Source organism: Streptomyces sp. NPDC002886, assembly GCF_042888445.1.
Classification (GTDB): domain Bacteria; phylum Actinomycetota; class Actinomycetes; order Streptomycetales; family Streptomycetaceae; genus Streptomyces.
In genome coordinates, this window is record NZ_JBIAPV010000005.1 from 95,304 (window position 1) to 311,407 (window position 216,104).

A 216,104-nucleotide genomic window follows, 5' to 3' on the forward strand; every position below is an offset into this window, starting at 1 on the left:
TCAACTGGCCATCGCCCAGGACGAGAAGCTCGGCTCCGTCCTCACCGACAGCGCCGGCTTCACCCTCTACCGCTTCGACAAGGACACCGCCAAGCCGTCGAAGTCCACCTGCGACGGGGACTGCGCGAAGACCTGGCCGGTGGTCGCGGCCGGCGACGCCACCGCCGCCGCGGGCATGGACCCGGCGCTGCTGGGCGAGGTGGTCCGCACCGACGGCAGCAAGCAGCTGACGGTGGCGGGCTGGCCCCTGTACCGGTTCGGCAAGGACACCAAAGCGGGCGACACCAACGGGCAGGGCGTCGGCGGGACCTGGTTCGCAGCGGCCCCCGACGGCAAGAAGGCGGCGAAGACCGCCCCCGCTCCCGGCGGCGCGGGCCAGACCTCCGGCGCGCTGACCGTGGCCAAGGACCCGAAGCTCGGCGAGCACATCGTCGACGGCAACGGCATGACCGTCTACCGGTTCAAGCCGGACACCGCGTGGCCCATGGTCTCCAAGTGCGAGGGTGCCTGCGTGGCCAAGTGGCCGGTCGTGCCGCCGGTGGACCGGGCGAACACCAAGGGGATCATCGAGAAGAACTACCTGGTGCTCGACCGCCCCGACGGCAAGAAGCAGCAGACGGTGAACTGCTGGCCGGTCTACACCTTCACCGGTGACAAGAAGGCCGGAGACACCAACGGCCAGGGCGTCGGCGGCACCTGGTACGCGGTCGCCCCCGACGGCAAGCTCATCACCGTCCAGTAAGCCCCCCCGACCGGCGCCCATCCGGCCACCCGACCGCGCGGCCCCCGCCTCCCCTCCCCCCGGGGCGGGGGCCGCGCACCGTTTCGCCCCGCGCGGGCGGAACCTAGACTCCGCATCATGCTGCGCGTACTGGCCGTCGACGACGAGAAGCCCCTGCTCGAAGAGCTCCTCTACCTGTTGCGTTCGGACCCCCGGGTACTCAGCGCCGAGGGCGCCTCGGACGCCACCGAGGCGCTGCGCCGGATCACCCGGGCACTGGAGAGCGGCCCCGACGGGGCCGACGTCATCGACGTGGTCTTCCTCGACATCCACATGGCGGGGCTGACCGGGCTGGACATCGCCCGGCTGCTGGCCGGGTTCGCGCGGCCCCCGCTGATCGTCTTCGTCACCGCGCACGAGGGGTTCGCCGTACAGGCCTTCGACCTCAAGGCCGTGGACTACGTGCTCAAGCCGGTCCGGCCGGAGCGGCTGGCCGAGGCCGTGCGGCGGGCCTGGGAGCAGTCCGGCCGGACCGGGGAGCGGGCCGCGACGGCCGCCCCCGAGGCCGTGCCCGCCGCCGAGTCCCCCGGCGCCCCCGTGGCGGCGGTCCCCGCCGCGCGCGGCGGGGAGCGCGCCCCCGACCGGGCCCCCGACCGCGCGCCCGATCAGATCGCCGTCGAACTGGGCGGCGTCACCCGCTTCGTGGCGATCGCGGACATCGCGTACGTGGAGGCCCAGGGCGACTACGCCCGGCTGCACACCGACGAGGGCACCAGCCATCTGGTGCGGATCCCGCTGGCCACGCTGGAGGAGCGGTGGGCGGCGCGCGGCTTCGTCCGCATCCACCGCCGCCACCTGGTCGCCCTGGCCCGCATCGACGAACTGCGCCTGGACTCCGGGACCACCACGGTCCGCGTCGGTTCGGCCGAGCTCCAGGTGAGCCGCAGACACACACGGGAGCTGCGGGACCTGCTGATGCGCCAGGCGATGAGCTGAACCACCCCGGGTTTCGGGGAGGGGCGGGGTCGCGCCGACCGTCCGGCGCGGCGGCGGACCGTTCACCGTGCGGGCGGGGGCGTACGGCGATCCGCCCGGACCGTCGGCCGCAGCGCGGGCCGCTGCGCCCGTCCGGGCGGATCCCCGCGGGTATCGTGGATCTTCGGCCCCGGGAGGTGGCAGATGTCCGAAATCCAGGCGCTGCTCGACGCGCTGACCGGACTGCCGCGCACCCGCCCGGCCGGTCCCGCCGAGGCCGAGGTGCTGCTGGCCCGGCTGCGGAGCGCGGCCGCCCGCTGGGCCGACGTCCTGTACGAGGCCCACGAGGGCGCGTACGGACATCTGCCGCCCCGGGCCGAGGCGGCCCTGACGCTGGCTTTCCGGCGCGCCGAGGAATCGTACGTGGAGCTGGAGATCGCCCTGCGGGACTGCGCGGAGCACCGCGATCCCGCCCGCTGAGCCATATCCGGCCTGACCTGCCGGGGCCTGTCGCCAAAGGACCTGTCGCCCGGTCCGGGGGCGTGCGTAGACTCCCGGAGCCCCGGCATACGGCCGGGACCCGACACCGCCGCCGGGCCGCGCCGCGCGCCCGCGCCCCAGCGACAGGACCGCCGGTGAACCAGACGTACGCGCTGACCGCGGTCGCCGTCGTCGTCCTGGTCACGGTGCTGGTCGGCGCGCTGGGCCTGCGGATCTCCCGTACCACCTCGGACTTCTACGTCGCTTCGCGCACGGTCGGCCCGCGCCTCAACGCGGCGGCCATCGGGGGCGAGTACCTCTCGGCGGCCTCCTTCCTCGGCGTGGCCGGGCTGGTGCTGCTCCAAGGGCCGCAGATGCTCTGGTACCCGGTGGGCTACACCGCCGGGTACCTGGTGCTGCTGGTGCTGGTCGCGGCGCCGCTGCGCCGCTCGGGCGCGTACACGCTGCCCGACTTCGCCGAGGCCCGGCTCGAATCGCAGGCGGTGCGCCGGATCGCGGTGCTGTTCGTGCTCGGCGTCGGCTGGCTGTACCTGCTGCCGCAGCTCCAGGGCGCGGGGCTGACCCTGGAGATCCTGACCGGGGCCCCGCACTGGGTGGGCGGGGTGGTCGTCGCCTGTGTGGTGACGGCGGCCGTGGCGGCCGGCGGGATGCGGTCCATCACCTTCGTGCAGGCCTTCCAGTACTGGCTGAAGTTCACCGCCCTGCTGGTGCCCGCCTTCTTCCTGCTGGCGGCCTGGGCCGGGGACGGCGCCCCGCGCGCCTCCTTCGACGCCCCGGCGGTGTTCCGCGAGCACACCGCCGTCACGCTGGCCGAGGACGTACGGCTGTCCCTGGACGCGCCGCTGACGGTGACGGTGAGCGGGCAGGTCGACGGGCGGGCGTACACGGGGCAGTCCGTGACCCTCGGCGCCGGGCAGCATTCCGTACGGGCGCACGCGCGGCTGGAGTTCGCCCCGGACTCCACGGTGCCGCAGGGCCGGGCGGAGTCCGGACCCGGGGTGTCGAGCTGGTCGGAGCCGCTGTCCGGGGACCGGCCCGAGCTGCGGCTGTACGCGACGTACGGGCTGATCCTGGCCACCTTCCTCGGGACCATGGGGCTGCCGCACGTCGCGGTGCGCTTCTACACGAGCCCGAACGGCCGGGCGGCGCGGCGCACCACGCTGGTGGTGCTCGGCCTGGTCGGCGCCTTCTACCTGCTGCCGCCGGTGTACGGGGCGCTGGGCCGGATCTACGCCCCGGAGCTGGCCCTGACCGGGGAGGGGGACGCGGTGGTGCTGGTGCTGCCGGCCCGGGTGGTGGGCGGGCTCGCCGGGGAACTGCTGGGGGCCCTGCTGGCGGGGGGCGCGTTCGCGGCGTTCCTGTCCACGGCTTCGGGGCTGACGATGGCGGTGGCGGGGGTGCTGCATCAGGACGTGCTGCCTTCGCGCGGGGTACGGAGCTTCCGGGTCGCGGTGCTGGTCGCGATCCTGGTGCCGCTGGCCGGGAGCGTGGCGGTGACGGAGGTGCCGGTGGCGGACGCGGTGGGGCTGGCCTTCGCGGTGTCGGCGTCCTCGTTCTGCCCGCTGCTGGTGCTGGGGATCTGGTGGCGCGGGCTGACCCCGCCGGGGGCGGTGGCCGGGCTGGTGACGGGGGGCGGCGCGGCGCTCAGCGCGGTGCTGGCGACGCGGGCCGGGCTGGCGCCGGCGGGGTGGGCGAACACGCTGCTGGCATGGCCGGCGGTGTGGTCGGTCCCGCTGGGCTTCCTGACGATGGTGGTGGTGTCGATGGGTACGCGCGGGCGGATCCCGCCGAACACGGCGGCGACGCTGGCACGGCTGCACCTGCCGGAGGACGTGGCGGAGTCGGGCCCCGCGGCCGGCGAAGCCGGGGGTACGGGTACAGCCACGGGCGCCGGCCGGGTCGGCTCCGCCGCGCCCTCCGGAAAGGGCGGTGCTCCATGACCGGAGCACTGCTCTCGGTGCTCGGCGCGGCCGGCGGGGCGCTGCTGCTCGGGCTCGGCTGGATCGGCGGCCGCCGGCAGGCCCGGCGCGGTGAGCGGGCCCTCGGCCTCGACCTCGGCACCCCCGTCGAACGGGCCACCTTCCACACCCTGCACACCGCCTCCCTCGCCGCTCCCCCACTGCGCGCCGGCCTCACCGAGGACGCCGCCCGCAAGGCCGCCAAGCGGCTGCGCTCCCTCCTCGGCACCGAGGCCCTGTGCCTCACCGACCGCGCGCACGTGCTCGCCTGGGACGGCCCGGGCGCCGATCACCACGAGCGCCGTGCGATGGCCCGGGTCGCGGTGATGCTCGACTCCGGGCGCAGCCAGAGCGTGCGCACCGAGTGCGAGCGGCCCGACTGCCCCCTCAAATGGGCCGTGATCGCCCCGCTGACCGGCGAGGACGGGATGCTGGGCGCGCTGGTGGCCTACGGGTCGCGGGAGTCGGCGGTGCTGGTGCGGGCCGCCACCGAGGTCGCGCGCTGGGTGTCCGTACAGCTGGAGCTGTCCGAGCTGGACCGCTCGCGGACCCGGTTGATGGAGGCCGAGATCAAGGCGCTGCGCGCGCAGATCTCCCCGCACTTCATCTTCAACTCCCTGGCGGCGATCGCCTCGTTCGTGCGCACCGATCCGGAGCGGGCCCGGGACCTGCTGCTGGAGTTCGCGGACTTCACCCGCTACTCCTTCCGGCGGCACGGGGAGTTCACCACGCTGGCCGAGGAGTTGCGGTCCATCGAGCAGTACCTGGCGCTGGCCGGGGCCCGGTTCGGGGAGCGGCTCAAGCTGACCCTGCAGGTGGCGCCCGAGGTGCTGCCGGTGGCGCTGCCCTTCCTGTGCCTGCAGCCACTGGTGGAGAACGCCGTCAAGCACGGGCTGGAGGACTCCACCGAGGAGTGCCGGATCACCATCGCGGCCCGGGACGCGGGCGCGGAGGCGCTGATCACCATCGAGGACAACGGCGTCGGCATGGATCCGTCCCTGCTGCGCCGGATCCTGGCCGGGGAGCAGCCGGGCGCCTCCTCCGGCATCGGGCTGCCGAATGTGGACGAGCGGCTGCGCCAGGTCTACGGGGACGGCCACGGGCTGGTCATCGAGACGGGCGTGGGCGCGGGCATGAAGATAACGGTCCGCATTCCCAAATACCGTGCGGGGGTGCACAGTTCGGCCCCATCTGGCCGAATTCCCCGGCGCTGACCGGCCCGCGGCCTGCCATCCTGGAGGGGGCGCGAACGACCGGAGGGATCGCCGACGTGCGGGTCGGGCGAGAACAGCACCGCGACGCATGCCGTACCGCGTTACGGACATGGGTGCGGACGGGCGCGGAGGGCGGCGGAGCCTGCCTGCTCGTGGAGGGGGAGCCGGGCGCGGGGCGCACCTCCTTCCTGCGCGAGGCGCTGGCGGACGCGGCCGCGCTCGGCTGCCGGGTCCGGTACGGGGCCGCCGAGTCCCTGGGCACGGGACTTCCGCTGCGCGCGGCGCTGGACTGCCTGCATCCGGTCGGCCCCGGGCGGGCGCGGGCCCTGGCGCTGCTCCGGGAGTCCGCCCGGTCGGCCGAGCCCGGCGGGGCTCTGCTGGCGGCGGTGGACCTGCTGGCCGCCGACGTGGAGGAGTGGTGCGCACGGCGGCCACTGCTGCTGGCCCTGGACGACCTCCAGTGGGCGGATCCGGCCTCGCTGCTGCTGTGGCGCCACCTCGCACGGGCCGCGCAGCGGCTGCCGCTGCTGCTCCTGACGGCCCGGCGGCGGCTGCCCCGGCGGCCCGAGGTGGAGGAACTGAGCGCCGCTCTGGGCGGCGGGCCGGGCGGGCGCACGCTCCGGCTGGAGCCGCTGACCGGGGCGGAATCGGCGGAGCTGGTAAGCGAGTTGCTGGGCGCGGCCCCCGGCCCCCGGCTGCGGGAGGCCGCCGGGCACGCGGGCGGCAATCCCCGGCTGCTGCGGGAGTTGCTCGCCCACTGGTCCGGCATCATCGACGTCCATGGCGATCGCGCGGAACTCACCCTCCCCGTCGAGGACTTGCCGCCACCACCGGAGTCGGCGACGCGGGAACTGTCCCGGCTCCCCGCGGCGGCCGTGGCCACGCTCCGCCAGGCCGCCCTGCTCGGACCGGCCTTCACGGCGCGCGAACTGGCCCTCGTACGGACCCTCCCGGTCCGCGACCTGCTCGCGGACCTGGAGGCCCCCCTCCTGACCGGGGTCCTGGAACCGGGCACCCTGCCCGCCGGGCTCCCGGCCGGCGGCGACGCCCTGCGGTTCCGGCAGCCGGCCGTGCGCCTCGCCCTGTACGCGGAACTGCCTCGGGCCGCCCGCAGCGCCCTCCACCAGGACGCCGCGCGGGCCTTCGCCGAGGCGGGGCTCGATCCCGACCGGACCGCGGGACAGCTGCTGGCCGGCGGGGAACTGGACCCCTGGGCGGTGCGCTGGACGGCGGAGTCGGCGCAGGCGCTGATCGCGGTGGCCCCCGAAGCGGCGGCGGCCCTGCTGGCCCGGGCCGTGAAACAGAGCACGGAACAGGGCCCGGGGCAGAACCCCGGCCAGACCGCGGGCCAGACCGCAGACCATGCCGCGGACCAGGCCGCGGGACGGACACCGGAACAGGACACCGAACGGTCCCCGAGGCGCACACCGGAACAGGACACGGAACAGGCCCTGCGGCGAACCCCGGCGCAGGTTGCGGGGCCGCCCCGGGATCAGGACACGGACCGGTTCCACGAGGCCCTGGAGGACGGGCTCGCCGATGCCGCGCTGATACTGCGACGGCCCGAGTCCGTGGGGCTGCTCGGCACCCTGCGGGATCGGGCGCGGGATCCCGGGCGACGGGCCGCGCTCGCCTTCAAGCTGGTGTCGGCGCTGATGATCCAGGGCGACATGGCCCGCTCCCTGGAGGTCACCGAGGAAGCCTTGGCCGAGGCGCCCCAAGCCGCCCCCGATGTGAGCATGCGGTTGCGGCTGGAGGCGTGTCGGGTGTTGGCGTTGGCCGATCTGCGTCGGCCCGAGGAGGCGTACGCGCTGGCCGGGCCGCTGGTCGCCCGGGCTCGGGTGCTTGGTGATCCGCTGTGTGGGGCCGAGGTCGAACACGCCATGTCCTTCGCACTGTTCCACCTGAACCGGGGCCGCGAGTCGCTGCGTCACGTCGCGGCCGGGATCGCGCACGCCCGCCGCAGCCCGGCCGCCAACGACATGCGGCTGCTGCTGCTCGCCAACCAGGCCGAGGGCCGGCTGCGGTTCGGCGAGCCGCGCGCCGCAGCGGAGGCGCTGCGCGAGGCCCGGCAGTTGGCGGCCCGGACCGGTTCGACGGGCCGGCTCGTGGTGACGGAGGCCCTGCTGGCCGATCTCCGCTACCGGCTCGGCGACTGGGACGCCGCACTGGCCGGCCTCGCCCGGGCACGGCGCATGCCCGTCTCGGACGTCTGGCTCCCGGTGCTGACCCGCGGGCTGCGCGCCCTGATCCTGGGCCACCGGGGCGAACAGGAGGCCTCGCGAGCGGAGTTGGCCGCGCTCGGCCCGGACGCGTACGAGCCGCCCGCGGCCCGCCGGCACACCGCGCACGTGCTGCTGGCCCGCGCCCTGCTGGCGGAGCGCGACGGGAACCCGCGCGCCGCGCTGGAGGCGCTGCTGCCCGCGTTGGAGGACGGCGTGGACGAGGCGGTGGCCTTCGACCGTCCCTGGGCGCTGTCGGAGGCCGTCCGGCTCGCGCTGGAGGACCGGGACACCGGTACGGCCCGGTCGGCGCTGGCCGCCTGCGCCCGCACGGCGGCGGCGCTGCCGGAGCAGCCGGGTCCGGCGCTGGCGCTGCTGCGCTCCCGCGGGCTGTTCGCGCAGGACCCGGACCTGCTGGAGCGGACGGCGGCGCTGGCGCGGGGCGGGCTGGTGGCGGGCCAGACGCTGGAGGACCTGGCGGTGGCCCGGGCCTGGCACGGGGACCTGCCGGGCGCGCGGTCGGCGCTGACCGGAGCCGTGGCCTCGTACGAACTCCTGGGCGCCCGGTGGGACATCGCGCGGGCCGACGCGCGGCTGCGGAGCCTGGGGGTGCGGCGGGGCAGCCGGGCGGCCCGACGGCGGCCGGCGCGGGGGTGGGAGGCGCTGACTCCGGCGGAGCTGAAGGTGGCGCTGCTGGTCGCGCGGGGCCGGACGAACCCGGAGATCGCCTCGGCGCTCTTCCTGTCCCGCCGGACCGTCCAGACCCACGTCTCGCACATCCTGGCGAAGCTGGAGGTCCGCTCACGCGCGGAGGTGGCCGTCATCGTAGCCGGGCAGGAGGGCGCGCAGGGCCCGCAGGGCGTAGTACGTACGGGACTTGACCGTCCCGGCGGGTACTCCGAGCGCCTCGGCGGCCTCGCAGACACTGGCCCCGCGGAAGTAGATCTGGAGGAGGACGGCCCGGTGATCGGGGCTGAGTGAGCGCAGGGCGTCGCGGACGTCGAGGACGGCCACGGACCGCTCGGTGCGGTCCTCGTCGGCGGGCGACTGCTCCAGCCCGTCGGGCCCGACCTCGGCGGGGCGCGACAGGCGGGCCCGGCGGGCGTCGATGGCCACGCGCCGGGCGACGGTGTACAGCCAGGGCCGCATGGAGGCGTGGGCACCGTTCTCCAGGGCTTGCGGGTTCTTCCAGGCGCGGAAGAGGGTCTCCTGGACGAGGTCCTCGGCCCGGTGGTTGTCACCGAACGTGAGCCCGAGGAGGAATCCGTGGAGGGCTTTGCCGTGCTCCCGCTCCAGCCGGGCGAGGGCGTACGCGTCGGTGCGGCGGCGGGGGACCGTGATGATGCCGGCGGTCGCGAACATGGGCGACATGGGCTACCCCTTCCGGGTCGGGGATGCGCGTCGGGATGCGGGTCGGGATACAGCCGGCACGCGGGTGGGGATGCACCGAGCGTGCCGGACCGCGCGCGCGGAGTCATCCGCCGCCTGACGTATCCCGCCGCACCCTGCGCCCACCGGTCGTCCCCCGTCGGTGAACGGTCGTCCCCCGGGGTGCGGCGGCGGGCGGGGCGGTACGCGAACGGCCCCGCTCACCGTCCGGTCGGACGGCGGCGGGGCCGCGGTGAGGTGTCGCGGTGAGGATGAGGGGGTTCAGTCCCGGGACGGGGTCAGCACCACGAAGTCGGCGTTCGACGGGTCGAGGCAGACGGCCAGCCGGCCGACGCCCTCGGCGTCGGCGGGACCCATCTGCACGCTGCCCCCGCGCCCGGTGACCTCGGCGACCGCGGCGTCACAGTCGGTGACGTGGAAGACCGGGTGCCAGTACGGCCGGCCGCCGGCCACCGCGAGGTCCTCCGCGGAGAGTTCCATGAGCCCGCCCTGCATGCTCCCCTCGGAGTGCCCGGCGGGGGTGATCAGGGTGTACGTGCCCTCGCCGCCCGGCATCTGCATATCGCTGAACTGCCAGCCGAAGACGCTCCCGTAGAAGGTCCGGGCGGCCGCGGCGTCACTCGTGTACAGCTCGGTCCAGGACAGCGATCCCGGCTGGTCCACGAGGTCGACGCCCTTGTTGTCGCCCGGCTGCCAGACGGCGAACTGGCCGCCCAGCGGATCGCTGAACTGCGCCATCGTGCCCCACGCGTCGAGCTTCCTCGGCTCTACCCGGACGGTGCCGCCGGCCTCGCGGACGGCGCGGGTCGTGGCCTCGGCGTCGGGGACGCTGTAGTAGATCATCCAGGCGGGGCGGGCGCCTTCCTCGGTGAGCTTGCCCAGCCCGGCGACGGTCTTCCCGTCCTTCTGGAACATGCCGCCTTCCATGTCCTCCCCCGCGCCCATGGACTCGTAGTCCCACCCGAGGACCGCTCCGTAGAAGGCCGCGGCCGCGGGGACGTCGGGTACGCCGAGGTCCAGCCAGCAGGGGGAGCCGGGGACGAAGTCAGTGGTGATCATGGCGACTGCCTTTCGCGGATCGGGTACGACCAGCGTGGCATCCGGCACCCGCCCCCGCCCGTCGGTCCACGGGCGGCTCGGGCGGCGGACAGCACTGCGCCGGGGTCCCCGTGGGGACCCCGGCGCAGTGGTGTGTCGAGCGACTAGCTCCAGCTGGCGTGCAGCGGCTTGCCCTCGGCGTAGCCCGCCGCGGACTGGATGCCGACGACGGCCTTCTCCTCGAACTCCGCGAGGGAGGCCGCACCGGCGTAGGTGCAGGAGGAGCGGACGCCCGCGATGATCGAGTCGATCAGGTCCTCGACGCCCGGGCGGGCCGGGTCCAGGAACATCCGCGAGGTGGAGATGCCCTCCTCGAAGAGACCCTTGCGGGCGCGGTCGTAGGAGGACTCCTCCGAGGTGCGGTTCTGGACCGCGCGCGCGGAGGCCATGCCGAAGGACTCCTTGTACAGGCGGCCGTCGGCCGACTGCTGCAGGTCGCCCGGGGACTCGTACGTACCGGCGAACCAGGAGCCGATCATGACGTTCGACGCACCGGCGGCCAGCGCCATCGCCACGTCGCGCGGGTGCCGGACGCCGCCGTCGGCCCAGACGTGCTTGCCGTGCTTCTTCGCCTCGGCCGCGCACTCCAGCACCGCGGAGAACTGCGGGCGGCCGACACCGGTCATCATGCGGGTGGTGCACATGGCGCCGGGGCCCACACCGACCTTGATGATGTCGGCGCCGGCGTCGATCAGGTCCTTGACGCCCTCGGCGGCGACGATGTTGCCGGCCACGATCGGGACCTGCGGGTCAAGGGCGCGGACGGCCTTGATCGCGCTGATCATCGATTCCTGGTGGCCGTGCGCGGTGTCGATGACGAGCGTGTCGACGCCCGCGTCGAGCAGCTGCTTGGCCTTCGACACGAAGTCCCCGTTGATGCCGACGGCGGCGGCGATGCGCAGCTTGCCGTTGGCGTCGGTGGCGGGGGTGTACAGGGTCGCGCGCAGCGCGGCCTTGCGGGTGAGGATGCCGACGAGCTTGCCGTCCTTGTCGACGGCCGGGGCCAGCTTGCGGTGGCCGGCGTCGAGCTTGGTGAAGGCCTCGCGGGGGTCGATGTCGGCGTCGATGAGCAGGAGCTCCTTCGACATGACCTCGGAGAGCTGGGTGAAGCGGTCCACGCCGGTCAGGTCGTGGTCGGTGACGACGCCCACCGGGCGGCCGTCCGCGTCGACGACGACGCCGGCGCCGTGCGCGCGCTTGGGCAGCAGGGACAGCGCGTCGGCGACGGTCTGGGTGGGGGCCAGCGTGATCGGGGTGTCGAGCACGAGGTGGCGGGTCTTCACCCAGGAGATCACGTCGGTGACGACGTCGATCGGGATGTCCTGCGGGATGACGACGATGCCGCCGCGGCGGGCGACCGTCTCGGCCATCCGGCGGCCGGCGATGGCGGTCATGTTGGCCACGACCAGCGGAATGGTGGTGCCGGTGCCGTCAGGCGCGGAAAGGTCGACGCCCTGCCGGGAACCGACCGCGGAGCGGCTCGGCACCATGAATACGTCGTCGTACGTCAGGTCGTACGGCGGCTTCAGGTCATTGAGAAAACGCACGTGCTGAACATCCCAGTCGTTCGGAGGTGACCCCGACAGGGCAGTCGAGGAACGCACGTACTTCATTCTCACACGACCTGGAGTTCACACCGCCCCGGCGAAACGTCCATGACATGTGGGGCCGGATGGTCGCTTCCTACGGGACCTTCGCCCTCCGAACGGGCGGTGGCGGGACGGCCCGGCCGCGGACGGGGCCGTGGAGGACGGGGTCCTGGGCGGGGCCGTGGACCGGGCCCTGGACCGGACCCCGGGCGGGGCCGTGGACCGGGCCCTGGATCCGGGCCAGCGGCAGAATCGTTCCCCCGTACCGCACGGCGGTGAACTCGGCGGCGATGGCGAGCGCGGTCTCCTCGGGGGTTCCCCCGCCGAGGTCCAGCCCGATCGGCGAGCGCAGCCGGGCCAGCGCGGCCGGCGCCACCCCCTCGGCCCGCAGCCGTCGGGCCCGGTCCTCGTGGGTGCGGCGCGAGCCCATGGCTCCGACGTACCCGAGCGGCAGGCCGAGCGCGAGCGTGAGCAGCGGGACGTCGAACTTGGCGTCGTGGGTCAGTACGCACACGGTCGTACGGGAATCCAGGCGGCCGCCCTCCCACTCCGCGGCCAGGTGCCGGTGCGGCCAGTCCACGACCACCTCGTCGGCGTCGGGGAACCGGGCGGCCGTGACGAAGACGGGCCGGGCGTCGCACACCGTGACCCGGTAGCCCAGGAAGGCGCCGACGCGGGTGAGGGCCGCGGCGAAGTCGATGGCCCCGTAGACCAGCAGCCGGGGCGGCTCCGCGGCCGATTCGACCAGGAGGGTCAGGGGCTGCCCGCAGAGCCCGCCCGCCGTGCCCAGCTCGGCGGTGCCGGTGCGGCCGGCCGCGAGCCAGTCCCGGACCCGCTCGGCGGCGGCCCGGTCCAGCTCGGCGCCCCCGCCGAGCCGGCCCTCGTAGGAACCGTCGGCGTGCACGGCGATGGCGCGGCCCAGCTGCTCCGGCGGCCCGCAGACCACCCGGCCCAGCGCGGAGCGGGCCCCGCCGCAGGCAGCGTCGAGCACGGCGCCGATGACGGGGCGCACGGGGTCGTGCCGGCGCACCGGGGTGATCAGGACGTCGAGGACTCCCCCGCAGGTCAGCCCGACCGCGAAGGCGTCGTCGTCGCTGTATCCGAAGCGGTGCACGCTGCTGCGCCCGGAGGTGATCGCCTCCAGGCACAGTTCGTGCACGGCCGATTCCACACAGCCCCCGGAGAGGGAGCCGAGGGCGGTGCCCCCGGTGTCGACGGCCAGCGAGGCGCCCGGACCGCGCGGCGCGCTGCCGCTGACGGCCACCACCGTGGCCACGGCGAAGTCCCGTCCGGCGGCGCACCACGCGCGTAGCTCTTCGGCGATGTCGAGCATCAGCGGATGTACTCGCGGCGCGGGCTCTGCCCGGGGATGACCGGTCTCGGCGGCAGCGCGGGAGGTCCGGCGGCATGTCCGGCGGCGTAGACGGCGGCGACCGCGCGGGTGGGGGCGGTCCGGACCGGGCCGGGGTACGCGTCGGGCTGTGACGGGTGGGGGCCCCGGCCGCGCGCGCCCAGCAGCATCGCGGCGTGGGCGACGCTGGCGAGGGTGGCGTGGTGGTGCCAGCCCCGGAAGGAGCGGCCCTCGAAGTCCCGGATTCCGGCGGGCTCGCAGACCTCGGTGAAATCGAGCGCGACCCGGTCCGTGAGTTTGGCGAGGAGGAACAGCTGCGCGAGCGGCCGGTCCCCGATGTTGGTGATCCAGAACTCCGTGGGCAGCAGGGCGGTCTCGGTCCAGGCCCCGACGAGCAGCAGCGGGGTGGGCGGCGCCGGTACGAGGCGGTCCTCACCGGGGGTGGCGAAGATGGCGGCCGAGGTGAGCAGGGTGACGGCTCCCTCGGCACGGCCGTGCCGGGTCCATTCGACGACCCGGCGCTGGGAGCGCAGGGAGTCGATGAGCTCGCGGGCCGGTGCGGTGTGCGGCCCGGGTTTGTGCCGGCCGGCCCCGCCGAAGGAGACGGGCAGGGTGCCGTCCACTTTGAATACGAAGGGGATGTCCTGCATCGCGAACGATTCGATGCACTGGGGCAGTTCGGCGTTGGAGACTTCCATCACCACGGGGCGGCGCTGGAGTTGCCAGGTGGCGGCCATGCGCTGGACCGCGTGTACCGCGTCCTGGGCGGGGGTGAGCGAGCGGGCCGTGTCGGGGATGCCGGCCCGCCGGCGCCGCAGGAGTTCCGCCGTCCAGGGCCCGGGGAGGGTGAGGGTCCATTCGACGGGGAAGCCCGCATCGCTGGAAGCGAGCCAGATCCCGCTGGCCTGCTGACAGTTGGCGGTGCGGCCCAGCTGGGGGACGAACTGCCGTCCTACGCCCACCGACCGGTCGCCGGCCTTCTCGATGACCATGGGCTGCACCACCCAGGCCAGCGGGCGCTGCGCGGTGCGTTCCAGGTGCTGGGCGAGGGAGCGGCGGACCGGGGTCCAGTCCCAGGGGGACTTGCTGATGAACTGCTGAAGGCTCTGCTCGACGGAACTGGCCCCGGTTCCGGCGATGTTACGAATTGTTTTCTTGCCGTTCGTCTGTACCAGGCCGTTCAGGTATACGCGGGCCCAGTTTCGCTGGTCCCGCCGGGGTAACGACTCGAAGAAGAGCGAGATCAGAACGTCGATCAATTCGGAGATTTCCTTCGTGGATTCCTCCGGCAGGACTACGCGAGCCATCTGGGCCTCCCCCGCGACCAGCTAGATCCATTACCCTACTTGACCGCGGAGAACGGCCGTAGGTCCCGGCGGCTACTTCCTGAGGTCGCTCGCAGTTTCGAGCCGCTCTTCCTCTACCACGAGGGGGATGGGGATCTGGTTCGCCGCATAGTAGAGCGCGATCAGGAAGTGTGCGACGAGAGTGAGCGGAGCCGAGAAGAAGGCCAGGACGACGGTGCACGGGTAGGCGATGGCACCCAGACCGAAGCGGACCCTGGTGGCTCGTGCGCCGTCCTTGTCCACCTGGTCGTGGAAAAGGTGTCCGACGCGGGTGACGTACCACCAGAAGGCCAGGAAGGCCAGGGCGTAGGCCACGGTGAGAAGGCTGTAGAGGACGGCGGCCGCGTTGGCCGATCCCCCCTCTTCCATGAGGTGTTCGGCGAGCACGTTGGTCGTGTACGGGACCACCGAGACGACCATCAGCACCAAGAGGTTCAGGAACAGCAAAGGACGGTCCACGCGTTTGATGTGACTGAAGATGGTGTGGTGGTTCACCCACATCACGCCGATGATGAGGAAACTCACCACATAGGCGGCGTAGTGCGGCCACTGCTCGCGCACTCCGTGCCAGAAGTCGGAGCCGGTTTCTTCCGGAACTTTCAATTCCAGGACAAGGATCGTGATGATGACCGCGAATACGCCATCACTGAATGCCTCGACCCGGCCGGTTTCCGTTTCCATGACCTCCCCTTCACGCTTCTTGCATATATCTACGGCTGTCGCACATACGGGGAGGGTGCACATCCCCACCCTCCCCGCACACGCTACCCAGATTTCCGCAATCAGCCGCCGAATCCGGCAGTCTGCCGCCAGATCCGGCCATCCCGGACGACGAGCGTCCCGAACGCGTGCTCCGGTTCCCCATTCAGGTTCATGATCGCCCGGTAGAAGATCGTGTCGTCGGTCTCGACGTACTCCTGGAGCTCCACGAGGGTGGGCTTCACCGTCAGGTAGCCGGTGAAGGTCTCGCGCACCGCGTCGATGCCGACGGAGACACCCTCGAAGCGCAACAGCACCGCGTCGTCGGTGTAGTTCTTCATGACCGCCTCGATGTCCAGCGCGGCGAGCGCGTCCATCTGCCGGACGAACACCGGGTGCAGCGTGGAGATGTCGTACTTGGGCATGTCGACTCCCTTTCAACTCTTCGATGGGGATGGAGCGATGGAACCTTTGGTTGGGGCAGGGGGTGGGGAACCACGGCTCGGGATCTACGGGTTGGGATCCACGGGTACGGCCGGCACCGCGCAGGACGGATCGGTCCCGGACAGCGGCAGCCGCACGGTCATCCGGGTCTCCCCCGGCCGCGAGCGGGCCGTGATCGAACCGTGGTGGCGCTGGGTCACGATGCGGTAGCTGAGGTGGAGGCCGAGGCCCGTGCCCTTGCCCACGTCCTTGGTCGTGTAGAAGGGTTCGAAGATCCTCGGCAAGGACTGCGCGGGGATGCCCGAGCCGGTGTCGGCGATCTCCACCACCATGCAGACGCCTTCGACCCGGGCCCGCAGGGTGAGGGTCCCGGCGCCCTCCATGGCCGCCGCGGCGTTGTCGACCAGGTTGGTCCACACCTGGTTCAGCTCGCTCGGATAGCCCGTCAGTTCGGGCAGGTCGGGGTCGTACGAGCGCACGATCCCGATCCCCGCGAGCTTGGCACGCAGCACGACCAGCGTGTTCTCCAGCCCTTCGGTCACCGCGAAGCGCTGCTCGGGGGCCCGGTCGAGATTGGCGTAATCCCGGGTCGCCGAAACGAGTTGGGAGATCCGCGGACCGGCCGCCCGCAGCTCGGCGGCGAGCGAGCGGATCTCCAGCAGGGCCGCCAGATGGTCCAGCGCCGCCGGCAGGGCGCGCTCGCCGACCCCCTCCAGCCGCTCCAGCAGCCCGCCCAGCTTCAGCCCGAGGTCGGAGACCCCCGAGCCCAGCAGCCCGGCCCGCTCCGCGCCCGCCTCCTCGGCCCAGTCGGCGATCTCCTCCTCGGCGTCCGCCTGGGCCAGCGGATCGGTGACCTCCGGCGGCGCCACCTTGTCCAGCTCGTCGGCGAGCTGGTCGAACACGGAGCGCTCGGCGGTCGTGGCGGCCGCGCCCCAGGCCTGGGCGGTGCGGGTGAGCTGGTCCAGGGCGGGCGCCAGTTCCTGCGCGGCCCGGGCCACGGCGGCGGCGGGGTTGTTCAGCTCGTGCGCGAGGCCGGCCGCCAGGGTGCCCAGCGCTTCGACGGTGGCCCGTTTGCGGGCCTGGACCTCGGAGGACTTGATGCGCCAGGCCAGTACGGGGATCAGTACGGCGGCCACCCCGTGGCAGCGGGTCAGCATCTCGAAGAAGACCGGCTTCGCGTACGCCACCACGGTGGTGGCCGGCCCGCTCGCGGCGGCCGTGGCCACGTTCGCCCCGTCCGTCAGCAGGGGGAGCTCGCCGGTGAACCGGTGTGCGGCCGAGGGTTTGCCGTCGTGGTCCTCGGCGGCCGCGCTCTCCTCCTCGGTGGAGTGCCGGGTCAGGACCTCCTCGCGGCCGTCGACGACCTTGGTGACCACGAGGCCCCCGGAGAGCAGGACGTGGAAGCCCGTGGCCTCCTCCCCGTCCCGGAACAGGACCTCGCCGTCGGCGAGCACCCTCGGTTCGGAGACCGAGACCAGCCAGTCCAGCTGCTCCTCGGTGAGGCCCTCGAAGATCTCCAGCCCGCGCAGGGCGGTGCGCAGCGCGGCGGTGCCCGGGGAACCGGTCATGCGGTGCTCCCTTCCGTCCTGTTCCGGGCCGCCAGCCGCAGGGTGGCCAGCAGGGCCAGGGCGCACACCGCGGCGACGGTGGCCATGAAGCCGACCGAGGTGCGGTGCAGTCCGTGGATGTTGGTGAGCAGTCCGGCCAGCACCGCCGGCACGCTCATCGCGAGGTAGGCGAACACGTAGACGGCCGCGGTCAGTTCGCCCCGGTGGGCCGGCTCGGCCAGTGCGCTCAGGGCGCGGAAGGAGCCGAGGAAGGCGGCGCCCCAGCCGGCTCCGAGGACGGCGGTGGCCACGAGGAACACGGGGGCCGAGCCGAGCCCGAGCGCGAGGAGCACCAGGCCCAGCCCGCCCAGCAGCCCGAGCAGGCCGAGGACGGCGGTGCGCAGGGCCTCGGTGCGGCCGAGCAGGAGCTGGGCGGCGGTGGCGGCTCCGGCGAGGAGGGCCACGGTGGCGCCGCCGACGAGGTAGTTGGCGCTCTCGAGCAGGGACAGGGCCAGGTGCGGGCCGAGCGAGAGGTAGAACCCGCCGACCGACCAGACGGCCACGATGGTCAGGATCAGCACGGCGAAGCGGCCGCGCACGGCGGCGGGGATGTGGATCCGGTGGGGGGCCAGCTTGAAGCGGCCCCCGGCCGCCCCACCGGCTGCCCCACCCGCCGCCCGCCCCGGCGCGCTCTCCGCCATCCGGGCCACGCCGACCAGACAGACGGCGAAGGCCCCCACGAGCAGCACGTAGGTCAGGACGGTCGGCGCGGGTGCGTACTGCACCAGCAGCCCGGCCCCGAGGCCGCCGAGGCCGATGCCCACCGTCGGGCCGGCGCTGTTGACCTGGGCGCCGAGCGCGGGCCGCGACCGCGGAGCCAGTTCCAGCAGGGCGGCGCCCATGGCGCCCGTGGCCAGGCCCACCGCCAGCCCCTGTACGGCGCGGGCGGCGAGCAGCAGGCCGAGGCCCTGGGCCGCGGCGAACAGGACCATGGCGACGATCGCGAGGACCAGCCCCGCGGCGAGCACGGGCCGCCGGCCGAGGGTGTCGGACAGCGAGCCGAACAGCAGGAGTCCGGCGAGCACGGTGACGGCGTACAGGGCGAAGACCACCGTGATCATGCCGGAGGACAGGCCCCACTCCTGCTGGTAGAGCACGTAGAGGGCCGAGGGGACGGAGGAGGAGAGCATCAGCAGGACGAGGATCGCGCCCACCACCCAGAAGCCGGAGCCTCCCGGTGCGCCTGCGGAGCCGGCGGCTGGACGCAAGGTGACCCCCGTGGTGGTCGCGGACGGCGCGGTCCGTGCTGTCGTGGGCAACGGTTCCACTGCTTCAACTCCCCCGTCGTGGGCGGTCAGGCGGGTGCCTGCACGGCCCTCGTGAGCGCGCGGGCGGTGAGTACGCCCGCGAGGTGGCCGAGGTACTCGGCCGAGGTGCCGCGACCCGGGACGAACAGCTCCCGGGGCTCGGCGCGGAAGGCCGCGAGCACGTTCTGCGTGCTGTACGGGCCCTCCCCGATCCGTTCCTCGACCCCGCGCAGCCGCAGCGCGCGGGCGGTGGCCCCGGTGACCGCGATCCGCGGCCCGTCGGGGGTGATCCGTACGGCGGCGGCGCAGACCGGGTAGCGGGTCGCCCGGTCGGCGGTCTTCTCGAAGGCGGCGCCGCCGCCGGCCACCACCGGGACGAGCAGGGCGGTGATGACGGTGCCCGCCGGTACCCCGGAGGCGGCCAGCTCCTCGGCGGTGAGCGTCGACACCCCGCCGGGACCGGCCAGTTCGGCCGTGGCGCCGGCGGCGATGGCGGCGACGGGCAGGTCGGTGGCACGGCCGGTGGCGGCGAGGTTGCCCCCGGCGGTGCCGAGGTTGCGGACCTGGGGGTCGCCGTTGGCGCGGGCCGCGGCGGCGATCTCCGGCGCCCCGGCCAGTACCAGGGGATCCGCGGCCAGCTCGGCCAGGGTGGTCAGCGCACCGATCCGCAGCCCCCCGGGCACCGGCTCGACCCCCCGGAGCTCTTCCAGCCGGCGCAGGTCGACGAGCAGGGAGGCCCGCTCCTCCCCCGTGCGCAGGCCGGGCAGCAGGCTCTGCCCGCCGGCCAGCACCCGGGCGCCGGGCCGGCCGGCCAGCAGGGTCAGCGCCTCGTCGAGGCCGACGGGGCGTACGTAGTCGAAATCGGCGAGGATCACTGGGATTCCCCTCTCAGGCGGCGCCAGACCTTCTCGGGGGTGACGGGCATGTCGATGTGCTGGACGCCCAGGTCGGACAGGGCGTCGACGACGGCGTTGACGACGGCCGCGGCGGGCGGCACGGTGGCGATCTCGCCCGCGCCCTTGGCTCCCAGCGGGTTGTGCGGGGAGGGCGTGGTGGTCTTGTCGAGGGTGAAGAAGGGCGCGTCGATGGCGCGCGGCAGGGCGTAGTGGTTCAGGTCCCGGCTCACGAGCTGCCCGTCCGGGTCGTACTCGGCGTGCTCCATGAGGGCCTGGCCGAGGCCGTGCAGGATGCTGCCCTCGATCTGGCCGAGCACGATCTTCGGGTTGCCGATGTTTCCGGCGTCGTCGACGGCGGTGTAGGCCACCACCTCGGTCTCGCCGGTCAGTTCGTCGATCTCGACGACCGCCACGTGCGTCCCGAAGGGGTAGTTGAAGTCCGGCGGGTCGAAGTGGGTGGTCTCGTCGAGGGCGGGCTCGATCTCGGGCGGCAGTCCCCAGCCGTACCACATGGCCATCGCCAGCTCGGCGAAGGTCTTGGTGTTCTCCTCGTTGCCGTCCTCGAATACCTTGCCGTCCGCGTAGACCACCTTGTCCTCCGGGACGCCGAGGAAGACGGCGCCGGCCTTGACCAGCTTGCTCTTGATCTTCCGGGCGGTGAGGGCGATGGCCGGCGCGGCCATGCTGTAGGAGCGCGAGCCGTAAGTGCCCTGCCCGTACGGGGCCTTGAGCGTGTCCCCCTCGTACACCTGGACCGTCGCCGGGTCGATGCCGAGCTCGTCGGCGGCGACCTGCGCGAAGACGGTGCCGTGGCTCTGGCCGGTGGAGGCGGAGCCCACGGTGACGGTGACCTCGCCGGTGGGGTGGACGCGGATATTCGCGCTCTCCCAAGTGCCGCCGAGCATGCCCTCCTTGGACATCCGGGTGGAGGGGCCGACCCCGCAGATGGCCACGTAGGAGGCGATGCCGACGCCGAGCCGCTTGCCACGGGTGCGGGCCTCGGTCTTGCGGGCGGGCATGTCGGCATAGCCCGAGAGCTCGATGGCCCGGTCGAAGTTGAGCTGGTAGTCGCCCGAGTCGTAGGTCCAGCCGAGGCCGTTGTCGTACGGGAACTTCTCCTTCGGCACCAGGTTCCTGCGGCGCACCGCCGCCGGATCCATGCCGATCTCGGAGGCGTAGCGGTCCACGAGCCGCTCCATCAGGAACGCGGCCTCGGCCCGCCCGCTGCCGCGCTGGGCGCCGAGCGAGACGGTGTTGGTGAAGGCCGCGTAGACCTCGCAGAACGCCGCGTCGATGTCGTACATGCCGCTGATGGAGCGGCCCATCAGGGCGGTGGCGACACCGGGGCCGATGGTGGACGGGTAGGCGCCGAGGTTGGCGTAGCTGGTGCAGCGCACGGCGGTGATCCGGCCGTCGCGGGTGCCGGCCAGGGTGACGTGCTGGCGGTGGTCGCGGCCCTGGACGGTGGAGTTCATCAGCCCGGTGCGGGTGTCGACCCATTTCACGGGCCGGCCGAGCGCCTTGGAGAGCAGCAGGACCAGCGGCATGTCGGGGTACAGGTATCCCTTGGTGCCGAAGCTGCCGCCGACGGTCGGGGCGACGACCCGGAGCTTGTTGAAGGGGATGCCGAGGACCAGCGCGGAGAGCAGGAAGCGGTGGTTGTGCGGGCCCTGGGTGGAGGCGTACAGCGTGTACTCGCCGGTGGCGGGGTTGTAGTCGCCGACCGCGCCGCGCGGCTCGATGGGGCTGTTGATCGTCCGCTGGTTGACGAGGTCCAGCTCGACGGTGACCTCGGCCGCGGCGATGGCCGCGTCGGTGCGGTCCTTGTCGCCGCAGGTCCAGTACGCGTTCAGGTTGCCGGGGACGGCCTCGTGGAGCTGGGGGGCGCCTTCGGCGAGGGCCTCGTCGGCGCGGGTCACCACGGGCAGCGGCTCGTACTCGACGGAGATGGCCGCGAGCGCGGCGGCGGCCTGGCGCGGGGTCTCGGCGACGACCACGGCGACGGGGTCGCCGACGTGGCGCACGGTGTCGCCGGAGAGCACCGGGCGGGAGCCGGGAAGCCCGTAGGGGTGGGGCGGGAAGTGGCTCTCGACCCCGCCGGGTATCCAGATGCAGGGCAGCGGCATGACGTCGGTGAAGTCGGCCGCGGTGGCCACCTTCAGTACGCCCGGCAGCTGCTCGGCGGCCTTGGTGTCGATGGAGAGGACCTTCGCGTGGGCCACGGGGCTGCCGAGGATCGCCATGTGGGCGGTGCCCGGCAGGTCGATGTCCCCGACGTACGTGGCTTCTCCGCGCAGGAGCTGCGGGTCCTCGCGGCTGTCCAGCGGCTGTCCGAGCAGGCCGTTGCCCTGGATCGGCGCCTGGAGCGGGGTCTCCCCCGTGACTGCGGTCATCTCCCTCACCCCTCCTGTCCGGACGCGGCGACGGTGGCCGGCTGCGCGGTGCCCCGCTCCACGGGCACCTGCGCGCGGGCCGCGGAGCAGGCGCGCTGCACTCCCCGTACGACGCTGTGGTAGCCCGTGCAGCGGCACAGGTTGCCGGTGAGCCATTCGCGGATCTCGGGCTCGGTGGGCGGCTCGCGGTGCTCGGTGTTCTCCACGAGCTCACCCAGGGCCATGACCATCCCGGGGGTGCAGAAGCCGCACTGGGTGCCGTGTTCCTCGCGCAGGGCCTCCTGGAGGCCGGTGAGTTCACCGCCGGGGGTGGTGACCCCCTCGATGGTGGTCACGGCGGAGCCGGCGGCCGCCGCGGTGAGGATGAGGCAGCTCTTGACGGAGCGGCCGTCGAGCCGGACGACGCAGGTTCCGCACTGGCCGGTGTCGCAGCCGACCTTGGTTCCGGTCAGCCCGAGGCCGTCCCGGAGCCGTTCCACGAGCAGTTCGTTCGGCTGCGCCGAGAACTGCTCGGGTCTTCCGTTGACATTCAGTGAGAGGTCCATGCCAGCGCCTGCGCTTCCGTGAGCGACCGGTTGAAGAGGGGCCCGCCGGGCTGCTGGAGAATTCCTCCGGAGTGCAGCGGACCGGTGTCCACGGGAGCGAATCCGAGATCCGTGATGATTCCCGCGACTATTTCTTTGGCTTTCCCGTCGTCGCCCGCCGTGAAATGGGCCAGACGCGGGCCCGGCGCGGTGCCGGCGACGGCGAGCGTCTCGAAATGCATGGTGTTCAGGGATTTCACGATCCGGGTCCCCGGATACCATTCGGCGACGAACTCGCTGGATCCCCTGCCGCCGAGGTCCCGCGCGTTCCCCGGGCCGTCGAAGGCGTTGGTGGCGTCCACCAGCACGGTGTCCCGTACGGCTTCCTGGGGCAGCAGCCCCTGGACGCTGTCGAACGGCACCATCAGGACGAGGACTTCGGACCGGTCCGCGGCCTCGGCGGGGTGCGCCGCCGAGGCCGCGGGGCCCAGTTCGGCCAGCAGGTCCGCGAGGCTCCGCGGGCCCCGGGCGTTGGCGAGCACGACCTGGTGGTCCGCCGCCACGAGGATCCTGGCCAGGGTCGATCCGATCCGGCCCGTTCCGATGATGCCGATCCGCATGGGGGCTCCTCAGGTGGTCGCGGTGCGAGCGGGGTGCCGGCCGGGGCGCGCGCCGGGGGCGCCGTGCCGGGTGTCAGTCCATTCCGATCCAGACCGACTTGGTCTGGGTGTAGCTCTCCAGCGACTCGGGGCCGCACTCGCGTCCGTAGCCGGAGGCCTTGTAGCCGCCGTAGGGCACGGAGGGGTCGTACTGGTTGTAGCAATTGACCCAGACCGTGCCGGCCTTGATCTGCGAGGCGACCCGGTGGGCGCGCCGCAGGTCCTTGGTGTGGACCCCGGCGGCGAGACCGTACGCGCTGTCGTTGGCGATGCGCACGGCGTCCTCCTCGGTGTCGAAGGGGATGATCGACAGGACGGGCCCGAAGATCTCCTCCTGGGCGATCCGCATGGAGTTGTCGACGCCGGTGAAGATGGTCGGCAGGAAGTACAGGCCGTCGGACGAGGCCCCTTCGGGGGTCCAGCCGGTGCCGCCGGTGCGCAGGACCGCGCCTTCCTTCTCGCCGACCTCGATGTACGAGCTGACCTTGTCGAACTGGCCGCGGTGGGCGAGCGGTCCGAAGAGGGTGGCCGGGTCGCGCGGGTCCCCGGGCAGCAGGGCGGCCGCGCGGGCCACGAGCCGTTCGACCATCTCGTCGTGGATCGGGCGGTGCAGCAGCAGCCGGGAGCCGGCGGTGCAGATCTCGCCCTTGTTGTAGTAGATGCCGAAGAAGGCGAGTTCCTCGGCGGCGTCGAGGTCGGCGTCGGCGAAGACGATGTTGGCGGACTTGCCGCCGAGCTCCATCGTCACCTTCTTCAGGGTGCCGGCCGCCTTGCGGATGATCGACTGGCCCACCGAGGTGGACCCGGTGAAGGCGATCTTGTCGATGCCGGGGTGTCCGGTGAGGGTCTCGCCCAGTTCCACGCCCGGACCGGTGATGACGTTCAGCACCCCGTCCGGAATCTCCGCCTCCTGGAACAGCTCGGCGATCTTCAGGGCGGTGAGCGGGGTGGCGGGCGAGGGCTTGTGGACCACGGTGTTCCCGGCCGCGAGCGCCGGGGCGATCTTCGTCATCGACAGGAGCAGCGGGAAGTTGAAGGGGGTGATGGCGCAGACCACGCCCAGCGGTTCGCGCAGGGTGTACGCGAGCTGCCCGCCCGCCGGGGCCCGGGAGGAGCCGTCCACCCGGGTCACGGCGCCGGCGTAGTAGTGCATGAGCTGGGCGGCCATGGGGGCGTCGACCGTGGAGGAGAAGGCGAACGGCTTGCCCATGTCCACCGTCTCCAGCAGGGCGATCTCCTCGAGGTCGCGCTCGATGAGCTCCCCGACCCGGTTCAGCCGCAGCGCGCGTTCCTGGGCGGACAGTCTGCTCCAGGGACCTTCCTCGTACGCCGTGCGGGCGGCGGCCACCGCCGCGTCCGCGTCGGCGGCGGCGGCCTGGGCCACCGGCACGATCTCCTGGCCGTCCACCGGACTGATGTCCGGCTCGGTACGGCCGTCCCGGGCCTCGACCCAGGTGCCGCCGATGAACAGTTTCCCGGGGTTGGCCAAGGGCTGGTCGCTGAGCGCGCGCTGGGTCATGGCTGTCGCTGCCTTCCGGTTTCGGGTGCGAGGGGCAGGGCGCTTCGGCTAGCCCTGCGCGAGCTGGGTTAAGAACGTCTCCGCGAGGGCCTTGGAGGAGTAGGGGTTCTGGCCGGTGGTGAGCTTGCGGTCCACCACCACGTGCGAGTCCCAGATCGCGTCGGCCTTCTCGTAGCGGGCGCCGAGCCGGGTGAGTTCGGCCTCCAGGATCAGCGGGAGGCGGCCGGCCATGTTGGTGACGAGCTCTTCGCTGTGCGAGAAGGCGGTCATCCGGTAGCCCGCGAAGGGCCACTGGCCCTCGCCGTCGCGCAGGGCCAGCAGGGCGGTGTGCCCGTGGCAGACGGTGGCCAGGGGCTTGTCCTGGGCGATGGCCCAGCGCAGGATCTGCGCGAGCTCGTCGGACTTGGGCAGGTCACCGATGGCCCCGTGGCCGCCGCTGATGTAGATGCCGTCGTAGTCGGCGATGTCCTTCTCGCCCAGACTCTCCAGGGCGATCGGGTTCCTCAGCTGCGGGGTGTTCTCTATGACACGGGTGTACTCCGCGGCGCTGGCGGTGTCCGTGTCGGCGGAGCCCTGGGGGCGGACCCACTGGAGGAACTGGGGGTCGATGCTGGTCGCGTCGACCGTCGGGGACTCGCCCGCGATCGTCGCCACGTCCACGGTGTGGCCCGCGTTCTTGAAGAGGGTGTAGGGAACGGCGAATTCCTCGGCCCAGAAGCCCGAGGGGTGTTGTTCCCCGTCCAGCAGATGAAGCGTGGCCTTGGCCGTCATGACGACGAGAATCTTCATGACTCTTCTCCTCTATCTGGCTGCGCTGGATTCGCTGCCGATTCAACACGCCCCTAGCAAGAGGCGTAAGGGGGAGGCGTCAGGCACGCGATACTTCGTCACGTGCGTCCAACGCCGAGATGATGGTGCGGAATTCACCGACCAGAGGGTGGTCGGGATGGGCTTCGGAGAATATGCGTTCCCCGTAGAGCGCGGCCATTTCCGGAACGTAGGGAAGGATTCCGGCCAGGGGCGTGCGGTAGACCTCTTCGGCCCGCCGCCGGGCGGCCTCCCGGTCGATGCCCTCGGGCGCCATGCTCATCACCAGGGTCCGCCGGCAGGCGAGCCGGCCGGTCAGGGCGATGGTCTCCTCGACGCCGAGGAGGTCGATCCGGTCGGCCCGGGCCATGATCAGCAGGACGTCGGCGCTGGCCATCGCGGTGACCGACTCGTTGTTGAGTCCGGCATGGGTGTCGAGCAGCAGGACGTCCAGGGCGTGGTGCACGGCCAGCCGGTCGAAGCCCTCGGGCAGCAGCCCCACGTCGTAGCCGGTGGTCATGAGTTCCCGCAGGGCCGCCGTCCCGGTCCGCGCCGGTACGACGTACAGACCGCGGCCGCAGCTCGTGGTGACCTCCTGGGCGGCTGCCTCGATCTCGCACCGGCCGAGCAGGTAGTCGGCCAGTGACGGGCCGGGCCGGAGCCGGAAGAGCAGGTCCAGGGTGGGCGACTGGATGTCCGTGTCGATCACTCCCACCCGGCGTCCCTCGCCCGCCAGGAGCAGGGCCAGGTTCGCCAGCACCGAGGACTTTCCGGTACCGCCGCGGTACGAGTGCACCACGATGGTCCGGGTCATCAGGCCACGACCTGGCGATCGGCCCCGCCCGCGTGCGGCCCCCGCGCCGCGCGTGGCCGGTGCAGGGCCAGCATGGTGACGTCGTCGTGCTGTTCGGCTGTTCCGGTGTGTTCGCGTACGGCCGTGTCCATCCGGTGAACCACCTCCCTGCCGCTGACCGGGGGGCCGGACAGCAGCTGCAGCATCCGCTCGTCGCCGAGGAAGCCGCCGCTGGGGCAGCGCGCCTCGGGCACTCCGTCGGTGAACACGAAGAGCGTGTCACCCGGGTTCAACTGGGCGTAGCCGAGCGTGTACACACAGTCCGGCAGCACCCCGACGGCGGGGCCGGTGACCTCCAGCGTGCGGGGCTCGCCACCGTCCGCGTCCAGCAGCAGCGGCGGGTTGTGGCCGCCGTTGATGTAGACGAGGGATCCGGTGAGCGGGTCGAGCACCCCGAAGAAGAGGGTGGCGAAGTAGCCCTGCCGCAGGTGGTTGCGGGTCAGGTAGCCGTTGGTGGCGGTGACCGCGTTGAGCAGCGGGGTGGCGCCGACCACGGGGATGCGCCGGCTGTTGCCGGTGCGGCCGGCGGCCACCAGGTGCTGGAGGCCGCTGTTCTCGGCGGTGTGCCGCAGCAGGGAGCGGATGAGCGCCATGAAGAGCGCGGCTCCGACCCCCTTGTCGCAGACGTCGGCGACGACGAAGGCCAGGCGCCTGCCGCGGGAGAGTTCGAAGACGTCGTAGAAGTCCCCGGCGACCTGCCGGGCGGGCCGGAAGCACACGTCGATCTCCCAGCCCTCGGGGACGGGCAGCGATTCCGGCAGGAAGCCGGCCTGGATCTCCCGGCCGATCTCCAACTCCTTCTCGTAGCCCATGAGTTCGGCGCGGGCGTCGGCTTCGCGCACGGTGCGGCCGAGTCCGGCGCGCTCCGAGCAGCTGTGCAGCCGGGCCCCGACGAGGGCGGGCAGGAAGGGGGGTACCAGGTAGTCGTGCCCGATCCGGACGTGCGCCTCCAGCGCGGCGAACTCCGTCACGGTCCACACGACGACGATGGGGGCTCCGGCCCAGCGGCGCAGCCGGCGCACGGCGGTCCGTACGGAGTCCCCGTCGGCCTGGGCCGGGGCGAGCAGTACGTCCGCTTCGGGCAGCTCCTCCAGTGGGCCGGCCAGCAGTTCGGCCAGCGTGCGCGGGACGAGTGCCGCCCCCATCTCCTCCAGTGCTCCGAGGAGTTCGAGGGGAGGCGGCGGGTACTCGTCGAGGATGATCACGGTCGTGGAGGGCATGGGTCCGTCCCCTCAGCCATCACAGTCAGCGTGCTGATGTTGCGGCCGTCCCTGCGTACGTAGTCGAACTCGTCCACGCTGGTCAGTGCGAGGTGGATGCCGAGTCCGCCGATCCGGCGCCGCTCGGGAGCGGTGTGCGGTTCGGGAGGCAGTCGCCCCTGGACCGGGTCGAAGGCCGGGGCGCGGTCCTCGATGGAGATCTGTACCCGGCCCGGCCCGGAGCGGCCCCGGACGGTGATCCGTCCGTCGCCGCCCCGGTACCCGTGCATCACGATGTTGGTGGCCAGCTCGTCCACGGCCAGCCGGATCCGGTACGCGGCGCCCTTGCCCAGGCCCGCGCTCCCGGCCAGCCGCAGGACGAGCGCGGCGATGTCGCCCAGTGCCGCCAGCGTGGCCGGCACTTCCAGTTCGGCGGACGTCCTCGCCGTCTTGACCGCCTCGTCCATCGGGGTCAGTCGTCGGAGAGCACGATGCTGCGGTCGAGCCCGGCCGTCCGGATGGTCCGGGCGACGGGCTCGATGGCGCCGACCACCTTGATGGTGACGTGCTCCCCCACCTTCTGCTGGGCGAAGACCAGGGAGCGCAGTCCGGCGCTGGCCATGTAGCCGACGCCGGCCATGCGGATCTCGACGGTGCTGGTGCCGTGGCCGGCGGCCTTCTCGATGGTCTGGTGGAAGTCCGGCGCGGTCTTGGCGTCGAGTTCACCCTCGAGCTCGATCACGGTGGTGTCGCCCTCGATGCTCAGGGACACGGAAAGCGGCATGTCAGGTCTCCTTCGGTGCGTGGACTAGAGCTGGGCCATGAGCCGGAGCCAGGCCGTCGGCTAGAGCTCGGCGTCGGGCGTGCGGCCGACCAGGATCACGACCGAGCGCGGACCGATGAGGTACTTGCCGGCGTTCTCCAGTTCGAGTTCGGCGCCGGGGGTGCGGATGTCGTGCGGGGCCTCGGCCCCGGTGTCCGCGAACAGGTGCCAGCTGCGGCCGCCCGGGAGGGCGGGCAGTTCCAGGTCGTGCGCCTCCCAGTGGGAGTTCATGGCCACGTACACCACGTCGTCGTCACCGGTCCCGCACCGGGCCACCGCCAGCAGCCGGCTCTCCGCCGACCAGTCGGGCTGCCAGGCCCGCTCCCCGTGCCAGCTGATGTCGGGCAGTCCGAGGGTGTCGCGGAGCTGTCCGGTGGGGTGGGAGGTGGAGCGCAGTTCGCGGTGGCGCTTGCGGAAGGCGATCATCTCCCGGGTGAACCGGAGCAGTTCGGAGTTCTCGTCGACCTGGCTCCAGTCGAACCAGGACAGTTCGTTGTCCTGGCAGTACGTGTTGTTGTTGCCCTGCTGGGTGCGCGCCACCTCGTCGCCGGACAGCAGCATCGGGATGCCCTGACTGGTGAAGAGGATGGCCAGGGCGTTCTTCATCTGGCGCAGCCGCAGGGCGTTGATCTCGGGATCGTCGGTCGGACCCTCGGCTCCGCAGTTCCAGCTGGCGTTGTCGTTGCCGCCGTCGTTGTTGCCCTCGCCGTTGGCCTCGTTGTGCTTGTCGTTGTACGAGACCAGGTCGGCCAGGCTGAAACCGTCGTGCGCGGTCAGGAAGTTGACCGACGCCGAGGTCCCGCGGCTGGAGTAGAGGTCGGGCGAGCCGGCGATCCGGGTGGCGAGCTCCCCGGTGACCCCGGGGTCGCCCTTGAGGAAGCTGCGCACGGTGTCGCGGTACTTGCCGTTCCACTCCGCCCAGCGGCCGTACGCCGGGAAGTTGCCGACCTCGTAGAGGCCGCCGGCGTCCCAGGCCTCGGCGATGAGCTTGGTGTGCCGCAGCACCGGGTCGTAGGCGAGCAGTTCCAGCAGCGGCGGGTTGGGCAGCGGCGTGCCGTCCGCGGAGCGGCCGAGGATGGCCGCGAGGTCGAAGCGGAACCCGTCGATGTGGTAGTCGGCGACCCAGTGGCGCAGGCAGTCGAGCACGTAGTTGCGCACGACGGGGTGGTTGCAGTTGACCGTGTTGCCGGTGCCGCTGAAGTTGAAGTAGTACCCCTCGGGCGTGAGCATGTAGTACGTGGCGTTGTCGAGCCCCTTGAAGGAGATCGTCGGACCCAGCTCGTTGCCCTCGGCGGTGTGGTTGAAGACGACGTCGAGGATGACCTCGATGCCGGCCGCGTGCAGGTCCTTGATCAGGGTGCGGAACTCGTCGCCCTGCATGCCGTAGCGTCCGGTGGCCGCGTAGCCGGCCTTGGGGGCGAAGAAGGAGACGGTGTTGTAGCCCCAGTAGTCGAAGAGCTGCTCGCCCGTCTCCGGGTTGGAGCGCATGTTGTCGCTCTCGTCGAACTCGAACACCGGGAGCAGCTCGATGCAGTTGACCCCGAGTTCCTTCAGGTACGGGATCTTCTCGCGCAGCCCCGCGAAGGTGCCGGGGGCGGTGACCCCCGAGGAGGGGTGGCGGGTGAAGCCGCGCACGTGGGTCTCGTAGACGACGAGGTCCTCGGCGGGCGTGCCCAGCGGGGTGTCGTCGCCCCAGTCGAAGTCCTGGAGGCAGACGCGGGAGCGGTACTGGTAGCCGCGGCTGCGGTCCGGCTCCACGCCCCACACGTCACGGCCGGCGATCAGCCGGGCGTAGGGGTCGGAGAGCACCTGGCGGGCGTCGAAGCGGTGGCCGGTGACCGGGTCGTAGGGGCCGTCGGCCCGGTAGCCGTACTCGATGTTCTCGTGGTCGAGGCCGAAGACCGTCATGGCGAAGACGCTGCCGGTGCGGAACTCCTGGGGGAACTCCAGTTCGGCCATCGGCTCGGGCTCGCCGCGCTTGTAGATGACCAGGGTCATGGAGGTGGCCTGGTCGGAGAAGACCGAGAAGCTGACCCCGCCGGGGACCACGTTGGCCCCGAAGGGGAACGGCTTGCCGGCCCGGACGCGGTACCCGCCCACCTCGTGGGTCGGGTACGCGTCGACGCGCAGCACCTGTTCGGTCGTCGGCTGGCTCATCGCGCGGCCCGTGCCTGGACGGCCGGCTTGGCGGCGGCTCTGGCGGCGGCCTTGGAGGCTGCCGCCTCCGCCTCGCCCGTGGAGAAGAAGTCGAGGAAGCCGGTGGCCGACATGACGAACCGGACTTCCTCGCTCACCCCGTAGAGGGTGACGGCGACCCCGGCGTGCTGGGCCTCGCGGTAGACGACGAGCAGGGTGCGCAGCCCGGCGCTGGAGACGTAGGTGACGGCCGTCAGGTCGATGCGCAGCGGCCTGCCCTCGCGGACCAGCGGCAGCAGGGTCTGCAGCAGCGCTCCGGAGGTCTCGCTGTTGATCTCGCCGATGGCGACGAGCACGGTTCCCGCTTTGTTGCGGCGTTCCTTCACGTTCAGGGTCATTGCTTTCCCCTCTGGGTGGGGCGCCCCCGTTGAGCGCTACTGGGCGGTCGGGCGGAGCCGGACCTTGACCTTGACCCGGCCCTGTACGTCGGGCAGCCGGACGGTGAGCGCGTCGGCGTCGAAGTCCGTGTACGGCTTCTCGTCGATCTCGACGGACGCGATCCGCACCGAGCCGGCGGGGAGCAGGTCGGGCGAGACGCGCAGCACGCGGTCGGGCAGGTTCGTCGGGTCGGGCTGGAAGTGGAAGTCCATCTCCCGGCCGTTGATGAGCAGGTTGTTGTAGACGGCGGACAGGTAGCAGAGCTCCGCCGAGTGGTACATGGACATCGAGTGGCTGCCCTTGAGCCGCTCGGTCCCGAGCAGGTACGGGGTCCCGCTCGCGAGCACGTTGAAGTAGACGGCACCCTCGTCGTGGTCGAGGAAGAAGGTGTTGTAGAAGGCCTGGGCCTGCCGGGCCTCGCGCAGGTTCGCGTCGCCGCCGACGGTGCCGTTCAGGATGAGGTAGGCGAGGATCGCCTGCTCCTGCTGCCACCAGGCCTTGCGGTCGTGCCAGGCGAAACGATACGTCTCCTCGTCCCCCGACTTGACGCGCTCGACCACGTCGTACCAGCCGCCGCGCTGCACGTCACTGCCGACGGCCGGCATGATCTCGCCGATCTTGCGGGCGAGCTCCTCGTAGGCCGGCTTGGCCTTCAGCGAGTTCATCCGCATCAGGTTCCAGGCGATCTTGAGGTTGTGGCCGACGACCGCGCGGTTCTGCTGCCAGCTGTGCGCGGTGTCGTGGGACCAGTCGCGGAAGAAGCGCTCCTGGACGAAGGGGCTGTTCTTGTAGTCCGGGAACTTGTCGGCGATCGTGTCGAAGGTGTACTCCAGGAAGTCCGCGTAGCGCTGCTCCCCGGTCGCCAGGTACAGGTTGATCAGGTACGCCGGGGCGTGGTCGCCGACCGAGTTCCAGTTCTTGCGCTCCGCGTTCTCCCCGAGGGACTCGTGGTCGGCGCTGAAGAGGATCGGGTCGATGTGCGAGTAGTAGCCGCCCTGTTCCGGGTCCTTGAAGAACTTGTCGAACAGCCGGATGGTGGCGTCCGCGTCGTTCTTGATCCGGATGTCACCGGTGATCCGGTAGGTCTGGATCGGGCCGGCCAGCGCGTAGATCTGCTCGTACATCGGGATCGCGTCGTAGTCGTCGGAGAACTCCGAGGTGAACAGCTTGCGTTCGCTGTCCCCGTCCACGCTGATGCCGTGGTACCAGAAGACCACGTCCTCCTCGCTGTCCACGACGCGCATGTGCTTGCGCAGGTACTCGGTGCCGCGCTCGGCGACCTCCAGGTACTCGTCCTTGCCGGTCAGCAGATAGGCCGAGGCCATGCCGTAGACCAGGCGGGAGATCGTGTCGGTCTCCTGGACATGACTGGCGGTCTTGTCACCGCCGAGCCGGATCTCGGTGCGGTACTCGGTGAAGTCCACCGGCCCGTCGCCGAACTGCGCCCGCTTGTAGAAGTCGGCCAGCGATTCGATCTGCTTGATCCACCAGCTGGGCTCCTCGAAGCGGTAGTCCTCGGCCCCGCGCCCCAGGAACACCAGGCGCTTGGCCTCGAAGCGGCCGCCCTGCTCGGGGTAGTGCACCCCGTAGACGTAGAGGAACCGTCCCGGCGAGAGCATCTCGTCGATGTGCCCGGAGGCGTCGATGTACGGCTCGTCCAGGTTGCGGACCAGCTCGGCGCTGGGGTCCCCGGCCAGGGAGACGTCGAACTCGCGGCCGTCCGAGGTCTTCAGCCTCAGCAGCCGGGACCCGGAGTCGAAGCGGCCGACGTAGCCGGCGATCGTGTCGGAGAAGGAGAAGCTCACGGCGTCCGCCATGTCATGCACCGTCCTTGTCGTAGTGACCGTGTTCGTCCTCGAATCCCTGGCTGACCTCGACGATCACCCCGTCGGGATCGCGGACCCACACGGTCCGCCACCCGCAGATGAAGTCGTCGAAGTCCAGTGGCCCCAGGGTCACTTCGGCCGCGTCGCCGAGCGTGGCCAGGAAGCCGTCCACGCTGTCGGTCTGGAAGGCCAGGTGACGCATCCGGCCCGGCGCCGCCGGCCCGTCGTGCTGTGCCGTGTCGCCCGGCTCGGCGCCGGCCGCGAAGAGCTCCAGGTACACGTCGCCCTGGCGGAGGAAGATGATCTGTGCGTCTCCGAGGTCGACCACCCGGGCCCGGGCGAAGCCGAAGTACCGGGTGTAGAAGTCCTCGGTGGTCTTCTGGTCGGCGCAGTTCAGGCCCACGTGCGACCAGACCATCGGGGCCATCAGGCGGTGCCCCGCGCGCCCGGTACACTCCCCGCTCCCGCGCCCCGAGCGCCCCGCGCGCCCCGGTCGGCGGCGATCAGCTCGATGATCCGGCGGGCGAACAGGTGGTGGTGGGCCCCGGTGCGGCCGGTGACCAGGTCGCCGTCGACGACCACGTCCTCGTCCACGTACTCGCCGCCCATGTTCCGGACGTCGCCGATGAGGTTGTTGTGGCAGACGACCTTGCGGCCGCGCACCTTGTCCGGGATCGAGGCGGCCAGCCACATGCCGTGGCAGATGATCCCCTTGAGGACCGTGGGCTCCTCGAAGGCCCGGCGCAGCAGCTCCGTCGCCGGGGCCAGTACGTCCACGTCCTCGGTGTAGCGCAGCCGGTCGGCCACCATGCCCGAGGGCACGATGATCGCCGAGTAGCGCCGCAGGTCCTCGTCGCTCAGCCCCTCCAGGGACTGGGTGGCGGTGAACGGCGCCCGGTACTCGTGCCCGGAGAAGGTGATGGAGTCGTTGCCCCACAGCCGGGTCAGGAAGTCGACCTCGGCGCCCTCCTCCGCGAACCGGTGGCCGTAGTAGAAGATCTCCGGCTCGTAGAAGTCGCTCTCGACCAGGACCGCGATCCGGGTTCCGCTCAGCGCACCCTCGCGCAGGACCACATCAGGCACGGGACACCCCCTTCAGGAAGTCCGCCGCGCGCTCGGCGATCATCGCGATGGCGGTGTGGCAGTTGCCCGACGGGACGGCGGGCATCACGCTCGCGTCGACGACGCGCAGGTTCCGTACGCCGTGCACCCGCAGTGCGGGGTCGACGACGGAGAGGTCGTCGATGCCCATCCGGCAGGAGCCGGCCTGGTGGTGGTAGCTCTCCGACTTCTGCTTCACGAAGGTGCGCAGGTCCTCGTCGGACACGTAGCCGGGTCCGGGCTGGAGCTCCTGCTTGTACCAGGGCGAGAAGGCGGAGGTCGCGAAGAGCTCCCGGGCGGTCTTGACGCCCTGGACCATCCGCTCCAGGTCCCAGCGGTCGCCCAGGTAGTTCGGGTTGATCAGCGGGTGGGCCAGCGGATCGGCGCTCGCCAGCTTGATCCAGCCCCGCGAGACGGGCCGGACGACGCCGGGCAGGATGGACACCGTGTTCGGGTGGTCCTGGCCGACGATCACGTCGAACGGCACGTGGACGAAGGCGATCTGCAGGTCCGGCGCCGGCAGCCCGGGCCGGGACGAGAGGAACAGCGCGCTCTCCGACAAGTTCTGTGCGGGCGGCGGCAGTTCCTGGGTGACCTCGGCCATCAGCCCGGTCAGTACGTGGTTGTGGAAGTTCTCGCCGACCCCGGGCAGGGCGGCGACGGTCCCGATGCCGTGCTCGCGCAGCTGCTCGGGGTGCCCGATCCCGGAGAGCAGCAGCAGCTTCGGCGATTCGATCGCCCCGGCGGCCACGATCACCTCCCGGCGGGCCCGTACGGTGTGCAGCCCGGGCGCCGACGCCTCGCTGTGCCCGTCCCGCACGGTCCGCCCGGGGGCGTCGCCGTCCGCAAGCGCGGCGGGGGCCTGGAGCTGGACGTACTCCACACCCGTGCAGGTGTCCCCGTCGAAGAGCAGCCGGGTGCTCTGCGCACTGGTGCGCAGGGTCAGGTTGGAGCGGTCCAGCGCCGGCTCCAGGTAGGCGGCGAGGACGCCCTGGCGGCGGCCGTCCGCCACGTCGATGTGGTGCCAGCCGGTGCCGAAGAGTCCGCGCCGCGGCCCGTCGGTGTTGAAGTCGGCGATCTCCTCGTGCCCGAGCTCGACGGCGGCGTCGATGAAGGCCCGGGAGACCGGGTTGGGACCGTGCCGCCCGGCGTGGGTGATGCGCTGCGGACCGCGGGTGCCGGTGGTGGGCGCGGTGGCGTCCTCCTGGCCCTCCAGCAGCGAGAAGTAGGGCAGTACGTCCTCGTGGGCCCAGCCGGCCGCGCCCTGGTAGGCCCAGTTGTCGAAGTCCGAGGCGTGGCCCCGGATGTGCATCATGATGTAGAGGTTGCTGCTGCCCCCGGGGGCCTTGCCGCGCGGTTCGTACGTGCGGCGGCCGTCCAGGCCGGGCTGCGGGACGCTGGTGTAACCCCAGTCGACGGGCCCGCCGAGCAGCTTGTACCAGGAGGACGGATCGTCCACCTCGGGAGGGATGCGGCCCGCCCCCGCCTCCAGGACCAGGACGGTGACGTCCGGGTCCTCGGAGAGGCGGTTCGCGAGGACGCTGCCGGCGGTGCCGGATCCCACGACGATGTAGTCGTACTCATCCACGGCCATCGCGCGCCCCCTCAGCCCTGGCCGAGCACCTGGAAGGGAACCGTGTCGTGGTAGTTCGCCATGTAGGCGATCTTTCCGTCCACGATCCGGAAGAAGTTCATGACCTCGGCCTCGATCCCGTCCCCGGAGGGGGTGACCGCGGTCAGGTGGGAGACGGCCGCGGCCTTCTCCCCGTCGACGAGGAAGTGCACGGGCTCGTTGCGGAAGACCCGGTACATGGTCCCCATGCCCTTCATCATCGACCGCAGCGTCTCCAGGCCCTCGATGTGGCCGGCGAGCTGCTCGTCCATGACCTGGTCCTCGGCGAACAGGTCGCACCAGCTGTCCCAGTCACCGGCGTTGGCGTACTCGTAGTACTTCTGCAAGATCTGCCGCGCGTCCATGGCGCTCAACCCCCTACTGGTCCCTGCGGGTTCCGTCGGGCGCGAAGGGCGCCCAGAACTGGCTGAAGGCGGTGGCCGTGTCGCCGAAGAGCCCGTCGTGGCCCTCGACGATCCGGCCGTCGCGCCAGCGCATGAAGTGGAAGACCGGGTAGTCCATCCGCTCGTACGGGGACCCGCTCGACTCGTCGGCGCCGCCGCGCACGGCGACGTTGCGGCAGACGTCCGCGCTGCAGTCCTCGCCGACGAGGACGGCCTCGATGTCCATGCGGAAGGTGCCGCCCGTGAGCTTGTGGGTCTGGCCCATCAGCTCCAGGAAGGCGTCCAGGCTCTCGTACCAGCCCGCGAGCGGATGGTTGCCGGGGACCTGCCAGCGCAGGTCCTCCGCGTAGTACTCCAGGATCCTGGCCCGGTCGCCGGAGCCGAGGGCGCGGTACGCCGCCTCGACCCGCTCCCGTGTCACTTCGGTCATCGTCGCTTCTCCTTCGGCGATCGGTTCGGCGCTCAGAGGGAGGCGGAGCCGGGCATGGGCGCCAGGTCGTTGACGGTGTACTGCCGGATCAGCGGCCCGTCGGGGCCGGCGACCACGGTCCAGGTCTGGTCGGCGTCGAAGCCCAGCCACACGCTGCGGGCGGCCGGCGGGTCCCAGATCTTGGCCTGCCAGTTGACGAGGACCCGGACGATCGCCCGGTCCCCCTCGATGACGGGCTCCACCTTGGTGACCGTGTGCACCTCGTCGAAGAAGCGGTTCGTGACCGCCTCGTACCAGCGGCCGAAGCCCTGGTGGCCGAGGAAGGTGTCCTCCGGGACCTTGAACTCCAGGTCCTCGGTGATCAGGGCCAGCACCTGGTCCGGCTTGACGTGCTGGTCCAGGGCCACGTACCACTTCTCTGCGAAGGCGCGGATCGCGTCCTCGGTCAGCCGCTCGGCGGGCATGCGGTCTCCTCCTGTCTGTCCGTGCTCTGCGTGGGGTCCGTACGTTCAGATCCGGCGGTGTCAGATCCGGCGGTGTCAGATCCGGCGGTGTCAGATCTGTATGTCGACCAGGAACGGCCCGGGGTGGGCGAGCATCCGGCCCACGGCGGCGATCGCCTCGTCGGGCTTCTCCACCCGCATCCCGCCCGCCCCGAGCGACCGGGCCAGGGCGGCGAAGTCGATCTCGGGGTGCGAGAGGTCGAAGGAGCCCGGGAAGCCGTGCTGCGGAATCTCCCGCTCCCGCCAGTACTGGGCGATGTTGTCGTCCAGCAGCCGGTACTTGCGGTTGTTGCAGACCACGAACTTCGCCTCGATGCCGTGCCGGGCCGCGGTCCACAGCGCCTGGTAGGTGTACATCGAGCCGCCGTCGCCCGCGAAGCCGACGACGGTCCGCTCCGGCCGGGCCAGCTTGACGCCGACCGCGCCCGGGAAGCCCACGCCCAGCGATCCGCCCCGGGTGAGGTGGTAGTCGCCCGGCCGCTCCGGCGGCAGGTACCGGGTGACCAGCGGGGAGGTGGTCAGCGCCTCGTCGAAGACGATCAGGTCCCCGCCGGTGCGCTCGGCCAGGGTCCGCAGGAAGACCGCCATCGGCGAACCGTCCGCCTCCTTGGCCTCCCGCTCGGCCTGGTCCGTCCGCACCCGCTCCCGGGTCCGCGCGTCCAGCCTCCCGGCCGCCGCCGCCCGCTGCGCGGGGGTGAGCACGTGCTCCAGTACGCCGGCCAGCGCGCGCAGCGCCTGCCGGGGATCGGCGGCGAGCCCGAGGTCCACCGGGTGGTTCTTGGCGATCTCGTAGGCGTTCAGGTCGATGTGCACGACCCGCGCGCCGGCCCGGAAGGGGCTCTCCAGTTCCGGGAACACCTCGGGGAAGACGTAGGTGCCGACGATCAGCACCCCGTCCGCCCCACCGATCAGCTCCTTGCTGTGCGGGCCGAACATGTGGCCCGTCTGACCGCGGCGCAGCGGGTGCGAGGCCGCGATGTTCACCTCGGAGGAGTCGACCTCGTACACGTCGGCGCCGAGCAGCTCGGCGACGGCGACGAGCTCGCGCTGCGCCCCGGAGAGCGCGACCCCGTCCCCGACGAGGACGACCGGCCGCTCGGCGGAGGCCAGCAGCTCCGCCGCCCGCCCCACCGAGGCGGGCGAGGGCGCCACGTCCGTGAGCGGCACCGTGGCGGGCAGGACGAGCTCGGAGTTGAGCTCGTCCAGCACGTCCATCGGCAGCGCCACGAACACCGGACCGCGCGGCGGAGTCAGGGCGATCTTCACCGCGCGGCGGATCGTGCGGAGCACGGAGTGCCGGTCGGTGACCCGGGTCGCGTACTTGGTCACCGGCTTCGCCATCGCCACCAGGTCGGACGCCATCTGCGCGTCCATGGCGTCGTAGCGCACCCCGGCGTCGCCGGCGACCACGACGAGCGGGGTGTGGCCCCGCAGCGACTGGTAGAGCATGCCGATGCCGTTGCCCAGCCCCACCCCGGAGTGGAGCTGGAGCAGGGCCGCCCCGCCGGTGGCGCGGGCGTAGCCGTCGGCGATGCCCGCGGCCACCGTCTCCTGGAGGGCGAGGACGTAGTGGAAGTCCTCCGCCGCGTCGACCGCGTCGAGGAATCCCTGTTCCACCGTCCCCGGATTTCCGAACATGACGTTCAGGCCGTCGGCCTTGAACTGGTCGATCAGCCTTTCCCGTCCGGGAGTGGCTCCAGAACTCATCGAACTCCCCCTCCTTTGCTTACCGTCGTGCCGGAGTTACCGCCAATTACCAGCCGTACCGGGTGAGACCGTTCTCCAGGACTTCCACGATCTTCTGCCCCGTGAGATACGAGTCGGGGGTCGAACGACCGGTCACGAAGGGGAAGTCGACGATCACCGAAAGGGGGTGGCCGAAATTCCCGATGTACGCGCCGCCCGGCCCGGTCGCATCGCGCAGGATGTACTCCAGCGGATACGGCGGCGGCCCCATGTTGAAATCGGTACCGAGGAATCCGGTGCCGTCCTTGTAGTCGTACTCCTTGCAGTGGCCGGTCACGTGCTTTCCCCAGATGATGCTGCGCCGGTCGCCCCAGTCCCGGGCGAAGGCCAGGCAGGCGACGCCGTAGCACTCGGCGGCGACGACCTTGCCCGCGTTCTTGAAGGCGAGGATCAGGGCGTGCACGCGCTCGTTGTTGGCGAGGTCGACGATCGGACCGCTGCCTCCCACGATGAGCACGGCGTCGAAGCCCGCGATGTCGGCCTGGAGCTTGTCCAGATCGCGGTGGTACTGCTCGAGCTTGGGCAGATAGGCCGAGTCGCTCGTGTACGGGCGCTCGGGGGCCCAGGCCTCGATGTCGAGGGGGGAGTCGAGCCGGCTCGACTGCTCGAACTCCCGGCCCAGCCGGGCGTTCTCCTCGGTGGTGACCGAGCGTCCCAGCGGAGGATCGATGTAGTTCGCGTCGAGGCTCGGCGGGAGAGCGTGGGCACGCTTTCCGGTCGGCGTGGCGAATACGACTTCATAGCCCTGCTCGTCGAACTGCGATACGGGGCCGATCAGTTCCTCGGCCCAGTAACCGTGTTCGGAGACAATGACCAGAATCTTTCTGCTCACGGATTCCTCCAGGCGCCGCCTGTTGTCGTTGGCGTCCCCCACACTGGCCGCGCCCGGGGGTTCCGTCAAAGCGCTGGTGTGCGACTTCGTGAGGTAGTCGCCCAGGTCATGGGGGCACCTCAGGAAGTCGTCCGGCGATGTCATGAAGTAGCTTCCGGACTTCCTGACTTCGTCCGAATCACTGAACCGCCGCCGGGGCTCCGCCTTATGGTCTGGACGCCCCGGAATCACGGGCGCGCCGCAATCACGGGCGCGAAGCGCGAGGGCGCGAGAGCGCGAGAGAGGGACGGGGACGATGACGATGGACCTGTTGTGCACCCACATCGAGTCGATACGTCCGGTGAAACCCGGCACCGAGGGCTGCGAGGAGTGCCTCGTCTCCGGTGACGCCTGGGTGCACCTGCGGATGTGCCTGAGCTGCGGGCACGTCGGCTGCTGCGATTCCTCGAAGAACCGTCACGCCACCAAGCACTACGGGACCACCGGGCACCCCATCGCCGCCTCCCACGAGCCCGGCGAGGACTGGGCCTGGTGCTACGCCGACAAGCTGATGCTGGACCCGGCGTGAGCACGGCCCCGGAGAGCGCCACCGCGGGCACCGCGCCCACGGCCAACGCGCCCACGAGCACCCCCTCCGCGACCGCCGAAGCCGCGGCCCGCGCGGAGAACCGCAAGCCGGTCATCCTGGCCGTGGACGACGACCCGCAGGTACTGCGCGCCGTCCGCCGCGACCTGCGCAGTGCCTACGGCGACCGCTACCGGGTGCTCGGCGCCTCCTCGGCCGCCGACGCCCTCAAGATCCTGGACTCCCTCGACGAGCGCGGCCACGACCCGGCGCTGTTCCTCGTGGACCAGCGGATGCCGGACGTCACCGGGGTCGAGTTCCTGCTGGAGGCCGTCAGCCGCTTCCCGGACGCCCGCCGCGTGCTCCTCACCGCGTACGCCGAAACGGACGCGGCGATCACCGCCATCAACCGGGTCCGCCTGGACTACTACCTGCTCAAGCCCTGGGACCCCCCGCACGAGCGGCTCTTCCCGGTCCTGGACGACCTGCTCTCCGACTGGCTGGCCACCTATCGCCCGGCGTACGACGGGATCATCGTCGCGGGTCACCTGGTCTCCCCCGGCACGCACGCCGTCCGGGACTTCTTCACCCGCAACGGCCAGCCCTTCCGCTTCCTCAACGTGGAGCGGGACCCCGAGGCGCTGACCGTGATCGCCGCCGCCCAGCCCGACGCCGCCCTGCCCCTGGTCCGCTTCCCGGACGGCTCGGTGGTCTCCGCGCCGACGGACACGCAGCTCGCCCAGCGTCTGGGCCTGGCCACCACCGCCTCGCGCCCGCACTACGAGTGCGTCATCGTCGGCGCGGGCCCGGCGGGCCTCGCCGCCGGGGTCTACTCGGCCTCCGAGGGCCTGTCCACGCTCATGCTGGACTCCCGCGCCCCGGGCGGCCAGGCCGGCACCTCCAGCCTGATCGAGAACTACCTCGGCTTCCCCTCGGGCCTCTCCGGCGGGGACCTGACCCGCCGCGCCACCATCCAGGCCTCCCGCTTCGGCGCGGAGATCCTGCACCCGGTGGAGGTGACCTCGCTGACCCGCGACGACCCGGCGAAGATCCTGACCCTGGCGGACGGCACGGAGATCAGCGCCGAGACGGTGCTCCTGGCCACCGGGGTCTCGTACAACCGCCTGGACGCCCCCGGCGCCGACCGCTTCGAGGGCGCCGGGCTCTACTACGGCGCGGCGACCACGGAGAGCTCGGCGTGCATCTCGCAGCACGTGTTCATCGTGGGCGGGGCCAACTCGGCCGGCCAGGCCGCCGTGCACTTCGCCAAGTACGCCGCCCGGGTCACGATCCTGGTCCGCGCGGCCTCCCTCGACGACAGCATGTCCCGCTACCTGATCGACGAGATCGAGCGCACCCCCAACGTCGAAGTCCGGGTCCGCGCGACGGTCGTCCGCCTGCACGGCGGGGACCACCTCGAACGCCTGACGCTCCACAACTCCGAGACCGGGGAGGACAAGGAGGTCCCGGCCCGCTTCATGTTCACCTTCATCGGCGCCCGCCCGCACACGGGGTGGCTGGCCGGGGTGGTGGAACGGGACGAGTACGGCTTCGTGCTCACCGGCTCGGACCTGATCTCCAACGGCGGCGAACTCCCGGAGGAATGGAGCCTGGAGCGCGCCCCGTACCCGCTGGAGACCAGCGTCCCCGGGGTCTTCGCGGCCGGGGACGTACGGGCCCACTCGGTCAAACGCGTCGCCTCGGGCGTGGGCGAGGGAGCCATGGCGGTCTCCCTGATCCACCGCTACCGCTCGATGGGCTGACCCCCCGGGTTGATCCCTCCGGGTCGATCCTCCTGGGCCGAGAGCGAACATCACACCGACCCGCTTGCGATCAAGCCCGGCCCGGACGCACCGTTGATTACATGATTACATCCGAGCAGAACGAACAGCTCCGCACCTGGTTCGCCGAGCACCTGCCGGTGGACGTCTACGCCTCCCTCCTCTCGGTCACGGTCGACCGGGAGGAGATCACCGTCGTCGGTGAGATCCCCGCCACCGAATCGGTCGCGGCCTTCCGCGAACGCACCCGCGAACAGCGCATGGAGGTCGCCCGGGAGGCGGAGGAGCTCTACCGCCGCAAGGTGTCCTGGGCGGCCCGGTCGGGCGAGGAGCAGACCCTCTTCACCCACCTCGCGGTCCCGGTCATGACCCGCCTGCGCCAGCCCGAGCGCCAGGTCCTCGACACCCTGGTCGCGGGCGGAGTCGCCCGCAGCCGCGCCGACGCCCTGGCCTGGTGCGTGCGCCTCGTCGGACGCAACACCGACACCTGGCTGACGGACCTGCGCGAGTCCCTGGACCGGGTCCAGCAGGTCCGCGCCGAGGGTCCGGACCTCGCCGACTCCCAGAAGTCCGGGTCATAACGGCGAAAGATCTCCCCGCGCCCGCAAGATCGCGCGAGCCTGGCACGGACCACCGGCGATCAACGCCCGACCCCAGGGAGAGGCCCGCACCATGACCACCACCGTCGAATACATCCGCTACCGGATCGCATTGGACGACCAGCCGGCTTTCGAGGACGCGTACGTCAGGGCCTCCGAGGCCCTGGCCGCCTCGCCGGAGTGCGTCGACTACGAACTCGCCCGCTGCGATGAGGAGCCCGAGCGCTACATCCTCCGCATCCGCTGGACCTCGATCGACGCCCACCTGAACGGATTCCGCAAGGGCGAGCACTTCCCCGCGTTCTTCGCGGCGATCCGCCCGTACGTCACGGCCATCGAGGAAATGCAGCACTACCTCGTCACCAAGGTGGCCGGCCCCGGAAAGGCTTCCACCCCGTCATGAGCACCACACCCGACACCACGCCCACCATCTACGAATGGATGGGCGGCGAAGAGGCGATGAACCGCCTCACGGACGTCTTCTACGCGCACGCCCTGCGGGACGAGATCCTGGCCCCGGTCTTCGCCGGCATGGACTCCGAGCACCCGCAGCACGTGGCGGTCTGGCTCGCGGAGGTCTTCGGCGGCCCGAAGCAGTACACCGCCTCCCACGGCGGCCACCAGCACATGGCCACCAAGCACCTGGGCCGCGGCATCACCGAACAGCAGCGCCGCCGCTGGGTGGACCTGCTGACGGACACGGCCGACGAGGTGGGCCTGCCCACGGACCCGGAGTTCCGCGCGGTCTTCGCGTACTACATCGAGTGGGGCACCCGCATGGCCCTGATCTACTCGGGCCCCAACCCACCCCCGGTCGACGCGGCCGACATCCCGGTCTGGTCCTGGGGCCAGACCCCACCCTGGATCCCGAAGTCCTGATTCCAGGCCCCCGGCGGAGCCCCTGGGCTCCGCCGGGGCACTTCAGCGCATTCAGCCCCGCCGGCGCTTGAGCCGCGGAGTCCGGGGCGGAGCCCCGGCAGCCGGCCCCGGGCCGGACTCCGCGAGCAGCACCGTCAGCTTCGGCCCGCCGCCGCCATCCCCCTCGTCCTCGCCTTCGTCCTCGGACCCGGCCCGCCAGAAGTCGACGGCCTCCTCGAGGATCTCGGTCAGGGTCTCCCAGTCATCGGGCTTCGCAGCCGCGTACCCCCGCCAGGAGGTCAGGACCACCAGTCGCCCCGGCGCCGTCGGCAACCACGACAGATCCCGCAGCGCATCCGACAGGGCGTCCCAGTTCGCCCCGAAGTACTCGGGAACCCCCAGCGCGGCCCCGCACCGCCGCATCAGCTCCGCCTTGCTCCGCACGCCGTCCAGATCCAGCCGTACGGTCGCCCACCCGGCGGCCTCGGCCGCTTCGAGCGCGGGGGCCAGGGGCCGCGGGTCCAAGGTCATCGGAGAACCGCCTTGAAGGTCTCGTAGTGGTCGTCCGTGTAGAAGAACTCCCCGCCCCCACCGGTCACGATCCGCCGGGCCCCACGGTCCCGCTCCCCGGGCGTCTTCACGGTGAACTCGTGGTAGTAGCCGCGCTTCTTCTGCGGCAGGACCTTCTCGAAATTGCCGAAGACGGTCCCGTCCTGCCGGTACTGGTACGGCCCGCCCTTGTCGATCAGCGTCAGCACGTCCCGGGCCTGCTGCGGCAATGCCGAGGCCCGTACCGTCGCCATGCCCTTCGCCCATCCGGGCGTCGGCACGGCGGAACTCGCCGCCCCGCTCGGGGCAACGTCAACGCCGGAGCCGGCGCTCGCGCTCGTACTGGTGGCCGCGGCAGGCGCGGGTTTCTTCCCGCTGCAACCCACCGCACCGACCAGCGCCGCGCAGAGGAACACGGCCCCCAGCACACGCAGCAACGATCGGGGCACGTTCCGAAAGATCATGCACCGATCGTGCCAAATATCCGATTCTCCCGCGAGTCGCGCGGTGTCTTCAGAGGGCGGACATCTTGGTGTACGGACTCAGGATGCGCTTACGGACCTCAGGCCCGAATTCGACGAGGACAGCGATCCCCTCCTCAATGGCGACGACACGGCCGAGGCCGTGCTCATCGTGAGAAACCCGGTCGCCGACGCTGAAGTGCCGGAGCGGCGCTTCCACGGGGGCCTTGAACGGGCTGGACGGCAGATGGCGGCGAGGTACTGCGGACTTTGTCATTGCACCCAGTATGCGCCCAGCAGGCCGTCGAACGGTCCGCCGTTCGGATCTCAATTACGGCACCATCCGCATCGGCGAACCTCACGTGCCCGCGTTTGACCGGCATTCGTCCGGACAATCGGACCAATCCGAACAATCACTCGTCGGGGTCGGCCCGCTCCAGCGCCGGCCGCAGACCGGGCTCCGATTCGGTCAGCAGATAGTCCGCGACGGCGGTGTCGGTGACCAGACTGGTCACGAGTCCCGAGCGCAGCACCGCCCCGATCGCGGACGCCTTGCGCAGCCCCCCGGCGATCGCCACGACCTCGGGGATCCGGCGCAGCCGGTCCGCCTCCACGGTGATGCAGCGCTCGCCGAGGTCCCGCCCGACCCGACGCCCTTCGGCGTCGAACAGGTGGGCGGACATCTCGGCCGCGACGCCCAGCGAGGCGTAGTGCGCCCGCTCCTCGTCGCTCAGCATGTCGTGGACGGTGGAGATGCCCGGCTCCCAGGACCCGATGGAGACGGCGGCGACCGTCACCTTGTCGAAGTACTCGAAGGCCCGCGCGATCCCCGTCTGGTTCCGCAGGGCGGCCGCGGTGGCCGGATCGGGCAGCAGCATCGGGGCGTAGATCGGGTGGGCATCGCCGCCCGACACCTGCGCGGCCCTGCGCACGGCCTCCACGGACCCGCGCTCGGCCGTACCGGCGTCGTACACGCCCGTCAGCTGGACGACGGTGCAGGGAGGCAGGCGGTGCAGGGAGGCGGCCATGTGAATGGTCGACCGCCCCCACGCGAGACCCAGCACGTCCCCTTCGTTGACGAGCTCACCCAGCAGATCGGCGGCTACGGCACCCAGGTTCTCCGGGTCCGGCGCGTCCTCGGTGGCATCGGCCGGAGACTCCACGACCACGGCGTGCCGCAGCCCGTACCGGGCGCGCAGCGCGTCGGACCGCTCCGCGTCCAGCTCCGCCGGTACGCGGATCTCGATGCGTACGAGGTCGCGCTCCAGAGCGGTCTCCAGGACCCGGGCCACCTTGAAGCGGCTCACGCCGAACTCCTCGGCGATCTGGATCTTGGACTTCCCCTCCAGGTAGAAGCGGCGCGCCATGGCCGCCGCCTGCACGAGCTCCGCGGGTCCCATCCGCAGGGCTGACCGTCCCGCCGACATTGCAGACACCGCGTTCTCCTCACTGCTGTTCACACCATCGTGTTCACACTCTCGACTCGCCGTTCATCCTGTCAGATCCGACGGCCGTTGATCAGCCTGGACAGCTCCCGTTCACCGAGCTGTTCACCAAGCCTTGTTTCAGTGCTTGCAAGCCCAGGGCGCAGCGGCGATCGCCGCACCCGCCTGGTCACGCAGCGTGCGTACGGCTGCCGCCGGATCCACCGCTCCGTAGACCGCGCTGCCCGCCACGAACACGTCCGCACCGGCCTCCGCGCACCGCTCGATGGTCGTGGCGGAGACGCCTCCGTCGACCTGGAGCCACAGCTCCAGACCGTGCTTGGAGATCAGCTCCCGGGTACGGCGGATCTTGGGCAGCATGATGTCGAGGAAGGGCTGACCGCCGAAGCCGGGCTCCACGGTCATGATCAGCAGCATGTCGAGCTCGGGAAGGATGTCCTCGTACTGCTCGATGGGCGTCGCCGGCTTCAGCGCCATGGACGCCCGCGCCCCCTTGGCCCGGATCTCCCGCGCGAGCCGCACGGGCGCGGCGGCGGCCTCGGCGTGGAAGGTCACGGAGCCGGCACCGGCCTCGATGTACTGGGGGGCCCAGCGGTCGGGGTCCTCGATCATGAGGTGCAGATCGAGCGGGATGTCCGTCGCCCGGCTCAGCGACTCCACGATCGGCACGCCGAGCGTGAGGTTCGGGACGAAGTGATTGTCCATGACGTCGACATGCAGCCAGTCGGCCCCCTGAACGGCCTTCGCCTCCTCGGCGAGTCGGGCGAAGTCGGCGGACAAGATGCTGGGATTGATCTGAACGGCCATGCCCCAAGCGTGCCATGCCGCCAACCCCTTCCGGCCACTACCCCGGAAGTGGGGTGGTGGGCTTGTGCTGCGGGCCGATCGGTGGCGTTGACATGGTCCGGGGGGAGCCCGGCAGTCCAGTGTCCTTTCGGTGTGGGCCGGTCCCTCAAGGGCGCTCCCTGCGGTCGCGTCGCTTCGCGATGGCCTTCGGCCACCCTTGACCGACCGACCCACACCGAAACGCCACAAGACTTCCGGGATCCCCCCGAGGAACGGCCGGGAGGGAGGACCGGGAGGAGCGGCCGAGTCGCTTCCTTGTGGCCCCCTCCGGCCGGGGGCATCAGAACACCGCCCCGGCAGGACAGGAAGCTCAGCCACCACACACCCGCGGGGCGATCAGAGCATCCAGGGCCGGGCGCCTGGACACCCTTCCCGTGACCGTCGCCCGCCACCACGAGCGAGAGGGGGACGAGATGCCCCTCAGGGCCGGGGGGCGCGACAGATCGCTACACACTCCCACTCGGCTCAGCGACTACCGACCGTCCCTGGCTGAACTATCTGAAGAGAGACCAGAACCGAAGAGAGACAGTAATCAAGTTTGACTAGTACGGTCGGATGGTCCTACGGTCGGAGGATGAGCGAGAAGCTGGCGGCAATACTCCCGTGCAGGTCCGTCCCCGAGACAGTCGACTTCTACAAGGCCATCGGATTCGAGGTCACGTTCTACCAAGAACGTCCGTACGCCTATGCCGTCGTACAACACGGTGACGTCGAGTTGCAGTTCATGGCTCTGAAAGGGTTCGACCCGGCCGGTTCATACGGCGCGTGTTACATCACGACCGACGACGTCGACGCTTTGTACGCGAAGTTCCGTAGCGGACTGAAGCAAGAACTGGGCAAGATCCCGACCCGTGGCCTCCCCCGGATCGGTCCGCTGAAGGACACCACCTACGGGGTGCGACAGTTCATCATGGCCGACCCGGGTGGCAACAGCATTCGCATCGGCCAACCGATCAGCGAAGACCTCCACCACGCCCCGGTTCCGAAGGAACCGGTGGCAAAGGCCCTCCACATGGCTTCATTGCTCGGCGATTCCAAAGAGGACTACCCCGCCGCCGCCAAGATCCTCGACCGCCTCCTTTCCTCCGACGTCCCTCCCCCGGCCCGCGTCAAAGCCCTGATCCTCCGAGCCGCCATGGCCATCCACCTGGACGACACCCCCCTAGCCGCCCGCCTGCTTTCGGAGGCCGACCAAATCCCCCTCCCGGCCCCCGACCGCACCTCCCTGGCCGACGACCTCCTCCGCGCCGAGGATCTCCGCGACAACCTCCCGGACTCCTAGACTCCCGAACACCCCGTCCAGTTCAGCCAGGGACGGTCGGTAGTCGCTGAGCCGAGTGGGAGTGTGTAGCGATCTGTCGCGCCCACCGACTCCGAGGGGCATCTCGCCCCCCTCTCGCTCGTGGTGGCTGTCGACCGTCACGGGAAGGGTGTCCAGGCACCCGGCCCTGGATGCTCTGATCGCCCCGCGCGTCCGTCCCGGCTGAGCTTCTTGTCCTGCCGGGGCGGTGTCCTGATGCCCACCGGCCGGAGGGGGCTGCGAATGTCCGACTCGGCCGCTCCTCCCGCTCCTCCCTCCCGGCCGTTCCTCGGGGGGATCCCGGAAGTCTTGTGGCGTTTCGGGGTGGGTCGGTCGGTCAAGGGTGGCCGAAGGCCATCGCGAAGCGACGCGACCGCAGGGAGCGCCCTTGAGGGACCGGCCCACACCGAAAGGACACTGGACTGCCGGGCTCCCACCGGACCATGCCAACGCCACCGACCGGACCGCAGCACAAGCCCCGCCCCGGCCCCGGTCACCCCGCCTCACCAGCCTCCCCATACCGCGCCGCAACCGCCTCCGCACGCTCCCGCAGCAGCGTGCGCAGCGACTGGGGGGCCAGGGCTTCGCCGTCCGTGCCGAGCTGCCACAGGGCCCACTGGGCATGTCGTGAATCCTGGAAGGTCACCTCCAGGCGCAGCCAGCCGTCCGCATCCGCGTCGGGTTCCTCCGTGCGGACCGCCAGTGCGGTGTTCAGCAGGTCTTCCCGGCGCACGGGGTTCACCCGGAGCTGCACGGTGATGTGGTCGCCGCCCGACAGGAACCGTGCCGAGCGTTCCCGCCAGATCCGGTCCAGATCGACCCGGTTCGGTCGCTCCGCCGCCTCGGGGAGTTCCTCGGCCGCCAGCACGCGCGACAGCCGGTACGTGCGGTCCTCGCCGGATCTCGTGGCCAGCAGGTAGCCCCGCTCCCGTACGGTGACCAGCCCTATCGGGTCCACCGTCCGCCACTGGGGCGTTCCGCCCGTGGCCGCGTAGTGGATCCGCAGCTTGTGTCCGGCGAGCACCGCGCGCCGGACCTCCATCATCGTGCCGCCGGGTACTTCTTCGGTGACCCGCCTGCGCGAGAGAAGGTCGGCCTCCGGGTCGACGAGGAATCGCTGGGCGGCGTCGCTGGCGACGGCCCGATGGCTTTCGGGGAGCGCGTCGACCACCTTGCGCCGCGCCGAAGCGAGCGCCGGCCCCAGGCCGAACGCCTGCTCGCCGTGCCCCGATCCGGCGGCCAGCAGGGCAAGGCTCTCCTCGTGGTTCAGGCCGGTGAGCTCGGTGCGGAATCCGGGCGACAGCGCGAAGCCGCCGTGCCGGCCGCGTTCGGCGTAGACCGGGACCCCGGCGGCCGACAGCGCCTCGATGTCGCGCAGCACCGTACGGGTGGAGACCTCCAGCTCGCGGGCCAGTGCGTCCGCGGTCAGCTGACCGCGCTGACGCAGCAGCAGTACGAGCGAGACCAAGCGATCTGCGCGCATGAAAAAACTCTATCGGAATACATGACAGAGGGTGTCGTGATTCATTGCGAGGCTCTTCACCAGCGCACCAGCGCAGCTACTCAGCACCTCAGCCTCTTCCGCAACGAACCGATGGAGCCGACATGGCCACGCAAATCCAGCGCACCGCCGTCAACCCCGTGACCTGGTCGGTCGAGATGGGCTTCAACCAGGGCGAGGTCGTCTCCGGCCAGACCCGGACCCTCTACCTCTCGGGCCAGACCGCGATGAGCGCCGAAGGCAAGCCCGAACACGACGGCGACATGGCGGCGCAGCTGGCGCTGAGCATCGACAACGTGGAGGCGGTGCTCGCCGAGGCCGGCATGTCCCTCGCCCACCTCGTCCGGCTCAACGTCTACACGACCGACGTCGACCTGCTCTTCCGGCACTACGGCGAGCTGGCGTCGCGACTGGGCGCCGCCGGAGTGGCGCCGACCACCACGATGCTCGGGGTGTCACGGCTGGCGATCCCCGGCCAGCTGGTCGAGCTGGAGGGAACCGCCGTCGCGTAAGGCCCCCGGACCGCCCGACCGACCGACCGACCGACCGTCCACCCGACCACCCGGGGGGGGGATGGTCGGCCGCCGGACCAGACCAGACCGGACCAGACCAGACCGCTCCGCCCAGCTACCCGGTCCTGCGGATCAGCGCCAGGTACATCGCGTCCGTCCCGTGCAGGTGCGGCCACAGCTGTACGTCCGGGCCGTCGCCCAGGGCCGGGACCTCCTGCATGTACGGTCGCGCGTCGATCAGTTCCGCCGCGATCGGGGCCGCACCCGCGCCCCGGCCCTTCAGTACGTCCTCCACCACCACACGGGTCTCCGCCAGGTGCGGCGAGCACGTCGCGTAGCCCACGACGCCGCCCACCCGGACGGCCGAGAGCGCCTCGCGCAGCAGTCCGCGCTGGAGCGGCGCGAAGCTCTCCAGGTCTTCCGGACGGCGGCGCCAGCGCGCCTCCGGGCGGCGGCGCAGGGCGCCGAGGCCCGAGCAGGGCACGTCCATCAGGACCCGGTCGAAGGAGCCCGGCAGCCACGGCGGGCGCGTGCCGTCGGCCGTGATGACCTGGTAGGGGCCCGGGTTGCCGGCGAGCGCGCGCTCGACCAGCCGGGCCCGGTGGGGCTGTTTCTCGGAGGCCAGCAGGAACGCACCCCGCTGGGCGGCGAGCGCCGCGAGCAGCGCCGCCTTGCCGCCCGGTCCGGCGCATCCGTCCAGCCAGCGCTCGTCGCGGCCCTCGACCGGGACGGCCGCCAGGGCCATCGCCACCAGCTGGCTGCCTTCGTCCTGGACACCGGCGCGGCCGTCGCGCACCGCCTCCAGCGCGCCCGGCTCGCCGCCCTCGGCCATCCGGACCGCGTACGGGGACCAGCGCCCGGGCAGCGCCGAGTCCTCGCCCACCGCCTCCAGCAGCTCCTGGGCCGTGGACCGCCCGGGCCGTGCGACGAGCGTGACCTCGGGCCGCTCGTTGTCGGCCTCCAGCAGGTCCTCGATCCCGGCCCGGCCGCCGCCGAGCGAGTCCCACAGGGCGCTGACGACCCACCTCGGGTGCGAGTGGAAGACCGCGAGGTGCTCCTCGGCATCGTCCTCGTACGGCGGGGCGACCTTCTCCAGCCACCCCTCCAGGTCGTGCGCGGAGATCTTGCGCAGCACCGCGTTGACGAACTTCGCCCGCCCGTCCCCGAGCACCACCCGGGCCAGCTCCACGCTCGCGGACACCGCCGCGTGGGTGGGGATCCGGGTCCCGAGCAGCTGGTGCGCACCGAGCGACAGCACGTCGAGCACCGGCGGGTCGACCTCGCGCAGCGGCCGGTCGATGCAGGCCTTGATGACCGCGTCGTACGTGCCCTGGCGGCGCAGGGTCCCGTAGACGAGCTCGGTGGCCAGCGCCGCGTCCCGCGCTTGGAAGGTCTCGTCCTTGCGGGCCTTCTTCAGCAGCGGGGGCAGTACGAGGTTCGCGTAGGCGTCACGCTCGTCCACCGCCCGCAGCACCTCGAAGGCCAGCATCCGGACGGGGTCCTTCTTGGGCCTCCGGTAGGGCTTGGCCGACTTGCCGGGCTTGCCGCCGCTCTTGGGCTGTTCGCTCACGTGAAAGGTGCTCCGGATTTACGTACCGCTGGGATGGAACAAGACAAACGAAACAAGGAAGAAAAAGATCGAACTCGGAAATCAGCCTACGTCGGTCCCGCCCAGCCGCTCGCCGGGGGCGATCCGCACCCCGCGCGCCCAGTCGGCGGCCTTCATGGGCTTCTTGCCCTGCGGCTGCACCCAGAGCAGTTCCACGGCGTGCGAGCCGGTGCCGACGTAGACGTTGTTCTTGGCCACACCCAGGTCACCCGGCGTGAGGTCCGTCCGGTCCGCGACCGGCTTGACCGAGACCAGCTTGAGCCGCTCCCCCCGGAAGACCGTCCACGCGCCCGGCGCCGGGGTGCAGCCGCGCACCAGCCGGTCGACGCGCATCGCGGGCGCCTTCCAGTCGACCCGGGCGTCCTCGACGGTGATCTTCGGCGCGAGCGAGATCCCGTCGGCCGGCTGCTCCACCGCGCGCAGGGTGCCGTCCTCGATGCCGTCCATGGTGGCGACCAGCAGTCCGGAGCCGGCGAAGGCGAGGCGGGTCAGCAGGTCGCCGCTGGTGTCGGTGGGCCGGATCTCCTCGGTGAGGATCCCGAAGACCGGGCCGGTGTCCAGCCCCTCCTCGATCCGGAAGGTGGACGCACCGGTCACCTCGTCCCCCGCCATGATCGACTGCTGCACGGGCGCGGCACCGCGCCACGCGGGCAGCAGCGAGAAGTGCAGGTTGACCCAGCCGTGCTTGGGGATGTCCAGGGCGCCCTTGGGGATCAGCGCACCGTAGGCGACCACCGGGCAGCAGTCGGGCCCGATCTCCCGCAACCGGGCCTGGAACTCCGGGTCGCGCGGCCGGGCGGGCTTGAGCACCTCGATGCCGGCTTCCTCGGCGCGCTCGGCGACGGGGCTGGCGACCAGGCGACGGCCCCGGCCGGCCGGGGCGTCGGGCCGGGTGACCACGGCGGCGACCTCGTGACGCCCGGAGGCGATCAGAGCGTCCAGGGCGGGCACGGCGACCTCGGGGGTGCCTGCGAAGACGAGCTTCACTGGGGTCTACCTCGCTATCTCGGCTGTCAGCAGCACACCAGTCTATGGTCTGTCCGCCCACGGTCCCACCTGCGTCGCACCGCCCGCCCGAGGGGGCGTACGCACACACGCGCGCTCCTCGCATATGCCGACACGCCCCCACAGCGTGACCTGCCCACCCGGTAGCGCGTTGGTCAAAAGAGATTGACCGAAACGGGCCGCGAAACAGAACGGTGTCTGCGGCCCTATCCGCTCTTCAGCACCGGTTCGAGAGGCTTCTTCATGGCCGACCACGCCACCCACGACGCCCAAGCACGGGCCAGCCTGCACCTCCTGGTGCGGGACATCGAGCGGGTTCGCCGGCAGGTGGATGCTCTGCGTACGCTCACCGCCCAGCTCGGCAACGTCTACCGCCCGCGCCGCTCAGGCCCGTCCACGGGCTTCGTCGTCTACGGCCGGGCACCCGCGCCCACCGTCCGCCTCGCCCAGGAGCTGCGGGACAGCGTCGAGACGCTGGTCACCGCCGCGGTGGACTTCGACCGCTCGCTCGGCTTCTCGTGGGACGCGGTCGGCTCGGCGCTCGGCGTCACCAAGCAGGCCGTCCACCGGCGCTACGGTGCGCGGCGGGCGCAGAGCGCCGAGTCCGCCGAGCGGGAGCCGCTGGCGGAGGGCACGACCACCACCACCACGACGACCCGGACCCTGGGCCCCCTGCCCACCGTCCCGGCGGCCCGCTCGGTGCCGCCGCAGCCGGTGCGCGAGGAGGCGGGCGCCTCGTCCCGCCCCGCAGCCTTCCCCGGCCCCCGCAACGGCTGACACCCACCGTCGGGACGCCGACCCCCGACGAACCCCCGCCCCCGGCGCACCGGCCCCAGGCCACCCCGCCGGGGGCTCCGTCGTTCCCGGCGACAAAGCCCTGCCCGGCCCTAGCCGATGTCCAGGGGATCGATCCGGATCCGGACCGCCTCCGCCGCCGGAACCCCCCGCGCCAGCCGAGCCACTTGCGCGGCCTTCAGCGCGGCCGCCAGCGCGGCCCCGCTCCCGGGCGGGACCCGGACCAGCGCCCGCTCTCCCGCCGACGGCTCTCCCCGGAGCCCGGGGAGCGGCACGGGCCCCAGCACCTCCGCGTCCGGCGGCAGTCCGGCCCCCGCCAGGAAGGCCTTCACCAGGTCGGCGCTGCCCGCGGCCACCGCCGCCATCCGGGACACCGGCGGGAATCCGAGCTGCGCCCGCTCCGCGAGCTCCCGTACCGCGTGCCCGACGGGATCCCACCGCACCAGCGCCTGGACCGGCCGCAGCGTCGGCTCGGCGACCACCACCACCTGCCCGTCCCCCCGTACCAGCGAGGCCGCCGCGAGCCACCGCCGCAGCGCGTCCTCGCTCGCCCGCAGGTCGGGCCGGCTCAGCATGGCCCAGCCGTCCAGGAGCAGCGCCGCCGCGTACCCGGGGCCCGCCGCGACCGGCTCGGCGCCGGGCGTGGACACCACCAGCGCGGGCCGGTCGGGTACCTCGTCCAGGATGTGGTCACGCCCGGAGGTGCGTACGGGTACGGCCGGGAAGGCCCGCCCCAGCTCCTCGGCGGTCCGCCGCGCTCCCACCACCTGGGCCCGCAGCCGGAACGATCCGCACTCCTCGCAGTGCCAGGCCGGCTCGGCCCTTCCGCACCACCCGCAGTGCAGGTCCCGCTGGTCGGGCGCCTCCAGCGGCCCCGCGCAGACCGTGCAGCGCGCGGGCGTCCGGCACCGCTCGCACGCCAGCCGCGGCACGTAGCCCCGCCGGGGCACCTGGACGAGCACGGGCCCGGTCTTCAGTCCCTCCCGGACGGTCTCCCACGCGAGGCTCGGCAGCCGTGCGGCCCGCGCGGCCCCGTCGCGGGCCAGCAGTTCGTCGCCGACGGTCCGGATCCGGGGCGCGTGGGTCCGGACGGTCTCGCGGTCGGCGACCAGCGGCCGGGCCCAGCCGGACTCGACGAGCTGCGCGGCCTCCACCGTGCAGCTGGTGCTGCCCACCAGGAAGGCGCAGCCGTCGGTGACCGCGCGCAGTTCCAGCACCTCCCGCACGTGCGGGAAGGGGGCGTGGACGTCGCTGTGGCTGGAGTCGCCGTCGTCCCAGACGGCGACGAGCCCGAGGTCCCGTACGGGGGCGAACATCGCGGCCCGGGTGCCGACCACGGCCCGCACCGAGCCCCGGCTGACGGCCAGCCACTCGCGGTAGCGCTTCTCCGGGCCGGACTCGGCGGTCAGCAGCGCGTGCCGCCCCTCGCCGAGCAGGGCGGTGAGCGCCGCGTCGACGCGGGCGGCTGTGCGTCCGTCGGGGACCACGGCGAGGGCGCCGCGTCCGGAGGCGAGGGTGGCGGCCATGGCGCGGGCCAGCTCGTCGGCCCAGCCGGGGCCGGGCAGGGCGGTCCACACGGCGCGCGGGGTTCCGCCGCCCGCCAGGGCGCGCAGGAAGCCGGGGCCGGCTCCGTACCGCTCCCAGCCGGCGGGCTCGGGCGCGGCGGGCGGGGGCAGCGGTTCGGGGGACGGCTTGGACTCGGCGCGGGCGCTGCGCGCGGGCAGCGCGAGCTGGAGCACGTCGGCGAGGCTGCCGGCGTACCGGTCGGCGACGGCGCGGGCCAGGGCGAGCATGCGGGGGCCGAGCACGACCTCGGGCGAGACCACCTGGGCGAGGGCGGCGAGGGCTCCGTTGTAGTCGGACTCGGCGCGGCGTTCGATGACGAAGCCGTCGATGAGCCCGCCGCCCTCGCGGCGGCCGCCGTGGACCCGGTGGGAGCCCGCGCCGAAGCGGACCCGGACGCGGACGCCGGGCTGGGCGTCCGCGGAGAGTTCGGCGGGGACGGCGTAGTCGAAGAGCCGGTCGAGGTGGAGCACGCCCTTGTTGACCAGGACCCGGGCCACGGGCAGTTCCTCGGCGATGGAGGCCCCGCGCCAGGTCCGCGGCTTGGCCTTGGGTGCCTTGGCCTTGGCCTCGGCGACCATCTCCCGCATCAGCGCCAGCTGCTCCGGCGGGGAATCGTTCGCGCTGCTCACAGCAGCATTCTTACCAAACGCCACCGACAGTGGCGTCCAGGGTGCGGGCGGCCCTCCCGAGATCTTGTCGGGCGGCGGCGGTCCTGCGGTCCTTCAACACGGGGTTCGCACCCCGCTCCAGATGAAGCCGTCGCCCTTCGCACCGGGAGGACTGCGCCAGCGTATGCGCGGGGAAGCGGCCGCACCAACGGAATACGGCCCCGGACCACAGGGGTCCGGGGCCGTCCGTCGAGCAGGTGCTACGAGCGGGTCCTACGAGCAGGACGCGCGGGTCCTACAGGCCGGCAGCGGCGCGCAGGGCGTCCACGCGGTCGGTGCGCTCCCAGGTGAAGTCCGGCAGCTCGCGGCCGAAGTGGCCGTAGGCGGCGGTCTGGGCGTAGATCGGGCGCAGCAGGTCGAGGTCGCGGATGATCGCGGCCGGGCGCAGGTCGAAGACCTGGGCGATGGCGTTCTCGATCTTCTCGACGTCGACCTTGTGCGTGCCGAAGGTCTCCACGAACAGACCGACGGGCTCGGCCTTGCCGATCGCGTACGCGACCTGGACCTCGCAGCGCGAGGCCAGACCGGCGGCGACCACGTTCTTGGCGACCCAGCGCATGGCGTACGCGGCGCTGCGGTCGACCTTGGACGGGTCCTTGCCCGAGAAGGCGCCGCCACCGTGACGGGCCATGCCGCCGTAGGTGTCGATGATGATCTTGCGGCCGGTCAGGCCGGCGTCGCCCATCGGGCCGCCGATCTCGAAGCGGCCGGTGGGGTTGACCAGCAGGCGGTAGCCCTCGGTGTCGAGTTTGATGCCGTCTTCGACGAGCTGGTTCAGCACGTGCTCGACGACGAACTCGCGAATGTCCGGGGCGAGCAGCGAGTCCAGGTCGATGTCCGCGGCGTGCTGCGAGGACACGACGACGGTGTCGAGGCGGACGGCCTTGTCGCCGTCGTACTCGATGGTGACCTGGGTCTTGCCGTCGGGGCGCAGGTACGGGATGGTCCCGTTCTTGCGGACCTCGGACAGCCGCTTCGAGAGGCGGTGCGCGATGTGGATCGGGAGCGGCATGAGCTCGGGGGTCTCGTCGCAGGCGTACCCGAACATCAGGCCCTGGTCGCCGGCGCCCTGCTTGTCGAGCTCGTCCTCATCGCCCTCGACCCGCTTCTCGTACGCGGTGTCGACACCCTGCGCGATGTCCGGGGACTGCGCGCCGATGGACACCGACACGCCGCAGGAGGCGCCGTCGAAGCCCTTCTTCGAGGAGTCGTAGCCGATCTCGAGGATCTTGTCGCGGACGAGCTGCGCGATCGGCGCGTACGCCTTCGTGGTCACCTCTCCCGCGATGTGGACGAGACCGGTGGTGATGAGGGTCTCCACGGCGACGCGCGAGGTCGGGTCCTCGGTGAGGAGCGCGTCGAGGATGGTGTCGCTGATCTGGTCAGCGATCTTGTCGGGGTGACCCTCGGTCACAGACTCCGAGGTGAACAGGCGACGGGACACAACGCTCCCTGGGGTTGCAGCGGCTGCTGGCTGAAATTTTGGTGGAACGACATCGGAGGCTGCGCCCGATCACGTTCCGGCTGCAGTTTATCGGTCGCCACCGTTCGCCGGACCACCCGTCTCGCCCTATGGGAGCCGTGTGACCTGCGACACTCCATTCTTACCCAAGGAGCAGCCTGCGGAAAGGGCCTCCGCTCAGGCGCGTCGCGCCGCGAGTCGCGGGGCCACCTGGTCCCAAATCACGTCTGCCAGCGATTCCTTCGGACCGTAGGGGACGGCGAGTTCGCTTCCGTCGGAGGACAGGATGACCGCCTCGTTCTCCTCGGAACCAAAGGTCTTCGCCTCACCCACCTCGTTCACGACGAGAAGGTCACACCCCTTGCGGAGGAGCTTGCTCCGCCCGTTGGCGAGGACGTCGTCCGTCTCGGCGGCGAATCCGACCACGACCTGGCCCTCCCTGGCCCGGTCGGAGGAAATCTCCGCGAGAATGTCCGGATTACGTACGAGGGTGACCGGTGCGGGCTCCTGCCCGTCCTTCTTCTTGATCTTCCCGCCCGCGTACTCGGCCGGCCGGAAGTCGGCCACGGCCGCGGCCATCACCACCGCGTCGGCGTCCGCGGCGGCCTTGAGCACGGCCTCGCGCAGCTGCAGGGCCGTCCCGACCCGTACGAGGTCCACCCCGGCGGGGTCGGCGAGCGCGGTGTTGGCGGATACCAGGGTGACCCGGGCCCCGCGGGCGACCGCGGTACGGGCGAGGGCGTAGCCCTGCTTGCCGGAGGAGCGGTTGCCGAGGAAGCGGACCGGGTCCAGCGGCTCACGGGTGCCGCCCGCGCTGATCACCACGTGCCGCCCGGCGAGGTCGGGCTCGGCCACCCCGCGGGCGAGGACCCTTGCGCACACCTCGAAGATCTCCTCGGGGTCGGGCAGCCGCCCCTTGCCGGTGTCCTTGCCGGTGAGCCGGCCGACGGCGGGCTCGATGACGACGGCGCCGCGGCGGCGCAGCGTGGCCACGTTCTCCCGGGTCGCCGGGTGCTCCCACATCTCGGTGTGCATCGCGGGTGCGAACACCACGGGACAGCGCGCGGTGAGCAGCGTATTGGTGAGCAGGTCGTCGGCCAGCCCGTGGGCGGCCTTGGCCAGCATGTCGGCGGTGGCCGGGGCGACGACGACGAGGTCGGCGGTCTGCCCGATGCGCACGTGCGGCACCTCGTGGACGCTCTCCCAGACCTCGGTGGAGGCCGGGTTCCCCGAGAGGGCGGCCCAGGTGGCCTCCCCCACGAAGTTCAGCGACGCCGCCGTCGGCACCACGCGGACGTCGTGCCCGGACTCGGTCAGCCGGCGCAGCAGCTCGCACGCCTTGTAAGCGGCGATCCCGCCACTGACTCCGAGCACGACCTTCGGCTTACCCACCACACACGCCCCTTCGGCTGACTGCGTCGACTGACTACGACGACACCTCTATGACACACCACAGGCCCGGCAGATGGTCTGCCGGGCCTGTGATGAAAGGACACTCGTGTCTTACTGAGCCGGGGCCTCGATGGCCTCGGAGGTCAGCAGACCCGCGTTGATCTCGCGCAGCGCGATCGAAAGCGGCTTCTCGTGGACGTGGGTGTCCACCAGCGGGCCGACGTACTCGAGCAGGCCCTCACCGAGCTGCGAGTAGTACGCGTTGATCTGACGGGCACGCTTGGCCGCGTAGATCACGAGGCTGTACTTCGAGTCCGTGGCCTCGAGCAGCTCGTCGATCGGCGGGTTGATGATGCCCTCGGGCGCAGTAATGGAAGAGGACACGCTCTACCTTCCGAAGATGGGGTCATACCTAGAAGTGTCGATTTCGGACCGTTCGGACCGGTTGAACACCGGTCAACGATCAGACGACATTCATCAAGGCTAGCAGCTCGCGCGCGACGTCCTCGACCGAGGTGTTGACCAGGGTGCTGTCGAACTCGGATTCGGCAGCAAGTTCGATCTTGGCGGCGCCGAGCCGGCGCTCCACGACCTCCGCCGTTTCGGTGCCCCGGCCGGTGAGCCGGCGGACCAGTTCGTCCCAGCTCGGAGGAGCCAGGAAGACCAGCTGTGCCTCGGACATGGACTCGCGTACGAGCCGTGCGCCCTGGAGATCGATCTCCAGCAGGACCGGCTCGCCGTTCTCCAGGCGTTCCAGCACTGCGCCGCGCGGTGTGCCGTAGCGGTTGCCCGCGAACTCGGCCCACTCCAGCAGCTCGCCATTGGCGATCAGCTTGTCGAACTCGTCGTCGTTGACGAAGAAGTAGTGGACTCCGTGTCGCTCACCGGGCCGCGGCTTGCGGGTGGTGGCCGACACCGAGAGCCAGACCTCGGGGTGAACCTTGCGCATATGCGCGACGACCGTGCTCTTGCCGACCCCCGAAGGGCCGGAGAGCACGGTCAGCCGCGGACGAACCTCTGCTGCCATAGAGCGATTATCCAGCTTCTCGGGACTGCCTGAGAACGCCGGGAGAACTTCGGACGACGCCTTAGGCGGCGTTACCGCCGAACTCACGCTCCAGAGAGGCGATCTGGTTGGAACCGAGACCTCGGACACGCCGTGACTCGGAGATGCCGAGGCGCTCCATGAGCTGCTTGGCACGCACCTTGCCGACGCCGGGCAGGGACTCCAGGAGAGCGGAAACCTTCATCTTGCCGATGACGTCGTTCTCCTGCCCCATCTTGATGACGTCGTGCAGGGAGGCGCCGGAGTGCTTGAGTCGATTCTTCACCTCGGCCCGCTCCCGGCGAGCCGCGGCGGCCTTTTCGAGCGCTGCTGCGCGCTGTTCAGGGGTAAGGGGCGGAAGAGCCACGCCTACGTCACCTCGGATGTCGAACTGTCGGATACGGACCAGTGAAATGCCGGAAGGCATCACACCAGGCGAGCCCCCGAACAGCGGTGGTGCTCGATCGCTGCTCGTTCACTCTGCTCGGAGACTAGCGGCCATGACCGCTCCAGTCAGCGAGAACGGACGAAAAGTCCTGGTCAGCCTCCACTGAACCGTACATCACGGACAAACCACCCCGGATTTGTCCGGTGAAAGACGTTCGAATTTCGTCAGCGAGTGCGATGAGCGAGCCCGACGGCGTCCTCGAACGCTCCGATCCCGCGTGCGGCGAGCGCCGCGCGCAGGTCTTCGCGGATCCTCAGGGGCGCGGACGGATCGTTGAACAGGGCGGTCCCGACCGCCACCCCCGAAGCGCCGGCGAGGACGAATTCGAGCGCGTCCCGGCCGGAGGCGATCCCGCCCATCCCGAGGACGGGGACCCGCCGGACGGCGCCGGCCAGCATCGCCCCGTGGACCTGGAAGACGCAGCGGACGGCGACGGGCCGGATCGCCGGGCCGGAGAGGCCTCCGGTGACCCCGGCGAGGGCCGGGCGCATGGTGTCGGTGTCGATGGTCATCCCGAGGACGGTGTTGATCATCGAGAGCCCGTCGGCGCCCGCCTCCGTACACGCCGCCGCGATGTCCGTGATCCGTGTCACATCGGGGGTCAGCTTGGCGTAGACGGGCAGTGCGGGGTCGGCCGCCGCCTTGACCGCCTTGACCACCTCGAAGGAGGCGTCGGCGTCACAGGCGAAGACGAGACCGCGGTTCGCGACGTTGGGGCAGGAGATGTTGGCCTCGATGCCGACCACGCCGGGCTGCCCGGTCAGCCGGGCGGCCGCCTCGGCGAACTCCTCCGTACGCTCCCCCGCGACCGATACGAGCACCCGCGCCCCGCGCTCGGCCAGCCAGGGCAGCTCGTGCTCGACGAAGTGGTCGATGCCGGAGCCCTGGAGCCCGATGGAGTTCAGCATCCCGCTCGGGGTCTCGGCCATCCGCGGAGTGGCGCGGCCGGAGCGGACGTACGGCATCACGGTCTTGGTGGTGATCGTGCCGAGCTCGTGGAGGGGGGTGAACCGGTGCAGCTCGCGGCCGTAGCCGGCGCAGCCGGAGGCGGTGGAGACGGGGTTCGGGAGGGTGACGTGAGCGCCGAGGGGCGCGGACATGTCCACGTCTTCGGGGTTGAGGGGGCTCAGGGGATTCACCGGTCGGCGCTCGCCTTCGGGGTCATGGCGGCCGCGCCTTCGAGGTCCTCGGGCAGGGTTCCGGCGTCGTCCCAGCGGACGGTCGTGCCGTCGAAAACGGGGCCGGATGTGCAGGAGCGAAGGAAACGGGTGACGCCGTCGGGACCGGTGACGGGCAGGACGCAGCTCATGCAGATCCCGATCCCGCAGGCCATGGCCTCCTCGACGGCGGTGTGGCTGGCGGCTCCGGCGGCGGTGGCGATCTCCGTGACGGCCTTGAGCATGCCCATCGGGCCGCAGGAGTGGACCTCGGTGGCGCCGATCCCGTTGATGGCCTCGAGCAGGGGTCCCGTGACCCGGCCCCGGCGGCCGGCGGAACCGTCGTCGGTCACCACGTACACGTGCTCGGCGAGGGCCTTGGCCCGCTCGACCCCGAACAGCCGGTCGGCGGTGGACGCGCCGAGCACGAAGGCGACCCGGCCGCCGCGGCCGAGGATCTCCTCGGCGAGGGCGAACATCGGGGCGCTGCCGTAGCCGCCGGCGACCAGGACCGCGCCGACCGGGCCGTCGGGGAGCGGGAAGGGGGTCCCGAGGGGGGCGATGAGGTCCACGGTGTCGCCGGGGCGGTGCGCGGCCAGTGCCCTGGTCCCGCGGCCGGCCTCGGCGAAGACGAACTCGACGGTGCGGGTGGCCGGGTCGGCGCGGTGGATGGAGAAGGCGCGGCGCAGCAGCATCGCGGAGTCCCGGCCGCCGATGGCGAGGGCACCGAAGTGGCCGGGGCGGACGCCGGTGACGCCGGGGGCGTCGAGGACGAGGTGGTGGTAGGCCCCGACGGGCTCGATGCGCCGGATCGTGGCGGCGGTCTGTACTGGGGGCACGCGGGGCGCTCCGTCCGGGGTAGTGGCCGTAACCCCCCACCCCATGATCACCCTGCGGCCCCCTCCCCCGCACCGGTCCGAAGCCCCGACCCACCGGGCCCTACGCCCTGACCCGCCGGCCGGTTTCCGCTGCGCGGGCTGCGCCCGGACCCCTGGGGCTCCGGGGGCCGGCCCCCGGAACGGCACCGCACCCGGCAACGGGTCCGGGGCGCAGCCCCGGGGAAGGGGCGGAGGGCGGGTGGGGGACGGCCCCGCAGGGCTACGCCGCTACGGCCGCGCGGATCTCGTCCGCGAAGGTCCGGGCCGAAGCGCGGAGCGCGGCCGCGTCGGGCCCGTGCTTCAGCACGCCCCGCGACACGTTCGGGACGACATTGCGGACGGCCGCGCCGAACACCGCCGGGAGGTCCGCCGCGGTGGCGCCCTGCGCGCCGATGCCGGGGGCCAGCAGCGGCCCGTTGATGTCCAGGTCGAAGGAGGACAGGTCCCCCAGCGTCGCCCCGACCACGGCTCCGAAGGAGCCCATCGGGGAGGCTCCGGCGTTCTCCTGCGCCAGGTGCGCCAGCATCGTCGCTCCGATCGTGCGGCCGTCCGACCGCACCGCCCGCTGGACCTCCGCACCCTCCGGGTTGGAGGTCAGGGCCAGCACGAACAGACCGGCTCCCGACTCCCGTGCCAGGTCGACGGCCGGCTTCAGCGAGCCGTAGCCCAGGTACGGGGAAACCGTGAGCGCGTCGGAGAAGAGCGGGGACGAGGGCGAGAGGAAGGTCTCCGCGTACGCGGCCATCGTCGAGCCGATGTCACCCCGCTTGGCGTCCATGACGACCAGCGTGCCCGCCGCCCGCGCGTCGGCCACCGTCTGCTCCAGCACCGCGATCCCCCGCGAGCCGAACCGCTCGAAGAACGCCGCCTGGGGCTTGAAGACCGCGACCGAGTCGGCCAGCGCCTCGACCACCGTGCGGGAGAACTTCTCCAGGCCCGCGATGTCGTCGTTCAGGCCCCAGGAGGCCAGCAGGGCGGCGTGCGGGTCGATGCCGACGCACAGCGGCCCGCGGGTGTCCATCGCCTCGCGCAGCCGCGTACCGAAGGGGATGACAGGAGTCGCAGAGGTCACAGGGCGGCCTTTCGGGTTTCCGCGCCCACCGCTTCGGCGAGCGTCGCGTACGGACTGGCGGCCAGGCGCGCGGCCAGGCCCTTGTGGATGGCGCGGGCGTAGCAGGGGCCCTCGTAGATGAAGGCGCTGTAGCCCTGGACCAGGCTCGCGCCGGCCAGGATCCGCTGCCAGGCGTCCTCGGCGTTCTCGATGCCGCCGACGCCGACCAGGACCAGACGGTCGCCCACGCGGGCGTACAGCCGGCGCAGGACCTCCAGGGAGCGCTCCTTGACCGGGGCTCCGGACAGGCCGCCGGTCTCCTTGACCAGCGAGGGGTCGGACTTCAGGCCGAGGCTCTCGCGGGCGATCGTCGTGTTCGTCGCGATGATGCCGTCGAGGCCCAGCTCCAGGGCCAGGTCGGCGACCGCGTCCACGTCCTCGTCCGCGAGGTCCGGGGCGATCTTGACGAGCAGCGGGACCCGCCGGTCGGTGACGACGCGGTCGGCCGCCTCGCGGACGGCGCTCAGCAGGGGCCGCAGGGACTCCGTGGCCTGGAGGTTGCGCAGGCCCGGGGTGTTCGGGGAGGAGACGTTGACGACGAGGTAGTCCGCGTGCCGGGCGAGGCGCTCGGTGGAGGCGACGTAGTCGGCGACGGCCTCCTCCTCGGGGACGACCTTCGTCTTGCCGATGTTGACGCCGACGACCGTCTTGAAGACGGGGTTACGGGCCGCCAGGCGGTCCGCGACGGCCGCCGAGCCCTCGTTGTTGAAGCCCATGCGGTTGATCAGCGCACGGTCCGGGACCAGCCGGAACAGCCGCTTCTTCGGGTTGCCGGGCTGGGCCTCGGCGGTGACGGTGCCGATCTCGATGTGGTCGAAGCCGAGCATCGACATCCCGTCGATGGCGACGGCGTTCTTGTCGAAGCCGGCCGCGAGCCCGAAGGGGCCGTGCATCCGCAGTCCGAGGGCCTCGGTGCGCAGGGACGCGTACCGGGGGGCCAGGTAGGCGGCCACGAAGGTGCGCAGCACCGGGGTGCGGGCCGCGAGGCGGATCCAGCGGAAGGCCATGTAGTGGGCCTGCTCCGGGTCCATCCGCTTGAAGACGAGGTTGAAGAACAGTTTGTACATCGTCCGAAATATCCCTTTGGCGCTCATGAAAGGGGGGACACCGGTCGCTGTCGCCGATGCCCCCCTTTCTTACGGGCTACTAGTCGCGGGCCGCCGTCAGCCGCTCCGCGTGCTCCTGGAGCGAGCGGACGCCGACGTCGCCGCGGTTGAGCGCGTCGATGCCCTGGACGGCCGCGGCGAGAGCCTGGACCGTGGTGAGGCACGGGACTCCGCGCGCCACGGCGGCCGTACGGATCTCGTAGCCGTCGAGGCGGCCACCGGTGCCGTACGGGGTGTTGACGATCAGGTCGACCTGGCCGTCGTGGATGAGCTGGACGATGGTCTTCTCGCCGTCGGGGCCCTCGCCCTCGCTGAGCTTGCGCACGACGGTGGCGTTGATGCCGTTGCGGCGCAGGACCTCTGCGGTGCCGGAGGTGGCCATCAGCTCGAAGCCGTGGGCGACGAGCTCGCGCGCCGGGAAGATCATCGTGCGCTTGTCGCGGTTGGCGACGGAGATGAAGCAGCGGCCCTTGGTGGGCAGCGGGCCGTAGGCGCCGGCCTGCGACTTGGCGTACGCCGTGCCGAAGACGGAGTCGATGCCCATGACCTCGCCGGTGGAGCGCATCTCCGGGCCCAGCACGGTGTCGACGCCGCGGCCGTGGATGTCGCGGAAGCGCGACCACGGCATGACGGCCTCCTTGACGGAGATCGGCGCGTCGAGCGGCAGGGTGCCGCCGTCGCCGGTCTTCGGCAGCATGCCCTCTTCGCGGAGCTCGGCGATGGTGGTGCCGAGCGAGATGCGGGCGGCGGCCTTCGCGAGCGGGACCGCGGTCGCCTTCGAGGTGAAGGGCACGGTCCGGGAGGCGCGCGGGTTGGCCTCCAGGACGTAGAGGATGTCACCCGCCATCGCGAACTGGATGTTGATCAGGCCGCGGACGCCGACGCCCTTGGCGATGGCCTCGGTGGAGGCGCGCAGCCGCTTGATGTCGTAGCCGCCGAGGGTGATCGGGGGCAGGGCGCAGGCCGAGTCGCCGGAGTGGATGCCGGCTTCCTCGATGTGCTCCATGACGCCGCCGAGGTAGAGCTCGGTGCCGTCGTAGAGGGCGTCGACGTCGATCTCGATCGCGTCGTCGAGGAACCGGTCGACCAGCACGGGGCGGGTCGGCGAGATCTCGGTGGACTCGGCGATGTACGAGGACAGCCGGTCCTCGTCGTAGACGATCTCCATGCCGCGGCCGCCGAGCACGTACGAGGGGCGTACGAGGACGGGGTAGCCGATCTCGTCGGCGATGGCCTTGGCGCCGGCGAAGGTGGTGGCGGTGCCGTGCTTGGGGGCGGGCAGGCCGGCCTCGGCGAGGACCTGGCCGAAGGCGCCGCGGTCCTCGGCGGCGTGGATGGCCTCCGGCGGGGTGCCGACGACGGGGACGCCGTTGTCCTTGAGGGCCTGGGCGAGACCCAGCGGGGTCTGGCCGCCGAGCTGGACGATGACGCCCGCGATCGGGCCGGCGAGCGACTCGGCGTGGACGATCTCCAGCACGTCTTCGAGCGTCAGCGGCTCGAAGTACAGGCGGTCGGAGGTGTCGTAGTCGGTGGAGACGGTCTCCGGGTTGCAGTTGACCATCACGGTCTCGTAGCCGGCGTCGCTGAGGGCGAAGGAGGCGTGGACGCAGGAGTAGTCGAACTCGATGCCCTGGCCGATGCGGTTCGGGCCGGAGCCCAGGATGATGACCGCGGGCTTCTCGCGGGGCGCGACCTCGGACTCCTCGTCGTAGGACGAGTAGAAGTACGGGGTCTTCGCGGCGAACTCGGCGGCGCAGGTGTCGACCGTCTTGTAGACCGGGCGGACGCCGAGCGCGTGGCGGACCTCGCGGACGACGTCCTCGCGCAGGCCGCGGATCTCGGCGATCTGGCTGTCGGAGAAGCCGTGGCGCTTGGCCTCGGCGAGCAGCTCGGGGTGGAGCTTGTCGGCGGCGGCCAGCTCGTCCGCGATCTCCTTGATGAGGAAGAGCTGGTCGACGAACCAGGGGTCGATCTTCGTGTACTCGAAGACCTCTTCCTGGGTGGCGCCGGCGCGGATGGCCTGCATGACGGTGTTGATGCGGCCGTCGGTCGGGCGGACCGCGGTGGCCAGGAGCTCTTCCTTGTCGCCGGTGGGGCCGACGAAGGTGAACTGCGAGCCCTTCTTCTCCAGCGAGCGCAGGGCCTTCTGGAGGGCCTCGGTGAAGTTGCGGCCGATGGCCATGGCCTCGCCCACCGACTTCATGGTGGTGGTGAGGGTGGCGTCGGCCAGCGGGAACTTCTCGAAGGCGAAGCGCGGGGCCTTGACGACGACGTAGTCGAGGGACGGCTCGAAGGAGGCCGGCGTCTTCTCGGTGATGTCGTTGGGGACCTCGTCGAGCGTGTAGCCGATGGCCAGCTTCGCGGCGATCTTGGCGATCGGGAAGCCGGTGGCCTTCGACGCGAGCGCGGACGAACGGGACACGCGCGGGTTCATCTCGATGACGATGACGCGGCCGTCGACCGGGTCGATCGCGAACTGGATGTTGCAGCCGCCGGTGTCGACGCCGACCTCGCGGATGATCGCGATGCCGATGTCGCGCAGCCGCTGGTACTCGCGGTCGGTGAGGGTCATCGCCGGGGCGACGGTGATGGAGTCGCCGGTGTGGACGCCCATCGGGTCGAAGTTCTCGATGGAGCAGACGACGACGACGTTGTCCTTGGTGTCGCGCATCAGCTCCAGCTCGTACTCCTTCCAGCCGAGGATGGACTCCTCCAGGAGCACCTCGGTGGTCGGGGAGAGCATGAGGCCCTGGCCGGCGATGCGGCGCAGCTCTTCCTCGTCGTGGGCGAAGCCGGAGCCGGCGCCGCCCATGGTGAAGGAGGGGCGCACGACGACGGGGTAGCCGCCGAGGGTGTCGACGCCCTGGATGATGTCGTCCATCGTGTGGCAGATGACCGAGCGGGCGGACTCGCCGTAGCCGATCTTGGCGCGGACGGCTTCGACGACGCCCTTGAAGAGGTCGCGGTCCTCGCCCTTGTTGATCGCCTCGACGTTGGCGCCGATGAGCTCGACGTTGTACTTCGCCAGCACACCCTGCTCGTGCATGGAGATGGCGGTGTTCAGCGCGGTCTGGCCGCCGAGGGTCGGGAGCAGCGCGTCGGGGCGCTCCTTCGCGATGATCTTCTCGACGAACTCGGGGGTGATCGGCTCGACGTACGTGGCGTCGGCGATCTCCGGGTCGGTCATGATCGTGGCGGGGTTGGAGTTCACCAGGATCACCCGCAGGCCCTCGGCCTTGAGGATGCGGCAGGCCTGGGTTCCGGAGTAGTCGAACTCGGCGGCCTGGCCGATGACGATCGGGCCGGAGCCGATGACCAGGACGGACTGGATATCGGTGCGCTTAGGCACGCTCGGCCTCCATCAGATTTACGAAGCGGTCGAAGAGGTACGCGGCGTCGTGCGGGCCGGCGGCCGCCTCGGGGTGGTACTGGACGGAGAAGGCCGGCTGGTCGAGCAGCTGGAGGCCTTCCACGACGTTGTCGTTGAGGCAGACGTGGGAGACCTCGGCGCGGCCGTAGGCGGTCTCCGAGACCTTGTCGAGGGGCGCGTCCACGGCGAAGCCGTGGTTGTGCGCGGTGATCTCGACCTTGCCGGTGGTGCGGTCCTGCACCGGCTGGTTGATGCCGCGGTGGCCGTACTTCAGCTTGTAGGTGCCGAAGCCGAGCGCGCGGCCCAGGATCTGGTTGCCGAAGCAGATGCCGAAGAGCGGGGTCTTGCGGGCGAGGACGCCCTGCATGACGGAGACCGCGTGGTCGGCGGTGGCCGGGTCGCCCGGGCCGTTGGAGAAGAACACGCCGTCGGGGGCGACCGCGTACACGTCCTCGACGGTGGCGGTGGCGGGGAGCACGTGCACCTCGATGCCGCGCTCGGCCATCCGGTGCGGGGTCATGCCCTTGATGCCGAGGTCCACGGCGGCGACGGTGAACTTCTTCTCACCGATCGCGGGGACGACGTACGTCTCCTTGGTGGAGACCTCGGCGGACAGGTCGGCGCCCTTCATCTGCGGGGCGGCCTGCACCTTGGCCAGCAGCGCCTCGTCGCGGACGCCGTCCCAGGCCTCGCCCGAGAAGATGCCGACGCGCATGGCGCCGCGCTCGCGCAGGTGGCGGGTCAGGGCGCGGGTGTCGATGCCGGAGATCCCGACGACGCCCTGCCTGACGAGCTCCTCGTCCAGCGAGCGCACGGAGCGCCAGTTGGAGGGGACGCGGGCGGGGTCGCGTACGACGTACCCGGCGACCCAGATGCGGGAGGACTCGGGGTCCTCGTCGTTGACGCCGGTGTTGCCCACGTGAGGGGCGGTCATCACGACGACCTGCCGGTGGTACGACGGGTCGGTGAGGGTCTCCTGGTAGCCGGTCATGCCGGTGGAGAACACGGCCTCGCCGAAGGTCTCCCCCACAGCGCCGTAGGCGCGGCCGCGGAAGATCCGACCGTCCTCCAGGACGAGTACGGCGGGAGCTTTGGCTGCTCCCCTGGTGGAGGTCGTCATCGTTCGGCGCCTTCCGTCGTGGTGATTGAGTGGTTCATGTCGTTGATCGCTTCGACCCAGGCGGCGTGTTCGGCCGCGCGGTCGGAGCGGAATCCGGAGTCGATCAGCCTGTCGCCGTGCGCCCATGTGACGACGAGGAGACCGCCTTCGGTGAGTACCTTGCCCGCGATTCCCTTGTCGAGGCGGGCGCCGCGCAGCTGCGCGGCCGGTACGAAGAAGTCGGTGGCACCCGGACGGACCACGTCGAGGCCCGCGTCGGTGAGCGCGAGCTCGACCCGGCTGCGGACGCCCAGTCCGTGGGCGACGATCCGGTCGAGCCACTGCCCGGCGGTGGTGGACCCGTGGTACCGGCCGGTCAGGGCCAGCCGGTGCTCGGGGAGACCGCCGGGGGCGGCGGGCAGCTCCGGCAGATCACTCTGCAGGGTGCCGCGCCATTTCCAGCCCTGCCGCATCAGCCAGTACACGAAGGCGATGAAGACGAGCAGACCGATCACCCACGCGATGCGGGCGCCCCAGTCCGTCACCTCCGCCGACTGTCGTTCGGCGGCCTCGGCGGCCAGTTGGATTACTGCAGGTGTCACGCCAGCGTCCCGTCCACGACCGTTGCCCGGCCCCGCAGGAAGGTGTGAGTGACGCGCCCCGGCAGCTCACGGCCCTCGTAAGGCGTGTTGCGGCTGCGGGAGGCGAAGTGTGCGGGGTCCACGACACCACGGTACGAGGTATCGACCAAGGTCAGGTTCGCGGGTTCACCTGCCGAGACGGGGCGACCGTGGTTCGGAAGGCTGCCGATGCGCGCCGGGGCGAAGGACATGCGTTCGGCGACGCCCGCCCAGTCGAGCAGTCCGGTCTCCACCATCGTCTGCTGGACGACGGAGAGCGCGGTCTCCAGGCCCACCATGCCCATGGCGGCGGCGGCCCACTCGCAGTCCTTGTCCTCGTGCGGGTGCGGGGCGTGGTCGGTGGCGACGATGTCGATCGTGCCGTCGGCGAGCGCCTCGCGCAGGGCCAGCACGTCGCGCTCGGTGCGCAGCGGCGGGTTGACCTTGTAGACCGGGTTGTACGAGCGCACGAGCTCGTCGGTGAGGAGCAGGTGGTGCGGGGTGACCTCGGCGGTGACGTCGATGCCGCGGGACTTGGCCCAGCGGATGATCTCGACGGATCCGGCGGTGGACAGGTGGCAGATGTGGACGCGGGAGCCGACGTGCTCGGCGAGCAGCACGTCGCGGGCGATCACCGATTCCTCGGCGACGGCCGGCCAGCCGCCGAGGCCGAGCTCGGCGGAGACGATGCCCTCGTTCATCTGGGCGCCCTCGGTGAGGCGGGGCTCCTGGGCGTGCTGGGCGACGACGCCGCCGAAGGCCTTCACGTACTCCAGGGCGCGGCGCATGATGACCGCGTCGTCCACGCACTTGCCGTCGTCGGAGAAGACGGTGACGCGGGCGGCGGACTCGTGCATGGCGCCGAGCTCGGAGAGCTGCTTGCCCTCCAGGCCGACGGTGACGGCGCCGATGGGCTGGACGTCGCAGTAGCCGGACTCCTTGCCCAGGCGCCACACCTGCTCGACGACGCCCGCGGTGTCGGCGACGGGGAAGGTGTTGGCCATGGCGAAGACGGCGGTGTAGCCGCCGGAGGCGGCGGCGCGGGTGCCGGTGAGGACGGTTTCGGAGTCCTCGCGGCCGGGCTCGCGCAGGTGGGTGTGGAGGTCGACGAGGCCGGGGAGGAGGACCTGGCCCGCGGCCTCGATGACGGTCGCGTCGCCGGCGTCGAGGCCGGTGCCCACGGCGGCGATGGTCTCGCCGTCGATCAGGACGTCCTGGACGTCGCCACCGAGTACCTTCGCGCCACGGATAAGGATCTTGCTCATCTTTACTTGCTCTCCTCGGTGCGGGGCGTGCTGGTGGTGGTGACGGCGGGCTCGGAGCCTCCGAGCAGCAGGTACAGGACGGCCATGCGGATCGAGACGCCGTTGGTGACCTGCTCGATGACCGTGCAGCGCTCCGAGTCGGCGACCTCGGCGGTGATCTCCATGCCGCGGACCATCGGGCCGGGGTGCATGACGATGGCGTGCTCGGGCATGCGGGCCATCCTGGCGCCGTCCAGGCCGTAGCGGCGGGAGTACTCGCGCTCGGTCGGGAAGAAGGCGGCGTTCATCCGCTCGCGCTGCACCCGCAGCATCATGACGGCGTCGGACTTCGGCAGCACCGCGTCCAGGCTGTACGAGATCTCGCACGGCCAGGCCTCGACGCCGACCGGGACCAGGGTGGGCGGGGCCACCAGGGTGACCTCGGCGCCGAGGGTGTGGAGCAGCTGGACGTTGGAGCGGGCGACCCGGCTGTGCAGGACGTCGCCGACGATCGTGATCCGGCGGCCGTTCAGGTCCTTGCCGAGCCCGGCGTCCTTGCCGACCAGGCGGCGGCGCATGGTGAAGGCGTCGAGCAGGGCCTGGGTGGGGTGCTCGTGGGTGCCGTCGCCCGCGTTGATCACCGGGGCGTCGATCCAGCCGGAGGTGGCGAGGCGGTAGGGCGCGCCGGAGGCGTGGTGGCGGATGACGACCGCGTCGACGCCCATGGCCTCCAGGGTCTGGGCGGTGTCCTTGAGGGACTCGCCCTTGGAGACGCTGGAACCCTTGGCCGCGAAGTTGATGACATCGGCGGAGAGTCGCTTCTCGGCGGCCTCGAAGGAGATCCGGGTCCGGGTCGAGTCCTCGAAGAAGAGGTTGCAGATCGTGCGGCCGCGCAGGGTGGGCAGCTTCTTGATCGGCCGGTCCGCGACTCGGGCCATCTCCTCGGCGGTGTCGAGGATCAGGACGGCGTCGTCGCGCGTGAGATCGGCGGCCGAGATGAGGTGGCGCTTCATCCGGGTGCTCCGTAAGTCGTTGAGTTCAAAGCCGTGGTGAGGTCAAGGCCGTGGTGAGGTCGAAGCCATGGGAGGGCAGACGGGCTGGCTGGGGGTGCGGGCAGGGCGGATTCCGGCGCGGACCCGAGGGGCCCGGCCGGAGGCACGGGACTACTGCCCGGCTGCCCGGTCGGTCCGCTGGCCGAGCAGCACGGCGTCGCGGCCGTCCTCCTCCTGGACCTGGACCTGGACGTTCTCCCGCAGCGACGTGGGGAGGTTCTTGCCGACGTAGTCGGCGCGGATCGGCAGTTCGCGGTGGCCGCGGTCGACGAGGACCGCCAGCTGCACCGCGCGGGGGCGGCCGAGGTCGCCGAGGGCGTCGAGGGCGGCACGGATGGTCCGGCCGGAGAAGAGAACGTCGTCGACGAGGACGACCAGGCGGCCGTCGATGTCGTCGCCGGGAATCTCGGTGCGGCCGATGGCGCGGGCCGGCTTCATCCGCAGGTCGTCGCGGTACATGGTGATGTCGAGGGAGCCGACCGGGATCTTCGTACCGGTGATCTCTTCAAGCTTGGCGGCCAGCCGGCGGGCGAGGAAGACACCGCGGGTGGGAATGCCGAGGAGCACCACGTCGTCGGCGCCCTTGGCGCGTTCGACGATCTCGTGGGCGATGCGGGTCAGAACCCGGGCGATGTCCTGCGCTTCGAGAACGGGGCGCATGACATCCGCAACTGTTTTCTGATCCTGCTGGTTCTGCCGGTCGTGCTGAGTGTCCATGAAAAGGACCTCCTTCTCCGCCTCACGGGACGGACCTTAAAGGACGTCGGATCTACGCGTTCCACGGTACCAGGGGGATTCCCGCGACCCGACATCGGGGCAGTCCAGGACCCCTCTTACGTGGGCGTCGGAGACCATTCGGCTTGACGCATCCAAGTAACGCTGCGTAACCTCACAGTGAGTTACCAGCCGCGCGGCGGAGCCGCACGTGGTCATGTCGTCACAGCGTCCGGGAGCGTTATGTCCAGCGAATACGCCAAACAGCTCGGGGCCAAGCTCCGCGCCATCCGCACCCAGCAGGGCCTTTCCCTCCATGGTGTCGAGGAGAAGTCCCAGGGCCGTTGGAAGGCCGTGGTGGTCGGTTCTTACGAGCGCGGAGACCGCGCCGTGACCGTCCAGCGTCTTGCCGAGCTGGCGGACTTCTACGGGGTGCCCGTGCAGGAACTGCTGCCCGGTACGACCCCCGGCGGAGCGGCCGAGCCGCCGCCGAAGCTGCGCCTGGACCTGGAGCGCCTCGCCCACGTCCCCGCCGAGAAGGCCGGCCCGCTGCAGCGTTACGCGGCGACCATCCAGAGCCAGCGCGGCGACTACAACGGCAAGGTGCTCTCGATCCGCCAGGACGACCTGCGCACCCTCGCCGTCATCTACGACCAGTCGCCCTCGGTCCTGACCGAGCAGCTCATCAGCTGGGGCGTACTGGACGCGGACGCGCGTCGTGCGGTGGCGCACGAGGACATCTAGTCCCCCACGCCTCAGCAGAAACGTTTACCGGTGGGTGCCGGGAGCCGACAGGCTCCCGGCACCCACCGGTTTTCTCATGCCCGCACGGCCGCCCGAAGGCGTCTTGGGGGCGTACGACGGAGGGCCCGCAGCGCGCGTGCGCTGCGGGCCCTCCGTTCACGCCGTACCGGCGGCGCCGGTCAGCTCTCGCTGCGGCGCAGCTTCGGCTTGAGGTCCTTGAAGCGGCCGAGCAGCCCGTTCACGAACGAGGGCGACTCGTCCGTGGAGAACTCCTTGGCCAGCTGGACGGCCTCGTCGATGGCCACGGCGTCCGGGGTACCGTCGACCCAGATCAGCTCGTAGGCACCGAGACGCACGATGTTCCGGTCCACGACCGGCATGCGGTCGAGGTCCCAGTCCACGGCGTAGGTGGCGATCAGATCGTCGATGCGGTCCACCTTGTCGGCGTACCCCTCGACGAGTTCCATGGTGAACTCGTTCACCGCGGGCTGACGGTCGGTGTCCGACCGCGAGTGGCGGACCCAGTCCGCGAGGACCTCGCGCACGGAGACCCCGCGCTGGTCGGCCTCGAACAGGATCTGGAAAGCGCGCTTGCGCGCGTTGCTCCGGGCAGCCACGGTTAGCTGTTCACCCGGCCGAGGTAGTCGCTGGTGCGGGTGTCGACCTTGATCTTCTCGCCGGTGTTGATGAAGAGCGGGACCTGGATCTCGTGGCCCGTCTCCAGCGTCGCCGGCTTGGTGCCACCGGTGGAGCGGTCGCCCTGGACGCCCGGGTCCGTGTGCTCGATGGTCAGCTCGACGGCGGCCGGGAGCTCGACGTAGAGCACCTCGCCCTCGTGGCGGGCCACGGAGGCGGTGAAGCCCTCGATCAGGAAGTTGGCGGCGTCACCGACGGCCTTCTTGTCGACCATCAGCTGGTCGAAGTCCTCCATGTCCATGAAGACGAAGTACTCGCCGTCCATGTAGGAGAACTGCATGTCGCGGCGGTCGATGGTGGCCGTCTCGACCTTGGTGCCGGCGTTGAACGTCTTGTCGACGACCTTGCCGGACATGACGCTCTTCAGCTTGGTGCGCACGAAGGCCGGGCCCTTGCCGGGCTTGACGTGCTGGAACTCGACGACGGACCAGAGCTGGCCCCCGTCGAGCTTCAGCACCATGCCGTTCTTGAGGTCGTTCGTGGAAGCCACGGTGTGGGAATCTCCTGCACTGGAAGACCACGGGTGCGCGCACAGCCCGGCGACGGGCTAGAGCGCGAGCAGCTCCTTGGTCGTAATGGTGAGTAGCTCGGGACCGCCGTCCGCCTCGGGGCGTACGACGAGCGTGTCATCGATCCGGACACCACCCCGGCCAGGGAGGTGAACCCCCGGTTCGACGGTGACCGGCACGCAAGCGTCCAGTTTACCCATGGCCGTAGGTGCAAGCTGCGGGTCCTCGTCGATTTCGAGACCGACACCGTGTCCGGTCCACGCCGCGAGGGCCTCGCCGTGACCTGCGGAGTCGAGGACGGAGCGGGCCGCGTGATCCACATCGCGGTACGCGGCCCCGGGCAGCAGGGCCTCCCGGCCCGCCCGCTGGGCAGCGAAGACGAGGTCGTAGAGCTCGATCTGCCAGCCGGCCGGGGTCGTGCCGATCACGAAGGTGCGGCCGATCTCGCAGCGGTAGCCCCGGTAGTTCGCGCCGAGGCAGACGGAGAGGAAATCACCCTCCTCGACCCGCCTGTCCGAAGGCCGGTGCCGGGAGCGGCCGGAATGCGGCCCGGTGCCGACGGAGGTCGGGAAGGCCGGTCCGTCGGCGCCGTGGTCCACCAGGCGGCGTTCCAGTTCCAGGGCGAGGTGCCGTTCGGTGCGGCCCACCAGGATCGATTCCAGCAGCTCCCCGAGGGCTTGGTCGGCGATCTCGGCGGCGATCCGGAGGCAGGCGATCTCCTCCTCGTCCTTGACGAGGCGCTGTTGTTCCACGGCGGTCCCCAGGTCCGCCAGGCGCAGCCCCGGCGCCACCGAGCTCAGGGCGCGGTGCCGGCCGACGGTGAGGTGGTGTTCCTCGACGGCGAGGGAATCGGCGCGGGCGAGGGAGGCCGCGTCGGCCGCCGCGACGGCGGGATCCGCGCCGGGGCCGGCCAGCACGGAGAGCCGCAGGTGCTCGTCGAGCCGTCCCTCGTCGGCCTCCCCGGTGGGCTGTCCGGCACAGAACAGCATGTCCTCACCGCCCGGACCCACCAGCAGGACCGCGCCCAGCGGCGACGCCCCGGAGAGGTAACGGACGTTCGCCGGACGCGTGATGAGTGCGGCGGCGTTTCCGGCGGCCGCACAGCGGTCGCGAAGCAGGCCCCGGCGGGCCGCGTACACGTCTGACATGTCTCCGAGCCTACGAGCGCTGCGCGCATCCGGCCTGGTGAGCGCAGCCGTACGGGGGCCGGACCGGGCCGACCGGCCCCCGGCCGGGGACTCGGCCGGCCGGTTCCGCAGGCCGATTCAGTAGGCGGGCTGCGAGATGACGCGGGCCAGGGTCTCGTCCAGGGCGCGTGCGGTGCCCTCGACGTCGAGGTGGGAGTTGTCGATGATCGGCAGCCCGGAGCCGTACCAGCCGGCCATGCGGCCGTGGATCCGCGCGACCTCCTCGTCGGAGAGGCGCCGGTTCCCCGAGCGGGCGGCGTTGCGCTCCAGGACGATCTCCAGGCCGGGCAGCAGCACGACCGGCAGCAGCGCGGGCCCCACGTGCCGCTTCCAGCCGCCGAGGCCCACCACTGGCCGGTCCGGGAACACGGCGTCGTCGAGGATGCACGAGATCCCGTTGGCCAAGAAGTTCCGGGCGGCGAAGCCGCAGGTGCGGCGGGCGAGGCGGTACTGCGCCTCGGAGTGGTCGTTCCAGCCGGCCTGCGGATCCGCGAAGCCGGAGCACACCCATTCCCGTACGTCGTCCAGGCTGATGTGCGCGGTGGGGACGGGCCGGGTGCCGGCCCAGTGGCGGGCCACCGTGGTCTTGCCGGCGCCCGCGGGGCCGATCAGCAGGACCGCGAGGGTGGCGCCGCCGGTGCCGTGGGCGGCGGGCGGCAGCGGGACGTGCCCGGTGAACCCGTCCGGCGGACCCGGTACGGACGGGGGCGCCGGGGGCGCCGCGGGCGTGGAGGGCACGGGCGGCATGGAAGACGCGGGCCAGCCCGCCGCCGGCGCTGCCGGCGGCTGCGCGGGCGCCGCCGGGTGTCGACTCCCCGGCGGCTCCCAGCCCCCGCCTCCCACTCCTTGGTGCATTCCGCTGCCACTCCGTCTCGTTCCACCCGACTGATACGAGAACGTTATATGACCCCGGAGGCCCGCCGGGTCACGCGGCGGTCGCGAGGTGGCCGGCCCCGGCCGGTTCGGGCCGGTTCGCACCGGCCCGAACCCGGTTCAGGCCGTGACCTCGCCGAAGGCCGCCACGAGGACGGCCGGGTCGGGACCCTCCAGGACGGTCGGCTTGGCCAGCCCGTCCAGGACGATGAAGCGCAGCAGGTCGCCCCGGGACTTCTTGTCGAGCTTCATGGTCTCCAGCAGCTTGGGCCACTGGTCGCCGCGGTAGGTCAGCGGAAGCCCCACCGAAGCCAGGACGGCCTTGTGCCGGTCGGCCGTCGCGTCGTCGAGCCGGCCCGCGAGCCGGCCGAGTTCGGCGGCGAAGACCATGCCGATCGAGACGGCCGCGCCGTGGCGCCACTTGTAGCGCTCGTTCTTCTCGATGGCGTGCGCGAGGGTGTGCCCGTAGTTGAGGATCTCCCGCAGGCCCGACTCCTTGAGGTCGCTGGAGACCACGTCGGCCTTGACCTGGATGGAGCGGCAGATCAGCTCGGCCGTGTGCGGGCCGGCCGGCGTGCGCGCCGCCTCGGGGTCCGCCTCGATCAGGTCGAGGATCACCGGGTCGGAGATGAATCCGGCCTTGATGATCTCGGCGAGACCGCTGACGTAGTCGTTGACCGGCAGCGAGTCCAGCGCCGCCAGGTCGCAGAGCACACCGGCCGGCGGGTGGAAGGCGCCGACGAGGTTCTTGCCCTCGGCGGTGTTGATGCCGGTCTTGCCGCCGACCGCCGCGTCCACCATCGCCAGGATGGTGGTCGGGACGGCGATCCAGCGCACCCCGCGCAGCCAGGAGGCCGCGACGAAGCCCGCGAGGTCCGTGGTGGATCCCCCGCCGACGCCGACGACGACGTCGCTGCGGGTGAAGCCGGACTGGCCCAGCGCCTTCCAGCAGTACGCCGCCACCTCGGCCGTCTTGGCCTCTTCGGCGTTCGGCACCTGGATGGCGACGGCCTCGTACCCCTGTGCGGCGAGGTCGTCCCGCAGCGCCTCACCGGTCGAGGCGAGGGCCTCGGGGTGGATGACGGCGACCCGCTGGGCCTTCGTACCGATCAGGGAGCCGAGCTCGCCGAGCAGCTGCCGGCCCACCAGCACCTCGTACGCGTCGTGCCCGGCGCTCGCGCCGACCTGGATCCGCGTCACCTGGTCTGTCATGCGTTCTTCAACTCCAGAGCGTCGAGGACCGCCTGGGCGACCTCTTCGGGGGTGCGGGCGTCCGTGGCCACCACGACGCGCGCGACTTCGGTGTACAGGGGGCGCCGGGCCTCCATCAGATCGCGCCACTGGCGGCGCGGGTTGACGGCGAGCAGCGGGCGCGCGGCGCCGAGGCCCACGCGCTTGACGGCTTCCTCGACGTCCATCGAGAGGTAGGCGACGGGCAGCCCGGCCAGCAGTTCGCGCGTCTTCTCGTCGAGGACGGCGCCGCCGCCGAGGGCGAGGACCCCCTCGTGGCCGGCGACGGCGGCGGCGACGGCCGCCCGCTCCAGCTCACGGAAGTGGGGCTCGCCCTCGTCGATGAAGATGTCGGAGATCTCCCGGCCCTGGGCCGCGACGATGTCGGCGTCGGTGTCCCGGTAGGCGACTCCGAGCCGCTGGGCGATCAGCTCGCCCACGGTGGACTTGCCGGACCCCATGGGGCCGACGAGGACCACCAGGGGTCCGGTCGCACGGTCGCCGGTCACCGGATCTGCAGGTTGTCGAGGTACGACCGCACGTTGCGGCGGGTCTCGGGGACGGAGTCGCCGCCGAACTTCTCCACGACGGCGTCGGCCAGCACCAGGGCGACCATGGCCTCCGCGACGATGCCCGCGGCGGGCACCGCACAGACGTCCGAGCGCTGGTGGTGCGCGACGGTGGCCTCGCCGGTGGCGACGTCCACGGTGGCGAGGGCCTTCGGCACGGTGGCGATGGGCTTCATCGCGGCGCGGACGCGCAGCAGTTCGCCGGTGGTCAGACCGCCCTCGGTGCCGCCGGAGCGGCCGGTGGTGCGCTTGAGGCCCTCGGGGGTGGAGACGATCTCGTCGTGCGCCTGGGAGCCGGGTACGCGGGCCAGGTCGAAGCCGTCGCCGACCTCGACGCCCTTGATGGCCTGGATGCCCATGAGCGCGGCCGCGAGGCGCGCGTCGAGGCGGCGGTCCCAGTGCACGTGCGAGCCGAGGCCGACGGGCACGCCGTAGGCGAGGACCTCGACGACGCCGCCGAGGGTGTCGCCGTCCTTGTGGGCCTGGTCGATCTCCGCGACCATCTGCTTCGACGCGTCGGCGTCGAGGCAGCGCACCGGGTCGGCGTCGAGCTTCTCGACGTCGGCGGGGGTCGGGTAGACGCCGTACGGGGCCTTCGCGGCCGCCAGCTCCACGACGTGGGAGACGATCTCGATGCCCGCGACCTCCTTGATGAAGGACCGGGCGATGGCGCCGAGGGCGACCCGGGCGGCGGTCTCACGGGCGCTGGCGCGCTCCAGGATCGGCCGGGCCTCGGAGAAGCCGTACTTCTGCATGCCGGCGAGGTCGGCGTGGCCCGGCCGCGGCCGGGTCAGCGCCGCGTTGCGGCCGGTCTCCTTGAGCAGCGAGGGGTCGACCGGGTCGGCCGACATGACGGTCTCCCACTTGGGCCACTCGGTGTTGCCGATCATCACGGCGACCGGGGAGCCCTGCGACAGACCGTGCCGGACACCGCCGAGGAAGGTGATCTCGTCCTGCTCGAACTTCATCCGGGCACCACGGCCGTAGCCGAGCCGGCGCCGGGCCAGGTGTTCGGCCACCAGCTCCGTGGTGACCGGAACGCCGGCGGGAAGCCCCTCCAGCGTCGCCACCAGAGCCGGGCCGTGGGATTCTCCGGCCGTCAGCCAACGCAACCTGCTCAACGATGCTCCTCGTGCTCGCGCCTGATTCATCGATGGCGCGATCGGGTGCGCGGCCCTGACCCGCCTTGCCCCGATCCTCCCATGTCCGGGCCCGTACACCGCCCTCCGGTCCAGCTATCGGACGGCGGCGCACCTAGGCCCGGGGCGACATGTGGATCTAGGAAGCATTCCGCTTCCGCTCAGTGGCGGGCCCGCAGCGCCGCCTCGCCCGCGGCGCGCATGGCCGCAAGCGGAGCGGTGGGGCAGCCCGTCATCAGCTCGACCTGGAGGACCGCCTGGTGGACCAAGAGGTCGAGGCCGCCGAGGAGCTTGCCGCCGCGGTGCGTCCAGGCCGCGGCCAGGGGCGTGGGCCAGGGGTCGTACAGGACGTCGAAGAGGGTGCCCGGAGCGGCGGGCACGGAGGCGGCCAGCTCGTCCGTGGCGCCGGCCGGGGTGGTGGCGATGACCAGCGGCGCGTCCAGCGCCTCGGCCGCCCGCGACCAGTCGGCCGTCCGGACGTCCACGCCGAGCCGCTCGCCCCACGCGCGCATCTCCGCGGCCCGGGCCTCGGAGCGTACGTACGCGGTCACCTCGCCGGTGCAGATCCGGGCCAGCGCGGCGAGCGCCGAGGAGGCGGTGGCGCCCGCGCCGAGGACGGCGGCGGACTCCACCTTCTGCACGCCCTGCTCGCCCAGTGCGGCGAGCAGGCCGGGGATGTCGGTGTTGTCCCCGACCCTGCGGCCGTCCTCGGTGAAGACGACCGTGTTGACCGTCTCCACGGAGGCGGCCGTGTCGCTGATCTCGTCGAGCAGCGGGATGACCGCCCGCTTGAGCGGCATGGTCAGCGACAGCCCGGCCCACTCGGGGCCGAGCCGTGCCATGAAGCCGGGGAGCGCGGCCTCGTCGATCTCGAAGCGGTCGTACGACCGGTCCCCGAGGCCGAGCTCCTGGTACGCGGCGCGGTGCAGCACCGGTGAGAGGGAGTGCTCGATGGGAGAACCCAGCACCGCGGCCCGTATCCGTGACATGTCCTGCTACCCGCCGTTCTTCTGCTTCTGCCGTTCCTGGAACTCGGCGACGAGCTTGAGGTGCTCGTCGTACGTCTTGGTGAAGGTCGTCGTGTTGCCGTCGACCGACACGAAGAACATCCAGCCTCCGTGGTCCGGGCTGAGCGTAGCGGTCAGCGCGTCCAGACCGGGGTTCCCGATCGGGCCGGGCGGCAGCCCCTTGACGTTGTGCGTGTTGTACGGGTTCACGAAGGCCTTGGCCTCCGTGAGATTGAAGTTGATCTCGCTCTGGTTCTTGACGTAGTTGTACGTCGAGTCGAACTCGATCTTCTGGTTGGTGACGTCGTTGGTCTTCTTGAGGCGGTTGTAGACCACCTCCGACATCTTCCGGAAGTCGTCGTGGTTCTTGCCCTCGGCGTTGACGAGACTGGCGACCGTGATCACCTGGAGCGGGTTGCTCAGGCCCAGTTCCTTGGCCTTGCCCTCGACCCCGAGCTCCGTGTACTTGTCCGTCGCGTTCTTGACCATCTGCTTGAGCAGGGACTCGGGGGTGCTGTCCTTGCTCAGGTCGTAGCGCATCGGGTAGAGGAAGCCCTCGAGGGGATCGATGATGTTCTTGTCGTTGTTCGCCCACGCCGGCAGACCGAGGCTCTTGGCCTGCTTGAGGGCGATGTCCTTGGTGGTGCCGGGCGGCTTCTCGAGCTTCTTGTCGATCGCGTCGTAGACCGTGCTGTTGCGCATGCCCTCGGAGATGGTGAGCACGTGCAGCTTGGAGGGGTCGGTCATGACCGAGACCGCGGCCGCGGCCGACATCTTCTTCTTGAGCGGATAGATGCCGGGCTGGATCGACTGGCCCTTGGGGTTGTTGCCCGCGGCGTCCACGAAGGCCTGGGCGCTCTTGACCACGCCCGCTTCCTTCAGGATGCGGCCCATCTGGCCCAGGCCCGCGCCCTTGGGGATCTCCACGTCGACGGTCTCGTCGATGCCTTCGCCCGCGAAGTCCTCGGCCGCGCCGAACTTGCCCTTGAGGTAGTCGTAGCCGTAGTAGCCGCCACCGCCGAGCACGCCGACGATGACCACGGCCGCGATGAGGCAGGCCATGCCGCTGCGCTTCTTCGGTTTGCCGCCGGAGCGGCCCGACCGGCGGCCGCCGCGCCCGCCGTCGTCACCGTCGTCGCCGTCACCGTCGTCCCCGCCGCCCGCGAGGAAGGAGTCCGCCGCGGCGTCCTCTTCTTCCTGCCAGGGCTCCTCGGTCTGCAGGTGCCGCATGCCCGGGGGCCGCGGCGGCGGGAAGGCCTCGGGCGTGCCGTAGAGGTCGGGGGCCTCGCCGGGGTAGCCGCTCGACTGCTGCTGCGCGTACGGATCCGCGCCCGCGTAGGGATCGGCGGCCTGCGGGACCGCGGCGTACTGACCCTGCCCGGTGTCCCAGACCTGGCCGCCGCCCTGACCCCCGTACGTCTCCTGGTGTTGCTGCTGCTGTTGCTGCTCCTGCGGGTTCTGCGCGTACTGGGGGTGCTGCGGGTACTGCTGTTGCTGCTGCGGGTGCTGGGGATACGGCGCCTGCTGCTGCTGTTGCTGCTGGTACTGCATCTGCTGGGCCTGGGGGTACTGGCCCTGCTGCTGCGGGTAGTAGGCCTGCTGGGGCTGAGGCTCCTGCTGGTACTGCTGCGGGCCTGCGACATAGGGCATCTGACCCTGCTGGGCCTCGTGCCCGGTCCACCCCTGGTCCCCGTACTGCGGGTCCTCGGGGTGCCACGGTTCGGGGCCAGGGCCCCGGCCATACTCAGTCATCGATCCCCTAGCGCGCCGCAGGGCGTTGGCCGCGACTCCGTCTGACGCGACTCACGGTTCCGCCTCTTCTGATGGGCGACGGCTGTTCGAATGCCGTCACATCGCGCGGAACGTTACCGTATCGCGATCAGACAACCACTTCGACGCACTCACCGGGCGGATTACCTGATACCCGTTCGGTCTCCAGAGCGTTCTGAAGGATCACCACTGCGGCTGCCTGGTCGATGACCGACCGGCTCTTCTTGGCGTTCTTCCCCGAGGCCCGCAGGCCCTGGGCGGCGGTGACCGTGGTCATCCGCTCGTCCACCAGACGCACCGTCACGGGCTTGATGCCCTTCGCGAGTTCCGTGGCGAAGGCGCGGCACTTGGCCGCGGCCGGCCCTTCCCGCCCGCTGAGCGAGCGGGGCAGACCGACCACCACCTCGATGGGCTCGTACTCCGCGACGAGCTGCCGCAGCCGCCGGTGGGCGAAGGGGATGTCCCGGCCCGGAACGGTTTCCACCGGTGTGGCCAGCACCCCGTCGGGGTCGCACGAGGCGACCCCGATCCGGGCGTCACCGACATCGATGGCCAGACGGCGGCCGCGGCGCAGTGTCATCTTCAGGCCGTCTCTACGACGAGGCGCTCGACCGCGGCGATGGCCTCGGGGATGGCGGCCGGGTTCTGGCCACCGCCCTGGGCCACGTCCGGCTTGCCGCCACCGCCGCCGCCGAGGGTCTTGGCGGCCGTACGGACCAGGTCGCCGGCCTTGAGACCGCGCTCGCGGGCGGCCTCGTTGGTGGCGATGACGGTCAGCGGGCGGTCGTTCGCCGTGGTGAACAGGGCGACGACGGCCGGGCGGTCACCGGGGATGCGACCACGGACGTCGAGGACCAGCTTGCGCAGGTCGTCGGCGCCGGTGCCGTCCGGGACGGTGCCCACGACGAGGGCCACGCCCTTGATGTCCTGGGCGCCCGCGGCGAGACCGGCGGCGGCCTGGAGGACCTTCTCCGCGCGGAACTTCTCGATCTCCTTCTCGGCGTCCTTCAGCTTGCCGAGCATGGAGGCGATCTTCTCGGGGAGCTCCTCGGCACGGCCCTTGACCAGCTCCTGGAGCTGGGCGACGACCGTGTGCTCCTTGGCGAGGAAGTTGTAGGCGTCCACGCCGACGAGGGCCTCGACGCGGCGCACGCCGGAGCCGATGGAGGACTCGCCGAGCAGCTTCACCAGGCCCAGCTGGGCGGTGTTGCCGACGTGCGTGCCGCCGCACAGCTCCTTGGAGAAGTCGCCGATGGTCACGACGCGCACGCGCTCGCCGTACTTCTCGCCGAACTCGGCGATGGCGCCCTGCTTCTTGGCCTCGTCGATGCTCATGATCTCGGCGGTGACCTCGAGCTCGCGGGAGAGCACGTCGTTGATCTTGTGCTCTACGTCGGTGAGGACCGAGCCGGGCACGGCGTTCGGCGAGCCGAAGTCGAAGCGGAAGCGGCCGGGCGAGTTCTCGGAACCGGCCTGGGCGGCCGTCGGGCCGAGCGCGTCGCGCAGGGCCTGGTGGGTCAGGTGCGTGGCCGAGTGGGCGCGGGCGATGGCCCGGCGGCGCTGGATGTCGATGGCGGCGTACGCGGAGGCGCCCACCGTCACCTCGCCGACCTGGACGGAGCCCTTGTGCACGGAGACGCCCGGGACCGGCTGCTGCACGTCGCGGACGACGATGACGGCGCCCGAGTCGAGCTTGATGCGGCCCTGGTCGGCGAGCTGGCCGCCGCCCTCGGCGTAGAAGGGGGTGCGGTCCAGGACGACCTCGACCTCGTCGCCCTCGGAGGCGGCGGGCGCGGAGACGCCGTTGACCAGCAGGCCGACGATGGTGGACTCGCCCTGGTTGGTGGCGTAGCCGGTGAACTCGGTGGCGCCGGAGCCGTCGGCGATCTCCCGGTAGGCGGACATGTCCGCGTGGCCGGTCTTCTTGGCCTTGGCGTCGGCCTTGGCGCGGTCGCGCTGCTCCTGCATCAGGCGGCGGAAGCCGGGCTCGTCCACGGCGAGGCCCTGCTCGGCGGCCATCTCCAGGGTGAGGTCGATCGGGAAGCCCCAGGTGTCGTGGAGCAGGAACGCCTTGTCGCCGGCCAGGACCGTGCCGCCGGCGGCCTTGGTCTCGGTCACGGCGGTGTCGAGGATGTTCGTGCCGCCCTTGATGGCCTTGAGGAAGGCGGCCTCTTCGGCGAGCGCGACGGTCTCGATGCGCTTGCGGTCGGTCACGAGCTCCGGGTACTGCTGCCCCATGGTCTCGATGACCACGTTGACCAGGTCCTGGACGACCGGGCCGGTGGCGCCCATGAGGCGCATGTTGCGGATGGCGCGGCGCATGATGCGGCGCAGCACGTAGCCGCGGCCCTCGTTGCCGGGGGTGACGCCGTCGCCGATAAGCATGGCGGAGGTGCGGATGTGGTCGGCGACCACGCGCAGGGAGACGTCCGTGCCCTGGGCGGCGCCGTACTGCACGCCGGTCAGCTCGGTGGCCTTGTCCATGACCACGCGCAGGGTGTCGGTCTCGTACATGTTCTGTACGCCCTGCAGGATCATGGCGAGGCGCTCGAGGCCGAGACCGGTGTCGATGTTCTTCGACGGCAGGTCACCGAGGATCGGGAAGTCTTCCTTCCCGTCGCCGGCGCCGCGCTCGTACTGCATGAAGACCAGGTTCCAGATCTCCACGTAGCGCTCGTCGTTGACGGCGGGGCCGCCCTCGACGCCGAACTCGGGGCCGCGGTCGTAGTTGATCTCCGAGCAGGGACCACAGGGGCCCGGGACGCCCATGGACCAGAAGTTGTCCTTCTTGCCCAGGCGCTGGATGCGCTCCTGCGGGACGCCGACCTTGTCGCGCCAGATGGCCTCGGCCTCGTCGTCGTCGAGGTAGACCGTGATCCAGAGCTTCTCGGGCTCCAGGCCGTAGCCACCGTCCGCCACGGAGCTGGTGAGCAGCTCCCAGGCGTACTTGATGGCGCCTTCCTTGAAGTAGTCCCCGAAGGAGAAGTTGCCGCACATCTGGAAGAACGTGCCGTGGCGGGTGGTCTTGCCGACCTCTTCGATGTCCGGCGTACGGACGCACTTCTGCACGCTGGTGAGCGTGGACGCCGGCGGCTTGACCTCGCCGAGGAAGTACGGCTTGAACGGCACCATGCCCGCGGGCACCAGCAGCAGAGTCGGGTCGTCCGCGATGAGCGACGCCGAAGGGACAACGGTGTGACCGCGCTCCTCGAAGAAGCTCAGCCAGCGGCGGCGGATTTCAGCCGACTCCATCAGTGGTCCTCATTCCGGTTGTACGTAACCTTCAAAAAACGGTTCTTGGTCTGGTCGTGCTCGATGGCCTGCAGCCGCCGCGGCCCGGGAAGGGCGGTGACGTTGGCGGGCAGTTCGGGATCCTGGTGGAGTCCCAGTGCGTCGTTCAGCTCGTCCTCGCGCTGCGACATCCCCGACTTGACGTCGAGGGCGAAGTCCTTGAGGCGGTGGCCCGCCTCGATCGCCTTGTCGGCTGCCTGCGCGGCGAGGCTCTCCGGCGTCAGCTTCTTGAGCTGCCGGTTGACCTTGGTGGTGGCCCACACGCCGGCGGCCGCGCCGGCGGTGAACCAGAAGGCTCGGCGGAACATCGGAGATCTCAGCCCTTCTGCTTCCGGCGCCGGGCCGACGGCACCGTACGGCCGACGATCACGGTCCGCCGGGAGGTCTTGCCCGGCGCGTCCTGCGCGCTCGCGCCGCCCTTGCCCAGCGCCTTGCGGACGCCGTAGCCGAAGGCCGCGACCTTGACGAGCGGGCCGCCGAAGGTGGAGGCCACGGTGGAGGACAGCGCGGAGGCGTTGGAGGTGACTTCCTGTACGTCGCTCGCGATGGCGTCGACCCGGTCGAGCTGGGTGCGGGCGGAGCGGACGGTGGTGGAGGCCTCCGCGAGCAGCGGGACGGCCTGCTCGGTCACGTCGGCCACCAGCTTGGTGGTCGCCCTGAGCACCTGGGCCAGCCTCACCAGCACCACGGCGAGGAAGGAGACCAGAATGGCCCAGAAGACGGCCACGAGGATCCCGGCCACCTCTCCACCGGACACGTTCACACCGCTCTCTACAGATTGATCACCAAACGAAAAAGTCGTCCTCCGACCCTATCGCGCCGGAGATCCGCCGCAGTACCGGAATTCCCGGGCGGCGCGCGCGCCGACGGGCCGGATCGGACCCGCCTTGTACGCAGCGCATGCGGACCAGTACGCTCCGTGTCCCATGCGACAAGGACCCATTCCACGAAGGACGCCGGGCAACCTTCCCTCGGACCTGAGCGGCTTTGTCGGGCGGGGCGGAGAGCTTTCCGAGCTGGAACGTCTGCTGGACGCGTCGCGGCTGGTCACGGTGACCGGCGCGGGCGGCGTGGGCAAGACCCGCCTGGTCCTGGCGGCGGCCCGGGCGGCGGCCGACGCCGCTGCCGGTCCGGTCGGTGCGGGCGGGGCCTCCGAGGTGGCGCAGGAACGCTACTGCGACGGGGTGTGGCTCGCCGAGCTGGCCTCCGTACGGGATCCGGCGCTGCTGGAGCTGACGCTCGCCGAGGCGCTCGGGCTGACCGACCACACCACCCGGCCGCTCCGCACGGTCCTCGCCGAACACCTGGCCGAGCGGCGGCTGCTGCTGGTCCTGGACGGCTTCGAGCAGCTGGTCGACGAGACCGCCGACCTGGTACGGGACCTCCTGCGCCGGTCCCCCGGCCTGCGCGTGCTCGCCGCCGGCCGGCGCCCGCTGACCCTCGACGGGGAGCTGTCCTGGCCGCTGGCGCCGCTGGATCCGGAAGAGGCCCTGGCGCTGCTGATCGAGCGGACCGCCGCGGCCGATCCGGCCTTCACCCTGACGGAGCCCAACCGGGCGGTGCTGGCCGAGCTGTGCGCCCGCCTCGACGGCCTGCCGCTGGCGCTGGAGCTGGCGGCGGGCCGGCTGCGCACGCTGTCGCCGGAGCAGATGCTGTCCCGGCTGGAGGACCGCTTCGCCCTGCTGACGGGCGGCTCGCGCGGGGCGCTGCCCCGGCACCGGGCGTTGCGCACGGCGATCGGCTGGAGCCACGAGCTGTGCACGACCGGGGAGCGGCTGCTGTGGGCGCGGCTCTCGGTGTTCGCCGGGCAGTTCGACCTGGACGCCGCCGAGTACGTGTGCGCGGGCCCGGACCTGCCGGTGGACTCGGTGCTGGACCTGGTCGGGGAGCTGCTGGGGCAGTCCCTGCTGGTCCGGGAGGAGACGGCGGCCGGGGTCCGGTACCGGATGCTGGAGAGCGTACGGATCTACGGGGCGGGCTGGCTGGAGTCGCTGGGTGACGCCCGGCGGCTGCGGCGCCGGCACCGGGACTGGTACATGGGCCTGGCGACCTGGTGCGAGCTGGACTGGTTCAGCCCGCGCCAGGAGGAGGTGGCCGCGCTGGTGGAGGCGGAGCTGCCGAACCTGCGGCTCGCGCTGGAGTGCTGCCTGGACGAGCCGGAGGAGACCCACCTCGGCCAGTACCTGGCGGGCACCCTGTGGTTCTTCTGGGCCGGCTGCGGCCGGCTCACCGAGGGGCGGCACTGGCTGGACCGGACCCTGGAGGGCGACTTCGGGCTCATCGGCTCGCCGGGGGTGGAGTACGAGAGCTCCCGGCTGAAGGCGCTGTGGGTGCTCGGGTACGTCGCGGCCCTGCAGGGCGACTCGGTGGCCTCGATGAGCGCGCTGTACGAGTGCCGGGACGGGGCCGCGCGCAGCGAGAACCCGGTGGCGGGAGCGTACGCCGTGCACCGGATGGGCTGCCTGGCCCTGGTCTCGGACGACATGGGCCGGGCCGGGGAACTGCTGGGCTCGGCGCTGGAGCGCTACCGGGAGGCCGGGGAGCTCAACAGCAACGTCCTGATGTGCCAGGTGGAGCTGGCGATGGCGCTGGCCTTCCAGGGTGAGCTGGCGGGCGCGCTCTCCCTGTGCCGGGAGGTCCGCGACATCTGCGAGGAGCGCGGGGAGCGCTGGACGAAGGCGTACGCCCTCTACGTCCTGGCGTACGCGGCGCTGGACGCCGGGGGCACGGCCGAGGCGCGGCGGCTGCTGGCCGAGTGCGTGGCCATCAACCACAGGTTCCGCGACCTGGTGGGGCTGGTGCTGGCGGTGGAGCTGCTGGCGCTGGTCACGGTGGCCGAGGGGCATCCTTCGGAGGCCGCGGTCCTGCAGGGCGCGGCGGAGCCCCTGTGGGACGGGGTGGGGATGCGGCTGTTCGGCTCGGGGTACTTCAACGCCCCGCGGCTGATGTGCCAGGAGCGGGCGGGCGAACTCCTGGGCGCCGAGCGGTACGCGTCCTGCGCCCGGCACGGCCGGACCCTGCCGCTGGACGCCCTGGTCGAGCGCGCCCTGCGGGGACCGGAGCCGGCGCCCGTGCCGGCGGGCCCGCTGCCGAGGCCGCGCGGCGCCGCGGAGCGGATCGAGCGCGCCGAGCGGCCGATGGCTCACCCGGGTGCGGCGGGGGCGAAAAGCAGGAAACCCGCCGGCTCCCCCGAAGGGGAACCGGCGGGCTGAACCAGCCTGTGAGGGCTACGTCCGCTGGTACTGGATCAGCGGGCGTAGTACTCGACGACGAGCTGCTCGTCGCAGATGACCGGGATTTCCTTGCGGTTCGGGTCGCGGTCCAGGCGGAAGGCCAGGGCCTTCAGGTTGACCTGCAGGTAACGCGGGGTTTCGCCCTCGCCTGCGTAGCCACCCTCACGGGCAACCTGGAACGGAACCTTCTCGCGGCTGCGCTCGCGCACCGTGATGACGTCGTCCGGACGGACGCGGAACGACGGCTTGTCGACCTTGTCGCCGTTGACCTCGATGTGGCCGTGAACGACCATCTGGCGAGCCTGGTAGATGGTGCGGGCGATGCCCGAACGCAGGACCAGGGCGTCGAGGCGACGCTCGAGCTCGACGACCAGCGCCTCGCCCGTCTTGCCTTCGGCCTTCTTGGCGCGGTCGTACGCGCGGGCCATCTGACGCTCAGAGATGTCGTACTGAGCGCGCAGACGCTGCTTCTCCAGCAGACGAACCTTGTAGTCCGAGTTCTGCTTGCGGCCACGGCCGTGCTCGCCCGGCGGGTAGGGGCGGGCCTCGAAGTACTTGACGGCCTTCGGGGTCAGCGCAATGCCGAGGGCACGCGACTTCTTGACCTTGGGTCGCTTCTGGTTCACGTGGAACCTACCTCCATGTAAGTTAGGTGAGGCTTACCTTAGCGAGGAGGACGTAATGTCTCGACCACATGGGATCCCCCTGCCCAGTGCGCACCGAAGTTCAGATCCAAACGAAACAGGATCTGCTTTCGGCGACGATAGGCAAGGTCAGCCGCGTCCCAGGGAAGGCGTTCGGCAGCTCACCGGAGCCGAACGCGTACGAACCCTCGTAGAGTCCAACGCCTCAGTATCCCTCACGCTCCCGGGTGCTTATGACCGGGAGGAGCTCGGGACAGGGATGCCGGCCGCACGGACCGTCACCCCGGACGGGGACGTGATTCTCCTGGTATCAGGGGAATCCGCGGCTGCCAGGGCAGCCGCTCACGCCCAGGACGACGACCTCACCGCCGTGATCGAGATCACGGATGTGGCGCCGGTGTCCGTGCCCCATCGTATCCGAGGCCGCGCCTGGCTCGCCGGGTGGCTCACCCCGGTGCGCGGGGCCGACGAACGGGCGGCCTGCGCGGCGCTCCTCGCCGAGCGCCACCCGGTCGGCGAGCTCCTCGGACTGTCCGAATCGCTCGACGCCCCGTCCGCCGGCCGGCCCGCGTGGATGCTGCTGCGACTGGAGGTCGGCGAGATCTCGGTGGACGACCTGTGGGGCGCCGAGCACGTGGACCCGGACCTGCTGGCGGCGGCCGAGCCCGACCCGATGGTGGCCCACGAGACGGAGCTCCTCCAGCACCTGGCCTCCTCGCACGGCGACCGGATGGGTGACCTGTGCGGCCTGCTGGGCGCCCGGGAGACGGCGGACCTGACGGCGGTCCCCCTCGCGCTGGACCGGCTGGGCCTGCGGGTGCGCTTCCTCCGCGGCGCCACCGCCTTCGACGCCCGCTTCGACTTCCCGGAGCCGGTGACGGACGTCTGCGGCCTGCGCCGGGCGATGAGCACGCTCTTCGCCGGCTAGACGCTCAGGGGCAGGTGCCGAGCATCTCCTGCAGCGCCTGCTTCTCCGGCGGGGTCACGGAGAGCCCGTACTTCGCCTTGATCCCGGTGTACCGCCGCGCGTACTCGCACCAGTAGCCCCGCTGGGGCGGCTTCCACTTGTCCGCGGTCTTGCTGCTCTTGTCGTAGTTCGTCTGCTTGTCCACGGCCAGCAGCACGTCCAGGTCGTTGGCGTACTCCAGGCGCCGCTGCGGGGTCCAGGCGTACGCGCCCCCGCGCCAGGCGGCGCCGAGTGCGACGACGTGGTCGGTCTGGATCTGCGAGGCGCGGCGGTAGGTATAGGGGAGCTCCTTCCCCGTGTACGGGTCCTTCAGCACTCCGGAGAGGACGACGCAGGGGTTCCTGTCGCCCTCGCGGAGCTCCCGGAGGTCCCTGCGCAGGACGTCGTCGCGGGTGTCGCACCCGTTGCGACCGCCGATGGCGTCGGTCTCGTCGGACCAGTACTTGCCGAAGTTCTCGCGCTTGTACGTCTCCCAGTTCTTGCCCCACTCGACCTTGAGCCTGCCCAGCTCGGCCTTGGCGACGGGGGCGGCCGGCGGGAACCCGGCGCTCGCGAGGGGGACCTGGGCGACGAGTGCGGCGGCGCTGGCGTGAGCGGTCTCGGCGTCCCCGTGGTGACACCCGCTGAGCAGCAGCGCGGCTGCGACGGCGATGAGCGGAGCGGGACGTCCCATGCAACGGATCCTAGGCCCCGGCTCTCCGCCCCGCGCGGCCAACACGAGGCCGCTCGGCGGGGCAGAAGTCCCCCACCCGCCCTTCGCCCGTCCCCCGGCGGTCACCTGCCGGCCGTCGCCGGCGCCCCGGGAACGGCGCCGTAGGTCAGGAACCCGCGCCCCGGAGCCGCTCGCGGACCTTTTCCACCACGTCCGCGTAGCGGGCTTCGGCCCCGTACCGGGTCGGCTCGTAGTACCGCTTGCCGTGCACCTCGTCCGGCGCGTACTGCTGCGCGGCGATCGCTCCCGGCACGTCGTGCGGGTACACGTACCCCACCGCGTGCCCCAGCTTCGCCGCCCCCTTGTAGTGGCCGTCCCGGAGGTGCGCCGGGACGGTACCCGCCAGGCCCGCCCGGACGTCGGCCAGCGCCGCGCCGATCGCCGTCGTCGCGGTGTTGGACTTGGGGGCCAGCGCCAGCGCGATCGTCACGTGCGACAGCGTGAGCGAGGCCTCCGGGAAACCGATCATCGCCACCGCCTGGGCGGCCGCCACCGCGAGCGGCAGGGCCGTCGGGTCGGCCAGGCCGATGTCCTCGCTCGCCGAGATCATCAGCCGGCGCGCGATGAACCGGGGGTCCTCCCCCGCTTCGATCATGCGGGCCAGGTAGTGCAGCGCCGCGTCCACGTCCGAGCCCCGGATCGACTTGATCAGCGCGCTCGCCACGTCGTAGTGCTGGTCGCCGTCCCGGTCGTACTTGACCGCGGCCCGGTCGACGGCCTCCTCCACCGTCTGGAGGCTGATCTCCGCCTCGCCCTTGGCGATCGCCGAGCCCGCGCCCGCTTCGAGGGCCGTCAGCGCGCGCCGCGCGTCCCCGCCGGCGATCCGCAGCAGGTGCGCCTCCGCGTCCGCCGGCAGGGTGACCGCGCCGCCGAGGCCGCGCTCCTCCGTCAGCGCCCGGTGCATCAGGGCGCTCAGGTCCTCGTCCGTCAGCGGTTCCAGCGTCAGCAGCAGCGAGCGCGACAGCAGCGGGGAGATGATCGAGAAGTACGGGTTCTCCGTGGTCGCGGCGATCAGCGTGACCCAGCGGTTCTCCACGGCGGGCAGCAGCGAGTCCTGCTGCGCCTTGCTGAAGCGGTGGATCTCGTCGAGGAAGAGGACGGTGTCCTTGCCGTACCCGCCGGCCGCCCGCTTGGCGCCCTCGATGACGGCCCTTACTTCCTTCACGCCGGCGGTGATCGCGGACAGCTCGACGAACCGCTTCTTCGTCGCCTGGCTCACCACGTACGCGAGCGTGGTCTTCCCGATGCCGGGCGGGCCCCAGAGGATCACCGAGGAGGCACCGGCGGGACCGCCCGCACCGTCCCCGACGAGCCGGCGCAGCGGGGAGCCGGGCTTCAGCAGGTGCTGCTGACCGACGACCTCGTCCAGGGTGCGCGGGCGCATCCGGACGGCGAGCGGAGAACTGGAGGGGTCCTTCGCCTGGCGGTCTTCGGCGGCGGCGGTGAAGAGATCTGGTTCCACACCGGAAGCCTATGCGAGGCCACCGACACTCCCGCCCGCCCGGCCGGGCGGGATCAGGAGGTCCAGAAGTCCCACCAGCGGGTCAGGATCAGCATGCCGATGATCCCGATGTGCAGGACGGGCAGCACCCAGGTGAACTCGTCGAAGAAGGCGCGCAGCCAGCCGGGGGCCGGCAGCAGGCGGTTGCGCACGTTGTGCGAGGTGACGTACCAGAACATGACGATGGTGGCGACCCAGGCCAGGCAGCACCACAGGCACAGGGAGTTGATGGTGTAGAGCGACTGGTACATCAGCCAGGTGCAGAAGCCGATGCCGAAGAGCATCCCGGCGTTCAGGGTGAGCCAGTACCAGCGCGGGAAGCGCGCCCGTGCGAGCAGGCTCATGCCGACGCAGACGACCATGCCGTAGGCGACCAGCCCCAGCATCGGGTTCGGGAAGCCGAAGACGGCCGCCTGGTCGCTCTTCATGATGTTGCCGCAGGAGACGATCGGGTTGAGGCTGCAGCCCGGTACGAAGTCCGGGTCCTCCAGCAGCTTGAACTTGTCGATCGTGATCACCCAGGCGGCGAGCAGCCCCGCGGCTCCCGTGATCACCAGCAGCAGGGCGAGCGCCCGGCTGCCGCCGACGGCCGTCCGCGTCCCGGCGGTGTCCGTGTCGGTCCCTCGTGTCGTCATCCGGCCCGCTCCACATCTGCAAGGTCAACAAGCCCCGGCCATTGTGCCGTACCCGACCGCGCTGTCCACCGTTCGACGGACAGGAGGAGGTACGCACGGGGGGACCGGTGGCCGGGCTTCCGCTCCACCATGGGAGCCATGACACAGAACGCGGTGGAAGTACGGGGGCTCCGCAAGCAGTACGGCGAAGTCACCGCGGTGGACGGACTGGACCTGACGATCCGGCGCGGCGAGGTCTTCGGCCTCCTGGGGCCCAACGGCGCCGGCAAGAGCACCACGGTGGAAATACTCCAGGGGCACCGGGAGCGGGACGGCGGCGAGGTGCTCGTCCTCGGCGCGGACCCCGCGACCGCCGGCCGGGCCTGGCGCTCCCGCGTCGGCATCGTCTGGCAGGACGAGTCGGCGCCCGCCGAACTGACGGTCCGGGAGACGGTCGAGCACTTCGCCCGCTACTACCCGGCCCCGCGCGATCCGGCCGAGGTGATCGCCTTGGTCGGCCTGGAGGAGAAGCGCGGCCACCGGATCAAGAGCCTCTCCGGCGGACAGCGGCGCCGCCTCGACGTGGCGCTCGGGGTGATCGGCGACCCCGAACTGCTGCTCCTGGACGAGCCCACGACCGGCTTCGATCCGGTGGCACGGCGGCAGTTCTGGGACCTGATCCGGCTGCTGTCCGACTCGGGCACCACCATCGTGCTCACCACCCACTACCTGGAGGAGGCCGAGGCCCTCGCCGACCGGCTCGCGGTGATCGCCCGCGGCAAGGTCGTGGCCGAGGGCGAGCCGGCCGCGCTGCGCGCCCGCCACGGGACCGGCGCCACCGTCGAGTGGACCGACCGGGACGGCAGTACGCGCGGCGTCTCCACCGAGACGCCCACCCGTACGGTCGCCGAGCTGGCGGCCCGCTTCGACGGCGAGGTCCCGGACCTGAGGATCACCCGCCCCACCCTGGAGGACGTGTACCTGCGCCTCACGGGCCCGCTCGACCGGAACACGACGCCGCAGGAGGAGTCCCGATGAGCACGCAGACCGGTACGGACAAGGGCGCGGGCACGCGTACCGGCACGGGCGGGGGCACGGGCGGGGCCGGGGCGCTGCCCGGGGCCTGGTCGCTCGGCTTGAGCCGCGGGGCGCTGGAGATCCGGCAGTTCGCCCGCCAGCGCGACGCGGTGATCTTCACCTTCGCCTTTCCCATCGTCTTCCTCGCGCTCTTCGCCTCGATCTTCAGCGAGGGCATGGAGGGCACCGGGGTCACCGCCTCCCAGATGTACGCGGCCGGCATGGTCGCCGCGGGCATCATGTCCACCAGCTTCCAGTCGCTCGGCATCTCGATCGCCGTCGAACGCGACGAGAAGGTGCTGCGCCGGCTGCGCGGGACCCCGATGCCGCCGGCGGCGTACTTCCTCGGCAAGGTGTGGATGGTGCTGGCCACCGGCCTCGCCGAGACCGCGATCCTGCTGCTGGTCGGCTCCACGCTGTTCGACCTCGATCTGCCGACGTCCGCCTCGAAATGGCTGACCTTCGCCTGGATCTTCGTCCTGGGCCTGGCCGGCTGCGCCCTGCTCGGCATCGCCATCAGCAGCCTGCCCAAGTCCGGCAAGAGCGCCAGCTCGGTCGTGGTCCTGCCGTTCCTGATCCTGCAGTTCATCTCGGGTGTCTTCATCCCGGTCCACCAGATCCCGGACTGGCTGCTGAACATCGGGGCGCTGTTCCCGCTCAAGTGGATGTGCCAGGGGCTGCGCGGGGTCTTCCTGCCGGAGTCGGCGGCCATTCTCGAACAGGCCGGCGGCTGGGAGTATGGGCGGGTCGCCCTGGTGCTGGGCGCCTGGGTGCTCGGGGGGCTGGTGCTGTGCCTGCTGACCTTCAAGTGGAAGAGCCGGCGCGACGGCTGACCGCCTTCGCCACGGCGGCCGGAGCGCGCGAGTCCCACGTCTGGGACCGCGCGTTCGGGCCGTGGATCCTCTATTTCGCGGTCGTGTGGGTCGCCACCGCGGTCTTCGTCCTCGGCGCGGACTTCCCGGCGCTGCCGTACCGGGTCCTCGCCGTGGGTCTGCTCGCCCTCCTGGTCCCCTGGTTCCTCGGCGCCGGACGCCCGCTGCTCGTTCAGGTGCCCGGCGCCGAACCGCGCTCGTCCGCCCGCTACCTGGGCGTGGCGCTGGTCCTCTTCCTGCCCGCCGCCTCCCTGGCGGGCGAAACCCGACTGCTCACCTTCGCCCTCGCCCCGCAGTGCTTCATGCTGCTGCCCCTGCGGCGCGCGATCGGTGCGGTGGCCCTGGTGTCGCTGCTGCCGGTGGCCGGCTGGGCGCTGCTCTGGCGGCCGGAGGGCATCCACGTCCTCGTGAGCGCGATCAGCGCGTTCGCCACCTTCTCCTTCTCCGCCTTCTTCGGTGCCTGGACCGTCCGGATCATCGAGCAGAGCCAGGGCCGGGCCTCCCTCATCGCGGAGCTCGACGCCAGCCGGGAGGAGGTGGCCCGGCTCTCCGCCGAACGCGGCGCCCACGCGGAAAGGGAACGCATGTCCCGCGAGATCCACGACACCCTCGCCCAGGGCTTCACCAGTCTGCTGATGCTCGTCCAGGCCGTGCAGTCGGAGCTGGACACCGATCCGGAGGGGGCCCGGCGCCACCTGGAGCTGATGGCGGCCACCGCCCGGCAGAACCTCGCCGAGGCCCGCGCCCTGGTGGCGGGCGGCGCGCCCGCGGACCTCGACGGCGGCTCGCTGCCCGACGCGGTACGGCGGCTCGCGGCCCGGCAGGATCCGCCGGCGGAGGTCTCGGTGACCGGGGAGGTCCGGCCGCTGGCGGCGGTCCTGGAGGTGGTGGCCCTGCGGTCCTGCCAGGAATCCCTGTCCAACGCCGCCAAGCACGCCGGACCGCGGGCCCGCTGCACGGTCTCCCTCGTCTACGGGGCGTGCGAGCTGACCCTCACGGTCCGGGACACCGGCCGGGGCTTCGACCCGGCGGCCCCCGCCGCCGGCTACGGCCTGCGGGGCCTGCTGGCTCGCGCGGCCGAGGTGGGCGGTACGGCGACGGTCGACAGCGCCGCCTCGGCCGGTACCACTGTCACCGTCACCCTCCCGATCCACTGATCCGCTGAGGAGCCGTACGACATGCCGTACGACATGATCCGCATCCTGCTGGCCGACGACCACCCGGTGGTACGGGAGGGGCTGCGCGGCATGCTCGGCGCCGAACCGGACCTGGAGGTCGTCGCGGAGGCCTCGAACGGCCCGCAGGCGGAGGCGCTGGCCGCGGAGCTGGTCCGCGGGGAGGGCCTGGACCTGATCCTGATGGACCTGCGGATGCCGGGCGGCGACGGGGTGGAATCCATCGCCCGCATCACGGCGGCCCGGCTGCCGGTGCGGGTGGTGGTGCTGACCACGTACGAGGAGGACCGGGACATCCTGCGGGCCGTGGAGGCGGGGGCGGCGGGCTACCTGCTGAAGGACATGGCGCGGGCGGACCTGGCGGCCGCGATCCGGGCGGCCGTGCGCGGCGAGACGGTCTTGGCCCCGACGGTGGCGGGCCGCCTGGTCGACCAGCTCCGCACCCGCCCTTCATTGCCGCGGCTCTCCGACCGGGAGGTGGCGGTGCTCCGCCTGGTCGCGGAGGGCGCGACGAACGCGGACATCGGCCGCCGCCTGTTCGTGGCGGAGTCCACGGTCAAGACGCACATGCTGCGCATCTTCGGAAAGCTGGAGGTCACGGACCGCACGGCGGCGGTGACCACGGCCATGCGGCACGGCCTGCTCTGACAGCGGCCGCTGCGCTCGAACGCCGCGCGGAATCCGGGGCGGAGCCCCGGCCGGGGGTCCCCCGGACGAAGCCTGGGGGATGGCGAAAGGGCGGGGCGGGGAGAGTTCCGCGCAGCGGATCCTCCCGGCCCCGCCCCACCAGGCGGCGAGCCTCAGGCCAGGCGCGCCTGGACCGTGGCGACCACGTCGGCGACGGCCACCGGCGTCTGCTCGCCGGACTGCATGTCCTTCAGCTGGACCACGCCCTCTTCGAGGTCGCGGTCCCCCGCGACCACCGCGAAGCGGGCACCGCTGCGGTTCGCGTCCTTCATCGCACCCTTGAGGCCCTTGCCCCCGTAGGAGATGTCCGCCGCGACACCGGCCCGCCGCAGCTCGGTCACCAGACCGAACAGCACCGGCTTGGCCGCGCCCAGGGCGATCGCGAAGACGGAGGTCGCGGACGGGATGTCCAGTTCGACGCCCTCCGCTTCGAGCGCCAGCACCGTACGGTCCACGCCCAGCGCCCAGCCCACCGACGGCAGCGCCGGCCCGCCGATCATCTCGGAGAGGCCGTCGTAGCGGCCGCCGCCGCCCACCGCGGACTGGGAGCCCAGACCGTCGTGGACGAACTCGAAGGTGGTGCGGGTGTAGTAGTCCAGGCCGCGCACGAGCTTCTCGTCGTCCTCGAAGACGACCCCGGCCGCCGTCACCAGCGCCCGCACCTCCTCGTGGTACGCCTTGCAGGCGTCGCAGAGGTAGTCGCGCAGCTTCGGCGCGTCGACGAGCTGCTTCTGCACGTCGGCCCGCTTGTCGTCGAGCACCCGCAGCGGGTTGATCTCGGCCCGGCGCACGGTCTCCGCGTCGAGGTCGAGCCCGCGCAGGAAGGACTGGAGGGCCTCCCGGTACACCGGGCGGCACTCCTTGTCGCCGAGCGAGTTCAGCAGGATGCGGAAGTCGCGCAGGCCCAGCGAGCGGTACGCCTGGTCGGCCAGGATGATCAGCTCGGCGTCCAGCGCCGGGTCCTCGGCGCCGATGGCCTCGGCGCCGACCTGGGAGAAGTGGCGGTAGCGGCCCGCCTGGGCCCGCTCGTAGCGGTAGTACGAGCCGGAGTACCAGAGCTTGACGGGCAGGCCGCCCAGCTTGTGCAGGTTGCCCTGGAGGGCGGCGCGGAGCACGGAGGCGGTGCCCTCGGGGCGCAGGGCGAGCTGGTCGCCACCCTTCGTGGTGAGGGTGTACATCTCCTTGCTGACGATGTCGGTGGACTCGCCGACGCCGCGCGAGAACAGCTCGACGTTCTCGAAGCCGGGGGTCTCGACGTACCCGTAGCCGGAGTTCTTCAGGGGCGCGGAGATCGCCTCGCGGACCGCCAGGAAGGTGGCGGAGCGGGGCGGCAGCAGGTCGTACGTGCCCTTGGGGGCCTGAAAAGTACTCACGAAACTCTCGTCACATTCCTCGTCGTGGAGACGTGAAACCGTCTCCCAGGCCGACGGCCACCTGCCGCAGGTACGGGTTGGTGGCTCGCTCACGGCCAATGGTCGTGTGCTCGTTGTGTCCGGGCAGCACCACGGTCGCGTCGTCGAGCGGCAGGCACACGCGGGCCAGCGATTCGAGCATGTCGGCGTGGCTGCCGCCCGGGAAGTCGGTGCGCCCGATGGAGCCGGCGAAGAGCAGGTCGCCCGAGAACAGCAGCGGCGGGATGTCCGCCGCCGCGGGCATCCCGAAGGTCACCGACCCCCTGGTATGGCCGGGGGCGTGCGACACGGTGAGCTCCATGCCCGCGAGGGCGAGCTTCGCTCCGTCGGTCAGCTCCTTGACGTCGGAGGGCTCCCCCACCGTGAGCTCGCCCATGAGCTGGGCTCCGAGGGAACGGCCCAGGGCCTTCTCCGGGTCGCTCATCATGAAGCGGTCCTCGGGGTGGATCCAGGCCGGTACGTCGTGTGCTCCGCACACCGGGACCACCGAGGCCACATGATCGATGTGGCCATGGGTCAGGACGACCGCGACGGGCTTGAGCCGATGCTTCTTCAGCGTCTCCTCGACACCCTGGGTGGCCTGGTGGCCCGGGTCGATGATGACGCACTCCTCACCGGCGGCGGGGGCGACCACGTAGCAATTGGTCCCCCAGGCCCCGGCGGGGAATCCGGCAATCAGCACGTTCGTCCTCAATCGTCGTCCGGCGGGAGGCTTGCAGATCGGAATGCTGCTGCTCAGAGCCTACCGGCGCCGCTCATTACACAGCGAACCCATATACGGTACGGCCTAACCCAGCCCGGACAGTGGTACCAGATACGCACAAGGAGACGACCCGGTGGTCACGAGCGATCAGCGGCGGCGCCAGCTCGCCAGGGAAAAGTACGAACGCCAGCAGCAGCGGCGTGCCGAAGCGCGGCAGAAGTCGCGCAAGCGGCTCGCCGTGATCGGTGCGGCGGTGGCCGTGGTCGTCGCGGCGCTGGTCGGCCTCGTGGCCGGCGGTGTGTTCGACAAGGACAAGAAGGACGAGGCGGCCGACCCTGCCGCGTCCCCCTCCGCCTCGGCCTCGGCCGCGCCCACTCCGAAGCAGTCCCCCTCCCCGGCGATGGCGATCGACGCCAAGGCGAAGTACACCTTCGACCTGAAGACCAGCGCGGGCGACGTCAAGTTCGAGATGGACGCGGCGAAGACCCCGCAGACGGTCAACTCGTTCAAGTCGCTCGCCGACAAGAAGTTCTTCGACAACACCAAGTGCCACCGACTGACGTCGGGCGGGATCTTCGTCCTGCAGTGCGGTGACCCGGAGGGCACCGGCAGGGGCGGCCCCGGCTACACCATCGCCGACGAGAACCTCGACGCGCTGGGCAAGCCCAACGCGACGGGCCAGGTCATCTACCCGGCGGGCACGGTGGCGATGGCCAACACCGGCCAGCCCGGCTCGGGCGGCAGCCAGTTCTTCCTGGTCTACAAGGACAGCCCTCTCACCCCCACCTACACCCCCTTCGGCAAGATCGACGCGGCCGGTCTGAAGGTGCTCGAAGAGGTGGCCAAGGCCGGTGTGGCCGACGGCAGCCAGGACGGCGCCCCCAAGACCCCCGTGACGATCGAGAAGGGCACCGTCACCCAGAACTGACCGGATCGGGCGCCCCGGGCCCGGGCTGTATCCGCGATGGCGCTTCTGACGCCCGTACGTCGAGATTGCGTCGTGCTGGATGCGGACAGCCGGCCCGGCGGTCGCCTATGTTGGCGTTGTGCAGGGCGGGCGCGGCCCGCCCCAGGAAACTGTGGACGATGCCCAGGGGGTGAACCCCTCGCAAGGCATCAGGTGGAGGAGGCGCTGTGAGCAGCGACCCGTGGGGCCGAGTCGACGAGACCGGCACCGTGTACGTGCGTACTGCCGATGGCGAGAAGGTCGTCGGCTCGTGGCAGGCCGGCACCCCGGAGGAGGCCCTGGCCTACTTCGAGCGCAAGTACGAGGGCCTGGTGGTCGAGATCGGCCTCCTCGAACGACGGGTGCGGACCACCGATCTGGCCGCCAAGGACGCCCAGACGGCCATCGATCACCTGCGCACGCAGGTGGACGAGCACCACGCCGTCGGTGACCTCGACGCCCTGCGCGTCCGGCTGGACAAGCTGGTGTCGACCGTGGACTCGCGCCGCGAGGAGCGCAAGGTCCAGAAGGCCAAGCAGACGGACGAGGCCCGTACGGCCAAGGACGCGCTGGTGGCCGAGGCCGAGGAGCTGGCGCAGAGCGACCAGTGGCGCAGCGCCGGCGAGCGGCTGCGGGCCCTGGTGGACATCTGGAAGGGTCTGCCCCGCCTCGACCGCAAGTCGGACGACGAGCTGTGGCACCGCTTCTCGCACGCCCGCTCCGCCTTCTCCAAGCGCCGCAAGGCCCACTTCGCCTCGCTCGACGCGCAGCGCGAGGACGCCCGCAAGGTCAAGGAGAAGCTGGTCGCGGAGGCCGAGTCGCTGTCGAAGTCGACCGACTGGGGTCCGACGGCCGCGCGGTACCGCGAGCTGATGGAGAACTGGAAGGCCGCGGGCCGCGCGCAGCGCGAGTCCGAGGACGACCTGTGGAACCGTTTCCGCGGCGCCCAGGACGTGTTCTTCGCGGCGCGCAGCGAGGTCTTCGCGGAGCGCGACGCCGAGCAGGTGGAGAACCTGAAGCTGAAGGAGGAGCTGGCCGATGAGGCCGAGAAGCTCGTCCCGATCACGGACCTGAAGGCGGCCCGTGCCGCGTTCCGCTCCCTGAACGAGCGCTGGGAGGCCATCGGCCACGTACCGCGGGACGCGCGTCCCAAGGTCGAGGGCCGGATGCACACCGTCGAGCGGGCCATCCAGGAGGCCGAGGAAGGCGAGTGGCGCCGTACGAACCCGGAGGCGCGGGCGCGTGCGGCCGGTCTGACGGGTCAGCTGCAGGCGGCGGTCGACAAGCTGCGCGGCCAGATCGACACGGCGCGCGCGCAGGGCAACAACTCCAAGGCCGACAAGCTGTCCCGGGAGCTGGAGGGCCGTCAGGCCCTGCTGGACCAGGCGCTGAAGGGCCTGGAGGAGTTCGGCGGCTGAGGTCGCGGACACCCCGTACGTGAAGGGGCCCCGGTACGCATCGCGTACCGGGGCCCCTTCACGTGTCCGGTGTTACGGCCTGCGGGCCGAGGTCACGCGGTAGACGTCGTAGACGCCCTCGACGCCCCGTACGGCCTTCAGGACGTGGCCCAGGTGCTTCGGGTCGCCCATCTCGAAGGTGAACCGGGAGGTGGCCACCCGGTCGCGGGAGGTCTGCACGGCCGCCGACAGGATGTTCACGTGCTGGTCCGACAGGACCCGGGTGACGTCGGACAGCAGCCGGGACCGGTCGAGCGCCTCGACCTGGATGGCGACCAGGAAGACGGAGGACTGGGTGGGCGCCCACTCGACCTCCAGCATCCGCTCGGGCTCCTGGGAGAGCGAGTCCACGTTCACGCAGTCGGCGCGGTGAACCGATACGCCGCTGCCGCGCGTGACGAAGCCGACGATCGGGTCGCCGGGCACCGGGGTGCAGCAGCGGGCCAGCTTGACCCACACGTCCTCGACGCCCTTGACCACCACGCCCGGGTCGGCGTTTCCGCGGCGCGTGCTGCGGCCGCGAGCCGGCGGGATGGTGTCCTCGATGTCCTCGTTGGCCGCGTCCTCGCCGCCGAGGGCCTGGACCAGCTTCTGCACGACGTTCTGCGCGGTGACGTGGCCTTCGCCGATCGCCGCGTAGAGCGAGGAGATGTCGGGGTAGCGCATCTCGTGCGCGAGGGTGACGAGGGAGTCCCCGGTCAGGATCCGCTGGATCGGCAGGTTCTGCTTGCGCATGGCCCGCGCGATGGCGTCCTTGCCGTGCTCGATGGCCTCGTCGCGGCGCTCCTTGGAGAACCACGCGCGGATCTTGTTGCGGGCCCGGGGGGACTTGACGAAGCCCAGCCAGTCGCGGGACGGGCCGGCGCCCTCGGCCTTGGAGGTGAAGACCTCGACCAGGTCTCCGTTGTCGAGGGTCGATTCGAGCGGTACGAGCCGCCCGTTGACCCGCGCTCCTATGGTCCGGTGGCCGACCTCGGTGTGGACGGCGTACGCGAAGTCCACGGGGGTGGCACCGGCCGGCAGGGCGATGACATCGCCCTTGGGCGTGAAGACGAAGACCTCGTTGCGCGAGAGGTCGAAGCGCAGGGAGTCGAGGAACTCGCTCGGGTCCTCGGTCTCCTTCTGCCAGTCCAGCAGCTGGCGCAGCCAGGCCATGTCGTTGACGGTGTCGTGGCCCGCGCTGCCCTTGGCCGCCTGCGGCACGTCGGTGCGCACCTTCGAGGTGCCGGCGACGGTCTGCTGCTTGTACTTCCAGTGCGCGGCGATGCCGTACTCGGCGCGGCGGTGCATGTCGAAGGTGCGGATCTGGAGCTCGACGGGCTTGCCGCTGGGTCCGATGACCGTCGTGTGGAGCGACTGGTACATGTTGAACTTCGGCATCGCGATGTAGTCCTTGAACCGGCCGGGGACCGGGTTCCATCGCGCGTGCACGGTGCCGAGGGCGGCGTAGCAGTCCCGGACGGTGTCGACGAGGACCCGGATGCCGACCAGGTCGTAGATCTCGGCGAAGTCGCGGCCGCGCACGATCATCTTCTGGTAGACGCTGTAGTAGTGCTTGGGGCGCCCGGTGACGGTGGCCTTGATGCGGGCGGCCCGCAGGTCGGCCATCACCTCGTCGGTGACGACGGTGAGGTACTCGTCGCGCTTGGGTGCCCTTTCGGCCACCAGCCGCACGATCTCGTCGTACATCTTGGGGTAGAGGATCGCGAAGGCGAGGTCCTCCAGCTCCCACTTGATGGTGTTCATGCCCAGCCGGTGCGCCAGCGGGGCGTAGATCTCAAGGGTCTCGCGGGCCTTCTTCTCCTGCTTCTCCCGCTTGAGGTAGCGCATGGTGCGCATGTTGTGCAGCCGGTCGGCGAGCTTGATCACCAGGACCCGGGGGTCCTTGGCCATGGCCACGACCATCTTGCGGACGGTCTCAGCCTGGGCGGCTTCGCCGAACTTGACCCGGTCGAGCTTGGTGACCCCGTCGACGAGCAGGGTCACCGCGTCGCCGAAGTCGCGCCGCAGGTCCTCCAGCCCGTACTCGGTGTCCTCCACGGTGTCGTGGAGGAGCCCCGCCATCAGGGTGGCGGGGTCCATGCCCAGCTCGGCGAGGATCGTGGTCACCGCGAGCGGGTGGGTGATGTACGGGTCGCCGCTCTTGCGCTTCTGACCGCGGTGCCAGCGCTCGGCGACCTGGTACGCCTGCTCGATCTGGCGCAGCGTGGCCGTCTCGATCTTGGGGTCGTTGCTGCGGACTATGCGGAGCAGCGGTTCCAGGACCGGGTTGTACGGGTTGGAGCGCTGCCCACCGAGGCGGGCCAGCCGGGCGCGCACCCGATTGGAGGACCCGGCCGACTTCGCGGACGCGGGCTTGACCGGCAGTGCCGGTGGAGCCGGCGGGGGCGTGGCGGCGGCGGCCGCGGCCGGCTGCTCGGCCTCCGGGTCGGGCTGCGCGGCGGAGATTGGCTGGACCTCGTCTGGCAAGAGCGCTCCTCAGCGGTTCCGGTGCCCGTGTCCGGTCCGGATAACCCATCGTAGCGAGGGTTCCGCCACCCCGTTCCCCGAGTCCGCCCCGGACCTGTGGCCCGCACACGCCGAAGCGGGCGCGCTCCGGGATCTCCCGGTGCGCGCCCGCTTCGTAGACGCTGTGCTCAGACCACGATCAGCGCGTCCAGCGGCGCATCGCCCAGCACGGGCAGCAGCCGCTCACGTCCCGGCAGGAACGAGAGCTCCATCAGGACCGCGACCCCGGCGACCTCCGCCCCGGCCCGCCGGATCAGCTCCAGCGAGGCCGCGGCGGTACCACCGGTGGCCAGCACGTCGTCGATGACCATGACCCGGTCGTCGGCGCACAGCGCCTCCGCGTGGATCTCGATCTCCGCCGACCCGTACTCCAGGTCGTAGGACTGCAGGAGCGTCGCCCCGGGCAGCTTGCCGGCCTTGCGGACCGGCACGAAGCCGATGCCCGCCTGCACGGCCACCGGAGCCGCCAGGATGAATCCCCGCGCCTCCAGCCCAACGATCTTCGTCGCCCCGTACTGCCCGGCCAGGGCCGCCAGCGCGTCCGTGAGGGCGCCGAACGCCTTCGGGTCGGCCAGCAGCGGGGTGATGTCCTTGAACATCACGCCCGGCTTCGGGTAGTCCTCGACGTCGGTGATCCGGCTGAGCAGCAGGTCCCGTACGCCCGAGGGCAGCTCCGCGGTCACCGGCGCCGTCCCGACCGGCCCTGCGCCACTACCTCCGGCGCCTCTTCGGTCCCGGCGTCCTCGGGCGACTCGCCCCTGGCCTCGGCCGACGCCCGCTTCGCGAGCACCCGCTTCTTCAGGGCCTTCATCGCCGGCTCGCGCTCCTTCAGGTCCACGACCAGCGGGGTCGCGATGAAGATCGACGAGTAGGCACCGGCCGCGAGGCCGACGAAGAGCGACAGCGAGATGTCGTTCAGCATGCCGGCGCCCAGGAAGCCGCCACCGATGAAGAGCAGCGCCCCGACGGGGAGCAGTGCCACGACGGTGGTGTTGATCGAGCGGACCAGGGTGCCGTTGATGCTGCGGTTGGCGACCTCGCTGTACGTCCAGCGGGTCTGCTTGGTGATGTCCTTCGAGCCCTCCTTGAGACCGTCGAAGACGACGACGGTGTCGTAGAGGGAGTAACCCAGGATGGTCAGCAGACCGATGACCGTACCCGGGGTGACCTCAAAGCCGACCAGCGCGTACACGCCGACGGTGATCGTGAGGTCGTGGATCAGCGCGATCAGCGCCGCGACCGCCATCCGCCACTCGAAGGCGATGGCCAGGTAGATCACCACGAGGACCATGAAGACGCCGAGGCCGGTCCAGGCCTTGTTGGCGATCTGCTCGCCCCAGCTGGGGCCGACCAGGTCCGCGTTGATCTGAGCCGCGTCCATCTTGAAGTTGGCGGCGAGCTTCGCCTTCACGTCGGCCGCGGCGTTGGTGTCCAGATCCGAGATCTGGATGCGCAGGGCGCCGGTGCCGAGCTTCTGGACGACCGCGTCGTGGCCGGAGGCCTTCTCGGCTTCCTCGCGGGCGTGGAGCTCCGAGATGGAGGTCTTCGGAGTGGTGAAGACGGCACCACCCTTGAACTCGATGCCCATGTTGAGGCCCTGAACGGCCAGGGCCACGATCGCCGTGATGGTGATCAGGATGGAAACGCCGTACCAGACGAAGCGCTTGCCGACGAAGTCGTAGCCGACCTCACCCCGGTACAGCTTGGCGCCGAGATCTCCGAGCTTCGACATCTCTCACGCCTCCTTTGCGTCGACGGGAACGGAGACGGTCGCGGCGGCCGCGCCGGAGCCGGTACGACGCGAGCGTCGCAGCGGCGGCTTCGCGCCCAGTCGCTTCGGGTCCAGCCCGGACCACGGGTGACCGCTGGCGAAGAAGTCCGTACGGGCCAGCAGCGTCATGACGGGCTTGGTGAAGAGGAACACCACGACCACGTCGAGCAGGGTCGTCAGACCCAGGGTGAAGGCGAAGCCCTGCACCTTGCCGACGGTGACGATGAACAGGACCGCGGCCGCCAGGAACGACACGAAGTCGGAGACCAGGATGGTGCGACGGGCACGGGGCCAGGCGCGCTCGACGGCCGGACGCAGGGTGCGGCCCTCGCGGATCTCGTCCCGGATGCGTTCGAAGTACACGATGAAGGAGTCGGCGGTGATGCCGATCGCGACGATCGCACCACACACGGCCGGCAGGTTCAGTGCGAAGCCGATGCCCTTGCCGAGCAGCGCCATGATCGTGTACGTGAGGATGCCGGAGACGATGAGGCTGATGATGGCGACGAACGCCAGGCCCCGGTAGTACGCCAGCAGGTAGATCACGACGAGGGCGAGGCCGATGGCGCCGGCGATGAGGCCGGCCTTCAGCTGCTCGCCGCCGAGCGCGGCGGAGACGGTGGTGACGCTGTCCTCCTGGAAGGACAGCGGCAGGGCGCCGTACGAGAGCATGTTGCCCAGCTCCATCGCCGACTTCTGGTCGAAGCTGCCGGAGATCTCCGCGTTGCCGCCGGTCAGCGCCTCGCGGACGCTGGGGTCGGAGATGACCTGGCCGTCGAGGACGATGGCGAACTGGTTCTGCGGCTCCTGCTTGGCAGCGAGCTCACCGGTGATCTTGGCGAACTTGTCGGCGCCCTTGTCGGTGAACTGCATCGTGACGATCCAGATGCCGCGCTGCTGGTCGATCTGACCCTTGGCGTCCTTCACGTCCTTGCCGTCGACCTGGGCCGGGCCGAGCACCCACTTGTACCAGACGTCGCCGCGCTTGCCGCAGGCGAGCGTCGGGTCCTCGGGCTTGACGTCCTTGCTGACGGCGGCGCGCTGCGCCTCGTCGGTGCAGTTCAGCGCGGCGAACTTCGCCTGCAGGGCCGCCGCGGCGGCCTGGTCGGCGGACGTCGCGGACGGCGACGCGGAGGGAGTCGCCTTGTCGTCTGCCTTCTTCGACTCGCTCGCCGAGGGCGAGGGAGAGGGGGCGTTCGGGGCCTTGAGGGCCTCGCTGACCGCACGGCCCTGGGAAGTGGCGCTGGACGACGGGGTGGCCTTGGCGGACGGGCTGCCGGAGCCGCTCGGAGCGGCGCTCGGGGAGCCGCTCTGGCTGGCCTCCGGAGGTGCCGGGGCACCCTCGGTGACGGCGAGCACGGGGCGGAAGTAGAGCTGGGCGGTGGTGCCGACCTGCTCGCGCGCCTGCTGCTCGTTCGACCCCTTGGGGATGTTCACGATGATGTGGTCTTGGCCCTGCTTCTGGACCTCGGCCTCCGAGACGCCGAGACCGTTGACGCGGCGTTCGATGATGCCGATCGCCGTGTTCATGTTGGTCTCGTTGATCGCGTCCGGCTTACCGGGCTCGCTCTTGGCCTTGAGCGTGATGCTCGTACCGCCTGCGAGGTCGATGCCGAGTCGCGGCGTCGTCTGCTTCGTGAGGAACATCCCCGCGGTGAGCGCCACCATCGCGATCAGGATGATGGCCAGGGAACGCCCCGGCCTCCCCTGAGCCCCCGTGGGCCGCCGGCCCTTCTTCGGTGCTGCCACCTTGTCGTATCTCCCTGTCCAACCGTCCGGCGCCGGGTCAGCGCGTGGACGGCCACGAAATGTGTGTGGGGACCCCTGCCCCCCGCAGAAGGGTCACTGGCGGGGACCGACGGGGCTGCCGGTCAGGCGCCCCGCTCGGTCCCCGGCCCAGCGCTACTTCGCGCCGGCGTCGCCGTCGCTCTTGCCGTCCTTGGGCTCGTCGCCCTTGGGCTCGTCCGCCGCGGGCTCGTCGGCCTTGGGCTCGTCCTTCTTGCCCAGGTCGAGCTTGGGGGCCTCGTCCCCGGTCAGGGAGGACGCGTCGTCCGGGACGACCGGCGTGTCGATCGTCAGATCATCGGTGATGCCGTGGACGATGCGGTTGTACTCCGCGTCCTCCAGCACGGCGCCGATGGAGTTCTTCGCGTAGATCGCGTGGACGCCGGGGGCCACCTCGAGCGTGACGGTGTCTTCGCCGATCTCCTTCACCGTGGCGTACATGCCGCCGATGGTGCGGACGCCGGTGCCGGCGGTCAGCTGGTCGCGCATCTGCACGGCCTGCTGCTGCTTCTTCTTCTGGCTGCGGGTCAGCAGGAACATCGCCCCGATGATCAGCACGAACGGAAGGAGGGACATGATATTCACGGGACGCAGGTCCTTCGCATCGACCGCACGAGCGCACGGCCTTTGTACGGGGGGTGGGTACGCCGACCGTAAGGGTCGGCATCGGCGGAGTCTAGGCGAGTCCGCACCGATGGAACAACGCCCAGCATGTCACCGCAGTTCCTGAGGGGGCGAACCTCCGCGCCGTCAGGTCCCGAAGAGGCCCTGTTGTCCGCTTGATCCGTTCCCGGACTGCTGTGGCGGGACAAGTCCCAGGTGAGCCCATGCGGCCGGGGTCGCGACCCGCCCCCGCGGGGTCCTGGCCAGGAGGCCTTCCCGTACGAGGAAGGGCTCGGCCACCTCCTCCACGGTCTCCCGCTCCTCGCCGACGGCGACGGCGAGCGTCGACAGGCCGACGGGTCCCCCGCCGAAGAGCTTCAGGAGCGCCTCCAGAACGGCCCGGTCCAGCCGGTCGAGCCCGCGCTCGTCGACCTCGTAGACCTTCAGGGCGGTGCCGGCGACCTCGCGGTTGATCACGCCGTCGGCCCTGACCTGGGCGTAGTCCCGGACGCGGCGCAGCAGTCGGTTGGCGATACGGGGGGTTCCGCGCGAGCGGCCGGCGATCTCGGCGGCGCCGGCGGTGTCGATCTCCACGTCGAGGAGCCGCGCGGAGCGGTGGATGACGCGCTCCAGCTCCTCGGGGGCGTAGAACTCCATGTGGCCGGTGAAGCCGAAGCGGTCGCGCAGCGGGGGCGGGAGCAGACCCGCCCGGGTCGTGGCCCCGACGAGGGTGAACGGGGGCAGCTCCAGCGGGATGGCGGTGGCCCCCGGGCCCTTGCCGACGATCACGTCGACGCGGAAGTCCTCCATGGCCATGTAGAGCATTTCCTCGGCGGGCCGGGACATCCGGTGGATCTCGTCGAGGAAGAGCACCTCGCCCTCCTGGAGGGAGGAGAGGATGGCCGCGAGGTCGCCGGCGTGCTGGATGGCGGGGCCGGAGGTGATCCGGATGGGCGCGCCCATCTCGGCCGCGATGATCATGGACAGGGTGGTCTTCCCCAGGCCCGGGGCACCCGACAGCAGCACGTGATCGGCGGTGGCACCGCGCTGACGGGCCGCCTTCAGGACGAGGTCCAGCTGCTGGCGGACCTTCTCCTGCCCGACGAACTCGCCGAGGTCCTTGGGCCGCAGGGCCGCCTCGACGGCGGTGTCCTCGCCGTCCGCCGCGGCCGCGACGATCCGGTCGTCGCTCTCGTCATCCCAGTTCACGGTGTAAGTCTGCCTTCTCGGGGTGGTGCGGTGGTCTCTGTGCGGGGCCGTATCCCGGGGCTCCGCACCCGTTTACCGGGCCCGGTTCAGGGACTGGAGGGCCGCCCTCAGGAGCTGCGGAACCGGGGCCGCGCCGCCGGCGGCGATCGCGGCCTCCGCCTGGGGGGTGACCGCCGAGACCGCGTCCTCCGCGTCGCGGGGCGCGTAGCCCAGGCCGATCAGGGCGGCGGAGAGCTGCTCCGACCAGGGCGCCGGGCCGGAGGCCGCCGCGCGCTGCGCGCCGACCAGGCCGCTCGATCCCAGCGGCGCGCCGAGCTTGTCCTTGAGGTCGAGCAGGAGCTTCTGCGCGCCCTTCTTCCCGATGCCGGAGACGGCCATCAGCGCCTTCTCGTCCCCCACCGAGACGGCTACGCGGAGCGCGTCCGGGCTGTGCACCGCCAGCATCGCCTGCGCGAGCTTCGGTCCGACCCCGCTGGCCGTCTGCAGGAGCTCGAAGACCTGGCGCTCGTCGTCGTCGGCGAAGCCGTACAGCGTCAGCGAGTCCTCCCGTACGACCAGGGACGTCGCCAGCCGGGCCGGCTCACCGGTCCGCAGGCCCGCGAGGGTGTTCGGCGTGCAGTGCACGGCCATGCCCACTCCCCCGACCTCGATGACGGCCAGGTTGGGGGCGAGCGCGGCGACCGGGCCGCTGACGAAGGCGATCATGTGGTGCGGCCTTTCAGGGCGCTGGCATGCCGGTTGACGGCCTGCTGGAGGCGGTTCTGCGCGGGGGCGCGCCAGATGTGGCAGATGGCGAGGGCGAGGGCGTCCGCGGCGTCGGCGGGCTTGGGCGGGGCGGACAGCCGCAGCAGCCGGGTGACCATGGCTCCGACCTGCGCCTTGTCGGCGCGACCGCTGCCGGTGACGGCGGCCTTGACCTCGCTCGGGGTGTGCAGCGCGACCGGGATCCCGCGGCGCGCGGCGCACAGCATGGCAACGGCACTGGCCTGGGCGGTGCCCATCACCGTGCTGACGTTGTGCTGGCTGAACACCCGCTCCACGGCCAGGACTTCGGGACGGTACTCGTCGAGCCATTCCTCGATGCCCTGCTCGATGCCGACGAGCCGGTTGCCCAACTCGGCGTCCGCGGGCGTCCGTACGACGCCCACGCCCAGCATCGTCAGGGGGCGGCCCGCCACCCCCTCGACCACGCCGACACCGCACCGGGTCAGCCCCGGGTCAACGCCCAGTACGCGCACCGCAGCCCCCCTTCTTCGATCTCCCGTACGTGCAGCTTCGCAGGTTATCGGGCGGCACTGACAAAGCAGCGGGCCGACGGGGTGTGTCCCCGTCGGCCCGCTGCGCGACACTCTGAGCGGTCGGCGCCTGGATCAGGCGTCGACCTTCTCCATGACCTCGTCCGAGACGTCGAAGTTGGCGAAGACGTTCTGCACGTCGTCGCTGTCCTCCAGCGCGTCGATCAGCTTGAAGATCTTGCGCGCGCCCTCTTCGTCCAGCTCGACCTGCATGGTCGGCAGGAAGTTGGAGTCGGCCGAGTCGTAGTCGATGCCCGCCTGCTGGAGCGCGGTGCGGACCGCGACCATGTCGGTGGCCTCGCTGATGATCTCGAACTGCTCGCCGAGGTCGTTGACCTCTTCGGCGCCCGCCTCCAGCACCGTCTCCAGGACGTCGTCCTCGGACAGTTCGCCCTTGGGCAGCAGCACGACGCCCTTGCGGTTGAACAGGTACGAGACGGAGCCCGGGTCGGCCATCGAACCGCCGTTGCGGGTCATGGCGACCCGTACGTCGGACGCGGCACGGTTGCGGTTGTCGGTGAGGCACTCGATGAGCACCGCGACGCCGTTCGGGCCGTAGCCTTCGTACATGATCGTCTCGTAGTCGGCGCCGCCGGCCTCGAGGCCGCCGCCGCGCTTGACCGCGGAGTCGATGTTCTTGTTCGGGACCGAGCTCTTCTTGGCCTTCTGGATGGCGTCGAAGAGGGTCGGGTTGCCATCGATGTCGGCGCCGCCCATACGGGCCGCGACCTCGATGTTCTTGATCAGCTTCGCGAAGAGCTTGCCGCGCTTGGCGTCAACCACGGCCTTCTTGTGCTTCGTCGTAGCCCATTTAGAGTGGCCGGACATCTGCCTGTCTCCTTCGCGTCACCAACAATGTTCGCCTCAGATCCTACCGGGACGCCGTTACAGCCCCGCGCGCACCATGTCGACGAAGTACGCGTGGACCCGGTCGTCACCCGTGAGCTCGGGGTGGAACGAGGTGGCGAGGACATTGCCCTGGCGCACGGCGACGGTGTGACCGTCGTACGTGGCGAGCACTTCGGCGGCGCCGCCGACGGACTCGACCCAGGGGGCCCGGATGAAGACGCCCTCGACGGGGCCGCCCTCGATTCCGGCGAAGTCGACCTGCGCCTCGAAGGACTCGTTCTGCCGGCCGAAGGCGTTGCGGCGCACGATCATGTCGATGCCGCCCAGGGTCTCCTGGTCCTCACGGCCGTCCAGCAGCTTGTCGGCGAGCATGATCATGCCGGCGCAGGTGCCGTAGACCGGCATCCCGGCGCGCACCCGCTCGCGCAGCGGCTCCAGCATGCCGAACAGCACGGCGAGCTTCGACATGGTCGTGGACTCGCCGCCGGGGATCACCAGGGCGTCGACCTCGGCGAGCTCCTCGGGACGCCGGACCGGCCTGGCCACGGCGTCAGCCGAGGCCAGGGCGATCAGGTGTTCCCGTACGTCGCCCTGGAGTGCCAGGACACCAACTACGGGGGTGTTCGTCATGAGGTGATTACCAGCCGCGGTTGGCGTAGCGCTCGGACTCGGGGAGGGTGTCGCAGTTGATGCCGACCATGGCCTCGCCCAGGTTGCGGGAGGCGTCCGCGATGATCTTCGGGTCGTCGTAGAAGGTGGTGGCCTTCACGATGGCGGCGGCGCGCTTGGCCGGGTCGCCCGACTTGAAGATGCCGGAGCCGACGAAGACGCCCTCGGCGCCGAGCTGGCGCATCAGCGCGGCGTCGGCGGGGGTGGCGACGCCACCGGCGGAGAACAGCACGACCGGGAGCTTGCCGAGCTCGGCGACTTCCTTGACCAGCTCGTACGGCGCGCGCAGCTCCTTGGCGGCGGCGAACAGCTCGTTGTTGTCGTAGCCGCGCAGGCGGGCGATCTCGTTCTTGATCTGGCGCAGGTGGCGAACGGCCTCGACGACGTTGCCGGTGCCGGCCTCGCCCTTCGAGCGGATCATGGCCGCGCCCTCGGCGATGCGGCGCAGGGCCTCGCCGAGGTTGGTGGCGCCACAGACGAAGGGGGTGGTGTACGCCCACTTGTCGGAGTGGTTGACCTCGTCGGCCGGGGTCAGGACCTCGGACTCGTCGATGTAGTCGACGCCGAGGGACTGGAGCACCTGGGCCTCGACGAAGTGACCGATGCGGGACTTCGCCATGACCGGGATGGAGACGGCCTCGATGATCTCTTCGATCATGTTCGGGTCGGACATCCGGGCCACGCCGCCGTCCTTGCGGATGTCGGCGGGAACCCGCTCCAGGGCCATGACGGCCACGGCGCCGGCGTCCTCGGCGATCTTCGCCTGCTCGGCGTTGACCACATCCATGATCACGCCGCCCTTGAGCTGCTCGGCCATGCCGCGCTTGACGCGGGAGGTGCCGATCGCCGACTCGGCGGACTGCGGGGTGGAGGGAAGCGTGCTCACGGATTGACCTCACTCGAAAGGAAGATTCAGGCGCTACTGGCGATCGCCAGGGCGATCTGGTCGTACGACCTGGTGGTACTGGACCGAGGAAACCTTCTCGACCAGTCCACCGCAAGGGCCAATGTGCAGCCGGTGGCTCCTTGGGATTTGGCCATTGGGTACAAGTTACGGCCGCTCGGCCAGATCCACCGGAGGCTCGTCGTCCATCTCGAAGGCCAGCGGGAAGGGCGCGTGGCCCGCCAGCCGGAACCAGCGGACCTTGCGGTGCCGGCGCAGGGCGCGGGCCGCGCGGACCGCGTCGTTGAGGAACCGGCGTGCCATCGGCACCCGGCGGACCGCGGCCGCCAGCTCCTCCGCGGCCTCCGCGCCGCCCGGTGCGGCCTTGAGCGCGTCGACCTGCTCCACGTCGGCGAAGACGGCGCGCAGGGCCTGGCTGAGCTCGCTCTCGGCGACCTCGCGGTGCTCCTCCTCCGCTTGGCGGGCGGCATGCGCGGCCTCGTACAGGACGAGGGAGGAGGCGGGGTCGAGCACCCCGGAGGTCGCGACCTCCAGCACCACGGACGCCCGGCGGACGAGCTGTGCGTCGAGGGCGGCGCGGGCGGCGTCCATCCGGGAGTGCAGCCGGTCGAGGCGGCCGGCCGTCCAACTGAGGTAAACCCCGACGAGGCCGAGGCCGAGGGCAATCCACACAAGGGTTTCGATCACGGGCCGCGACTCTACCTTTCGACGCGGAGCTCGCACCGCTCAGCGCTGACGCGCTTCCCGGGCTTCGCCCCGCTGCACCGGACTCCGTCCGGTGGTGGCCGGACGGTGTTTCCGCCACCGCCGCCTGGTGTGGGGCCCGGTGGGCGGGTGCGGCTGGGTCGGCCCTGCGGGGCGGAGTTCCCCTACCCGCCCTTCCACCGTTCCCCGGGCGCCGCCCGGACCCCCTGGGGCTCCGCCCCGGACCCCCGCGCCTCAAACGCCGGCGAGGCTGAAATTGCCCTGCGGGCAGTCCAGCCCCGACCAGGCAAGAGCCAGCCCCTCCGGCGTTTGAGGAGCGGGGGTCCGGGAGCAGGCCCCGGAACGGCGCCGTACGCGGCAACGGGTCCGGGGCGGAGCCCCGGGGAACGGGCGAAGGGCGGGTAGGGGAACTCCGCCCCGCGCAGCGGCCCCGCCCGGGCCGGAGAGCCGGACCGGGGCAGCAATCCGGGCAGGGCGGAGCCGGAGCGCGGGCCCGGCCCGGGGTCCGGGCAGGGTCCGGGCGGGGCCGGAGGGGCTAGGTGTCGCGGGAGAGGCCCAGGCGGGTGCGGAGGGGGACTCGTTCGTCCTCCGCGACCGCCGCCGCGCCGTCGGTCACCGTTTCGTAGACGGCCAGGATGTCCGCCGCCACCGTGGACCAGTCGAAGCGGCGTACGTGGGCCGAGCCGCGCGCGCTCAGTTCCTCGCGGCGGGCGGGGTCGCGCAGGAGGGCGATCGCCGATGCCGCCAGGGAGTCGGGGTCCTCGTTGGAGAAGAGGGCCCCGGCCGCCCCCTGGTCGAGGACCTGCGCGAAGGCGTCGAGGTCGGCGGCCAGGACGGCCGCCCCGGCCGAGAGCGCCTCGACGAGGATGATGCCGAAGCTCTCGCCGCCCGTGTTCGGGGCCACGTACAGGTCGACGCTGCGCAGCAGCCGCGCCTTGTCCTCGTCGGAGACCATGCCGAGGAACTCGACCCGGGAGCGGAGTTCGGCGGGCAGGGAGGCGACCGCCTCCTCCTCGTCGCCGCGGCCCGCCACCAGGAGGCGTACGTCCGGGCATGCCGCCACGATCGCCGGGAAGGCCGCCATGAGGACGGGCAGGCCCTTGCGGGGTTCGTCGATGCGGCCGATGAAGCCGAGGGTCTGGCCGGACCAGGCCGGATTCGGTTCGGCCTTGGCGAAGAAGTCCACGTCCACGCCGTTGGGGATGACCACCGCGTCCCCGCCCAGGTGCTCGACCAGCGTGCGTCGCGCGTACTCGCTCACAGCGATCCGGGCGCTGATCTTCTCGAGCGCCGGCTGCAGGATCGGGTACGCCGCGAGCATCGCCCGGGAGCGCGGGTTGGAGGTGTGGAAGGTGGCCACGATCGGGCCCTGCGCCGCCCAGCAGGTCAGCAGGCCCAGCGAGGGGGCGGTCGGCTCGTGGATGTGGACCACGTCGAAGACCCCGTCGTGCAGCCAGCGCCTCACGCGGGCGGCCGACAGGAAGCCGAAGTTGAGGCGGGCCACCGACCCGTTGTACGGCACCGGCACCGCCCGGCCCGCCGAGACCACGTAGGGGGGCAGGCCGGTCTCGTCGTCCGACGGGGCCAGAACCGACACCTCGTGGCCGAGGCCGATCAGGTGTTCCGCCAGGTCCCGGATGTGGAACTGGACCCCGCCGGGGACGTCCCAGGAGTACGGGCAGACGATGCCGATCTTCACGCGGAGTGCTCCTCGGGCCGGCCGTCGCGGCCGCTGGTGTCCAGATCGTCCAGCCACAGCCGCTGGAGCATGTGCCAGTCCTGCGGGTGTTCGGCGATGCCCTGCGCGAAGGCGTCGGCGACCGCCTGCGTCATGACGGCCGTCTTCTCCTGGCGGGTGCCCTTCTCGGGCACCTCCACCGGGGAGTGGATCCGCCCGTACAGCTTCGGCGCGTCCCCGTAGTACAGGGTCGCCGGGAGCAGGACGGCGCCCGTCTGCTGGGCGAGCAGCGCCGGGCCGGCCGGCATGCGGGCCGCGGAGCCGAAGAAGTCCACTTCCACCCCGGAGGCCGACAGGTCCCGGTCCGCGACCAGGCAGACGAGCCCGCCGGAGCGCAGACGTCGCGCGAGCGTGCCGAAGGCGGCGCCGCCGTTGTGCGGGAGCACCTCCATGCCCAGGCTCTCGCGGTAGGCGACGAAGCGGTCGTAGAGGGTCTCGGGCTTGAGCCGTTCGGCGACGGTGGTGAAGGGGACTCCGATGTGGGTGACGGCCCAGGCGCCGGCGAGGTCCCAGTTGGCGAGGTGCGGGAGGGCGACGACCACTCCGCGCCCGGAGGCCAGGGCCTCGCGCAGGATGTGGTCGTCCTTCATCTCGACGTCGGTGCTGAATCGTTCCTTGGCCATGGTCGGCAGCCGGAAGGACTCCATCCAGTACCTCATGTAGGAGCGCATTCCCGCGTGCGACAGCTCGCGCAGCCGCTCGGGCGTGGCGTCCGGCACCACCCGTGCCAGGTTCGACTCCAGACGCAGCACGCTCTTGCCGCGCCGCTTCCAGACGAAGTCCGCGATCCGCCGGCCGAGGGCTCCCGCGGCCGGCTCGGGGAGCTTCTTGACCCCGGCCCAGCCGAGCCCGTACAGCCCGTCGACCAGCTTGTCCTGTGCCTTGCCCATCAGGGCGTACCGCCTTCGGAGGGGGCTCCCGCGGCGGCAGCGGCGGCATCGGCCTCCGCGGATTCGCGCCGTACGGTCACCACGCGCTGGATCAGGGTCACGAGCGAGCCCGCCGCGACCACCCAGAGCGCGATGGGCAGCAGCAGGCCGATCCACGAGGCGACGCCGAAGGTCTCCAGCCCGGACAGACCGGCCGCGACCAGCGTGATCACCAGGCGTTCGGCGCGTTCGATGAGCCCGTTGACGGCCACCGGCAGCCCGATCGACTCGCCGCGGGCCTTGGTGTACGAGACCACCTGGCCGCTGGCCAGGCAGAAGATGGCGACGGCGCAGAGCGCGTTGTTGTTCCCGGAACCCGCGTACCAGAGCGCGAGTCCGCCGAAGATCGCCGCGTCCGCCACCCGGTCGAGGGTGGAGTCGAGGAACGCGCCCCACCGGCTCGAGACGCCGGCCTGGCGGGCCATGTTCCCGTCCACCAGGTCGGAGAAGACGAAGAGCGTGATGGTGATCGTGCCCCAGAAGAACTCGCCCATGGGGAAGAAGACCAGGGCTCCGGCCACCACTCCGGCCGTGCCGATGAGGGTGACCGCGTCGGGACTCACTCCCATCCGGAGCAGAAGAGCGGCGAATGGCGTGAGAACACGCGTGAAGAATGCACGCGCGTACTTGTTCAGCATGGCCTTCCCGGAGGGTCGCTGGGCCGCACGGCCACCACGGCCACCGGCTGGCCCATCGTAGCCAGGGCCCCGGGCCATCGGCGCCGCGCACCCACCGGTTCACACGACGCGGGCCGTTCTCGGGCCGTTCGCCACGTTCCGGGCGCCCTGCCCGGGCAGGTTTCCGGGCACGTTTCCGGACACCTTCTCCTCGGCGCGCCTCCCGCGCCCCTCCCCCGTGCCTCCCGCGGCACCTCTCGTACGACGTATGGACGCCGTGTGACGGCAGTGCAAAGCTCGAAGGAGGAATTTCCCCCTCCATCCCCTCCAATCGGGAGGCACGAGCATCGTGGGAGCCTCATCACACCAATCCGGAGCCGCCGGAAGAGCACCGACGGCCGACCACCCCGCCTCCGTACGGAACGTCGTGCTGGTCGGCCACAGCGGATCCGGCAAGACCACCCTGGTCGAGGCCCTGGCCCTGACCGCCGGCGCCGTGAACCGGGCCGGGCGCGTCGAGGACGGCGCCACCGTCTCCGACTACGACGAGATCGAGCACCGCCGCCAGCGCTCCGTCCAGCTCTCCCTGGTCCCCGTCGAGTGGGCCGGAATCAAGATCAACATCCTGGACACCCCCGGTTACGCCGACTTCGTCGGAGAGCTCCGGGCCGGGCTGCGCGCCGCCGACGCGGCCCTGTTCGTGGTCTCGGCCGCCGAGGACGGCGACGGGCTCTCCGGGGCCACCCGGATGGTCTGGGACGAATGCGCCGCCGTCGGCATGCCCCGCGCCATCGTCGTGACCCACCTGGAAGCCGCCCGCGCCGACTACGCGCAGATGACCACGGTGTGCGGCGACGCCTTCGGCGCGGACGACCCCGATGCGGTGCGCCCGCTCTACCTGCCCCTGCACGGCCCCGTCGCCCCCGACGGCCACGCCCCGGTGGCCGGACTGCTCGGACTGCTCTCCCAGCGCGTCTACGACTACACCTCCGGCGACCGCGTCGAACGCGACCCGGATCCCGGCGAGCTCGCCCTCATCACCGAGGCCCGTGCCCGGCTGATCGAGGGGATCATCGCCGAGAGCGAGGACGAGACCCTCATGGACCGCTACCTCGGCGGCGAGGAGATCGACCTCAAGACCCTGATCGACGACCTGGAGCGGGCCGTCGCCCGCGGCACCTTCCACCCCGTCCTGATGGCCGCCCCCGCCGCCGACGGCGCCCGCAAGGGCCTGGGCACCGTAGAACTCCTCGAACTGATCACCGGCGGCTTCCCCACCCCGCTGGAGCGCGCGCCCGTCGGCGTCACCACCCCCGACGGCGCGGCCCGCCCCGCGGTCACCTGCGATCCCGGCGGACGGCTCGTCGCCGAGGTGGTGAAGACCTCCTCCGACCCCTACGTCGGCCGCGTCTCGCTCGTCCGCGTCTTCTCCGGCACCCTGCGCCCCGACGAGACGGTCCACGTCAGCGGGCACGGGCTCACGGACCGCGGCCACGAGGACCGTGACCTCCACGAGGCGGACGAGCGCGTCGGCGCCCTGACCTCCCCCTTCGGCAAACAGCAGCGCCCCCTCACCCACTGCGTCGCCGGCGATCTGGCCTGCGTGGCCAAACTCACCCGCGCCGAGACCGGCGACACCCTCTCCGCCAAGGACGACCCCCTCCTGATGGAGCCCTGGTCGATGCCCGACCCGCTGCTCCCCCTCGCCATCGAGGCCCACAGCAAGGCCGACGAGGACAAGCTCTCCCAGGGCCTGGCCCGGCTGGTCGCCGAGGACCCGACCATGCGGCTCGAACAGAACCCGCACACCCACCAGCTCGTCCTGTGGTGCCTCGGCGAGGCCCATCAGGACCTCGCCCTCGAACGGCTGCGCACCCGGTACGGGGTCCAGGTGGACCCGGTCCCGCACAAGGTCAGCCTCCGCGAGACCTTCGGCGCCAAGGCCGGCGGCCGGGGGCGGCACGTGAAACAGTCCGGCGGCCACGGCCAGTTCGCCATCTGCGAGATCGAGGTCGAGCCGCTGCCGCCGGGCAGCGGCATCGAGTTCGTCGACAAGGTCGTCGGCGGAGCGGTTCCGCGCCAGTTCATCCCGTCCGTGGAGAAGGGCGTCCGGGCGCAGGCCGCCCGGGGGCTCTCGGCCGGCCACCCGCTGGTCGACGTACGCATCACCCTGCTCGACGGCAAGGCCCACTCGGTGGACTCCTCCGACGCCGCCTTCCAGACCGCGGGCGCCCTCGCCCTGCGCGAAGCCGCCGCCTCCGGAGCCTGCGTCCAGCTCCTCGAACCGGTCGCCGAGCTCGCCGTTCTCGTTCCCGACGAGTACGTCGGCCCCGTCATGAACGACCTCGCCGGCCGCCGGGGCCGCGTCGTGGGCACCGACGCGGCGGGCACCGGGCGCACCCGGGTCCTCGCCGAGATCCCCGAGATCGAGATCGGCCGGTACGCCGTCGAGCTGCGCTCCGTATCGCACGGCACGGGGCTGTTCAGCCGTACGTACGCCCGGCACGAGCCGATGCCCCCACAGCTAGCGGACAAGCTGCGCGAACAGTCAGAGAAGGGAAGCCAACTGACATAGCGTCACTGCTGCCGCCCATCCAACCCGGTTGCGGTGGGCGGCATTTACCTGTCCCATCACCATGGGGAGGAATCGGCCGATAGGCTCGTCCGCGCGTGAGTCGGGCAGACCGAACGGGTAGACCGAGCAGGTAGACCCGGCAGGTGGACCGGGCGGGCGGTAGCGCGGGCAGGCCCGCACACGAGGTACACGAGTACGACGCACAGCGATGGGGGCAGCGGTGGCGGACGACGGATTCGACTTCAGGCCCGGGGCACAGATCCCGCTCCAGGGCGGCGGCGGCCAGACCGCCGCGACCAACGCCCTCGCCTCCGCCGCCTATCGGGACGGCGGACGCGACACCAAGCTGGAAGAGATACTCAAGGCCAACAACGAGTACCACGAGTCCGTGGTCAAACCCGCCAAGGTGTCCCTGCTCGCCCCCAACCTCGGCGAGGCCTTCTGCCGCGCGGTCGAGGCCCGCACGATCCCGCCCACCCGCAAGCCCCTCATCCAGTCCTTCGGCGCCGACCCGCAGACCGTCGTCGAGCACTGTCTGGCCGCCTCCCGCATCCGCAAGGAGCGGGACCGCAAGCTCCGCCTGATCATGCTCGCCTGCGGGGTCGTGTTCCTCCCCGGCCTGCTGCTGTGGCTCGGCCTGTTCTGGGCCCGCAAGGCCCTGGCGGGCTCCAACGCCAAGGGGGCCTCCTGGATGGGCACGGCGCTCCTCGTCGGCGTGGGCCTGGTGGTCGCCGTCCTGATGTTCCGGCTCCCGGCAACCGGCTTCCTGGGCCTCTACGTCCGCGCCATGGTCATCGCCCCGGTCGCCGGCTGGTTCCTCGCCCGCCGGCTCTGCCAGGCCACCGCCGAGGACCTGCGCTCCCGCTGGGACGGGCTCCTCGCGGGCGGCGGCGGGGTGGCCGCCAAGATCCCGGAGGCCGTCCCGGGCAACCCCGACGAGAAGGCCCGCGAGGACCTGCGCCACTCCCTGGCCAAGCTCACGGCGGAGGACCGCAGCAACGCCGTCTTCTACGCGGGCCCCAAGGGCATACTCGGCATGGGCACGCGCTGGGGCAGCTGGCAGATGGCCGAGGAGCTCGTGCCCAGGAACGAGGGCTCCGAGATCCACCCGTTCCGCAGCTGGGACGTCATACGCGCGATCGACACCCAGCTGCGCAAGCTGGAGCGCGGCCCCCTGCACACCGGCGGCCTCCCGCCCGCGTCGATCACGCACTGGATCGTCACACCGGTCGGCGAAGGCGCCAAGGAAGTGACCCGCCCCAGCGGCGCGGACGTGGACACCTTCCTGGTGAAGCCGCACGAGATCACCCGGATCTGCAACGAGCAGCAGTTCAGCGCCGGCAACCGGCACTACCTCGGCATCCAGTACCCGCTCTGGGACGGCCAGCTCGTGATCACCATGCTGGTCACGGTCACCGTGCTCTACAAGACCCTGCGCGTGGAGGTCACCGGGCACGCGCTCGGCCCGGTGCACGGCCTGTTCACCACCAAATCGGCGGCGCCGGTGGACGAGGTCGCCAAATCCGTGCGCTTCTGGGAAACCGTGGAGCTCAAGCGGCCGGTGGTCGACACGAGCGAGGTCGTACGCCTCGCCGTGCGGGCGCCCTTCACCTGGTACCCGCCGCTCCTGGACTTCCTGGGCGGCAAGCTCGTCCTCCCGGAGCCCTTCGGCGTCCGCCACGTCTGGGCCGGCCAGCCGTGGCGCCACCGCTTCATGGCGGACGACGCGATGCGCGCCGCGACCCCGGTCCTGCGGGCGGTGCACACCGCCGCGATGCGGGTCCTGGAGGAGAACGGGGTCGACACCGAACGCTTCACCAACCGCTCGATGATCGTCAGCGGTATGGTCCAGGACGCCGCACCGCGCAAGGCGGACGTCTACGACGCGTGAGGTCGCGCGGACATCCGCCCCGGCCGTCCCTAGTCGGAGGGCCAGGCGTCCGCGAGCATCTGGCGGGTGTCCGCGAGGAGTTGGGGCAGGACCTTGGTGTGGCCCACGACCGGCATGAAGTTCGTGTCCCCGCCCCAGCGGGGCACGATGTGCTGGTGCAGGTGCGCGGCGATGCCGGCGCCGGCGGCCTGGCCCTGGTTCATGCCGATGTTGAACCCGTGCGCACCGGAGGCCTTGCGCAGCGCGACCATCGCCCGCTTCGTGAGGTCGGCGAGTTCCAGGGTCTCGGCGGCGTCCAGGTCCGTGTAATCGGCGACGTGCCGGTACGGCACGACCATCAGGTGGCCGCCGTTGTACGGGTAGAGGTTCAGCACGGCGTAGACGTGCCTGCCCCGGGCCACGACCAGTCCGTCCTGGTCCGACATCTCCGGAATCCCGCAGAAGGGACAGCCGTCCCCGGCCTCCGGCCCGGTCGGCTTGTTCTCCCCCTGGATGTAGGCCATCCGGTGGGGCGTCCACAGACGCTGGAACGCGTCCTGCGTGCCCACACCGATCTGCTGCTCCGGCTCAATCGTCATGGGATGCAGCATATGACCTTGGCCCCGAGCGGCGTGTCGCCGGGGCGAACACCGGTGTGCGGGAAGCGATGCTGGCCCCATGAACCATGCACCCGAGTCCGGTGATCAGGCCTGGGAACGCCGGACCGAGCTGCCCCTGTTCTACGCCTCCCTGATCTTCCTGGGCTCCTACGCGACCTCCGTGCTGGCCTACCGGGCCCACCCCCTGTGGCGGGACATCAGCCTCGTCGTGGTCGCACTGACCTGGGTCTGCTTCATCGTGGACTACCTGGCCCGGCTGTACCTGAGCGGCATGCGGCCGCTGCGCTTCGTCCGCGTGCACTGGCTGGACACCCTGATCGTGATGCTGCCGCTGCTGCGGCCGCTGCGCATGGTCAAGGTCCACAACGCGATCCAGGCCCGGCAGAAGCGCCCGCGCCAGGGGCTGTACGCGCGGGTGATGTCGTACGCCGGCCTGTCGGCCGGGCTGATGGGGTTCGCCGGCGCCCTCGGGGTCTACCACTTCGAGCGCCGGGCCCCGAACGGCACGATCCACACCTTCGGGGACGCCGTGTGGTGGGTGTGCGAGACGCTGACCACGGTGGGCTACGGGGACATGGCGCCGGTCACCCCGGTGGGCCGGATCATCGCGGCGTTCATGATGGCCGGCGGCCTGGCGCTGCTGGGCGCGGTGACGGGCTCCTTCTCCTCCTGGATGCTCCAGGTGTTCCGCCGCCAGGACGAGGAGGAGCCCCCGCGGACCTGAGGTCCCCGGGGGCTCCGGGCCGTCACACAGCGGTCACGGCAGCCACATCCGTCACACCTGGACGCGGCGCTCCACGACGTCCACGAGCTTGGCCAGCGCCTGGTCGCGCGGGACGCCGTTCTCCTGCGAACCGTCGCGGTAGCGGAAGGAGACGGTGCCCGCGGCCATGTCCTCGTCACCGACGATGATCATGAAGGGGACCTTCAGCTTCTGCTGGTTGCGGATCTTCTTCTGCATCCGGTCGGAGGAGGCGTCCACCTCGACGCGCAGGCCCTTCTTCTTCGCCTCGGCGGCGAACTCCTGCAGGTACTCGATGTGCGAGTCGCCGATCGGGATGCCGACCGCCTGGACCGGGGCGAGCCACGGCGGCATGACGCCCGCGTAGTGCTCCAGCAGCACGGCGAAGAACCGCTCGATGGAACCGAACAGCGCACGGTGGATCATGACCGGCCGCTGCTTGGTGCCGTCGGGGCCGGTGTACTCCAGGTTGAAGCGCTCCGGCAGGTTGAAGTCGAGCTGCACGGTCGACATCTGCCAGGTGCGGCCGATGGCGTCACGGCACTGCACGGAGATCTTGGGGCCGTAGAACGCGGCGCCGCCCGGGTCCGGGACCAGGGGCAGACCCTGCTTCTCGGCGACCTGCTGGAGGGTGGCGGTGGCCTCCTCCCAGATCTCGTCCGAGCCGACGAACTTCTCCGGGTCCTTGGTGGAGAGCTCCAGGTAGAAGTCGGTCAGGCCGTAGTCGCGGAGCAGGTTCAGCACGAAGGTCAGCGTGCGGTCGAGCTCCTCCGCCATCTGCTCCTTGGTGCAGTAGATGTGCGCGTCGTCCTGGGTGAAACCGCGCGAGCGGGTCAGGCCGTGCACGACGCCGGACTTCTCGTACCGGTACACGGTGCCGAACTCGAAGAGACGCAGCGGCAGTTCACGGTAGGAGCGGCCGCGCGCGTCGAAGATCAGGTTGTGCATCGGGCAGTTCATGGGCTTGAGGTAGTAGTCGGTACCACCGTCGAGCTGCATGGGGGGGTACATGCCCTCCGCGTACCAGTCCAGGTGGCCGCTCTTCTCGAAGAGGGTGCCCTTGGTGGCGTGCGGGGTGTAGACGAACTCGTAGCCCTCTTCCTCGTGCCGCTTGCGCGAGTAGTCCTCCATGGTGCGGCGGATGACGCCGCCGCGCGGGTGGAAGACGGCCAGGCCGGAGCCGATCTCGTCCTGTACGGAGAACAGGTCGAGCTCGGTGCCGAGCTTGCGGTGGTCGCGCTTCTCGGCCTCCACGAGGAAGTCGAGGTGGGCCTTCAGCTCCTCCTTCGAGGGCCACGCGGTGCCGTAGATGCGCTGGAGCATCGGGTTCTTCTCGCTGCCGCGCCAGTAGGCGGCGGCGTTGCGCATCAGCTTGAACGCCGGGATGTTGCGGGTGGTCGGCAGGTGGGGGCCCCGGCAGAGGTCCTTCCAGCACAGGTCGCCGGTCTTGGCGTCGAAGTTGTCGTAGATGGTCAGCTCGCCGCCGCCCACCTCGACGTTCGCGCCGTCGTCGGTCGACGCGGAACCCTTGATGCCGATGAGCTCCAGCTTGTACGGCTCGTTCGCCAGCTCCTCGCGGGCCGCCTCGTCGGTGACGACGCGGCGGGCGAAGCGCTGGCCGCGCTTCTGGATCTCCTGCATCTTCTTCTCGATGGCCTTGAGGTCATCGGGAGTGAAGGGCTTCGCGACGTCGAAGTCGTAGTAGAAGCCGTCGCGGACCGGCGGGCCGATGCCCAGCTTGGCCTCGGGGAACAGCTCCTGCACGGCCTGCGCCATGACGTGCGCGGTGGAGTGGCGCAGGATGTCGAGGCCGTCGGGAGAGGAGATCTCCACGGGCTCGACGGTCTCGCCGTCCCTCACCTCGTACGCGAGGTCCTTCAGCTCGCCCGCGATGCGCGCGGCGACGATGGTGCGCTCGCCGGCGAAGAGCTCCGCCGCCGTAGTGCCCGTGGCCACCACGCGCTCGTCCCGCTCGGAATCGCGTTGGATGATCACACGGACGTCTGACACCGGTCTGCTCCTGACTCAGGGGGTGCGCGAGCGGATCACTGCGCGTCTGAATCGTACCGAGCGGATGGGCCGAGCCGCTAAACGGTTACCGCCCGGGCCGGTGGGAACCGCCGCCGCCGACGGCCTCGTCCCAGGATGCACAAGATCGTCAGTGAGCGCAGAGGAGCATGTGATGACCGGCACGGCTACCCGTTACCTCTACCTGGTGCGGCACGGCGAGGCGGCCTCGGAGGAGAGCGGGCTGACGGAAGGCGGCCGCAGGCAGGCCGAGCTGCTCGGCCGACGCCTGCGCGACATACCCCTCGCGGCGGTTCACCACGGCCCGCTGCCCCGGGCGGAGGAGACCGCGCGCCTGATCGGCGAGCAGCTGAAGGACGTCCCCCTGCACGTCTCGGACGTCGCGGGCGACTACGTCCCCTACGAGCCGCCGCGGGAGGAGCTTCCGGCGGAGTCCGCGGACCTCTTCCTCCGCTTCCTCGCCACCGCCTCCGACGAGGAGCGGGAGCAGGGACCGGCGCTGGCCCGGCGGGCCCTGGACCTGTTCACCGGACCCGTGGACGGTGGGGAGGACCGGCACGAGCTGGTCGTCACCCACAACTTCCTGGTCGCGTGGCTCGTCCGGGACGCCATGGACGCGCCGCCGTGGCGCTGGCTCGGCCTCAACCACGCCAACGCCGCCCTCACGGTCATCCGCTACGCGCCCGGGCGGCCCGCCTCCGTCCTCCTCCTCAACGACATGCGGCACCTGCCGCCCGAGCTGTGCTGGACCGGCTTTCCCCCCGAGCTGCACGTCTAGGCCGGCTTCCCGGGGGCCGGCTTCTTTAGTCGTCAGTCGTCTTCTTCAGTCGTCCGACGGCAGTGCGTCCCCCGCGTCGAGGGACTCGTCCAGGGACTTCATCAGCCGGTCCCTCTCGACCTCGTCCAGCGGGACCGGGCGGACGTCCGCGGCGTCCGTCAGGCGGCGGAAGCCGCCCCGCCGCTGCAAGCGCCCGCTGACCCGGATCGGCAGTCCCACCAGGTGCGCGTGGCCCGCCACCCGGTACGACTCCTCGTCGAGCACGACCCGGACGTACGGGATCTCCGCCCCGGCGAGGACCCGCAGCCGGACCGTGCCCCCGCCGCCCGGGGCGGACCTCCGCATCCGGACCACCGCTCCCGCCACCCGGACCGCCACCGCCGGCTCGTCCCTCGTGTACCGCGCGGCCGCCTCCCGGAGCACCGGCAGGTCGCCGGGCGAGAACTCCACCGGCTCGGGCCGGGCCGCACATCCCGCCGGGACCCCGGCCGCCGGGGCCCACGCGAGGGCCACCCGGGCCCCCTCCGAGCCGTGGACCAGCGAGATCAGCGCCTCGGCCAGCTCCCGGCTGACCCCGGCCTCGACCGCCGCGTCGAAGGCTTCCATGCCACCGGTGGCCCGCCGGTAGTCCACCGCCTCGCGGGCGGCGTGCAGCGCGTGGTGCAGCCGGGTCACGGTGCCGCGGCCCCCGTCGACGGGAACGTAGGCGGTCAGCCGCCGACCGCCCGGGGCCGGCCCGACCAGGACCCCGTCCAGCGCCCGCTCCGCCTGGCCGCGGTGGCGGGCTCCGTAGTACCCGGCCCGTGCCCGGTCGGCCAGCGCCCCGGCGAGGAGCAGCTGGCGGGCGGCCGAGCGGAGCTGCTCCTGGACGGTCCAGTCGGCCTCGCCCTGGAGTCCGTAGGCCCCGCGCGGGATCTCGCGCTCCCAGCGGATCTCGTCGCTCGGCACGCTGAGCCCGTAGAGCACCTCGCGCGCCGACGGCAGCCCGCTGCGCGAGAGCGCCGTGAGCGCCTCTTCGAGCAGGTCGGCGCAGTCGGGGAAGGCCCGGCTCTCGGGGACGAGGAGGCTGGTGCCGCCGCTGCCCATGCCGTACGGGGCGGGCGGCGTCCAGCGCCCGTACCGTCCGGCGGCGCCGCCGCGGCGCAGCCAGCCGTGCCGGTGGAGCAGGGCGCCGAGCACGAGCGGATCGACGTGCGCGGGATCGGGGGCGCCCGCCGCGAACTCCGGTGAGGAGAGCGGCTCCAGGTGCGGTGACTGCCAGTTCATCAAGGTGTCCCTCCCGACCCGACCCGGGTCATGATCTCGCAGAGCGCCCGGTCGTCGAAGATCCGCGTGGTCGGGATCCGTACGGTGGTCCGGCGCCGGCCGGTCACGGGGTGTCCGGCGAGATTGGTCCAGTAGCAGCAGTGCCGCAGGTCGAGCCGGTCGTGTCCGGCGCTCAGCCATTGGTCGCGTTCCCGCGGGACGAGCATCACGACGAGGATCTTGTGCACGGCGACCGGACTGCGGGCCAGCTTCACCAGGTGCTCGTTGTCGAGGGTGAAGCCGAAGGTGGGCCCGGGCGGTCCGGCCGGTATCTGGTAGGTCGCCTTGAGCTGGACCTTGATGGTCACCTCGTCGTCGATGACGTGCTCGGGGGCGCCGTGGCTGACGTGCCAGTCGATGCCGTTGTCGGGAAAGGGCTGGGACAGCGAGCAGCCCGCCGCGGCGACGACGGCGTGCAGGTATCCCACCTGGAGGGTTTCCATGCAGGCGGTGGTGGCGAGCGTGCCGCGCAGCGGTCCGCTCCGCGGGTCGGTCCGCGGATCGATCTGCCCCGCGAGCACCCCGCCCGGTTCGGGCTGCGCGAGCGCCATGGCCGGCTCCCCATGCCTTCCGGGCTGTCCCCGTCGAAGCGGCCGCGTGGGGCCGCGTCAGGTGCGTGTCAGGGTGTCGGGGTTGACGACCGGTCATGTGTGCGGTCCCCCAGTTGAGTTGTCTCCGCAGTCGGCGTCCCGCAAACGGCGTACGGGGCAAAGAGCCCGGGTATCACCGTTTCGGGCAAGGGTGGCGGGCCTGGGGCGCGGTGCCCGGGTGGGGCCATCTGCCGACGGGTGACGAGGAGTTCGCCATGACACGCTGGTACGAGGGCCCGCTGGCCGCATTCGACACGGAGACGACCGGGGTGGACGTGGAGCGCGATCGGATCGTGTCCGCCGCGCTCATCGTCCAGGAGTGCGCGGGCGGCCGGATCCGCTCGACGCGATGGCTGGTCAATCCCGGCATCCCGGTACCCCCGGGGGCCACGGAAGTGCACGGTCTGACCGATGACCACCTCCAGCGCAACGGCCGGTGGCCGGCGCCGGTGGTGGAGGAGATAGCCCGCGCTCTCGGGGAGCAGCAGGTGGCGGGGAGGCCGGTGGTGGTGATGAACGCGCCGTTCGATCTGACCCTGCTGGACCGGGAGTTGCGCCGCCACCGGGCGTCCTCGCTGGCCCGCTACCTGGACAACCGCCCGCTGACGGTGCTGGATCCGCGGGTGCTCGACAAGCATCTGGACCGCTACCGCAAGGGGCGCCGGACGCTCACGGACCTGTGCGCGCACTACGGGATAGAGCTGGAGGGTGCCCATGACGCGGGCGCGGACGCGCTGGCGTCCCTGGAGCTCGTACGGGCCGTGGGCCGCCGGTTCGCGGCCCGTTTGGAGCGGCTGTCGCCGGCGGAGCTGCACACGCTCCAGCAGGTGTGGCACGCGGCGCAGGCGCGGGGACTCCAGGCGTGGTTCGCGCGGCAGGGCACACCGGAGTCGGTGGATCCGCACTGGCCGCTGCGGCCGGAGCTGCCCGCGGCGGCGTGAGGGGGCCCGTACGGCACGAGTCGGTGCGGCAAGGGCCCTTACATGCGGAAGGCCGGTCCGTCATCAGACGGACCGGCCTGTCCCGGTGGGCGATACTGGGATCGAACCAGTGACCCCTTCGGTGTGAACGAAGTGCTCTCCCGCTGAGCTAATCGCCCGGGAACGGTGTGAACAATACAGAAGGCCCGGGGCTGGTTCAAACCGCTTCCGGCCGGGCCGCCAAATGTGCGGCGAGCCCGCGCCGTCCGGCCCGCATCATCAGCCTGTGGTTGAGCCGGAACACCGGCCGCCCGGGGAAGGCGAGCAGGCGCATCAGGGGGCGGCGCACCTCGACCTCCTGCTCGTACAGCGCCCGCGTGCCGCCGGTCCGCGCCCGTACGGTCCACCGCGCCCAGCCCTCCAGATCACCGAGCAGGGCGACCTCCAGGACGCCGCCCGCGGGGTCCCGCAGGAGTTCGGCCGCGCCCACGTGCAGGGTGTACGGGAGGACGGAGCGGATGGCGGCGGTGCCGCCGCTCCCGTCGCCGGCGGGGGCCACGGCGCGGATCTGGGGCCACCACAGGGGGTAGGACTCGGGGGTTTCCAGGGCGGCGTAGACGCGGGCGGGCGCGGCGTCGAGGTCCCACACGCTGCGGAAGCGGTAACGGGTCCACCGCCCACCGGGGTTGGCGGGGGCGGCCCGGTCGCCGGGCCCGCCGTCACGGGCGCCGCCGGACGCGGCGCCCTGGCTGCTTCGGTCCATGTCTCCAGTCTTGCGCGCGGCGGGCGCGCGCACCGGGTACTCAGCCGGAACTCATCCGGAGATGAGTACGCGCACCCATGTCCTGACGGGGTGACGGGCGCCACACTCCGAACCATGGAAAACCCCCTGCCACCGGCCGAGGAGCTCGTGCTCATCGACCGCGAACTGATCCAACTCGACGCCCGGCGCCACTTCCTGCTGAACCGCCGTGCCTGGCTGCTGGGCGCCCAGGCCCCCCACGCGTGGGGGGCGACGGTCCGGCCGGCCGCGCCCGCGCAGGGCGCGGAGGCCTCGGGTCCCGGTGCGCAGAACGTGCTGCTGGTCCTGGGCGCGGTGCTGCTGGCGGTGGCGGCCCTGGCGTTCACGCTGGTCAGCTGGGGCTCCCTGGGGATCGCCGGGCGCAGTGCGGTGCTCGGCGTGGTGACGGCGGCGGCGCTGGGCGCCCCGGTGGCGCTGCTGCGCCGGGGGCTGCGCTCGACGGCCGAGGCGGTGGCCGCGGTGGGTCTGCTGCTGACGGTGCTCGACGCGTACGCGCTGTACGCCGTCGGCATGCCGGAGGTGGACGGCCTGGCGTACGCGGCGGCCGCGGCGGCGGTGCTGGCGGCGGTGTGGGCGGGGTACGGGGGCTGCCTGCCCGCGCTGCGGGTCCCGGTCCCGGCGGCGCTGCTGACGGCGCAGCTCCCGCTGCCGCTGGCGGCACTGGCCGCCGGGGCGGGCGGGCTGGACATGGCCTGGGCCCTGCTGGGCACCGCGGCGCTGGACGCCGGGCTGGCGCTGCTGCGGCCCGGGCGGTGTTCCCGCTGGGCGGGGGCGGCCGGCTCGGTGATGGGCGGGATCGCGCTGCTGACGGCCCTGGCGCAGTCCCTGGACGCCGGGTCGACGGGCTCGGCCCTGGCTCCCTCGGTGCGGCTGGCGGCGGTGGCCGTGCTCGCGCTGGTGGTGGCCTGGCGCGCCCCGGGCCCGCGGGCCGCCTTCGCGGCGGCCGGCGCCTTCGCGGCGGTGGCCGCGCTGGGCGGACCGTTCCGGCCGGAGCTGAGCCCGTCTTGGGCGGCCGTCGTGTACCTCGCGGTGGCCCTGCCCCTGCTGGGCGCCCTACGGGTCTCCGCGCTCCCGGAGCCGGTCCGGCGCGGCCTCGCCCTGACCGGTGCGGGGGTCGCCGTCGTACAGGCGGCGCTGAGCGCGGCGTGGGTGGCGACGGTGCTGCTGGGCCGGCTGCGGGTGCTGGAGGAGGTCTGGTCGGTGACCACGCCCGCTCCGGTGGCCGCCGAGGGCTCGGGGTCCGCACCGCTGGTGGTCCTGCTGCTGACGGCCGGGGCCGCGTGGTGGCTGGTCCGGGTGCTCCCGGGACGCACGGAGCCGGGGGTGGCCGCGGTGGTCCTGGGCTGGGCGGCGCTGTTCACGGCCCCCGTGGTGCTCGACGCGGCCCCGGGCGCGGTCTTCGCGGCCCAGCTCGCGGTGACGCTGGCGGCGGGAACGCTCGCGCTGCGGTCCGCGGCGGGGGCCGGCGCACCGGCGAAGGCGGCCGACGGCGGCCCGGCCGGGACCGCGCCCGTCGGCGACGGCGTCCCCGCGGGCTCCGGACCCGCGGCGGTCACGGCGGCCACGGCGCTCGCCCTCCGCGGCCTCGCGGGGATCGCGGCGGGCGCGTGCGCCCTCGCGGGGGCCCTGAGCGTGTCCGTGGCGGCCCTTGACGGCCGGCTGGCCACCTTCGCGGTGTTCGGCCTGCTGGGGGCCGCGTGCGCGGCGGGAGCGGCGTACCGGCCCGCCCCGGTGTGGGCCCGCGCGGGCGCGGCGGCCCTCTCCGTCGGCTACGCGGCGCTGCTCGCGGTGGCCCTGGGCGCCCTGCTGGAGTGGCCGGTGGCCTGGTGGGCGCCGGCGGTGCTGGTGGTCCCGGCTGCCGTGGCGGCGCTCGGCCCGCGGCTGGGCCCCGTACGGGTCGCGGCGGAGGTCGCGGCGGCCGCGGCGGGTCTGCTCGCGGTGGCCCTGGCCGCCGGGGACGCTCCGGTGCTCGCGCTGGTCCTGGCCCTGGCCGGGGTGGTGTGCGCGGCGGCGGCGGTACGGCCCGAGCGCCGGGCGGCGGCGGGCTGGCCGGCCGGGGCCCTGTTCCTGGCGGCGACCTGGGTACGGCTCGCGGCGTCGGAGGTGACGGTGCCCGAGGCGTACACCCTGCCGGTGACGGCGGCGGCGCTGGCCGTGGGCTTCCTGCGGCGGCGGCGTGACCCGCTGGCCGGGTCCTGGACGGCGTACGGTCCGGGGCTGGCGGCGACCCTGCTGCCGAGCACCCTCGCGGTGTGGGGCGATCCGCACTGGCTGCGGCCGCTGCTGCTGGGGACGGCCGCGCTCGGGGTGACCCTGGCCGGTGCCCGCGGCCGGCTCCGGGCGCCGCTGCTGCTGGGCGGGGCGACGCTGGCGGCGGTGGCGCTGCACGAGCTGACCCCGTACGTCGTCCAGGTGGTGGACGCGCTGCCGCGCTGGCTGCCGCCGGCCCTGGCGGGGGTGCTGCTGCTGGTGGTGGGGGCCACCTACGAGAAGCGGCTGCGCGACGCCCGCCGGCTGCGGGAGGCGATCGGGCGGCTGAAGTAGCCCGCCCTCGGACCCGGCCACCGGACCGGCCATCGAACCGGCCACCGGACCGGGCCCTCCGACCCCGTCGTCCGACCTGCCTCCGGCCCTGGCGTCCGTACCCCGGCGCCAGGGCCGTACGGGTGCCGGCCGTGGGCCGTACGAGGGAAAACGCCAGAGGCCCGGAGACTGTGAAAGTCTCCGGGCCTCTGGTCCGGGTGGGCGATACTGGGTTCGAACCAGTGACCCCTTCGGTGTGAACGAAGTGCTCTCCCACTGAGCTAATCGCCCGGACGCACCGCAAACATTACCGCATGTCAGCGGTGCTCTCCGCCATGGGCGGGCGGGCTCACTCCACCTTGTCGCCCCAAGGCAGCGAGAACCCGTGCGTCCACAGGTAGACGCCGATGGCGATGCCCGCGATCGCGAGCCCGACGCTGGTCAGGATGATGTTGCGGCGGCGGACCTTCGGGTCCAGCGCCTTCTGCGTGGCCTCGCTGACCTTGCGCTTGGTCCAGCGCAGCGCGAAGTGGGCCCAGGCGAATTCGGTCGCCCAGATCGCGAGGCCCGCGAAGATCGCCACCCAGCCCGGGCCGGGCAGCACGAGCATGGCGACGCCGGCGCCGATGACGGCGAGGCCGACGATGAAGACGCCGACCTGCCAGCTCAGGTGCAGACCCCGGCGGGCCTTGATGAAGGCCGGCGCCTTGGAGACGTGCGGCGCCTCCTCGGCGGTGGGTTCGGCATCGGCATCGGCCTCGACCGCTGCGGATTCGACTGCGGATTCGGCTGCGGACTCGTTGGTCTCGCGGTCACTCCCCGTGTTCATGGGGTCGAATCTACCGGAGGTCCCAGCACACGTGAATGGTCGTTTGGATCCGCCGTTCGAGGGACCCAGAGGTCCGCAAAACGGTCAGAGGGGTTTACAACGGCACCGTAGGTGGCATGTCGATTTCGCCGACGTGCGAATCCCCGAGCGCACACTGAGCGAAAGGCCCTGGCGCTTATGAACACCACGGTCAGCTGCGAGCTGCACCTGCGCCTCGTTGTGTCGAGCGAGTCCTCACTGCCTGTTCCCGCGGGCCTGCGGTATGACACGGCCGATCCCTACGCCGTGCACGCCACCTTCCACACCGGCGCCGAGGAGACGGTCGAATGGGTATTCGCCCGCGACCTCCTCGCCGAGGGTCTTCACCGGCCCACCGGTACCGGCGACGTCCGTGTCTGGCCGTCCCGCAGTCACGGTCAGGGGGTCGTCTGCATCGCCCTGAGCTCACCGGAGGGAGAAGCGCTGCTCGAAGCACCCGCCCGAGCACTGGAGTCGTTCCTCAAGCGGACGGACGCCGCGGTTCCACCCGGAACCGAACACCGGCACTTCGACCTCGACAAGGAGCTCTCCCACATCCTGGCCGAATCCTGAGCCAGGCCTACAGAGGGAACCCTCCCCCGGCTGAGTCCGGGGGCCGTACGACACCGTCCGACTCGGGGCGACGGTGCACGGCGGACAACCACATACGGAAGTGCCGGCGCTGTTCACGCGGAAGCCACCCGCGTGGACGGCGCCGGTGCGCTTTGGGGTGACCCGCTAGAGTCGGCCAGCGGCGGCGGCAGTAGACCGTCACCGCAGGCCCGGCCCTTCAGGGAGACCCCGTGCAGATCCCCCACGACACCCGTCGCGCGCTCGACGTCGTCGTCGCGCTGGTGAACACCTCGGCCGAGACGGAGCAGCCCGACGGGCTGGCGGACGTGAACGCGCTGCGCGCCTTCGTCCACGAGTACGCGATCAGCGACGTCGGCGAGCTCAGCGCCCGCGACCTCGCCGGCGTGCGCACCGTGCGCGGAAAGTTCGCCCAGGTCTTCGCGGCGCCGAACTCCCGCATCGCCTCCGTGCTGATCAACGAGCTGGTCGCGACGGCCGGCACCACCCCGCAGCTGACCAACCACGACGGCTACGACTGGCACGTCCACTACTTCGCCCCGGGCGCCTCGGTGGGCGACCACCTGGCGGCCGACGGCGGCATGGCGCTGGCCTTCATCGTGGTCTCCGGCGAGCAGGAACGGCTGCGGCGCTGCGAGGCCCCGGACTGCCGGCGCGCCTTCGTCGACCTGTCCCGCAACCGCTCCCGGCGCTACTGCGACAGCCGTACCTGCGGGAACCGGCTGCACGTGGCGGCGTACCGGGCCCGGCGCAAATCGGAACTGGGGACGGAGCCCGGCTCAGAGCAGGAAGAGGTCGTGCACGGCGGCGAGCAGGAGCAGACCGCCGATCACGGCTAGGAAGATCATCAGGGGCGGCTGGGAGAGCGCGAAGAGGCAGCCTCTGGGCTCCTCGGCGACGGGGACGGTGGCCGGCGCGGGAACGGCGGGCTCACCCGGTGATGTGTCGAGCATGTCGGGGCGATGATGGCCCAGCGGGCCCGCGCACGCCGCTCAACACGCCAGACGGACCCGCGAGTTCACCGGATCCCGTCATATGCCGTGCTTCTTGAGGATCGCCTCGATGTCGGAGAAGTCCTCGGCGGGAGCGGCCGCCGGGGCCGGGCGCGGGCGGGCCCCGTCACCCAGCGAGGGCGCGGAGGCGGCCGGGGCGACGGCCTCCTGGGCCGGGCGCCCCTTGGCGGCCTTCGGCCGCTTCTGCTTCCCCTCCCCCGCGCCGACCGCGCCGACCGCGCCCGCCGCGCGCCGCTCTATCGCACGGGTGGTCACGAAGAGCAGCCAGGCCAGCCCCAGCACGGCGAAGCCGGCCCAGACGGTCGGCTTGAAGACGATCCCGGCCGCCCACGCCACGACGCCCGTCATCACCAGGCCGACGGGCACCAGCGAGTACGCCGCGATCCGGGTGGCCGCGAGGAATCGCTTGCGGTAGGCGGTCAGCGCGGCGATGCCCAGGCCCGCCGCGGACACCGCGGAGCAAATGGTCTCGGCGAGCATGCGGGGCCTCCAGGGGCGGTTCGGTCGGTTCGACCCGGCCTGCGGGCCGGGTGTTCTGTCCCCATCCATCCTGCACCGGTGACCCTCGCCCTGGCCACGGCCGGAGCCCTCCGCGGGCGGATCTCCGGGACATCTCCGGGTCGCGCCTCCTCCCGAGGTCCCGGTCCGTGCGCGTACCCGGGGGCTGGGAGACTGTCCGCATGACCGATTCCGTGATCCTCGACGTCTGGTGCGAACTTCAGTGCCCGGACTGCCACAGCGCTCTGGACGACGTGCGCGCCCTGCGGGCCCGCTACGGCGACCGGCTGGACATCCGGCTGCGCCACTTCCCGCTGGAGAAGCACAAGCACTCCTTCGCCGCGGCGCAGGCCGCCGAGGAAGCCGCCGAGCAGGGGCAGGCCTGGCCCTACGTGGAGGCCGTCCTCGCCCGCACCGCGGAACTCGGCAAGGCCGGCGAACCGGTCCTCGTCGAGGTCGCACGTGAACTGGGCCTGGACGCAGAGGAGTTCGACACCGCCCTCATCGACGGCCGGCACATCCTGATCGTGGACGCCGACCAGGCCGAGGGCAAGGCGATCGGCGTGACCGGCACCCCGACGTACGTGATCGACGGAGTGCGCCTCGACGGCGGCAAGAGCCAGGACGGCCTGCGCGAGCGCATCGAGGAGATCGCCGACCGGCTGCTCGCCGCGGATGCCTGAGACGGCCTAGATCAGGTCCTTGGCGTAGTTGAGGTCGGTCGTCCGGTAGCCGAGGGACTCGTAGAGGCGCACGGCCGGGACGTTGTCGGTGAAGACGTGCAGCGCGAGCACCCGGTGGCCGGCCGCGAGGGCGGTGCGTTCCGCGAGGAGCATCAGGTCCCGGCCGTAGCCGCGGCCTCGGTGCTCCTCGGCGACCGCGACGTCGTAGACGTACGAGTTCCCGCCGCTCGGCGCGACCCACACGGTGCCCACGGGGACCCCGGCCGCCTCCAGCACGGAGAAGCTGACGCCCGGCGTGGCCAGGCCCAGGGGCAGCATGGAGGCGTGGTCGTTCGCCGACTTCGTGTGCGCGGCTTCGGCGGACATGCCGCGGCTGATCCAGCTTTGCGCGTAGCTTTCCAGCGCCTCGGCGTGCCAGGTCTCGAACTCCGCCCCCGTCATCGGGCGGCCCGCCACCCCCTCGGACAAGGCGGGCGGCTCGGCCGGGAGGTCCTTGGCCATGTTGCGGCTGTACTCGGCGTACCCGAGGGCGGCGGCCAGCCGCAGGCCACCGGCCGAGCCGGCCGGGACCGAGACGCGGACCCGCCGGCAGCCCCAGCCCCGCAGCACTTCCTCGGCGGCGAGCGCGCCGACCGTGGCCCGGCCGCGCCGGCGGTCGGGCTCATCGACGGCGAGTTCACGGATCTCGGCGACCGTCGGCCCGAAGGGGGTGTCCGTCGCGAGCAGCAGGGCGCCGACGCGCCTGCTGTTGACGCGGATCTCGTACGGGCGCGAGCGCGCCCCGCCGGTGCTCTGCTGAAGCGGCCCGCTCGGCCGCAGGGTGGTGGTCATCAGTCGAGTTCTACCCGCCCTACGGCCCGAAGCACAGCGGAATTGTCCGGTCCCGGTCAGGAACGGGGGTCGGCGTCCTCGGCGGAGCGGGCGTCGAAGATCCGCATGGCCTCGGCCGTGACAGGACCGGGGGCCGAGCCCAGCTCGCGTCCGTCGATCCGCAGGACGGCCTGGACGTCGCGCAGGGAGGAGGTCAGGAAGACCTCCTCCGCCTGCTCCAGCGCTTCGAAGGGCAGGTCGGTCTCCTTGGCCCCGCACCATTCGGCGACGAGGGCCCGGGTGATGCCCGCGAGGCAGCCGGAGGCCACCGGCGGGGTGTGCAGCTGTCCGTCGAGGACCACGAACACGTTGGAGCCGGTGCCCTCGCAGAGCCGCCCGACGGTGTTGGCGAAGAGGGCCTCGGAAGCGCCGGCCCGGTGGGCGGCGGCGAGCGCGACCACGTTCTCGGCGTACGAGGTGCTCTTCAGGCCCACCACGGCGGAGCGCTCGTTGCGCACCCAGGGCACGGTGACCGCGGCGGTGGTGTCGGGGCGGCGGGTGGCCGCGGCCAGCGCGACGATCAGCGTCGGGCCGGCGTCTCCCCGGTCGGATCCGAGCGGGGAGACTCCCCCGGTGTAGGTGACCCGCAGCCGGCCGAGCGGCAGCGGGTTGGCCTCCAGTACGGCGGCGCAGGCGCGCCGCACCTCGTCCAGGTCCGGGTCCGGCAGGCCGAGCCCCCGGGCGGAGCGGGTCAGCCGCTCCAGGTGCCGGGTGAGCGCGAAGGTCGTCCCGCGCTCCGCCTTGAGCGTCTCGAAGACCCCGTCGCCGACGGTGAGGCCGTGGTCGAACACGGACACCTTCGCTTCGTCGGCGTCCCGCAGTGCTCCGTCGAGCCAGATCCTCACCGCACGGTCCTCCCGCTTTCGTCCGTCTGTGTTTCCGTCGTGCCCGTCGAGGCCGTCGCACCCTTCGCGCCGGTCACGATCGCTTCGACGGCTCCCGACGCTACCCGCAGCAGCCGGGCGGCCTTCAGCTCGGTCTCCGCCCACTCGCGGTCGGGGTCGGACCCCCAGGTGATACCGGCGCCGGTGCCGAAGAGCAGCCGCGGGCCGCCGGGGGTCGTGCGGTCGATCCAGAAGGTCCGGATGCCCACGGCGAGCTCGGCCGTGCCGCGGTCGGCGTCGACCCACCCGATGCCTCCGCAGTAGGGGCCGCGCGGGGCCGTCTCCAGGGCCTGGATGATCCGCAGGGCCGAGGATTTGGGAGCTCCGGTGACGGAGCCGGGTGGGAAGGTCGCGGCGAGCAGCTCCGGCCAGCCGGCGCCCTCGGCCAGTTCCCCGGCGACGGTGGAGACCAGGTGGACGAGGCCCGGGTGTTCTTCGAGCGCGCACAGCTCGGGGACGGTCACGGAGCCGGTGGCGCAGACCCGGCCGAGGTCGTTGCGCACCAGGTCCACGATCATCACGTTCTCGGCGTGGTCCTTGGGCAGCAGGTCGGCGGCGGTGCGGCCGGTGCCCTTGATCGGGCCCGACTCGACGCGGCGGCCGGAGCGGCGCAGGTAGAGCTCGGGGGACGCTGTGGCGATCTCGACGCCGTGGGCCGGCAGCCGAATCGTTCCTGCATAGGGGGCCGGGTTGCCGCGCGCGAGCAGCGCCGTCAGGGCGTCCACATCGGCGCCCGCCGGATCAGGAAGCGGCGCGGACATGACGCGGCAGAGGTTGGCCTGGTAGACCTCCCCCGCCTCGATGTGCGCGCGGATGCGTCGTACGCCCGCGGTGTACGCGGCGCGGTCGAGGGAGGAGGTCCACTCGTCGGCGTCGGGCCCGCGCCAGGCCCCGGGGACGGGGGCCGGCACCGCATCGGGACGTATGTCCCCGAAGCGCGCGCAGACGAGGCGGCCTTCGAAATCGGCCGTCACCGCCCAGAAGCCGGTGGACTCCAGGGCGGCGGGATCACTGGTGACATCTCGGAGGTCGGTCGCGAGAAGGCCGCCGAAGCGGGCAAGGGGAGGCAGGTCGTGCACGGCTGCGAGTCTATGACCGGTGACGCCTCGGCGCCGGTGAGGCGTCCGCCGGGTGACCGGCGGTGATCAGGCGGCAGCACGCTGCGGAAACGCGTTTTTGAGCTGGCCCGGGAATCCGCTAGAGTTCAACTCGTCGCCAGGGAGCGAAGGGGCAAAACCCCGGAGCGAACACGGTGACCTGCGGACGTAGCTCAGTTGGTAGAGCACCACCTTGCCAAGGTGGATGTCGCGAGTTCGAGTCTCGTCGTCCGCTCTGAAGTGGGGGATCATCTTCCCGAGGACCCCCTGCTCTTGCTCCATGGTGGAGTGGCCGAGAGGCGAGGCAACGGCCTGCAAAGCCGTCTACACGGGTTCAAATCCCGTCTCCACCTCCAAGGACGATTAGCTCAGCGGGAGAGCGCTTCCCTGACACGGAAGAGGTCACTGGTTCAATCCCAGTATCGTCCACTGGTCCGCAAGGATCCCCGCGCGATTAGCTCAGCGGGAGAGCGCTTCCCTGACACGGAAGAGGTCACTGGTTCAATCCCAGTATCGCGCACGCAGTATGCTTCACACCTACCACCTGCGGTGTTCGCACCGTAAACGTGGTCCCGCGCGATTAGCTCAGCGGGAGAGCGCTTCCCTGACACGGAAGAGGTCACTGGTTCAATCCCAGTATCGCGCACCAGCAGTCCGGAAGCCCCGGCCGTTCCCACGGCCGGGGCTTTCGCGTGTTCGGGCTCAGGAGGAGAAGAGCATCCGGCCGAAGCCGCCCTTGCGGTGGCCGTGCCCGTGACCGTGGCCGTAGCCGCCGTGCTGCGGGGCGCCCCAAGCGGGGGCGGGGGCGGCATGCTGCTGCGGGTACGCGGCGGGAGCCGGGGCCGGTGGGGCGGCCGGGGGCGGGACCTGGCCGTACTGGGAGGTGTACTGCGACTCCAGGCGGGTCAGCGCCTCCAGCTCGCCGTAGTCCAGGAAGATGCCGCGGCAACCGCTGCACTGCTCTATCTGGACACCGTTGCGGTTGTACGTGTGCATCATCGCGTGACACTTCGGACACTGCATGACCGGATCAACTCCTCGCCGTTCGCGTCGCCACTGGATGCGTACCCGGTGGCGTGAGGCTCACCCTACGACGGAGCCGACGGCTCCAAGTCGGGCGGGAGGGAGGCAATTCGGGCACAGGCCTCCACCATCAGCCGCTCCACGTCGTCGAGTCGGCGCCTTTCGTGGGCGGCCTTGGCGAGTGCCAGGGCCGCCGTCTGCACGGTGAGCGCGCGGGCCGCGAGATCGAGTTCCGGCCAGGGGTCGCTTCCGGGCGCACCGGCCGCGGGGCCGCCGGCGTCCCGGTAGGCGTCGAGGAAGCGCAGCCAGGTCCCGGTGTCCAGCAGCCCGGCCGCGTACCAGGCGGCGGGGCGGGCGAGGTCCCAGGCGGGCGTGCCCAGGCCCAGGTCGTCCACGTCGATCAGTCGCCAGCCCCCGGCGGGGCTCCGGACCAGCTGCCCGAGGTGCAGGTCGCCGTGGCACAGCGCCCCGCCGGCCGGCGGCGGCCCCTCCCCCCGGGCCCACCCGGGGAGCGTGGCCGCGGCGGCCCGCACGAGCCGTGCCAGCTCCGCGGCGTCGGCGTCCGGGCCCGTGCCCGTGCCCTTGCCCGTGGGCCCGGCCGGGGCGGGCTGTCCGGCGGGGATGGACAGGACGGCGCGGCGGGCCCGTTCGGCCCGGCCGCCGGACGGCCCGGCGGGGAGGGCGGCAACCGCCTCGGCCCGGGCCGGCCGGCGCCCGGAGCCGTAGTCGTGGCCACGGTCTTGCCCACGGCCTTGCCCGCGGTCGGCGGCGCGTTCCCCCGGCGGGCGCTCCTGCCGCGCGTCGCCCGGGTCCCCGGCTTCGGCGCCCGCGGAGCCTCGCGGCACGGCGCGCCCCGTGACGACCGGAGCCTCGGGCGGGTGTGCCACGTCGAGGCGGCGCAGGGCCCGGGCGAGCTTCGCCGGGCCGCGCATCGGGGGGACCCGGTACGGGAGGTGGTGGAGCGGGGTCCGGTGGAGGGCGGCCAGCAGCTCGGCGGCCTGCTCCCAGGGAGCCTCCTCGGGGCGGTCCGGAGCGACCGGAGCACCGTAGGGCCACAGGGAGACGGGCCGGGAGCCGACCAGGCCCAGCCCGGTGCGCAGCGGGGGCAGCAGCACCCCGGCCAGCGCCGGGTCGCCGGCCACGCGGATCCGTACGGCCAGGGCGTCGGGATCGCTGTCGCCCGCGTGGGCCTTGGCCACGACGTCCCCGCAGCGGACCACGGTGCCGTCGTCGCGGTCCGCGAGGAGCACGTACCGCGCCGCACCGGCGTACGCGGCGAGCTCGGCCGCGCTCACTCGCTCCAGCGGAACCACGCTTCGGCCCTCCCCCGCGCTCCGCACCCCGGGCGGGTGCTCCTCGGGACGAGCGTACGCAGCGCGGACGCGCGCGGCAGGGGCGGTACCGCCGGACGGAGTCCGGCGCAGCGGCGCGAAGCCGGTGAGGCCCGCCCGGGCCGCACCGCGCGCGAGCGGAGCGTCGAAAGGGGACGCGTGAAGAAGGGGTGGGCATGAAAAAGGGTGCTGCGCGTCCGGCTCCCCAGCCGTACGCGCAGCACCCTTCATCTGCCGTCCGCCGACCGCTCCCCCGTCCCCACGGGGTTCGGCCGGTGATGGTCCCGGCCCAGGCCGCTCTCCTGGGCCCGGGGCGCCGCTCAGCGCCCCAGAATCACGCTTACGGACGACGCCTGCGCCGCCACCTGGTCGAAGCCTCCGAAGAGGAAGAGCAGGACGGCGGCCAGGGGGAGCACCATGGCCGCGGCCACCAGTGGGTGGCGACGACCGGACTCATGGCCGTTGAACGCGAATGCCTTGCGTCCCTGCCGTGCGATGTCCGCCATGGTCCTCTCCCTGTAGTTTGGCAGCGGCGGGTTTGTGACCTCGGGGGACGAGTGCTCCACCCGCCGCTTGTCTTCAACACTAGGCGCGGGAAAGGCTCCTGGCCTCATGCCTTCGTACCCATTGCCTGGCCTCCAGGAGGATGAGGAGTCCACCCCGCGTGTACTCCCCTGGGTGGAGACCCAACCTCTGCTCTCAGGGTCTTCCCGGAGGGGTTGACCGGAGCGCGTTGAGTCCTCCCCAGCCGAAGCGGCGGGCACGCGCTCGGTTCTCCCAACGCACGACACGGACCCTACCCAGCCGTGCTTGAGCCTTGGTGCAAAGGCGCTGGACGCCGTCCCGGGCCTCAGGAGTCAGGCTCCTCCCCGCGCTGAGGGCCGACCGTCCCCGGAGGTTCCCGGTGACTTCCCTCACTTCCGTCACTGCGCGCACACGCCCCGCTGCCGACCAGGCCGTCCCAAGATCAACCCGGCCGAACCGGCCTGCACGCGGGGCTCCCCTGCCCCGACCCCTCGTCCGTGACCCCAATTCCCTTGACTCCAGACCGGCTTGACCGAGCCGCCCCGCTCCGTACATGCGTCCTACCGGTGGTTCGGTGAATCCCCAAGTGGACCGCCCCGTACTGACAATCGAATCCCCCGGCGAGGGCGCGGCCTCTGAGCGCGCATGCCGGATGGTCCGTAAGCTGTGCCACGTCAACAGGACGACCGGTCAGCGGGGTGGACATGGCGATGATGCGGCTCCGGCGCGAGGACCCGCGTGTCGTCGGCTCGTTCAGACTGCACCGACGCCTCGGCGCCGGCGGCATGGGCGTCGTCTATCTGGGCTCCGACCGGCGCGGACAGCGCGTCGCGCTCAAGGTGATCCGGCCGGACCTGGCCGAGGACCAGGAGTTCCGCTCGCGCTTCGCCCGCGAGGTCTCCGCCGCCCGGCGGATCCGCGGCGGGTGCACCGCTCGCCTGGTCGCCGCGGACCTGGAGGCCGAGCGCCCCTGGTTCGCCACGCAGTACGTACCCGGCCCCTCCCTGCACGACAAGGTCGCCGAGGAAGGTCCCCTGACGGCCTCGGCCATCGCCGCGATCGGCGCCGCGCTCTCCGAGGGCCTGGTCGCCGTGCACGAGGCCGGGGTGGTCCACCGCGACCTCAAGCCCTCGAACATCCTGCTGTCGCCCAAGGGCCCGCGCATCATCGACTTCGGGATCGCCTGGGCCACCGGCGCCAGCACCCTGACCCATGTGGGCACGGCCGTCGGCTCCCCCGGCTTCCTGGCACCCGAGCAGGTGCGCGGCGCCGCCGTCACCCCCGCCACCGACGTCTTCTCCCTCGGCGCCACCCTCGCCTACGCGGCCACCGCCGACTCCCCCTTCGGGCACGGCAGTTCCGAGGTCATGCTGTACCGCGTGGTGCACGAGGAGCCCCATCTCCAGGGTGTTCCGGACGCGCTCGCACCCCTCGTACGGGCCTGCCTGGCGAAGGATCCCGACGAGCGGCCGACCACGCTCCAGCTGTCGATGCGGCTCAAGGAGATCGCGGCCCGCGAGGCGCACGGGATGGGCGACAGCCGCCCGCCGGCGCAGCGGGCGCGCGCGGCCGAACGGCCGACCGGCCGGCTGCCCGAGGGGTACGTCGAGGACCACGAGGGGTACGCCGAGCAGCGCACGGAGCGCCGTACCGCCGGCACTCCCGTCCCGGGGCGTCCGGGCAACGGAACCGGAGCGGGCCAGGGCAAGGCGCAGCCCAAGGGACAGGGACCGCGCGGCGGCCCGGACTCGCGGCCCTCGTCCCCCCGGGGCACCGGCTCACGGGGACCCGGCTCCACCGCCGGACGTACGGGCGGCCGCCCGGCTCCCCGTACGACGGGCACGGGGCGGCGGCCGGTACGGCCCGACCCCAAGCTGATGCGCCAGCGCCTGATCGTCTTCGTCGTGGTGACCCTGCTCGTGGCGCTGGGCATCGCACTGGCCCAGAAGCTCTAGGGACGTTCGGCAACACCTGAGGCCCCGCCACCCGGCAGATGCCGGGCGGCGGGGCCTCAGGTGTTCGAGGAGCCCTACGAGCGGCCGCCGGCCACCGCGTAGAAGGCGACGGCCGCGGCCGCGCCCACGTTCAGCGAGTCCACCCCGTGCGCCATCGGGATCCGTACCCACTCGTCGGCCGCGACCAGTGCCTGCGTCGACAGCCCGTCCCCCTCCGCGCCGAGCATCAGCGCGACCCGCTCCAGGTTCTGAGGAGCCGCCACGTCGATCGGCGAGGCCTTCTGGTGCGGGGTGAGGGCGAGCAGCTTGAAGCCCGCCTCGCGGACCGAGTCCAGGCCCTTGGGCCAGGCCTCCAGCCGGGCGTACGGAACGGAGAACACGGCGCCCATGGAGACCTTGACGGAGCGCCGGTACAGCGGGTCCGCGCAATCGGGCGAGAGCAGGACCGCGTCCATGCCGAGGGCGGCCGCGCTGCGGAAGATGGCGCCGATGTTGGTGTGGTCGTTCACCGCTTCCATGATGACCACGCGACGGGTCGTGGCGAGCAGGTCCTCGGCCGTGGGCAGCGGCTTGCGCTGCATGGAGGCGAGGGCGCCGCGGTGCACGTGGTAGCCGGTGACGCGCTCGGCGAGCTCCGGGCTGACGGCGTAGACCGGAGCCGGGAGCTCGTCGATGACGTCGCGCATGACGTCGACCCACTTCGCGGAGAGCAGCATCGAGCGCATCTCGTACCCGGCGTCCTTGGCCCGTCTGATCACCTTCTCGCCTTCGGCGATGAAGAGACCTTCCGCGGGCTCGCGCCGGCGCCGGAGTTCTACGTCGGTCAGGCCCGTGTAGTCGCGCAGGCGCGGGTCGTCGGGGTCCTCGACGGTGATGAGATCAGCCACAGGGTGATACTGCCTTGTCCTGGGTGCGGTGCCAACGGCTCTGCCGGGTTGCGGGATTGCGGGGTTGTCAGTCGGCCACGGGCCGGTGGACCTTCACCACGTCGCCGATCACGATGACGGCGGGCGGCCGGACGTCCTGGGCCTTCACGGTCTCGCCGACGGTCGCCAGGGTGGCGTCCACGCGGCGCTGGGAGGCGGTGGTGCCCTCCTGGATGACGGCGACGGCGGTGTCGGCGGGACGGCCGTGGCGGACCAGCGCCTCGGCGATCAGGCCGATCTTGTCGACGCCCATCAGGATGACCAGGGTGCCGGTGAGCTTGGCCAGCGAGGCCCAGTCCACCAGCGAGCGCGGATCGTCGGGACCGACGTGCCCGCTCACCACGGTGAACTCGTGGGCCACGCCCCGGTGGGTGACCGGAATCCCTGCCGCGCCGGGTACCGAGATGGAGCTGGAGATGCCGGGCACGACGGTGCAGGGGATGCCCGCCTCGGCGAGGGCCTGGAGCTCCTCCATGCCGCGGCCGAAGACGTACGGGTCCCCGCCCTTGAGCCGCACCACGGCCTTGCCGGCCTTGGCGTGCGTGATGAGCGCTTCGTTGATGGCCTCCTGGGCCATGAAACGGCCGTACGGGATCTTCGCCGCGTCGATGACCTCGACGTGCGGCGGGAGCTCGTCGAGGAGGTCGCGGGGGCCGAGCCGGTCGGCGATGACCACATCGGCCTCGGCCAGGAGACGGCGGCCGCGGACCGTGATCAGGTCCGGGTCGCCGGGACCGCCCCCGACGAGGGACACGCCGGGGGTGTGCGGGCGGGCGGCGGTCAGGGAGCCGTCCCTGAGCCCCTCGACGACCGCGTCGCGGACGGCGGCGGAGCGGCGGGGGTCGTTGCCGCTCAGTACGGCGACGGTGACGCCCTCCACCCGGCCGGTGGCCGGGGTCCAGGCGCTCGCGGCCTCGGCGTCGTCGGCGCGGACGCACCAGACGCGCTCGCGCTCGGCCTCGGCGGAGGCGGTGTCGTTGGCGGCACGGTCCCGGGTCGCGACCAGGGCGTACCAGGCGCCGGCCAGGTCACCGTCCGCGTAGCGGCGGCGCTCCCAGCGGATCTCGCCGGTCTCCGCCATGGCGTCCACGGAGGGGGTCGCGGAGGGGGAGATCAGGACGATGTCGGCGCCGGCCGCGATGAGCGCGGGCAGCCGGCGCTGGGCGACCTGGCCACCGCCGATCACGACGACGCGGCGGCCCGTGAGGCGGAGTCCGACGGGGTAGGCGGGGTGTGCCGGGTGTCCCATGGCGGTTGCGGCTCCTGATGCGGCGATGACGGCGGGCCGCTGCGTCGCTGGAGCGGCTGATCGGGCGGTGACGTGCGGTGGCCCGTCCGGGGTCCACGATACGACCCACCTGCGCGGTGGTCGCCTCGGGGGCCATTGCCCTGGCCGGGCGGTGACCCGACCCACCCCTGGGCTCCACCCCAGGCCAGGGGGCTGGCGCCCCATGATCCCCGGACCGTACGCGGGCTCCGCCCGGGGAGGCTGCGAGGACGACGCGGTACGGCCGGGCCCTGCGGGGCTTCCCCCACCCCGCCCCTTCCCGAAACCGGGGCTCCGCCCCGGACCCCTTCGGGGGCTCTGCCCCCCGGACCCCCGCGCCTCAAACGCCGGCGAGGCTGGATTGGTCCGGCGGCAAGGCCGGTGACGGGGACGGGGTGGGGTGTCGTCCGGGACGTAAAACGTGATTTGTTGGCGCGAAAACAAGGCCATCCGGGACGCAGCGCGGCACAGGGCGCCATAAATCATGAGTCCCGGACGACACCCCACCCCGTCCCCGGCGCCGGCCCCCCGCAGCTAACCAGTCCTACTTCTCCGTGACACCCGCCGAGTCGAACGTGGCCACCTCGTGCATGGCCCGCGCAGCGCTCTGCACCAGCGGCAGCGCCAGCAGCGCCCCCGTGCCCTCGCCGAGGCGAAGGTCCAGGTCGACCAAGGGGCGCAGGCCCAGCTTGTTCAGGGCCGCCACGTGGCCCGGCTCCGCGCTGCGGTGTCCCGCGATGCACGCCGACAGCGACTCCGGGGCGATCGCCCGGGCAACCAGCGCGGCCGCGCCGGCGCTGACGCCGTCCAGGATCACCGGGGTCCGCAGGGAGGCTCCACCGAGGAGGAGGCCCACGATCGCCGCGTGCTCCAGGCCGCCGATCGCCGCCAGGACGCCGATCGGGTCCGCCGGGTCCGGCTGGTGGAGTTCCAGCGCGCGCCGCACGACCTCGACCTTGCGGGCGTGCGTCTCGTCGTTGATGCCCGTGCCCCGCCCGGTGACCTCGCCCGGGTCCACCCCGGTGAAGACGGAGATCAGGGCCGCCGACACCGTGGTGTTGGCGATGCCCATCTCGCCCGTCAGGAGGGCCTTGTTGCCCGCCGCGACCAGGTCGCGGGCCGTCTCGATGCCGACCTCGATGGCCGCGACGGCCTCCTCACGGGTCATCGCGGGGCCGACCGACAGGTCTGCCGTGCCCGGGCGGACCTTGCGCGGCAGCAGGCCCGGCGTGGCCGGGAGGTCGCCGGCGACGCCGACGTCGATCACGCAGACCTCGGCGCCCACCTGGTTGGCGAACGCGTTGCAGACCGCGCCACCGCCCAGGAAGTTGGCCACCATCTGCAGGGTGACTTCCTGGGGCCACGGGGTGACCCCCTGGGCGTGCACGCCGTGGTCACCCGCGAAGATCGCGACCGCGGCGGGCTCCGGGATCGGCGGCGGGCAGACCCGCGAGAGGCCGGACAGCTGGGCCGAGATGATTTCGAGCATGCCGAGGGCCCCTGCGGGCTTGGTCATGCGCTTCTGCCGCTCCCACGCCTCGCCGAGCGCCTTCGCGTCGAGCGGGCGGATGCTGGCGACCGTCTCGGAGAGCAGGTCGTGCGGCTCCTCGCCGGGCAGCGCGCGGCGCCCGTACGTCTCCTCGTGCACGACCCAGGAGAGGGGCCGCCGCTGCGACCAGCCGGCCTGCGCGAGCTCGGGCTCGTCGGGGAACTCGTCCACGTACCCGACGCACAGGTAGGCGACGACCTCCAGGTGCTCCGGGAGGCCCAGCTCGCGGACCATCTCGCGCTCGTCGAAGAAGCTGACCCAGCCGACCCCGAGGCCCTCGGCGCGCGCCGCGAGCCAGAGGTTCTCCACGGCGAGGGCCGAGGAGTACGGGGCCATCTGCGGCTGGGTGTGCCGGCCCAGGGTGTGGCGGCCGCCACGGGTGGGGTCGGCGGTGACCACGATGTTCACCGGGGTGTCGAGGATGGCCTCGATCTTGAGTTCCTTGAACTGCTTGGCGCGGCCCTTGGGCAGCGACTTCGCGTAGGCCTCGCGCTGGCGCTCGGCGAGCTCGTGCATCGTCCGGCGGGTCTCCGCGGACTTGATGACGACGAAGTCCCACGGCTGCGAGTGGCCGACGCTGGGAGCGGTGTGGGCCGCCTCCAGGACGCGCAGCAGCACCTCGTGCGGGATGGGGTCGCGGCGGAAGCCCTTGCGGATGTCGCGGCGCTCGCGCATGACGCGCAGGACGGCCTCGCGCTCGGCGTCGGCGTATCCGGGGGCCGCCTCGGTGACGGGGGCCTCGGGCTCGGCTTCCGGCTCGTCTTCCGGCCCGGCTTCCGGCTCGGGCAGCTGCTCGGTTCCGGCCTCGGGGGCCTGCCCGGCCTCCGGCGGTGCGTCGGCCTGCGCCACGGCGACCGGCTCGGGGTCGGGTACGACGACGGCGGCGACGGCGGGCTCGGACACGGGCTCCGGCTCCTCGGCCTGAGCCACCGTTTCTGCGGGCTGCGGCTCGGGCGCGGGCTCGACGGCGAAGACCGCCACGGGCTCGGCCTCGGCCTCGGGAACCACGGCCGCCTCGGCGACCAGGACGGGCTCGGCTGCCGCTACGACGGGTACCTCGGGCTCGGCGGGCTGGGCGACGGCCTCCGGCGCGGGCTCCACGAGCACCGCCTCGGCGACGGCGACGGCCACGGGCTCCGGCGCGAGGACCGGCGCGGGCTCGGCGAAGACGACGGGCTCCACGAGCACCGGCTCGGCGACGGGCTCGCCCGCGGGCTCGGGGGCGGCCACCGGCTCGGCCGCGGCCTCGGCGACGGCTTCCGGGGCGTGCGCGGCCTCGGCGGCCGGCTCCACGGTCCACGGGGTCCCTGCCTGCACCGGGATCTCGACCGGCTGCTGCTGCGCCGGGACCGGCGCGGGCTCCACGAACACCGCCTCGGCGACGGCCACAGCCTCGCCCGCGCCCTGCGTGAAGTCCAGGTACTCGGGGCCCGTGGTCGGCGGGCCGGACTGCCGCACCGGGACGGGCGTCGCCGGGGTGCTCAGGTCCGGGGCCGGGGCCACGGGCTCGGAGGCGGCGGGGGAAGGGAGCGGGGAGGGCTCGGCGTCGACCGGGACGGCGCCGGGCGCGCCGGGCGCCGGCGGAACCGGGGTCTGCGCGGGCGCCGGCGTCGCTGCCGGACCCCGGTCCGCGAGGGACCGTACGACTCCGCCGGTGGCCTCGGGCACGGGCGGGCCCATGTGCAGCGGCCGCCGCACCGGGGCCGCGGCCACGGGAGCCACCGGGGACTGGGGCTGGGAAACGGACAGCGGCTGCTGCGGGGCGACGAGGCCGCCGAGGTCCAGCGCACCGGTGTCCCGGCCCCCGGCCTCGTGCGCACCGGCGCCGTAGGAGGCGTCCGCGTAGGAGGCGTCGGCGAAGGCCGGCTGCTCCGCGAACGACTGCCCCTCGAAGGACTGCTGCGGGTAGCCGGCGCTCTCGTAGCCGAGGGACGCCTCGGGAACCGGGAGCTGGGCCGGGTGGGACTGCTGGGGCTGCTGGTACTCCGGGGCGCCCGCGAAATCGGCGTAGGGGCCGTCCGCGTACGAGGCCTCCGTGTACGGGGCGTCCGCGTACGCGGAGGGCTCGGGGAACTCGGGGAAGGCGGGCACCGGCGGGACGACCTGGGGGTCGCTCCACGCGCCCTGGCTGCTCGGCATCAGCAGCAGTTCCTCGTCCTCCGGCTCGGCCGGGTGGTCCACGAGGTCCTGGAAGGCGTAGCTGCCGGTCGCCGGGGAGGACGGCGGAACCGGGGCGGGGACGCCCTGCTGATCCACCATGCCCGTGCTGTCCGGGAAACCCTCGCCCGGAACCTGGCCGGTGTCAGTCATGCGTACCCCTCGCCCATCGGTGTTGCCTCTTCGACTGCCCGGTCGCCCACGAGGCCTCACGTACGACCGCACGACAACCAGTAAGTATTGTCCTGCCCGTTCGCCACCGTGGCGGCCATAACCGGCACGGTCCTCTGTGGACTGCGCCACGTCGCGCGTCCGGCCGGAACCGAGTGCCCGAAACGTCCGGGCGGTGTGACGATCGGCCAGCCTACCCCGGGCTCGTGGCTAGGGTCGGTCCGGGCGGTTAACGGGGCGTTCGGCGGCCAGCAGGAACACCACGGAGCGTCGTTGTTCGGCCCAGGTACGGGTGTCCAGGGCCACGGACTGGAGCAGCGCGCACTCGACGGTGTACCCGCCCTCGGTCAGGACCCGGCCGATGGCCTCGGCCTCGTCGCGCGTGGAGGCGTGGCTGACGATCCGTTCGGGGCGCCGGTCGGCGACGGCGGCGACCACCTGGGCTCCGCCGCCGCCGACGCGGACGACGTCGGGTTCGGGCAGGGTTTCGAGGACGTGCGGGGCGCGGCCGTTGACGACCTGGAGCTGCACACCGCGGGTGCGGGCGGCGGCGGTTGTGCGTTCGCAAGCGAGCCGGTCGGCGTCGACGGCGATGACGGCGGCGCCGAGGGCGGCGGCGTCCACGGCCAGGGCTCCGGAGCCGGAGCCGATGTCCCAGACGAGGTCCCCGGTGCGCGGGCCGAGCCGGGCGAGCTGGGCGGCGCGCAGCTGCGTGGACTCCCCTTCTCCCACGTCGATCTGGGGGCGGGCCCAGCCCCGTCCGGCGGTCGGGGTCGCGCTGCGGCCCAGCAGCCAGGCCGGTTCGGCCGCGGTCGGTCCCGTACCGCCGATGACGATGACCACGTTGGGGTCGCGCCAGCTGTGGTCGGCGGCCTTGTCGGAGGTGAGGACCGTGACCTGTTCCTTGTCGGTGCCGAGTTCCTCGCAGATGACGAAGGTGCGGTGGACGCCTTCGAGCAGCAGGGCGAGTTCGGCGGGGCCGGCGCCGGGCGAGGTGATGACGGCGACCTTGGGGTGGGCCCGGCAGACGTTGACGGCGCGGCGTAGGGTGCGGCTGTGGGCGACGACGACCTGGGCGTCGTCCCAGGGCATCCCGGCGCGGGCGAAGGCGGCGGCGACGGCGGAGACGGCCGGTACGACCTCCACCTCCAGGCCGTGTTCCGGGGCGCGCAGGGCCCGTACGACGCCGAAGAAGCCGGGGTCCCCGTCGGCCAGGACGACGGCGGTGCCGCGGTGGCCGGCGATCCGGCGGGCGGCGAGGGAGAGGCTGCCCAGGCGCACGCGTTCGGCGGTGGGCGGGATTTCGGGGAGTGCGAGGTGGTGGGCGGCGCCGGCCACCAGGGTGGCGGCGGAGAGCGCGGACCGGGCTGCCGCGGTCAGGGGGGAGCCGTCCCAGCCGATCACCGTGACCCGGTCGGCCATCGTCGTCAGTCTCCTGGTGTGGGAGCGGGCCCCGCCCGGCGGTGGCCGGGGCGGGGCGAAGCTTCGTCGAGGGGGTCGGGCTTGGTGAGACTACCCGGTCGTCCGGTCAGTTCCGGTCCGAGAAGAGGGCGTAGCCGTTCGCGTCGTTCACGTGGACGGGGTGGATCCGGTGGCCCTCGCGCGCGCCCTCGCGTGCGTCGGCGCGCGCGCCGTCGCGTGCTTCGTCGCGGGGGTCCGCGTAGCCCACGGAGTAGCCGTCCGAGTAGCCGTCTCCGTAGTCACCGGAGTACTCGTCGGAGTAGCCGGAGTAGCCGTCGTCGTCCTCGTCGAGGTCTTCGGGGACCAGGCCCCAGACGATGAGGTCGCTGCGGGTGTCGGCCCAGGAGCCGTCGGAGTTCTGGGTGCGCACTATGCAGGCGTTGCGCAGGACGCCTTCACTGATGCAACCGGTCTTCTGGGCCACTTGCTGGGAGGCCGTGTTGTCGGCGGCGGTGCGCAGTTCGAGGCGTTCGAAGCGCTGGTCGGTGAAGAGCCAGCGGGCCACGGCGCGGACGGACTCGCTGGCGTAGCCCTCGCCGCGGGCCCAGGGGGCGGTGACGTAGCCGATCTCGGTGGTGCGGGTCCGCCAGTCGGTGTCCTGCAGGTGCACGATGCCGACGAGCCGCTGGGTGAGGAACTCCGTGACGGCGAAGACGATGCCGCGGCCCTCGGTGCGCTCGGTGTGGGCGGTCTTCGTGGCCCAGGTGACCGCGTCGGCGTAGGTGTAGGGGTGCGGGACGGAGGTCCAGGCGGTGACGTGTTCGTCGTTCATCATCTCGGCGAGCGCGGTGACGTCCTCTTCCTCGAAGGGGCGCAGCACCAGCCGGTCCGTGCTGATGGTGACGTCCGGGAAGGTGGTAGTCATGCGCAGCTCCAAGCCTGAGACCGTGGTGCGACCGTGATGCGAGGCGACCTTGGTGCGGGTCGTAGGCCACAGCATGCAGCATCGGCCTGGTGATGTGCAGGGCCGGGCTGCCCGGAAGCGGGCAGCGCCCGGCCCCGTACACCGGTGGGGCGTACGGGGCCGGTTGCGGGGCCCGGCCGGATCGGACCGGCCGGGTGCCGCGGCTGGGGCCGGATCAGGCGACGGGCTTGCCGAAGGCCGGGATGACCGAGCCCTCGTACTTGTCGTCGATGAACTTCTTGACCTCGGGGGAGTTCAGGAGCTTGGCGAGCTTCTGGATCCGCGGGTCGTTCTCGTTGCCCTTCTTGACCGCCAGGATGTTGGCGTACGGGTTGCCCTCGGCCTTCTCCAGGACGAGCGCGTCCTTGGCCGGGACGAGCTTGGCCTCGATGGCGTAGTTGCCGTTGATGACGGCGGCGTCCACGTCGTTCAGGGCACGCGGGACCGTGGCGGCCTCCAGCTCCTTGAACTCAAGGCCCTTCTTGTCGGTGATGTCGGACAGCTTGGCGGCCGTGCCGACACCCTCCTTGAGGGTGATGAGGTTGTTCGCGGCGAGCAGCTGGAGCGCGCGGCCCTCGTTGGTGGGGTCGTTCGGGACGGCGATGGTCTGGCCGGCCTTGATGTCGGTGAGGGCCTTGTCCTTCTTGGAGTACAGGCCCAGGGGCTCCAGGTGCACGTTCACGACGGGCACGATGTCGGTGCCGTTCTTCTTGTTGAAGTCGTCGAGGTACGGCACGTGCTGGAAGTAGTTGGCGTCGACCTGACCCTGCTGGGTGGCGGTGTTCGGCAGGACGTAGTCCGTGAACTCCTTCACCTCCAGCTTGAGGCCCTCCTTGGCCGCCAGGTTGTCCTGGACGAACTTCAGGATGTCGGCGTGCGGGGACGGGGACGCCGCGACGACCAGGGGCTTGCTCTCGTCGGTCTTGCCGCCGTCGGCCTTGGTGGAGGACGGGTCGGAGGAGCTGCCGCAGGCGGTGAGTCCGAGGGCGAGCGCCGAGACGGTGGCGGCGAGGGCGGTGAGCTTGATGTTCTTGCGCACGAAGAGTGCCTTTCTTGCGTCTTGCTGTATGGATGACGGCCCAAGCACGACAAGTGCGGGCTTTCTTGGGAAAAGTTGGTCTATGTCCGACTCAGGCCCGGATCAGGCTGTCCGACCGCGTCGCGCGAGGAGGCGTACCACGCCGTCGCCGATGAGCTGGATCACCGTGACGAGCACGATCAGCACCACGACGGTCGCGATCATGAAGCCGGTCTCGAAGCGCTGGAAGCCGTACGTGATGGCCTTGGAGCCGAGGCCCTCGCCGCCGACCGCGCCGGCCATGGCCGAGTAGCCGATCAGGGTGATCACGGTGGTGGTGACGGCGGCGATCAGCGAGGGCAGCGCCTGCGGGAGGAGCACCTTGCCGACCAGGGTCGGGATGCCGCCGCCCATGGACTCGACGGCTTCGACCAGGCCATGGTCCACCTCGCGGACCGCGGTCTCGACGAGCCGGGCGAAGAAGGGGATGGCGCCGATGGCGAGCGGGACGATCATCGCGGTGGGGCCGATGAAGGTGCCGACGATCGCCGTGGTGACCGGGATCAGGAAGATCAGCAGGATGATGAAGGGCAGCGAGCGGCCCATGTTCACGATCACGCCGAGGATCTTGTTGACCGCGCGGTTCTGGAGCAGGCCGCCCTTGTCGGTCAGGACGAGCAGGATGCCGATGGGCAGTCCGCCCAGGATGGTCACGAGGGCGGACCACAACACCATGTAGAGGGTGTCGAAGGTGCCCTGCGTGAGCAGCGGCTGCATTTCGGACCAGGTCACTTCGCACCATCCTTGACCAGCTCGGCCAGTTCGCCGTCGACGTCCCCGTCCACGTCCGCCTCTACGACATCCACCTGCAGGCCCTGCTCGCGCAGGAAGCCGACGGGTACGACGTTGTCCTCGTAGCGGCCGGGCAGCTCGATGCGCATGCGGCCGATCTGACGGCCGGCGACGGTGTCCATCGCGGCGCCGAGGATCGATATGTCGATGTTGTAGGTGCGGGCCAGCTGGGAGATGACCGGCTGGGTCGCGGTCTCGCCGTGGAAGGTGACGTCGATGACCGTGTGCTCCGCGGTGGTCGCGGAGCCGGTCAGCGGGAACAGTTCGTGGGCGAGCTCGGAGCCGGGGGTGGCCAGCAGCTCGGTGACCTTGCCGGCCTCGACGATCCTGCCCTGCCGCATGAGGGCGGCCGAGTCGCAGACGGACTTGACCACGTCCATCTCGTGCGTGATGAGCAGGACGGTCAGGCCCAGCTGGCGGTTGAGGTCGCGCAGCAGCTGGAGGATCTGGCGGGTGGTCTCCGGGTCCAGGGCGCTGGTGGCCTCGTCGGAGAGCAGCACCTTGGGGTCGCCCGCCAGGGCGCGGGCGATGCCGACGCGCTGCTTCTGGCCGCCGGAGAGCTGACCGGGGTAGGACTTGGCCTTGTCGGCGAGGCCGACGAGGTCGAGCAGTTCGGCGGCCTTGCGGGAGCGCTCGCGGCCGGAGACCCCGAGGATCTCCAGGGGCAGCTCGATGTTGCCCTGGACGGTGCGCGAGGACAGCAGGTTGAAGTGCTGGAAGACCATGCCGATGCGGCTGCGGGCCTCGCGGAGCTCCTTGCCGGCGCGCCGGCCCCGGCCGGCGAGGGCCGTGAGGTCGACGCCGTCGACGGACACCGTGCCGGTGGTGGGGCGCTCCAGCAGGTTCACGCAGCGGATCAGGGAGGACTTTCCGGCGCCGCTCTGGCCGATGACTCCGTAGACCTCGCCCTGACGGACGTGCAGGTCGACGCCGTCCAGGGCGGTGACCTCGCGGCCACGGGACTGGTAGACCTTCGTGAGGCCCGATGTGGTGATCACAGGATTTCCGTCGCTGTCGAGTGCGCGGCGCAGCGGGTGCCGGGCACGGGGCATACATCTGGGGACGCGATACGGGGCGAAGCATCGGAAATCGACGGCTTCGGCGCATGCGCGGGGCAGGAGCGTTCCGGGTTCACACGGGGGTGCCGGGAGCTGCTCGGCCGGTCTCGCTTCGGGGCGTGAGACCTGGGGCAGGGGCCCTCAGAAGGCGCGCATTCGACACATACAACGAGCACCGGGCGTCATCGTCGCCTCGGTCGCAAGGGTGCGGCTGCTCGTCGTGGTCATGGGCCCCAGTAAACCAGACGTTCCCCGTCACCGATCAAAGGTGTCCGAATAGCGGACGAATTTCGGCCGCATACCGGACAACACCGGTCAGGGCCGATCGTCCGTCTCAATCGTCACGCCATCGGCTCCGACCAGCACGGACACGGCCGAGAGGTCCCGCACGACCACGTCCGCGTCGAGCTCGGCGGCCGGGTGGGTTGTGGTCAAGGCCACGGTGGTCATCCCGGCGGCGCGGCCCGCGGCGAGGCCCGCGGGGGCGTCCTCGAAGACCGCGCAGCGGGCCGGGTCCACGCCGAGGCGGGCGGCGGCCAGCAGGAAGGGCTCCGGGTCGGGCTTGCCGCGGGTGATGTCGTCGGCGGCCACCATCTCGGGGAAGTCGACGCCCACTTCCCGCAGCCGGGCCTCGGCCAGCGGGCGGGTGGCGGAGGTGACCACGGCCCACCGGCCGGCGGGAAGGGCGGAGAGCACCTCCTTGGTGCCGGGGAGCAGGACCACGCCGCCCGCCACGTCCTCGGTCTCCAGCACCTCGATGCGGGCCAGCGCCCCGGCCCGTACGTCCTCGGGCAGCAGGTCGGCGATGATCTCCGCGGCCGGGCGGCCGTGGAGCTCCACCGCGGCGAAGGCCTCCTCGGTGATCCCGTACTCCCGGGCCCAGCGGGTCCAGCAGCGGTGCACCGACTCCATCGAGGAGATGAGCGTGCCGTCGTTGTCGAACAGCAGCGCGTCGAATGTCGGGCCGAGCTTCCCGTGCAGCAGGTTCATACCTTCCAGGAAAGCCCCCGGGCAGGGGTGAGCGCATCGGGTCTTTCGGCCCGTAATACCCTCGCTGCATGCTCGACGCCCTGACGGTCGCCATCGGCGTGGCCGCACTCGCCCTCGCCGCCTGGTGCGGTTTCGCCGCCTCGCGGGACCAGCCGACCAAGGACTGGCACTTCATCGGCATGGCCGTGGTGACCGTACTGGTCCTGGCCCAGCTGGTGATCGGCCTGGTCCAGCTCGCGCGCGGCGAGAAGCCCGGCCAGGGCACGGTGCTCTTCCTGGCCTACCTGGTGGGTGCCTTCGCGACCATCCCGGCCGCGGGCCTGCTCTCGCTGAGCGAGCGGACCAAGTGGGGTTCGGTGACGGTGGCCGCGGGAGCGGTCGTCCTCGCCGTGCTCGAAGTACGGCTCTACGACATCTGGGGAAACACCGGTGCCTGATACCGACACGGACGCCACGGCCGCCGCCACCCCGCCGGCCGGACGCAAGCGACTGGTGACCGGGCCCGGCGTGCTGCTGGTCTGGTTCTACGGAGTGATCACCGTCGGCGCGGTCTCGCGCTCGATCTACCAGATCTCCACGGAGTTCGACCGGGCTCCGCTCGCGTACTCGCTGTCCGCCGTGGCCGCGTTCGTCTACGCCTTCATCACGTACTCGCTGGTGCGCGGCGGGGAGACGGCCCGCAAGGCGGCGCGGATCTGCTGCGCCGCCGAGCTGACCGGCGTCCTCGTCGTGGGCACCTGGACCCTGGTGCGGCCCGAGGCCTTCCCCGACGCGACCGTGTGGTCGGACTTCGGGATGGGCTACCTGTTCATCCCGGTGATCCTGCCGATCACCGGGATGCTCTGGCTTCGCGCGAAGCGCTAGAACCCGGCCGCTAGGCGCTGACCGCGAAGTCGGTGGCCTCCTTGGCCTCCTTCTCCAGGATCACCAGGCGGACGCCGTCGGACGCGGTGCGCCCACCGACCTGGGTGTAGCCGGCCTTGCGGTAGAGCCGCAGGTTCGACTCGCTCTTGTGGCCGGTGAGCAGCCGGAACCGAGTGGTCGCGTCGTTGCCGGACAGGACCGCCTCGACCGCGCTCAGCAGCCGGGCGCCGAGGCCGTGGCCCTGGAGCCGGGGGTGCACGCAGAGCTTGGCGATCTTGCCGGTGCCCTCCTCGTCGACGGTGCCGCGCACGGCTCCGACGATCTCCTCGCCGAGCCGGGCCACCAGCACGGTGTCCGTGGCCAGCTCGGCCTTGAGGGAGTCCAGGGACTGGGTGAGCGGCTGGATTCGGTAGTTGCCGTACAGCTCGGCCTCGCTCTGGAACGCCAGATACTGCAGTTTGATGATCTGCTCGGCATCCTCGGCAGCTGCCGCCGAAATGGTCACGCTCATGCCCATGTGCGCATGCCTCCCGCTCACCTGGTGGCCTTCTGGTCTACCGCTCCATTCCCCGCGGGGCGGGAGCCGCAACCTCTACGGCCAGCATTCTGCGCAGACATCCCAGGCATCGGGAACGGACGGGCCCCAAACTTCCTTGTGAGATACCCAACTCTCCTGCGATTTCACGGTAGGTGAGGTCCCTGGGCGACAGAAGTGCCCCCATGAGCTCCGGACACCTTCCGGGCAATCGGGCGACCGCCGATCGGAGGGCCCGGTTCGCCTCGCCGTGCAGGAGGGCGTCTTCCGGTTCCGCGCCCGTGCTGGTACGGGTCCCCGCGCCGGGTCCGCCGTGCACCGACTGGCGGTCGTACGGGACTTCGCGCCGGGCCCGGCGCCGCGCCCTCCGGGCCTCCCCGCGCACCGCCCGGCGCAGCCAGTCGGCGGGTTCGGCGGGGATGCGGCGGTGCTCCAGCAGTCTGACCCAGACGGCTTGTTCCACGTCGTCGGCGTCGACCCCGGTGCCGGCGGTCTCGGCGGCGGCCTCGGCCGAGAGCAGCGGGCGGAGCGTTTCGAACAGGTCGGGGAGATCAGCCTTCAACAGGTCCATGCCGGGCGGGACGCGAAGGCCGTGCCGGGCGGTTTCCCCGCCGGGCACGGCCCACTCGTACGAGAAGCTCCGGTGAGGCGTTGACGGCCTGGCCCTAGTCGCCGCGGCCCGGGCGGAAGGCCTCCGCCGCCAGCAGGCCGGTGTCGGGCTGGTCGGTGAAGATGCCGTCGATGCCCTGCTCGAAGTAGGCCTTGAAGGCGCCGAAGGCGTCCCCGTATGCCGTCGGGTCGGCGCCCTTGCGGAAGTCGGCCGGCAGGAAGTTGTTCTCGTTGCGCGCGGTGTAGGGGTGCAGGATCAGCCCCTGGGCGTGGGCGTCCGCGACCAGGGTGGTCGGGGCGCCGAGCTTGCCGGCGGCGTCGCGCGGCAGGATCAGGTCCATGGTCGGCCCGATGCCCTGGGCGAAGCCGGCGATCCACCTCAGCCCCTCGGGCTTGACCAGATCGGCGACCGTCCGCGGGTCCTTGGCCAGCTCGAAGTCCCACGGGCGGGTGCCCGCCGCGGACAGGAGCACCACGCGCGGGGCCGAGACCAGCCGGGAGAGCCGCTGGATGCTGGAGGGTTCGAAGGACTGCAGGAAGAGCGGGGCTCCGCGGCCGTCGCGCCCGTAGCGGCGCAGCAGCTTGGCGAGGGGCTCCTCCAGGCCGAGGCCCAGGCCGCGGAAGTAGCTGGGGTGCTTGGTCTCCACGTGCAGCCACACGCGCTTCCCGCGCCGCCGGCCCTCGCGGTCGGCCCAGCGGAGCACCTCTTCGAAGGTGGGGACGTCCCAGCGGCCGTCGTAGAGGGTGTTGCGCTGCCGCAGGGCGGGGATGCGTTCCTTCGCCCGCAGGGTCTTCAGTTCGGCGAGGGTGAAGTCCTCGGTGAACCAGCCCGTGACCGCGATCCCGTCGATCGTCTTGGTGGTCCTGCGGGAGGCGAAGCCGGGGTGGTCGGCGACGTCCGTGGTGCCGCCGATCTCGTTCTCGTGGCGGCACACCAGGTGGCCGTCCTTGGTGGGCACGAGGTCCTGCTCGACGACGTCGGCGCCGAGGTCGAGCGCGAGCTGGTAGGACCCGAGCGTGTGCTCGGGCCGGTAGCCGCTGGCTCCGCGGTGTCCGATGACCGTCGGCACCGGCAGGTCGCGGTAACCGCCGCCCTGCCCGCCTCCCGAGGCTCCGGGGCCGACCCCCCGGCCGCCCTCCGCCGCCGCGGCCGAACCGCCGCCCGCCGCGAGTGCGCCGAAGGCTCCGCCCGCCGCGACGACGGCCACGCCCAGTACCGCGCGCCGCGCTGCCCCACCCTGCGTCATGAGTGCTCTCCCCCTCGGACAAGGGCCGGGCGTCCCGGGATCTCCGGGGCCTGACGGCCCGAATCCGCGTGCCGATGGTAGGCAAACTCCGGTGGCGGGCGGGGGTGCGCGGGCGGAACACGGCGGAAACGTGCGTCAACACTGCGTATCCACCTCGTGAACCCGATGTGCGATCAGAGGCGACCCGCGAGTATCGTCCTCACCTGCACTACCGCCGCGTGGTGGGTGCGAGAACCTTAGCTTTTCGATGCCGGAGGGCCCACGTTGTTCCGTACGCGCCTGATCAAAGCCACTGTCGGACCCGTCATGCGCCTGATGTTCCGCACCCGCGTCGAGGGCATCGAGAACATTCCGGGCACCGGGCCGGTGATCCTCGCGGGCAACCACCTCACCTTCATCGACTCGATGATCCTGCCGCTGGTGTGCGACCGCACGGTCCACTTCATCGGCAAGGACGAGTACGTGACCGGCAAGGGCATCAAGGGCCGGGCCATGGCCTGGTTCTTCACCGGCGCCGGCATGATCCCGGTGGACCGCGACGGGGCCAACGGCGGCGTCGCCGCCCTGATGACGGGCCGCCGGATCCTCGAAGAGGGCAAGATCTTCGGGATCTACCCCGAGGGCACCCGCTCCCCCGACGGCCGCCTCTACCGGGGCCGCACCGGAATCGCCCGCCTGACCCTGATGACCGGCGCGCCCGTCGTCCCCTTCGCGATGATCGGCACCGACAAGCTGCAGCCCGGCGGCGCCGGCATGCCGCGCCCGGGCCGGGTCACCGTCCGGTTCGGCGAGCCGATGGAGTTCTCCCGCTACGAGGGCATGGACCGCGACCGCTACGTGCTGCGCGCCGTCACCGACTCGGTGATGGCCGAGGTCATGCGGCTCTCCGGCCAGGAGTACGTGGACATGTACGCGACCAAGGCGAAGGCCGCGTAGCTCGAGCAGCTCCCCTACTGGCGTTGCAGTGACCGGCTGACGCCCGCCGCGGTCGTCGTGGCGAGGACCCAGCCGGTCACGATCAGCAGGTACGACAGCCACTGGTACCAGCCGTCCGGTGCGTAGGGCCCCTCCTGGCCGAAGCTGATGATCGGCACCATCAGGTCGAGCGTGTAGAAGACCGGGTTGAATTCCGGCGCCTCCCCCTGCTTCAGCTCGCGCGGCGGGTGGAGCCCGTACGCGAGGCTCCCCGTGATCAGCAGCGCCAGCAGCCAGCCCGCGGCGCGCAGCGGCCGGAACCCGTAGCCCACGGTGCCGTCCTGGAGCAGCCCCCAGAACCTGGCGATCCGGGGCAGCGTGCGGCGGTGGCGCCGCAGTTTGGCGAGCAGGACGGTCCGCGCGGCGGCCTCGTCCCCCGCCGTACGGTAGGCCGTGGCGAGCTGCTCGTAGGCGTACGGGACGTAGCCCGACTCCTCGCGCTCCAGAACGGGCAGGCGCTGCTCGGCGGGAACGTGCGGGCTGAGGGCGCGGTAGGCGAGTCCCGCGATGCGGATCTGCCCCGGCCAGGTCTCTGGCGCGATGTGGAGCATGTCGAACTGGGAGCGGCGCAGGTTCACGCCGCCCTGGATGGTCGGGCAGTTGCGCAGCCACACCTCGCCGGCGACGCAACTGGAGGCGCGCAGCGCGACCCCGCCGGGATTGATGAGGCGGGCGTAGGCGAGGTTGAGCTGGCCCGGTATTCGGGAGCCGGTGAGGTTGACCCGGCCGCGGGCCTCCAGTCGCATGGCGCGCAAGTCGGTGCCGACGTTGAGGATCTCGGCGTGCAGGGCGGTCCCGCCGGGGGCGAGGAGGCGGGCGTCGTCGAAGTTGATCTGACCGCCGACGGTGGCGCCGTTGATGCGGGTCTGGCCGTGGACGGTGAGCTCCATGGCGATGACGTCGGTCCCGATGTCGGCGTGGTTGAACTGGAGGGTCGCCTCTTGGCCCTCCTCGGCCGGGCCCGCGATGCCGATGACCGCCTTGCGGAGGAAGAGTCCGCCAGCTATCCGAGCACCGGCGAGGCGTACCGGCCCCGTGATCCGGCAGCACGACAGCCGGAGCGCGAGGTCGACGCGGAGGGTGTTCGCGGTGAGGCCGGGAAGGGTGGAGTCGTTGGCCACGAAGACCCGCAACTGGGCTCCGTAGAGCAGGGGTTTGCGTTCGAACCAGCAGGCCCGCAGTCGGATCGGGTGCTCCACGACGGCGTACTTGAGGTTCAGCTTGCCGGTGATCCGCGCACCCCGGACGTTGAGTCCGGCGACCTGCCCCTCGGCGGTGGGGCCACCCAGCAGGAGCGCGGTGAGGACCTCGGCGCGCACGGTCCGTTCCGGCCCCCAGTCGGCGCCGCCGGAGCCGGTTTCCCCGGGCTCCTCGAGGAAATCGACGCGCTCCCCGCGGGGGAAGGCGTCCCATACGCGGCGCTCCGCCGGGGTCAAGTCGTTGATCTCCATCGCCGGGATGGTGTCCCGCGCGTCGACGGGCTGTCAACTCCGCGCGGGACACCGCTCCCTGGCGTGGCGTCAGTGCTCGATGCCGTCCTGGAGCTCCTGCCCCTTGAGGAGGAACCAGGCCGCCACCGCGGTGGCCAGCAGGACGGCCGCGCCGACGCCGGAGGCCAGCCGCAGGCCGTCGACGAAGGCTTCCTGGGCGGCGCCGACCATCTGCTGGGCGGTCTGCGGGTCCAGCGACCGGGCCGCTTCGACGGCGCCGCCGAGTGATTCGTGGGCGGCGTCGGCGACGGGTCCGGTGACGGAGGCCGGGGCGGTGAAGCCCTGGTAGACGCCGGTGACGACCGAGCCGAGCAGGGCGATGCCGAGGGCGGCGCCCAGTTCGTAGGCGGTCTCGGAGACGGCCGAGGCGGAACCGGCCTGCTCCTTGGGGACGCTGGAGAGGATCACGTCGGCGGTGACCGTGAAGGAGAAGCCGGCGCCGAGGCCGACGATGAGCAGGGCCGCGCCGAGCAGCGGGTAGCCGGTCTCCTTGTGGATCACGGTCAGCGCGGCCAGCGCGATGCCGATGGCGGCGAGGCCTCCGGTCACGATGACCCGTACCCCGTACTTGCGGGCGTACCTGCCCGCGACCAGGCCGGTGACCACGGCGCCGACGGCGGCGGGCAGTTCGGCGAGGCCCGCTTCGAGCGGGTCGCGGCCCTGGACGAGCTGGAGGAACTGGGAGAGGAAGAAGACCAGTCCGGACAGCCCGAAGACGGTGAGCAGGTCGGCGAGGACCGCGCCGGAGAACCCGCGGTGCTTGAACAGCCGCATGTCGAGGAGCGGGGCCGGCAGCGTGAACTGGCGGCGTACGAAGGTGTAGAGCGCCCCCGCTCCGATGACGGCGGCCACCCAGACCTGCCAGCCCATGCCGTGGGTGGCGACCTGCTTGACGGCGTAGACCACGCCGATGATGCCGACGAGGGAGAGGCCGACGCTGAAGAGGTCCCAGGGACCGGCGACCGGGTTCTTGGACTCGGGCAGCAGCTTGATGCCGACGATGACCAGGACGACCATCACGGGGAGGTTGATGAGGAAGACCGAGCCCCACCAGAAGTGCTGGAGCAGGGCTCCGCCGACCACCGGGCCGACGGCCGCGCCGGCCGAGGCGGTGGCGCCCCAGATGCCGATGGCGAGGCTGCGCTCCTTGGGGTCGTGGAAGATGTTGCGGATCAGCGCGAGGGTGGAGGGCATCAGGGTCGCGCCGGCCACGCCGAGCAGGGCCCGGGCGATGATCATCATCTCGGGGCTGGTGGCGTAGGCGTTGAGGACCGAGACGGCGCCGAAGGCGGTCGCGCCGACGAGGAGGAGCTTCTTGCGGCCTATCCGGTCGCCGAGGGAGCCCATGGAGACGAGCAGGCCGGCGATGACGAAGGAGTAGATGTCGCCGATCCACAGGAGCTGGGTGCCCGAAGGCTTCAGGTCCTCGCTGAGGGCGGGCGTGGCGAGACCGAGTACGGTGGCGTCGACCGCGACCAGCAGGACGGCCAGTACGAGCACGGAGAGCGCGAGCCAGCGCCCGCGGCGACGGCCCTCCGCCCCCTGCGTCCGGGTCAGCTGTTCGGTACGGCTCATTTCTCCACACTCCGTCGTGCGCCACCGAGCAGCAACTCGATGATCATGTACTGAAAGTCCTTGGCCGCGACCCGGCCGTCCATGACGGCCCAGGCGCAGGTGCCGATGAGCCCGTAGAGGGCCTCGGTGAGCCAGGCGGGGCTCAGGTCGATCCGGATGTCGCCCTCGTTCTGGCCGCGCCGGAAGAGGTCGCCGACGCGGGCGTCGAGGCGGGCCCAGCCCTCGTTGACCTGGTCCCCCTCGAAGAGCTGGTTCTCGGTGACGAGGAAGGCCAGCAGCTCGGCGTTGGGCTCCGCCTCGGCGACGAGCCTGCGGAGCGCGTCGATGGCCGTGCCCTCGTCGAGGCGGGCGTTGTCGAAGGACACCTCGAACTCCCGGATGCCGAGTTCTTCGAGTGCCCGTACGAGGGCGTCGCGCCCCGCGAAGTGCCGGTGGAGGGTCGCGCGGCCGATGCCTGCGGCCCTCGCGACCTCGTCCATCGTGGCGGTCGATTTGCGGGAGAGCAGGGCGGCGGCGGCGCGGAGCACCTGATCACGATCCATGGCCATGAGACAACCATAACCCGAATGAGACGTCAGTGTCTCATCGAGGCCCCGCTCACCTGAAAAATGAGGTGCCCCCTCGGGCGCCGGAAGGAAGCATGCCGAGATGAACCCGAAGCCCCTGCTGCTGATCGACGTGGACGGCCCGCTGAACCCGTACGCGGCCAAGCCCCAGCGCCGCCCCGAGGGGTACGCCACACACCGCATGCGGCCGACCGGCTGGACCCGGGCCGAGAACGCGAAGCCGCTGCGGGTCTGGCTGAATCCCGCCCACGGCGAGGAGCTGCTCGCGCTCGCGGAGGCGTACGAGCTCGTCTGGGCGACCACCTGGAAGGGCGAGGCGAACGAGTGGATAGGCCCGCGCCTGGGGCTGCCGGAGCTCCCCTGGATCGACTGGCCCCAGATGCACGGGCGCGCACCGCGCGGGACGTTCTGGAAGACCCAGTACATCCTGGAGTACGCGGGCGAGCGGCCCTTCGCATGGATCGACGACGACATCACGGACATGGACCGCGCCTACGTGGAGCAGCGCCACCCCGCGCACGCGCTGCTGCTGCGGATCGACGAGCGGATCGGGCTGGTCCGCGCCGACTTCGACGCGCTGGCGGACTGGACGCGGTAGCGGACCGCCGCCGGACGGTCACGGCAGCCGTCGGCCGCGCCTGGTCCTCGGCCATGCCGAAGGGGCGGAGGCGGCCGGCCGGCCGCCTCCGCCCCTTCGGGGTACGTCGGTCAGTTCTTGTGCGTGGCCCAGGCGTGCTGGATGACCAGGTCGGCCTTCAGCTCCGTGAGCTGGATCGCGACCGCCGACGGGGCGGTGCCGCCGCGGCCGTTGCGGGAGGCCAGCGCGCCCTTGACGTTGAGGACCGTACGGACCTCCGGCGTCAGGTGCTCCGAGATCTTCGCGAACTGCTCGTCGGTGAGCTCGTCGAGCTCGATGCCGAGGCCCTCGCACTCCTTGACGCACCCGCCGGCCACCTCGTGCGCCACCCGGAACGGCACGCCCTGCTTGACCAGCCACTCCGCGATGTCGGTGGCGAGCGAGAAGCCGGCCGGGGCCAGCTCTTCCATCCGCTCCCGGTTGACCGTGAGGGTGGCCATCATTCCGGTGAAGGCGGGCAGCAGGACTTCGAGGGTGTCGCAGGAGTCGAAGACCGGCTCCTTGTCCTCCTGGAGGTCCCGGTTGTAGGCCAGGGGAAGTGCCTTCAGGGTGGCGAGCAGGCCCGTCAGGTTGCCGATGAGGCGGCCCGACTTGCCCCGCGCCAGCTCGGCGATGTCCGGGTTCTTCTTCTGCGGCATGATCGACGACCCGGTGGAGAAGGCGTCGTGCAGGGTCACGAAGGAGAACTCCTTCGTGTTCCAGATGATGATCTCCTCCGCGATCCGCGACAGGTTGATGCCGATCATCGCGGTGACGAAGGCGAACTCGGCGACGAAGTCGCGCGAGGCCGTGCCGTCGATGGAGTTGCCGACCGAGCCGCGCTCGAAGCCCAGGTCGGCGGCGACCGCCTCCGGGTCCAGGCCGAGCGAGGAGCCCGCCAGGGCGCCCGAGCCGTACGGGGACACCGCGGTCCGGGTGTCCCACTGGCGCAGCCGCTCCGCGTCCCGCGTCAGGGCCTGCACGTGGGCCAGTACGTGGTGGGCGAAGAGCACCGGCTGCGCGTGCTGCAGGTGGGTCCGGCCGGGCATGGCCACGTCGGCGTGGGCCTCGGCGAGGCCGATCAGCGCGTCCTGGAGGTCGGCGACGAGACCGCCGATGATCCGGGCGTGGTCGCGCAGGTACATGCGGAAGAGCGTGGCGATCTGGTCGTTGCGCGACCGGCCGGCGCGCAGCTTGCCGCCGAGGTCGGCGCCGAGCCGCTCCAGAAGGCCCCGCTCCAGTGCGGTGTGGACGTCCTCGTCGGCGATGGTGCCGGTGAAGGAACCGTTCCGCACGTCGACCGCGAGCTGGTCCAGGCCGTCGAGCATGCGGCCGAGCTCGTCGGCCGTGAGCAGGCCCGCCTTGGCGAGCACGCGGGCGTGGGCCTTGGAACCCGCGATGTCGTACGGTGCCAGGCGCCAGTCGAAGTGGACCGACGCGGACAGCTTCGCGAGGGCCTCGGCGGGACCGTCGGCGAACCGGGCGCCCCAGAGCCGGACGTCACCACCGTTGTTGCTGCTCACAGCTACTGCTCCTCAAGAACGTGCATGGCTTCGGATGTGCAACCGCCTCCCCGCCGCGGAGGTAACGGGGAAGCGGTTCGTACTGCGGGTACCCGGGTAACGGGGGTACGAACGGTGTGGATCAGGCGAGGTCGCGGCGGGCCGCGATCTTCGAGGACAGGCCGAAGATCTCGATGAAGCCCTGGGCCTTCGACTGGTCGAAGGTGTCGCCCGAGTCATAGGTCGCGAGGTTGAAGTCGTACAGCGACTCGTCCGACTTCCGGCCGGTGACGACGGCGCGGCCGCCGTGCAGGGTCATCCGGATGTCGCCGCTGACGTGCTGGTTGGCCTCGTTGATGAAACCGTCCAGCGCCCGCTTCAGCGGGGAGAACCACAGGCCGTCGTAGACCATCTCGCCCCAGCGCTGCTCGACCTGCCGCTTGTAGCGGGCGAGCTCGCGTTCGACGGTGACGTTCTCCAGCTCCTGGTGCGCGGTGATCAGCGCGATCGCGCCCGGCGCCTCGTACACCTCGCGGGACTTGATGCCCACGAGCCGGTCCTCGACGATGTCGATCCGGCCGATGCCCTGGGCCCCGGCGCGCTCGTTGAGCTGCTGGATGGCCTGGAGCACGGTGACGGGCTTGCCGTCGATGGCGACCGGGACGCCCTCCTTGAAGGAGATGACGACCTCGTCGGCCTCGCGCGTCAGGGCCGGGTCGGCGGTGTACTCGTAGATGTCCTCGATCGGCGCGTTCCAGATGTCCTCCAGGAAGCCCGTCTCGACGGCGCGTCCGAAGACGTTCTGGTCGATGGAGTACGGGGACTTCTTGGTGGTCGCGATCGGCAGGTCCGCCTTCTCGGCGAAGGCGATGGCCTTGTCGCGGGTCATCGCGTAGTCGCGGACCGGGGCGATGCACGTGAGGTCCGGGCCGAGGGCGGCGATGCCGGCCTCGAAGCGGACCTGGTCGTTGCCCTTGCCGGTGCAGCCGTGGGCGACGGTGGTGGCGCCGTGCTTGCGGGCGGCGGCCACGAGGTGCTTGACGATGGCCGGCCGCGAGAGGGCGGAGACCAGCGGGTAGCGGTCCATGTAGAGGGCGTTCGCCTTGATCGCCGGGAGGCAGTACTCGTCGGCGAACTCGTCCCGGGCGTCGGCGACCTCGGCCTCGACCGCACCGCAGGCGAGCGCCCGCTTGCGGATGACGTCCAGGTCCTCGCCGCCCTGGCCGACGTCCACCGCGACGGCGATGACCTCGGCGCCCGTCTCCTCGGCGATCCAGCCGATGGCGACGGAGGTGTCCAGACCGCCTGAATAGGCGAGTACGACGCGCTCGGCCACGGGGTTCTCCTTACACGGTGCATCCGCCGTCACGTCCAACAGCGGTAGGCATAACTATGCACTGCTCTGCATGTTTCGTCAATCGAGTCCGAGGCCACCTCCACTGACCTGCGGATACATGAGAGGCCGGTTTCCCGGGGCCCGCCTACCATCGGTGGACGATCAGGGGAGGACCCATGGGAGCCAGTGCGCGGCAGGACGCGGAGCGGGGGCGGGCCGCCGCGGCGGCGCTCCTGGACGGGGCCGGTGGCCCGGTCACCGCCCGGCTCGCCGGGACCGGGCCGGAGGCCTGGACCGCCTTCGACGAGGAGGTGCGCGGCCTCACCGCGTTCTCCTGGCGGCCTCCCCGCGGCAGCCGGATCGAAGCCCGGCTCTGCGACCGCGACGGGCGGGTCCGCGAGGCCGCGCTGTCCGAGGAGCGGGACCTCCCGCCGCAGCTCGTCCTGATCCGGTGCACCGACTGGGCCCCGCCGGTGCGCGACCGCGCCCGGCGGGTGCTCGCCGGACTCGTGGCCCGCGACCCGGTCGCCGCCCTGGTCGACCTCAGCCCGCTCATCGTGCGACTGGGCCGGCGCGAGCACGGCGCCTGGGCGGTGGAGCAGCTGGAGGCCGCTCTGAGCGGCCGGCACTCCCCCGTCACCGCGGGATGGCACCCCGGGCGGCCCTTCGCCACGTGGAGCTGGAAGGCACTGACCGGGGAACAGTGCGCCGAGGCCCTGGCCCGCCTGGCCGAACGGGCCGACCTGCCGACCCGGCGGTTCGCCGCCCGGCTGACCGTCGCCGCCGGGGAGAGCGGCGTACGGGACCTCGCGCGGCGGGCATCGAGCGAACTGGATCCGGCCACGGCGCGGCTGTGGACCGACGCGGCGCTGCTCGCCCTGGCCACCGGCGGGCCGGACGACGCGGCGGTCGACGCCCTGCTGGGCGGCCGCCTCCCGATGGTCCGGGCCTCCGGGGTCACCGCCCTGCGCGGGGCCGGCCGGGCGGACGAGGCCGCGCGGCACCTCGCCGACCGCTCCGGGCTCGTACGGGCCTGCGCGCGCTGGCTCCTCTCGCAGGACGGCGGGGATCCCTACGCCTCCTACCTCGCGCTGGTCACGGCCCCCGAGCAGCTCTCCCCGTACGCGGTGACCGGCTTCTCCGAGTGCGCCAAGCGGGCGGACGCACCGCTGCTGCGGAACCTGCTCGACCACCCCGCCGGGTCGGTGCGGGCCGCCGCCGTGGCCGGGCTGCGCCGGCTGGAGTCCGCCACCGACGAGGCGGTCCTGATCCCGCTGCTCGACGACCCGTGGCCGGCCGTCGCCCGGGAGGCCGGGCTCAGCCTGTCCCCGGCGGCCGGCCGGCTGGACCACCGGCACCTCGCCGACCGAATCGGGCCCGACCGTCCCGCACACGTCCGCCGGGCCGCCTTCCGGCTGCTCCGCGTGCGGGGCGGGATCCACGAGCTGCGGGCCGCGGTGGCCCTGACGGACGACCCCGACCCGGGGCTGCGCACGCTGGCACGCGCGCTCGTACGCGGCTGGAACTGGCAAGCCACCCTCCGCTCCGAGGAGGCGGACCGGGCCGAGCTGGCCGAGCTGCTGGGGCGGTCCTCGCACCTCTTCGACGCGTACGAGCTGGGACTGCGCCGCTCCCGGCTCGGTCTCACCGACTGAAATCCCGTGCCCGGACCCGGAAGACGGGGGAGATAATCCGCCCATGGGAAAGCTCTACGATCACATTGACGGCAGGCTCCGCACCTTCATCGAAGAACAGCCGATCTTCTTCACGGCCACCGCCCCGCTCTCGGGTGACGGACACGTCAACCTCTCCCCCAAGGGCCGCGCCGGGACGCTCGTCGTCATCGACGAGACGACCCTGGCCTACCTGGACTTCGGCGGCAGCGGCGCCGAGACCATCGCGCACGTCCGCGAGAACGGCCGCATCACGCTGATGTGGTGCGCCTTCAGCGGGGCGCCGAACATCGTGCGCATCCACGGCGACGGCGAGGCGGTCTTCCGCGACGACCCGTGCTGGGACGGGCTGATCGAGCGGTTCGGCGACGCCGACGGACCTTCGGCGCGCGCCGTGATCCTCGTGCGCACCCGGCGGATCGCCACCGTGTGCGGGTTCGCCGTCCCGCTGATGGACTACCAGGGCGAGCGCACGCTCCACGCGGAGTACTTCGGCCGCAAGACGGACGAGGAGTTCAACGAGTACTGCGAGAAGAAGGAGTTCATCGGGGTGAGCGTCGACGGCCTGCCTGCGCTGCCGCTGCCCCTTCCGCCCCGTACCGTCTGACATGTGCTGCGTACCGCGCTCCTCGCCACCTCACTGATCGTCACCAGCCTGCTGGTGCGGGGCCCCCACGGCGACCCCCCGCTGCCCGCACTGCTCGCCGACACCGGCGGCGGCAGTCAGCTGATCACCGCCGTGGCTCCGGCCCCCGGCTCCACGACCGGGCGCCTGACCTGGTGGGACCGGCGGGCGGGCCGCTGGTACGCGGCGGGGAGCGCGCCCGCCCGGTTCGGCGCGAACGGGCTGACCGAGGGCGCGACCCGGACCCAGGGCACGAACACCACCCCGGCGGGGCTCTACGCGCTCCCCTACGCCTTCGGCATCGCGCACGCGCCGGCCGGTACGGCGTACCGCTACCGGCGGGTGACCGCCGACTCCTGGTGGTGCCAGGACAACGCCTCGGCGAGCTACAACCGCTGGGTGGAACCGCTGCCCGCGGACTGCGCGCCCGGCGAGGCGGAGCACCTGACCACGTACACGAAGCAGTACGCGCACGCGCTGGTCATCGACTTCAACTATGAGCACCCGGTACGGGGCCGGGGCGCGGGCATCTTCCTGCACGTGAACGGCAGGGGCGCGACGGCCGGCTGCGTTTCGGTCCCCGAGGGCGCGATGCGCGCGATGCTGCGGTGGGCGGACCCGCGCAGGCAGCCGCACATCGCGATCGGCACGGAGTCCGGCGAGCTGGCCGTCACCCGGTACTAGCACCGGTACCGGGAGGGGTCCCGGGCCCGGACCCTTCGGCGGACGCGTCGGAGGCCCGGTAGTGGTAGGCGTCCGCCGACCAGTCGTCGTCCCACCAGTCGTCGTCCCACAAGCCGTCGTCATCCGTGTCATCGCCGTCCGTGCCGGCACCGTCGTCGCCGACGGCCCGGTCGATGCCGCGCCACCTGCCGCGGTCATCGAGGCTCCTGAGCAGGTGGAGCCGCTGCCGCTCGTCCAGGCCCTCGACGGCAGGGTGCCGCTCGTCATGGATGCGGTCCCACAGGGGGTCACCGGACTCCGTCCGCGCGCGGACCGCCTTGGCGGCGCCGTCGGCGTACCAGAGCAGACCCAGACCGAGGGCGGTCACGCCCGAGGCGGCCCATTCCAGGACACCGTGCGGGTGGGACACCACCAGCAGTTCGGCCGCGGCGATCCAGCACATCACCAGCAGGACCACGCCCACGCAACCGCAGCAGGCCCGGAAGCTGCCCTCCTTGACGACGGGCAGCCGCGGGCGCACGGGCAGCAGGGCCTCCCGCTCCTCGCGGTGGGCGAAGCGCACGGTCGCGTACTCCGCGTCGTGGCGCTCGATCCAGCCGATCGACACCGGCTCGGGATCATGGCGGCGCAAGGCCTCCAGCAGACCGGCGGGCACCGGGTGGGCGGGTAGCGGGCCGGGGTCGCGGCCCGTCTCCGTCAGGAGCACCGCCCCTGCCGCGTCGATGTCGAGCCGGCCGCCCCGGAGCAGCTCGGCGGCCGCCGCCCCGGACTCCTCGTTCTTCAGTGCGGCGGCGTGGTACGGCTCGAACTCCAGTGTGGCGACCCGCCCGAGGAAGGCGCGCCACAGCCGGGCCCGGCGCCGCCACCGCAGACCGATGGTCCCGTAGACGGCGAGGGCCGCGGCGAACACCGATGCGGCGAGGACGACTTGGAGCACGTCCTGAGGCTACGGCCGCGGGCGCCGGACCCGGGAAGGGTTTTCCCGCGCCAGGGACCGGACGGAGCCGCGAGGGCTCAGCCCTCCTTCTGCGCCAGCCTCAGCAGGTGGTCGGCGAGGGCCTGGCCGCCGGCCGGGTCGCGGCTGATCAGCATCAGGGTGTCGTCGCCCGCGATCGTGCCGAGGATGGCCTGGAGTTCGGCCTGGTCGATCGCGGAGGCGAGGAACTGGGCCGCACCCGGCGGGGTGCGCAGGACCACGAGGTTCGCGGAGGCCTCCGCGGAGATCAGCAGTTCGCCGGAGAGGCGCCGCATGCGCTCCTCCTTCGCCGACTCGCCGAGCGGCGCCTGCGGGGTGCGGAAGCCGCCCTCGCTGGGGACCGCGTAGATCAGCTCGCCGCCGGTGTTGCGGATCTTCACCGCGCCGAGCTCGTCGAGGTCGCGGCTGAGCGTCGCCTGGGTGACGCTCAGCCCGTCGTCGGCGAGCAGCTTGGCCAGCTGGCTCTGGGAGCGGACCGGCTGCCGGTTGAGGATGTCCACGATCCGCCGGTGGCGCGCGGTGCGGGTCTGCGGAACGGACTGGCCGTTCGACTCGTGTTCCTGCGCCTGACTCATCGTCGTCCCATTCCCCGATTGATCATCCGTCCACGTCCGCGGCGGACTTCGCCGCGTCCAGCACGCCGGGCAGGGCCTGGAGGAACGCGTCCGCCTCGGCCTCGGTCAGCACGTACGGAGGCATGAGCCGTACGACGTCGGGGGCGGGCGCGTTGACCAGGAAGCCGGCGTCCTGAGCCGCGCGCTGCACCTGCGGTGCGAGCGGCTCGGTCAGCACGATACCCAGCAGAAGGCCCGCGCCGCGGACGTGCGAGACGAGCGGGTGTGCGAATCCCTCGATTCCGCCCCGCAGACGCTCGCCGCGCTCCTTGACCTGGTCGAGGAGCCCGTCGGCGGCGATGGTGTCGATCACGGCGAGGCCGGCGGCGCACGCGATCGGGTTGCCGCCGAAGGTGGTGCCGTGCTGGCCGGGCTGGAGCAGGTCGGCCACGGGCCCGAAGGCGGCGACGGCGCCGATCGGCAGTCCGCCGCCGAGGCCCTTCGCGAGGGTGACGACGTCGGGCTCCACACCCTCGTGCGCCTGGTGCTCGAACCACTGGCCGCAGCGGCCGATGCCGGTCTGCACCTCGTCGAGGACCAGCAGGGTGCCGGTGGCCCGGGTGATCTCGCGGGCGGCCGTCAGGTAGCCGGCCGGCGGCACGACCACGCCGTTCTCGCCCTGGATCGGCTCGATGATCACGAGCGCGGTCTCTTCGGTGACGGCGGCCCGCAGGGCCTCCACATCGCCGTAGGGAACGTGGGTGACGTCTCCGGGCAGCGGCAGGAACGGAGCCTGCTTCTTGGGCTGGCCGGTGAGGGCCAGGGCGCCCATGGTGCGGCCGTGGAAGCCGCCGTCGGTGGCGACCATGTGGGTCCGCCCGGTCAGCCGGCCGATCTTGAAGGCGGCCTCGACGGCCTCGGCGCCGGAGTTGCAGAAGAAGACCTTGCCGGGGCGGCCGAAGAGCTGGAGCAGCCGCTCGCCGAGCGCGAGGACCGGCTCGGAGGCGTAGAGGTTGGAGACGTGGCCCAGGGTGGAGATCTGCTCGGTCACGGCGGTGACGATGGCCGGGTGCGCGTGGCCGAGGGCGTTGACCGCGATGCCGCCGACGAAGTCGGTGTACTGCTTGCCGTCCGCGTCCCAGACCTGCGCGCCTTCGCCGCGTACGAGCGCCAGCGCGGGGGTGCCGTAGTTGTTGGTCAGCGCGCCCTGCCAGCGGGCGGCGAAGTGCTGGTTGCCGGTGGCCTGGTTGCCGGTCATGCGGGGTCCCCTCCCTGGGTATTGAGTCCCTGGTCGTCGAGCACGACCATCGTGCCGATTCCCTCGTCCGTGAAGATCTCCAGCAGGATCGAGTGCTGGACCCGCCCGTCGATCACCCTGGCGGTGGTCACCCCGTTGCGGACGGCGTGCAGGCAGCCCTCCATCTTGGGGACCATGCCGCTGGACAGCTCGGGCAGCAGCTTCTCCAGCTGGCTCACGGTGAGCCGGCTGATGACCTCGTCGCTGTTGGGCCAGTCCGCGTACAGGCCCTCCACGTCGGTGAGCACCATCAGCGTCTCGGCGCCGAGCGCGGCGGCGAGCGCCGCGGCGGCCGTATCGGCGTTCACGTTGTACACGTGGTGGTCGTCGGCGCTGCGCGCGATGGAGGAGATGACCGGGATCCGGCCGTCCGCCAGCAGCGCCTCGATCGCGCCGGTGTCGATCGCGGTGATCTCGCCGACCCGTCCGATGTCGACGCTCTCGCCGTCGATCTCGGGCAGGTGCTTGGTGGCGGTGATGGTGTGCGCGTCCTCGCCGGTCATGCCGACGGCCAGCGGCCCGTGCTGGTTGAGCAGCCCGACCAGCTCGCGCTGGACCTGCCCGGCCAGGACCATCCGTACGACGTCCATCGCCTCGGGCGTGGTGACGCGCAGACCCGCCTTGAACTCGCTGACCAGGCCCTGCTTGTCGAGCTGGGCGTTGATCTGCGGGCCGCCGCCGTGCACGACGACCGGCTTCAGGCCGGCCTGGCGCAGGAAGACGACGTCCTGGGCGAAGGCGGCCTTGAGGTCCTCGTCGATCATGGCGTTGCCGCCGAACTTGATGACGACGACCTTGCCGTTGTGCCGGGTCAGCCAGGGCAGGGCCTCGATGAGGATCTCGGCCTTGGGCAGGGCGGTGTGCCTGCGTGCGGTGCTCATGAGGAGTACGCGCTGTTCTCGTGGACGTACTCGGCGGTCAGGTCGTTGGCCCAGATGACCGCGGACTCGGAACCGGTGGACAGGTCGGCGGTGATGCGGACCTCGCGGCCCTTCATGCTCACCAGGTCGCGGTCCTCGCCGACCGAGCCGTTCTTGCAGACCCAGACGTCGTTGATGGCGACGTTCAGCCGGTCCGGGTCGAAGGCGGCCTTCGTGGTGCCGATGGCGGACAGGACGCGGCCCCAGTTCGGGTCCTCGCCGTGGATGGCGCACTTGAGCAGGTTGTTGCGGGCGATGGACCGGCCGACCTCGACCGCGTCCTCCTCGGTGGCCGCGCCGATGACCTCGATGCGGATGTCCTTGCTGGCGCCCTCGGCGTCGCCGATCAGCTGGCGCGCCAGGTCGTCGCAGACCGTGCGTACGGCCTCCGCGAACGCCTCGTACGCCGGCACCCGGCCGGACGCGCCGGAGGCGAGCAGCAGCACCGTGTCGTTGGTGGACATGCAGCCGTCGGAGTCGACCCGGTCGAAGGTGGTGCGGGTCGCGGCGCGCAGCGCCTTGTCGAGGGTGGCGCTGTCCAGGTCCGCGTCGGTGGTGAGGACGACGAGCATGGTGGCCAGGCCCGGGGCGAGCATGCCCGCGCCCTTGGCCATGCCGCCGACGGTCCAGCCGTCCTGGGTGACGGTGGCCGTCTTGTGCACGGTGTCGGTGGTCTTGATGGCGATGGCGGCGGCCTCGCCGCCGTCGGCGGAGAGCGCGGCGGCCGCGGTCTCGATGCCCGGGAGGAGCTTGTCCATCGGGAGCAGGACGCCGATCAGGCCGGTGGACGCGACGGCGACCTCGCCGGCGTTGACGTCGTTCCCGAGACCCTGCTGGTTCAGGACGGCCGCGACCTTCTCGGCGGTGGCGTGGGTGTCCTGGAACCCCTTGGGGCCGGTGCACGCGTTGGCGCCGCCGGAGTTGAGGACCACCGCGCTGACGGCGGCGCCGCGCAGGACCTGCTCGGACCAGTGGACGGGCGCGGCCTTGACCCGGTTGGAGGTGAAGACGCCCGCCGCGGCCAGGCGCGGCCCGGTGTTGACCACGAGGGCCAGGTCGGGATTGCCGTTCGCCTTGATTCCGGCGGCGATGCCCGCCGCCGTGAACCCCTGTGCTGCCGTGACGCTCACTGCATCTCCTCGTTCGCTTCTCCGCCCGAGCAGCGCGCCCCTGCGGCCATCGTCGTCGTCTGCAGCCCGGTGGCTGCTCGTGCGTCGCTCACGGTGCGACTCCGATCGTGGAAAGACCCAGCGCCTCGGGGAGGCCGAGGGCGATGTTCATGCTCTGGACCGCGCCGCCGGCGGTGCCCTTGGTCAGGTTGTCGATGGCGCTGATCGCGATGATCCGCTGCGCGGCCTCGTCGTACGCGACCTGGATCTGAACGGCGTTGGAACCGTAGACGGACGCCGTCGCCGGCCACTGCCCCTCGGGCAGCAGGTGGACGAAGGGCTCGTCCGCGTAGGCCTTCTCGTACGCGGCGCGGACCGCGTCGGCCGTGGTGCCCGGCAGCGCCTTGGCGCTGCAGGTGGCCAGGATGCCGCGCGGCATCGGCGCCAGCGTGGGCGTGAAGGAGACGGAGACCCGCTGCCCGGCGACGGGGCTGAGGTTCTGCACCATCTCGGGGGTGTGGCGGTGGCCGCCGCCCACCCCGTACGGGCTCATGGAGCCCATGACCTCGGAGCCGAGCAGGTGCGGCTTGAGGGCCTTGCCGGCGCCGGAGGTGCCGGTGGCGGCGACGATCACGGCCTCGGGCTCGGCGAGCTGCGCGGCGTAGGCCGGGAACAGCGCGAGCGAGACGGCGGTCGGGTAGCAGCCGGGAACGGCGATGCGCTTGGAGCCGGCCAGCGCGGCGCGGGCGCCGGGCAGCTCGGGGAGGCCGTAGGGCCAGGTCCCGGCGTGCGGGGCGCCGTAGAACGTGTCCCAGTCGGCGGAATCCTGGAGCCGGTGGTCGGCGCCCATGTCGACGACGAGGACCTCCTCGCCCAGCTGGGCGGCCACGGCGGCGGACTGGCCGTGCGGCAGGGCCAGGAAGACGACATCATGACCGGAGAGCACCTCGGGCGTGGTCGCCTCCAGAACGCGTCCGGCCAGCGGCACCAGGTGCGGCTGGAGCGCACCGAGCGGCTGCCCGGCGTTGGAGTTCGCGGTCAGCGCGCCGATCTCCACCTCGGGGTGCGCCAGCAGCAGGCGCAGCACTTCACCGCCCGCGTATCCGCTCGCACCGGCCACCGCTACACGTACCACCATCGGACCCTCCTCCTTGATGGCATGACTATACGTACGACCGCACGTTTATGCAAAGCAGTCATCCGGCCCCGCTCCCCCAGTGTTACTCCCTTGAACGCCCGATGATCACGGGTTACGTTCCCCGGGCACATATCGGGGGATCACAGCAGGTGGGGGACATGAACGAAGGCTCCGGGACGATCACGACGCGCGCGGCGATAGGCCAGGCCATCACGGCCGTGGTCCTGATCGGAGGCATGGGAATCGGCCTCTGGGTGGTCGGACAGTCGGTGGATGCGAGCGCCGAGCCGAAGCCCGTCACCTGCTCGCACGAGCATGCCGGGAAGACGCCGGAGAAGCCGCCCGCGCACGAGGCGGGGCGCGTCTCCGGGGCCCAGCTGTGCGAGGCGCTGCACCGTCCCGATCTCGCCGCCCTGCTGGGTACTCCGGGGGAGGTCGTGAAGAACGCGAACGGCGGTGACGGCACCTCCAAGTCCGCCGGCGACGACAAGGAGATCCACACCCCCACGGGCCAGATCGAGCTCGAGACCTACACGGTGCACCTGAGGGCCTCCTACGACCGGCTGACGGTCGCCACCGTGGCCGACCTCCTGGGGGACGGCACGGGGCCGCGGACGGTGCTGGGCCGCCCGGCCGCCTTCTACTCGGACCGCACGCTCAGCATCAGCTTCCGCCTGGACGGCAGCGATACGAGCAGCCGCCCCGGCGTTCCGACCCGCGGCCTCGTGGTGGCCATGGACCCGGCGGACGGCGGCGGCTCCTACGAGCTGAACCTGTGGCGCTCGGACGGCCTGGTGCCCGACGACGCGGTCGTGCTGCGGGTCGCCGAGCGGATCCTGCCGACGATCCCGGGGTTCGCCCCGGCCGGGTGAGGGTCCGCCACGGGGTCAGCGGGCTCCCGCGGCGCGGGCTCGGCGGGTCCGGGTCAGCGGCTACGGATCAGCGGCTACGGGGCTGGTTGAAGCGGAGCATGTTGCCGGCCGGGTCGCGGAAGGCGCAGTCGCGGACCCCGTACGGCTGGTCGGCGGGCTCCTGGAGCACCTCCGCGCCGGTGGCCCGGATGCGCTCGAAGGTGGCGTCCACATCGTCCGTCGCGAAGATCACCCCGCGGAGCACGCCCTTGGCCAGCAGTTCCGCCATCGTCTGCCGGTCGGCCGGCGATGCCCCGGGGTCGGCGAGCGGCGGTTCGAGGACGATCTCCACGTCGGGCTGCTCGGGCGAGCCGACGGTCACCCAGCGCATCCCCTCGAAGGCGACGTCATTGCGCACTTCCATGCCGAGGGCGTCGCGGTAGAAGGCCAGCGCCTTGTCGTGGTCGTCGACGGCGATGAAGCACTGCGCGAGCTTGATGGTCATGTCCCGACGCTACGATGCGGCCGCGGATCCCGCTCCCCCGCCGCCGGCGGGCCTGCGGACGGGCCGGGTGAGGAGCTTGGCGACACACGCCGGGATGGCGGCGCCCGCCTCGTGCGGCCGGGCCCGGTAGGCGCTGGGGGTCTCGCCGACCAGCTCCGTGAAGCGCGAGCTGAACGATCCCAGCGAGGTGCATCCGACCGCGAAGCAGACCTCGGTCACGCTCAGGTCGCCCCGGCGCAGCAGCGCCTTCGCCCGCTCGACGCGGCGGGTCATCAGATAGCTGTACGGGGTCTCCCCGAAGGCGGCCCGGAAGCTGCGGGAGAAGTGCCCGGGCGACATGAGGGCGACGGATGCCAGCGCCGGCACGTCCAGCGGCTCGGCGTAGTCGCGGTCCATCAGGTCCCGGGCCCGCCGCAGCCGCACCAGGTCCTCGATCGTCACGCGCACCAGCATCTCACGCGCGGTGCGGACCGACCGGGCTCCGGCCGGGGCGCGGGAGGGGCCCGGCCGGGGCCGCTACTTCTTGGCCTTGTCGGCCTTCTCGGCCTTCTCCGCCTGCATCTGCTTGATGCGGACGGTCTCCTTGCGGACGTCGGCCTGGGTGGCGCGCTCCTTCGCGAGCCACTCCGGCATTTCCTGCTTCAGGGCCTCGATCTGCTCCGTGGTGAGCGCCTCGGTGACACCGCCGCGCGCCAGACCGGCGATGGAGACGCCGAGCTTCCCCGCGACCACCGGACGGGGGTGCGGGCCGTTGTTCCGGAGGTCCTGCAGCCACTGGGGCGGCTCGGCCTGGAGGGCGGCGAGCTCGGTGCGCGAGACGACACCCTCCTGGAACTCTGCGGGGGTGGCCTCGAGGTACACACCCAGCTTCTTCGCCGCAGTGGCGGGCTTCATGGTCTGGGTGGTCTGGTGCGACGTCATGGGGTCCAGGGTATCGAGCATGTGCGCCACCTCCGACCACGGCCGGTAATCTGGCCGGGTGACAGACTCCCGGACACCCCCGTCGTTCCAGCTCGCATACGTCCCCGGGGTGACTCCCACGAAGTGGGTCCGGATCTGGAAGGAGCGGCTGCCCGACGTTCCGCTGACCCTCGTCCAGGTCACTCCGGGCGAAGCCCCCGCCCTTCTGCGCGGCGGCGGCGCCGACGCCGGTTTCGTCCGGCTGCCGATCGACCGTACGGACCTCAGCGCGATCCCGCTCTATACGGAGACCACGGTCGTCGTGATCCCCAAGGACCACTTCATGGCCGCGGCCGAGGAGCTGTCGATGGCGGAGCTGGCCGACGACATCGTGCTCCACCCGCTGGACGACACCCTCGAATGGGAGCAGCTGCCGGGCAAGCCCGCGCTCCAGCGCCCGGAGACCACGGCCGACGCGATCGAGCTGGTGGCCGCGGGCATCGGGGTCCTGATCGTGCCCCAGTCGCTCGCGCGGCTGCACCACCGCAAGGACCTCACGTACCGGACCCTGCTGGACGCCCCCGAATCGCGCGTCGCGCTGTCGTGGCCCGAGGCGGACGAGACTCCCGAGCTGGTCGAGGAGTTCATCGGGATCGTGCGCGGGCGAACGGTCAACAGCTCGCGCGGACGCGGCCGTACGCAGCCCGAGCCCGAGCAGAAGAAGGCCAAGCCGGCCCGCAAGCCCGCCCCCAAGTCGGGCGGCAAGCCGGCCGCCAGGAACCCGCGCTCCGGCGCCCCCAAGGGCGGCAAGGCCACGGCGAAGTCCACCGGCAAGCGCGGAAAGCCGCGGGGCCGCTAGGCCGTTCCCTGCGGCAGATATTCGTACTTCCTGGCGATGCCCTGAGAGCGTTGCCTCTTCGCCACGCCCGTCCCTATAGTCACTTCGTATTCATATCGTCACGGTGAGTGATCTGGGGGCAAGGGTGTTACGTATGGGCAAGGGACCGGCCGGCCGGCAACGGACCCGCAAGGGACGGGCCGCGCTCGCCGCGCTGGCCGTCGGGGCGCTCCTCGCGCTGGGAATGGCGGCCGTGCCCGCGAGCGCCGCCGAGGGCTCGTGCGCCGGCGGCGTCACCGTGCGGCTGCCGCGACCGCAGGACCAGCGGTTCTACGTCCAGTGCGGGGGCGGGATCGCCACCGTCGTGGCCTGCCCCACCGGGCAGGTCTACGCTCCCGGCACCCAGCTCTGCGAGGCGCCCGAGCTGGTCCGGCCCGCCGTGGCCACGGTCACCACGGCCGGTCCGGCGAAGCTGAACGGACTGCTCTTCGGAGTCAGGAACCTCAGCACCACCGTGCGGATCGCGGACGCCCCGGCCGGGCTGGACGGCGTACCGGTCACCTTCACCACCGTCGGCGGCCGGACGCTGTGCACCGCCGTGACCGACCAGTTCGGAGCCGCCCGCTGCGACACCCCGGCCCGGCTGACGATCCCGCTGGACGAACTCCTGCGCGGCTACCGGGCCACCTACGCGGGCATCGGCGGGATCTACCTCTCCTCCTCCGCCACCGCCCCCATCGCGCTCCTGTAGCTCCTGCAGCTCGTCCAGCCCCCCTAGCCCCGGGAAAGCGCGTGCCGGACCCAGACGTTCGGCTCCACGTAGACCGCGAAGCCCTGCTCCGGTTCACAGTGGACCGGGGACAGGGCGCCCGGTACGCGGACCGGGCCGGCCGTGTCGAAGGGCAGGCCGGTCCACTCCCGCCACTGCGCGAGCGAGCCGGTGATCGTCATCGACAGCGGGGCCACCGAGTCGATGACGCCGCCCGCCCGCACGTGGACCCGTAGCCACGGGTCGTGCGGGAGGCCGTCCTCACGGGTGCGGTACGCGTATTCATGGATCGAGGTGTCCGGCTCGGCCGGCTTCCCGCTGGGCCGGACCGGGGCCACCACCTCGGCGAAGCCGCGGGCGCGGGCGTTCTCGCGCATCGCGGTGAGCATCAGGGCCGAGAGCCCCTCACCCTGCCGGTCGACCGCGATGCTGATCTCGATCGCGCTCACCGTGTCGGCCTCGGCCCCGCGCCGCCGGTCGGAGAAGGCCCACATCAGGATCTGGTCCCAACCCTGCGCGGGCAGCGCCCCTGCGCGGCCCGGCGCGTGCTGCGCGAAGGGCAGGCTGAAGCCCCGGGCGACGACCGCGTCCCCGTCCGTGGCGATCAGGACGTACTCCGGGAACTCGGCCACCATCCGCGGATACAGCAGCCAGGCCAGCGCGTCGTGCTGGGCGAACTCGGGCCACGAGTCCTTCATGTCCCAGAGCCGGGATGCCAGTTCGGGCCGCTCCGCGATCGTGGTGATCCGGATGCCCGAGCCGCTGATGTCTGTGCTGTCGTCCATGCCCGCAGGCTAGGCACGCCCCACCTGCGCCTCAACCGAATTTGGCCGCCTCACCCCCCGGGGCCGTCGCCTCCGGATCCCGCGCGGCCCGCAACCTCCGGACGGCCTCGGTCAGTTCGCCCGCGCCGGACACCCCGGCGAAGCTCAGCCGGACGAACGGGCCGGGCGGTTCCGCGCAGAAGTAGGGCCGTCCCGGCGCGACCGCGACCCCGGCCCGCAGCGCGGCCGCGACGAAGGCCGCGTCGTCGCCGCCTCCGCCGGGCCGCGCCCACAACTGGTAGCCGCCGCGTGGCGGATGGGGCACTTCCAGCTCCGGCAGCTCTCGCCGCAGCGCTCCGGTGAGGACGTCCCGGCGGTGGCGCAGTTCGGCGGCCACCGACTTGAGGTGGCGCGGCCAGGCGGGTGCGCCCACCAGTTCCAGGGCGGCCTCCTGGAGCGGCCGGGGCACGAAGAAGCTGTCCACGACCTGGATGGCGCGCAGCCGGTCGAAGACCGGGCCGCGGGCCGCCAGTGCGCCCACCCGCAGGCTGGGCGAGGTGACCTTGGTCAGGGACCGCACGTGGACGACCACCCCGTCGGGATCCTCGGCGGCGAGCGGCGCCGGCAGCGGGCCCGAGTCCTCGTGGCCCAGGTACCGCGCGTAGTCGTCCTCCAGGACGAAGGCCCCGGCGGCGCGCGCGATCCGCAGCACCTCCCCCCGGCGCTCCCCGGACAGCACGGCCCCGGTCGGGTTCTGGAACAGCGGCTGGCATACGAACACCCGCGCCCCGGTCGCCTCGAAGGCGGCGGCCAGCAGCTCCGGCCGGACCCCGTCCGCGTCCACCGGGACCGGCACCGGGCGGCAGCCGGCGGCCCGCGCGAGGGCCAGCAGCCCCGGGTAGGTCGGGGATTCGACGAGGATCGGCGCCCCGGGCGGGGCGAGCGCCCGCAGCGCGGTGGCGAGCGCGCTCTGGCCGCCCGCGGTCACCAGGACGCCCCCGGCCGCGACGCTCCCGCCTATCTCCCGCGCGAACCAGTCCCGCAGCTCCGGCAGGCCCTCCACGGGCGGCCTCCCCCACACCCCGGGCCGCCGGCCGGCCCGGGCGAGGGCCGCCGCCATGGCCCGCTCGGGCTGGAGCGCCGAATGCAGGTAGCCGCTGTGCAGTTCGATGACTCCGGCGGGCGGGGCGGCCAGGGTGACGAGCACCCCGGAGGCGTCCACGGACCGCGGGATCACCTCGCCGGAGTCCTCGGCGCTCAGGGCGACGGCCTGCCAGGAGGTGTCACCAGGCGCGGGCGCCTGCGTACGGGGCTGCGCGCGGTACACCCCGGCTCCGGGGCGGGTGACCACCAGGCCTTCGGCGGCGAGCTGGGCGAGGGCCCGGGAGACCGTGACGGGGCTGACCCGGTACTCCTCGACCAGAACCCTGCTCGACGGGAGCTTTCCACCTACCGAGTAGCGGTTCAGCTCGGCTCGAAGGGATTCCGCCAGTTCCGCCACACTGCTACGCTCGTACATGACAGCACAGAATAGCGCTACTCTCCCCAACGCGATAGCAGTTGGAGGCACCGAAGCCCGTCGGCCCGCTCTCGGGGGCACCACGCTCGCCGCGGCCGGAGTCGTCACCTTCTCGCTGACTTTCCCCGGCACCGCCTGGGGCCTGGAGAGCTTCGGCCCGTGGTCCCTCTTCGGCCTGCGCTGTCTGCTCGCGGGCCTGACGGCCGGCGCCTTCCTGCTGGCCCTGCGCGTCCCGGTGCCCGCCCGCGCCCACTGGGCCGGGCTGATGGTCGTCGCCGGCGGTGTGGTCGTCGGCTTCCCGCTGCTGACCACCCTCGCCCTGCAGACCTCCACCACCTCGCACGCCGCCGTGGTCGTCGGACTGCTCCCGCTCACCACCGCGGTCGTCTCCTCGCTGCGCACCGGAGCCCGGCCCTCGCGGCGGTTCTGGGCCGCGGCCGTCGCCGGCGCGGTCGTCGTCCTCGGCTTCACCGTGGCCCAGAGCGGCGGCGCCCTCTCGGCCGGCGACGCCTTCCTGTTCGCCGCGCTGCTGGTGTGCGCGGCCGGCTACACCGAGGGCGGGCGCCTGGCCCGGCTGCTGCCGGGCTGGCAGGTGATCGCCTGGGCGCTGGTGCTGTGCCTGCCCATCGGCCTGATCGGCTCCGCGCTCGGGGTCGCGTACGAACCGGTCGAGCTGACCGGCCGCGGGGTGGCCGGGCTGGTCTGGGTGGCGGTCGGCTCCTCCTTCCTCGGCCTCTTCGTCTGGTACCGGGGCATGGCCGAGATCGGCGCGGCCCGCGCGAGCCAGCTCCAGCTCGCGCAGCCGCTGCTGACCCTGCTGTGGTCGGTGCTGTTGCTCGGCGAGCACCTGTCCCCGGCCGCGCCCGTCGCCGCCTGCGCGGTGCTCGTCTGCATCGCCGTGACGCAGCGGCCCGACGGGTCAAAAAGGGGCGGGACGACCTAAACTGCTAGCACCGGATCGGACCGCCACCGAGGAGGTCAGCATGCGCGCGACCGAGGGCGACCAGCTGGTTCAGCACGGCAGGATCGTGGGCCAGCACGACAAGGTCGGTGAGATCACCCAGGTCCTGGGAGAGAACGGCACCCCTCCCTACCGCGTCCGCTTCACGGACGGACACGAGGCCGTCATGTCCCCCGGACCCGACTGCGTCGTGAAGCACCCGGCCGACCACGACCACTGAGGAACGGCGGCCGTCCCTCCGGCGGGGGCCGGCCGCCGGACGTACGGCCGGTGAGGGCCGCCGCGGAACACCGGATCAGCGCGGCGGCACCGCCACCGGCGTCAGGTAGTGATCGGCGACCACCCGGGCCATCGCCCCGTTGGGGTCCGCGACCACCTGCTTCGCCGAGAAGTAGGCGTGGCCGCGGACCTCCGGGTATCCGGCGGCGAACCGCAGGTGCCGGGACAGCTCGCGCGGATCGCGCCAGGCGGCGGTGGAGCTCTCCGCGTCGCAGCGGTACAGCGCCTCCCCCACGTAGAGCTGGACGCGGGTGCCCGCGACGGTCCGCGCCCACCAGGGGACGATGGCGGCGTAGTCGGCGGCCGGGTGGCCGATCTGCCAGTACGCCTGCGGCACGATGTAGTCGATCCAGCCCTCGCGCACCCACTTGCGGGTGTCCGCGTACAGGTCGTCGTACGTGGCCACGCCCGCCTGCGTCGGCGAACCGAGCGGATCGCGGTCGGAGTTGCGCCAGATGGCGAAGGGGCTGATGCCGAAGCGCGTCGCGGGGCGCAGCGCCCGCAGCCGCTCGGACATCTCGCGGACCAGGGTGTCGGTGTTGTGGCGGCGCCAGTCGGCGCGGGTCGCGAAGGCCCGGCCGTACTGCTCGTAGGCGGCGTCGTCGTCGAAATCGCGGCCCTCGACGGGGTACGGGTAGAAGTAGTCGTCCCAGTGCACCCCGTCGAGGGGGTAGCGGGCGACGGCGTCGAGCATGGCGTCCTGGACGAAGCGGCGCACTTCCGGCAGACCCGGGTTGTAGTACAGCTTGCCGCCGTAGGGCACGGTCCAGCCCCGGTTGCGCCGGGCCGGGTGCTCGGGGACGAGCAGGCTCCGGTCGGTGTGGTTGGCCACCCGGTACGGGTTGAACCAGGCGTGCAGTTCCAGCCCCCGGGCGTGTGCCTCGGCCACCGCCGTGCCGAGCGGGTCCCAGCCGGGGTCGACGCCCTGCTCCCCACTGAGCCACTGCGACCAGGGCTCGCGCGCCGAGGGCCACATCGCGTCGGCGGTGGGCCGGACCTGGAGGATCACCGCGTTGAGGCGGCGGGCGACGGCCGTATCGAGGAGGTCCAGCAGCTCGGCCCGCTGCTCGCGCGCCGAAAGCCCGCTCTGCGAGGGCCAGTCGACGTTCTGTACGGAGGCCACCCACATCCCGCGGAACGCGGGCTCGCCCGCCGCGCCCGCCCGCCCCGCCCCGCCCTCCTCAGCCGGCCCGACCGCTCGCGCGGGGGCGGCCGCCACGGCGGCCAGCACCCCCGCCGCCGCGGCCAGCATTCCCCGCCTCCCGATGGACCGCCTCCCGATGGGCGCCATGTGACGACTCCGTTCCGCTGCGTGACATTGCTTACGTCCGCCCAGCATGCCCGCCCCAGCCCGACACGCCGGGCAAGGACGGGGGTAACGTCGGGGGGCGTGGCGGGCGCCGGAACGCAGTTACCACTGCACGAGTACGGGGGACCCGCGATGGAGAGCAGCGAAAGGCACGAAGTGACGGACCTCCCAGACGACATCGCACGCGTCGGCGTAGTGGGCTGCGGCCAGATGGGCGCGGGCATCGCGGAGGTGTTCGCCCGGAGCGGGCTCGAGGTGATGGTCGCCGAAACCACCGGCGAGGCACTCGAACTCGGGCGGACCCGGCTGCACACCTCTCTGACCAGGGCCGCCGAACGCGGCAAGATCAGCGAGGAGGAGCGGGACGCGACGCTGGCCCGCCTGTCGTTCACCACCGATCTCGGCGAGTTCGCCGACCGCGACCTCGTCATCGAGGCGGTCGTCGAGAACGAGCAGGTCAAGACGGAGATCTTCCAGGTCCTCGACCAGGTGGTCACCCGCCCGGACGCGATCCTCGCCTCCAACACCTCCTCGATTCCGCTGGTCAAGCTGGCCGTCGCGACCTCGCGTCCCGACCAGGTCATCGGCATCCACTTCTTCAACCCGGCCCCGGTGCAGCAGCTCGTCGAGCTGATCCCGGCGCTGACCACCAGCGACGAGACCATCAAGCGCGCCGAGGCGCTGGTCGGTCAGGCTCTGGGCAAGCACGCGATCCGCGCCCAGGACCGTTCCGGCTTCGTCGTCAACGCGCTCCTCATCCCGTACCTGCTGTCCGCGATCCGGATGTTCGAGTCGGGCATCGCGAGCCGCGAGGACATCGACAACGGCATGGAGCTGGGCTGCGCCCACCCGATGGGTCCGCTGAAGCTCGCGGACCTCATCGGCCTGGACACGGTGGCCTCGGTGGCCGACTCGATGTACGCGGAGTTCAAGGAGCCCCTGTACGCGGCTCCCCCGCTGCTCCAGCGCATGGTCGACGCCGGCCGCCTCGGCCGCAAGACCGGCTCGGGCTTCTACCCGTACGGCTGACCTGTACGGCTCTACGGTGCTGCGGCCCGTCCCCCTGCGGCTCAGCCGAGCCGCAGGTGGTGCAGCAGCAACAGCCCGGCCGCCATGTTGGCGGCCGGGATCTCGCCGCGCGCGATCATGTCGGGGACCAGCTTGAGCGGTACCCATTCGCGGCGCGAGGACTCGAAGTCGTCCTCGGGGTGGCCCACGTACGTGGCCCCGTCCGCCCAGTAGAGGTGGTGACGGGCGTCGGTCAGCCCGTTGGACGGCTCCACGGTCATCAGGTGCTGCAGGGGGCCGGGCCGCCAGCCCGACTCCTCCTCCATCTCGCGGGCGGCCGCCCGCTCCACCGACTCCCCGTCCTCGACGACCCCGGCGGGCAGTTCCCAGCCCCAGCTGTCGGTGATGAAGCGGTGGCGCCACAGCAGCAGCACCTCGTTGGCCGCGTTGACGGCCGTGGCGACGGCGACCGGGCGCAGCCGGATGACGAAGTGGTCCAGGTGCCGGCCGTCGGGGAGCTCCACATCGGCGAGATTCACGTCGAACCAGCGGTTTGTGTACACGGTTTGCTCACTCAGGTTCGTCCACTGCACGGTTCTGCCACCTTCCGATCGAGTAGGTGGCAACATGGCAGCAGTTCACCCCCGCCCAGGGGAACGCGCACAGGGCGGCGCAGAGAACGCCACAGGGGATGTCACAGCGGAACGCGCAGCGCCCCGTCGATGAGCTCGGCCGTGTCCTCGGCCCCCGAACAACCGCTGGTCAGCAGCTGCTCCCGGACCGCGCGCAGCCGGTCGCGCAGGCGCAGCGACTCCATCCCCTTGGCCCGCTCGGCCATTTCGGCCGCCGAGGCCACCGCCTGATCGGCCTCGCCCTGGCGCAGCTGGATTTCGCACAGCATCGCGAGCCGGTGCACCCGGCCCCGGTCGTGCGCGGGCGTGCCGACGGCGGCCGAAGCCTGCTCCCGGGCCGCCCGCAGATCACCCAGCCCGAGCAGCGCCTCCGCCACCTGTACGTTGACCAGCCCGGGCTGCACGTACCCCGTCTCGTCCGGCTCCGTGCCGGGCCGGATCCGCTCCGCCGCCGCCTCGGCCTTGCGGATGCAGGCCAACGCGGCCGCTGTGTCACCGAGTTGGGCGTAGGCCTTGGCCTGCATGGCGTACAGGTCCGCGGCCAGGGCCGGGGTGGTGTGCCGGCCGGCCGCGCGCAGGGCGGCCTCGGCGAAGGCCACGGCCTGGCGGAACTCCCGTAGGTGCAGGCTCTGGTTGACGATCAGCGCGATCACATAGGCCCCGAGCCCCCGGTCCCCGCTCGCCTTGGCCAGCCTCAGCGCCTGGTGGAAGTACCGCTGGGCCAGCCCGTGCGCGTCCGAGTCGTAGGCGCAGATCCCCGCCACGGCCACCAGGGAACCCCCGGCCCGGTGCAGGCTGCGGCCGAGCCCGTCGGAGTAACTGCCGCGCAGCATGGGGGCGGTCTCGGTACCGAGGAAGCGGACGACCCGGTCGCGGGTGGCCACGCCGCCGGCCCTGCGGTACATCAGCTCGTAGTGCGCGCGGGCGGCCTTCAGGATCTCCACGTGCTCGGGTCCGACACGGTTCGGGCCCTCCCTCGACACGTCGGAGTCCTCCGGCGGGTTCTCCCACTCCCACACGGGCATCACCGCGGGGGTACCCGTCAGCGCCCCGGCGTCGAGGGGCTGGCGGCCGTGGCCGTCGGAGCGCCACAGGGCGGCGGCCCGGTCGACGAAGCCGCTGAGCGGCGACCCGTGGGGATCGGCGGCCTGCCCCGGCAGACCGAACCCCACGTCGTCGAGGGAGAGCGGCCGCCGCAGCCGGCCCCCGATGACCTCGCAGATCAGGTCCGGGACCTGGCCTCGCGGGCGCTGCCCCTTCAACCACCGTGCCACGGCGGTGTGTTCGTAGCGCAGGGCGAGTCCGCGGGAGCGGCCCGCCTGGTTCACGTACGCGGCGAGTCCGGCATGGGACATGCCCGCCTCGGCGAGGAGGGCGTCGAGCAGTGCATTGGGCTGCATGGCCGCTCCAAGGGCTCGTCGGATCCAGGCTAGTGGGTGCGGGCTTCACACGGGGTGTGAACGGAGTACGCGCATAAATGCGATACGCACCCTCGCGCCGAGGTCCGTCAGAGCGCTTCACTTAGGGGCCTCGCCAAGAGGTAGCTCGGGTCGTCGGCTCCCCCTCGTACAGTGCGACGACCCGTCCACCGCGCCGCCCGTCCTGTTGTCTGCCCGACACTCCACGGCAGGCGGGCGGCGCGCTTCGGCTCCGCCGGGTCCTGGTTGGTCGCCGGGCCCCGGCCGAGCCGGACCGAACGCGCGCCGGGCCCACCCACCGGGCCCGGCCCGCGTGGTCCCCCACACCGGCCCGGACGTCCGCGCCCCAGCCGCACGGACGTCCGCGCCCCACTCCCCCGGCCCGCCCGCAGCGCTCAGGCCAGGGCGAGCAGGTCCCGGTACTCCTCGCTCCAGAGGTCCTCCTCGGCATCCGGCAGCAGCAGGACCCGATCGGGACGCAGCGCGTCGAGTACGCCCTCGTCGTGGGTGACCATGACGATCGCGCCCGGATAGGTGTCCACGGCGGCCAGCACCTCGTCCCGGGAAGCGGGGTCGAGGTTGTTCGTCGGCTCGTCCAGCAGCAGTACGTTGGCGCCGCTGTGCACGAGTCCGGCCAGGGCGAGCCGGGTCTTTTCCCCTCCCGAGAGCACACCGGCCCGCTTGTCGGCGTCGTCGCCGGTGAAGAGGAACGCGCCGAGCACCCGGCGCACTTCGCCCTCGCCGAGGTGGGGCGCCGCGGCGGCGAGGTTCTCCAGCACCGTGCGGTCCGGGCTCAGGGTGTCGTGCTCTTGGGCGAAGTACCCGATCCGTAGCCCGGGCCCGTGTACGACCCGGCCGCCGTCGGGCGCCTCCTGTCCGGCGAGCAGCCTCAGCAGCGTGGTCTTCCCCGCGCCGTTGAGTCCGAGGACCACCAGCCGGCCGCCCCGGTCGACGGCGAGGTCCACCCCGGCCAGTACCGGGTGACCGTCGTACGACTTGGCCAGCCCGACCGCACCCAGCGGCGTGCGTCCGCACGGCGCGGGCTCGGGCAGCCGGATCCTGGCGGCCTTCTCCGTCCGGCGGACCGGCTCCAGCCCGGCCAGCAGGCGGTCGGCCCGCCGGGCCATGCTCCTGGCCACGACGGCCGTGGCCACCCGGGCCTTCATCCGGTCGGCCTGGGCCTGCAGGGTGGCCGCCTTGCGTTCGGCGTTCGCCCGCTCCCGGGCTCGCCGGCGCTCGTCGGCCTCCCGCTGTGCGAGATGGGCCTGCCAGCCGGTGTTGTACACGTCGACCGCGGTGCGGAGCGCGTCGAGGTGGAGGACCCGGTTGACGGTGTCGGCGAGCAGGGAGGTGTCGTGGCTGATCAGCACCAGGCCACCGCCGTGACCGCTCAGGAAGGCGCGCAGCCAGGCGACGGAGTCGGCGTCGAGGTGGTTGGTCGGCTCGTCGAGCAGCAGGGTGCCCCGGTGTCCGCCGAAGAGGATGCGGGCCAGTTCCACCCGCCGCCGCTGCCCGCCGGACAGCTCCCCCACGGGCCGGTCCATGACCCGGCCCGGCAGGCCCAGCCCGGCGGCCACCCGGGCCGCCTCCGCCTCCACCGCGTACCCGCCGCGGGCCTGGAACTCCGCCTCGGCGCGCGCGTACGCGTCCATCGCCGCGTGGAGGGGCCCCGGGCCGCCGCCCGCGGCCATGGCGGCCTCGGCCGCGCGCAGTGCGCGTACGGAGCGGTCCAGACCCCGGGCGGACAGGATCCGGTCGGTCACGGTGACCGAGGGGTCGGCGGCGCGGGAGTCCTGCGCCAGGTACCCGACGGGCGCGGTACGGGTGACGGTCCCGGCAGCGGGCTTGGCCGCTCCGGCCAGGACGTTCATCAGGCTGGTCTTACCGGCGCCGTTGCGGCCCACCAGGCCGATGCGGTCACCGGGAGAGACGGTGAAGGAGATGTCGGACAGCAGCAGACGGGCGCCTGCGCGCACGTCGACACCACGAACGGTGATCATGGAATAACGCTCCGAGACAGCAGAAGGACACACGGGTGACGTGGGAGTGGGTCCTTGAGCTAGGAAACTCGGGGCGCAGACATACCGACCAAACTAACGGAGAGCCCCCACGCGCCGCACGCCATTTCCCCGAGGGGACCCGGGGGCGCAGCCCCGAAGGGGTCCGGGGGCGCAGCCCCGGGGAACGGGCGAAGGGTGGGTAGGGGACCTCCCCGCAGGGCCGGCCCGCCGCCCCGCGCAGCACCGGGGAACGGGTGAGGGGGTGCGCCCCGGACGGATCCGGGATGCACCCCCTCGACGACACAGCGGCAGCGGCTACGCGCCGCGCAGCACCGCCCCCGTGCGCTCGCCCGCGAGGGCGACCGCCGCGTCGCGCGCCGCCGTGGACTCCTCGGCGGTCAGCGTGCGGTCGGCCGCGCGGAAGCGCAGCGCGTACGCCAGGGACTTCTTGCCCTCGCCTACCTGCTCACCCTCGAACACGTCGAACAGCCGCAGGGACTCGAGGAGTTCACCCGCGCCCTTGTGCAGCGCGTCCTCGACGGCCGAAGCCGGCACCGACGCGTCCACGATCAGCGCGACGTCCTGGGTCGCCACCGGGAAGGAGGAGATCCGGGGCGCCTGAAGGGCCTCGCCACCGGCCGCCGCGAGGCGGTCCAGGTCGAGCTCCATGGCGCTGGTGCGGGCCGGCAGGCCCATCGCCTTGACCACGCGCGGGTGCAGCTCACCGGCGTGACCGATGACCGTCTCCACCCCGTCCAGGGTGACGAGCAGCTCGGCGCAGCGGCCCGGGTGCCAGGGGCCGTACTGGCCCTGGCGCACGACGAGCTCCGCACCGGCCTCGACGGCCAGCGAGCGCGCCGCCTGGACCGCGTCGGCCCAGTCGGCCGGACGGCCCTTGCCCCACCAGCCGGCCTGCTCGCGGGCCCCGGCCAGCACGACCGCGGCGTAGCGCGGCTGCGCGGGCAGGGCCGCGTTCAGGGTGGCGATCTCCTCGTCGGTGGGACGCCGGTCGACGCCGAGGCGTACGGCGACGCCCGGCTGAGCGGCGGCCCGGAAGACCGAGCCGGTCTCGAAGAGCGCGAGGTCGTGGCTGCCCCGGCTGTCGTTGCGGCGCAGCGCGCCGAGCAGACCCGGCAGCAGCGTGGTGCGCAGCGCCGGCTCCTCGTCGGAGATCGGGTTGACCAGCTTGACGACCTGGCGGGAGGCGTCGTGCGCGGACAGCTGGAGCTGGTCGAAGACGCCCTCCCCGATGAAGGGGTAGCTGAGCGCCTCGACGTAGCCCGCGCCGGCCAGCGCGCGGCCGACCCGGCGGTGCAGCTGCTGCCGGGCGGTCAGACCGCGGCCGGAGGGCACCTGCGGGAGGGTGGAGGGGAGGTTCCCGTAGCCCTCCAGCCGGATGACTTCCTCGGCGAGGTCGTTGGGCTCGGCGAGGTCGGGCCGCCACGAGGGCGCCGTGACGACGAGCTCGTCCTGGCCGTAGACGTCGCAGCCGACCTCCTGCAGGCGGCGTACGACGGTCTCGCGGCCGTAGTCCATGCCCGCGACCTTGTCGGGGTGGTTCGCGCTCATCGCGATGGTGCGCGGGGCGCCCGGGGCGGTGAGCTCGGTGACGCCGGCCTCGGCGGTGCCGCCCGCGAGCAGCACGAGCAGGTCGACGGTGCGCTGCGCGGCGGCGGCGGCGGCCTGCGGGTCCACGCCGCGCTCGAAGCGCTTGGACGCCTCGGAGGACAGCTTGAGCCGGCGGGCGGTGCGCGAGATCGACACGGAGTCGAAGTGCGCGGCCTCGACGACGACCTCCGTGGTGCCCGTGACCTGGCCGGTCTCGGGGTCCGTCACGGAGTCGGCGATCTCGGTGTTGGCGCCGCCCATGACACCGGCGAGCCCGATCGGGCCGCTGTTGTCGGTGATCACCAGGTCCTCGGAGTCGAGCGTGCGCTTGACCCCGTCCAGGGTGGTGAACTTCTCGCCCTGCTCGGCCCGGCGGACGCCGATGGCGCCGTCGATCCGCGAGCGGTCGTAGGCGTGCAGCGGCTGGCCGAGCTCGAGCATCACGTAGTTGGTGATGTCCACGGCGAGCGAGATCGGGCGCATGCCCGCCTTCTGCAGGCGGCGCGTGAGCCAGATCGGGGAGCGCGCCTCGGGGTCGAGGCCGGTCACCGTGCGCGCGGTGAAGCGGTCGCAGCCCTGCGGGTCGTCGATCTTGACGGCGTAGCCGTACGAGTTCGGCTGGGGCACGTCGAGCAGCGCCGGGTCGCGCAGCGGCAGGCCGTACGCGGTGGCGGCCTCGCGGGCCACACCGCGCATGGACATGCAGTAGCCGCGGTCCGGGGTGATGTCGATGTCGAGGACCTCGTCGACCAGCTCCAGGAGCTTGATCGCGTCGGAGCCGACCTCGTGCTCGTGCGGCAGCACGATGATGCCGTGCGTGCCGTCGTCGCCCATGCCCAGCTCGTCGCCGGAGCAGATCATGCCGTGGGAGGTGCGGCCGTACGTCTCGCGCGCGGCGATCGCGAAGTCGCCGGGCAGCACCGCGCCGGGCAGGACCACGACGACCTTGTCGCCGACGGAGAAGTTCCGGGCGCCGCAGACGATCTCCTGCGGCAGGCCGGTGCCGTTGGCGGCGCCGACGTCGACCGTGCAGAAGCGGATCGGCTTGCGGAAGCCTTCGAGCTCCTCGATGGTCAGGACCTGGCCGACGACGAGCGGGCCCTTGAGCCCGCCGCCGAGCTGCTCGACGGTTTCGACCTCGAGGCCGGCGTCGACGAGCTTGTGGGCCACGTCGCGACCGGTTTCACCCGCGGGGAGGTCGACGTACTCCCGCAGCCAAGAAAGCGGGACGCGCATCAGATCTCACTCCCGAACGGCCGGGTGAAACGAACGTCACCCTCGACCATGTCTCGCATGTCTTCTACGTTGTGGCGGAACATCAGCATCCGCTCGATGCCGAAGCCGAAGGCGAACCCGCTGTACTTCTCCGGGTCCACCCCGCAGGCGGTGAGCACCTTCGGGTTGACCATGCCGCAGCCGCCGAGCTCGATCCAGCCCTCGCTGGAGCAGGTGCGGCACGGGCGGTCGGGGTTGCCCACCGATTCGCCGCGGCACACGTAGCACTGCATGTCCATCTCGGCGGACGGTTCGGTGAAGGGGAAGAAGTGCGGGCGCAGGCGCGTGGTGGTGCCCTCGCCGAACAGCTCCTGGACCATGTGGTCCATGGTGCCCTTGAGGTCCGCCATGGTCAGGCCCTCGTCCACGGCGAGCAGCTCGACCTGGTGGAAGACCGGGGTGTGCGTCGCGTCGAGCTCGTCGGTGCGGTACACCCGCCCCGGGCACACGATGTAGACGGGGGGCTTGCGCTCCAGCAGCGAGCGCGCCTGCACCGGGGAGGTGTGGGTGCGCAGCACGACGCCGGACTCGTCGCCCTCGGTGCCTTCCGGCCCCCGGACGAAGAAGGTGTCCTGCATCTGGCGCGCGGGGTGGTCGGGCGTGAAGTTGAGGGCGTCGAAGTTGAACCACTCCGCCTCGACCTCGGGGCCCTCCGCGACCTCGTACCCCATGGCCACGAAGATGTCCGCGATGCGGTCCATCAGCGTGGTCAGGGGGTGCCGGGCGCCGGCGGGCACACGGTCGTAGGGCAGCGTGACGTCCACCGCCTCCTCGACCAGCACCCGCTCGTCGCGCTCGGCTTCGAGCGCGACGGTGCGGGCCCCGAACGCCTTGTTCACGGCGCCGCGGGCCTGGCCCACGAGCTTGCCCGCGGTGGCCTTGGCCTGCGGGGGCAGCGCGCCGATCTCGCGGTTGGCGAGCGCCAGGGGCGAGCGGTCGCCCATGTGCGCGGTCTTCGCCTCGCGAAGCTCGTCGAGGTCGCCGGCGGCGGCGAAGGCGGCGAGCGCCTCGTCCCGCATGCGCTCGATCTCATCCGGTTTCAGTGCCTCGACCTCAACAGGGTCGTACGACTTGTTCGGTGCCGACATCTCTTCCCGTACTTCCGATGGCTGGCTGGTGGTCCCCCGCGCGACGCGCAGGACGCGCTCGGCACTAGGACACAAAGGTGCCAAAGGTCGAGTCTAAAGGTCGCTGGGGGTGAAGGGGCCCGTGGGCCGCCCGGCGAGACGCTCCGCAGGGCTACTGCGTGAGGTAGGCCGGGGCGCCGACGGGCAGGATAAATCGGAACTCGGCGCCGCCGCCGGGTCCGCGGCCGACCGTGATGGTGCCGCCGTGGGCTTCCACGATGCCCTTGACGATGTAGAGGCCCAGGCCGGTGCCGCCGCGCTTGCTGCCCCGCCAGAAACGGGTGAAGACGCGCTTCATCGACTCTTCGGGGATTCCGGGGCCCTCGTCGGTCACGGTGACGGCGGTTCCCTTCTCGGTCTTCCCCGCGGCGTTCGCGAAGCTGGTCGGCGTCACGTCGATGGTGACGGTTCCCTCGCCGTGGCGCACCGCATTTTCGAGCAGGTTGCCGAGGATCTGGTCGATCTTGTCCGGGTCCGCCCACAGGTCGGGCAGCGGCCGGCTCACGCTGACGAGGAACCGCTCCGGGGCCTGTCCGTTCGCGGTGAGCGCCTGGACGTGGCGTCCCACGGCGGTGGAGATGTCGACCGGCTGGCGGCGTACCTCGAGGCGGCCCGAGTCGATGCGGGAGATGTCCAGGAGCTCGGCGATGAGCCGGGTGACGCGGTTCGCGTCGGCGTCGACGGTCTCCAGCATCAAGCGCTTCTGGTCGTCGGTGAACCGCTCCCACTTGGCGAGCAGCGTCGCGGTGAACCCCTTCACGGAGGTGAGCGGGGAGCGCAGCTCGTGCGCGACGGTGGCGATCAGCTCGGCATGGCTGCGCTCGGTGCGCCGCCGGGCCTCGGTGCCGCGCAGGGTGACCACGAGCCGGCGCACCGGGCCCTGGGGGTGGGTGCGCACGTACCGGGCGGAGACGAGGACCTCGCGGCCGCCGGGCAGCAGCAGGTTCCGCTCGGGCTGACCGCGCCGGGTGGCGAGGCCTCCGTAGGGGTCGGTCAGCGCCCACCAACGACGGCCCTCGAGGTCCTCAAGCGGGAGGGCGCGCTCGATCCCGTGGCCCAGGGCCTCGTCCGCCACGAGTGCGGTGATCCGGGCGGCGGCGGAGTTGAAGCAGATGACCCGGCCGGTGGCGTCGGCGATCACGAGCCCGTCGGGCAGGTCGTCGGGATCGATCCCGAGCGCGGCGTACTCGCCGAGCCCGTCCGCGTCCCCGCCCTGGCTCGCGGGCGCGGGCGCCGTCCGGGCCGGCTGCGCGGGCGCGGCGGGGGCTCCCTGGAGCTGCTGTACGGGCACCCGGGCGGCGGGCGCGGCCAGCTGGGACACGGTCGCCAGGACCTGTGCGCCGGCCGCCTTGGCGGCGCCTGGCGAGCTGTTCGTACCGACGGTCATGTCCCCGTACCCCACATCTCCGAGTACCACAGTGGGCCCCCCGGGCCGCCACATTACTAGCTGGGGGTCACGGAGCGGCACCCTCCGGGCGCCCGCTGTGCACGCGCGGACGCGTACAGGCACACCGCGGCGGCCGTCGCGAGGTTCAGGCTCTCGGCCTTTCCGTGGATCGGGACCCGTACGACGGCGTCGGCGAGCGCCCTGGTCTCCTCGGGCAGGCCCCAGGCCTCGTTGCCGAAGATCCAGGCCGACGGGGTGCCCATGGTGCCCGCGTCGAGCTCGGCGTCGAGGTCGTCCGTGCCCGCCCCGTCGGCGGCGAGGATCCGTACGCCGGCCGCGCGCAGCCCCGCCACGGCCTGCTCCACGGGCACGCCGACGGCCACCGGGAGGTGAAAGAGGGAGCCCACGGAGGCGCGCACCGATTTGGGGTTGTACAGGTCCACGGAGGCATCGGTCAGCACGACCGCGTCGGCTCCGGCGGCGTCCGCGCAGCGCAGCACCGTACCGGCGTTGCCGGGGTCGCGGACGTGCGCGAGGACGGCGACGAGCTTGGGACGGGCCTTCAGGATCTCCTCGAACGGGGAGTCCAGGAAGTGGCAGACGCCGACCAGGCCCTGCGGGGTGACGGTCTGCGAGACCTCCGCCAGCACCTCGTCGGAGGCGTAGTGCACGCGGGCCCCGGCGGCGTACGCGGCGTCGACGATGTCGGCGTAGCGCTCGGCGGCCTCCACGGTCGCGAACAGCTCGATCAGCGTGGACTCGCCCCCGGCGCCGCGGTGTTCCACGGCCTCGCGCACGGCCTGCGGGCCCTCGGCGATGAAGCGGCGCTCCTTGGTACGGAAATTGCGTCGCGCCAGTCGCCTGGCGGCGGCCACCCGGGTGGACCGGGGGGAGATCAGCTCGGCGGGGGTGCCCATGGCGGTCGGCTCGCTTCCGTACGTACAGCGGGTGGAACGGGTGGGTCGACGCAACTGGTGGGTCAACGGAAAGGGTGGGTCAACGCACCGGACCCGCAGGCGCGAGGCCTGCGGGTCCGGGCAAGTTACTGCAGCCTTGAGGGCGTGCTGCTTAGGCAGCGACCTTCGGGGCGTTGACGTCGGCCGGGAGGGCCTTCTGCGCGACCTCGACCAGCGCGGCGAACGCGTTGGCGTCGTTGACGGCCAGCTCGGCGAGGATCTTGCGGTCCACCTCGATGTTGGCGGCGTTCAGACCCTGGATGAGGCGGTTGTACGTCATGCCGTTCTGACGGGCAGCCGCGTTGATGCGCTGGATCCAGAGGCGACGGAAGTCGCCCTTGCGCTTCTTGCGGTCGTTGAAGTTGTAGACCAGGGAGTGGGTGACCTGCTCCTTGGCCTTGCGGTACAGGCGCGAACGCTGACCGCGGTAACCCTTCGCCGCCTCGAGGATTGCCCGACGCTTCTTGTGCGCGTTTACTGCCCGCTTGACGCGTGCCACTGTGTACTCCTTGTAGCGGGGCCGTGGAAGTGCTCACACGGCCCGAATTCGATGGGGTCCCGGTCTTGACGTGCTCCCGCTCCCGGAAGGGGAGCGGAGGACGTCACTTGCCGAGAAGCTTCTTGATCTTCTTGGCGTCGCCGGGGGCCATCTCCGCGGTGCCGGTCAGGCGGCGGGTGACACGGGACGACTTGTGCTCGAGCAGGTGGCGCTTGCCGGCGCGCTCACGGAGCACCTTGCCGGAGCCGGTGATCTTGAAGCGCTTCTTGGTCCCGGAGTGCGTCTTGTTCTTCGGCATAGCGCCGTTATCTCCTCGTCGGTGGCGCCCCCACCGGCCCTGGTGGGGGCCGGCTCACGGGAGCGTCATGTTGTATCGGTGATCCGAGACGGGCTGCCTCGGAATCAGGCCTGGGCAGAGGCCTCGTCCGAGGCGGCTGCCTCGTCGGTGCCGGCCTCGGCCGCGTCGTCGGCGTCGGCCGCTTCGTCGGAAGCGTCCTCGGCGTCCACGTCCTCGGCTTCGAGTGCGGCGTTCTCGGCCTCGAGCGCGGCGTCGGCGGCCAGGGCCTCGTCACCACTCTCGTCGCTGTGCGCAGCACCCTGGCGCTCGGCCTTGCGGGCGGCCTGCGCCTCGCGGGCTTCGGCCATCGCCTCGGTCTTCTTCTTGTGCGGACCGAGAACCATGATCATGTTTCGGCCGTCCTGCTTCGGGTTCGACTCGATGAACCCGAGGTCCTCGACGTCCGAAGCCAGACGCTGCAGCAGTCGGTAGCCGAGTTCCGGCCTGGACTGCTCGCGACCACGGAACATGATCGTGATCTTGACCTTGTCGCCCTGCTTGAGGAACCGAACGACGTGACCCTTCTTGGTGTCATAGTCGTGCGGGTCGATCTTCGGCCGGAGCTTCATTTCCTTGATGACCGTGTGCGCCTGGTTCTTGCGCGCCTCACGGGCCTTCATGGCCGACTCGTACTTGAACTTGCCGTAGTCCATGAGCTTGCAGACCGGCGGGCGTGCGGACGCCGCGACCTCGACCAGGTCGAGGTCGTACTCCTGCGCGAGCTCGAGCGCCTTGGCAAGCGGCACGATGCCGACCTGCTCGCCACTCGGGCCGACGAGTCGTACCTCGGGAACGCGAATCCGGTCGTTGATGCGGGGCTCGGTGCTGATGGATCCTCCTCGGTAGCACCACACGGCTGCCTGGAGGACAGCCGCTGACGTTTTTCCGTCAGACCGACCGCGGCGGGACAAAGCAAAAAGCCCCGCCGGGCACAGACGAGGGCTCCAATACAACCGGAGCACCGTCGCGTGCGAACCGCGGGGCGCAAAATCGGGCAGCTTTCCATCGTCCGTACGGAACGATGGATACCACCTGACCGGTGACCCGCCTCCCGTGAGGGCGGCTGGGTGGGAGAATCGGAGCCTCCACTTGTGGGCCGGGCACATAAGTGTCCGGCCGGTCGAAGTACATACTAGCACCCGCGTTGCAAGCCCGGCGCACGGCATATCGTGGGGCACATGACTGACGCGACGCCCTCCGGTTCCCCCTCCGGATCCCCCGAATCCCCGGCCGCTCCCGACTACGACGACCTGACCCGCGACATCGCGGACGTGCCGGCCGTCGAGGTCATCACCACGGTGGCCGTCCACCTGCTCAGCGCGGCGGCGGTCAACCTGGGCCTGGACAAGCCGGACTCCGAGTACAAGGACCTCGACGAGGCCCGCAAGCTGATCACCGCCCTCGCCGGCCTGGTCACGGCGAGCGCCACCGAGATCAGCTCCTTCCACGCGGCCCCGCTGCGCGACGGCCTGAAGTCCCTCCAGCTGGCCTTCCGCGAGGCCTCGCTGGTGCAGGACGAGCCGGGGCAGGGCCCGGGCGAGAAGTTCACGGGCCCCGTGTACGCGTAGTCACGGAGTTCCCAAGGACAAGGGGGCCCCGGCAGCCGCGAGCTGCCGGGGCCCCCTTTCCGGCTTCCGAACTTCTCAGCGCGTGAAGAGCGGCTCACCCGGCGGGACCGGGGCCCCCTCCGGGAGCAGTGCGAGGTCCAGTCCGCCTACGAGGCGTGCGCGCAGGGTCTCGTCGGCCGCCAGGGCCTCGGCCACCCGGCGGGCCGCCGCCGCTGCCTGCGGACCGGCCGCCAGCACGATCGCCAGGGTTCCGTCGGCGTCCGCCCCGGCCGGGCCCAGGTGGGCGCCGAGCACGGCCGGCTCGGCGGTCACGACGGCCCGTACGGCCTCGCGCACGGCGGGGTCGGCGAGCGGTCCGGCGTCCGTGCGGCCCTCGGCGAGCGCGAGCAGCGCGGGGCCCGCGAGCTGGTACGGGACCGGTCCGGAGAGGTCCAGCACGATGGTGTCGGCCTTCTCGTGCGCGGCGGCGGCCAGCGCTTGGTGCAGCGGCACCGCGACCGGGCGGGCGGCCGGGTCCCACAGGGCCAGCGAGGCGATGGAGGTGAAGGCGGGCAGGGCCCGCCGGTCCCCCGCCCGCAGGGTCGGGACGGCCATGTCGCTGGTCTTCTCGCGCTTGAGTCCGGTCTCGGGGTCGGTCTCGACCTCACCGAGGACCGCGACGACGGGAACCAGCAGGCGGGCGTCCTTCAGGGCCGCCAGCACCTCCGGCTCCTTGGCTCTGTCCTCGGCCCAGGCGGCCAGGGCCGCGCTCAGGCGGGGGTCGGCCGAGCCGTCGTCATCGGAGAAACCGGGGTCCGGAATGTTTTTGTTCGCCACAGTTCCCCGAGCCTATCCCGCCTCTCCCCGCGGCTATCCCGCGTCGGGGTCCCGCCGTCCGGCCCGGGGCCGCCGGGCCAGTACGCCGGCCGTCACGAGCAGGGCCAGCCCCGCGACCCCGCCCACCGGGACTCCGAAGCGGGCCCAGGGCCCGGGATCGGGCACCGGATCGGGGCCGGCGCCGAAGTAGGGCTTCGCTGCCGCGACGGGTGCGGGGAGCGCCGGTTCGGGGGGTATCCCGTCGGCGGCCTGGAGCGCGGCGGCCGGGTCCACCAAGCCGAAGCCGCGGGAGTCGTCGCGGCCGCCGGACGGGGGGTCCGAGGCGGTGTCCTCCAGCAGGTTCTTGATCTGTGCCGGGGACAGGTCCGGGTGGGCCGCCTTGACGAGGGCGACGGCGCCGGAGACGAAGGCCGCGGCGGCGCTGGTGCCCCAGCCCTCGCCGTATCCGCGGGGCGGGACCGCGACGGGCACTTCGACACCCGGGGCGCTGACGGTCGCGTACCAGTTGCGGGTGGAGAACTTCGCCTTCTTGTTCTCTCGGTTGACGGCCGTGACGGCGATGACCCCGGGGTAGGCCGCCGGATAGGAGATGCGGTCCCCCTTGTTCCCACCGTTGCCCGCCGAGGCGACCACCACCACGCCCTTGGCGAGGGCGTACTGGATGGCCTCGTCCTCGGTGGCGTCGTGGTGGGCGTCCCTGCTGTCGTCGCCGAGCGAGAGGTTGATCACGTCGGCGCCGTGGTCCGCGGCCCAGCGGATGCCCTCGGCGAGGGCGCCCCCCTTGCTCGCGCGGGCCTTCTCCCGGCCCGGGTCCGACTCCTCCAGGATCACCCGGACCGGAAGGATCTTGGCCTGCGGGGCGATGCCGATGACGCCGCCGCGCCACTGGGAGCCGTGGCCGCGCCCGGCGATGATCCCCGCCATGCCGGTGCCGTGGCGGGCCCAGGCCTCGTCGCCGCGCACCGCCCCCATGCCGACGAGGTCTATGCCCTCCAGGACCGCGCCCGCCAGGTCGGGGTGGGTCGGATCCACCCCGGTGTCGAGGACGGCCACGGTGACCCCCTCGCCCTTGGTGGTGCCCCAGGCCTCCTCGGTGCGCAGGGCCATCAGCGGCCACTGGCTGTCGCGGACGGAGTCCGCGGCGGCCGGCGGCGCCGCGGTGACGGCGAACAGGGCCCCGAGGGCGAGGGCGGCCGGGAGCGGGGTGCGACCGATCATCGGGAGGCCTCCGGGTCCACCGACGGCGTCAGCGGCGTCTGCGGCGCCGGCAGGCCCGACGCGGAGGCCGCGAGGGTGCGCACGGTGCCTTCCATCAGGTCGGCGAGGGCCTGGGCCTCGTGGCCGAGTCCGGCCCCGGCCACGCGTCCTTTGGCGTCCTCGGCCATCTTGTCCTCGGCGGGGCTCGGGGCGCCGAGGCGGCGGCCGTCGGCGAAGGCGGAGACGGTGTAGACGACGACCGGGGCCTCGGGGACGACGGAAGTCGCCCAGGCCGCGCGGAGGTTGGCGCGGAACCGGTAGGCGGCCGGGGCGGGCAGGCGGCCGCCGCGCAGGGAGTCCATGGCGGTGGCGTCGGCGGGGGTGAAGACCATGCCGACGGTGATGAGGGAGCTGCGGGTGGCGTCGGTGTAGGTGGCGCGGAGCACGCGGGTGCACCCGGTTTCGGCGAACAGGGCCTGCCAGTCGGGGGCGAGCGCCTCGGAGCAGCCCGCGTCGGCGGGGGCGGTGATACGGGTCCACGTGCGGTCGGCGCCGCCCGGTCCCGCGCCCTGGCCGTCGAGGACGGGCGGGAACAGGCTGTCGGCCGGTGCGCTGTGCCAGAGGGACGCGGCTTTGCGGTACGCCGCCGCGGGGTCGACCGGCCGGTGCGCGTCCCGGTAGTCGGAAATGGCTTCGTGGCCGGCCGCGCCGGTGAGACCGAGGCCGAGGAGGCCGCACAGGGCGGCGGCGAAGACCTTCCCGGGGCGCCGCCGTGGCGGTACCGAGGTGTGGTCGGGCGCGGTCTGGACCCCGCCGTGCGGTGTGGACGTGCTCATCCGGCGGCTCAGCCCCCCGATTCCGTCGGCTGCCTGCCCTCACTTTACGCGCCCGCGCGTGGCCGAATGTCGATCGGGGAGGAGCGGTGGTACGCATATGCGAACAACCGCCTGCAGATCCGGAGGAGGCATCCGGATGTCGAGACCGAGATGTGACCGGACCGCCTTCCCGGGCTCCTGACCTGGCCCGGCGTCCCGCGGTCTGCCCGAACCCCCTACCCACGGGTACAACCGTCTGGCAGGCTGCCGCACATGAACTCCCCCGCCGCCGACCGGGCCCGTTACGACCGGGCCACCGCCCATCTCGACGCTCCGCTCGCCCTCGTGGATCTGGAGGCGTTCGACGCGAACGCCGACGACCTCGTGCGTCGCGCCGGCGGGAAGCCGGTCCGGGTGGCGAGCAAGTCCGTACGGTGCCGTGCGCTGCTCGAACGGGTCCTCGCCCGGCCCGGATTCGCCGGAATCATGTCCTACACCCTCGCCGAATCGATCTGGCTGGCGCGTTCGGGCTTCGAGGACGTCCTGCTCGCCTACCCGTCCGCCGACCGGGCCGGCTTCGCCGAGCTCGCCGCCGATCCCAAACTGGCCGGCGCGGTCACCGTGATGGTCGACGACCTCGCGCAGCTGGAGCTCGTGGACCGGGCCCGCGACGGGGGCACGCAGGAGATCCGGGTCTGCCTGGAACTGGACACCGCCCTGCAGCTCTTCGGCGGCAGGGTCCGCGTCGGCGCCCGCCGCTCCCCGCTGCGCGAGCCCGCCCAGCTCGCGGAGCTGGCCCGCGCGGTGAGCGCCCGGCCCGGCTTCCGGGTGGTCGGGCTGATGGGCTACGAGGGCCACGTGGCCGGGGTCGGCGACGCGCTCGCGGGGCGCCCGCTGAGGTCGCGCGCCATCCGGCTGATGCAGGGCGCGGCCCGCAAGGAGCTGGCCGCCCGCCGGGCCGAGACCGTACGGGCCGTGCGCGCGGTGGTGCCCGACCTGGAGTTCGTCAACGGCGGCGGGACCGGCAGCGTCCAGCAGACCGCCGCCGAGGACGCCGTCACGGAGATCGCCGCCGGGTCGGGGCTCTACGTACCGCGGCTCTTCGACAACTACACCTCGTTCAGCGGCCGCCCGGCGGCCCTCTTCGCCCAGCCCGTGGTCCGGCGGCCCGGGGTCGGGGTGGTCACGGTGCTCGGCGGCGGGTACCCGGCCTCCGGCGCGCCCGGCCCGGACCGGCTGCCGGTCCCGTACCTCCCCCAGGGACTGCGCTACGACCCGCAGGAGGGGGCCGGCGAGGTGCAGACCCCGCTGCTCGGCAGCCCGGCCGACGATCTGCTGATCGGCGACCGGGTCTGGTTCCGGCACGCGAAGGCCGGTGAACTGTGCGAGCGCTTCGACACCCTGCACCTGGTCGAGGGCGACCGGGTGACGGCCACCGCCCCGACCTACCGGGGTGAGGGCCGCACCTTCCTCTAGGGCCGCACCTTCCTCCAGGGGTGCCTTCCTCTAGAAGACGGAGTCCGTCTGGTCCGGGATGACGCTGGTGTCACCCCGGAGCACGGGCCCCGGGGTGCCGTCGCGGCCGGTGAAGCCGGTGGTCGCGCACGGGTACGGCGTGGCCTTCTGCTTCTTGGGCTGGATGAACATCGGGTTCACGATCCACTTGCCGTCGCTGTTGTCGTAGGCGCGGCACATCAGCTCGTTCTTGTTGCGGTTCACGACCAGGCGCAGCGCGGTCGCGTCCCGCAGGAACGAGATGTCGGTGTCGGAGTCGCCCGCCGCGAACACCTGGCGGCGGGAGGCCGGCTGGACCTTCTCGGCCGCGGCGCCGCGGACCCCGAAGATCTCCTTGTTGATCCAGCAGCGCTTGCCGTCGATGTACGTGATCATCGTGTCCGCGCCGTCCGCGACGGACCCGCAGCCCTGCAGGTGGGAGGTGAACTTCCCGCCGTACGTGGTGGTGTTGCGGATGCCGATGACGTGCCGGGCGTCGATGCCCACGCCCTCGGCCCACACCTCGACGACCGGCTGCGGCGAGGCCGAGCTGATCCAGACGTCGAAGCCGGCCTTCCGCAGGGCGCCGATGAGCTCCTTCTGCTGGTCGTAGTAGCGCACCCAGCCGGTGGCGGTGGTGGAGCCGACCTGCTGCTTGGCGTCGACCGGGGCGGCCAGGTTCTCGGCCCGCGCGGCGGCCGTGAACCCGCGGATCTCGCGCGCGGTCCAGCCCTGCATGAGCTGCGGCAGCCAGGCGTAGGCGGGCTCGGTCGTACGGCGGTCCCAGCCGGCGAAGGCGGGGGCGGCCGCGCGGGTGGCGGCGGTGCCGTAGACGGCGTTGATCTCGTCGGCGCAGCCGACGCCCTCGGGGGTGCCGGTGGGCAGCGGGGCTCCGGGCTTCGCCAGGGCGCCGCAGGCTTCGGCCAGGGCCTGGGCGGCGGCCGGGGTCAGGAAGCGGCTGGTGCTCGTCCAGTCGCCCCCGGCGGGCTGGCGGATCTTGCCGTTGCGCAGCAGCCAGAACATCTGCGCGTCGCCCACGTCGTTCTTGACGACGGTGTTGTCCCAGTCGAAGACCGCGACGGGCTTGTTGCGGCTGGGCCGGTACGGGTTGCAGGTGCCGTAGTCGTCGATGAGCTGCTGCAGCCGGGCCTGGTTGCCCCCGTACCAGGGGGCCCCGGCCGCGTTGAGACGGGGGGTGGCGCAGTGGCTGCCGGGGTGGGCCTGGGCGGCGGGGGCGGCGGGGGCGGCGGCCACGAGGGTGCCGGCGGCTATCGCGGCGGCGGCGCCGACGGCCTGGAGCCGTCGCACGGAACTGGGTCGGGTCACTGAGCTGGGTTCTCCTGGTTCTTCTTCAAGATCGTCGCGGACGGTAGAGCACGACAGCCGGGCGTCGTGCGACGCCCGGCTGTCGGGTGGGTGGTGGGGAGGTGAACGTTTAGAGCGGGGTGACGTACGCGCCGGAGATCCCGCCGTCGACCAGGAAGTCGGTGGCGTTGATGAAGGAGGAGTCGTCGCTCGCGAGGAAGGCGACGGCAGCGGCGATCTCGGTGGGCTCGGCGAACCGGCCCAGCGGGATGTGCACGATCCGGCGGGCCGCCCGCTCCGGGTCCTTGGCGAACAGCTCCTGCAGGAGCGGGGTGTTGACGGGCCCCGGGCAGAGCGCGTTGACGCGGATGCCCTCGCGGGCGAACTGCACGCCGAGCTCGCGGGACATCGCCAGCACGCCGCCCTTGGAGGCGGTGTAGGAGATCTGCGAGGTGGCGGCGCCCATCCGGGCCACGAAGGAGGCGGTGTTGATGATGGAGCCCCGGCCCTGGCGCTGCATGTAGGGCAGGGCCGCCTTGCAGCAGAGGTAGACGGAGGTGAGGTTGACGTCCTGGACCCGCTTCCAGGCCTCCAGGCCGGTGGTGAGGATCGAGTCGTCGTCCGGGGGCGAGATGCCGGCGTTGTTGAAGGCGATGTCCACGGAGCCGTAGGTGTCGAAGGCGGTCTTGAACAGGGCCTCGACCTCCTCCGGGCTGGTGACGTCGACCTTGACGAAGGTGCCGCCGACCTCCTCGGCGGCGGCCTTGCCCGCGGTCTCGTCGATGTCCCCACAGACCACGTTGGCGCCTTCGGAGGCCAGCCGGCGGGCGGTGGCGAGGCCGATGCCGCTGCCGGCTCCGGTGATGACGGCGGTGCGTCCGACCAGGCGGCGGCAGACGATCTCTTCGGTGGACTCAGTGCTCATGCTGTTCAGGCCTCCGTGCTGATGAAGACGTTCTTGGTCTCGGTGAAAGCGGTGAGGGAGTCGGGTCCGAGCTCGCGCCCGAGCCCCGACTGCTTGTAGCCGCCGAAGGGGGTCCAGTAGCGGACGCTGCTGTGGGAGTTGACCGACAGGTTGCCCGCGGCGACGGCGCGCGAGACGCGCAGCGCGCGGCCCACGTCGCGGGTCCACAGGGAGCCGGCGAGGCCGTAGTCGGTGGCGTTGGCCAGCCGGACGGCGTCCTCCTCGTCCTCGAAGGGCAGGACGACGGCGACCGGTCCGAAGACCTCCTCGGTGGCGATGGCGGCGGTGGGGTCGACGCCGGTGACCAGGGTCGGGGGGTACCAGAAGCCCGGGCCCTCCGGGGCGGTGCCGCGGACGGCGGTGAGGTCGTCGGTGACGTAGGACCGTACGCGGTCCAGCTGCACCCGCGAGATCAGCGGCCCGATCTGCGTGTTCTCGTCGTACGGGTCCCCGACGACGACCTTCTCGACGGCGGGGGCGAGCAGCTCCATGAACCGGTCGTACGCGGAGCGCTGTACGAGGATCCGCGTGCGGGCGCAGCAGTCCTGTCCGGTGTTGTCCAGGAAGGACATCGGAGCCGAGGCCGCCGCCGCTTCCAGGTCGGCGTCGGCGAAGACGATGTTGGGGTTCTTGCCGCCGAGTTCGAGGGTGAGGCGCTTCACCCGGTCGGCGCACTTGGCCATGATCCGCTTGCCGATCCGGGTGGAGCCCGTGAACACGATCTTGGCCACCCCCGGGTGCTCGACGAGGGCGTCGCCCGCCACCTCGCCCCGGCCGGGCAGCACCTGGAACAGGTGCTCGGGGAGTCCGGCCTCCAGGGCGAGTTCGGCGAGGCGCAGTGCGGTGAGCGGGGTGGTCTCGGCGGGCTTGAGGATGACCGCGTTGCCCGCGGCCAGCGCGGGGGCCAGGCCCCAGGCGGCGATCGGCATGGGGAAGTTCCACGGCGCGATCACGCCGATGACGCCGAGGGGTTCGAGGAAGGTGACGTCGATGCCGCCGGCGACGGGGATCTGGCGGCCGGAGAGCCGTTCCACTCCCCCGGCGGCGAAGTCGAGCACGTCGCGGACGTTGCCGGCTTCCCAGCGGGCGTTGCCGATGGTGTGGCCCGCTTCCCGGACCTCCAGCCGTGCCAGTTCCTCGATGTGCCCGTCGACGACCGCGGCGAAGCGGCGCAGCAGCCTGGCCCGGTCGGCGGGCGCGGCCGCCGCCCAGGCCCGCTGGGCCGCGGTGGCCCGTACGACGGCGGCGTCGACGTCGTCCCGTGTGGCGGCCGGGACGACGGCGACGAGTTCCTCGGTGGCCGGATTCAAGACTTCCAGCGCATCGGACACGTGGTGGCCTTTCGAACGTTCGGGTGCGGTGGGTGCGGTGGATCTGGTAGGGCGGCGCCCTAGAGGCGTTCGAAGGAGCGGCGCAGTTCCCAGTCGGTCACGGCGGAGTCGTAGGCGTCCAGCTCGACGCGGGCCATGTTCCGGTAGTGGGCGACGACCTCCGGGCCGAAGGCGGCCTTGGCGATCTCGCTGTTCTCCCAGAGCTCGGCGGCCTCGCGCAAGGTGGTCGGGACGTGCGCGAAGTCGGCCGTGTAGGCGTTTCCGGCGCAGGCCTCGGGCAGCTCCAAGCGGTTCTCGATGCCGTAGAGCCCGGCCGCGATCAGGCCGGATACGGCGAGGTAGGGGTTGACGTCGCCGCCGGGCAGGCGGTTCTCGAAGCGCATGGAGCGGCCGTGGCCGACCACCCGGAGCGCGCAGGTCCGGTTGTCCACCCCCCAGGCGACGGCGGTCGGCGCGAAGGATCCCGGCCGGAAACGCTTGTAGGAGTTGATGTTGGGGGCGTAGAGAAGGGAGAAGTCGCGCAGCGCGGCGAGCTGGCCGGCCAGGAAGTGGCGCATCACGGGTGACATACCGCCGTGGTCGTGTGCGTCCGGCCCCTCACCGGCCATCGCGTTGCGTCCGTCGGCGTCGGAGAGCGAGAGGTGGATGTGACAGGAGTTGCCCTCGCGCTCGTCGTACTTGGCCATGAACGTGAGCGAGACGCCTTCCTGGGCGGCGATCTCCTTGGCCCCCGTCTTGTAGACGGAGTGCTGGTCACAGGTGGTCAGCGCCTCGTCGTAGCGGAAGGCGATCTCGTGCTGGCCGAGGTTGCACTCGCCCTTGGCCGATTCCACGACCAGGCCGGCGGCCTGCATCTCGTTGCGGATGCGGCGCAGCAGGGGCTCGATCCGGCCGGTCCCCAGGACGGAGTAGTCGATGTTGTACTGGTTGGCGGGGGTCAGACCGCGGTAGTTGGAGTTCCAGGCCTGCTCGTAGGTGTCCTGGAAGACCATGAACTCCAGCTCGGTGCCGACCATCGCGGTGTACCCGAGTTCGCCGAGACGCTCCATCTGGCGGCGCAGGATCTGCCGGGGTGCGGCGACCACGGGCGAGCCGTCGCTCCAGGCGAGGTCGGCGAGGAGGAAGGCGCTGCCCGGGTTCCAGGGGATCCGGCGCAGGGTGGCGAGGTCGGGGTGCATGGCGAAGTCGCCGTAGCCCCGGTCCCAGGAGGACATCTCGTACCCGTCGACGGTGTTCATGTCCGTGTCGACGGCGAGGAGGTAGTTGCAGCCCTCGGTGCCGTGCTGGAGGACCTCGTCGAGGAAGAACTGTGCGGCGAACCGCTTGCCCTGGAGGCGCCCCTGCATGTCGGGGAAGGCCAGGACCACTGTGTCGATTTCACCGCTGGCGACGAGAACGCGGAGTTCCTCGGTCGAAAGCGGCGGCTTGCGGTCTACCACGGGATTCTCTCCTTCGGTGAGCCGAGGAGGCCTAAGGTATTGAATAGAACCATTGCTTGGGAAGGGGAGGAGGCGAGATGACCGATACGGCGAGCGAGGACGAGGCCGCACGACGGCTCAATCCCGTACTGCGACAGGTGCGGGCGGGCAACGGATTCGAGGAGGCGCTGGAGCAGATCCTCCAGGTGGTCCGGCTCGGGCTGGTACCGGGCGGGGAACGGCTCCCGCCGGAGCGCGAGTTGGCCGAGCGGATGGGGATCAGCCGGGTGACGCTCCGCGAGGTGCTGAAGGTGCTCCAGGACCAGGGCCTGGTGGAGGCCCGACGCGGACGGTACGGCGGAACGTTTGTCCTGCCGCGCCCCGACACGCCGGCCGGGGGCACCGAGGAGGAGCTGCGGCGCCGGGTCGCGGGCGTGGACATCGAGGACGTCCTGCGCTTCCGCGAGGTCCTGGAGGTGGGCGCGGCCGGCCTGTGCGCCTCCCAGGGGCTGTCCGAGCGGGACACCGACCGGCTGCTCGCCGCCCTGACCGCCACCCACGACGCCCCGCTGCCGGACTACCGCCGCCAGGACACGCTCTTCCACCTCACCCTGTGCGAACTCGCCGGATCCGCCACCCTGACGGCCCAGTACGCGGCCGTCCGGGCCACCGTGAACGACCTGCTGGACTGCATTCCGCTGCTGGTGCGCAACCTGGAGCACTCGCAGCAGCAGCACAGCACCCTGGTGGAGGCGGTGCTGGACCGCGACCCGGCGGCGGCCCGCGAGGTGATGCGCGAGCACTGCTGCGGCACGGCGGCGCTGCTGCGGGGGTTCCTGACCTGAACCCGGGGCGGCCGGGAGGGCCCGCGGAGGCGGCCGAGAGGCATTCGTAACCCCCGTTTAACGCAGGGGTCTTGCGCCCGCCACGCCCGAGCGGCAAAGGTACGCCCCACAACCATTGCCCTAGGCAGGAGCGCACATGGCCGACGACACCGGCGCACGGCTGGCAGCCGTACCCGAACAGAACCCGTCCCCCGAGAACGGCACCGACGGCTACCTGGAGCGCCGCACCCTGCGCCGCGGCAGCGCCGGCTGGCTGCTGCTGACCGGTCTCGGCGTCGCGTACGTGGTCTCCGGCGACTTCTCCGGCTGGAACATCGGCCTCGCACAGGGCGGTTTCGGCGGCCTCGCCATCGCCACCGTCCTGATGGGCGCGATGTACGCGTGCCTGGTCTACTCCCTCGCCGAGCTGTCGGCGATCCTGCCCACCGCGGGCGGCGGCTACGGGTTCGCCCGCCGGGCGCTCGGCACCTGGGGCGGCTTCCTCACCGGCACCGCGATCCTCATCGAGTACATCCTCGCCCCGGCCGCCATCGCCATCTTCATCGGCGACTACGTGGAGTCCCTCAACCTCTTCGGCCTCACCTCGGGCTGGCCCGTCTACCTCGCCTGCTTCGTCGTCTTCATAGGCATCCACCTCTGGGGCGTGGGCGAAGCCCTCAGCTTCTCCCTGATCGTCACCGCCATCGCCGTGATCGCGCTGGTCGTCTTCGCCGTCGGCGCCTTCACCCAGTTCGACCCCGCCAACCTCGACAACATCGCCGTCGACACCTCCGCCGCCGGCGCGAGCTCCTGGCTGCCCCTGGGCATCCTGGGCATCTGGGCCGCCTTCCCCTTCGGCATGTGGTTCTTCCTCGGCGTCGAAGGCGTGCCGCTGGCCGCCGAGGAGGCCAAGGACCCGGTCCGCTCGGTACCGCGCGCCCTGTCGATCTCCATGGGCATCCTGATGCTGCTCGCCCTGATCACCTTCCTCGCCTCCACCGGCGCGCGCGGAGCCGACGCCATCAAGGACGCGGGCAACCCGCTGGTCGTCGCCCTGGAGGGCGACCCGGACCTGTCCTGGCTGAAGACCTTCGTCAACTACGCGGGCCTGGCCGGGCTGGTGGCCTCCTTCTTCTCCCTCATCTACGCGGGCTCCCGCCAGCTGTTCGCCCTCTCCCGGGCCGGCTACCTCCCGCGCTTCCTCTCCCTGACCTCGAAGCGCAAGGCCCCGTACCTGGGCCTGCTCATCCCCGGCGCCATCGGCTTCGCGCTCGCCGCCGCCACCGGCAACGGCCCGCGCATGCTGAACATGGCGGTCTTCGGCGCGACCATCTCGTACGCCCTGATGGCCCTCTCCCACATCGTGCTGCGGCGCCGCGAGCCCGGCCTGGAGCGCCCGTACCGCACGCCGGGCGGCATCGTGACCTCCACGGTGGCCTTCGTCCTGGCTCTCTCGGCCCTGGTCGCCACCTTCCTGGTGGACAAGGACGCGGCATTCATCGCCCTGGCCGTGTACGCCGTCGCCCTCGCCTACTTCGCGTTCTACAGTCGCCACCACCTGGTGGCCTCCGCTCCGGAGGAGGAGTTCGCGGCACTGGCGGAAGCCGAGGCCGAGCTTTCCCGCGACTGATCCACCCTTCCCCTCCCGGAGGTACTCCCGTGCCCAGGCCGCTCATCGGCATCACCACCTACGTCGAGCAATCCACCCGCTACGGGGTGTGGGACGTCCCGACCGCCCTCATCCCCACCGGGTACTACGAGCTCGTCCAGGCATCGGGCGGCACCGCCGTGCTGCTCCCGCCGGACGAACCGGAGGCGGCGGCGGAGGTGCTGAGCCGACTGGACGGCCTGGTCATCGCGGGCGGCCCCGACGTGGACCCGGTCCGGTACGGGGCCGCGCGCGATCCCCGCACCGGACCGGCCGCGACCCAGCGCGACACGTGGGAACTCTCCCTGATCTCCGCGGCCCTGGCCTCGGGCACGCCGCTGCTCGGCATCTGCCGGGGCATGCAGGCGCTGAACGTGGCCCTGGGCGGCACCCTCGTCCAACACATCGACGGCCACGTGCTGAGCCCCGGCGTGGTCTCCTGGCACCCGGTCACCCCGGTCCCCGGCACGCTGTACGCGGCCCTGGTCCCGGAGGAGTCGGAGGTCCCCACCTACCACCACCAGGCCGTGGACCGCCTGGGCCACGGCCTGATCGCCTCCTCCCACGCCGCGGACGGCACGGTGGAGTCCATCGAACTCCCCGCCCCCGCGCCCTGGACCCTGGGCGTCCAATGGCACCCGGAACTGGACAAGGACACCCGCGTCATGTCCGCCCTGATCACCGCCGCGTCGTCTCAGCCGTCCGGGGCCTGACCCATCCAGCCCCGCCGGGCCCGGTCGTTCCAGCCGCCCTGCGTTCGAGGACCGGGGTCCGGTGCGGAGCCCCGGGGAACGGTGGAACCGGGGGTCCCCCGGACGGAGTCCGGGGGAGGGTAGGGACTCCGCCCCGCGCAGCGGCACACCCGCGGCCGGTGCCCGGGCTCCGAGCCGGGCTCCGGTCCGGGCCCCGGGTCAGCGCCGGGTCAGCGCGAGCAGGTCGCGCGCCGGCCCCGCCGGACGGGCTCCGGCGGGCCACACCGCGCGGAGCTCCCGCTCCAGCCCCGCCCCGAGCACCGGCACGGACACCAGCCGCCGCCCCGCCAGCTCGTCCCCGACCGCCAGTTCCGACAGCACGCACGGCCCGGCCCCGCTCACCGCCGCCGCCTTCACCGCGGTGGTGGAAGCCAGTTCCAGCAGCGGCTCCGCCAGCCCCCCGCACCCGGCCAGCGCCGCGTCCAGGACCTGCCGGGTCCCCGACCCCCGCTCCCGCAGGATCAGCGGGGTCGCCGCCAGCTCCGCCGGCTCCACCCCGCGCGTGCGCCGGGCCCAGGGGTGCCCGGGGGCCACCGCCACCACGAGGCGGTCCTGCGCGATGACCACCGAGTCCAGTCCCTCCGGCACGCTCAGCCCCTCCACGAAGCCAAGGTCCGCCTCGTGCGCGAGCACCCGTTCCGCCACCACCGCCGAGTTCCCCGCGTGCAGCGACACCGCCGTGTCCGGCCGCTGCCCGCGCAGCGCGATCAGCCAGCCGGGCAGCAGGTACTCCGCGATGGTCATGCTGGCGGCGACCCGCAGCCGGGAGTCGCGGCGGCCCCGTAGCGCCTGCGCGCCCGCGTCGAAGGCCTCGGCCGCCTCCACCACCCGCCGGGCCCAGTCCGTGACCAGCGCGCCCTCCGCGGTCAGCGTCGACCCGCGCGGAGAGCGGTCCACCAGCGCGACCCCGAGCCGGGTCTCCATCGCCCGGATCCGGCTGCTGGCGGCGGGCTGGGTGATCCCGAGCCGCCGCGCGGCGGCGCTGAGGCTGCCCGTGCGCGCGACCGCGAGCAGCAGTTCCATGGCCCCCAGGTCCGGAACCCGGTGCGCCAGCGGAAGCTGCCCCTCGACCCACTCCTCATGACCGCGCCCATTACCCATAACTTCAGTTTATGCCCTCATAGGAAGGCGCCCCCTGCCGTCCGGCCCCTCCCGGCGGGACGCTGGATCCATGGCCACCACCCTCGTACACCCCGCTCCCACCACCTCCGGGACCGGCGCCGCCCGCGCAACCACCGGCACCACAGCCCACAAGGCTCCCTCCCTGCGGCACCTCGGCCCCAACTGGTACGCCTCCGTCATGGGCACGGCGATCATCGCCAATGCCGGCGCGACCCTCCCGTACCAGCTGCCCGGCCAGCGCGTGGCCTGCCAGATCTTCTGGGTGCTGGCCGCCACCGCCCTCGCGGTCCTGCTGACCGCCCGCGCCGGCCACTGGCTCCACCACCGCGACCAGGCCCGCGCCCACCTGCTGGACCCCGCCGTGGCCCCCTTCTACGGCTGCCTCTCGATGGCCCTGCTGGCCGTCGGCGGAGGCGCGCTCATCGTCGGCAAGGACCTCATCGGGGTCCCCGCCGCCGTGGCCGTGGACACCGTCCTGTTCACCGCGGGCACCGCGATAGGCCTCCTCGCGGCCGTCGCCGTCCCCTACCTGATGGTGGTCCGCCACAAGGTCGAGGCCCACCAGGCCACCCCCGTCTGGCTGCTCCCCGTGGTCGCCCCCATGGTCTCCGCGGCGCTCGGCCCGCTGCTCATCCCCCACCTCCCCGCCGGCCAGGCCCGCGAGGCCATGCTGCTCGGCTGCTACGCGATGTTCGGCCTCAGCCTGCTGGCCACCCTGCTGCTGCTCCCCCTGATCTTCGGCCGGCTGATCTTCCACGGCCCCCTCCCCCTGGTCCTCACCCCGACCCTGTTCCTGGTCCTGGGCCCCCTCGGCCAGTCCACCACCGCGGTGAACTCCCTCGCGGACATGGCTCCCCAGTCGCTGGCCGGGCAGTCGATGGCGGGCCGGTACTCCGGCGCCCTCTCCGCCTTCGCGGTCGTCTACGGGGTCCCCGTGATGGGATTCGCGCTGCTGTGGCTGGCGCTGGCCGCGGCGATGCTGCTGCGGGCCGCCCGGGGCGGCATGGGGTTCGCCATGACCTGGTGGGCGCTGACCTTCCCCGTCGGCACCTGCGTCACCGGAGCCGCCGGACTGGCCCGGCACACCGGCCTCGCCGCCTTCTCCTGGCTGGCCGCGGCCCTCTTCCTGGCCCTGCTGACCGCCTGGCTCCTGGCCGCCGCGAACACCCTGCGCGGCCTGCGGACCGGCCGCCTCCTGGCCGCGCCCCGCTAGGCCCGCAGCGCGGCGGCCAACGCCGCCGGCGCCTCCGCCAGGGACGGGCCGTACCAGGTCAGGTGGCGGCCGTCGACGAAGGCGGCGGGGATACCGGGGAAGGCCTCGGGCCCGTCCCCGGCCGTGAAGCGGTACGGCTCGTCCGGGAACACCACCAGCTCGCAGCCGGCGGCGGCCAGCTCGGCCGCCGGGATCCGGGGGTAGCGCTCCGCGTGCCCGGCGTAGGCGTTGCGCACGCCGAGGCGGGCCAGCAGGTCCCCGGCGAAGGTGTCGCGGCCCAGCACCATCCAGGGCCGGCGCCAGATGGGCACGAAGGCCGTTCGCGGCGGTCCGGCGGGCTCCACGCGGGCCCACGCCGCCTCCGCGTCCGCCAGCCACCCGGGCCGCTTCAGCCCCATGGCCCCCACGAGCACCCGGTCCAGTTCGGCGAAGGCCTGCGGGAGGTCCCGTACCTCGGTGACCAGCACCTCCAGCCCGGCCTCCCGCAGCGCCGCCAGGTCCGCGGCCCGGTTCTCCTCCTCGTTGGCGAGGACCAGATCCGGGCGCAGCTCCGCGATCGCCCGCACGTCGGGGTTCTTCGTCCCCCCGATGCGCGCCACGCCCTCCAGAGCGGCGGCCGGGTGCGTGCACCAGTCGGTCACCCCGGCCAGCGCCCCGGGCGCGCTCACGGCCACCGCCTCGGTCAGGGACGGCACCAGCGAAACGACCCGCACGGCCCCCGTCCCGGTCATTGTCCCGGCGAGGGCGGCTCGGAGGTCGCGTGGATGTGCTCGCCGACCGCGACGATCAGGATCCGGGTGTCCTCGGTGACGGCCCGCCAGCGGTGGCGCACCCCGCCGGACAGGAACAGCGCGTCCCCGTTCTCCAGCCGGTACGCCCGCCCCTCGGCCTCCACCTGGCAGGCGCCCGAGACCACGTACATCAGCTCGTCGTTGCGGTGCTGGTACTCGCGGCCCGCGTCCTGGTCCCCGGTGAACTCCAGCGCGTGCAGCTGGTGGTGCCCGCGCACGAGGGGCCGTACGCCGGGAACGGGAGTCAGCGCGGACTCGTCGCCGGCCCGTACGAGGTCCACCGTACGGGCGGTGTCGGAAGCGGCCAGCAGATCGACGGCCGTGGTCTCCAGCGCGTCGGCGACCCGCTCCAGGGACCGCATGCTGGGCCGGGCCCGCTCGTTCTCTATCTGGCTCAGGAAGGGGACCGACAGCCCGCTGCGCGCGGACACCGCCGCGAGCGTCAGCTGCAGGGCCCGGCGTCTCTTGCGCACGGCCACGCCCACCCGCAGCGGTTCCTTGGACTCCTTGTCCCGATCCCGCTCCTTGTCGTCCGCGCCGATCGTCGCTCCGCGTCCGTTCTTGCCGTCGGTGCCGTCCCTGTCGTCCATGGCGGGGCTGCCCTCCCCTTGTCCCGGTCGGTCCGTCGCACGTCGCACATCGCACATTGGTGTGCTGTAAGCACCTTACGCAGCAACCGGCCCCGGTTTCGCGCTCACGAGCAGAGCGGGCCGCACCCGCGCCACTTTCCGTTTGCCCTCGGTGCATCATCGTGACCGTGACGACGACACGACGCCTGATGCTCCTGGACACCGCTTCCCTCTACTACCGCGCGTACTTCGGCGTGCCCGATTCCGTGAAGGCCCCTGACGGCACTCCGGTCAACGCCGTCCGCGGCCTGCTCGACTTCATCGGCCGCCTCGTGCAGGACCACCGCCCCGACGACCTGGTGGCCTGCATGGACGCCGACTGGCGTCCCCACTGGCGGGTGGAACTGATCCCGTCCTACAAGGCCCACCGGGTCGCGCAGGAGACTCCGAGCGGCCCCGACGTCGAGGAGACCCCGGACACCCTGGCCCCGCAGGTCCCGATCATCGAGGCGGCCCTGGACGCCTTCGGCATCGCCCGGGTGGGGGTCGCCGGGTACGAGGCCGACGACGTGATCGGCACCCTGACCGGCCGCGCCACCGGCCCGGTTGACATCGTCACGGGCGACCGCGACCTGTACCAGCTGGTCGACGACGCGAAGCGGCGCCGGGTCCTGTACCCGCTGAAGGGCGTGGGCACCCTCCAGGTGACCGACGAGGCCTGGCTCCGCGAGAAGTACGGGGTGGACGGCCCCGGCTACGCCGATCTGGCGCTGCTGCGCGGGGACCCGAGCGACGGGCTGCCGGGCGTTCCCGGCATCGGGGAGAAGACGGCGGCGAAGCTGCTGGACGCCTACGGGGATCTGGCCGGAATCATCGCGGCGATCGAGGACCCCACGTCGAAGCTGACCCCCACCCAGCGCAAGCGGCTGGACGAATCGAGGCCGTATCTGGCGGTCGCCCCGAAGGTGGTCCAGGTCGCCTCGGACGTTCCGCTTCCGCCGTTCGACCCGGCGCTCCCGGCCACTGCGGCACAGCCGGATCTGGTCGCGGCGCTCGCGCACAGGTGGGGCCTGAGTGGAGCAGTGGAACGTCTGGGCAGCGCACTTCGCCTCTGAGGTGCTAACTTAGGTAATCCTAAGCTTCACGGAGTCAGGGTCGGAGAGTCAGGGAGACGTCGTGGCAGAAGGACGAGCCCGCAAGGTCGCCACCGCAGTGGTCGTGCGGACCGAGCGGTTGAGTCCGCACATGGTGCGGATCGTGCTGGGCGGTGCGGGTCTGGCCGGATTCGGCGCGGGCAGGTTCACCGACCACTACGTGAAACTGCTCTTCGCACCGGACGGAGTCACCTACACCACCCCCTGGGACCTGGACCGGATCAAGGCCGTCCACCCCCGCGAGGAATGGCCGCGCCAGCGCGCGTACACGGTGCGCGCCTGGGACCCGATCCTCCTGGAACTGACCCTCGACTTCGTGGTCCACGGCGACGAGGGCCTGGCCGGCCCCTGGGCCGCCCGCGTCCAGCCGGGTGAACTCGTACGCTTCCTCGGCCCGGGCGGGGCCTACGCCCCGAACCCGGTCGCCGACTGGCACCTGCTGGTCGGCGACGAGAGCGCGCTGCCTGCGATCGGCGCGGCGATGGAGCGGATGCCCGCCGGGGCGCAGGTGCACGCGCTCGTGGAGGTCGAGGGCCCGCTCGACGAACTCGAGATCACCACCCCCGACGGCATCGCCCCGGTCTGGATCCACCGCGGCTCCCGCCCGATCGGGGAGGCGCTGGCCGAGGCCGTCCAGGCCCTGACCTTCCCCTCCTCCGACGTACACGCGTTCGTGCACGGCGAGGCCGGCTTCGTCAGATCCCTGCGCCAGCACCTGCGCGTCGAGCGCGGCATCCCCCGCGAGCGCCTGTCCATCTCGGGCTACTGGCGCCTGGGCGAGACGGACGAGGGCTGGCGCGCGATCAAGCGCGACTGGAACGCGGAAGTCGAAGCCGAACAGGAACGCCCCCTGGCAGCCGCCGCGTCCTGACCCGGCGGCGCCGGGGTCCCCGGGACACCCCGGGACACCCCGGGACCCCGGGCCCCTGCCGGCCCGCCCCGCCGGGGGGGGGGGGGCGCGCCCCCCGCGGGGGGGGGGGGGGGCCGGGGGGGCGGGGGGGGGGGGGGCCGCCCCCGCCCGCCGCCCCCCCCCCGCCCCCCCGCGCCCGC

General features: G+C 72.0%; 203 protein-coding genes, 7 tRNA genes and 2 pseudogenes (1 of these 212 only partly in view). 59 read left to right on the forward strand and 153 right to left on the reverse strand.

What is annotated here, in order from left to right; translation table 11 throughout:
- The 6 genes and pseudogenes from ACFYYB_RS23910 to ACFYYB_RS23935 form a co-directional block, all read left to right on the forward strand.
- Positions 1-742 carry the 3' portion of an SCO0930 family lipoprotein gene (locus tag ACFYYB_RS23910; RefSeq protein ID WP_389437881.1) on the forward strand. 206 nt of this gene lie to the left of the window's left edge, so 742 of the gene's 948 nt are visible here — the last part of the coding sequence; the start codon falls outside the window, past its left edge; the stop codon is at positions 740-742.
- A 117-nt stretch (positions 743-859) separates the two neighbouring features.
- Positions 860-1,717, forward strand: a complete 858-nt coding sequence (locus ACFYYB_RS23915; RefSeq protein ID WP_389437316.1) for a LytR/AlgR family response regulator transcription factor — start codon at positions 860-862, stop codon at positions 1,715-1,717.
- Between the two features lie 183 nt (positions 1,718-1,900).
- A complete protein-coding gene (locus ACFYYB_RS23920) occupies positions 1,901-2,176 on the forward strand; it encodes a hypothetical protein (RefSeq protein WP_250741408.1) in 276 nt (91 codons plus the stop codon).
- 155 nt (positions 2,177-2,331) lie between these two features.
- Positions 2,332-4,137 (forward strand): cation acetate symporter, encoded by a 1,806-nt coding sequence (locus ACFYYB_RS23925; protein WP_389437317.1) that lies wholly within the window; start codon positions 2,332-2,334, stop codon positions 4,135-4,137.
- On the forward strand, positions 4,134-5,369 hold the full coding sequence (locus tag ACFYYB_RS23930; RefSeq protein ID WP_389437318.1) for a histidine kinase: 1,236 nt from the start codon (positions 4,134-4,136) through the stop codon (positions 5,367-5,369). The genes ACFYYB_RS23925 and ACFYYB_RS23930 overlap by 4 nt, the downstream gene beginning before the upstream one ends.
- Positions 5,370-5,425: 56 nt before the next feature.
- A pseudogene (locus tag ACFYYB_RS23935) lies at positions 5,426-8,356 on the forward strand (AAA family ATPase); the annotation flags it as partial.
- 36 nt (positions 8,357-8,392) lie between these two features.
- Here ACFYYB_RS23935 and ACFYYB_RS23940 read toward each other — a convergent pair.
- The 30 genes from ACFYYB_RS23940 to ACFYYB_RS24085 form a co-directional block, all read right to left on the reverse strand.
- Positions 8,393-8,962, reverse strand: coding sequence for a sigma-70 family RNA polymerase sigma factor (locus ACFYYB_RS23940; RefSeq protein ID WP_389437319.1), 570 nt, complete (start codon positions 8,960-8,962; stop codon positions 8,393-8,395).
- Positions 8,963-9,241: 279 nt separating this feature from the next.
- Positions 9,242-10,039: a VOC family protein gene (locus tag ACFYYB_RS23945; protein ID WP_389437320.1), complete on the reverse strand. Its 798-nt coding sequence runs from the start codon at positions 10,037-10,039 to the stop codon at positions 9,242-9,244.
- Between the two features lie 143 nt (positions 10,040-10,182).
- On the reverse strand, positions 10,183-11,625 hold the full coding sequence (locus tag ACFYYB_RS23950; protein WP_389437321.1) for a GuaB1 family IMP dehydrogenase-related protein: 1,443 nt from the start codon (positions 11,623-11,625) through the stop codon (positions 10,183-10,185).
- A 136-nt stretch (positions 11,626-11,761) separates the two neighbouring features.
- The gene (locus tag ACFYYB_RS23955; RefSeq protein WP_389437322.1) at positions 11,762-13,000 is read right to left on the reverse strand and encodes an XdhC family protein; all 1,239 of its coding nucleotides are present in this window, start codon (positions 12,998-13,000) and stop codon (positions 11,762-11,764) included.
- The gene (locus ACFYYB_RS23960; RefSeq protein ID WP_389437323.1) at positions 13,000-14,325 is read right to left on the reverse strand and encodes an IS701 family transposase; all 1,326 of its coding nucleotides are present in this window, start codon (positions 14,323-14,325) and stop codon (positions 13,000-13,002) included. The genes ACFYYB_RS23955 and ACFYYB_RS23960 overlap by 1 nt, the downstream gene beginning before the upstream one ends.
- Before the next feature lie 72 nt (positions 14,326-14,397).
- Positions 14,398-15,045 (reverse strand): TMEM175 family protein, encoded by a 648-nt coding sequence (locus ACFYYB_RS23965; protein ID WP_327307757.1) that lies wholly within the window; start codon positions 15,043-15,045, stop codon positions 14,398-14,400.
- A gap of 101 nt (positions 15,046-15,146) precedes the next feature.
- Entirely contained in the window at positions 15,147-15,488 is a 342-nt protein-coding gene (locus ACFYYB_RS23970; RefSeq protein ID WP_243334431.1) for a nuclear transport factor 2 family protein, read from the reverse strand.
- 84 nt (positions 15,489-15,572) lie between these two features.
- Positions 15,573-17,075: an ATP-binding protein gene (locus tag ACFYYB_RS23975; RefSeq protein WP_389437324.1), complete on the reverse strand. Its 1,503-nt coding sequence runs from the start codon at positions 17,073-17,075 to the stop codon at positions 15,573-15,575.
- Complete coding sequence (locus ACFYYB_RS23980; protein WP_389437325.1) at positions 17,072-18,373, reverse strand: MFS transporter; 1,302 nt, start codon at positions 18,371-18,373, stop codon at positions 17,072-17,074. The genes ACFYYB_RS23975 and ACFYYB_RS23980 overlap by 4 nt, the downstream gene beginning before the upstream one ends.
- Positions 18,374-18,408: 35 nt before the next feature.
- Complete coding sequence (locus ACFYYB_RS23985) at positions 18,409-19,236, reverse strand: FAD binding domain-containing protein (protein WP_389437326.1); 828 nt, start codon at positions 19,234-19,236, stop codon at positions 18,409-18,411.
- Positions 19,233-21,650, reverse strand: coding sequence for a xanthine dehydrogenase family protein molybdopterin-binding subunit (locus ACFYYB_RS23990; protein ID WP_389437327.1), 2,418 nt, complete (start codon positions 21,648-21,650; stop codon positions 19,233-19,235). Before ACFYYB_RS23990 ends, ACFYYB_RS23985 begins: the two co-directional genes overlap by 4 nt.
- Positions 21,651-21,655: 5 nt before the next feature.
- Positions 21,656-22,195, reverse strand: a complete 540-nt coding sequence (locus ACFYYB_RS23995; RefSeq protein WP_389437328.1) for a (2Fe-2S)-binding protein — start codon at positions 22,193-22,195, stop codon at positions 21,656-21,658.
- Positions 22,180-22,794, reverse strand: a complete 615-nt coding sequence (locus ACFYYB_RS24000) for an NADPH-dependent F420 reductase (RefSeq protein WP_389437329.1) — start codon at positions 22,792-22,794, stop codon at positions 22,180-22,182. Before ACFYYB_RS24000 ends, ACFYYB_RS23995 begins: the two co-directional genes overlap by 16 nt.
- Before the next feature lie 73 nt (positions 22,795-22,867).
- Positions 22,868-24,352 carry an aldehyde dehydrogenase family protein gene (locus tag ACFYYB_RS24005; protein WP_389437330.1) on the reverse strand — a complete coding sequence of 495 codons (1,485 nt, stop codon included), beginning with the start codon at positions 24,350-24,352 and terminating at the stop codon, positions 22,868-22,870.
- 48 nt (positions 24,353-24,400) lie between these two features.
- Positions 24,401-25,141 (reverse strand): type 1 glutamine amidotransferase domain-containing protein, encoded by a 741-nt coding sequence (locus ACFYYB_RS24010; protein WP_389437331.1) that lies wholly within the window; start codon positions 25,139-25,141, stop codon positions 24,401-24,403.
- A 79-nt stretch (positions 25,142-25,220) separates the two neighbouring features.
- A complete protein-coding gene (locus ACFYYB_RS24015; protein WP_389437332.1) occupies positions 25,221-25,973 on the reverse strand; it encodes an AAA family ATPase in 753 nt (250 codons plus the stop codon).
- On the reverse strand, positions 25,973-27,232 hold the full coding sequence (locus tag ACFYYB_RS24020; RefSeq protein ID WP_389437333.1) for a PP2C family protein-serine/threonine phosphatase: 1,260 nt from the start codon (positions 27,230-27,232) through the stop codon (positions 25,973-25,975). The genes ACFYYB_RS24015 and ACFYYB_RS24020 overlap by 1 nt, the downstream gene beginning before the upstream one ends.
- Positions 27,214-27,678, reverse strand: coding sequence for an ATP-binding protein (locus ACFYYB_RS24025; protein WP_389437334.1), 465 nt, complete (start codon positions 27,676-27,678; stop codon positions 27,214-27,216). Before ACFYYB_RS24025 ends, ACFYYB_RS24020 begins: the two co-directional genes overlap by 19 nt.
- A 5-nt stretch (positions 27,679-27,683) precedes the next feature.
- On the reverse strand, positions 27,684-27,995 hold the full coding sequence (locus ACFYYB_RS24030; RefSeq protein WP_327307745.1) for an STAS domain-containing protein: 312 nt from the start codon (positions 27,993-27,995) through the stop codon (positions 27,684-27,686).
- A 60-nt stretch (positions 27,996-28,055) separates the two neighbouring features.
- Positions 28,056-30,191, reverse strand: coding sequence for a glycogen debranching protein GlgX (gene glgX, locus ACFYYB_RS24035; RefSeq protein ID WP_389437335.1), 2,136 nt, complete (start codon positions 30,189-30,191; stop codon positions 28,056-28,058).
- Complete coding sequence (locus ACFYYB_RS24040) at positions 30,188-30,568, reverse strand: STAS domain-containing protein (RefSeq protein WP_383954419.1); 381 nt, start codon at positions 30,566-30,568, stop codon at positions 30,188-30,190. Before ACFYYB_RS24040 ends, glgX begins: the two co-directional genes overlap by 4 nt.
- Positions 30,569-30,604: 36 nt before the next feature.
- Complete coding sequence (locus ACFYYB_RS24045; protein ID WP_389437336.1) at positions 30,605-32,425, reverse strand: AGE family epimerase/isomerase; 1,821 nt, start codon at positions 32,423-32,425, stop codon at positions 30,605-30,607.
- Between the two features lies 1 nt (position 32,426).
- On the reverse strand, positions 32,427-32,852 hold the full coding sequence (locus ACFYYB_RS24050) for a VOC family protein (RefSeq protein ID WP_389437337.1): 426 nt from the start codon (positions 32,850-32,852) through the stop codon (positions 32,427-32,429).
- 8 nt (positions 32,853-32,860) lie between these two features.
- On the reverse strand, positions 32,861-33,517 hold the full coding sequence (locus ACFYYB_RS24055) for a DJ-1/PfpI family protein (protein WP_389437338.1): 657 nt from the start codon (positions 33,515-33,517) through the stop codon (positions 32,861-32,863).
- Positions 33,510-35,129, reverse strand: coding sequence for a GMC family oxidoreductase (locus ACFYYB_RS24060; RefSeq protein ID WP_389437339.1), 1,620 nt, complete (start codon positions 35,127-35,129; stop codon positions 33,510-33,512). Before ACFYYB_RS24060 ends, ACFYYB_RS24055 begins: the two co-directional genes overlap by 8 nt.
- Positions 35,130-35,140: 11 nt before the next feature.
- On the reverse strand, positions 35,141-35,512 hold the full coding sequence (locus ACFYYB_RS24065) for a nuclear transport factor 2 family protein (protein ID WP_389437340.1): 372 nt from the start codon (positions 35,510-35,512) through the stop codon (positions 35,141-35,143).
- Positions 35,513-35,525: 13 nt separating this feature from the next.
- On the reverse strand, positions 35,526-35,981 hold the full coding sequence (locus ACFYYB_RS24070; protein WP_389437341.1) for a nuclear transport factor 2 family protein: 456 nt from the start codon (positions 35,979-35,981) through the stop codon (positions 35,526-35,528).
- 32 nt (positions 35,982-36,013) lie between these two features.
- Positions 36,014-36,445, reverse strand: coding sequence for a nuclear transport factor 2 family protein (locus ACFYYB_RS24075; protein WP_389437342.1), 432 nt, complete (start codon positions 36,443-36,445; stop codon positions 36,014-36,016).
- A 90-nt stretch (positions 36,446-36,535) separates the two neighbouring features.
- Positions 36,536-38,191, reverse strand: a complete 1,656-nt coding sequence (locus tag ACFYYB_RS24080) for a thiamine pyrophosphate-binding protein (RefSeq protein ID WP_389437343.1) — start codon at positions 38,189-38,191, stop codon at positions 36,536-36,538.
- A gap of 46 nt (positions 38,192-38,237) precedes the next feature.
- On the reverse strand, positions 38,238-39,062 hold the full coding sequence (locus ACFYYB_RS24085; protein WP_389437344.1) for a type 1 glutamine amidotransferase domain-containing protein: 825 nt from the start codon (positions 39,060-39,062) through the stop codon (positions 38,238-38,240).
- A 295-nt stretch (positions 39,063-39,357) separates the two neighbouring features.
- Here ACFYYB_RS24085 and ACFYYB_RS24090 point away from each other — a divergent pair, with 295 nt between their 5' ends.
- The 5 genes from ACFYYB_RS24090 to ACFYYB_RS24110 all read left to right on the forward strand — a co-directional run bounded on the left by ACFYYB_RS24090 (position 39,358) and on the right by ACFYYB_RS24110 (position 42,886).
- Positions 39,358-39,630: a UBP-type zinc finger domain-containing protein gene (locus ACFYYB_RS24090; RefSeq protein ID WP_389437345.1), complete on the forward strand. Its 273-nt coding sequence runs from the start codon at positions 39,358-39,360 to the stop codon at positions 39,628-39,630.
- A gap of 116 nt (positions 39,631-39,746) precedes the next feature.
- The gene (locus ACFYYB_RS24095) at positions 39,747-41,390 is read left to right on the forward strand and encodes an FAD-dependent oxidoreductase (RefSeq protein WP_389437884.1); all 1,644 of its coding nucleotides are present in this window, start codon (positions 39,747-39,749) and stop codon (positions 41,388-41,390) included.
- 101 nt (positions 41,391-41,491) lie between these two features.
- Positions 41,492-41,989: a hypothetical protein gene (locus ACFYYB_RS24100; protein ID WP_389437346.1), complete on the forward strand. Its 498-nt coding sequence runs from the start codon at positions 41,492-41,494 to the stop codon at positions 41,987-41,989.
- Positions 41,990-42,080: 91 nt separating this feature from the next.
- Entirely contained in the window at positions 42,081-42,410 is a 330-nt protein-coding gene (locus tag ACFYYB_RS24105; protein ID WP_389437347.1) for a putative quinol monooxygenase, read from the forward strand.
- Positions 42,407-42,886: a group II truncated hemoglobin gene (locus ACFYYB_RS24110; protein WP_389437348.1), complete on the forward strand. Its 480-nt coding sequence runs from the start codon at positions 42,407-42,409 to the stop codon at positions 42,884-42,886. The genes ACFYYB_RS24105 and ACFYYB_RS24110 overlap by 4 nt, the downstream gene beginning before the upstream one ends.
- Before the next feature lie 51 nt (positions 42,887-42,937).
- On the opposite strand, the gene ACFYYB_RS24115 is transcribed toward ACFYYB_RS24110, so the two are convergent.
- From ACFYYB_RS24115 to rpe, 5 genes are all read right to left on the reverse strand, one after another.
- Entirely contained in the window at positions 42,938-43,396 is a 459-nt protein-coding gene (locus ACFYYB_RS24115; RefSeq protein WP_389437349.1) for a barstar family protein, read from the reverse strand.
- Positions 43,393-43,695, reverse strand: coding sequence for a ribonuclease domain-containing protein (locus ACFYYB_RS24120; protein WP_389437350.1), 303 nt, complete (start codon positions 43,693-43,695; stop codon positions 43,393-43,395). The genes ACFYYB_RS24115 and ACFYYB_RS24120 overlap by 4 nt, the downstream gene beginning before the upstream one ends.
- 232 nt (positions 43,696-43,927) lie before the next feature.
- Positions 43,928-44,152 carry a hypothetical protein gene (locus ACFYYB_RS24125; protein WP_250741347.1) on the reverse strand — a complete coding sequence of 75 codons (225 nt, stop codon included), beginning with the start codon at positions 44,150-44,152 and terminating at the stop codon, positions 43,928-43,930.
- Between the two features lie 136 nt (positions 44,153-44,288).
- Positions 44,289-45,302, reverse strand: coding sequence for a sugar-binding transcriptional regulator (locus tag ACFYYB_RS24130; protein WP_243334549.1), 1,014 nt, complete (start codon positions 45,300-45,302; stop codon positions 44,289-44,291).
- A 138-nt stretch (positions 45,303-45,440) separates the two neighbouring features.
- Positions 45,441-46,127 (reverse strand): ribulose-phosphate 3-epimerase, encoded by a 687-nt coding sequence (gene rpe, locus ACFYYB_RS24135; protein ID WP_389437351.1) that lies wholly within the window; start codon positions 46,125-46,127, stop codon positions 45,441-45,443.
- Positions 46,128-46,740: 613 nt separating this feature from the next.
- Here rpe and ACFYYB_RS24140 point away from each other — a divergent pair.
- Positions 46,741-47,448 (forward strand): bleomycin resistance protein, encoded by a 708-nt coding sequence (locus tag ACFYYB_RS24140; protein WP_389437352.1) that lies wholly within the window; start codon positions 46,741-46,743, stop codon positions 47,446-47,448.
- A 511-nt stretch (positions 47,449-47,959) separates the two neighbouring features.
- On the opposite strand, the gene ACFYYB_RS24145 is transcribed toward ACFYYB_RS24140, so the two are convergent.
- Positions 47,960-48,949, reverse strand: coding sequence for a helix-turn-helix transcriptional regulator (locus ACFYYB_RS24145; protein ID WP_389437353.1), 990 nt, complete (start codon positions 48,947-48,949; stop codon positions 47,960-47,962).
- A 134-nt stretch (positions 48,950-49,083) separates the two neighbouring features.
- Between ACFYYB_RS24145 and ACFYYB_RS24150 the strand changes: the two genes are divergently transcribed.
- Positions 49,084-49,479, forward strand: coding sequence for a RidA family protein (locus ACFYYB_RS24150; RefSeq protein WP_389437888.1), 396 nt, complete (start codon positions 49,084-49,086; stop codon positions 49,477-49,479).
- A 115-nt stretch (positions 49,480-49,594) separates the two neighbouring features.
- Here ACFYYB_RS24150 and ACFYYB_RS24155 read toward each other — a convergent pair whose 3' ends face one another.
- Positions 49,595-51,049: an RsmB/NOP family class I SAM-dependent RNA methyltransferase gene (locus ACFYYB_RS24155; protein ID WP_389437354.1), complete on the reverse strand. Its 1,455-nt coding sequence runs from the start codon at positions 51,047-51,049 to the stop codon at positions 49,595-49,597.
- 81 nt (positions 51,050-51,130) lie between these two features.
- Positions 51,131-52,075: a methionyl-tRNA formyltransferase gene (fmt, locus tag ACFYYB_RS24160; protein WP_389437355.1), complete on the reverse strand. Its 945-nt coding sequence runs from the start codon at positions 52,073-52,075 to the stop codon at positions 51,131-51,133.
- Between the two features lie 261 nt (positions 52,076-52,336).
- Between fmt and ACFYYB_RS24165 the strand changes: the two genes are divergently transcribed.
- Complete coding sequence (locus ACFYYB_RS24165) at positions 52,337-52,870, forward strand: hypothetical protein (RefSeq protein WP_389437356.1); 534 nt, start codon at positions 52,337-52,339, stop codon at positions 52,868-52,870.
- A gap of 110 nt (positions 52,871-52,980) precedes the next feature.
- Here the strand turns inward: ACFYYB_RS24165 and ACFYYB_RS24170 are convergent, their stop codons facing one another.
- The 16 genes from ACFYYB_RS24170 to pyrR form a co-directional block, all read right to left on the reverse strand.
- The gene (locus ACFYYB_RS24170; protein ID WP_389437357.1) at positions 52,981-55,083 is read right to left on the reverse strand and encodes a primosomal protein N'; all 2,103 of its coding nucleotides are present in this window, start codon (positions 55,081-55,083) and stop codon (positions 52,981-52,983) included.
- A gap of 274 nt (positions 55,084-55,357) precedes the next feature.
- Complete coding sequence (gene metK, locus ACFYYB_RS24175; protein WP_389437358.1) at positions 55,358-56,566, reverse strand: methionine adenosyltransferase; 1,209 nt, start codon at positions 56,564-56,566, stop codon at positions 55,358-55,360.
- Between the two features lie 195 nt (positions 56,567-56,761).
- Positions 56,762-57,976 (reverse strand): bifunctional phosphopantothenoylcysteine decarboxylase/phosphopantothenate--cysteine ligase CoaBC, encoded by a 1,215-nt coding sequence (gene coaBC / locus ACFYYB_RS24180; protein WP_389437359.1) that lies wholly within the window; start codon positions 57,974-57,976, stop codon positions 56,762-56,764.
- Between the two features lie 111 nt (positions 57,977-58,087).
- Positions 58,088-58,360, reverse strand: coding sequence for a DNA-directed RNA polymerase subunit omega (gene rpoZ, locus ACFYYB_RS24185; protein ID WP_004948662.1), 273 nt, complete (start codon positions 58,358-58,360; stop codon positions 58,088-58,090).
- Between the two features lie 79 nt (positions 58,361-58,439).
- Complete coding sequence (gene gmk, locus ACFYYB_RS24190; protein WP_327307719.1) at positions 58,440-59,003, reverse strand: guanylate kinase; 564 nt, start codon at positions 59,001-59,003, stop codon at positions 58,440-58,442.
- Between the two features lie 61 nt (positions 59,004-59,064).
- The gene (mihF, locus tag ACFYYB_RS24195) at positions 59,065-59,388 is read right to left on the reverse strand and encodes an integration host factor, actinobacterial type (RefSeq protein WP_250741333.1); all 324 of its coding nucleotides are present in this window, start codon (positions 59,386-59,388) and stop codon (positions 59,065-59,067) included.
- Between the two features lie 245 nt (positions 59,389-59,633).
- The gene (locus ACFYYB_RS24200) at positions 59,634-60,608 is read right to left on the reverse strand and encodes a dihydroorotate dehydrogenase (RefSeq protein ID WP_389437360.1); all 975 of its coding nucleotides are present in this window, start codon (positions 60,606-60,608) and stop codon (positions 59,634-59,636) included.
- Entirely contained in the window at positions 60,605-61,465 is an 861-nt protein-coding gene (locus ACFYYB_RS24205) for a dihydroorotate dehydrogenase electron transfer subunit (protein WP_389437361.1), read from the reverse strand. The genes ACFYYB_RS24200 and ACFYYB_RS24205 overlap by 4 nt, the downstream gene beginning before the upstream one ends.
- Positions 61,466-61,724: 259 nt before the next feature.
- Positions 61,725-62,576 carry an orotidine-5'-phosphate decarboxylase gene (gene pyrF, locus ACFYYB_RS24210; protein ID WP_389437362.1) on the reverse strand — a complete coding sequence of 284 codons (852 nt, stop codon included), beginning with the start codon at positions 62,574-62,576 and terminating at the stop codon, positions 61,725-61,727.
- Positions 62,573-63,682: a quinone-dependent dihydroorotate dehydrogenase gene (locus ACFYYB_RS24215; RefSeq protein ID WP_389437363.1), complete on the reverse strand. Its 1,110-nt coding sequence runs from the start codon at positions 63,680-63,682 to the stop codon at positions 62,573-62,575. Before ACFYYB_RS24215 ends, pyrF begins: the two co-directional genes overlap by 4 nt.
- 79 nt (positions 63,683-63,761) lie before the next feature.
- Positions 63,762-67,070, reverse strand: a complete 3,309-nt coding sequence (gene carB, locus ACFYYB_RS24220; protein ID WP_389437364.1) for a carbamoyl-phosphate synthase large subunit — start codon at positions 67,068-67,070, stop codon at positions 63,762-63,764.
- The gene (gene carA, locus ACFYYB_RS24225) at positions 67,063-68,211 is read right to left on the reverse strand and encodes a glutamine-hydrolyzing carbamoyl-phosphate synthase small subunit (RefSeq protein ID WP_389437365.1); all 1,149 of its coding nucleotides are present in this window, start codon (positions 68,209-68,211) and stop codon (positions 67,063-67,065) included. Before carA ends, carB begins: the two co-directional genes overlap by 8 nt.
- Positions 68,208-68,792: a hypothetical protein gene (locus ACFYYB_RS24230; RefSeq protein WP_266910417.1), complete on the reverse strand. Its 585-nt coding sequence runs from the start codon at positions 68,790-68,792 to the stop codon at positions 68,208-68,210. Before ACFYYB_RS24230 ends, carA begins: the two co-directional genes overlap by 4 nt.
- Positions 68,789-70,075 (reverse strand): dihydroorotase, encoded by a 1,287-nt coding sequence (locus ACFYYB_RS24235; RefSeq protein ID WP_389437366.1) that lies wholly within the window; start codon positions 70,073-70,075, stop codon positions 68,789-68,791. Before ACFYYB_RS24235 ends, ACFYYB_RS24230 begins: the two co-directional genes overlap by 4 nt.
- Before the next feature lie 2 nt (positions 70,076-70,077).
- On the reverse strand, positions 70,078-71,067 hold the full coding sequence (locus ACFYYB_RS24240) for an aspartate carbamoyltransferase catalytic subunit (protein ID WP_327307709.1): 990 nt from the start codon (positions 71,065-71,067) through the stop codon (positions 70,078-70,080).
- 150 nt (positions 71,068-71,217) lie between these two features.
- Positions 71,218-71,823, reverse strand: coding sequence for a bifunctional pyr operon transcriptional regulator/uracil phosphoribosyltransferase PyrR (pyrR, locus tag ACFYYB_RS24245; protein ID WP_389437367.1), 606 nt, complete (start codon positions 71,821-71,823; stop codon positions 71,218-71,220).
- Between the two features lie 240 nt (positions 71,824-72,063).
- On the opposite strand from pyrR, the gene bldD reads away from it, so the two are divergent.
- The gene (gene bldD, locus ACFYYB_RS24250; RefSeq protein WP_069929708.1) at positions 72,064-72,564 is read left to right on the forward strand and encodes a transcriptional regulator BldD; all 501 of its coding nucleotides are present in this window, start codon (positions 72,064-72,066) and stop codon (positions 72,562-72,564) included.
- Between the two features lie 179 nt (positions 72,565-72,743).
- Here the strand turns inward: bldD and nusB are convergent, their stop codons facing one another.
- From nusB to ACFYYB_RS24315, 13 genes are all read right to left on the reverse strand, one after another.
- Entirely contained in the window at positions 72,744-73,181 is a 438-nt protein-coding gene (gene nusB, locus ACFYYB_RS24255) for a transcription antitermination factor NusB (protein ID WP_214948214.1), read from the reverse strand.
- A 2-nt stretch (positions 73,182-73,183) separates the two neighbouring features.
- Positions 73,184-73,750, reverse strand: coding sequence for an elongation factor P (gene efp, locus ACFYYB_RS24260; protein WP_243334327.1), 567 nt, complete (start codon positions 73,748-73,750; stop codon positions 73,184-73,186).
- A gap of 57 nt (positions 73,751-73,807) precedes the next feature.
- A complete protein-coding gene (locus tag ACFYYB_RS24265) occupies positions 73,808-74,917 on the reverse strand; it encodes an aminopeptidase P family protein (protein WP_389437368.1) in 1,110 nt (369 codons plus the stop codon).
- A 117-nt stretch (positions 74,918-75,034) separates the two neighbouring features.
- The gene (locus ACFYYB_RS24270) at positions 75,035-75,811 is read right to left on the reverse strand and encodes an AAA family ATPase (protein ID WP_389437369.1); all 777 of its coding nucleotides are present in this window, start codon (positions 75,809-75,811) and stop codon (positions 75,035-75,037) included.
- Between the two features lie 138 nt (positions 75,812-75,949).
- The gene (gene aroB / locus ACFYYB_RS24275) at positions 75,950-77,041 is read right to left on the reverse strand and encodes a 3-dehydroquinate synthase (protein ID WP_327307704.1); all 1,092 of its coding nucleotides are present in this window, start codon (positions 77,039-77,041) and stop codon (positions 75,950-75,952) included.
- The gene (locus ACFYYB_RS24280; protein ID WP_327309528.1) at positions 77,038-77,520 is read right to left on the reverse strand and encodes a shikimate kinase; all 483 of its coding nucleotides are present in this window, start codon (positions 77,518-77,520) and stop codon (positions 77,038-77,040) included. Before ACFYYB_RS24280 ends, aroB begins: the two co-directional genes overlap by 4 nt.
- 44 nt (positions 77,521-77,564) lie before the next feature.
- A complete protein-coding gene (gene aroC, locus ACFYYB_RS24285) occupies positions 77,565-78,749 on the reverse strand; it encodes a chorismate synthase (RefSeq protein ID WP_327307703.1) in 1,185 nt (394 codons plus the stop codon).
- 179 nt (positions 78,750-78,928) lie between these two features.
- Complete coding sequence (locus ACFYYB_RS24290) at positions 78,929-79,756, reverse strand: shikimate dehydrogenase (RefSeq protein ID WP_389437370.1); 828 nt, start codon at positions 79,754-79,756, stop codon at positions 78,929-78,931.
- A 6-nt stretch (positions 79,757-79,762) separates the two neighbouring features.
- A complete protein-coding gene (mltG, locus tag ACFYYB_RS24295; RefSeq protein ID WP_389437371.1) occupies positions 79,763-81,526 on the reverse strand; it encodes an endolytic transglycosylase MltG in 1,764 nt (587 codons plus the stop codon).
- 127 nt (positions 81,527-81,653) lie between these two features.
- A complete protein-coding gene (ruvX, locus tag ACFYYB_RS24300; protein WP_243334308.1) occupies positions 81,654-82,124 on the reverse strand; it encodes a Holliday junction resolvase RuvX in 471 nt (156 codons plus the stop codon).
- A gap of 2 nt (positions 82,125-82,126) precedes the next feature.
- Positions 82,127-84,796 carry an alanine--tRNA ligase gene (alaS, locus tag ACFYYB_RS24305; RefSeq protein ID WP_389437372.1) on the reverse strand — a complete coding sequence of 890 codons (2,670 nt, stop codon included), beginning with the start codon at positions 84,794-84,796 and terminating at the stop codon, positions 82,127-82,129.
- Positions 84,796-85,143 (reverse strand): DUF6167 family protein, encoded by a 348-nt coding sequence (locus ACFYYB_RS24310; protein ID WP_389437373.1) that lies wholly within the window; start codon positions 85,141-85,143, stop codon positions 84,796-84,798. Before ACFYYB_RS24310 ends, alaS begins: the two co-directional genes overlap by 1 nt.
- Positions 85,144-85,151: 8 nt before the next feature.
- Positions 85,152-85,592 carry a DUF948 domain-containing protein gene (locus tag ACFYYB_RS24315; protein ID WP_327307698.1) on the reverse strand — a complete coding sequence of 147 codons (441 nt, stop codon included), beginning with the start codon at positions 85,590-85,592 and terminating at the stop codon, positions 85,152-85,154.
- 169 nt (positions 85,593-85,761) lie between these two features.
- Between ACFYYB_RS24315 and ACFYYB_RS24320 the strand changes: the two genes are divergently transcribed.
- Complete coding sequence (locus ACFYYB_RS24320) at positions 85,762-88,047, forward strand: ATP-binding protein (RefSeq protein WP_389437374.1); 2,286 nt, start codon at positions 85,762-85,764, stop codon at positions 88,045-88,047.
- A 35-nt stretch (positions 88,048-88,082) separates the two neighbouring features.
- On the opposite strand, the gene rpsD is transcribed toward ACFYYB_RS24320, so the two are convergent.
- On the reverse strand, positions 88,083-88,694 hold the full coding sequence (rpsD, locus tag ACFYYB_RS24325; RefSeq protein WP_008740451.1) for a 30S ribosomal protein S4: 612 nt from the start codon (positions 88,692-88,694) through the stop codon (positions 88,083-88,085).
- 55 nt (positions 88,695-88,749) lie between these two features.
- Between rpsD and ACFYYB_RS24330 the strand changes: the two genes are divergently transcribed.
- Positions 88,750-89,640 carry a DUF2470 domain-containing protein gene (locus tag ACFYYB_RS24330; RefSeq protein ID WP_389437375.1) on the forward strand — a complete coding sequence of 297 codons (891 nt, stop codon included), beginning with the start codon at positions 88,750-88,752 and terminating at the stop codon, positions 89,638-89,640.
- Between the two features lie 4 nt (positions 89,641-89,644).
- Here the strand turns inward: ACFYYB_RS24330 and ACFYYB_RS24335 are convergent, their stop codons facing one another.
- The 3 genes from ACFYYB_RS24335 to ACFYYB_RS24345 all read right to left on the reverse strand — a co-directional run bounded on the left by ACFYYB_RS24335 (position 89,645) and on the right by ACFYYB_RS24345 (position 92,527).
- Positions 89,645-90,352, reverse strand: coding sequence for an HNH endonuclease family protein (locus ACFYYB_RS24335; protein WP_389437376.1), 708 nt, complete (start codon positions 90,350-90,352; stop codon positions 89,645-89,647).
- A 145-nt stretch (positions 90,353-90,497) separates the two neighbouring features.
- The gene (locus tag ACFYYB_RS24340) at positions 90,498-91,853 is read right to left on the reverse strand and encodes a replication-associated recombination protein A (protein ID WP_389437377.1); all 1,356 of its coding nucleotides are present in this window, start codon (positions 91,851-91,853) and stop codon (positions 90,498-90,500) included.
- Between the two features lie 53 nt (positions 91,854-91,906).
- Positions 91,907-92,527: a vitamin K epoxide reductase family protein gene (locus ACFYYB_RS24345; RefSeq protein WP_389437378.1), complete on the reverse strand. Its 621-nt coding sequence runs from the start codon at positions 92,525-92,527 to the stop codon at positions 91,907-91,909.
- Between the two features lie 138 nt (positions 92,528-92,665).
- On the opposite strand from ACFYYB_RS24345, the gene ACFYYB_RS24350 reads away from it, so the two are divergent.
- Genes ACFYYB_RS24350 through ACFYYB_RS24365 form a run of 4 tightly spaced genes read left to right on the forward strand, consistent with a single transcriptional unit; the run spans position 92,666 to position 96,278 of the window.
- The gene (locus tag ACFYYB_RS24350) at positions 92,666-93,544 is read left to right on the forward strand and encodes an ABC transporter ATP-binding protein (protein ID WP_389437379.1); all 879 of its coding nucleotides are present in this window, start codon (positions 92,666-92,668) and stop codon (positions 93,542-93,544) included.
- Entirely contained in the window at positions 93,541-94,416 is an 876-nt protein-coding gene (locus ACFYYB_RS24355) for an ABC transporter permease (RefSeq protein WP_389437380.1), read from the forward strand. Before ACFYYB_RS24350 ends, ACFYYB_RS24355 begins: the two co-directional genes overlap by 4 nt.
- Positions 94,374-95,612 (forward strand): sensor histidine kinase, encoded by a 1,239-nt coding sequence (locus ACFYYB_RS24360; protein ID WP_389437381.1) that lies wholly within the window; start codon positions 94,374-94,376, stop codon positions 95,610-95,612. The genes ACFYYB_RS24355 and ACFYYB_RS24360 overlap by 43 nt, the downstream gene beginning before the upstream one ends.
- Before the next feature lie 33 nt (positions 95,613-95,645).
- Entirely contained in the window at positions 95,646-96,278 is a 633-nt protein-coding gene (locus tag ACFYYB_RS24365) for a response regulator (RefSeq protein ID WP_389437892.1), read from the forward strand.
- A gap of 152 nt (positions 96,279-96,430) precedes the next feature.
- Here the strand turns inward: ACFYYB_RS24365 and hisS are convergent, their stop codons facing one another.
- The gene (hisS, locus tag ACFYYB_RS24370; RefSeq protein ID WP_389437382.1) at positions 96,431-97,690 is read right to left on the reverse strand and encodes a histidine--tRNA ligase; all 1,260 of its coding nucleotides are present in this window, start codon (positions 97,688-97,690) and stop codon (positions 96,431-96,433) included.
- A 10-nt stretch (positions 97,691-97,700) separates the two neighbouring features.
- Positions 97,701-98,411 carry an MBL fold metallo-hydrolase gene (locus ACFYYB_RS24375; RefSeq protein ID WP_389437383.1) on the reverse strand — a complete coding sequence of 237 codons (711 nt, stop codon included), beginning with the start codon at positions 98,409-98,411 and terminating at the stop codon, positions 97,701-97,703.
- Positions 98,412-98,565: 154 nt separating this feature from the next.
- Here ACFYYB_RS24375 and ACFYYB_RS24380 point away from each other — a divergent pair, with 154 nt between their 5' ends.
- Together ACFYYB_RS24380 and ACFYYB_RS24385 are read left to right on the forward strand one after the other, a co-directional pair.
- Entirely contained in the window at positions 98,566-99,360 is a 795-nt protein-coding gene (locus ACFYYB_RS24380; protein ID WP_389437384.1) for a peptidylprolyl isomerase, read from the forward strand.
- A 206-nt stretch (positions 99,361-99,566) separates the two neighbouring features.
- Positions 99,567-100,796 (forward strand): DUF349 domain-containing protein, encoded by a 1,230-nt coding sequence (locus ACFYYB_RS24385; protein WP_389437385.1) that lies wholly within the window; start codon positions 99,567-99,569, stop codon positions 100,794-100,796.
- A gap of 72 nt (positions 100,797-100,868) precedes the next feature.
- On the opposite strand, the gene ACFYYB_RS24390 is transcribed toward ACFYYB_RS24385, so the two are convergent.
- The 15 genes from ACFYYB_RS24390 to pgsA form a co-directional block, all read right to left on the reverse strand.
- Entirely contained in the window at positions 100,869-103,304 is a 2,436-nt protein-coding gene (locus tag ACFYYB_RS24390; protein WP_327307683.1) for a bifunctional (p)ppGpp synthetase/guanosine-3',5'-bis(diphosphate) 3'-pyrophosphohydrolase, read from the reverse strand.
- Between the two features lie 167 nt (positions 103,305-103,471).
- Positions 103,472-104,026, reverse strand: coding sequence for an adenine phosphoribosyltransferase (locus ACFYYB_RS24395; protein WP_389437386.1), 555 nt, complete (start codon positions 104,024-104,026; stop codon positions 103,472-103,474).
- Positions 104,023-105,075 (reverse strand): protein translocase subunit SecF, encoded by a 1,053-nt coding sequence (secF, locus tag ACFYYB_RS24400; protein ID WP_389437387.1) that lies wholly within the window; start codon positions 105,073-105,075, stop codon positions 104,023-104,025. Before secF ends, ACFYYB_RS24395 begins: the two co-directional genes overlap by 4 nt.
- A gap of 3 nt (positions 105,076-105,078) precedes the next feature.
- A complete protein-coding gene (gene secD, locus ACFYYB_RS24405) occupies positions 105,079-106,863 on the reverse strand; it encodes a protein translocase subunit SecD (protein ID WP_389437388.1) in 1,785 nt (594 codons plus the stop codon).
- 153 nt (positions 106,864-107,016) lie between these two features.
- Complete coding sequence (gene yajC / locus ACFYYB_RS24410; RefSeq protein WP_389437389.1) at positions 107,017-107,484, reverse strand: preprotein translocase subunit YajC; 468 nt, start codon at positions 107,482-107,484, stop codon at positions 107,017-107,019.
- 165 nt (positions 107,485-107,649) lie between these two features.
- Positions 107,650-108,711, reverse strand: coding sequence for a Holliday junction branch migration DNA helicase RuvB (gene ruvB / locus ACFYYB_RS24415; RefSeq protein ID WP_389437390.1), 1,062 nt, complete (start codon positions 108,709-108,711; stop codon positions 107,650-107,652).
- Between the two features lie 72 nt (positions 108,712-108,783).
- On the reverse strand, positions 108,784-109,416 hold the full coding sequence (ruvA, locus tag ACFYYB_RS24420) for a Holliday junction branch migration protein RuvA (RefSeq protein ID WP_389437391.1): 633 nt from the start codon (positions 109,414-109,416) through the stop codon (positions 108,784-108,786).
- Positions 109,413-109,949, reverse strand: coding sequence for a crossover junction endodeoxyribonuclease RuvC (gene ruvC, locus ACFYYB_RS24425; protein WP_327307677.1), 537 nt, complete (start codon positions 109,947-109,949; stop codon positions 109,413-109,415). Before ruvC ends, ruvA begins: the two co-directional genes overlap by 4 nt.
- A gap of 132 nt (positions 109,950-110,081) precedes the next feature.
- Positions 110,082-110,834, reverse strand: a complete 753-nt coding sequence (locus ACFYYB_RS24430) for a YebC/PmpR family DNA-binding transcriptional regulator (protein WP_243334244.1) — start codon at positions 110,832-110,834, stop codon at positions 110,082-110,084.
- Positions 110,835-110,891: 57 nt separating this feature from the next.
- The gene (pdxT, locus tag ACFYYB_RS24435; RefSeq protein ID WP_327307676.1) at positions 110,892-111,485 is read right to left on the reverse strand and encodes a pyridoxal 5'-phosphate synthase glutaminase subunit PdxT; all 594 of its coding nucleotides are present in this window, start codon (positions 111,483-111,485) and stop codon (positions 110,892-110,894) included.
- A gap of 7 nt (positions 111,486-111,492) precedes the next feature.
- Positions 111,493-112,410 (reverse strand): pyridoxal 5'-phosphate synthase lyase subunit PdxS, encoded by a 918-nt coding sequence (gene pdxS / locus ACFYYB_RS24440; protein WP_112446777.1) that lies wholly within the window; start codon positions 112,408-112,410, stop codon positions 111,493-111,495.
- A 165-nt stretch (positions 112,411-112,575) separates the two neighbouring features.
- The gene (locus tag ACFYYB_RS24445; RefSeq protein ID WP_327307675.1) at positions 112,576-113,115 is read right to left on the reverse strand and encodes a hypothetical protein; all 540 of its coding nucleotides are present in this window, start codon (positions 113,113-113,115) and stop codon (positions 112,576-112,578) included.
- Between the two features lie 553 nt (positions 113,116-113,668).
- The gene (locus ACFYYB_RS24450) at positions 113,669-114,832 is read right to left on the reverse strand and encodes a glycosyltransferase family 4 protein (RefSeq protein WP_389437392.1); all 1,164 of its coding nucleotides are present in this window, start codon (positions 114,830-114,832) and stop codon (positions 113,669-113,671) included.
- A complete protein-coding gene (locus ACFYYB_RS24455; RefSeq protein WP_389437393.1) occupies positions 114,829-115,761 on the reverse strand; it encodes a phosphatidylinositol mannoside acyltransferase in 933 nt (310 codons plus the stop codon). The genes ACFYYB_RS24450 and ACFYYB_RS24455 overlap by 4 nt, the downstream gene beginning before the upstream one ends.
- Positions 115,761-116,438 carry a phosphatidylinositol phosphate synthase gene (pgsA, locus tag ACFYYB_RS24460; protein WP_389437394.1) on the reverse strand — a complete coding sequence of 226 codons (678 nt, stop codon included), beginning with the start codon at positions 116,436-116,438 and terminating at the stop codon, positions 115,761-115,763. The genes ACFYYB_RS24455 and pgsA overlap by 1 nt, the downstream gene beginning before the upstream one ends.
- A gap of 328 nt (positions 116,439-116,766) precedes the next feature.
- Here pgsA and ACFYYB_RS24465 point away from each other — a divergent pair, with 328 nt between their 5' ends.
- Both ACFYYB_RS24465 and ACFYYB_RS24470 read left to right on the forward strand, forming a co-directional pair.
- Positions 116,767-118,992 carry an elongation factor G-like protein EF-G2 gene (locus ACFYYB_RS24465; protein ID WP_389437395.1) on the forward strand — a complete coding sequence of 742 codons (2,226 nt, stop codon included), beginning with the start codon at positions 116,767-116,769 and terminating at the stop codon, positions 118,990-118,992.
- A 220-nt stretch (positions 118,993-119,212) separates the two neighbouring features.
- Entirely contained in the window at positions 119,213-120,883 is a 1,671-nt protein-coding gene (locus tag ACFYYB_RS24470) for a hypothetical protein (RefSeq protein ID WP_389437396.1), read from the forward strand.
- Positions 120,884-120,912: 29 nt separating this feature from the next.
- On the opposite strand, the gene ACFYYB_RS24475 is transcribed toward ACFYYB_RS24470, so the two are convergent.
- Entirely contained in the window at positions 120,913-121,473 is a 561-nt protein-coding gene (locus ACFYYB_RS24475) for an HIT domain-containing protein (protein ID WP_327307669.1), read from the reverse strand.
- A gap of 67 nt (positions 121,474-121,540) precedes the next feature.
- Between ACFYYB_RS24475 and ACFYYB_RS24480 the strand changes: the two genes are divergently transcribed.
- Positions 121,541-122,206, forward strand: a complete 666-nt coding sequence (locus ACFYYB_RS24480) for a potassium channel family protein (protein WP_389437397.1) — start codon at positions 121,541-121,543, stop codon at positions 122,204-122,206.
- A gap of 51 nt (positions 122,207-122,257) precedes the next feature.
- Here the strand turns inward: ACFYYB_RS24480 and thrS are convergent, their stop codons facing one another.
- Entirely contained in the window at positions 122,258-124,234 is a 1,977-nt protein-coding gene (gene thrS, locus ACFYYB_RS24485) for a threonine--tRNA ligase (protein WP_389437398.1), read from the reverse strand.
- A gap of 172 nt (positions 124,235-124,406) precedes the next feature.
- On the opposite strand from thrS, the gene ACFYYB_RS24490 reads away from it, so the two are divergent.
- Positions 124,407-125,030: a histidine phosphatase family protein gene (locus tag ACFYYB_RS24490; RefSeq protein WP_389437399.1), complete on the forward strand. Its 624-nt coding sequence runs from the start codon at positions 124,407-124,409 to the stop codon at positions 125,028-125,030.
- Positions 125,031-125,075: 45 nt separating this feature from the next.
- On the opposite strand, the gene ACFYYB_RS24495 is transcribed toward ACFYYB_RS24490, so the two are convergent.
- Both ACFYYB_RS24495 and ACFYYB_RS24500 read right to left on the reverse strand, forming a co-directional pair.
- Positions 125,076-126,296, reverse strand: coding sequence for a hypothetical protein (locus ACFYYB_RS24495; RefSeq protein ID WP_389437400.1), 1,221 nt, complete (start codon positions 126,294-126,296; stop codon positions 125,076-125,078).
- Entirely contained in the window at positions 126,296-126,886 is a 591-nt protein-coding gene (locus tag ACFYYB_RS24500) for a DUF4365 domain-containing protein (protein WP_389437401.1), read from the reverse strand. The genes ACFYYB_RS24495 and ACFYYB_RS24500 overlap by 1 nt, the downstream gene beginning before the upstream one ends.
- A 254-nt stretch (positions 126,887-127,140) precedes the next feature.
- Between ACFYYB_RS24500 and ACFYYB_RS24505 the strand changes: the two genes are divergently transcribed.
- Entirely contained in the window at positions 127,141-127,866 is a 726-nt protein-coding gene (locus tag ACFYYB_RS24505; protein ID WP_327307664.1) for a 3'-5' exonuclease, read from the forward strand.
- Between the two features lie 86 nt (positions 127,867-127,952).
- On the opposite strand, the gene ACFYYB_RS24510 is transcribed toward ACFYYB_RS24505, so the two are convergent.
- Both ACFYYB_RS24510 and ACFYYB_RS24515 read right to left on the reverse strand, forming a co-directional pair.
- A tRNA-Val gene (locus ACFYYB_RS24510) sits at positions 127,953-128,024 on the reverse strand.
- Positions 128,025-128,062: 38 nt separating this feature from the next.
- A complete protein-coding gene (locus ACFYYB_RS24515) occupies positions 128,063-128,608 on the reverse strand; it encodes an SRPBCC family protein (RefSeq protein WP_389437402.1) in 546 nt (181 codons plus the stop codon).
- A gap of 114 nt (positions 128,609-128,722) precedes the next feature.
- On the opposite strand from ACFYYB_RS24515, the gene ACFYYB_RS24520 reads away from it, so the two are divergent.
- Complete coding sequence (locus ACFYYB_RS24520) at positions 128,723-131,191, forward strand: SCO7613 C-terminal domain-containing membrane protein (RefSeq protein WP_389437403.1); 2,469 nt, start codon at positions 128,723-128,725, stop codon at positions 131,189-131,191.
- 198 nt (positions 131,192-131,389) lie between these two features.
- Here the strand turns inward: ACFYYB_RS24520 and ACFYYB_RS24525 are convergent.
- Positions 131,390-131,461 (reverse strand) — tRNA-Val (locus ACFYYB_RS24525).
- Positions 131,462-131,519: 58 nt separating this feature from the next.
- Positions 131,520-131,999 (reverse strand): TIGR02611 family protein, encoded by a 480-nt coding sequence (locus ACFYYB_RS24530; RefSeq protein ID WP_389437404.1) that lies wholly within the window; start codon positions 131,997-131,999, stop codon positions 131,520-131,522.
- A 177-nt stretch (positions 132,000-132,176) separates the two neighbouring features.
- On the opposite strand from ACFYYB_RS24530, the gene ACFYYB_RS24535 reads away from it, so the two are divergent.
- Both ACFYYB_RS24535 and ACFYYB_RS24540 read left to right on the forward strand, forming a co-directional pair.
- Complete coding sequence (locus ACFYYB_RS24535; protein WP_030011909.1) at positions 132,177-132,590, forward strand: SsgA family sporulation/cell division regulator; 414 nt, start codon at positions 132,177-132,179, stop codon at positions 132,588-132,590.
- Positions 132,591-132,820: 230 nt separating this feature from the next.
- A complete protein-coding gene (locus tag ACFYYB_RS24540) occupies positions 132,821-133,447 on the forward strand; it encodes a CGNR zinc finger domain-containing protein (protein ID WP_389437405.1) in 627 nt (208 codons plus the stop codon).
- On the opposite strand, the gene ACFYYB_RS24545 is transcribed toward ACFYYB_RS24540, so the two are convergent.
- Entirely contained in the window at positions 133,388-133,561 is a 174-nt protein-coding gene (locus ACFYYB_RS24545) for a hypothetical protein (RefSeq protein ID WP_266876559.1), read from the reverse strand. The two genes, ACFYYB_RS24540 and ACFYYB_RS24545, sit on opposite strands and share 60 nt — an antisense overlap.
- 78 nt (positions 133,562-133,639) lie before the next feature.
- Entirely contained in the window at positions 133,640-134,101 is a 462-nt protein-coding gene (locus ACFYYB_RS24550; protein ID WP_389437406.1) for a hypothetical protein, read from the reverse strand.
- Positions 134,102-134,301: 200 nt separating this feature from the next.
- Here ACFYYB_RS24550 and ACFYYB_RS24555 point away from each other — a divergent pair, with 200 nt between their 5' ends.
- Positions 134,302-134,802 (forward strand): DsbA family protein, encoded by a 501-nt coding sequence (locus tag ACFYYB_RS24555; RefSeq protein ID WP_389437407.1) that lies wholly within the window; start codon positions 134,302-134,304, stop codon positions 134,800-134,802.
- A gap of 6 nt (positions 134,803-134,808) precedes the next feature.
- Here the strand turns inward: ACFYYB_RS24555 and ACFYYB_RS24560 are convergent, their stop codons facing one another.
- The 3 genes from ACFYYB_RS24560 to ACFYYB_RS24570 are packed head-to-tail and all read right to left on the reverse strand — an operon-like array spanning position 134,809 to position 137,635.
- Complete coding sequence (locus ACFYYB_RS24560) at positions 134,809-135,633, reverse strand: GNAT family N-acetyltransferase (RefSeq protein ID WP_389437408.1); 825 nt, start codon at positions 135,631-135,633, stop codon at positions 134,809-134,811.
- 56 nt (positions 135,634-135,689) lie between these two features.
- Positions 135,690-136,517, reverse strand: coding sequence for an aminotransferase class IV (locus ACFYYB_RS24565; protein WP_389437409.1), 828 nt, complete (start codon positions 136,515-136,517; stop codon positions 135,690-135,692).
- Positions 136,514-137,635: a chorismate-binding protein gene (locus ACFYYB_RS24570; protein ID WP_389437410.1), complete on the reverse strand. Its 1,122-nt coding sequence runs from the start codon at positions 137,633-137,635 to the stop codon at positions 136,514-136,516. Before ACFYYB_RS24570 ends, ACFYYB_RS24565 begins: the two co-directional genes overlap by 4 nt.
- 180 nt (positions 137,636-137,815) lie before the next feature.
- On the opposite strand from ACFYYB_RS24570, the gene ACFYYB_RS24575 reads away from it, so the two are divergent.
- The 5 genes from ACFYYB_RS24575 (at position 137,816) to ACFYYB_RS24595 (ending at position 138,302) form a co-directional block, all read left to right on the forward strand.
- Positions 137,816-137,888 (forward strand) — tRNA-Gly (locus ACFYYB_RS24575).
- Positions 137,889-137,935: 47 nt separating this feature from the next.
- Positions 137,936-138,009: transfer RNA gene (locus ACFYYB_RS24580), tRNA-Cys, on the forward strand.
- A gap of 1 nt (position 138,010) precedes the next feature.
- A tRNA-Val gene (locus tag ACFYYB_RS24585) sits at positions 138,011-138,082 on the forward strand.
- A 19-nt stretch (positions 138,083-138,101) separates the two neighbouring features.
- A tRNA-Val gene (locus tag ACFYYB_RS24590) sits at positions 138,102-138,173 on the forward strand.
- Positions 138,174-138,227: 54 nt separating this feature from the next.
- Positions 138,228-138,302, forward strand: a tRNA-Val gene (locus tag ACFYYB_RS24595).
- Between the two features lie 53 nt (positions 138,303-138,355).
- On the opposite strand, the gene ACFYYB_RS24600 is transcribed toward ACFYYB_RS24595, so the two are convergent.
- The 3 genes from ACFYYB_RS24600 to ACFYYB_RS24610 all read right to left on the reverse strand — a co-directional run bounded on the left by ACFYYB_RS24600 (position 138,356) and on the right by ACFYYB_RS24610 (position 140,513).
- The gene (locus ACFYYB_RS24600) at positions 138,356-138,676 is read right to left on the reverse strand and encodes a zf-TFIIB domain-containing protein (RefSeq protein ID WP_250744689.1); all 321 of its coding nucleotides are present in this window, start codon (positions 138,674-138,676) and stop codon (positions 138,356-138,358) included.
- 65 nt (positions 138,677-138,741) lie between these two features.
- Positions 138,742-139,971, reverse strand: coding sequence for an aminoglycoside phosphotransferase family protein (locus ACFYYB_RS24605; protein WP_389437411.1), 1,230 nt, complete (start codon positions 139,969-139,971; stop codon positions 138,742-138,744).
- Positions 139,972-140,327: 356 nt separating this feature from the next.
- Complete coding sequence (locus tag ACFYYB_RS24610; RefSeq protein WP_389437412.1) at positions 140,328-140,513, reverse strand: hypothetical protein; 186 nt, start codon at positions 140,511-140,513, stop codon at positions 140,328-140,330.
- A gap of 723 nt (positions 140,514-141,236) precedes the next feature.
- On the opposite strand from ACFYYB_RS24610, the gene ACFYYB_RS24615 reads away from it, so the two are divergent.
- Positions 141,237-142,487, forward strand: coding sequence for a protein kinase (locus tag ACFYYB_RS24615; RefSeq protein WP_389437413.1), 1,251 nt, complete (start codon positions 141,237-141,239; stop codon positions 142,485-142,487).
- Positions 142,488-142,561: 74 nt separating this feature from the next.
- Here the strand turns inward: ACFYYB_RS24615 and ACFYYB_RS24620 are convergent, their stop codons facing one another.
- The 9 genes and pseudogenes from ACFYYB_RS24620 to ACFYYB_RS24660 form a co-directional block, all read right to left on the reverse strand.
- Entirely contained in the window at positions 142,562-143,374 is an 813-nt protein-coding gene (locus ACFYYB_RS24620) for a TrmH family RNA methyltransferase (RefSeq protein WP_389437414.1), read from the reverse strand.
- Between the two features lie 67 nt (positions 143,375-143,441).
- Positions 143,442-144,662: a uroporphyrinogen-III C-methyltransferase gene (gene cobA, locus ACFYYB_RS24625; RefSeq protein ID WP_389437415.1), complete on the reverse strand. Its 1,221-nt coding sequence runs from the start codon at positions 144,660-144,662 to the stop codon at positions 143,442-143,444.
- 562 nt (positions 144,663-145,224) lie between these two features.
- On the reverse strand, positions 145,225-148,539 hold the full coding sequence (gene cobT / locus ACFYYB_RS24630; RefSeq protein WP_389437416.1) for a nicotinate-nucleotide--dimethylbenzimidazole phosphoribosyltransferase: 3,315 nt from the start codon (positions 148,537-148,539) through the stop codon (positions 145,225-145,227).
- 228 nt (positions 148,540-148,767) lie between these two features.
- Positions 148,768-149,979: a precorrin-6y C5,15-methyltransferase (decarboxylating) subunit CbiE gene (gene cbiE, locus ACFYYB_RS24635; protein ID WP_389437417.1), complete on the reverse strand. Its 1,212-nt coding sequence runs from the start codon at positions 149,977-149,979 to the stop codon at positions 148,768-148,770.
- A gap of 292 nt (positions 149,980-150,271) precedes the next feature.
- Positions 150,272-150,883, reverse strand: a pseudogene (locus ACFYYB_RS24640) (GNAT family N-acetyltransferase); the annotation flags it as partial.
- 214 nt (positions 150,884-151,097) lie between these two features.
- Positions 151,098-151,961, reverse strand: a complete 864-nt coding sequence (locus tag ACFYYB_RS24645; RefSeq protein ID WP_327307647.1) for a MetQ/NlpA family ABC transporter substrate-binding protein — start codon at positions 151,959-151,961, stop codon at positions 151,098-151,100.
- Positions 151,962-152,063: 102 nt separating this feature from the next.
- Complete coding sequence (locus tag ACFYYB_RS24650) at positions 152,064-152,732, reverse strand: methionine ABC transporter permease (RefSeq protein ID WP_266910281.1); 669 nt, start codon at positions 152,730-152,732, stop codon at positions 152,064-152,066.
- A complete protein-coding gene (locus ACFYYB_RS24655) occupies positions 152,729-153,790 on the reverse strand; it encodes a methionine ABC transporter ATP-binding protein (RefSeq protein ID WP_389437420.1) in 1,062 nt (353 codons plus the stop codon). The genes ACFYYB_RS24650 and ACFYYB_RS24655 overlap by 4 nt, the downstream gene beginning before the upstream one ends.
- A gap of 375 nt (positions 153,791-154,165) precedes the next feature.
- A complete protein-coding gene (locus ACFYYB_RS24660; RefSeq protein WP_389437421.1) occupies positions 154,166-154,840 on the reverse strand; it encodes an HAD-IA family hydrolase in 675 nt (224 codons plus the stop codon).
- A 68-nt stretch (positions 154,841-154,908) separates the two neighbouring features.
- Here ACFYYB_RS24660 and ACFYYB_RS24665 point away from each other — a divergent pair, with 68 nt between their 5' ends.
- Both ACFYYB_RS24665 and ACFYYB_RS24670 read left to right on the forward strand, forming a co-directional pair.
- The gene (locus ACFYYB_RS24665) at positions 154,909-155,277 is read left to right on the forward strand and encodes a hypothetical protein (protein ID WP_389437424.1); all 369 of its coding nucleotides are present in this window, start codon (positions 154,909-154,911) and stop codon (positions 155,275-155,277) included.
- On the forward strand, positions 155,270-155,704 hold the full coding sequence (locus ACFYYB_RS24670) for a hypothetical protein (RefSeq protein WP_389437427.1): 435 nt from the start codon (positions 155,270-155,272) through the stop codon (positions 155,702-155,704). Before ACFYYB_RS24665 ends, ACFYYB_RS24670 begins: the two co-directional genes overlap by 8 nt.
- Positions 155,705-155,714: 10 nt before the next feature.
- Here ACFYYB_RS24670 and ACFYYB_RS24675 read toward each other — a convergent pair whose 3' ends face one another.
- The 3 genes from ACFYYB_RS24675 to ACFYYB_RS24685 all read right to left on the reverse strand — a co-directional run bounded on the left by ACFYYB_RS24675 (position 155,715) and on the right by ACFYYB_RS24685 (position 158,095).
- Positions 155,715-156,221, reverse strand: coding sequence for a GNAT family N-acetyltransferase (locus ACFYYB_RS24675; RefSeq protein ID WP_389437893.1), 507 nt, complete (start codon positions 156,219-156,221; stop codon positions 155,715-155,717).
- 37 nt (positions 156,222-156,258) lie between these two features.
- Positions 156,259-156,810 (reverse strand): sigma-70 family RNA polymerase sigma factor, encoded by a 552-nt coding sequence (locus tag ACFYYB_RS24680; RefSeq protein ID WP_389437430.1) that lies wholly within the window; start codon positions 156,808-156,810, stop codon positions 156,259-156,261.
- 94 nt (positions 156,811-156,904) lie between these two features.
- Positions 156,905-158,095: a glycerophosphodiester phosphodiesterase gene (locus ACFYYB_RS24685; RefSeq protein ID WP_389437431.1), complete on the reverse strand. Its 1,191-nt coding sequence runs from the start codon at positions 158,093-158,095 to the stop codon at positions 156,905-156,907.
- Positions 158,096-158,401: 306 nt separating this feature from the next.
- Here ACFYYB_RS24685 and ACFYYB_RS24690 point away from each other — a divergent pair, with 306 nt between their 5' ends.
- Entirely contained in the window at positions 158,402-159,031 is a 630-nt protein-coding gene (locus ACFYYB_RS24690) for a 1-acyl-sn-glycerol-3-phosphate acyltransferase (RefSeq protein ID WP_112453204.1), read from the forward strand.
- A 14-nt stretch (positions 159,032-159,045) separates the two neighbouring features.
- On the opposite strand, the gene ACFYYB_RS24695 is transcribed toward ACFYYB_RS24690, so the two are convergent.
- From ACFYYB_RS24695 to ACFYYB_RS24705, 3 genes are all read right to left on the reverse strand, one after another.
- Positions 159,046-160,521: a membrane-associated oxidoreductase gene (locus ACFYYB_RS24695; protein ID WP_389437432.1), complete on the reverse strand. Its 1,476-nt coding sequence runs from the start codon at positions 160,519-160,521 to the stop codon at positions 159,046-159,048.
- Positions 160,522-160,590: 69 nt separating this feature from the next.
- On the reverse strand, positions 160,591-162,135 hold the full coding sequence (locus ACFYYB_RS24700; RefSeq protein ID WP_389437433.1) for an MFS transporter: 1,545 nt from the start codon (positions 162,133-162,135) through the stop codon (positions 160,591-160,593).
- Positions 162,132-162,683 carry a TetR/AcrR family transcriptional regulator gene (locus tag ACFYYB_RS24705; RefSeq protein ID WP_389437434.1) on the reverse strand — a complete coding sequence of 184 codons (552 nt, stop codon included), beginning with the start codon at positions 162,681-162,683 and terminating at the stop codon, positions 162,132-162,134. Before ACFYYB_RS24705 ends, ACFYYB_RS24700 begins: the two co-directional genes overlap by 4 nt.
- Before the next feature lie 100 nt (positions 162,684-162,783).
- Here ACFYYB_RS24705 and ACFYYB_RS24710 point away from each other — a divergent pair, with 100 nt between their 5' ends.
- The gene (locus ACFYYB_RS24710) at positions 162,784-163,299 is read left to right on the forward strand and encodes an HAD domain-containing protein (RefSeq protein ID WP_389437435.1); all 516 of its coding nucleotides are present in this window, start codon (positions 162,784-162,786) and stop codon (positions 163,297-163,299) included.
- Positions 163,300-163,409: 110 nt separating this feature from the next.
- Here the strand turns inward: ACFYYB_RS24710 and argH are convergent, their stop codons facing one another.
- Positions 163,410-164,840 carry an argininosuccinate lyase gene (gene argH / locus ACFYYB_RS24715; protein WP_389437436.1) on the reverse strand — a complete coding sequence of 477 codons (1,431 nt, stop codon included), beginning with the start codon at positions 164,838-164,840 and terminating at the stop codon, positions 163,410-163,412.
- A gap of 121 nt (positions 164,841-164,961) precedes the next feature.
- Positions 164,962-166,155 (reverse strand): argininosuccinate synthase, encoded by a 1,194-nt coding sequence (locus ACFYYB_RS24720; protein ID WP_389437437.1) that lies wholly within the window; start codon positions 166,153-166,155, stop codon positions 164,962-164,964.
- A gap of 176 nt (positions 166,156-166,331) precedes the next feature.
- On the opposite strand from ACFYYB_RS24720, the gene ACFYYB_RS24725 reads away from it, so the two are divergent.
- From ACFYYB_RS24725 to ACFYYB_RS24735, 3 genes are read left to right on the forward strand one after another with little or no spacing between them, the layout of a single operon-like run.
- On the forward strand, positions 166,332-167,810 hold the full coding sequence (locus ACFYYB_RS24725; RefSeq protein WP_389437439.1) for a hypothetical protein: 1,479 nt from the start codon (positions 166,332-166,334) through the stop codon (positions 167,808-167,810).
- 43 nt (positions 167,811-167,853) lie between these two features.
- Positions 167,854-168,435 carry a pyridoxamine 5'-phosphate oxidase family protein gene (locus ACFYYB_RS24730; RefSeq protein WP_389437441.1) on the forward strand — a complete coding sequence of 194 codons (582 nt, stop codon included), beginning with the start codon at positions 167,854-167,856 and terminating at the stop codon, positions 168,433-168,435.
- A gap of 6 nt (positions 168,436-168,441) precedes the next feature.
- Positions 168,442-169,137: a L,D-transpeptidase gene (locus tag ACFYYB_RS24735; protein ID WP_389437894.1), complete on the forward strand. Its 696-nt coding sequence runs from the start codon at positions 168,442-168,444 to the stop codon at positions 169,135-169,137.
- Here the strand turns inward: ACFYYB_RS24735 and ACFYYB_RS24740 are convergent.
- The 6 genes from ACFYYB_RS24740 to argC form a co-directional block, all read right to left on the reverse strand.
- Complete coding sequence (locus ACFYYB_RS24740; RefSeq protein WP_389437442.1) at positions 169,124-170,074, reverse strand: hypothetical protein; 951 nt, start codon at positions 170,072-170,074, stop codon at positions 169,124-169,126. The genes ACFYYB_RS24735 and ACFYYB_RS24740 overlap by 14 nt on opposite strands.
- Before the next feature lie 77 nt (positions 170,075-170,151).
- Positions 170,152-170,688, reverse strand: a complete 537-nt coding sequence (locus tag ACFYYB_RS24745; protein WP_327307631.1) for an arginine repressor — start codon at positions 170,686-170,688, stop codon at positions 170,152-170,154.
- Positions 170,689-170,710: 22 nt separating this feature from the next.
- Complete coding sequence (locus tag ACFYYB_RS24750; RefSeq protein WP_389437447.1) at positions 170,711-171,925, reverse strand: acetylornithine transaminase; 1,215 nt, start codon at positions 171,923-171,925, stop codon at positions 170,711-170,713.
- Entirely contained in the window at positions 171,922-172,845 is a 924-nt protein-coding gene (gene argB / locus ACFYYB_RS24755; protein ID WP_389437450.1) for an acetylglutamate kinase, read from the reverse strand. The genes ACFYYB_RS24750 and argB overlap by 4 nt, the downstream gene beginning before the upstream one ends.
- Positions 172,842-174,014 carry a bifunctional glutamate N-acetyltransferase/amino-acid acetyltransferase ArgJ gene (gene argJ, locus ACFYYB_RS24760; protein WP_389437453.1) on the reverse strand — a complete coding sequence of 391 codons (1,173 nt, stop codon included), beginning with the start codon at positions 174,012-174,014 and terminating at the stop codon, positions 172,842-172,844. Before argJ ends, argB begins: the two co-directional genes overlap by 4 nt.
- A gap of 88 nt (positions 174,015-174,102) precedes the next feature.
- On the reverse strand, positions 174,103-175,131 hold the full coding sequence (gene argC / locus ACFYYB_RS24765) for an N-acetyl-gamma-glutamyl-phosphate reductase (RefSeq protein WP_327307627.1): 1,029 nt from the start codon (positions 175,129-175,131) through the stop codon (positions 174,103-174,105).
- A gap of 158 nt (positions 175,132-175,289) precedes the next feature.
- Between argC and ACFYYB_RS24770 the strand changes: the two genes are divergently transcribed.
- On the forward strand, positions 175,290-176,003 hold the full coding sequence (locus ACFYYB_RS24770; protein ID WP_389437458.1) for a DUF6215 domain-containing protein: 714 nt from the start codon (positions 175,290-175,292) through the stop codon (positions 176,001-176,003).
- Positions 176,004-176,070: 67 nt separating this feature from the next.
- Here ACFYYB_RS24770 and ACFYYB_RS24775 read toward each other — a convergent pair whose 3' ends face one another.
- From ACFYYB_RS24775 to ACFYYB_RS24785, 3 genes are all read right to left on the reverse strand, one after another.
- Positions 176,071-176,487, reverse strand: a complete 417-nt coding sequence (locus ACFYYB_RS24775) for a VOC family protein (RefSeq protein ID WP_389437461.1) — start codon at positions 176,485-176,487, stop codon at positions 176,071-176,073.
- A 9-nt stretch (positions 176,488-176,496) separates the two neighbouring features.
- Entirely contained in the window at positions 176,497-176,928 is a 432-nt protein-coding gene (locus ACFYYB_RS24780; protein WP_389437464.1) for a helix-turn-helix domain-containing protein, read from the reverse strand.
- Between the two features lie 75 nt (positions 176,929-177,003).
- Positions 177,004-177,429 carry a DUF5997 family protein gene (locus ACFYYB_RS24785; RefSeq protein ID WP_389437467.1) on the reverse strand — a complete coding sequence of 142 codons (426 nt, stop codon included), beginning with the start codon at positions 177,427-177,429 and terminating at the stop codon, positions 177,004-177,006.
- 37 nt (positions 177,430-177,466) lie between these two features.
- On the opposite strand from ACFYYB_RS24785, the gene ACFYYB_RS24790 reads away from it, so the two are divergent.
- Both ACFYYB_RS24790 and ACFYYB_RS24795 read left to right on the forward strand, forming a co-directional pair.
- Positions 177,467-178,246, forward strand: coding sequence for a LysR family substrate-binding domain-containing protein (locus ACFYYB_RS24790; RefSeq protein WP_389437469.1), 780 nt, complete (start codon positions 177,467-177,469; stop codon positions 178,244-178,246).
- A 133-nt stretch (positions 178,247-178,379) separates the two neighbouring features.
- A complete protein-coding gene (locus ACFYYB_RS24795) occupies positions 178,380-178,976 on the forward strand; it encodes a chitin-binding domain-containing protein (RefSeq protein ID WP_389437471.1) in 597 nt (198 codons plus the stop codon).
- Positions 178,977-178,999: 23 nt separating this feature from the next.
- On the opposite strand, the gene ACFYYB_RS24800 is transcribed toward ACFYYB_RS24795, so the two are convergent.
- Together ACFYYB_RS24800 and ACFYYB_RS24805 are read right to left on the reverse strand one after the other, a co-directional pair.
- Positions 179,000-179,779: an N-acetyltransferase gene (locus ACFYYB_RS24800; RefSeq protein WP_389437473.1), complete on the reverse strand. Its 780-nt coding sequence runs from the start codon at positions 179,777-179,779 to the stop codon at positions 179,000-179,002.
- A 31-nt stretch (positions 179,780-179,810) separates the two neighbouring features.
- A complete protein-coding gene (locus ACFYYB_RS24805; RefSeq protein WP_389437474.1) occupies positions 179,811-181,277 on the reverse strand; it encodes a PLP-dependent aminotransferase family protein in 1,467 nt (488 codons plus the stop codon).
- Here ACFYYB_RS24805 and ACFYYB_RS24810 point away from each other — a divergent pair.
- Positions 181,276-182,220: a DMT family transporter gene (locus tag ACFYYB_RS24810; protein ID WP_389437476.1), complete on the forward strand. Its 945-nt coding sequence runs from the start codon at positions 181,276-181,278 to the stop codon at positions 182,218-182,220. The two genes, ACFYYB_RS24805 and ACFYYB_RS24810, sit on opposite strands and share 2 nt — an antisense overlap.
- A gap of 40 nt (positions 182,221-182,260) precedes the next feature.
- Entirely contained in the window at positions 182,261-182,458 is a 198-nt protein-coding gene (locus tag ACFYYB_RS24815; RefSeq protein ID WP_250744647.1) for a DUF1918 domain-containing protein, read from the forward strand.
- 75 nt (positions 182,459-182,533) lie between these two features.
- Here the strand turns inward: ACFYYB_RS24815 and ACFYYB_RS24820 are convergent, their stop codons facing one another.
- Complete coding sequence (locus ACFYYB_RS24820) at positions 182,534-183,769, reverse strand: glycoside hydrolase family 10 protein (protein ID WP_389437479.1); 1,236 nt, start codon at positions 183,767-183,769, stop codon at positions 182,534-182,536.
- Positions 183,770-183,958: 189 nt separating this feature from the next.
- Here ACFYYB_RS24820 and ACFYYB_RS24825 point away from each other — a divergent pair, with 189 nt between their 5' ends.
- Positions 183,959-184,855 carry a 3-hydroxybutyryl-CoA dehydrogenase gene (locus ACFYYB_RS24825; protein ID WP_327307614.1) on the forward strand — a complete coding sequence of 299 codons (897 nt, stop codon included), beginning with the start codon at positions 183,959-183,961 and terminating at the stop codon, positions 184,853-184,855.
- A gap of 41 nt (positions 184,856-184,896) precedes the next feature.
- Here the strand turns inward: ACFYYB_RS24825 and ACFYYB_RS24830 are convergent, their stop codons facing one another.
- The 10 genes from ACFYYB_RS24830 to infC form a co-directional block, all read right to left on the reverse strand.
- On the reverse strand, positions 184,897-185,427 hold the full coding sequence (locus ACFYYB_RS24830; protein ID WP_389437482.1) for an NUDIX hydrolase: 531 nt from the start codon (positions 185,425-185,427) through the stop codon (positions 184,897-184,899).
- Positions 185,428-185,528: 101 nt separating this feature from the next.
- On the reverse strand, positions 185,529-186,866 hold the full coding sequence (locus ACFYYB_RS24835) for a transcriptional regulator (RefSeq protein WP_389437484.1): 1,338 nt from the start codon (positions 186,864-186,866) through the stop codon (positions 185,529-185,531).
- Between the two features lie 413 nt (positions 186,867-187,279).
- On the reverse strand, positions 187,280-188,884 hold the full coding sequence (locus ACFYYB_RS24840; protein ID WP_389437485.1) for an ABC-F family ATP-binding cassette domain-containing protein: 1,605 nt from the start codon (positions 188,882-188,884) through the stop codon (positions 187,280-187,282).
- A gap of 315 nt (positions 188,885-189,199) precedes the next feature.
- Positions 189,200-191,728: a phenylalanine--tRNA ligase subunit beta gene (gene pheT / locus ACFYYB_RS24845; protein ID WP_389437486.1), complete on the reverse strand. Its 2,529-nt coding sequence runs from the start codon at positions 191,726-191,728 to the stop codon at positions 189,200-189,202.
- Positions 191,728-192,855, reverse strand: a complete 1,128-nt coding sequence (gene pheS / locus ACFYYB_RS24850) for a phenylalanine--tRNA ligase subunit alpha (protein WP_327307608.1) — start codon at positions 192,853-192,855, stop codon at positions 191,728-191,730. The genes pheT and pheS overlap by 1 nt, the downstream gene beginning before the upstream one ends.
- Positions 192,856-193,006: 151 nt before the next feature.
- Entirely contained in the window at positions 193,007-194,281 is a 1,275-nt protein-coding gene (locus ACFYYB_RS24855) for an ATP-binding protein (RefSeq protein WP_389437487.1), read from the reverse strand.
- 56 nt (positions 194,282-194,337) lie between these two features.
- Positions 194,338-195,198: an RNA methyltransferase gene (locus tag ACFYYB_RS24860; protein ID WP_327307606.1), complete on the reverse strand. Its 861-nt coding sequence runs from the start codon at positions 195,196-195,198 to the stop codon at positions 194,338-194,340.
- Positions 195,199-195,349: 151 nt separating this feature from the next.
- Positions 195,350-195,736, reverse strand: coding sequence for a 50S ribosomal protein L20 (rplT, locus tag ACFYYB_RS24865; protein WP_214948116.1), 387 nt, complete (start codon positions 195,734-195,736; stop codon positions 195,350-195,352).
- Positions 195,737-195,839: 103 nt separating this feature from the next.
- On the reverse strand, positions 195,840-196,034 hold the full coding sequence (gene rpmI / locus ACFYYB_RS24870) for a 50S ribosomal protein L35 (RefSeq protein ID WP_215021864.1): 195 nt from the start codon (positions 196,032-196,034) through the stop codon (positions 195,840-195,842).
- Between the two features lie 104 nt (positions 196,035-196,138).
- Positions 196,139-196,927, reverse strand: a complete 789-nt coding sequence (infC, locus tag ACFYYB_RS24875; RefSeq protein WP_389437489.1) for a translation initiation factor IF-3 — start codon at positions 196,925-196,927, stop codon at positions 196,139-196,141.
- Between the two features lie 324 nt (positions 196,928-197,251).
- On the opposite strand from infC, the gene ACFYYB_RS24880 reads away from it, so the two are divergent.
- The gene (locus ACFYYB_RS24880; RefSeq protein ID WP_327307605.1) at positions 197,252-197,641 is read left to right on the forward strand and encodes a DUF1844 domain-containing protein; all 390 of its coding nucleotides are present in this window, start codon (positions 197,252-197,254) and stop codon (positions 197,639-197,641) included.
- Between the two features lie 75 nt (positions 197,642-197,716).
- On the opposite strand, the gene ACFYYB_RS24885 is transcribed toward ACFYYB_RS24880, so the two are convergent.
- From ACFYYB_RS24885 to ACFYYB_RS24895, 3 genes are read right to left on the reverse strand one after another with little or no spacing between them, the layout of a single operon-like run.
- A complete protein-coding gene (locus ACFYYB_RS24885; RefSeq protein ID WP_389437490.1) occupies positions 197,717-198,457 on the reverse strand; it encodes an SseB family protein in 741 nt (246 codons plus the stop codon).
- A 33-nt stretch (positions 198,458-198,490) separates the two neighbouring features.
- On the reverse strand, positions 198,491-199,675 hold the full coding sequence (gene mycP / locus ACFYYB_RS24890) for a type VII secretion-associated serine protease mycosin (RefSeq protein WP_389437491.1): 1,185 nt from the start codon (positions 199,673-199,675) through the stop codon (positions 198,491-198,493).
- Positions 199,672-200,490, reverse strand: coding sequence for a hypothetical protein (locus tag ACFYYB_RS24895; protein WP_389437492.1), 819 nt, complete (start codon positions 200,488-200,490; stop codon positions 199,672-199,674). The genes mycP and ACFYYB_RS24895 overlap by 4 nt, the downstream gene beginning before the upstream one ends.
- 252 nt (positions 200,491-200,742) lie before the next feature.
- Between ACFYYB_RS24895 and ACFYYB_RS24900 the strand changes: the two genes are divergently transcribed.
- On the forward strand, positions 200,743-201,945 hold the full coding sequence (locus ACFYYB_RS24900; RefSeq protein ID WP_389437493.1) for an amino acid deaminase/aldolase: 1,203 nt from the start codon (positions 200,743-200,745) through the stop codon (positions 201,943-201,945).
- 30 nt (positions 201,946-201,975) lie between these two features.
- Here the strand turns inward: ACFYYB_RS24900 and ACFYYB_RS24905 are convergent, their stop codons facing one another.
- The 4 genes from ACFYYB_RS24905 to ACFYYB_RS24920 form a co-directional block, all read right to left on the reverse strand.
- Complete coding sequence (locus ACFYYB_RS24905) at positions 201,976-203,289, reverse strand: haloacid dehalogenase-like hydrolase (RefSeq protein WP_389437495.1); 1,314 nt, start codon at positions 203,287-203,289, stop codon at positions 201,976-201,978.
- A 109-nt stretch (positions 203,290-203,398) separates the two neighbouring features.
- Positions 203,399-204,193, reverse strand: coding sequence for a 3-oxoacyl-ACP reductase (locus tag ACFYYB_RS24910; RefSeq protein WP_351384580.1), 795 nt, complete (start codon positions 204,191-204,193; stop codon positions 203,399-203,401).
- Between the two features lie 5 nt (positions 204,194-204,198).
- Complete coding sequence (locus tag ACFYYB_RS24915) at positions 204,199-205,563, reverse strand: aldehyde dehydrogenase family protein (RefSeq protein WP_389437497.1); 1,365 nt, start codon at positions 205,561-205,563, stop codon at positions 204,199-204,201.
- 59 nt (positions 205,564-205,622) lie between these two features.
- Positions 205,623-207,002 (reverse strand): glutamine synthetase family protein, encoded by a 1,380-nt coding sequence (locus ACFYYB_RS24920; RefSeq protein WP_389437498.1) that lies wholly within the window; start codon positions 207,000-207,002, stop codon positions 205,623-205,625.
- A gap of 77 nt (positions 207,003-207,079) precedes the next feature.
- Between ACFYYB_RS24920 and ACFYYB_RS24925 the strand changes: the two genes are divergently transcribed.
- The 3 genes from ACFYYB_RS24925 (at position 207,080) to ACFYYB_RS24935 (ending at position 210,166) form a co-directional block, all read left to right on the forward strand.
- Entirely contained in the window at positions 207,080-207,826 is a 747-nt protein-coding gene (locus ACFYYB_RS24925) for an FCD domain-containing protein (protein WP_327307596.1), read from the forward strand.
- A 136-nt stretch (positions 207,827-207,962) separates the two neighbouring features.
- Positions 207,963-209,435 carry an ethanolamine permease gene (gene eat / locus ACFYYB_RS24930; RefSeq protein WP_389437501.1) on the forward strand — a complete coding sequence of 491 codons (1,473 nt, stop codon included), beginning with the start codon at positions 207,963-207,965 and terminating at the stop codon, positions 209,433-209,435.
- Between the two features lie 29 nt (positions 209,436-209,464).
- Complete coding sequence (locus ACFYYB_RS24935; protein WP_389437502.1) at positions 209,465-210,166, forward strand: gamma-glutamyl-gamma-aminobutyrate hydrolase family protein; 702 nt, start codon at positions 209,465-209,467, stop codon at positions 210,164-210,166.
- 198 nt (positions 210,167-210,364) lie between these two features.
- Here ACFYYB_RS24935 and ACFYYB_RS24940 read toward each other — a convergent pair whose 3' ends face one another.
- Entirely contained in the window at positions 210,365-211,306 is a 942-nt protein-coding gene (locus tag ACFYYB_RS24940) for a LysR family transcriptional regulator (protein WP_389437503.1), read from the reverse strand.
- Positions 211,307-211,376: 70 nt separating this feature from the next.
- Between ACFYYB_RS24940 and ACFYYB_RS24945 the strand changes: the two genes are divergently transcribed.
- Positions 211,377-212,540, forward strand: coding sequence for a TDT family transporter (locus tag ACFYYB_RS24945; protein ID WP_389437504.1), 1,164 nt, complete (start codon positions 211,377-211,379; stop codon positions 212,538-212,540).
- On the opposite strand, the gene ACFYYB_RS24950 is transcribed toward ACFYYB_RS24945, so the two are convergent.
- Positions 212,537-213,253, reverse strand: coding sequence for a helical backbone metal receptor (locus ACFYYB_RS24950; RefSeq protein WP_389437505.1), 717 nt, complete (start codon positions 213,251-213,253; stop codon positions 212,537-212,539). The genes ACFYYB_RS24945 and ACFYYB_RS24950 overlap by 4 nt on opposite strands.
- Before the next feature lie 14 nt (positions 213,254-213,267).
- Entirely contained in the window at positions 213,268-213,921 is a 654-nt protein-coding gene (locus tag ACFYYB_RS24955) for a helix-turn-helix domain-containing protein (protein ID WP_389437506.1), read from the reverse strand.
- A 188-nt stretch (positions 213,922-214,109) separates the two neighbouring features.
- Between ACFYYB_RS24955 and ACFYYB_RS24960 the strand changes: the two genes are divergently transcribed.
- Together ACFYYB_RS24960 and ACFYYB_RS24965 are read left to right on the forward strand one after the other, a co-directional pair.
- Positions 214,110-215,015, forward strand: a complete 906-nt coding sequence (locus tag ACFYYB_RS24960) for a 5'-3' exonuclease H3TH domain-containing protein (protein ID WP_389437895.1) — start codon at positions 214,110-214,112, stop codon at positions 215,013-215,015.
- Between the two features lie 61 nt (positions 215,016-215,076).
- Positions 215,077-215,925 (forward strand): siderophore-interacting protein, encoded by an 849-nt coding sequence (locus ACFYYB_RS24965; RefSeq protein WP_389437508.1) that lies wholly within the window; start codon positions 215,077-215,079, stop codon positions 215,923-215,925.
- Positions 215,926-216,104: the final 179 nt, after the last annotated feature.

Excerpts from the sequence above, each read along its gene's own strand:
- ACFYYB_RS23915 (WP_389437316.1), top strand. The coding sequence starts at position 860 with ATGCTGCGCGTACTGGCCGTCGACGACGAGAAGCCCCTGCTCGAAGAG.
- ACFYYB_RS23920 (WP_250741408.1), top strand. The coding sequence starts at position 1,901 with ATGTCCGAAATCCAGGCGCTGCTCGACGCGCTGACCGGACTGCCGCGC.
- ACFYYB_RS23930 (WP_389437318.1), top strand. The coding sequence starts at position 4,134 with ATGACCGGAGCACTGCTCTCGGTGCTCGGCGCGGCCGGCGGGGCGCTG.
- ACFYYB_RS23940 (WP_389437319.1), bottom strand. The coding sequence starts at position 8,962 with ATGTCGCCCATGTTCGCGACCGCCGGCATCATCACGGTCCCCCGCCGC.
- ACFYYB_RS23945 (WP_389437320.1), bottom strand. The coding sequence starts at position 10,039 with ATGATCACCACTGACTTCGTCCCCGGCTCCCCCTGCTGGCTGGACCTC.
- ACFYYB_RS23955 (WP_389437322.1), bottom strand. The coding sequence starts at position 13,000 with ATGCTCGACATCGCCGAAGAGCTACGCGCGTGGTGCGCCGCCGGACGG.
- ACFYYB_RS23960 (WP_389437323.1), bottom strand. The coding sequence starts at position 14,325 with ATGGCTCGCGTAGTCCTGCCGGAGGAATCCACGAAGGAAATCTCCGAA.
- ACFYYB_RS23965 (WP_327307757.1), bottom strand. The coding sequence starts at position 15,045 with ATGGAAACGGAAACCGGCCGGGTCGAGGCATTCAGTGATGGCGTATTC.
- ACFYYB_RS23970 (WP_243334431.1), bottom strand. The coding sequence starts at position 15,488 with ATGCCCAAGTACGACATCTCCACGCTGCACCCGGTGTTCGTCCGGCAG.
- ACFYYB_RS23975 (WP_389437324.1), bottom strand. The coding sequence starts at position 17,075 with ATGACCGGTTCCCCGGGCACCGCCGCGCTGCGCACCGCCCTGCGCGGG.
- ACFYYB_RS23990 (WP_389437327.1), bottom strand. The coding sequence starts at position 21,650 with ATGACCGCAGTCACGGGGGAGACCCCGCTCCAGGCGCCGATCCAGGGC.
- ACFYYB_RS23995 (WP_389437328.1), bottom strand. The coding sequence starts at position 22,195 with ATGGACCTCTCACTGAATGTCAACGGAAGACCCGAGCAGTTCTCGGCG.
- ACFYYB_RS24000 (WP_389437329.1), bottom strand. The coding sequence starts at position 22,794 with ATGCGGATCGGCATCATCGGAACGGGCCGGATCGGATCGACCCTGGCC.
- ACFYYB_RS24005 (WP_389437330.1), bottom strand. The coding sequence starts at position 24,352 with ATGACCCAGCGCGCGCTCAGCGACCAGCCCTTGGCCAACCCCGGGAAA.
- ACFYYB_RS24010 (WP_389437331.1), bottom strand. The coding sequence starts at position 25,141 with ATGAAGATTCTCGTCGTCATGACGGCCAAGGCCACGCTTCATCTGCTG.
- ACFYYB_RS24015 (WP_389437332.1), bottom strand. The coding sequence starts at position 25,973 with ATGACCCGGACCATCGTGGTGCACTCGTACCGCGGCGGTACCGGAAAG.
- ACFYYB_RS24020 (WP_389437333.1), bottom strand. The coding sequence starts at position 27,232 with ATGCCCTCCACGACCGTGATCATCCTCGACGAGTACCCGCCGCCTCCC.
- ACFYYB_RS24025 (WP_389437334.1), bottom strand. The coding sequence starts at position 27,678 with ATGGACGAGGCGGTCAAGACGGCGAGGACGTCCGCCGAACTGGAAGTG.
- ACFYYB_RS24030 (WP_327307745.1), bottom strand. The coding sequence starts at position 27,995 with ATGCCGCTTTCCGTGTCCCTGAGCATCGAGGGCGACACCACCGTGATC.
- glgX (WP_389437335.1), bottom strand. The coding sequence starts at position 30,191 with ATGAGCCAGCCGACGACCGAACAGGTGCTGCGCGTCGACGCGTACCCG.
- ACFYYB_RS24040 (WP_383954419.1), bottom strand. The coding sequence starts at position 30,568 with ATGACCCTGAACGTGAAGGAACGCCGCAACAAAGCGGGAACCGTGCTC.
- ACFYYB_RS24045 (WP_389437336.1), bottom strand. The coding sequence starts at position 32,425 with ATGGCGGACGCCGTGAGCTTCTCCTTCTCCGACACGATCGCCGGCTAC.
- ACFYYB_RS24050 (WP_389437337.1), bottom strand. The coding sequence starts at position 32,852 with ATGGTCTGGTCGCACGTGGGCCTGAACTGCGCCGACCAGAAGACCACC.
- ACFYYB_RS24060 (WP_389437339.1), bottom strand. The coding sequence starts at position 35,129 with ATGGCCGTGGATGAGTACGACTACATCGTCGTGGGATCCGGCACCGCC.
- ACFYYB_RS24065 (WP_389437340.1), bottom strand. The coding sequence starts at position 35,512 with ATGGACGCGCGGCAGATCTTGCAGAAGTACTACGAGTACGCCAACGCC.
- ACFYYB_RS24070 (WP_389437341.1), bottom strand. The coding sequence starts at position 35,981 with ATGACCGAAGTGACACGGGAGCGGGTCGAGGCGGCGTACCGCGCCCTC.
- ACFYYB_RS24075 (WP_389437342.1), bottom strand. The coding sequence starts at position 36,445 with ATGCCCGCCGAGCGGCTGACCGAGGACGCGATCCGCGCCTTCGCAGAG.
- ACFYYB_RS24080 (WP_389437343.1), bottom strand. The coding sequence starts at position 38,191 with ATGAGTTCTGGAGCCACTCCCGGACGGGAAAGGCTGATCGACCAGTTC.
- ACFYYB_RS24090 (WP_389437345.1), top strand. The coding sequence starts at position 39,358 with ATGACGATGGACCTGTTGTGCACCCACATCGAGTCGATACGTCCGGTG.
- ACFYYB_RS24100 (WP_389437346.1), top strand. The coding sequence starts at position 41,492 with ATGATTACATCCGAGCAGAACGAACAGCTCCGCACCTGGTTCGCCGAG.
- ACFYYB_RS24105 (WP_389437347.1), top strand. The coding sequence starts at position 42,081 with ATGACCACCACCGTCGAATACATCCGCTACCGGATCGCATTGGACGAC.
- ACFYYB_RS24110 (WP_389437348.1), top strand. The coding sequence starts at position 42,407 with ATGAGCACCACACCCGACACCACGCCCACCATCTACGAATGGATGGGC.
- ACFYYB_RS24115 (WP_389437349.1), bottom strand. The coding sequence starts at position 43,396 with ATGACCTTGGACCCGCGGCCCCTGGCCCCCGCGCTCGAAGCGGCCGAG.
- ACFYYB_RS24125 (WP_250741347.1), bottom strand. The coding sequence starts at position 44,152 with ATGACAAAGTCCGCAGTACCTCGCCGCCATCTGCCGTCCAGCCCGTTC.
- ACFYYB_RS24130 (WP_243334549.1), bottom strand. The coding sequence starts at position 45,302 with ATGTCGGCGGGACGGTCAGCCCTGCGGATGGGACCCGCGGAGCTCGTG.
- rpe (WP_389437351.1), bottom strand. The coding sequence starts at position 46,127 with ATGGCCGTTCAGATCAATCCCAGCATCTTGTCCGCCGACTTCGCCCGA.
- ACFYYB_RS24140 (WP_389437352.1), top strand. The coding sequence starts at position 46,741 with ATGAGCGAGAAGCTGGCGGCAATACTCCCGTGCAGGTCCGTCCCCGAG.
- ACFYYB_RS24145 (WP_389437353.1), bottom strand. The coding sequence starts at position 48,949 with ATGCGCGCAGATCGCTTGGTCTCGCTCGTACTGCTGCTGCGTCAGCGC.
- ACFYYB_RS24165 (WP_389437356.1), top strand. The coding sequence starts at position 52,337 with ATGGCCGACCACGCCACCCACGACGCCCAAGCACGGGCCAGCCTGCAC.
- gmk (WP_327307719.1), bottom strand. The coding sequence starts at position 59,003 with ATGGCAGCAGAGGTTCGTCCGCGGCTGACCGTGCTCTCCGGCCCTTCG.
- ACFYYB_RS24215 (WP_389437363.1), bottom strand. The coding sequence starts at position 63,682 with ATGTACAAACTGTTCTTCAACCTCGTCTTCAAGCGGATGGACCCGGAG.
- carA (WP_389437365.1), bottom strand. The coding sequence starts at position 68,211 with ATGACGACCTCCACCAGGGGAGCAGCCAAAGCTCCCGCCGTACTCGTC.
- ACFYYB_RS24235 (WP_389437366.1), bottom strand. The coding sequence starts at position 70,075 with ATGAGCAAGATCCTTATCCGTGGCGCGAAGGTACTCGGTGGCGACGTC.
- ACFYYB_RS24240 (WP_327307709.1), bottom strand. The coding sequence starts at position 71,067 with ATGAAGCGCCACCTCATCTCGGCCGCCGATCTCACGCGCGACGACGCC.
- pyrR (WP_389437367.1), bottom strand. The coding sequence starts at position 71,823 with ATGGACACTCAGCACGACCGGCAGAACCAGCAGGATCAGAAAACAGTT.
- bldD (WP_069929708.1), top strand. The coding sequence starts at position 72,064 with ATGTCCAGCGAATACGCCAAACAGCTCGGGGCCAAGCTCCGCGCCATC.
- ACFYYB_RS24265 (WP_389437368.1), bottom strand. The coding sequence starts at position 74,917 with ATGTCAGACGTGTACGCGGCCCGCCGGGGCCTGCTTCGCGACCGCTGT.
- ACFYYB_RS24270 (WP_389437369.1), bottom strand. The coding sequence starts at position 75,811 with ATGCACCAAGGAGTGGGAGGCGGGGGCTGGGAGCCGCCGGGGAGTCGA.
- aroB (WP_327307704.1), bottom strand. The coding sequence starts at position 77,041 with ATGACAGACCAGGTGACGCGGATCCAGGTCGGCGCGAGCGCCGGGCAC.
- ACFYYB_RS24280 (WP_327309528.1), bottom strand. The coding sequence starts at position 77,520 with ATGGGGTCCGGCAAGTCCACCGTGGGCGAGCTGATCGCCCAGCGGCTC.
- ACFYYB_RS24290 (WP_389437370.1), bottom strand. The coding sequence starts at position 79,756 with ATGTCACGGATACGGGCCGCGGTGCTGGGTTCTCCCATCGAGCACTCC.
- mltG (WP_389437371.1), bottom strand. The coding sequence starts at position 81,526 with ATGACTGAGTATGGCCGGGGCCCTGGCCCCGAACCGTGGCACCCCGAG.
- ruvX (WP_243334308.1), bottom strand. The coding sequence starts at position 82,124 with ATGACACTGCGCCGCGGCCGCCGTCTGGCCATCGATGTCGGTGACGCC.
- alaS (WP_389437372.1), bottom strand. The coding sequence starts at position 84,796 with ATGGAGTCGGCTGAAATCCGCCGCCGCTGGCTGAGCTTCTTCGAGGAG.
- ACFYYB_RS24310 (WP_389437373.1), bottom strand. The coding sequence starts at position 85,143 with ATGTTCCGCCGAGCCTTCTGGTTCACCGCCGGCGCGGCCGCCGGCGTG.
- ACFYYB_RS24320 (WP_389437374.1), top strand. The coding sequence starts at position 85,762 with ATGCGACAAGGACCCATTCCACGAAGGACGCCGGGCAACCTTCCCTCG.
- ACFYYB_RS24330 (WP_389437375.1), top strand. The coding sequence starts at position 88,750 with ATGTCTCGACCACATGGGATCCCCCTGCCCAGTGCGCACCGAAGTTCA.
- ACFYYB_RS24335 (WP_389437376.1), bottom strand. The coding sequence starts at position 90,352 with ATGGGACGTCCCGCTCCGCTCATCGCCGTCGCAGCCGCGCTGCTGCTC.
- ACFYYB_RS24345 (WP_389437378.1), bottom strand. The coding sequence starts at position 92,527 with ATGACGACACGAGGGACCGACACGGACACCGCCGGGACGCGGACGGCC.
- ACFYYB_RS24350 (WP_389437379.1), top strand. The coding sequence starts at position 92,666 with ATGACACAGAACGCGGTGGAAGTACGGGGGCTCCGCAAGCAGTACGGC.
- ACFYYB_RS24355 (WP_389437380.1), top strand. The coding sequence starts at position 93,541 with ATGAGCACGCAGACCGGTACGGACAAGGGCGCGGGCACGCGTACCGGC.
- ACFYYB_RS24365 (WP_389437892.1), top strand. The coding sequence starts at position 95,646 with ATGATCCGCATCCTGCTGGCCGACGACCACCCGGTGGTACGGGAGGGG.
- secF (WP_389437387.1), bottom strand. The coding sequence starts at position 105,075 with ATGTCGAAGCTCGGAGATCTCGGCGCCAAGCTGTACCGGGGTGAGGTC.
- ruvA (WP_389437391.1), bottom strand. The coding sequence starts at position 109,416 with ATGATCGCCTTCGTCAGCGGCCCGGTCGCCGCGCTCGCCCCCAACCTG.
- ACFYYB_RS24430 (WP_243334244.1), bottom strand. The coding sequence starts at position 110,834 with ATGTCCGGCCACTCTAAATGGGCTACGACGAAGCACAAGAAGGCCGTG.
- pdxT (WP_327307676.1), bottom strand. The coding sequence starts at position 111,485 with ATGACGAACACCCCCGTAGTTGGTGTCCTGGCACTCCAGGGCGACGTA.
- ACFYYB_RS24455 (WP_389437393.1), bottom strand. The coding sequence starts at position 115,761 with ATGGGCAAGGCACAGGACAAGCTGGTCGACGGGCTGTACGGGCTCGGC.
- pgsA (WP_389437394.1), bottom strand. The coding sequence starts at position 116,438 with ATGCTGAACAAGTACGCGCGTGCATTCTTCACGCGTGTTCTCACGCCA.
- ACFYYB_RS24475 (WP_327307669.1), bottom strand. The coding sequence starts at position 121,473 with ATGCTGCATCCCATGACGATTGAGCCGGAGCAGCAGATCGGTGTGGGC.
- ACFYYB_RS24480 (WP_389437397.1), top strand. The coding sequence starts at position 121,541 with ATGAACCATGCACCCGAGTCCGGTGATCAGGCCTGGGAACGCCGGACC.
- ACFYYB_RS24490 (WP_389437399.1), top strand. The coding sequence starts at position 124,407 with ATGACCGGCACGGCTACCCGTTACCTCTACCTGGTGCGGCACGGCGAG.
- ACFYYB_RS24495 (WP_389437400.1), bottom strand. The coding sequence starts at position 126,296 with ATGAACTGGCAGTCACCGCACCTGGAGCCGCTCTCCTCACCGGAGTTC.
- ACFYYB_RS24500 (WP_389437401.1), bottom strand. The coding sequence starts at position 126,886 with ATGGCGCTCGCGCAGCCCGAACCGGGCGGGGTGCTCGCGGGGCAGATC.
- ACFYYB_RS24505 (WP_327307664.1), top strand. The coding sequence starts at position 127,141 with ATGACACGCTGGTACGAGGGCCCGCTGGCCGCATTCGACACGGAGACG.
- ACFYYB_RS24515 (WP_389437402.1), bottom strand. The coding sequence starts at position 128,608 with ATGGACCGAAGCAGCCAGGGCGCCGCGTCCGGCGGCGCCCGTGACGGC.
- ACFYYB_RS24520 (WP_389437403.1), top strand. The coding sequence starts at position 128,723 with ATGGAAAACCCCCTGCCACCGGCCGAGGAGCTCGTGCTCATCGACCGC.
- ACFYYB_RS24530 (WP_389437404.1), bottom strand. The coding sequence starts at position 131,999 with ATGAACACGGGGAGTGACCGCGAGACCAACGAGTCCGCAGCCGAATCC.
- ACFYYB_RS24535 (WP_030011909.1), top strand. The coding sequence starts at position 132,177 with ATGAACACCACGGTCAGCTGCGAGCTGCACCTGCGCCTCGTTGTGTCG.
- ACFYYB_RS24545 (WP_266876559.1), bottom strand. The coding sequence starts at position 133,561 with ATGCTCGACACATCACCGGGTGAGCCCGCCGTTCCCGCGCCGGCCACC.
- ACFYYB_RS24550 (WP_389437406.1), bottom strand. The coding sequence starts at position 134,101 with ATGCTCGCCGAGACCATTTGCTCCGCGGTGTCCGCGGCGGGCCTGGGC.
- ACFYYB_RS24555 (WP_389437407.1), top strand. The coding sequence starts at position 134,302 with ATGACCGATTCCGTGATCCTCGACGTCTGGTGCGAACTTCAGTGCCCG.
- ACFYYB_RS24560 (WP_389437408.1), bottom strand. The coding sequence starts at position 135,633 with ATGACCACCACCCTGCGGCCGAGCGGGCCGCTTCAGCAGAGCACCGGC.
- ACFYYB_RS24600 (WP_250744689.1), bottom strand. The coding sequence starts at position 138,676 with ATGCAGTGTCCGAAGTGTCACGCGATGATGCACACGTACAACCGCAAC.
- ACFYYB_RS24610 (WP_389437412.1), bottom strand. The coding sequence starts at position 140,513 with ATGGCGGACATCGCACGGCAGGGACGCAAGGCATTCGCGTTCAACGGC.
- ACFYYB_RS24615 (WP_389437413.1), top strand. The coding sequence starts at position 141,237 with ATGGCGATGATGCGGCTCCGGCGCGAGGACCCGCGTGTCGTCGGCTCG.
- cobA (WP_389437415.1), bottom strand. The coding sequence starts at position 144,662 with ATGGGACACCCGGCACACCCCGCCTACCCCGTCGGACTCCGCCTCACG.
- cobT (WP_389437416.1), bottom strand. The coding sequence starts at position 148,539 with ATGACTGACACCGGCCAGGTTCCGGGCGAGGGTTTCCCGGACAGCACG.
- cbiE (WP_389437417.1), bottom strand. The coding sequence starts at position 149,979 with ATGGCCGACCGGGTCACGGTGATCGGCTGGGACGGCTCCCCCCTGACC.
- ACFYYB_RS24660 (WP_389437421.1), bottom strand. The coding sequence starts at position 154,840 with ATGAACCTGCTGCACGGGAAGCTCGGCCCGACATTCGACGCGCTGCTG.
- ACFYYB_RS24665 (WP_389437424.1), top strand. The coding sequence starts at position 154,909 with ATGCTCGACGCCCTGACGGTCGCCATCGGCGTGGCCGCACTCGCCCTC.
- ACFYYB_RS24675 (WP_389437893.1), bottom strand. The coding sequence starts at position 156,221 with ATGGGCATGAGCGTGACCATTTCGGCGGCAGCTGCCGAGGATGCCGAG.
- ACFYYB_RS24680 (WP_389437430.1), bottom strand. The coding sequence starts at position 156,810 with ATGGACCTGTTGAAGGCTGATCTCCCCGACCTGTTCGAAACGCTCCGC.
- ACFYYB_RS24685 (WP_389437431.1), bottom strand. The coding sequence starts at position 158,095 with ATGACGCAGGGTGGGGCAGCGCGGCGCGCGGTACTGGGCGTGGCCGTC.
- ACFYYB_RS24690 (WP_112453204.1), top strand. The coding sequence starts at position 158,402 with ATGCGCCTGATGTTCCGCACCCGCGTCGAGGGCATCGAGAACATTCCG.
- ACFYYB_RS24695 (WP_389437432.1), bottom strand. The coding sequence starts at position 160,521 with ATGGAGATCAACGACTTGACCCCGGCGGAGCGCCGCGTATGGGACGCC.
- ACFYYB_RS24700 (WP_389437433.1), bottom strand. The coding sequence starts at position 162,135 with ATGAGCCGTACCGAACAGCTGACCCGGACGCAGGGGGCGGAGGGCCGT.
- ACFYYB_RS24705 (WP_389437434.1), bottom strand. The coding sequence starts at position 162,683 with ATGGCCATGGATCGTGATCAGGTGCTCCGCGCCGCCGCCGCCCTGCTC.
- ACFYYB_RS24710 (WP_389437435.1), top strand. The coding sequence starts at position 162,784 with ATGAACCCGAAGCCCCTGCTGCTGATCGACGTGGACGGCCCGCTGAAC.
- ACFYYB_RS24725 (WP_389437439.1), top strand. The coding sequence starts at position 166,332 with ATGGGAGCCAGTGCGCGGCAGGACGCGGAGCGGGGGCGGGCCGCCGCG.
- ACFYYB_RS24730 (WP_389437441.1), top strand. The coding sequence starts at position 167,854 with ATGGGAAAGCTCTACGATCACATTGACGGCAGGCTCCGCACCTTCATC.
- ACFYYB_RS24745 (WP_327307631.1), bottom strand. The coding sequence starts at position 170,688 with ATGAGTCAGGCGCAGGAACACGAGTCGAACGGCCAGTCCGTTCCGCAG.
- ACFYYB_RS24750 (WP_389437447.1), bottom strand. The coding sequence starts at position 171,925 with ATGACCGGCAACCAGGCCACCGGCAACCAGCACTTCGCCGCCCGCTGG.
- argB (WP_389437450.1), bottom strand. The coding sequence starts at position 172,845 with ATGAGCACCGCACGCAGGCACACCGCCCTGCCCAAGGCCGAGATCCTC.
- argC (WP_327307627.1), bottom strand. The coding sequence starts at position 175,131 with ATGGTGGTACGTGTAGCGGTGGCCGGTGCGAGCGGATACGCGGGCGGT.
- ACFYYB_RS24770 (WP_389437458.1), top strand. The coding sequence starts at position 175,290 with ATGAACGAAGGCTCCGGGACGATCACGACGCGCGCGGCGATAGGCCAG.
- ACFYYB_RS24775 (WP_389437461.1), bottom strand. The coding sequence starts at position 176,487 with ATGACCATCAAGCTCGCGCAGTGCTTCATCGCCGTCGACGACCACGAC.
- ACFYYB_RS24785 (WP_389437467.1), bottom strand. The coding sequence starts at position 177,429 with ATGCTCGATACCCTGGACCCCATGACGTCGCACCAGACCACCCAGACC.
- ACFYYB_RS24795 (WP_389437471.1), top strand. The coding sequence starts at position 178,380 with ATGGGCAAGGGACCGGCCGGCCGGCAACGGACCCGCAAGGGACGGGCC.
- ACFYYB_RS24800 (WP_389437473.1), bottom strand. The coding sequence starts at position 179,779 with ATGGACGACAGCACAGACATCAGCGGCTCGGGCATCCGGATCACCACG.
- ACFYYB_RS24810 (WP_389437476.1), top strand. The coding sequence starts at position 181,276 with ATGACAGCACAGAATAGCGCTACTCTCCCCAACGCGATAGCAGTTGGA.
- ACFYYB_RS24805 (WP_389437474.1), bottom strand. The coding sequence starts at position 181,277 with ATGTACGAGCGTAGCAGTGTGGCGGAACTGGCGGAATCCCTTCGAGCC.
- ACFYYB_RS24815 (WP_250744647.1), top strand. The coding sequence starts at position 182,261 with ATGCGCGCGACCGAGGGCGACCAGCTGGTTCAGCACGGCAGGATCGTG.
- ACFYYB_RS24820 (WP_389437479.1), bottom strand. The coding sequence starts at position 183,769 with ATGCTGGCCGCGGCGGCGGGGGTGCTGGCCGCCGTGGCGGCCGCCCCC.
- ACFYYB_RS24825 (WP_327307614.1), top strand. The coding sequence starts at position 183,959 with ATGGAGAGCAGCGAAAGGCACGAAGTGACGGACCTCCCAGACGACATC.
- ACFYYB_RS24835 (WP_389437484.1), bottom strand. The coding sequence starts at position 186,866 with ATGCAGCCCAATGCACTGCTCGACGCCCTCCTCGCCGAGGCGGGCATG.
- ACFYYB_RS24840 (WP_389437485.1), bottom strand. The coding sequence starts at position 188,884 with ATGATCACCGTTCGTGGTGTCGACGTGCGCGCAGGCGCCCGTCTGCTG.
- pheT (WP_389437486.1), bottom strand. The coding sequence starts at position 191,728 with ATGCGCGTCCCGCTTTCTTGGCTGCGGGAGTACGTCGACCTCCCCGCG.
- pheS (WP_327307608.1), bottom strand. The coding sequence starts at position 192,855 with ATGTCGGCACCGAACAAGTCGTACGACCCTGTTGAGGTCGAGGCACTG.
- ACFYYB_RS24855 (WP_389437487.1), bottom strand. The coding sequence starts at position 194,281 with ATGACCGTCGGTACGAACAGCTCGCCAGGCGCCGCCAAGGCGGCCGGC.
- ACFYYB_RS24860 (WP_327307606.1), bottom strand. The coding sequence starts at position 195,198 with ATGGGCACCCCCGCCGAGCTGATCTCCCCCCGGTCCACCCGGGTGGCC.
- rpmI (WP_215021864.1), bottom strand. The coding sequence starts at position 196,034 with ATGCCGAAGAACAAGACGCACTCCGGGACCAAGAAGCGCTTCAAGATC.
- ACFYYB_RS24880 (WP_327307605.1), top strand. The coding sequence starts at position 197,252 with ATGACTGACGCGACGCCCTCCGGTTCCCCCTCCGGATCCCCCGAATCC.
- mycP (WP_389437491.1), bottom strand. The coding sequence starts at position 199,675 with ATGATCGGTCGCACCCCGCTCCCGGCCGCCCTCGCCCTCGGGGCCCTG.
- ACFYYB_RS24895 (WP_389437492.1), bottom strand. The coding sequence starts at position 200,490 with ATGAGCACGTCCACACCGCACGGCGGGGTCCAGACCGCGCCCGACCAC.
- ACFYYB_RS24900 (WP_389437493.1), top strand. The coding sequence starts at position 200,743 with ATGAACTCCCCCGCCGCCGACCGGGCCCGTTACGACCGGGCCACCGCC.
- ACFYYB_RS24910 (WP_351384580.1), bottom strand. The coding sequence starts at position 204,193 with ATGAGCACTGAGTCCACCGAAGAGATCGTCTGCCGCCGCCTGGTCGGA.
- ACFYYB_RS24925 (WP_327307596.1), top strand. The coding sequence starts at position 207,080 with ATGACCGATACGGCGAGCGAGGACGAGGCCGCACGACGGCTCAATCCC.
- eat (WP_389437501.1), top strand. The coding sequence starts at position 207,963 with ATGGCCGACGACACCGGCGCACGGCTGGCAGCCGTACCCGAACAGAAC.
- ACFYYB_RS24940 (WP_389437503.1), bottom strand. The coding sequence starts at position 211,306 with ATGGGTAATGGGCGCGGTCATGAGGAGTGGGTCGAGGGGCAGCTTCCG.
- ACFYYB_RS24945 (WP_389437504.1), top strand. The coding sequence starts at position 211,377 with ATGGCCACCACCCTCGTACACCCCGCTCCCACCACCTCCGGGACCGGC.
- ACFYYB_RS24955 (WP_389437506.1), bottom strand. The coding sequence starts at position 213,921 with ATGGACGACAGGGACGGCACCGACGGCAAGAACGGACGCGGAGCGACG.
- ACFYYB_RS24960 (WP_389437895.1), top strand. The coding sequence starts at position 214,110 with ATGCTCCTGGACACCGCTTCCCTCTACTACCGCGCGTACTTCGGCGTG.